Origin of the sequence: Streptomyces griseoviridis (genome assembly GCF_005222485.1) — a bacterium.
Taxonomy (GTDB): Bacteria; Actinomycetota; Actinomycetes; order Streptomycetales; family Streptomycetaceae; genus Streptomyces; species Streptomyces hintoniae.
Map to the genome: position 1 here is coordinate 1,640,001 of NZ_CP029078.1, position 227,040 is coordinate 1,867,040.

At 72.7% G+C, this 227,040-nt stretch carries 195 protein-coding genes, 7 tRNA genes, 3 pseudogenes and 1 riboswitch (2 of these 206 running past the window's edge); of the genes and pseudogenes, 61 read left to right on the forward strand and 144 right to left on the reverse strand.

The window, feature by feature from the left end:
- Window positions 1-876, forward strand: partial view of a phosphoenolpyruvate--protein phosphotransferase gene (gene ptsP, locus DDJ31_RS06325; protein WP_127181274.1) — the 3' portion only. Its footprint begins 795 nt before the window's first position; only the last 876 of its 1,671 coding nucleotides appear in the window; its start codon lies off the left edge, out of view; its stop codon occupies window positions 874-876.
- Window positions 877-952: 76 nt separating this feature from the next.
- Here ptsP and DDJ31_RS06330 read toward each other — a convergent pair whose 3' ends face one another.
- The gene (locus DDJ31_RS06330; RefSeq protein ID WP_127181273.1) at window positions 953-1,843 is read right to left on the reverse strand and encodes a hypothetical protein; all 891 of its coding nucleotides are present in this window, start codon (window positions 1,841-1,843) and stop codon (window positions 953-955) included.
- Window positions 1,844-1,941: 98 nt separating this feature from the next.
- The gene (locus tag DDJ31_RS06335) at window positions 1,942-3,909 is read right to left on the reverse strand and encodes an acetoacetate--CoA ligase (RefSeq protein WP_127181272.1); all 1,968 of its coding nucleotides are present in this window, start codon (window positions 3,907-3,909) and stop codon (window positions 1,942-1,944) included.
- A 212-nt stretch (window positions 3,910-4,121) separates the two neighbouring features.
- Between DDJ31_RS06335 and DDJ31_RS06340 the strand changes: the two genes are divergently transcribed.
- Window positions 4,122-6,497: a glycoside hydrolase family 31 protein gene (locus DDJ31_RS06340; protein ID WP_127181271.1), complete on the forward strand. Its 2,376-nt coding sequence runs from the start codon at window positions 4,122-4,124 to the stop codon at window positions 6,495-6,497.
- On the opposite strand, the gene DDJ31_RS06345 is transcribed toward DDJ31_RS06340, so the two are convergent.
- Both DDJ31_RS06345 and DDJ31_RS06350 read right to left on the reverse strand, forming a co-directional pair.
- Window positions 6,491-7,024, reverse strand: a complete 534-nt coding sequence (locus tag DDJ31_RS06345) for an NUDIX domain-containing protein (RefSeq protein ID WP_127181270.1) — start codon at window positions 7,022-7,024, stop codon at window positions 6,491-6,493. The genes DDJ31_RS06340 and DDJ31_RS06345 overlap by 7 nt on opposite strands.
- Before the next feature lie 47 nt (window positions 7,025-7,071).
- The gene (locus tag DDJ31_RS06350) at window positions 7,072-7,881 is read right to left on the reverse strand and encodes a M15 family metallopeptidase (RefSeq protein ID WP_127181269.1); all 810 of its coding nucleotides are present in this window, start codon (window positions 7,879-7,881) and stop codon (window positions 7,072-7,074) included.
- 146 nt (window positions 7,882-8,027) lie between these two features.
- Here DDJ31_RS06350 and DDJ31_RS06355 point away from each other — a divergent pair, with 146 nt between their 5' ends.
- Entirely contained in the window at window positions 8,028-8,474 is a 447-nt protein-coding gene (locus DDJ31_RS06355; RefSeq protein ID WP_127181268.1) for a Zn-ribbon domain-containing OB-fold protein, read from the forward strand.
- Window positions 8,471-9,661, forward strand: a complete 1,191-nt coding sequence (locus tag DDJ31_RS06360) for a lipid-transfer protein (protein WP_127181267.1) — start codon at window positions 8,471-8,473, stop codon at window positions 9,659-9,661. The genes DDJ31_RS06355 and DDJ31_RS06360 overlap by 4 nt, the downstream gene beginning before the upstream one ends.
- 121 nt (window positions 9,662-9,782) lie before the next feature.
- Here the strand turns inward: DDJ31_RS06360 and DDJ31_RS06365 are convergent, their stop codons facing one another.
- From DDJ31_RS06365 to DDJ31_RS06380, 4 genes are read right to left on the reverse strand one after another with little or no spacing between them, the layout of a single operon-like run.
- The gene (locus DDJ31_RS06365; RefSeq protein WP_127181266.1) at window positions 9,783-10,388 is read right to left on the reverse strand and encodes a GTP-binding protein; all 606 of its coding nucleotides are present in this window, start codon (window positions 10,386-10,388) and stop codon (window positions 9,783-9,785) included.
- 43 nt (window positions 10,389-10,431) lie between these two features.
- Window positions 10,432-10,827 (reverse strand): DUF742 domain-containing protein, encoded by a 396-nt coding sequence (locus DDJ31_RS06370; protein WP_127181265.1) that lies wholly within the window; start codon window positions 10,825-10,827, stop codon window positions 10,432-10,434.
- Window positions 10,828-10,836: 9 nt separating this feature from the next.
- Entirely contained in the window at window positions 10,837-11,274 is a 438-nt protein-coding gene (locus DDJ31_RS06375) for a roadblock/LC7 domain-containing protein (RefSeq protein WP_127181264.1), read from the reverse strand.
- The gene (locus DDJ31_RS06380) at window positions 11,271-14,117 is read right to left on the reverse strand and encodes a nitrate- and nitrite sensing domain-containing protein (protein ID WP_127181263.1); all 2,847 of its coding nucleotides are present in this window, start codon (window positions 14,115-14,117) and stop codon (window positions 11,271-11,273) included. Before DDJ31_RS06380 ends, DDJ31_RS06375 begins: the two co-directional genes overlap by 4 nt.
- A gap of 419 nt (window positions 14,118-14,536) precedes the next feature.
- On the opposite strand from DDJ31_RS06380, the gene DDJ31_RS06385 reads away from it, so the two are divergent.
- A complete protein-coding gene (locus tag DDJ31_RS06385; RefSeq protein WP_127182924.1) occupies window positions 14,537-15,088 on the forward strand; it encodes a hypothetical protein in 552 nt (183 codons plus the stop codon).
- A 139-nt stretch (window positions 15,089-15,227) separates the two neighbouring features.
- Here DDJ31_RS06385 and DDJ31_RS06390 read toward each other — a convergent pair whose 3' ends face one another.
- Window positions 15,228-16,460: an NAD(P)/FAD-dependent oxidoreductase gene (locus tag DDJ31_RS06390; protein ID WP_127182923.1), complete on the reverse strand. Its 1,233-nt coding sequence runs from the start codon at window positions 16,458-16,460 to the stop codon at window positions 15,228-15,230.
- Window positions 16,460-16,783 carry a bifunctional 3-phenylpropionate/cinnamic acid dioxygenase ferredoxin subunit gene (locus DDJ31_RS06395; protein WP_127181261.1) on the reverse strand — a complete coding sequence of 108 codons (324 nt, stop codon included), beginning with the start codon at window positions 16,781-16,783 and terminating at the stop codon, window positions 16,460-16,462. The genes DDJ31_RS06390 and DDJ31_RS06395 overlap by 1 nt, the downstream gene beginning before the upstream one ends.
- Window positions 16,784-17,276: 493 nt before the next feature.
- On the opposite strand from DDJ31_RS06395, the gene DDJ31_RS06400 reads away from it, so the two are divergent.
- From DDJ31_RS06400 to DDJ31_RS06425, 6 genes are all read left to right on the forward strand, one after another.
- Window positions 17,277-18,107 (forward strand): IclR family transcriptional regulator, encoded by an 831-nt coding sequence (locus DDJ31_RS06400; protein WP_171480778.1) that lies wholly within the window; start codon window positions 17,277-17,279, stop codon window positions 18,105-18,107.
- A gap of 252 nt (window positions 18,108-18,359) precedes the next feature.
- Window positions 18,360-19,445 (forward strand): S-(hydroxymethyl)mycothiol dehydrogenase, encoded by a 1,086-nt coding sequence (locus DDJ31_RS06405; RefSeq protein WP_127181260.1) that lies wholly within the window; start codon window positions 18,360-18,362, stop codon window positions 19,443-19,445.
- A gap of 328 nt (window positions 19,446-19,773) precedes the next feature.
- Entirely contained in the window at window positions 19,774-22,176 is a 2,403-nt protein-coding gene (locus DDJ31_RS06410; RefSeq protein ID WP_127182921.1) for a GcvT family protein, read from the forward strand.
- 9 nt (window positions 22,177-22,185) lie between these two features.
- Window positions 22,186-23,340 carry an N-methyl-L-tryptophan oxidase gene (gene solA / locus DDJ31_RS06415; protein WP_127181259.1) on the forward strand — a complete coding sequence of 385 codons (1,155 nt, stop codon included), beginning with the start codon at window positions 22,186-22,188 and terminating at the stop codon, window positions 23,338-23,340.
- A gap of 11 nt (window positions 23,341-23,351) precedes the next feature.
- Window positions 23,352-24,512 carry an aromatic ring-hydroxylating oxygenase subunit alpha gene (locus DDJ31_RS06420; RefSeq protein WP_127181258.1) on the forward strand — a complete coding sequence of 387 codons (1,161 nt, stop codon included), beginning with the start codon at window positions 23,352-23,354 and terminating at the stop codon, window positions 24,510-24,512.
- Window positions 24,513-24,732: 220 nt separating this feature from the next.
- The gene (locus DDJ31_RS06425; protein WP_127181257.1) at window positions 24,733-26,313 is read left to right on the forward strand and encodes an APC family permease; all 1,581 of its coding nucleotides are present in this window, start codon (window positions 24,733-24,735) and stop codon (window positions 26,311-26,313) included.
- A 142-nt stretch (window positions 26,314-26,455) separates the two neighbouring features.
- On the opposite strand, the gene DDJ31_RS06430 is transcribed toward DDJ31_RS06425, so the two are convergent.
- From DDJ31_RS06430 to DDJ31_RS06445, 4 genes are all read right to left on the reverse strand, one after another.
- Window positions 26,456-31,102 carry a hypothetical protein gene (locus DDJ31_RS06430; protein WP_127181256.1) on the reverse strand — a complete coding sequence of 1,549 codons (4,647 nt, stop codon included), beginning with the start codon at window positions 31,100-31,102 and terminating at the stop codon, window positions 26,456-26,458.
- Window positions 31,103-31,139: 37 nt separating this feature from the next.
- Window positions 31,140-32,030 carry a hypothetical protein gene (locus DDJ31_RS06435; RefSeq protein ID WP_127181255.1) on the reverse strand — a complete coding sequence of 297 codons (891 nt, stop codon included), beginning with the start codon at window positions 32,028-32,030 and terminating at the stop codon, window positions 31,140-31,142.
- Window positions 32,031-32,088: 58 nt separating this feature from the next.
- Window positions 32,089-33,615, reverse strand: coding sequence for a hypothetical protein (locus tag DDJ31_RS06440; protein WP_127181254.1), 1,527 nt, complete (start codon window positions 33,613-33,615; stop codon window positions 32,089-32,091).
- 180 nt (window positions 33,616-33,795) lie between these two features.
- Window positions 33,796-34,491: a GntR family transcriptional regulator gene (locus DDJ31_RS06445; protein ID WP_127181253.1), complete on the reverse strand. Its 696-nt coding sequence runs from the start codon at window positions 34,489-34,491 to the stop codon at window positions 33,796-33,798.
- 362 nt (window positions 34,492-34,853) lie between these two features.
- On the opposite strand from DDJ31_RS06445, the gene DDJ31_RS06450 reads away from it, so the two are divergent.
- Genes DDJ31_RS06450 through DDJ31_RS06460 form a run of 3 tightly spaced genes read left to right on the forward strand, consistent with a single transcriptional unit; the run spans window position 34,854 to window position 37,110 of the window.
- Window positions 34,854-35,612, forward strand: coding sequence for a LamB/YcsF family protein (locus DDJ31_RS06450; protein ID WP_127181252.1), 759 nt, complete (start codon window positions 34,854-34,856; stop codon window positions 35,610-35,612).
- 5 nt (window positions 35,613-35,617) lie between these two features.
- Window positions 35,618-36,235: a 5-oxoprolinase subunit PxpB gene (gene pxpB, locus DDJ31_RS06455; protein WP_127182920.1), complete on the forward strand. Its 618-nt coding sequence runs from the start codon at window positions 35,618-35,620 to the stop codon at window positions 36,233-36,235.
- A complete protein-coding gene (locus DDJ31_RS06460) occupies window positions 36,232-37,110 on the forward strand; it encodes a biotin-dependent carboxyltransferase family protein (RefSeq protein ID WP_127181251.1) in 879 nt (292 codons plus the stop codon). Before pxpB ends, DDJ31_RS06460 begins: the two co-directional genes overlap by 4 nt.
- Window positions 37,111-37,152: 42 nt before the next feature.
- Here DDJ31_RS06460 and DDJ31_RS06465 read toward each other — a convergent pair whose 3' ends face one another.
- From DDJ31_RS06465 to DDJ31_RS06485, 6 genes and pseudogenes are all read right to left on the reverse strand, one after another.
- Window positions 37,153-37,926, reverse strand: coding sequence for an SGNH/GDSL hydrolase family protein (locus DDJ31_RS06465; RefSeq protein ID WP_127182919.1), 774 nt, complete (start codon window positions 37,924-37,926; stop codon window positions 37,153-37,155).
- Between the two features lie 345 nt (window positions 37,927-38,271).
- Window positions 38,272-38,382, reverse strand: a pseudogene (locus DDJ31_RS38990) (SGNH/GDSL hydrolase family protein); the annotation flags it as partial.
- A complete protein-coding gene (locus tag DDJ31_RS06470) occupies window positions 38,379-39,650 on the reverse strand; it encodes a glycosyltransferase (RefSeq protein ID WP_127181250.1) in 1,272 nt (423 codons plus the stop codon). The pseudogene DDJ31_RS38990 and the gene DDJ31_RS06470, both read right to left, overlap by 4 nt.
- Window positions 39,647-40,774 carry a glycosyltransferase family 4 protein gene (locus tag DDJ31_RS06475; RefSeq protein WP_127181249.1) on the reverse strand — a complete coding sequence of 376 codons (1,128 nt, stop codon included), beginning with the start codon at window positions 40,772-40,774 and terminating at the stop codon, window positions 39,647-39,649. The genes DDJ31_RS06470 and DDJ31_RS06475 overlap by 4 nt, the downstream gene beginning before the upstream one ends.
- 197 nt (window positions 40,775-40,971) lie before the next feature.
- Window positions 40,972-42,390 carry a HEAT repeat domain-containing protein gene (locus DDJ31_RS06480; protein WP_127181248.1) on the reverse strand — a complete coding sequence of 473 codons (1,419 nt, stop codon included), beginning with the start codon at window positions 42,388-42,390 and terminating at the stop codon, window positions 40,972-40,974.
- A gap of 299 nt (window positions 42,391-42,689) precedes the next feature.
- The gene (locus tag DDJ31_RS06485) at window positions 42,690-43,082 is read right to left on the reverse strand and encodes an ankyrin repeat domain-containing protein (protein ID WP_127181247.1); all 393 of its coding nucleotides are present in this window, start codon (window positions 43,080-43,082) and stop codon (window positions 42,690-42,692) included.
- A 258-nt stretch (window positions 43,083-43,340) separates the two neighbouring features.
- Between DDJ31_RS06485 and DDJ31_RS06490 the strand changes: the two genes are divergently transcribed.
- Together DDJ31_RS06490 and DDJ31_RS06495 are read left to right on the forward strand one after the other, a co-directional pair.
- Complete coding sequence (locus DDJ31_RS06490; protein ID WP_093835779.1) at window positions 43,341-43,535, forward strand: hypothetical protein; 195 nt, start codon at window positions 43,341-43,343, stop codon at window positions 43,533-43,535.
- Between the two features lie 40 nt (window positions 43,536-43,575).
- On the forward strand, window positions 43,576-45,168 hold the full coding sequence (locus DDJ31_RS06495; RefSeq protein WP_127181246.1) for a hypothetical protein: 1,593 nt from the start codon (window positions 43,576-43,578) through the stop codon (window positions 45,166-45,168).
- A gap of 163 nt (window positions 45,169-45,331) precedes the next feature.
- On the opposite strand, the gene DDJ31_RS06500 is transcribed toward DDJ31_RS06495, so the two are convergent.
- Window positions 45,332-46,831: a PLP-dependent aminotransferase family protein gene (locus tag DDJ31_RS06500; RefSeq protein WP_127181245.1), complete on the reverse strand. Its 1,500-nt coding sequence runs from the start codon at window positions 46,829-46,831 to the stop codon at window positions 45,332-45,334.
- Between the two features lie 99 nt (window positions 46,832-46,930).
- Here DDJ31_RS06500 and DDJ31_RS06505 point away from each other — a divergent pair, with 99 nt between their 5' ends.
- The 4 genes from DDJ31_RS06505 (at window position 46,931) to DDJ31_RS06520 (ending at window position 50,370) form a co-directional block, all read left to right on the forward strand.
- Window positions 46,931-47,584: a YczE/YyaS/YitT family protein gene (locus tag DDJ31_RS06505; RefSeq protein WP_127181244.1), complete on the forward strand. Its 654-nt coding sequence runs from the start codon at window positions 46,931-46,933 to the stop codon at window positions 47,582-47,584.
- Window positions 47,581-48,348 (forward strand): glycerophosphodiester phosphodiesterase, encoded by a 768-nt coding sequence (locus tag DDJ31_RS06510; protein ID WP_127181243.1) that lies wholly within the window; start codon window positions 47,581-47,583, stop codon window positions 48,346-48,348. Before DDJ31_RS06505 ends, DDJ31_RS06510 begins: the two co-directional genes overlap by 4 nt.
- A 58-nt stretch (window positions 48,349-48,406) precedes the next feature.
- Window positions 48,407-49,741, forward strand: a complete 1,335-nt coding sequence (locus DDJ31_RS06515; protein ID WP_127181242.1) for an MFS transporter — start codon at window positions 48,407-48,409, stop codon at window positions 49,739-49,741.
- Between the two features lie 254 nt (window positions 49,742-49,995).
- Window positions 49,996-50,370 carry an RNA polymerase-binding protein RbpA gene (locus tag DDJ31_RS06520; RefSeq protein ID WP_003977404.1) on the forward strand — a complete coding sequence of 125 codons (375 nt, stop codon included), beginning with the start codon at window positions 49,996-49,998 and terminating at the stop codon, window positions 50,368-50,370.
- A gap of 149 nt (window positions 50,371-50,519) precedes the next feature.
- Here DDJ31_RS06520 and fxsA read toward each other — a convergent pair whose 3' ends face one another.
- From fxsA to DDJ31_RS06540, 4 genes are all read right to left on the reverse strand, one after another.
- Entirely contained in the window at window positions 50,520-51,071 is a 552-nt protein-coding gene (fxsA, locus tag DDJ31_RS06525; protein WP_127181241.1) for an FxsA family membrane protein, read from the reverse strand.
- A gap of 123 nt (window positions 51,072-51,194) precedes the next feature.
- The gene (locus DDJ31_RS06530) at window positions 51,195-52,025 is read right to left on the reverse strand and encodes a polyprenol monophosphomannose synthase (protein ID WP_127181240.1); all 831 of its coding nucleotides are present in this window, start codon (window positions 52,023-52,025) and stop codon (window positions 51,195-51,197) included.
- Window positions 52,026-52,574: 549 nt separating this feature from the next.
- Entirely contained in the window at window positions 52,575-54,176 is a 1,602-nt protein-coding gene (locus DDJ31_RS06535; protein ID WP_127181239.1) for an amidohydrolase, read from the reverse strand.
- Between the two features lie 47 nt (window positions 54,177-54,223).
- Window positions 54,224-54,664: an Lrp/AsnC family transcriptional regulator gene (locus DDJ31_RS06540; protein WP_127181238.1), complete on the reverse strand. Its 441-nt coding sequence runs from the start codon at window positions 54,662-54,664 to the stop codon at window positions 54,224-54,226.
- A gap of 267 nt (window positions 54,665-54,931) precedes the next feature.
- On the opposite strand from DDJ31_RS06540, the gene DDJ31_RS06545 reads away from it, so the two are divergent.
- Window positions 54,932-55,375: a hypothetical protein gene (locus tag DDJ31_RS06545; RefSeq protein ID WP_127181237.1), complete on the forward strand. Its 444-nt coding sequence runs from the start codon at window positions 54,932-54,934 to the stop codon at window positions 55,373-55,375.
- A gap of 225 nt (window positions 55,376-55,600) precedes the next feature.
- Window positions 55,601-55,900, forward strand: coding sequence for a hypothetical protein (locus DDJ31_RS06550; RefSeq protein ID WP_127181236.1), 300 nt, complete (start codon window positions 55,601-55,603; stop codon window positions 55,898-55,900).
- Here DDJ31_RS06550 and DDJ31_RS06555 read toward each other — a convergent pair.
- The gene (locus tag DDJ31_RS06555; protein WP_127181235.1) at window positions 55,863-57,035 is read right to left on the reverse strand and encodes an acyl-CoA dehydrogenase family protein; all 1,173 of its coding nucleotides are present in this window, start codon (window positions 57,033-57,035) and stop codon (window positions 55,863-55,865) included. The genes DDJ31_RS06550 and DDJ31_RS06555 overlap by 38 nt on opposite strands.
- A gap of 352 nt (window positions 57,036-57,387) precedes the next feature.
- Here DDJ31_RS06555 and DDJ31_RS06560 point away from each other — a divergent pair, with 352 nt between their 5' ends.
- Complete coding sequence (locus tag DDJ31_RS06560) at window positions 57,388-58,629, forward strand: glycoside hydrolase family 18 protein (protein WP_127181234.1); 1,242 nt, start codon at window positions 57,388-57,390, stop codon at window positions 58,627-58,629.
- Between the two features lie 57 nt (window positions 58,630-58,686).
- Here DDJ31_RS06560 and DDJ31_RS06565 read toward each other — a convergent pair whose 3' ends face one another.
- The 3 genes from DDJ31_RS06565 to DDJ31_RS06575 form a co-directional block, all read right to left on the reverse strand.
- Window positions 58,687-59,346 (reverse strand): TetR/AcrR family transcriptional regulator, encoded by a 660-nt coding sequence (locus DDJ31_RS06565; protein ID WP_127181233.1) that lies wholly within the window; start codon window positions 59,344-59,346, stop codon window positions 58,687-58,689.
- A gap of 101 nt (window positions 59,347-59,447) precedes the next feature.
- Complete coding sequence (locus DDJ31_RS06570) at window positions 59,448-59,588, reverse strand: SCO1431 family membrane protein (RefSeq protein ID WP_127181232.1); 141 nt, start codon at window positions 59,586-59,588, stop codon at window positions 59,448-59,450.
- Between the two features lie 169 nt (window positions 59,589-59,757).
- Window positions 59,758-61,224 carry a peptidase C39 family protein gene (locus DDJ31_RS06575; protein WP_127181231.1) on the reverse strand — a complete coding sequence of 489 codons (1,467 nt, stop codon included), beginning with the start codon at window positions 61,222-61,224 and terminating at the stop codon, window positions 59,758-59,760.
- A 322-nt stretch (window positions 61,225-61,546) separates the two neighbouring features.
- Between DDJ31_RS06575 and DDJ31_RS06580 the strand changes: the two genes are divergently transcribed.
- Together DDJ31_RS06580 and DDJ31_RS06585 are read left to right on the forward strand one after the other, a co-directional pair.
- The gene (locus DDJ31_RS06580; protein WP_127181230.1) at window positions 61,547-62,167 is read left to right on the forward strand and encodes a uridine kinase family protein; all 621 of its coding nucleotides are present in this window, start codon (window positions 61,547-61,549) and stop codon (window positions 62,165-62,167) included.
- A 429-nt stretch (window positions 62,168-62,596) separates the two neighbouring features.
- The gene (locus tag DDJ31_RS06585) at window positions 62,597-64,471 is read left to right on the forward strand and encodes an AAA family ATPase (protein WP_127181229.1); all 1,875 of its coding nucleotides are present in this window, start codon (window positions 62,597-62,599) and stop codon (window positions 64,469-64,471) included.
- Between the two features lie 56 nt (window positions 64,472-64,527).
- Here the strand turns inward: DDJ31_RS06585 and DDJ31_RS06590 are convergent, their stop codons facing one another.
- The 9 genes from DDJ31_RS06590 to DDJ31_RS06630 form a co-directional block, all read right to left on the reverse strand.
- Window positions 64,528-65,571 (reverse strand): hemolysin family protein, encoded by a 1,044-nt coding sequence (locus tag DDJ31_RS06590; RefSeq protein WP_127181228.1) that lies wholly within the window; start codon window positions 65,569-65,571, stop codon window positions 64,528-64,530.
- Window positions 65,568-66,893, reverse strand: a complete 1,326-nt coding sequence (locus DDJ31_RS06595) for a hemolysin family protein (protein ID WP_127181227.1) — start codon at window positions 66,891-66,893, stop codon at window positions 65,568-65,570. The genes DDJ31_RS06590 and DDJ31_RS06595 overlap by 4 nt, the downstream gene beginning before the upstream one ends.
- 212 nt (window positions 66,894-67,105) lie before the next feature.
- Window positions 67,106-67,570, reverse strand: coding sequence for a PH domain-containing protein (locus DDJ31_RS06600; RefSeq protein WP_127181226.1), 465 nt, complete (start codon window positions 67,568-67,570; stop codon window positions 67,106-67,108).
- A 14-nt stretch (window positions 67,571-67,584) separates the two neighbouring features.
- Window positions 67,585-68,442 carry an ATP phosphoribosyltransferase gene (hisG, locus tag DDJ31_RS06605; protein WP_127181225.1) on the reverse strand — a complete coding sequence of 286 codons (858 nt, stop codon included), beginning with the start codon at window positions 68,440-68,442 and terminating at the stop codon, window positions 67,585-67,587.
- 67 nt (window positions 68,443-68,509) lie between these two features.
- A complete protein-coding gene (locus tag DDJ31_RS06610; RefSeq protein WP_093827306.1) occupies window positions 68,510-68,782 on the reverse strand; it encodes a phosphoribosyl-ATP diphosphatase in 273 nt (90 codons plus the stop codon).
- A gap of 34 nt (window positions 68,783-68,816) precedes the next feature.
- Window positions 68,817-69,302 carry a 6,7-dimethyl-8-ribityllumazine synthase gene (gene ribH, locus DDJ31_RS06615; RefSeq protein WP_127181224.1) on the reverse strand — a complete coding sequence of 162 codons (486 nt, stop codon included), beginning with the start codon at window positions 69,300-69,302 and terminating at the stop codon, window positions 68,817-68,819.
- A gap of 57 nt (window positions 69,303-69,359) precedes the next feature.
- The gene (locus tag DDJ31_RS06620; RefSeq protein ID WP_127181223.1) at window positions 69,360-70,703 is read right to left on the reverse strand and encodes a bifunctional 3,4-dihydroxy-2-butanone-4-phosphate synthase/GTP cyclohydrolase II; all 1,344 of its coding nucleotides are present in this window, start codon (window positions 70,701-70,703) and stop codon (window positions 69,360-69,362) included.
- A complete protein-coding gene (locus tag DDJ31_RS06625; protein ID WP_127181222.1) occupies window positions 70,700-71,338 on the reverse strand; it encodes a nicotinamide mononucleotide transporter family protein in 639 nt (212 codons plus the stop codon). The genes DDJ31_RS06620 and DDJ31_RS06625 overlap by 4 nt, the downstream gene beginning before the upstream one ends.
- Entirely contained in the window at window positions 71,335-71,940 is a 606-nt protein-coding gene (locus DDJ31_RS06630; protein ID WP_127181221.1) for a riboflavin synthase, read from the reverse strand. Before DDJ31_RS06630 ends, DDJ31_RS06625 begins: the two co-directional genes overlap by 4 nt.
- Before the next feature lie 150 nt (window positions 71,941-72,090).
- Window positions 72,091-72,221, reverse strand: a riboswitch (FMN riboswitch).
- 288 nt (window positions 72,222-72,509) lie between these two features.
- On the opposite strand from DDJ31_RS06630, the gene DDJ31_RS06635 reads away from it, so the two are divergent.
- Together DDJ31_RS06635 and DDJ31_RS06640 are read left to right on the forward strand one after the other, a co-directional pair.
- A complete protein-coding gene (locus DDJ31_RS06635) occupies window positions 72,510-73,397 on the forward strand; it encodes an RNA polymerase sigma-70 factor (RefSeq protein ID WP_127181220.1) in 888 nt (295 codons plus the stop codon).
- Window positions 73,398-73,501: 104 nt separating this feature from the next.
- Complete coding sequence (locus DDJ31_RS06640; protein ID WP_127181219.1) at window positions 73,502-74,260, forward strand: SDR family oxidoreductase; 759 nt, start codon at window positions 73,502-73,504, stop codon at window positions 74,258-74,260.
- A 120-nt stretch (window positions 74,261-74,380) separates the two neighbouring features.
- Here DDJ31_RS06640 and DDJ31_RS06645 read toward each other — a convergent pair whose 3' ends face one another.
- Window positions 74,381-75,727 carry an ROK family transcriptional regulator gene (locus DDJ31_RS06645; protein ID WP_127181218.1) on the reverse strand — a complete coding sequence of 449 codons (1,347 nt, stop codon included), beginning with the start codon at window positions 75,725-75,727 and terminating at the stop codon, window positions 74,381-74,383.
- A 109-nt stretch (window positions 75,728-75,836) separates the two neighbouring features.
- On the opposite strand from DDJ31_RS06645, the gene DDJ31_RS06650 reads away from it, so the two are divergent.
- Together DDJ31_RS06650 and DDJ31_RS06655 are read left to right on the forward strand one after the other, a co-directional pair.
- Window positions 75,837-77,048, forward strand: coding sequence for an MFS transporter (locus DDJ31_RS06650; protein WP_127181217.1), 1,212 nt, complete (start codon window positions 75,837-75,839; stop codon window positions 77,046-77,048).
- Between the two features lie 128 nt (window positions 77,049-77,176).
- Window positions 77,177-78,556: a uracil-xanthine permease family protein gene (locus DDJ31_RS06655; RefSeq protein ID WP_127181216.1), complete on the forward strand. Its 1,380-nt coding sequence runs from the start codon at window positions 77,177-77,179 to the stop codon at window positions 78,554-78,556.
- Here the strand turns inward: DDJ31_RS06655 and DDJ31_RS06660 are convergent.
- The 3 genes from DDJ31_RS06660 to DDJ31_RS06670 all read right to left on the reverse strand — a co-directional run bounded on the left by DDJ31_RS06660 (window position 78,535) and on the right by DDJ31_RS06670 (window position 82,150).
- Entirely contained in the window at window positions 78,535-79,656 is a 1,122-nt protein-coding gene (locus DDJ31_RS06660) for a glycoside hydrolase family 6 protein (RefSeq protein WP_127182918.1), read from the reverse strand. The genes DDJ31_RS06655 and DDJ31_RS06660 overlap by 22 nt on opposite strands.
- A 674-nt stretch (window positions 79,657-80,330) precedes the next feature.
- Window positions 80,331-81,542 (reverse strand): winged helix DNA-binding domain-containing protein, encoded by a 1,212-nt coding sequence (locus DDJ31_RS06665; RefSeq protein WP_127181215.1) that lies wholly within the window; start codon window positions 81,540-81,542, stop codon window positions 80,331-80,333.
- A gap of 41 nt (window positions 81,543-81,583) precedes the next feature.
- Entirely contained in the window at window positions 81,584-82,150 is a 567-nt protein-coding gene (locus DDJ31_RS06670; protein ID WP_127181214.1) for a DinB family protein, read from the reverse strand.
- Window positions 82,151-82,393: 243 nt separating this feature from the next.
- On the opposite strand from DDJ31_RS06670, the gene DDJ31_RS06675 reads away from it, so the two are divergent.
- A complete protein-coding gene (locus DDJ31_RS06675; RefSeq protein WP_127181213.1) occupies window positions 82,394-83,386 on the forward strand; it encodes a helix-turn-helix transcriptional regulator in 993 nt (330 codons plus the stop codon).
- Here the strand turns inward: DDJ31_RS06675 and DDJ31_RS06680 are convergent.
- The 11 genes from DDJ31_RS06680 to fmt all read right to left on the reverse strand — a co-directional run bounded on the left by DDJ31_RS06680 (window position 83,347) and on the right by fmt (window position 95,481).
- Window positions 83,347-85,047, reverse strand: coding sequence for a flavin monoamine oxidase family protein (locus tag DDJ31_RS06680; protein WP_127181212.1), 1,701 nt, complete (start codon window positions 85,045-85,047; stop codon window positions 83,347-83,349). The genes DDJ31_RS06675 and DDJ31_RS06680 overlap by 40 nt on opposite strands.
- 39 nt (window positions 85,048-85,086) lie before the next feature.
- On the reverse strand, window positions 85,087-85,875 hold the full coding sequence (locus tag DDJ31_RS06685) for a carbon-nitrogen hydrolase family protein (protein ID WP_127181211.1): 789 nt from the start codon (window positions 85,873-85,875) through the stop codon (window positions 85,087-85,089).
- A 379-nt stretch (window positions 85,876-86,254) separates the two neighbouring features.
- Window positions 86,255-86,707, reverse strand: coding sequence for an Lrp/AsnC family transcriptional regulator (locus DDJ31_RS06690; protein WP_127181210.1), 453 nt, complete (start codon window positions 86,705-86,707; stop codon window positions 86,255-86,257).
- Window positions 86,708-86,716: 9 nt separating this feature from the next.
- Window positions 86,717-88,180: an amino acid permease gene (locus DDJ31_RS06695; RefSeq protein WP_127181209.1), complete on the reverse strand. Its 1,464-nt coding sequence runs from the start codon at window positions 88,178-88,180 to the stop codon at window positions 86,717-86,719.
- 250 nt (window positions 88,181-88,430) lie between these two features.
- A complete protein-coding gene (locus DDJ31_RS06700) occupies window positions 88,431-89,873 on the reverse strand; it encodes a GuaB1 family IMP dehydrogenase-related protein (protein ID WP_164785147.1) in 1,443 nt (480 codons plus the stop codon).
- A 158-nt stretch (window positions 89,874-90,031) separates the two neighbouring features.
- Complete coding sequence (locus tag DDJ31_RS06705) at window positions 90,032-90,352, reverse strand: barstar family protein (protein ID WP_127181207.1); 321 nt, start codon at window positions 90,350-90,352, stop codon at window positions 90,032-90,034.
- Window positions 90,349-90,759, reverse strand: coding sequence for a ribonuclease domain-containing protein (locus DDJ31_RS06710; RefSeq protein ID WP_127181206.1), 411 nt, complete (start codon window positions 90,757-90,759; stop codon window positions 90,349-90,351). Before DDJ31_RS06710 ends, DDJ31_RS06705 begins: the two co-directional genes overlap by 4 nt.
- Window positions 90,760-90,902: 143 nt before the next feature.
- Window positions 90,903-91,946: a sugar-binding transcriptional regulator gene (locus tag DDJ31_RS06715; protein ID WP_127181205.1), complete on the reverse strand. Its 1,044-nt coding sequence runs from the start codon at window positions 91,944-91,946 to the stop codon at window positions 90,903-90,905.
- A 78-nt stretch (window positions 91,947-92,024) separates the two neighbouring features.
- A complete protein-coding gene (gene rpe, locus DDJ31_RS06720; RefSeq protein ID WP_127181204.1) occupies window positions 92,025-92,711 on the reverse strand; it encodes a ribulose-phosphate 3-epimerase in 687 nt (228 codons plus the stop codon).
- A gap of 71 nt (window positions 92,712-92,782) precedes the next feature.
- Window positions 92,783-94,219: an RsmB/NOP family class I SAM-dependent RNA methyltransferase gene (locus tag DDJ31_RS06725; RefSeq protein WP_127181203.1), complete on the reverse strand. Its 1,437-nt coding sequence runs from the start codon at window positions 94,217-94,219 to the stop codon at window positions 92,783-92,785.
- A gap of 329 nt (window positions 94,220-94,548) precedes the next feature.
- Entirely contained in the window at window positions 94,549-95,481 is a 933-nt protein-coding gene (gene fmt / locus DDJ31_RS06730; protein ID WP_127181202.1) for a methionyl-tRNA formyltransferase, read from the reverse strand.
- Between the two features lie 289 nt (window positions 95,482-95,770).
- On the opposite strand from fmt, the gene DDJ31_RS06735 reads away from it, so the two are divergent.
- Entirely contained in the window at window positions 95,771-96,313 is a 543-nt protein-coding gene (locus DDJ31_RS06735; RefSeq protein ID WP_127181201.1) for a hypothetical protein, read from the forward strand.
- 304 nt (window positions 96,314-96,617) lie between these two features.
- Here the strand turns inward: DDJ31_RS06735 and DDJ31_RS06740 are convergent, their stop codons facing one another.
- Window positions 96,618-98,813 (reverse strand): primosomal protein N', encoded by a 2,196-nt coding sequence (locus tag DDJ31_RS06740; RefSeq protein ID WP_437184204.1) that lies wholly within the window; start codon window positions 98,811-98,813, stop codon window positions 96,618-96,620.
- Window positions 98,814-99,085: 272 nt separating this feature from the next.
- On the opposite strand from DDJ31_RS06740, the gene DDJ31_RS06745 reads away from it, so the two are divergent.
- Genes DDJ31_RS06745 through DDJ31_RS06760 form a run of 4 tightly spaced genes read left to right on the forward strand, consistent with a single transcriptional unit; the run spans window position 99,086 to window position 104,264 of the window.
- Window positions 99,086-100,375: a helix-turn-helix domain-containing protein gene (locus DDJ31_RS06745; protein ID WP_171480780.1), complete on the forward strand. Its 1,290-nt coding sequence runs from the start codon at window positions 99,086-99,088 to the stop codon at window positions 100,373-100,375.
- Between the two features lie 12 nt (window positions 100,376-100,387).
- Window positions 100,388-101,149 (forward strand): TIR domain-containing protein, encoded by a 762-nt coding sequence (locus DDJ31_RS06750; RefSeq protein ID WP_127181199.1) that lies wholly within the window; start codon window positions 100,388-100,390, stop codon window positions 101,147-101,149.
- Complete coding sequence (locus DDJ31_RS06755; RefSeq protein WP_127181198.1) at window positions 101,146-103,095, forward strand: hypothetical protein; 1,950 nt, start codon at window positions 101,146-101,148, stop codon at window positions 103,093-103,095. The genes DDJ31_RS06750 and DDJ31_RS06755 overlap by 4 nt, the downstream gene beginning before the upstream one ends.
- A 26-nt stretch (window positions 103,096-103,121) precedes the next feature.
- On the forward strand, window positions 103,122-104,264 hold the full coding sequence (locus DDJ31_RS06760; RefSeq protein ID WP_127181197.1) for a hypothetical protein: 1,143 nt from the start codon (window positions 103,122-103,124) through the stop codon (window positions 104,262-104,264).
- 52 nt (window positions 104,265-104,316) lie between these two features.
- On the opposite strand, the gene metK is transcribed toward DDJ31_RS06760, so the two are convergent.
- The 13 genes from metK to pyrR all read right to left on the reverse strand — a co-directional run bounded on the left by metK (window position 104,317) and on the right by pyrR (window position 118,768).
- The gene (gene metK / locus DDJ31_RS06765; protein ID WP_127181196.1) at window positions 104,317-105,525 is read right to left on the reverse strand and encodes a methionine adenosyltransferase; all 1,209 of its coding nucleotides are present in this window, start codon (window positions 105,523-105,525) and stop codon (window positions 104,317-104,319) included.
- Window positions 105,526-105,764: 239 nt separating this feature from the next.
- Window positions 105,765-106,967 (reverse strand): bifunctional phosphopantothenoylcysteine decarboxylase/phosphopantothenate--cysteine ligase CoaBC, encoded by a 1,203-nt coding sequence (gene coaBC, locus DDJ31_RS06770; RefSeq protein WP_127181195.1) that lies wholly within the window; start codon window positions 106,965-106,967, stop codon window positions 105,765-105,767.
- 132 nt (window positions 106,968-107,099) lie between these two features.
- Window positions 107,100-107,372 (reverse strand): DNA-directed RNA polymerase subunit omega, encoded by a 273-nt coding sequence (gene rpoZ, locus DDJ31_RS06775; RefSeq protein WP_003988945.1) that lies wholly within the window; start codon window positions 107,370-107,372, stop codon window positions 107,100-107,102.
- Between the two features lie 56 nt (window positions 107,373-107,428).
- The gene (gene gmk, locus DDJ31_RS06780) at window positions 107,429-108,022 is read right to left on the reverse strand and encodes a guanylate kinase (protein WP_127181194.1); all 594 of its coding nucleotides are present in this window, start codon (window positions 108,020-108,022) and stop codon (window positions 107,429-107,431) included.
- 60 nt (window positions 108,023-108,082) lie between these two features.
- Window positions 108,083-108,406, reverse strand: coding sequence for an integration host factor (locus tag DDJ31_RS06785; protein ID WP_003977346.1), 324 nt, complete (start codon window positions 108,404-108,406; stop codon window positions 108,083-108,085).
- A gap of 360 nt (window positions 108,407-108,766) precedes the next feature.
- On the reverse strand, window positions 108,767-109,612 hold the full coding sequence (gene pyrF / locus DDJ31_RS06790) for an orotidine-5'-phosphate decarboxylase (protein WP_127181193.1): 846 nt from the start codon (window positions 109,610-109,612) through the stop codon (window positions 108,767-108,769).
- Window positions 109,609-110,715, reverse strand: a complete 1,107-nt coding sequence (locus DDJ31_RS06795; RefSeq protein WP_127181192.1) for a quinone-dependent dihydroorotate dehydrogenase — start codon at window positions 110,713-110,715, stop codon at window positions 109,609-109,611. The genes pyrF and DDJ31_RS06795 overlap by 4 nt, the downstream gene beginning before the upstream one ends.
- Before the next feature lie 52 nt (window positions 110,716-110,767).
- Window positions 110,768-114,076, reverse strand: coding sequence for a carbamoyl-phosphate synthase large subunit (gene carB / locus DDJ31_RS06800; RefSeq protein WP_127181191.1), 3,309 nt, complete (start codon window positions 114,074-114,076; stop codon window positions 110,768-110,770).
- Window positions 114,069-115,226 carry a glutamine-hydrolyzing carbamoyl-phosphate synthase small subunit gene (gene carA, locus DDJ31_RS06805; protein ID WP_127181190.1) on the reverse strand — a complete coding sequence of 386 codons (1,158 nt, stop codon included), beginning with the start codon at window positions 115,224-115,226 and terminating at the stop codon, window positions 114,069-114,071. Before carA ends, carB begins: the two co-directional genes overlap by 8 nt.
- Complete coding sequence (locus tag DDJ31_RS06810; RefSeq protein WP_127181189.1) at window positions 115,223-115,783, reverse strand: PH-like domain-containing protein; 561 nt, start codon at window positions 115,781-115,783, stop codon at window positions 115,223-115,225. The genes carA and DDJ31_RS06810 overlap by 4 nt, the downstream gene beginning before the upstream one ends.
- Window positions 115,780-117,066, reverse strand: a complete 1,287-nt coding sequence (locus DDJ31_RS06815; protein WP_127181188.1) for a dihydroorotase — start codon at window positions 117,064-117,066, stop codon at window positions 115,780-115,782. Before DDJ31_RS06815 ends, DDJ31_RS06810 begins: the two co-directional genes overlap by 4 nt.
- Window positions 117,063-118,049: an aspartate carbamoyltransferase catalytic subunit gene (locus DDJ31_RS06820; RefSeq protein WP_127181187.1), complete on the reverse strand. Its 987-nt coding sequence runs from the start codon at window positions 118,047-118,049 to the stop codon at window positions 117,063-117,065. The genes DDJ31_RS06815 and DDJ31_RS06820 overlap by 4 nt, the downstream gene beginning before the upstream one ends.
- 89 nt (window positions 118,050-118,138) lie before the next feature.
- Window positions 118,139-118,768 carry a bifunctional pyr operon transcriptional regulator/uracil phosphoribosyltransferase PyrR gene (gene pyrR, locus DDJ31_RS06825; RefSeq protein ID WP_240678260.1) on the reverse strand — a complete coding sequence of 210 codons (630 nt, stop codon included), beginning with the start codon at window positions 118,766-118,768 and terminating at the stop codon, window positions 118,139-118,141.
- A gap of 254 nt (window positions 118,769-119,022) precedes the next feature.
- Between pyrR and bldD the strand changes: the two genes are divergently transcribed.
- Complete coding sequence (gene bldD, locus DDJ31_RS06830; RefSeq protein ID WP_003988955.1) at window positions 119,023-119,526, forward strand: transcriptional regulator BldD; 504 nt, start codon at window positions 119,023-119,025, stop codon at window positions 119,524-119,526.
- A gap of 872 nt (window positions 119,527-120,398) precedes the next feature.
- On the opposite strand, the gene nusB is transcribed toward bldD, so the two are convergent.
- From nusB to DDJ31_RS06895, 13 genes are all read right to left on the reverse strand, one after another.
- Window positions 120,399-120,833: a transcription antitermination factor NusB gene (nusB, locus tag DDJ31_RS06835; protein ID WP_127181186.1), complete on the reverse strand. Its 435-nt coding sequence runs from the start codon at window positions 120,831-120,833 to the stop codon at window positions 120,399-120,401.
- Between the two features lie 2 nt (window positions 120,834-120,835).
- Window positions 120,836-121,402 carry an elongation factor P gene (gene efp, locus DDJ31_RS06840; protein ID WP_093831276.1) on the reverse strand — a complete coding sequence of 189 codons (567 nt, stop codon included), beginning with the start codon at window positions 121,400-121,402 and terminating at the stop codon, window positions 120,836-120,838.
- Window positions 121,403-121,460: 58 nt separating this feature from the next.
- Window positions 121,461-122,579 carry an aminopeptidase P family protein gene (locus DDJ31_RS06845; protein WP_127181185.1) on the reverse strand — a complete coding sequence of 373 codons (1,119 nt, stop codon included), beginning with the start codon at window positions 122,577-122,579 and terminating at the stop codon, window positions 121,461-121,463.
- Between the two features lie 231 nt (window positions 122,580-122,810).
- Window positions 122,811-123,740: a Pro-rich N-terminal domain-containing protein gene (locus DDJ31_RS06850; protein ID WP_127181184.1), complete on the reverse strand. Its 930-nt coding sequence runs from the start codon at window positions 123,738-123,740 to the stop codon at window positions 122,811-122,813.
- A 164-nt stretch (window positions 123,741-123,904) separates the two neighbouring features.
- Complete coding sequence (gene aroB / locus DDJ31_RS06855; protein WP_127181183.1) at window positions 123,905-124,996, reverse strand: 3-dehydroquinate synthase; 1,092 nt, start codon at window positions 124,994-124,996, stop codon at window positions 123,905-123,907.
- Window positions 124,993-125,511, reverse strand: coding sequence for a shikimate kinase (locus DDJ31_RS06860; protein ID WP_127181182.1), 519 nt, complete (start codon window positions 125,509-125,511; stop codon window positions 124,993-124,995). The genes aroB and DDJ31_RS06860 overlap by 4 nt, the downstream gene beginning before the upstream one ends.
- The gene (gene aroC, locus DDJ31_RS06865) at window positions 125,508-126,692 is read right to left on the reverse strand and encodes a chorismate synthase (protein WP_127181181.1); all 1,185 of its coding nucleotides are present in this window, start codon (window positions 126,690-126,692) and stop codon (window positions 125,508-125,510) included. The genes DDJ31_RS06860 and aroC overlap by 4 nt, the downstream gene beginning before the upstream one ends.
- A 223-nt stretch (window positions 126,693-126,915) precedes the next feature.
- Window positions 126,916-127,755 carry a shikimate dehydrogenase gene (locus DDJ31_RS06870; protein ID WP_127181180.1) on the reverse strand — a complete coding sequence of 280 codons (840 nt, stop codon included), beginning with the start codon at window positions 127,753-127,755 and terminating at the stop codon, window positions 126,916-126,918.
- Window positions 127,736-129,511 (reverse strand): endolytic transglycosylase MltG, encoded by a 1,776-nt coding sequence (gene mltG / locus DDJ31_RS06875; RefSeq protein ID WP_127181179.1) that lies wholly within the window; start codon window positions 129,509-129,511, stop codon window positions 127,736-127,738. Before mltG ends, DDJ31_RS06870 begins: the two co-directional genes overlap by 20 nt.
- 121 nt (window positions 129,512-129,632) lie before the next feature.
- Window positions 129,633-130,097 (reverse strand): Holliday junction resolvase RuvX, encoded by a 465-nt coding sequence (gene ruvX, locus DDJ31_RS06880; RefSeq protein WP_127182916.1) that lies wholly within the window; start codon window positions 130,095-130,097, stop codon window positions 129,633-129,635.
- 8 nt (window positions 130,098-130,105) lie between these two features.
- Window positions 130,106-132,778, reverse strand: coding sequence for an alanine--tRNA ligase (gene alaS / locus DDJ31_RS06885; protein WP_127181178.1), 2,673 nt, complete (start codon window positions 132,776-132,778; stop codon window positions 130,106-130,108).
- Entirely contained in the window at window positions 132,778-133,128 is a 351-nt protein-coding gene (locus DDJ31_RS06890) for a hypothetical protein (protein WP_127181177.1), read from the reverse strand. The genes alaS and DDJ31_RS06890 overlap by 1 nt, the downstream gene beginning before the upstream one ends.
- 7 nt (window positions 133,129-133,135) lie before the next feature.
- Window positions 133,136-133,579, reverse strand: coding sequence for a DUF948 domain-containing protein (locus DDJ31_RS06895; RefSeq protein WP_127181176.1), 444 nt, complete (start codon window positions 133,577-133,579; stop codon window positions 133,136-133,138).
- Between the two features lie 160 nt (window positions 133,580-133,739).
- On the opposite strand from DDJ31_RS06895, the gene DDJ31_RS06900 reads away from it, so the two are divergent.
- Window positions 133,740-135,893, forward strand: a complete 2,154-nt coding sequence (locus DDJ31_RS06900; protein WP_127181175.1) for an ATP-binding protein — start codon at window positions 133,740-133,742, stop codon at window positions 135,891-135,893.
- Between the two features lie 24 nt (window positions 135,894-135,917).
- Here DDJ31_RS06900 and rpsD read toward each other — a convergent pair whose 3' ends face one another.
- The 5 genes from rpsD to DDJ31_RS06925 all read right to left on the reverse strand — a co-directional run bounded on the left by rpsD (window position 135,918) and on the right by DDJ31_RS06925 (window position 141,788).
- Entirely contained in the window at window positions 135,918-136,532 is a 615-nt protein-coding gene (rpsD, locus tag DDJ31_RS06905) for a 30S ribosomal protein S4 (RefSeq protein ID WP_093831298.1), read from the reverse strand.
- A 302-nt stretch (window positions 136,533-136,834) separates the two neighbouring features.
- Window positions 136,835-138,190, reverse strand: coding sequence for a replication-associated recombination protein A (locus DDJ31_RS06910; RefSeq protein WP_127181174.1), 1,356 nt, complete (start codon window positions 138,188-138,190; stop codon window positions 136,835-136,837).
- 75 nt (window positions 138,191-138,265) lie between these two features.
- Window positions 138,266-138,922, reverse strand: a complete 657-nt coding sequence (locus DDJ31_RS06915) for a vitamin K epoxide reductase family protein (protein WP_127181173.1) — start codon at window positions 138,920-138,922, stop codon at window positions 138,266-138,268.
- A gap of 878 nt (window positions 138,923-139,800) precedes the next feature.
- Window positions 139,801-141,063, reverse strand: coding sequence for a histidine--tRNA ligase (gene hisS / locus DDJ31_RS06920; RefSeq protein WP_127181172.1), 1,263 nt, complete (start codon window positions 141,061-141,063; stop codon window positions 139,801-139,803).
- An 11-nt stretch (window positions 141,064-141,074) separates the two neighbouring features.
- Window positions 141,075-141,788 carry an MBL fold metallo-hydrolase gene (locus tag DDJ31_RS06925; protein WP_127181171.1) on the reverse strand — a complete coding sequence of 238 codons (714 nt, stop codon included), beginning with the start codon at window positions 141,786-141,788 and terminating at the stop codon, window positions 141,075-141,077.
- Between the two features lie 169 nt (window positions 141,789-141,957).
- Here DDJ31_RS06925 and DDJ31_RS06930 point away from each other — a divergent pair, with 169 nt between their 5' ends.
- Together DDJ31_RS06930 and DDJ31_RS06935 are read left to right on the forward strand one after the other, a co-directional pair.
- Window positions 141,958-142,776, forward strand: a complete 819-nt coding sequence (locus DDJ31_RS06930) for a peptidylprolyl isomerase (protein ID WP_127181170.1) — start codon at window positions 141,958-141,960, stop codon at window positions 142,774-142,776.
- Window positions 142,777-142,921: 145 nt separating this feature from the next.
- Window positions 142,922-144,151, forward strand: a complete 1,230-nt coding sequence (locus tag DDJ31_RS06935; RefSeq protein ID WP_127181169.1) for a DUF349 domain-containing protein — start codon at window positions 142,922-142,924, stop codon at window positions 144,149-144,151.
- Window positions 144,152-144,231: 80 nt separating this feature from the next.
- Here the strand turns inward: DDJ31_RS06935 and relA are convergent, their stop codons facing one another.
- The 15 genes and pseudogenes from relA to pgsA all read right to left on the reverse strand — a co-directional run bounded on the left by relA (window position 144,232) and on the right by pgsA (window position 159,785).
- The gene (gene relA / locus DDJ31_RS06940) at window positions 144,232-146,760 is read right to left on the reverse strand and encodes a GTP pyrophosphokinase (RefSeq protein ID WP_127181168.1); all 2,529 of its coding nucleotides are present in this window, start codon (window positions 146,758-146,760) and stop codon (window positions 144,232-144,234) included.
- Window positions 146,761-147,029: 269 nt separating this feature from the next.
- Entirely contained in the window at window positions 147,030-147,578 is a 549-nt protein-coding gene (locus tag DDJ31_RS06945; protein ID WP_127181167.1) for an adenine phosphoribosyltransferase, read from the reverse strand.
- Window positions 147,575-148,696 carry a protein translocase subunit SecF gene (gene secF / locus DDJ31_RS06950; RefSeq protein WP_127181166.1) on the reverse strand — a complete coding sequence of 374 codons (1,122 nt, stop codon included), beginning with the start codon at window positions 148,694-148,696 and terminating at the stop codon, window positions 147,575-147,577. Before secF ends, DDJ31_RS06945 begins: the two co-directional genes overlap by 4 nt.
- A 1-nt stretch (window position 148,697) precedes the next feature.
- The gene (secD, locus tag DDJ31_RS06955) at window positions 148,698-150,467 is read right to left on the reverse strand and encodes a protein translocase subunit SecD (protein WP_127181165.1); all 1,770 of its coding nucleotides are present in this window, start codon (window positions 150,465-150,467) and stop codon (window positions 148,698-148,700) included.
- A gap of 130 nt (window positions 150,468-150,597) precedes the next feature.
- Window positions 150,598-151,125 carry a preprotein translocase subunit YajC gene (gene yajC / locus DDJ31_RS06960; protein WP_127181164.1) on the reverse strand — a complete coding sequence of 176 codons (528 nt, stop codon included), beginning with the start codon at window positions 151,123-151,125 and terminating at the stop codon, window positions 150,598-150,600.
- Window positions 151,126-151,315: 190 nt separating this feature from the next.
- Complete coding sequence (ruvB, locus tag DDJ31_RS06965; protein ID WP_127181163.1) at window positions 151,316-152,398, reverse strand: Holliday junction branch migration DNA helicase RuvB; 1,083 nt, start codon at window positions 152,396-152,398, stop codon at window positions 151,316-151,318.
- A 25-nt stretch (window positions 152,399-152,423) separates the two neighbouring features.
- Window positions 152,424-153,029 carry a Holliday junction branch migration protein RuvA gene (gene ruvA / locus DDJ31_RS06970; protein ID WP_127181162.1) on the reverse strand — a complete coding sequence of 202 codons (606 nt, stop codon included), beginning with the start codon at window positions 153,027-153,029 and terminating at the stop codon, window positions 152,424-152,426.
- Window positions 153,026-153,577, reverse strand: a complete 552-nt coding sequence (gene ruvC, locus DDJ31_RS06975; RefSeq protein WP_127181161.1) for a crossover junction endodeoxyribonuclease RuvC — start codon at window positions 153,575-153,577, stop codon at window positions 153,026-153,028. Before ruvC ends, ruvA begins: the two co-directional genes overlap by 4 nt.
- Window positions 153,578-153,694: 117 nt before the next feature.
- A complete protein-coding gene (locus DDJ31_RS06980; RefSeq protein ID WP_127181160.1) occupies window positions 153,695-154,447 on the reverse strand; it encodes a YebC/PmpR family DNA-binding transcriptional regulator in 753 nt (250 codons plus the stop codon).
- A 48-nt stretch (window positions 154,448-154,495) separates the two neighbouring features.
- Window positions 154,496-155,101: a pyridoxal 5'-phosphate synthase glutaminase subunit PdxT gene (pdxT, locus tag DDJ31_RS06985; RefSeq protein WP_127181159.1), complete on the reverse strand. Its 606-nt coding sequence runs from the start codon at window positions 155,099-155,101 to the stop codon at window positions 154,496-154,498.
- Between the two features lie 5 nt (window positions 155,102-155,106).
- Window positions 155,107-156,018, reverse strand: a complete 912-nt coding sequence (gene pdxS / locus DDJ31_RS06990; RefSeq protein ID WP_127181158.1) for a pyridoxal 5'-phosphate synthase lyase subunit PdxS — start codon at window positions 156,016-156,018, stop codon at window positions 155,107-155,109.
- A 179-nt stretch (window positions 156,019-156,197) separates the two neighbouring features.
- Window positions 156,198-156,740, reverse strand: coding sequence for a hypothetical protein (locus DDJ31_RS06995; protein WP_127181157.1), 543 nt, complete (start codon window positions 156,738-156,740; stop codon window positions 156,198-156,200).
- 247 nt (window positions 156,741-156,987) lie between these two features.
- A complete protein-coding gene (locus tag DDJ31_RS07000; protein ID WP_127181156.1) occupies window positions 156,988-158,157 on the reverse strand; it encodes a glycosyltransferase family 4 protein in 1,170 nt (389 codons plus the stop codon).
- On the reverse strand, window positions 158,154-159,071 hold the full coding sequence (locus tag DDJ31_RS07005) for a phosphatidylinositol mannoside acyltransferase (RefSeq protein WP_127181155.1): 918 nt from the start codon (window positions 159,069-159,071) through the stop codon (window positions 158,154-158,156). The genes DDJ31_RS07000 and DDJ31_RS07005 overlap by 4 nt, the downstream gene beginning before the upstream one ends.
- Window positions 159,068-159,785 (reverse strand): annotated as a pseudogene (gene pgsA / locus DDJ31_RS07010) (phosphatidylinositol phosphate synthase). Before pgsA ends, DDJ31_RS07005 begins: the two are co-directional and overlap by 4 nt.
- A gap of 234 nt (window positions 159,786-160,019) precedes the next feature.
- Here pgsA and DDJ31_RS07015 point away from each other — a divergent pair.
- Window positions 160,020-162,227: an elongation factor G-like protein EF-G2 gene (locus DDJ31_RS07015; protein WP_127181153.1), complete on the forward strand. Its 2,208-nt coding sequence runs from the start codon at window positions 160,020-160,022 to the stop codon at window positions 162,225-162,227.
- Between the two features lie 184 nt (window positions 162,228-162,411).
- Window positions 162,412-164,073, forward strand: a complete 1,662-nt coding sequence (locus tag DDJ31_RS07020; RefSeq protein WP_127181152.1) for a hypothetical protein — start codon at window positions 162,412-162,414, stop codon at window positions 164,071-164,073.
- A gap of 87 nt (window positions 164,074-164,160) precedes the next feature.
- On the opposite strand, the gene DDJ31_RS07025 is transcribed toward DDJ31_RS07020, so the two are convergent.
- The gene (locus tag DDJ31_RS07025) at window positions 164,161-164,718 is read right to left on the reverse strand and encodes an HIT family protein (protein WP_127181151.1); all 558 of its coding nucleotides are present in this window, start codon (window positions 164,716-164,718) and stop codon (window positions 164,161-164,163) included.
- A gap of 67 nt (window positions 164,719-164,785) precedes the next feature.
- Between DDJ31_RS07025 and DDJ31_RS07030 the strand changes: the two are divergent.
- A pseudogene (locus DDJ31_RS07030) lies at window positions 164,786-165,441 on the forward strand (potassium channel family protein).
- 93 nt (window positions 165,442-165,534) lie between these two features.
- Here the strand turns inward: DDJ31_RS07030 and thrS are convergent.
- The 3 genes from thrS to DDJ31_RS07045 form a co-directional block, all read right to left on the reverse strand.
- Window positions 165,535-167,511 (reverse strand): threonine--tRNA ligase, encoded by a 1,977-nt coding sequence (gene thrS, locus DDJ31_RS07035; RefSeq protein ID WP_127181150.1) that lies wholly within the window; start codon window positions 167,509-167,511, stop codon window positions 165,535-165,537.
- A 110-nt stretch (window positions 167,512-167,621) separates the two neighbouring features.
- Window positions 167,622-168,860, reverse strand: coding sequence for a hypothetical protein (locus DDJ31_RS07040; protein ID WP_127181149.1), 1,239 nt, complete (start codon window positions 168,858-168,860; stop codon window positions 167,622-167,624).
- Window positions 168,857-169,423, reverse strand: coding sequence for a DUF4365 domain-containing protein (locus DDJ31_RS07045; protein ID WP_127181148.1), 567 nt, complete (start codon window positions 169,421-169,423; stop codon window positions 168,857-168,859). Before DDJ31_RS07045 ends, DDJ31_RS07040 begins: the two co-directional genes overlap by 4 nt.
- Before the next feature lie 168 nt (window positions 169,424-169,591).
- Here DDJ31_RS07045 and DDJ31_RS07050 point away from each other — a divergent pair, with 168 nt between their 5' ends.
- A complete protein-coding gene (locus tag DDJ31_RS07050; protein ID WP_127181147.1) occupies window positions 169,592-170,317 on the forward strand; it encodes a 3'-5' exonuclease in 726 nt (241 codons plus the stop codon).
- Between the two features lie 46 nt (window positions 170,318-170,363).
- Here DDJ31_RS07050 and DDJ31_RS07055 read toward each other — a convergent pair.
- Both DDJ31_RS07055 and DDJ31_RS07060 read right to left on the reverse strand, forming a co-directional pair.
- A tRNA-Val gene (locus DDJ31_RS07055) sits at window positions 170,364-170,435 on the reverse strand.
- 39 nt (window positions 170,436-170,474) lie between these two features.
- A complete protein-coding gene (locus DDJ31_RS07060; protein WP_127181146.1) occupies window positions 170,475-170,921 on the reverse strand; it encodes an SRPBCC family protein in 447 nt (148 codons plus the stop codon).
- A 102-nt stretch (window positions 170,922-171,023) separates the two neighbouring features.
- On the opposite strand from DDJ31_RS07060, the gene DDJ31_RS07065 reads away from it, so the two are divergent.
- Window positions 171,024-173,819 (forward strand): SCO7613 C-terminal domain-containing membrane protein, encoded by a 2,796-nt coding sequence (locus tag DDJ31_RS07065; RefSeq protein ID WP_164785028.1) that lies wholly within the window; start codon window positions 171,024-171,026, stop codon window positions 173,817-173,819.
- A 58-nt stretch (window positions 173,820-173,877) separates the two neighbouring features.
- Here DDJ31_RS07065 and DDJ31_RS07070 read toward each other — a convergent pair whose 3' ends face one another.
- The 7 genes from DDJ31_RS07070 to DDJ31_RS07100 all read right to left on the reverse strand — a co-directional run bounded on the left by DDJ31_RS07070 (window position 173,878) and on the right by DDJ31_RS07100 (window position 181,893).
- Window positions 173,878-176,616, reverse strand: a complete 2,739-nt coding sequence (locus DDJ31_RS07070; RefSeq protein ID WP_127181144.1) for a Tat pathway signal sequence domain protein — start codon at window positions 176,614-176,616, stop codon at window positions 173,878-173,880.
- Between the two features lie 97 nt (window positions 176,617-176,713).
- Entirely contained in the window at window positions 176,714-177,304 is a 591-nt protein-coding gene (locus tag DDJ31_RS07075; RefSeq protein WP_127181143.1) for a hypothetical protein, read from the reverse strand.
- A 10-nt stretch (window positions 177,305-177,314) separates the two neighbouring features.
- Window positions 177,315-178,190, reverse strand: a complete 876-nt coding sequence (locus DDJ31_RS07080; RefSeq protein WP_127181142.1) for a carbohydrate ABC transporter permease — start codon at window positions 178,188-178,190, stop codon at window positions 177,315-177,317.
- Entirely contained in the window at window positions 178,187-179,143 is a 957-nt protein-coding gene (locus DDJ31_RS07085) for a carbohydrate ABC transporter permease (RefSeq protein ID WP_127181141.1), read from the reverse strand. Before DDJ31_RS07085 ends, DDJ31_RS07080 begins: the two co-directional genes overlap by 4 nt.
- Before the next feature lie 14 nt (window positions 179,144-179,157).
- Window positions 179,158-180,447: an ABC transporter substrate-binding protein gene (locus DDJ31_RS07090; protein ID WP_127181140.1), complete on the reverse strand. Its 1,290-nt coding sequence runs from the start codon at window positions 180,445-180,447 to the stop codon at window positions 179,158-179,160.
- Between the two features lie 839 nt (window positions 180,448-181,286).
- Window positions 181,287-181,358 (reverse strand) — tRNA-Val (locus DDJ31_RS07095).
- Between the two features lie 76 nt (window positions 181,359-181,434).
- Window positions 181,435-181,893: a TIGR02611 family protein gene (locus tag DDJ31_RS07100; RefSeq protein ID WP_127181139.1), complete on the reverse strand. Its 459-nt coding sequence runs from the start codon at window positions 181,891-181,893 to the stop codon at window positions 181,435-181,437.
- A gap of 191 nt (window positions 181,894-182,084) precedes the next feature.
- Between DDJ31_RS07100 and DDJ31_RS07105 the strand changes: the two genes are divergently transcribed.
- Both DDJ31_RS07105 and DDJ31_RS07110 read left to right on the forward strand, forming a co-directional pair.
- Window positions 182,085-182,498: an SsgA family sporulation/cell division regulator gene (locus tag DDJ31_RS07105; RefSeq protein WP_004002642.1), complete on the forward strand. Its 414-nt coding sequence runs from the start codon at window positions 182,085-182,087 to the stop codon at window positions 182,496-182,498.
- Window positions 182,499-182,781: 283 nt separating this feature from the next.
- Window positions 182,782-183,342 (forward strand): CGNR zinc finger domain-containing protein, encoded by a 561-nt coding sequence (locus tag DDJ31_RS07110; RefSeq protein ID WP_127181138.1) that lies wholly within the window; start codon window positions 182,782-182,784, stop codon window positions 183,340-183,342.
- A 77-nt stretch (window positions 183,343-183,419) separates the two neighbouring features.
- On the opposite strand, the gene DDJ31_RS07115 is transcribed toward DDJ31_RS07110, so the two are convergent.
- A complete protein-coding gene (locus tag DDJ31_RS07115; RefSeq protein WP_164785027.1) occupies window positions 183,420-183,572 on the reverse strand; it encodes a hypothetical protein in 153 nt (50 codons plus the stop codon).
- A 160-nt stretch (window positions 183,573-183,732) separates the two neighbouring features.
- Window positions 183,733-184,176 (reverse strand): hypothetical protein, encoded by a 444-nt coding sequence (locus DDJ31_RS07120; protein WP_127181137.1) that lies wholly within the window; start codon window positions 184,174-184,176, stop codon window positions 183,733-183,735.
- Window positions 184,177-184,387: 211 nt separating this feature from the next.
- On the opposite strand from DDJ31_RS07120, the gene DDJ31_RS07125 reads away from it, so the two are divergent.
- Entirely contained in the window at window positions 184,388-184,930 is a 543-nt protein-coding gene (locus DDJ31_RS07125) for a DsbA family protein (RefSeq protein WP_171480781.1), read from the forward strand.
- 12 nt (window positions 184,931-184,942) lie between these two features.
- Here the strand turns inward: DDJ31_RS07125 and DDJ31_RS07130 are convergent, their stop codons facing one another.
- From DDJ31_RS07130 to DDJ31_RS07140, 3 genes are read right to left on the reverse strand one after another with little or no spacing between them, the layout of a single operon-like run.
- A complete protein-coding gene (locus DDJ31_RS07130) occupies window positions 184,943-185,791 on the reverse strand; it encodes a GNAT family N-acetyltransferase (protein ID WP_127181135.1) in 849 nt (282 codons plus the stop codon).
- A gap of 51 nt (window positions 185,792-185,842) precedes the next feature.
- The gene (locus DDJ31_RS07135) at window positions 185,843-186,664 is read right to left on the reverse strand and encodes an aminotransferase class IV (RefSeq protein WP_127181134.1); all 822 of its coding nucleotides are present in this window, start codon (window positions 186,662-186,664) and stop codon (window positions 185,843-185,845) included.
- Window positions 186,661-187,716, reverse strand: coding sequence for a chorismate-binding protein (locus tag DDJ31_RS07140; RefSeq protein WP_127182915.1), 1,056 nt, complete (start codon window positions 187,714-187,716; stop codon window positions 186,661-186,663). Before DDJ31_RS07140 ends, DDJ31_RS07135 begins: the two co-directional genes overlap by 4 nt.
- A 187-nt stretch (window positions 187,717-187,903) precedes the next feature.
- Here DDJ31_RS07140 and DDJ31_RS07145 point away from each other — a divergent pair.
- The 5 genes from DDJ31_RS07145 to DDJ31_RS07165 all read left to right on the forward strand — a co-directional run bounded on the left by DDJ31_RS07145 (window position 187,904) and on the right by DDJ31_RS07165 (window position 188,375).
- Window positions 187,904-187,976, forward strand: a tRNA-Gly gene (locus DDJ31_RS07145).
- Between the two features lie 39 nt (window positions 187,977-188,015).
- Window positions 188,016-188,089: transfer RNA gene (locus DDJ31_RS07150), tRNA-Cys, on the forward strand.
- A 1-nt stretch (window position 188,090) separates the two neighbouring features.
- Window positions 188,091-188,162: transfer RNA gene (locus DDJ31_RS07155), tRNA-Val, on the forward strand.
- A gap of 23 nt (window positions 188,163-188,185) precedes the next feature.
- A tRNA-Val gene (locus tag DDJ31_RS07160) sits at window positions 188,186-188,257 on the forward strand.
- 46 nt (window positions 188,258-188,303) lie between these two features.
- Window positions 188,304-188,375, forward strand: a tRNA-Val gene (locus tag DDJ31_RS07165).
- Window positions 188,376-188,424: 49 nt separating this feature from the next.
- On the opposite strand, the gene DDJ31_RS07170 is transcribed toward DDJ31_RS07165, so the two are convergent.
- From DDJ31_RS07170 to DDJ31_RS07185, 4 genes are all read right to left on the reverse strand, one after another.
- Window positions 188,425-188,721, reverse strand: a complete 297-nt coding sequence (locus DDJ31_RS07170; RefSeq protein WP_127181133.1) for a zf-TFIIB domain-containing protein — start codon at window positions 188,719-188,721, stop codon at window positions 188,425-188,427.
- 95 nt (window positions 188,722-188,816) lie between these two features.
- Window positions 188,817-189,827: a phosphotransferase gene (locus DDJ31_RS07175; protein WP_127181132.1), complete on the reverse strand. Its 1,011-nt coding sequence runs from the start codon at window positions 189,825-189,827 to the stop codon at window positions 188,817-188,819.
- A 600-nt stretch (window positions 189,828-190,427) separates the two neighbouring features.
- Window positions 190,428-190,634 (reverse strand): hypothetical protein, encoded by a 207-nt coding sequence (locus tag DDJ31_RS07180; RefSeq protein ID WP_127181131.1) that lies wholly within the window; start codon window positions 190,632-190,634, stop codon window positions 190,428-190,430.
- A 236-nt stretch (window positions 190,635-190,870) separates the two neighbouring features.
- Entirely contained in the window at window positions 190,871-191,107 is a 237-nt protein-coding gene (locus DDJ31_RS07185; protein WP_127181130.1) for a hypothetical protein, read from the reverse strand.
- Window positions 191,108-191,303: 196 nt separating this feature from the next.
- Here DDJ31_RS07185 and DDJ31_RS07190 point away from each other — a divergent pair, with 196 nt between their 5' ends.
- Entirely contained in the window at window positions 191,304-192,719 is a 1,416-nt protein-coding gene (locus tag DDJ31_RS07190) for a serine/threonine-protein kinase (RefSeq protein ID WP_127181129.1), read from the forward strand.
- Window positions 192,720-192,766: 47 nt separating this feature from the next.
- Here the strand turns inward: DDJ31_RS07190 and DDJ31_RS07195 are convergent, their stop codons facing one another.
- The 9 genes from DDJ31_RS07195 to DDJ31_RS07235 all read right to left on the reverse strand — a co-directional run bounded on the left by DDJ31_RS07195 (window position 192,767) and on the right by DDJ31_RS07235 (window position 205,441).
- A complete protein-coding gene (locus DDJ31_RS07195; protein ID WP_127181128.1) occupies window positions 192,767-193,585 on the reverse strand; it encodes a TrmH family RNA methyltransferase in 819 nt (272 codons plus the stop codon).
- Window positions 193,586-193,666: 81 nt separating this feature from the next.
- Window positions 193,667-194,914: a uroporphyrinogen-III C-methyltransferase gene (gene cobA, locus DDJ31_RS07200; protein WP_127181127.1), complete on the reverse strand. Its 1,248-nt coding sequence runs from the start codon at window positions 194,912-194,914 to the stop codon at window positions 193,667-193,669.
- A gap of 374 nt (window positions 194,915-195,288) precedes the next feature.
- On the reverse strand, window positions 195,289-199,185 hold the full coding sequence (cobT, locus tag DDJ31_RS07205) for a nicotinate-nucleotide--dimethylbenzimidazole phosphoribosyltransferase (protein WP_127181126.1): 3,897 nt from the start codon (window positions 199,183-199,185) through the stop codon (window positions 195,289-195,291).
- 397 nt (window positions 199,186-199,582) lie between these two features.
- A complete protein-coding gene (gene cbiE, locus DDJ31_RS07210; protein ID WP_127181125.1) occupies window positions 199,583-200,800 on the reverse strand; it encodes a precorrin-6y C5,15-methyltransferase (decarboxylating) subunit CbiE in 1,218 nt (405 codons plus the stop codon).
- 111 nt (window positions 200,801-200,911) lie between these two features.
- Window positions 200,912-201,550: a GNAT family N-acetyltransferase gene (locus DDJ31_RS07215; protein WP_127181124.1), complete on the reverse strand. Its 639-nt coding sequence runs from the start codon at window positions 201,548-201,550 to the stop codon at window positions 200,912-200,914.
- Window positions 201,551-201,723: 173 nt separating this feature from the next.
- Window positions 201,724-202,554, reverse strand: coding sequence for a MetQ/NlpA family ABC transporter substrate-binding protein (locus DDJ31_RS07220; RefSeq protein ID WP_127181123.1), 831 nt, complete (start codon window positions 202,552-202,554; stop codon window positions 201,724-201,726).
- 86 nt (window positions 202,555-202,640) lie between these two features.
- Window positions 202,641-203,369: a methionine ABC transporter permease gene (locus DDJ31_RS07225; protein WP_127181122.1), complete on the reverse strand. Its 729-nt coding sequence runs from the start codon at window positions 203,367-203,369 to the stop codon at window positions 202,641-202,643.
- Complete coding sequence (locus tag DDJ31_RS07230; protein ID WP_164785026.1) at window positions 203,366-204,400, reverse strand: methionine ABC transporter ATP-binding protein; 1,035 nt, start codon at window positions 204,398-204,400, stop codon at window positions 203,366-203,368. Before DDJ31_RS07230 ends, DDJ31_RS07225 begins: the two co-directional genes overlap by 4 nt.
- Before the next feature lie 390 nt (window positions 204,401-204,790).
- On the reverse strand, window positions 204,791-205,441 hold the full coding sequence (locus DDJ31_RS07235) for an HAD-IA family hydrolase (RefSeq protein ID WP_127181120.1): 651 nt from the start codon (window positions 205,439-205,441) through the stop codon (window positions 204,791-204,793).
- Between the two features lie 69 nt (window positions 205,442-205,510).
- Between DDJ31_RS07235 and DDJ31_RS07240 the strand changes: the two genes are divergently transcribed.
- Window positions 205,511-205,870, forward strand: coding sequence for a hypothetical protein (locus DDJ31_RS07240; protein WP_127181119.1), 360 nt, complete (start codon window positions 205,511-205,513; stop codon window positions 205,868-205,870).
- A gap of 1 nt (window position 205,871) precedes the next feature.
- Complete coding sequence (locus DDJ31_RS07245) at window positions 205,872-206,300, forward strand: hypothetical protein (RefSeq protein ID WP_127181118.1); 429 nt, start codon at window positions 205,872-205,874, stop codon at window positions 206,298-206,300.
- 54 nt (window positions 206,301-206,354) lie between these two features.
- On the opposite strand, the gene DDJ31_RS07250 is transcribed toward DDJ31_RS07245, so the two are convergent.
- Together DDJ31_RS07250 and DDJ31_RS07255 are read right to left on the reverse strand one after the other, a co-directional pair.
- A complete protein-coding gene (locus DDJ31_RS07250) occupies window positions 206,355-206,852 on the reverse strand; it encodes a GNAT family N-acetyltransferase (RefSeq protein WP_127181117.1) in 498 nt (165 codons plus the stop codon).
- Between the two features lie 235 nt (window positions 206,853-207,087).
- Window positions 207,088-208,251: a glycerophosphodiester phosphodiesterase gene (locus DDJ31_RS07255; RefSeq protein WP_127181116.1), complete on the reverse strand. Its 1,164-nt coding sequence runs from the start codon at window positions 208,249-208,251 to the stop codon at window positions 207,088-207,090.
- Window positions 208,252-208,666: 415 nt separating this feature from the next.
- Between DDJ31_RS07255 and DDJ31_RS07260 the strand changes: the two genes are divergently transcribed.
- The gene (locus DDJ31_RS07260; RefSeq protein WP_127181115.1) at window positions 208,667-209,338 is read left to right on the forward strand and encodes a lysophospholipid acyltransferase family protein; all 672 of its coding nucleotides are present in this window, start codon (window positions 208,667-208,669) and stop codon (window positions 209,336-209,338) included.
- Window positions 209,339-209,395: 57 nt separating this feature from the next.
- Here DDJ31_RS07260 and DDJ31_RS07265 read toward each other — a convergent pair whose 3' ends face one another.
- The 4 genes from DDJ31_RS07265 to argH form a co-directional block, all read right to left on the reverse strand.
- Window positions 209,396-210,934, reverse strand: coding sequence for an MFS transporter (locus DDJ31_RS07265; protein WP_127181114.1), 1,539 nt, complete (start codon window positions 210,932-210,934; stop codon window positions 209,396-209,398).
- Window positions 210,931-211,497 carry a TetR/AcrR family transcriptional regulator gene (locus tag DDJ31_RS07270; RefSeq protein WP_164785025.1) on the reverse strand — a complete coding sequence of 189 codons (567 nt, stop codon included), beginning with the start codon at window positions 211,495-211,497 and terminating at the stop codon, window positions 210,931-210,933. The genes DDJ31_RS07265 and DDJ31_RS07270 overlap by 4 nt, the downstream gene beginning before the upstream one ends.
- Window positions 211,498-211,580: 83 nt before the next feature.
- Window positions 211,581-212,552 carry an aldo/keto reductase gene (locus tag DDJ31_RS07275; RefSeq protein ID WP_127181112.1) on the reverse strand — a complete coding sequence of 324 codons (972 nt, stop codon included), beginning with the start codon at window positions 212,550-212,552 and terminating at the stop codon, window positions 211,581-211,583.
- A gap of 64 nt (window positions 212,553-212,616) precedes the next feature.
- A complete protein-coding gene (gene argH, locus DDJ31_RS07280) occupies window positions 212,617-214,044 on the reverse strand; it encodes an argininosuccinate lyase (RefSeq protein ID WP_127181111.1) in 1,428 nt (475 codons plus the stop codon).
- A gap of 214 nt (window positions 214,045-214,258) precedes the next feature.
- On the opposite strand from argH, the gene DDJ31_RS07285 reads away from it, so the two are divergent.
- The 5 genes from DDJ31_RS07285 (at window position 214,259) to DDJ31_RS07305 (ending at window position 219,241) form a co-directional block, all read left to right on the forward strand.
- On the forward strand, window positions 214,259-215,143 hold the full coding sequence (locus DDJ31_RS07285) for a hypothetical protein (RefSeq protein WP_127181110.1): 885 nt from the start codon (window positions 214,259-214,261) through the stop codon (window positions 215,141-215,143).
- A 266-nt stretch (window positions 215,144-215,409) separates the two neighbouring features.
- On the forward strand, window positions 215,410-216,108 hold the full coding sequence (locus DDJ31_RS07290) for a L,D-transpeptidase family protein (protein WP_127181109.1): 699 nt from the start codon (window positions 215,410-215,412) through the stop codon (window positions 216,106-216,108).
- A 140-nt stretch (window positions 216,109-216,248) separates the two neighbouring features.
- Window positions 216,249-217,631 (forward strand): ferredoxin reductase family protein, encoded by a 1,383-nt coding sequence (locus DDJ31_RS07295; RefSeq protein ID WP_164785024.1) that lies wholly within the window; start codon window positions 216,249-216,251, stop codon window positions 217,629-217,631.
- 28 nt (window positions 217,632-217,659) lie between these two features.
- Entirely contained in the window at window positions 217,660-218,448 is a 789-nt protein-coding gene (locus DDJ31_RS07300) for an FMN-binding protein (protein WP_127181108.1), read from the forward strand.
- A gap of 55 nt (window positions 218,449-218,503) precedes the next feature.
- On the forward strand, window positions 218,504-219,241 hold the full coding sequence (locus DDJ31_RS07305; protein WP_127182913.1) for an FAD:protein FMN transferase: 738 nt from the start codon (window positions 218,504-218,506) through the stop codon (window positions 219,239-219,241).
- 234 nt (window positions 219,242-219,475) lie between these two features.
- Here the strand turns inward: DDJ31_RS07305 and DDJ31_RS07310 are convergent, their stop codons facing one another.
- The 7 genes from DDJ31_RS07310 to DDJ31_RS07340 all read right to left on the reverse strand — a co-directional run.
- Entirely contained in the window at window positions 219,476-220,015 is a 540-nt protein-coding gene (locus DDJ31_RS07310) for an arginine repressor (RefSeq protein ID WP_127181107.1), read from the reverse strand.
- A 19-nt stretch (window positions 220,016-220,034) separates the two neighbouring features.
- Window positions 220,035-221,267, reverse strand: coding sequence for an acetylornithine transaminase (locus DDJ31_RS07315; RefSeq protein ID WP_171480782.1), 1,233 nt, complete (start codon window positions 221,265-221,267; stop codon window positions 220,035-220,037).
- The gene (gene argB, locus DDJ31_RS07320; RefSeq protein ID WP_127181106.1) at window positions 221,264-222,169 is read right to left on the reverse strand and encodes an acetylglutamate kinase; all 906 of its coding nucleotides are present in this window, start codon (window positions 222,167-222,169) and stop codon (window positions 221,264-221,266) included. Before argB ends, DDJ31_RS07315 begins: the two co-directional genes overlap by 4 nt.
- Window positions 222,166-223,317: a bifunctional glutamate N-acetyltransferase/amino-acid acetyltransferase ArgJ gene (gene argJ / locus DDJ31_RS07325; protein ID WP_127181105.1), complete on the reverse strand. Its 1,152-nt coding sequence runs from the start codon at window positions 223,315-223,317 to the stop codon at window positions 222,166-222,168. The genes argB and argJ overlap by 4 nt, the downstream gene beginning before the upstream one ends.
- Window positions 223,318-223,402: 85 nt before the next feature.
- On the reverse strand, window positions 223,403-224,431 hold the full coding sequence (gene argC / locus DDJ31_RS07330; RefSeq protein ID WP_127181104.1) for an N-acetyl-gamma-glutamyl-phosphate reductase: 1,029 nt from the start codon (window positions 224,429-224,431) through the stop codon (window positions 223,403-223,405).
- Window positions 224,432-224,530: 99 nt separating this feature from the next.
- Window positions 224,531-225,220 (reverse strand): response regulator transcription factor, encoded by a 690-nt coding sequence (locus DDJ31_RS07335; protein ID WP_127181103.1) that lies wholly within the window; start codon window positions 225,218-225,220, stop codon window positions 224,531-224,533.
- A gap of 69 nt (window positions 225,221-225,289) precedes the next feature.
- Window positions 225,290-227,040 carry the 3' portion of an MMPL family transporter gene (locus DDJ31_RS07340; RefSeq protein WP_127181102.1) on the reverse strand. 454 nt of this gene lie beyond the right edge of the window, so only the last 1,751 of its 2,205 coding nucleotides appear in the window; the start codon falls outside the window, past its right edge — the gene reads right to left on this strand; its stop codon occupies window positions 225,290-225,292.

Below are 227,040 nucleotides of genomic sequence, written 5' to 3' on the forward strand. Positions count from 1 at the left end.
AACGTGGGCGGGCCCGCGGACGTGCCGGCCGCCGTCGAGGCCGGTGCCGAGGGCGTCGGTCTGTTCCGTACCGAGTTCCTCTTCCTTGACGACAGTGCGAAGGCGCCGTCGGAGGAGAAGCAGGTCGAGGCGTACCGCCAGGTCCTTGAGGCGTTCCCGGAGGGCCGGGTCGTCGTGCGGGTGCTGGACGCCGGGGCGGACAAGCCGCTCGACTTCCTGACCCCCGCCGACGAGCCCAACCCGGCGCTGGGTGTGCGGGGTCTGCGCTCGCTGCTCGACCACCCCGACGTGCTGCGTACCCAGCTGACCGCGCTGGCGAAGGCCGTCGAGGGGCTGTCGGTCCAGCTGGAGGTCATGGCGCCGATGGTGGCGGACCGTGCCGACGCCAAGGCGTTCGCGGACGCCTGCCGAGCGGCGGGGCTGCGGGCCAAGTTCGGTGCGATGGTGGAGATTCCGTCGGCCGCGCTGCGGGCGCGGTCGGTCCTTCAGGAGGTCGAGTTCCTGTCGCTGGGGACGAACGACCTCGCGCAGTACACGTTCGCCGCGGACCGTCAGGTGGGCGCGGTGTCCCGGCTCCAGGACCCGTGGCAGCCCGCGCTGCTCGACCTGGTCGCGCTGTCGGCCGAGGCGGCGCGGGCCGAGGGCAAGAGCTGTGGTGTCTGCGGTGAGGCGGCGGCCGATCCGCTGCTGGCGTGTGTGCTGACGGGTCTGGGTGTCACCTCCCTGTCGATGGGTGCGGCGTCGATTCCTTATGTGCGGTCGGCGTTGGCCTCGTACACGCTGGCCCAGTGCGAGCGGGCCGCCGCGGCGGCGCGGGCCACGGACAGTGCCGAGGAGGCGCGGAAGGCGGCCGAGGCGGTGCTGTCCGGCGCGTAGGCGGCCGGTACCGGCCGCTCGTCGGCTGTGGTCGCGAAGGGCGCTCCGCCTCCGGGTGGGGCGCCCTTCGGCGTGGTCAGTGGTGGTGGTCCGGGGGCTCCGTGTCCTCTCCGAGGTCGGGCGGTTCGCAGTAGTCGACGTCGGACTCCGGGGAGATCAGGTCTCCGGAGTCGGTGTCGGTGCAGTAGGCGTCGAAGACCTCGCCGGCGGTGAGGGGCGCCAGGCCCTCTCCGCGCAGCCGCCAGCCGTAGACGCGGTCGGCGGTGCCGGGGGCGGTGGTGCGCATGACGAGTCCGCCGGGTGTGCGGGTGGCGATGCCGAGGGCGAGGACCGTGGTGAATTCGAGGGCCTCGGCCTCGTCGAGCCGGGTGTCTCCTTCGGTCTCGTCCGCGTGCAGGACCGCGACGAGGGTCTCCGGGGTGGCGGAGACGCTGCACACGAGGTGGCGGTCGCCCGGACTCGCCGTTTCGAGGATGCGGACCAGGAGGGCGGAGGCGCGGGCGAAGGCGGCGCGGCCGATGTCCTCTCCGCAGGCGGCGCAGGCGCCCAGCCTGGCCAGGAGGGTGGAGGCGTACTCCCAGGTGGCCTGGCGGACGGCTTCGTCGACGAGGGCGGGGACGAGGTCGGTCAGGGGCCGGCCGTCGTACGGGAGGGCGGGTCCTGTCGAGGCGAGCTGGGCGGTGAAGCGGGTGCGGCTGGCCGGGGCGTCGGGGTCGAGTCCTGCCTCGGTGCAGTAGTCGGCGTACTCCTGCGGGTCGAAGAGGGCGACCGTGGTGTGGCCGCCCTGGGACGCGCGGGTCTTGAGGAGTGCCTCGACCTGGTGCAGGTAGGCGGTGTGGTCGTCGAAGGTGAAGCTGCGGTAGCGCCGCATGGCGCGGAAGTCGTGTTCGTCGGTCAGCAGGCCGATGGTGCCCGCGATCTCGCGGCGCAGTGCCCTGCGCATGGTCGTGTGGTCGGTGTGTGCCATGAGTCCCCCTGTGCACGGTCGATCAATGCTCACTCACCGTAGTCGGAGGCACTGACAACGGTGATCCCTTCGACCGGTCGTGGGGATGTCTGTGCTGGTCAGCGGCGTGTGCGGGCGAGGTCCTCGTAGAAGTGGAGCAGGTCGACGTTGTCGATGGAGCCCGCGTTGACGGCCTTCTCCAGGGGGGTGCCCTGGAGCAGGCGTTTGACGGGGACCTCGATGCGCTTGCCGGTGAGGGTGTGCGGGATGGCGGGGACCTCGATGACCTCGTCGGGGACGTGGCGCGGTGAGAGCTGTTCGCGGATGGTGTGTTTGATGCGGGTGAGGAGGGCGTCGTCGAGGGTGGCTCCTGGGGCGAGGTGCACGAAGAGGGGCATCCAGTAGCCGCCGTCGGGCTGTTCGACGCCGATGACGAGGGATTCCCTGATCTCCGGGAGGCGTTCGACGGCTTCGTAGATGTCCGCGGAGCCCATCCGCACGCCCTGCCGGTTGAGCGTGGAGTCGGAGCGGCCGTGGATGATCACCGAGCCGCGGGAGGTGACGGTGATCCAGTCGCCGTGGCGCCAGACGCCGGGGTACACGTCGAAGTAGCTGTCGTGGTAGCGGCTGCCGTCGGGGTCGTTCCAGAAGCGGATCGGCATGGACGGCATGGGGTTGGTGACGACCAGTTCGCCGACCTCGTCGATCAGCGGGTCGCCGTGCGGGTCCCAGGACTGGAGGTCGGTGCCCAGTCCCGGGGCCTGGAGTTCGCCGATGTGCACGGGCAGCGTCGGTACGGCTCCGGCGAAGCAGGAGCAGACGTCGGTGCCGCCGCTGACGGAGGCGATCCAGAGGTCGTCGCTGACCTCGTCGTGCAGCCAGCGGAAGCCGTCGGGGGGCAGCGGGGAGCCGGTGGTGGCGACGCAGCGGACCTTGGACAGGTCGAAGTCGCGGGCCGGGTGGACGCCGGCCTTGCGGCAGGCCATGACGTAGGCGGCGGAGGTGCCGTAGAGGGTGGCGCCGGTGCGTTCGGCGATCCGCCACTGGGCGCCGGTGTCGGGGTGTCCTGGACTGCCGTCGTAGAGGACGACGGTGGTGCCGGTGAGGAGGCCGGAGACGAGGAAGTTCCACATCATCCAGCCGGTGGAGGTGTACCAGAAGAAGCGGTCCTCGGGGCCGAGGTCGCAGTGCAGGCCGAGCTGTTTGAGGTGCTCGACGAGGATGCCGCCCTGGGACTGGACGATGGCCTTGGGCAGGCCGGTGGTGCCGGAGGAGTAGAGCACCCAGAGGGGGTGGTCGAAGGGCACCTGCTCGAATACGGGTTCGATGTCCGCGCTCGTGAGGGCCGCCCAGTCCAGGGCGCCTTCGGGGGCCTCGGTGCCCAGGAGCGGGATGTGGACGACGGCGCGCAGGGTGGGCAGTTCGCGGCGGAGTTCGGCGACGGTCGCGCGGCGGTCGTGTTCCTTGCCGCCGTAGCGGTAGCCGTCGACGGTGAACAGCACGACCGGTTCGACCTGCTGGAAGCGGTCGAGGACGCTGCGGGCGCCGAAGTCGGGGGCGCAGGAGGTCCAGACGGCGCCGACGGCGGCGGTGGCGAGCAGGGCGACGACGGCCTGCGGGATGTTCGGCAGGTAGCCGCTGACGCGGTCACCCGGGCGTACGCCGAGGGCGCGGAGTTCGGCGGCCAGCGAGCCGACCTGGTGGCGCAGCGTCGACCAGGTGACCGGGCGGGGTTCGTGGGTCTCGTCGACGTACAGGAGGGCGGGTTCGTCGGCGCGGGCCGCCGAGGCGCGCAGGGCGTGTTCGGCGTAGTTCAGGGTGGCGCCGGGGAACCACTGGGCTCCTGGCATGGAGCGGTCGCCGAGCACGCGCGCGTAGGGCGTCGAGAAGCGGACGTCGAACCACTCGGTGACGGCTTCCCAGAAGGTGTCGAGTTCGTCGACGGACCAGCGGTGCAGGGCCGGGTAGCCGCCGTCGGCCGGGGCGCCGTGCCGTTCGGCGGCCCATGCCTGGAACGTGGTGACCTGTGCCTGGGCGATGCGCTCCGGGTCTGGCTGCCAGAGCGGCTGGGGGTTCACGGTCGACATGGGGCGGCTCCCGGACTGTGCGCGTCGTGTGCGTCGGGCGCGCACGTGCGGGGGTGTGCGCGTGACGCGGCTGACACGGACGATGCCATGTGATCCACTTCTGCACCAGGGTGCGCCCGCGTACTCGGCGGCGTGAGGATGTTCTCGCGGCTTCGATGAACGGCAGTTGAACGACCCGCGTGCGGGGCGCGGACGGTGGCAGTGTGAGCAGCATGGACGGTCGTGACCTGGTGCGTTCGGTGAAGTCGGTCGGTTCCTCGGGGGCGGCCCAGCGGTTGCGTACCGTCGCGGCGGCGTGGCGCAGGAGGCGGGCCGACGCGGGGGCGCTGCCCGCGCGGGGTGCCGAGCGGGCCCGGGTGCCGGGTCCGGTGCGGGAGGTCGAGCCGGGTCCTGGCGGGGGTGTGGTGCGGTTCGCCCGGTCCGAGCTGCGGGTGCTTGTGACGGCCGGCGGGGCGGTGTTCTGGGGGTGGGACGGGGCGGGTCCCGAGCCGTCGTACGCGCTCGCGGGGCATTGTCCCGAGCCGGATCCGCGGGCGGTGCTTGAGCCGGACAAGGACGGCGGCTGGCGGGTGGTGGCCGAGCGGATGACGGTGGTCGTGTCGCGGCACGGGGCGGTCGAGGTGCGTACGCCCGGTGGTGTGACGCTGCGCCGTGATCTGCCGCCGCGCTGGTGGGAGCCGGTCGGTGGGGGTGCGGGGCGGTGGATGCAGCGGTCCGAGGTGGCCGCGGACGCGCGGTTCTTCGGGCTCGGTGGGCGGGCGTCGGGGCCGCGGCTGCGGGACGGGACGTACCGGCTGTGGAACAGCGATCCCGGCCGGCCGCTGGGTGCCGGGCTGGATCCGCTGTTCCTGACCATGCCGACGCAGTTGGTGGTGGCGGACGCGGCGACGCATCTGGTGTTCCACGACTGCTCGTGGGACGGCACGGTGACGTTGCGGGAGGGCGGGGAGGGCGCGGGTTCGGGGCACGACCGGCCGGGGGCGTGCGAACTGCGGATGGACGGCGGTCCGTTGCGCTGCTGGGTGATCGTGGGGACGCCCGCGCGCGTGCTGCTCGGCTGGGCGGCGCTGACGGGTGCTCCGGCGTTGCCGCCGGCGTGGGCGCTGGGGCATCAGCACGCGGTGCGGGGTGCCGGGAGTGAGCAGGAGGTGCGGCGGGTCGTCTCGGGGTTCCAGGAGCACGGGCTGCCGCTGGACGCGGTGCATCTGGACGGCGGGTTCCTGGACGGGGGGCGGGCGTTCGGCGTCGACCTGGAGCGTTTTCCGAAGCTGGCGGTGCTGGCGGAGGAGGTGCGGCGGGACGGGGTCCGGCTGGTGTCGGCCGTCGAGCCCGCGGTGGCGGCCGAGCCGGGTGACGCGGTGTTCGACGGGGGGACGGCGCTGGAGGCGTTCGTCCGGGACTCCTCGGGGCGGCTCGTGCGGGGGGTCGCGCGGCCGGGTGAGTCGGTGTTCCCGGACTTCACGCACGCGCGGGTGCGCGCGTGGTGGGGCGGTCTGTACGCGGAGCGGCTCGGGCAGGGCTTCGCGGGGTTCTGGCACGCCATGGACGAGCCCACGACGTTCGCGGCGTTCGGGGAGACGACGTTGCCGCGTTCGGCTGCGCATTCCCTTGAGGGGCGGGGCGGGGACCATCGCGAGGCGCACAACGTGTACGGGCTGTGCATGGCGCGGGCCGCCTGGGAGGGGCTGCGGGAACTGGCGCCCGAGGAGCGGCCGTTCGTGCTCTCGCGTTCCGGGTGGGCGGGGTCGCAGCGGTACGGGGGTGCCTGGTGCGGTGATGTCGCGGCGGGCTGGCCGGGGTTGCGTGCGGTGTTGTCGATGGTGATGGGGCTGGGGCTGAGCGGGATTCCGTACGCGGGGACGGACGTGGGGGGTGCCGGCGGGCAGGTGTCGCCGGAACTGCTGGTGCGGTGGCTGCAGTTGGGCGCGTATCTGCCGTTGTTCCGTACGCACACGGGTGCGCGGGTGGGGCGGCGGGAGCTGTGGGAGTCGGGGGACGAGGTGCTGGAGCACGCGCGCGTGGCGCTCGTCGAGCGGCGGCGGCTGTCGCCGTACTTCATGACGGTGGCCCAGTTGGCGCGGCGGACGGGCGCGCCGTGGGTGCGGCCGCTGTGGTGGGGCGCGCCCGAGGACCGGGCGCTGCGGGAGTGCGAGGACGCTTTTCTGCTGGGTGACTGCCTGCTGGTGGCGCCGGTGCTCGAGCCGGGCGCCGACCGGCGGGCGGTGCGGCTGCCGCGGGGGCGCTGGTACGACACGGTCACGGAGAGGGTGTACGAGGGGCCTGGGCAGGTGCTGGTGGAGGCGCCGCTGTCCCGGGTGCCGGTGTTCGCGCGGGCGGGGGCCGTCGTCCCCGTGCGGGGGGACGACGGCGGGGTGGAGTTGGAGGTGTGGGCGCCCGCTCCCGGGCGTTCCGGTGGTGGGCTGCTGGTCACTGACACGGGTGACGGTGGGGACGAGCCGGAACCGGAGCGCTACGCCGTCCGTTGGACGGGTCGGCGGCTGGTGGTGGAGCGGGAGTGCGAGGGCGGCTTCGAGGAGCCTGCCCGGCCGGTGCGGGTGCGGGGGCTGGGCGGGGGCCCGGCTCAGTAGCGGCCCTCGAACCAGGCGTGTGCGGCGATGGTGTGGAGCGGGAAGCCCAGCTCCTCGGGTCGGCGCAGCAGGTGCCAGCCCTCGGTCTCGTCGGTGGCGACGGATTCGGGGAGGGTGTCGACGGACCGTTCGGGGAGGAGGCCGAAGAGCAGGAGGTGTCCGTCGGGCGCGCTCATGGCGTCGACGAGTCGTACGTCGCGGACGGCCGCGTCGATGCCGGTCTCCTCGGCGAGTTCGCGGACGACGGTGTGGCGCCAGTCCTCGCGGTCGTCGACGAAGCCGCCGGGCAGGGCGATGCCGCCGAGCGCGGGGGCGACGGTCCGGGTGATGACGACCAGGGCGGTGCCCTCGGTGTCGTACACGGGTTGGAGCGCGATCGCGACCGGGAGCGGGTTGCGGTAGGCCACGGTCTGGCAGGCCGGGCAGGTGCGGGGCCAGCCGGAGACGCCCTCTCCGTAGCGCGCTCCGCAGCTCGAACAGTGGGAGCCGGGCGCGGAGTTGGGGGTGGGGTGCTGAGTTTCGGACACCCGGCGGACTGTATCGGATCGGCAGGAGGGCGTCCTGCGGAGGCGGCTCAGGGCTTGCCGGTGAGGGACTTTCTGGTCACGGGGAAGTCGAAGTAGGTGTCGGGGTGGGGTTCGGGGGTGAAGGTGTAGTGCCACCACTCCTCGGCGAGGTTCACGAAGCCGAGGTCTTCGAGGGTGGTCTTGAGGAGCAGCCGGTTGGCGCGCTGTCGGCCCTGGACGCGCGGGTCGAGGGTGTGGGCGAGGGGGTCGAAGCAGTCGAAGCCGGTGCCCATGTCGAGGGAGTTGTCGGGGAAGCGGGCGGCGCGGGGCGCGTAGCAGGGGACGAGAGGTTCCCCGGGGTGATAGGGCCTGGTCGGTCGGGCCGGGAGTCCCACGATCGTGAGGTCCATGGTCGAGCCGCGGCTGTGGCCGGACTTCTCGGCGATGTAACCGTCCTCGAAGAGGCGGGACTTGTCGACGTGGGGGTAGAACTCGCCCTTCATGGCGTGGTCGTCGAGGTCCTCGGCCCAGCGGACGAAGTGGTCCACGGCGCGTTGCGGCCGGTAGCAGTCGTAGACCTTGAGGGTGTATCCCTGGCGCCGCAGGCGGAGTTGGGCTCGGTGGAGGGCCTGGGCGGCGGGGCGGGTGAGGATGCACAGGGCCTGGCGGTAGCCGTCGATCGGTTCGCCCACGAAGTTGTGGGGGGTGAGGTAGCGGATCTCCTGGAGGATCGTCGGGTCGACGGTGCTCAGGGCGACGAAGTCGTCGGGCGCCTTGGGGTCGGTGGTCGCCTGTGCGGTGGTGGGGGTGGTGGTCACGGCCAGCAGGGTGGCGAGCGCGGTGACGAGGCCGCGTACCGCACCGGAGAGTCTTGTCATGCTTCCTTCATCTATCAGCTGGGGGCGGCTCGCGGGAACGACCGGGGCACGGTGTGTCGCGTCGCGGCCGTCGCACCCTGCCCATTCCCGGGCCACCGTGGGACACTTATCTGACGTTCCGTCAGATCGGGTGCCGGGGAGGGACTTTGGCGCGATCACGCAGGCCCGCCGTCGACGAGTGGTTCGCCGGCGAGGGGGCCCGGTTCCGGTTGCTCGGTACCCGGTGCGCCGCCTGCGCGGCGGTGTTCTTCCCGCGTGAGGACACGCACTGCCGCAACCCCGCTTGCCCCGGTGGGGAGTTGACGGAGGTACCGCTCTCGCCTCGCGGGCGGGTCTGGTCGTACACGGACAGCAGGTACCGGCCGCCGTCACCGTATGTGAGCGATCCGGAACTTCCCTGGGAGCCCTACGCGTTGATCGCTGTGGAGCTGGCGGCCGAGCGGATCGTGGTGCTCGGCCAGGCGGTTCCCGGGGTCACCGTCGCCGACCTGGCGGTGGGCATGGAGGTGGAGGTGGTCGCGGGTGTGCTGTACGAGGACACCGGGACCACCTGGCTGACCTGGCACTGGAGGCCGACGGAGGTGGCGGTGTGACGGACGGGGTGGCGGTGCTCGGCGCGGGCATGCATCCGTGGGGCAAGTGGGGGCGCGGCTTCACCGAGTACGGCGCGGTGGCGGCCCGCGCGGCGCTCGCGGACGCCGGCCTCACCTGGGGCGAGGTCGGTTCGATCGTCGGCGCGGTCACCGTGCGTGGCGGGTATCCGGGGTATGTGGCGGGGGCGTCGTTCGCGAAGGCGCTCGGCTGGCAGGGGGCCCGGGTGGCGAGCGTGTACGCGGCGTGCGCGTCGGGGGCACAGGCCGTCGACACCGCGCGGGCGCAGATCCTCGCGGGGCTCGCCGACGTGGTGCTGGTGGTGGGGGGCGACGCCGCGCCCAAGGGATTCTTCCGGCCCGTGGGCGGGGACCGGCCCGACGATCCCGACTGGCTGCGTTTCCGGGTGCTCGGCGCCACCAACCCGACGTACTTCGGGCTGTACGCGCGGCGGCGGATGGCCGTGCACGGGGACACGGCCGAGGACTTCGCGCTGGTCAAGGTGAAGAACTCGGCGGCGGGCGCGCTCAATCCGAACGCGCGCTACCGCCGCAGGGTCGGCGCCGAGGAGGTCGCGGCCTCCGCGATGGTCGCCGACCCGCTGCGGCTCCTCGACATCTGCGCGACGTCGGACGGCGGGGCGGCGCTGGTGCTGTCCAGCATGGAGTTCGCCCGCCGGCACGGCGTGGCCGACCCGGTCCGCATCCGCGCGGTGTCGACGGTGACACCGCGCTACCCGAGCACGGTCCTCGACCTGCCGGACATCGCGACGGACTCCACGGTGGCGGCCGAGCCCCCGGACGGCTCGTTCCGGGCGTCCATCGCGCGGGCCGCCTACGAGGAGGCGGGCGTCGGCCCCGAGGACCTCTCCCTCGCCGAGGTCTACGACCTGTCCACCGCCCTGGAGTTGCAGTGGTACGAGGACCTCGGGCTGTGCGCGGAGGGCGAGGGCGCGAAGCTGCTGCGGGAGGGCGCGACGGCGCTCGGCGGGCGGATCCCGGTGAATGCGAGCGGTGGGCTGGCCTCCTTCGGGGAGGCCGTGCCGGCGCAGGCGATCGCGCAGGTGTGCGAGCTGACCTGGCAGTTGCGGGGGCAGGCTGGCGGGCGTCAGGTCGAGGGGGCGCGGGTGGGCATCACCGCCAACCAGGGCCTGTTCGGGCACGGGTCGTCGGTGATAGCCGTCCGGTAAAAGGCCGCCCGGCGCCCCGCGCCGGTGACGGTTCGACGGGCGTGCGGCCGTGGGGAGGCAGAGCCGGGCAGGCCGTGGGCGGCCCGTACCCCGGTCGGCGGGGGTGCGGGCCGTGCGCGGGTCAGGTCGTGACGGGGCTGTGGCGGCGCTCCGCGTACGCCATCGCGTGCTGGACGACCCCGATGAGGATCTCCTTGACGGAGGCGCGGTCCCGCGCGTCGCACAGCAGGACCGGGACGTCGCCGTCGAGGTCGAGGGCGCGGCGGACCTCGTCCTCGGGGTAACGGGCGCCGCCGTCGAAGCAGTTGACGCCGACGAGGAACGGGATGGAGCGCCGTTCGAAGTAGTCGATGGCGGCGAAGCAGTCCTCCAGGCGGCGGGTGTCGGCGAGGACGACGGCGCCCAGGGCGCCCTCGGACAGCTCGTCCCACATGAACCAGAAGCGCTGCTGTCCGGGCGTGCCGAACAGGTAGAGCACCAGGTCCTCGCGGAGGGTGATGCGGCCGAAGTCCATGGCCACGGTGGTGGTGCGCTTGCCCTCGACGCCACTGGTGTCGTCGACGGGACGGCCGGCCTCGGTGAGCAGTTCCTCGGTGCGCAGCGGTCTGATCTCGCTGACCGCGCCGACCAGCGTGGTCTTGCCCACGCCGAAGCCTCCGGCCACCAGGATCTTGAGCGTGACGGGCTCGACCGGGGGCTTTCCTCGCTCAGATCGCCCGAAGATCATCGTGCGTTTCTCCTACGGATGGGGATGGGGGCCCCGGGCGCCTTCACAGCGCCCGGAGTCCGTTGATCACGTCGCGCAGAATGCTCTCGTCCGGCAGCTCGGCCGGGGGTACCGGCCGGGTCACATGGACGAGTTCGCCGTCGACGAGGTCCCCGATGAGGACCCGCACGACGCCGACGGGCAGGTCGAGTTCGGCGGCGAGTTCGGCGACGGACTGCGGGGCTTCCCGGCAGAGGCCGACGATGTCCACGTGTTCGGGGGACAGCGTCGAGTCCTCTTCGGGGTCCTCCACGTGCGGTTCGGTGACGACCACCGCGATCAGGTCGAGGCGGTGCTGGGCCGGGCTGGTGGTGCGGCCGCGCGTCATCGCGTACGGGCGGACGACGGGGCCCGCCTCGTCGTCGAACCAGTGGCTGCTTCCCTGACCGTCAGCGTTCATGGCATCTCACTACCCGTCCGCGGGCTGATCGGTGCGGGGCGCGGCGGCCAGATGCGCGCCGACCCGCTTGACCAGGAGCGTCATCTCGTAGGCGACCTGTCCGACGTCGGAGTCGGCGTCCGAGAGGACCGCGAGGCAGCTGCCGTCGCCCGCGGCCGTCACGAACAGGAAGGCGTCGTCCAGTTCGACGACGGTCTGCCGGACGTTGCCCGCCTCGAAGTGGCGGCCGACGCCCTTGGCGAGGCTGTGGAAGCCGGAGGCGACGGCGGCGAGGTGCTCGCTGTCCTCCCGGGTGAGGTCCTTGGAGACGCCGGTGGGCAGGCCGTCCCCGGAGAGGACGAGAGCCTTGCGGATGCTCGCGACGCGTTCCACCAGCTCGTCCAGGAGCCAGTTCAGCTCTCCGGTGCTGTTGGTCGCGCTGTGGCCGGTGGCCTTCGGTGCGGTCATCGACCGTCCCCCTTGTTCGTTCCTTGTGGTGCTCCGCCGCCGGTGGCGTCGTCGCCCGCGGCGTTCTCCTCGCGGCCGCGCTGCCAGCCGCGTTGCAGCGAGGCCATGCGGCTGCGTACTTCGTCGGCGTCCCGGTCCTCCAGCGGCGGGCGGTCCGGTGTGCGCGCGGGGCCCTTCTTCAGCTGCGGCGCGAGGCTCGCCTGTCGAACGCGCCGGGGCAGTGCGTCGGTTCCCGTCTCCGGCGTGTCGGCCGCGCCGCCGCCTTGGGCGCCCCCGGCCGGCCGGCCGCCGCGCGCGTCACGGGCGGCGCGTGCGCCCTGCGGGCCCTCGGCGGGGTCCGCGGGGCCGCCGGTGCCGGGACGCAGCGGTGAGGCGCCGCGGCGGCGGGTGGGCAGCGCGGCGGCGGCGTCGTCGGCCGGGCGGCCGGGACCTGACGCGCCCGGCAGGCCGCTCGCCGCGGGCGTCGCGCCGCGCCGCCTGGACGGCAGTGCGGGGACGGCGTCCGGGGCCGGCCGTTCGGGGTCCTGCTCCTCGCGGCGGGCCCGGACCTCGGCGACCGGACGTCCGTGCGAACTGACCAGCTTCGGGGTGCGGCGCCTGGGCAGCGGGACGGGCGCGTCCCGGTCGCCGTCGCCACCCTCGCGCGCGTGCGGGACGGCGGGCGACGCGGCGTCGGTGCGGCCCGCGGAGTCCTGGGCGAGGCCGAGGGGGCGCCGGTGGCGGAAGATCCCGCCGCGTTCGGTGTCGTCGTCGAGGGCGGGGAACTCCTCGACGGCGTCCAGGTCGACGGGTGCCTCGAGCTCGACCGGTCCGGCCAGCAGCACCGGGGAGAGGCCGGAGTGCGGGGCCGGCGCGGGGGCGAGCGCGGCCCGGCGGTTCTCCTCCTCCAGCTCGGCCTCCTTGGAGGGGTGCGGCCGGTCGAGGCGGAAGCCGATGCCGTTGGTGTCGGGGACGTCGTCGGTGAGCAGCGCGTCGGGGATGAAGACGATCGCGGTGGTGCCGCCGTACGGGGACGGCTGGAGGGAGACGCGGACGTTCTGGCGCTGGGCGAGCCTGCTGACCACGAACAGGCCGAGCCGGTCGGTGTCGGAGAGTTCGAACTCGGGGGTCTCGGCGAGCCGCAGGTTGGCGTCGAGGAGGGCGTCGGCGGCCATGCCGAGGCCGCGGTCGTGGATCTCCAGGGTGAAGCCGTTGGCGACGCGCTCGCCGACGACCTGGACGGCCGTGTGCGGCGGTGAGAACACCGTGGCGTTCTCCATGAGTTCGGCGACGAGGTGGGTGAGGTCGGCGACGGCCGGTCCGGTGACGGCGACCTTCGGCAGCCTGCGGACCTCGATCCGCTCGTAGTCCTCGACCTCGGCGACGGCGGCCCGCACCACGTCCATCAGCTGCACGGGCTTGCGCCACTGCCGCGAGGGGGCGGCGCCGGAGAGGATCACCAGGCCCTCGGCGTGCCTGCGCATCCGGGTGGTGAGGTGGTCGAGGCGGAAGAGGTCGGCGAGCTCGTCGGTGTCGTCGGTGCGCCGCTCCATGGTGTCGAGGAGGGTGAGCTGCTTGTGCAGCAGGACCTGGCTGCGGCGGGCCAGGTTGACGAACACCTCGGAGACACCGGAGCGCAGCTCGGCCTGTTTGACGGCGGCCTCGACGGCGGCGCGCTGGAGGGAGTTGAGGGCGTTGCCGACGTCGCCGATCTCGTTGCGGTCGTACTCGAGGCGCGGGACCTCGGTCTCCACGTCGACCTGCTCGCCCGCGGAGAGGCGGCGCATCACGCTGGGCAGCCGGACGCCGGACGCCTCGTTGGCCTCCACGCGCAGCTGCCGCAGGTCGCGGATGAGGCCGCGGCCGACGCGCACCGACAGCAGGAGCGAGAACAGCAGGGCGACGAGGCCGAGGGCGCCGGCGACCGTGGCCTTGATGATGACGGCCATGGCGACCGGGCGTACCCGGTCCTGGTAGCGGTCGCCCGCCTGGTCGTTGAGGTCGCCGAGTTCGTCCAGGACGTTGCCCGCGGCGGTGTCCCAGCTCTGCGCGGTGACCCGGCGCGGCGAGCCTGGGCCGTTGGACGCGGCGGCCTGTTCGGCGACGCGCAGGGGCGCGGTCTCGGCGTTCTTCCAGAACTGTGCGAAGCGCGCGCGTTCGGCGCCCGGCAGCAGCGGCAGGTTGACGTCGTACATCAGGTCGCGCTGGGCGACCAGGTCGGAGACGTCGCGGATCTCCTCCCTGGTGAGGGTGCCGACGACCAGGGCGGAGCCGAGGAGGGCGTCCTCGCGGGAGACGAGTTCACGGGCGCGCGCGAGGTTGACGAGGGCGCGGTACTGCTTGTCCATCTCCACGTCGTCGATGACATGGAGGTTGATCAACAGGACGTAGCAGGGGTCGACCAGGCGGTTGTAGAGGTCGAGCGCCTGCGCGCGGTTGACGGTGCCGTCCTCGATGCTGCGGCGCAGCGACTCGATGCCGTCGAAGGCGTCCAGGACGGCGGTCAGCCGTTCGCCTGTGCCCGCGCCCATCGCGTCGCGCAGGTCGCCGTCGTCGGAATTGGCGCGGATCTCGGCGACGGAGGTGTCGGTGGCGCTGCGGCTGCGCCGCAGGTCGGTCAGGGCGTCGGAGGCCCTGGGGTCGGCGAGGTAGACGAGGCTCTGCCGGCGTTCCTGCTGGAGGACGCGGACGGTGTCCTCCAGGGGGTAGCCGATCTTCTCGACCACGTGGGTGACGTCGAAGAGCTGCTCGGCCTGACGTCCGGTGAGTACCGTGGCGAAGCCCCAGATCGCGGTGAGCGACACCAACGGCACGAGAAGCAGCGCCATAATCTTCCGGCGGATCGACTTCCCGCGAAAGCGCATGGCCTCCCCCAGCTCGCCCCCGTTCGACCCGGGGGTACACATGTGCGTCAACAAACGGCGCGAGCCTACTACCGACACGGAGTCAACTCGTAGAGCGGTCCGGAACCTGAACTTCCGCACGGGGGGCGAGACATACGGAGTTGTCCGGTCATTGCGGGAGATTGTGTCCCGCGTTCACCGGGCGTACGCCGGAGCCTGTTCGCAAGGTGCACACAAGTGGTTGGCCGGATTTTTGCGTTCGGCGGGAATCTTCTGGGCGGGCCGTTCGTCCTTCTCTACGGGAAATGGACGCGGAACCGGCCACATGAGCCGTATCGCGCACCCGTGCAGCGTAAAACAGCGCAAGCCGGGCACTCACTGGGGAGCCGTGTCATCGGGCACGGGGCGAGGGGTGTTCCGGCGGTGGGGAGTGACTCGTGATGGGCACGGCGGAGCGGCGCAGGACGCCCGGGGACGATCTGGGCGGGCGCCCGGCGGAGCGGCGGGGGCCGCGGGCCGGGGAGGGTGAGACGCGGGCGGCCGTGAACGGCGCGCGCGTGGGCGGTGCGGACGACGGTGGTGGCGGGCAGGGGCGGTCCGCCTACCGGCCGCTGTGGGTGGAGGAGCCGGCCAGCCGGCGCCGGATGCCGGATCCGGTGCGGACGTCGGCGGTGCGGGCGGTGCTGATCATCGCCGTGACGCTCATCCTCGCGATGGTGGCCTTCCTGTGCACCATGGCCGGGGTGTGGCTGGCCTTCCCGATGGTCCTCAGCAGCATCGCCGGGACGGTGGTGGCCACGTGGGGCGCGCTGGACGTCTGGGTGACGCGTCAGGTGTGGAACCAGCGCAACGGCGTGGTGTCGGCGCCGAGCAGCACGGCCCGCGCCCTGCGCCGGGAGCGCCGCAGGGCCCGCCGTCAGGCGAGGTCCGCGGCGCGGGCGCAGGAGCGGATACGCAGGAGGGGCGGGGCCGGACAGCTGTCCCACCCCTGACACGCGCGAACGGGCCCCGGCCGGGCGGGAGTCGACGTCTTCCGCGCCGGGCGCCGGTCTCCTCGGGGCGACGGGGCGCCTCAGAGCGCGGCGGGTCGGTGCGGGGCTCCCCGAGCGCGATCGGTCGGGTACGGGGTCCTCAGAGCGTGGCCCGTCGGTGCGGGACGCTCAGGGCGGCGGCCTGTCCCTCCCTTCTCTCCCTCTCCGTCTCGTCGTCCTGCCGGGCCAGTTCGCGTCGCATCCGGGTGAAGGGGCGCGGGCGGTCCACGGAGAGGACGGCGGTGGTGCGGCCGTCCCGTTCGCAGACGGCCAGCAGTCCGTCCGCGCCCGGTGCGCCGTCGTCGAGTCCGCCCTCGACGATCCGGACGGTGTCCCCGTCCAGGCGCCGCCCGGCGAACTGGACGCGGGAGCCGTACTGGTCCGACCAGAAGTACGGCAGCGACCGCGCGTGGTGCGTGGTGCGTCCGGCGAGGAGGTTGGCGACGGCTGCCCTGGGCTGCTCGGTCGCCGACGTCCAGTGCTCGGCGCGGATGCCGCCGACCCGGGCCACATCGCCGACGGCGACGACCTGCGGGAGGGCGGTGGCGCAGCCGTCGTCGCAGAGGACGCCGTCGCGCAGCGCCAGCGTCGAGCCCGTGAGCCAGGCGGTGTTGGGGGCGGCCCCGATGCCGACGACGACCACATCGGCGTCGAGGACCCGGCCGTCGGTCAGTTTCACTCCGGTGACGGCGGCCGTGCCGCGCAGGGCGCCGACCCCGGTCCCGGTGATCAGGTCCGCTCCCCCGCGCCGGTGCAAAGCCGCGCAGACGGTGGCCAGTTCGGCGCCGAGCTGGGGCAGCAGCGGCAGCGGGGCGGCCTCCACGACGGTGACCCGGTGGCCGAGGGCGACGCAGGACGACGCGGTCTCGGCGCCGATGAAACCGCCGCCGATGACGACGACCCGGCGGGCGCCGCGGGTGAGTTCGGCGCGCAGGGCACGGGCGTCGTCGAGGGTGCGCAGGGTGTGGACGCCCGCGGGTGCGGGGCCGGGCAGCCGGCGGGCGGACGCGCCGGTGGCGATGACGACGCCGTCGCAGGTCACGGTACGGCCGTCGGCCAGGACGACGGCGCGGGCGCGGGGGTCGAGGGCGCCTGCCCGGACGCCGAGGAGCCACTCGGCGTCGAGCGCGCCCGCGTCCTCGGCGTCGGTGAGGGCGAGTCGGTCCTCGTCGGCGCGGCCGGTGAGGAAGTCCTTGGAGAGCGGGGGCCGGTCGTAGGGGTGGTGGGGTTCGTCGCCGACGATCACCAGCCGGCCGTCGAAGCCCTGGGCGCGCAGCTCCCGGGCGGCGTACAGACCGGAGAGGGAGGCGCCGACGACGGTGACGGTCCTCATCATGCGGCGGTGCCCTCCCGCGCGACGAGATGGACGTGGATGACGCCGTCGTCGACGGTGACGCGGTGGGTGCGGACCGCGCGGCGGGCCGGGAGGCAGGTCGGCTGACCGGTGCGCAGGTCGAACGACGCGGCGTGCAGCGGGCATTCGACCAGGCAGCCCTCCAGCCAGCCGTCGGAGAGCGAGGCGTCCTGGTGGGTGCAGGTGTCGTCGATGGCGTACAGCTCGCCGTCGTCCGTGTGGAACACGGCGACCGGCGGTGTCGTCCCGACACGGGCGGACTCGCCCCTCGGGAGGTCTTCCAAGCGGCAGACGGGAATCACGGGCCCCCCTCTCGGTCCGGGACCCTAGAGTCCTGGACCTGCGGTGCAGGCGGATGGGGAGTTCGGACCTGCGTCGGTCCGAACGGGAAGGCGCGAAGGAGCGGAGGAGCGCACCGGACGCACGGAGGAGCGGACGGGCAGACGTGCGGACGCACGGAGGAGCAGACGTGCGGATGAGCGGACGTGCGGACGCGCGGGCAGACGTGCGGACGGGCGAACCGGCTCCGACGGACCGGTGGACGGGTGAGCCGGAGGGACGGGCGGGCCGGCTCCGGACGTCGTCGTCGTCGATCCGGTGGTCCGGCGGTCCTGACCTTCACAGGTCCGGACGGTTGGGCCCCTTACGGGGACCGGACGCTTCGGTAACATGATGTTTCGCATGACGCCGTCAAGGCGCGTCATGCGCAACAGAATCCGGGCGGGACGACCGTCGCGTCAAGGGTTTCCCTGAGATGCGGCCCGAACCGGGCCGACAGGTGGTGAGAGTCGAGCTATGGCCCGCGCGCAGAAGCAGTCCGACAGGGACGGGGAGACGGCCGGGAGCGGCGAGCGTCGAAGCGGCAGGGGAACGGCCGGTTCCGTGCAGTCCGTCGACCGGGCCGTGAGCGTCCTGGAGATCCTGGCCCGGCACGGCGAGGCGGGCGTCACCGAGATCGCGGACGAGCTGGACGTGCACAAGTCCACCGCGTTCCGGCTGCTGGGGGTGTTGGAGAACCGCGGTCTGGTGGCGCAGGCCAAGGAGCGCGGCAAGTACTACCTGGGCGCCGGCGTGCTGCGCCTGGCGGGGGCCGCGGCGGTGCGGCTGGACATCTCGCAGGAGGGCGTGCCGGTCTGCCGGGAGGTCGCCGACGAGCTGGGCGAGACGGTCAACATCGCGGTCCTGGACGACGACGCGGCCGTCAACATCATGCAGGCGCGCGGCACCGCGTCCGTGACGGCGCAGAACTGGCTCGGCAGACGCACCCCGCTGCACGCCACCTCCAGCGGGAAGGTGCTGCTCGCGCACGCGTCGCCGACCCTGCGCGAGGGGCTGCTGGCCCGCTCGCTGCCGCGCTTCACCGAGCGCACCATCACCGGCGCGTCCGTGCTGCGCGGCGAGTTGGAGGCGGTGATCGAGCAGGGGTACGCCGTCACCGTCGAGGAGTTGGAGCTGGGGCTCACGGCGGTGGCGGCGCCGGTGCGCGCGCACGACGGCAGGGTGATCGCCGCGATCAGCGTCTCCGGTCCTGTGTACCGGCTGAATTCCGACCGTCTTCCCGAGGTGGCGAAGCGGACCGTGGCGGCCGGGGCGGAGCTGTCCCGGCGGATGGGGTACGGATTCTGACCCGCCCGGTCCGCGATCACCTTGGCCGAAAGTCCGCGCAGGGCCTGTGAACAGGCCACTTCCCTTGATCGACGGCGGCGCGGGACCGGGTTCGCTCGGTCCCGCGCCGCCGTGTGTCGGCCAGGTTTCGGGGGCCGCCGTCGTTTTGCCAAGGGTTAACTCGCCCCTCTTGACGGCCCGTCGACGGCGTTCTCACTATGTTCCTCATCGCGCAACCCATCGTGCACTGCGCAACAGCAGAGGAGCATGGTCGTGCCATACGAGGTCCGTGCCGCAGTCGCTGCCGAGAAGGGCGCACCCGTCGAGGTGCGGACGATCGTCGTTCCCGACCCGGGGCCCGGTGAGGTCGTCGTCGCGGTGCAGGCGTGCGGGGTCTGCCACACGGACCTGCACTACCGCGAGGGCGTGATCGGCGACGGCTTCCCGTACCTGCTGGGCCATGAGGCGGCCGGCACGATCGACGCGGTCGGCGACGGGGTCACGGACCTCAAGCCCGGCGACTACGTGGTGCTGGCCTGGCGCGCCCCCTGCGGAAGCTGTCGTTCCTGTCGCCGCGGGCGGCCCTGGTACTGCTTCGACTCCCGCACCGCGGGCCGGCCGATGACCCTGACCGACGGCACCCCGCTCGCAAACGCGCTCGGCATCGGCGCGTTCGCCGAGAGGACGCTGGTCGCGGCGGGGCAGGCCGTGAGGATCGATCCGGCGGCGCGGCCCGAGGCCGCCGGGCTGATCGGCTGCGGGGTGATGGCCGGGTACGGCGCCGCCGTGCACACCGGGGGCGTCGGCCGGGGCGACTCGGTGGCGGTGATCGGCTGCGGGGGCGTCGGCGACGCGGCGATCGCGGGCGCCTGCCTGAACGGCGCGATGAAGGTGATCGCCGTCGATGTCGACGACAAGAAGCTGGACCGGGCCGAGCGGTTCGGGGCGACGCACACCGTCAACTCCCGGGGCACTGACCCGGTCGAAGCGGTCCTGGCGCTCACCGACGGGCACGGGGTGGACCTCGCGATCGACGCGGTCGGCCGGCCGGAGACGTTCCGGCAGGCGTTCTACATGCGGGACCACGCGGGCCTGTTGGTTCAGGTCGGTGTGCCCGCTCCGGAGACGAGGGTCGAACTCCCGCTGCTCGACGTCTTCTCGCGCGGCGGCGCCATCAAGTCGTCCTGGTACGGCGACTGTCTGCCGAGCCGGGACTTCCCCTTCCTCATCGACCAGTACCTGTACGGGCTCCTCGACCTGAACGCGTTCGTGTCGGAGACGATCGCGCTCGACCAGGTCGAGGCGGCCTTCGCGAAGATGCGGCGGGGTGAGGTGCTGCGGTCGGTGGTCGTCCTCTGACCGGCACGCCCGTCCCCGTCCCCGCCGTCGTCCCGCCCGTCGGCACCCCCCAGCGCGCCAACTCCCCACCCCGGCAAGGAGGGGCATGTCCCGCACGCCCGGAAACCGCCCGCCCGGAACCGCCACGCCAGAGACCCGCCCACCCGAGACCGCCTCACCCGAGACCCGTCCACCAGAGCCCCGACCGCCGGTGACCGCCACCCCTGACACCGGGTCGCCCGAGACCGTCGCCCCCGATACCCGACCGCCCGAGACCGTCGCCCCTGACACCGACCCGCGCGCGACCGTCGCGGCCTCAACTCGTCCGCACGGCCCGCGAGTCGTCGTCATCGGCGCCGGAATCGTCGGGTGCTCGCTCGCCGACGAACTCACCGCTCGCGGCTGGACCGACGTCACCGTCCTCGAACAGGGCCCGCTGCCCGCCCCCGGCGGCTCCACCTCGCACGCGCCTGGGCTGGTCTTCCGCACCAGCCCGTCCAGGACGCTCGCGGAGTTCGCGCGCTACACGGTCGAGAAGTTCACCTCCCTGGACGCCGACGGGGCGCCCTGTTTCACGCCGGTCGGCGGTCTCGAGCTGGCCACCACCCCCGAGCGCCTCGCCGAGTTGCACCGCAGGGCCGGGTACGCGGCGGCCTGGGGCTTCCGGGGAGAGATCGTGGACGCGGCCCGCTGCAAGGAACTCTGGCCGCTGCTCGACGAGTCGAGGATCCTCGGCGGCTTCCACACCCCCGACGACGGCATCGCCCACGCCCTCCTCGCCTGCCGCGCCCAACAGGACCGCGCCACCGCGCGCGGCGCCCGCTTCCTCGACCGGCACACCGTCACCGGCATCGAGCGGAAGGACGGCCGCGTCACCGGCGTGGTCACCGACCGGGGCGCCTTCCCCGCCGACCACGTCGTCTCGGCGGCCGGGTTCTGGGGCCCGGTGATCGGGCGGATGGCCGGTGTCGACGTCCCGTTGCAGCCTCTCGCGCACCAGTACGCGAGGACGGCGCCGCTGCCCGGACTCGCGGGCGCGCGTGCCGAGGCGACCCGTCCGATCCTGCGCCACCAGGACCGCGACCTGTACGTCCGTGAGCACGGCGACCGTCTCGGTGTCGGCTCCTACGCCCACCGGCCGCTGCCCGTCGACCCGTTCGCGGTGGAGCCCTACGACGAGGCGCGCGCCCGGGGCCGGGCGATGCCGTCCTCGTACCCCTTCACCACCGAGGACTGGGCGCCGAGTTGGGAGGACTGCTGTCAACTCCTGCCCGCCCTGCGGGAGTCCGCCGTCGACGAGGGCTTCAACGGCGTCTTCTCCTTCACCCCGGACGGCATGCCCCTGCTCGGCGAGTCCCGCCGGCTGCGCGGCTTCTGGCTGGCCGAGGCGGTCTGGGTCACCCACTCCGCCGGGGCCGCCAGGGCCGTCGCCGAGTGGATGGTGGACGGGCGGCCCGGCGTCGACACGCACACCTGCGACCTCACCCGGTTCGAGGACGCGCAGCGCTCACCGTCGTACGTCCGGGAGCGCGGCTGCCGGCAGTTCGTGGAGGTGTACGACGTCCTGCATCCGTTGCAGCCGCCGGCGCGGCCGCGGCCGTTGCGGGTCAGCCCGTTCCACTCGCGGCAGCGGGAACTCGGCGCGTTCTTCCTGGAGGGCGGCGGCTGGGAGCGCCCGCACTGGTACGAGGCCAACGCCCCTCTGGCGGAAGGCATCTCGCTGCCGGAGCGGGACGCCTGGTCGGCCCGTTACTGGTCGCCGATCGCCGCGGCCGAGGCACACGCCACCCGGGAGCGGGTCGCGCTCTACGACATGACCCCGCTGCGCCGGCTGGAGGTCACCGGGCCTGGCGCCCTCGCCTTCCTGGACCGGATGACCACCAACAACCTGCGCAAACGGCCCGGGGCCGTGACCTACACGCTCCTCCTCGACGAGCGGGGCGGCCTCCGCTCGGACCTCACCGTCGCCCGCCTCGACGTCGATCGCTTCCAGATCGGCGCCAACTCACCGGCGGACCTGGACTGGTTGACGCGGCACGCACCCGACGACGTCTCGATCAGGGACATCACGTCGGGGACCTGCTGCGTCGGCGTCTGGGGTCCGCTGGCCCGCGCCCTGGTCCAGCCGCTGACCGACGACGACTTCTCGCACCGGGCCTTCGGCTACTTCCGCGCCAAGGAGACCTACCTCGGGCCCGTCCCGGTGACCGCCCTGCGCCTGTCCTACGTCGGCGAGTTGGGCTGGGAGCTGTACACCACCGCCGATCTGGGCCTGTGCCTGTGGGACACGCTCTGGGAGGCCGGGCGCGACCTCGGCGTGGTCGCCGCCGGGCGATCCGCCTTCAACTCGCTGCGCCTGGAGAAGGGTTACCGCGCCTGGGGCACCGACATGACCGTCGAGCACGACCCGTTCGAGGCGGGCGTCGGCTTCGCGGTGCGCATGGAGAAGGAGTTCGTCGGCCGGGCGGCGCTGAGCGCGGTCCCGCCCGCCCGCCGGCTCACCCCGCTCCTGCTCGACGACCCCGCGGCCGTCGTCCTCGGCCAGGAGCCGGTGTACGTCGACGGCGTCCCGGCCGGCTATGTCACCAGCGCCTCCTACGGCTACACCCTGGGCCGCTGCGTCGCCTACGCCTGGCTGCCGACGCTGCCCACGGGCACCGCCGTCCACCTGGCGTACCTCGGCGAGAAGATCGCGGCTACGGTGGCCGACGAACCCTTGTTCGACCCCGAGATGACCCGCATCCGACGCTAGGAGGCCCCCGTGTCCCGCCATTACGACGTGATCGTCATCGGGCTCGGCGGCATGGGAAGTGCCGCCGCCCACCATCTCTCCGCGCGCGGCTCCCGGGTCCTCGGCCTGGAGAAGTTCGAGCCGGCCCACAACCGCGGTTCCAGCCACGGCGGTTCACGCATCACCCGGCAGTCCTACTTCGAGGACCCGGCCTACGTCCCGCTGCTGCTGCGCGCCTACGAACTGTACGAGGACCTGGCGCGCGGCACCGGCCGCGAGGTCGCGATGCTGCCCGGCGGTGTGATGGTCGGCAGGCCCGAGTCCCGTACCGTCTCCGGGTCGCTGCGCTCGGCCCGGCAGTGGGGCCTGGCGCACGAGATGCTCGACGCGAAGGAGATCCGCCGCCGCTTCCCCACCCTCGCGCCCCAGGACGACGAAGTGGCGCTGTACGAGGAGAAGGCAGGGCTGGTGCGCCCGGAGGAGATGGTCACCGCCCATCTCGAACTCGCCGCCCGGCAGGGCGCCGAGCTGCGCTTCCACGAGCCGATGAGCCACTGGGAGCCGTACCGGGACGGGGTGCGCGTGCACACCGCCGACCACACCTACACGGCCGGGCAACTGGTGATCTGCCCGGGTGCCTGGGCACCTGAGCTGCTCACCGACCTCGGGGTGGCGTTCACCATCGAGCGGCAGGTCATGTACTGGTTCCAGCCGCGGGGCGGGGTCGGTTCCTTCACTCCGGAGAACCATCCGATCTACATCTGGGAGGACGCCGACGGGGTCCAGGCGTACGGCTTCCCCGCCATCGACGGACCCGCGCTCGGCGCCAAGGTCGCCTTCTTCCGCAAGGGCGAGATCACCACCCCGGACACCATCGACCGGACCGTGCACGCGCACGAGGTGCGGGCGATGGCCGACCATCTGTCCCGGTGCGTCCCCGACCTGCCCGGCACCTTCCTCAAGGCCGCGACCTGCATGTACTCCAACAGCCCCGACGAGCACTTCGTGATCGCCCGGCACCCCGCGCACCCCGGGTCGGTGACCGTGGCCTGCGGTTTCTCCGGGCACGGCTTCAAGTTCGTGCCGGTCGTCGGGGAGATCCTCGCCGACCTCGCGCTGACCGGCTCCACCGCGCACCCGATCGGCCTGTTCGACCCCGCCCGCCTCGCCGCCGCGCCCGCCTGAGGAGCCCGCCCGTGACGACGACCCCCCTCTCCCCCGTCCCCGGCACCCCCAGCCTGATCCCCACCCTCCCCGGGCGGTACTACACCGACCCGGAGATCTTCCGGCAGGAGCAGGAACACCTCTTCGAGTCGATGTGGTTCTGCGCGGTCCGCGGCGCCGATCTGGCCGGGCCTGGCGCCTTCCGGACCGTGCAGGTCGGCCGTGAGAACGTCATCGTCACCCGGTCACGCTCCGGTGAGCTGCGCGCCTTCCTCAACATCTGCCGCCACCGCGGGGCCCGGCTGTGCGGGGAGGAGTCGGGCCAGGTCAGGCGCACCCTCCAGTGTCCCTACCACGCGTGGACGTACGACCTTGACGGCGCATTGATCGCCGCGCCCAACTTGATCAAGATGCCCGACGTGGACCGTGTCGCGTACGGATTGATCAAGGTGGCCCTGCGCGAGTGGCTGGGCTACGCGTGGGTCTGCCTGGCCGCCGAACCGCCCTCCTTCGAGGACACCGTGATGCGGGCGGCCGTGGAACGACTGGGCGACGCGGCGGCGATCGGGCACTACGGCGCCGAGGACCTCGCGCTCGGCCGACGCGTCACGTACGACGTGCGGGCGAACTGGAAGCTGATCGTCGAGAACTTCATGGAGTGCTACCACTGCGCCACGATCCACCCCGAACTGGTCGAGGTGCTGCCGGAGTTCGCGGACGGCTACGCGGCCCAGTACTACGTGGGGCACGGCGCAGAGTTCGGCGAGGGGGTGCGGGGCTTCACCGTCGACGGCAGCGAGGGGTTCGCGCGCCTCCCGGACGTCGCCGACGACCAGGACCGCCGCTACTACGCCATCACCGTGAAGCCGACCGTGTTCGTCAACCTCGTCCCCGACCATGTGATCCTGCACCGCATGTTCCCGCTCGCCGCCGACCGCACGGTCGTCGAGTGCGACTGGTTGTATGCACCACAGGTCGTGGAATCGGGTGCGGACGTGTCCAGGTCCGTGGAACTCTTCCACCGGGTCAACGAACAGGACTTCGCGGCCTGCGAGCGGACGCAGCCCGCGATGGCGTCGCGGGCCTACCGGGAGGGTGGTGTCCTGGTCCCCAACGAGCACCACATCGCGATCTTCCACGAGTGGCTCCTGGAACGACTGGGAGGCGCGGGCGGAGGGGAAGCGGAGGCGTAGGCCGGGGGCGGCGGTAACCGCGGCTGCGGCTGCGGCTGCTGTTGCACCAGAGGCGGCGGCAACAACTGCTGCGGCGACCGTGCCGGGCCTGCTCGTCGACGGGCGCCGACGGGCCCCGGTCGACGGCGGGTCACCCCTCACCCGACCGGATCACCGCAGCAACCGAGCCCGGCACCCGCGGAGCCGCTCCACCCCTCCCCCAGGTCTCAGGAGTCCGCTCATGCCCCCAACGGAACGTCCGCCGTCCGGGTCGTCCAGGCCCGCCGCGGGGTCCGGTCACGACGACGTCGAACTGGCCGAGTTCGGCTACCGGCCCGAACTCAGACGGAGCCTCGGCACCTTCCACACCTTCGCCGCCGGGATCAGCTACATCTCGATCCTCACCGGCACGTTCCAGCTGTTCTACTTCGGTTACGGCAGCGGCGGGCCCGCCTACTGGTGGTCGTGGCCGATGGTGTTCGTCGGACAGTTCGCGGTCGCGCTCTGCTTCGCGGAACTGGCCGCCCGGTATCCCGTCGCGGGCTCGGTCTACAACTGGTCGAAGAAGATCGGCAACCCGCATCTGGGCTGGCTGGCAGGGTGGATGATGCTGGTCGCGTCGATCGTGTCGATCGCGGCCGTGGCCCTCGCCTACCAGTTGACGCTGCCGCAGATCTCGTCGTTCTTCCAGTTCGTCGGCGACGGCACCGGCACGTACGACGTGGCGACCAACGCGGTGGTCCTCGCGACGGTGTTGATTCTCTTCACGACTCTGGTCAATGCGTTCGGCGTCAGATTGATGGCCACGATCAACGCGGCCGGTGTCTTCATCGAGTTGATCGCCACGATCGTGTTGATCATCTTGTTCGCCGTCCACATCACGCGCGGCCCGCAGGTCGTGCTGGAGACCGAGGGGACGGGGTCCGGGTACCCGGCGGGCTATCTCGGCGCGTTCCTGGTCGCCTCGCTGGCCTCCGCGTACGTCATGTACGGCTTCGACACGGCGGCCTCGCTCGGTGAGGAGTCCCTCGACCCCTCGCGCAACGCGCCGCGCGCCATCGTCAGGGCGATCGTCGCCTCGTTCGTGCTGGGCGGTCTGGTGCTGCTACTGGCGCTGATGAGCGTCTCCAGCCTGAAGGGCGACAAGCTCTCCACGGGCGGCCTCCAGTACGTCGTGCTGAACGTGCTCGGCCCGACGGCGGGCAAGGCGATGCTGTGGTGCGTGCTGATCGCGGTCACGGTGTGCGCGCTCGCGGTGCACACGGCGGCGATCCGGCTGGCGTTCGCGATGGCCCGCGACAACAACCTGCCCGGCTCCTCGCTGCTCGCCCGGGTCAGCCCCCGGTTCAGGACACCGGTCCTGCCGGCCGTGCTCATCGGCGTGCTGGCACTGGCGATCCTGGTGGTCAACATCCGCCAGCCGCAGATCTTCACGGTCGTGACCAGCATCGGCATCGTCATGATCTACCTCGCCTATCTGGGGGTGACGGCGCCCATGCTGGTGACGCGGCTGCGCGGCCGGTGGCAGCCTGCCGGTGACGGCAAGTTCTCGCTCGGCCGCTGGGGGCTGCCCGTCAACGTCGTCGCGGTGGTGTGGGGACTCGCCATGACGGTCAACCTGATCTGGCCGCGGGCCGCCGTCTACAACGCGGCGGCGCCCTTCCACTGGTACCTGCGGTGGGGCGCGGTCCTCTTCGTCACGGTCATCGCGGGCGGCGGCTACGCGTACTACTGGTTCGTACAGCGCCACCGCACCGGCGTGCTCGCCGCGCACCGACTGGAGTCCCCGGCGGCGAGGACGGGAGAACAGGTTGATGGCTGATGGTTGACGGGCGGACGGGTTGAACCGTCAACCCGTCCGCCCGTCAACCCATAGACCCATCAACCCATTGATCGGTCAACGGGTTGATCGGTCAACGGGTTGACGGGCCAGCACATTGATGGGCACCGGATCGACGGGGTGATCAACCCGTCGTCGACGGCTCACTCCCGGCCGGTTCCGGCCTCTTGTACATCCGGGTCGCCGTGATCTCGCTGCGCACGCCGTCCTCGGCCGGTGTCTGCTGAGGCAGTCCGGGCCGCAGGTGCTCCTCCACGCTGATGTACTTCAGACCAGCGCGCAGGTCGGCGTCGTTGCGCAGCCGAATGACGAGCGGGAACTCGGCGAGCGCCGTGGTGTCGAACAGGCCGGTGGTGTACAGCAGTTGGACGCCGAGGGCGTCGGACACGGCCCGTTGCAGCTCCAGCAGGTAGGTGGCGTTGGCGCGGCCGATGGGGTTGTCGAGGAACAGGGTGCCGGCGTGCCGGTGTTTGTCGCGGCCCCGGTCGTTGGAGCGCAGGGCGGCCATCGTGCAGTACAGGGCGATGGCCGCGGTGAGCAGCTGGCCGCCGGAGAACACGTCTCCCATCTGGCCGACGGGCACCCGCTCGGCGCGCAGCACGGCGTCCGGCTTGAGGATCTCGACGGCGACGCCCTTGGGCTGGAGGGCCGCGGCGACGCCTCTCAGCAGCAGGGACATGCCGTCCCTGCGCAGGTCGGAGTTCTTCTTGACGGCGGCCCTCGTCGCCTCGTCGACGACCTCGCCGAGCCGCTCGGTGAGGGTGGCCTGGTCGGGTTCCTCGAAGCGGATGCGCAGGAACTCCTGCCCCGACCACTCGCCGAGCCCCTCGGGCAGCCGGGAGAGGCGCTGCGCCGAACGCAGGGTGGCGAGCGACGTCTCGACCAGGCCCCTGAGCCGGTCGACGATCGAGTCGCGGTTGCGTTCCAGTTGGGTCAGCTCGTCGGTGAGGACGCGCAGCCGGGGTGCGAAGGCGTCGGCCCACTTCTGGGCGTGCTCGGGCAGCGAGGCGGCGGGCAGTTCGCGGATCTGCTGCCTGGCCGGGGTGCGGACCTGTTCGTAGCGGGTGGAGTTGGCGTGCCTGACCAGGACGTCGCTCGCCTCGCGGACGCCTCCCTCGGCGGCCGACAGGTCGGCCGCGCAGCCGCGCAGCGACCTGCGGGCGTCGGCGGCGGCCTGCCGGGCCTCCTCCGGGGTGCCGGGGTAGGGCTCGGGCTCCTCCTGGTCGTCGTCGGCGATGTGTTCGCGCAGCAGGTCGCGGAGCATCGCGGTCAGTTCGTCGAAGCCGCCGGCCGCGTCCTCGGCGGCGCGGTGGGCGCCCTGGAGTTCGGCGTGTGCCGCTCGGGTCTGCGCCAGGGTCTCGGTGCGGACGGCGAGTTCGGTGGTGGCGGTGCGCAGCAGGGCCTGCGCGTGTTCGGCGTCGCGGGGCTGGAGTTCGTCGGGCAGGTCGGTGTGTGCCTCGCCGTCCTCGGGTGCGTGCCGTTCGGCCTCGCCGCGCAGCCGGCCGAGTTGCTCGCTCGCGTGGGAGACCCGGGTCTCCAGGAGCTGCACCAGTTCCTCGGCGCGGGCGGCGGCGGCCTGCCGGGAGGGTCCGTCGGAGCCGTCGGTCGACTGGAGGAGGAGGGCGGCGCGGGTACGGACCTTGTTGCTGAGCCGGTCGAGTTCGGCGAGGGCGGCGCTCTGGTCGCTCTCGGCGCGGGCCTGTTCGGCGCGCAGGTCGGCGCCGACGCCGACCTTCTCGTACACCTGGGAGGCGGCCCGGTACGCCTCGCGCAGCGCGGGCAGCGATGTCTCGGAGGGGTCGCCCGCGGGGACATCGTCGGGGGCGCCGGCGATCTCGGAGCGTTCGGCGCGCAGGGCGCGGGCGGTGCGGCGGGCGTCGTCGGCCGCGCGCTGGGCGGCCCTGCGGTCCTCGTCGGCGGCGCGTGCGCGGTCCAGGCAGGTCTGGGCGCGGGCCTCCGACTCGGCGGCGTCGTCGGCCAGTTCGCGCAGGGTGGCCTGCCAGCCGGCCCGTTCGCGCAGCCGGAAGGCGAGCCCGGCGAGGGCGTCGGCGGAGCGCCGGGCCTTCTGGGCGGCGTCCTGCCGTTCGTCGCGCAGCCGGGTGGCCTCGGCGGCCGTCTCGTCGGCCTCGGCCCTGGCGACGCGGGCCTCGGTCAGTTCGGCCTCGGCCTCTTCGGCGAAGGCGTGCGCGTCCTGTGCGGCCTGTGCCAGTTCGACGAGGCGTCCGGTGGGGCAGCCGGTGCGCCAGGAGGCGAGGCGGGCGGCCAGTTCCCGGTCCTTGCCGAGGCGGGCGGCGAGGCCGCGGATCTCGTCGTCGCGCTCGGTGGCGCGGGCGCGCAGGGTCTGGCGTTCCTCGTCGGCGGCGTGTTCGTCGTGCATGGCCGGGTTCGGCGGTACGAGGAAGACGCTGACGTCGGGGGTGTCGCCGTCGGGGGTGTCGAGTGCGGGGGCGGGCGCGAGGAGGGCGGCGGCGGTGCCGACGGCCACGGCGGACCTGGGCAGCAGGGCCGCGTCGCCGAGGGCGGCACGGGCGCGTGCGTGGGTGTCGGGGTCGGTGATGATGACGCCGTCGACGAGTTCGGGGCGGGCGGCGAGGACGCGCGCGTGGTCGGCGGGGTCGACGGCCTGGGCGAGGTAGCGCCAGCCGGGCAGGGCGGGGATGCCCTGTTCGCCGAGGAACTCGACGGTGGCCAGCACGTCGGGGCCGGGCGGCAGGAGTCCGCCGTCGCCGAGGGCGCCGAGGATGCGGGAGTCGTCGGCCGCGGCGGTGCGCAGTTCGAAGAGTTGGCGTTCGGCGGCGGAGACGGAGTCGTCGAGGAGTTCGCGCAGTTCGTCGGCGAAGCGGTCGAGTTCCTCGGGGGTGAGGGCGCCCTGGCCCGGGTCGTCGCCGTGGTGGCGAGGGCCGGGGACGGTGGTGCGGGTCTCGGTGCCGGAGAGGCTGAGCAGTTCCGCGAGGCGTTCCTCGGCGGCCAGTCCTTCGGCGAGGCGGCGTTCGGCGTCGTGGCCACGGCGGGCGGCGGTGGCGGCGTCCGCCGCGCGGGCCGCCGTCAGTTCGGCACGGGACTCGGCGGCCGCGGCTTCGCGCGCGTGTTCGGTGGCGCTGCGGGCGGCTTCGCGGGCGGTGTCCCAGGCGGCGACGGCGGTCTTCTCGGCGTCGCTCGCGGCGAGGGCGGCGCGGGCCGGGTCGGCGTCGGGCGCGCTGTCGTCGAGCCAGCCGGCGCGGACCGCCTCGGCGGTCTCCTGTTCGACCTCGGTGAGGCGCTGGCGCAGGTGTCCTGCCTCGCTGCGGGCGCGCTGTGCCTCGGTGGCGGCGACGGTGGCGTCCCGGTGGGCCGTCTCGCCGGTCTCCTGGAGGGCGGCGGAGCGCTCCTCGCCCTCGTTGGCGAGGTTCTCGGCGTTCTCGGCGGCGGCGTGCAGGGCGCGGACGAGGTCGACGGCGGCCTGGGCGCGGGCGGCGAGGGCGGGGGCCGCGTCCCGTTCGGCCTCCTGGATGGCGGAGGCGACGCGGGCGACGCGGTCGGCGGCGGCGCGGTGGCGCAGGACGGCCTCGGCTCCCTGCCAGGCGGCGTGCAGGGTGCGCGCGTCGGCCAGTTCGCGTTTCTGGGCGGCGGCGGACTTCTCGGCGGCCGCGAGGGCCAGTGAGGCGTTGCGGTAGGCGAGTTGCGCGGCGATCAGGGAGCTGCGCTCGCGGGCCGACTCGGCCTGGGTGACGGCGTGGGCGGCGCCGGTGACGCGGGTGGCGAGGTCGGCGGCGCGGGTCCGCTCCTGTCCGCCGCGCGCGGAGAGCCTGCGGGCCAGGGAGCGGGTGCGGCGCTCGGCGCCGGTGTGGATCTCCCGCGCGCGGGAGCGTGCGTCGGCGGCCTCGACGATCCGCCCGAGCAGGTCGACGGAGCCGGCGGTGAAGTCGCGTTCGGCGATCAGTTCGGCCCGCCTGCCGAGTTTGTTGCCGAAGCCGCCGATCAGGTCGGCGAGCCCGTCGGTGTCGCGGGTGTCGGTGACGGCGCGCAGCAGCAGGTCGGTGAAGTCGGAGTCCTTCTTGACCGCGAAGAGGCCGGCCGCCTCGCCCTCGTCGGCGTTCATCTCGCGCTGGTAGCGGAAGAGTTCGGGGTCGAGGCCGAGGTCGCCGAGGTGTTCGATCCAGCGGTCGTGGGTCTCCTCCCAGTGCACCTCCAGATGCGGGTACGCCTTGCCCGCCTCGGTGAGGGCGTCCCTGAAGCCCTTCATGGTGCGGCGGCGGCCGCGTGCGCCCGACTGCCCTTCGACGGGTGGCCGTACGGCGGTGGACTCGGCGACCGGCAGGTTGTCGAGGCTGAGTCCTGGGCCCGGACGGAAGGAGTACCAGGCCTCGGCGAACTTGCGCGGGTCGTTGGAGACCTGACGGCCGCGCCATTCGCTGGCCTTGCCGACGACGACGCACTCGCCGGTGAGGGTGTGCTGCCACTCCAGGACGACGTGTCCGCAGTCGTCGGCGAGCAGGAACTTGCGCAGGACGCCGGAGCTGGCGCCGCCGAGGGTGTTGCGGTGGCCGGGCAGCATCACCGAGAAGATCAGCTTGAGCAGGACGGACTTGCCGCCGCCGTTCTCCAGGAAGAGGACTCCGGCGGGGGCCGGGCGGCGGGGCGGGCCGACCGGTTCCTCCTCGAAGAACTCCGCCTGCGTGGGGGCGGGGTCGGGCACGGGCCGGCCGACGCCCCGCAGGTCAAGCACGGTGTCGGCGTAGCGCGCACCGGCGGGCCCGATGGAGTAGAGGCGGACCCGGGACAGCTCGTACATGGCGGACTCTCGTAAGTCTTCGGCAGGTGAGGGGGGTTCAGTACTGCGACGGGGCGTGGAAGGGCAGTCCGGCGTCGGCGACCAGGTCGAGGTCGTCGGTCTCCTCGGCGGGCAGCAGGGTGGGGGTGCCGTCGGTGACCGGGACGACGCCCAGCTCCAGCAGTTCGGCGAGGGCGGCGCTGCCCGCGAGGTCGCGGACCTGGAGCTGGTAGCGGGCGGTGGTGCGGTAGGTGCCGCCGTTGTCGTCGCCGGTGCGCTGGAGGAAGCCGGAGTCGGTGAGGAAGACGACGGCCTTGCCGACGATGCCGGTGGTGGATCCTGCGAGGCGGCGGGCGTCCTTGGTGGCGCCGGTGGCGCTGCGTCTGGCCCAGATCCGCCAGGCGGCTTCGAGGCCGGGGGTGTCGGTGGCGGGGTCGGTGTTCTCGCCGCTCTCCTCGGCGCGTTCCTCCAGGCGGCGGCAGGCCTGGCGGACGAAGGCGTCGACGCCGTTGACGGAGACGCGGCCGATGTAGCCGTCGTCGGCGAGGTCCTCGGGGCGGGGGAACGCCAGGGCGGCGACGGCGAGATGGGCGAGTCCGTGCAGGAAGCGGTCGCTGCCGTCGGCGGAGGTGCGGCGGGCGTAGTCGCCCATCCGGACGGCGAACACCGAGTCCTCTGCGGCGGTCACGGCCATCCCCGCGCGCGGGGACACTTCGAGGACGATGAGGCCGAGGCCGGCGGCGACGGCGTCCGCGAGCCGCGCGAACGGCGGGTCCTCGCGGTAGCGGCGCAGCAGTTCGGCGTACTCCTGGTCGCGGGCGGGCTGGAGTTTGGGCTGGAGGCCGAAGGCGACGAGCCGCGCCGCGTCGGCGGCGTCGGCGGGGGTCACGGGGGCGTTCGCCGGCGCGGCGGGTGCCTCCGCGTCGCTCCACTCGACGTGCTCGCTCACGGCGTGGGCTCCTTGTTCTCGTGGGTGGGGGCGTCGTCCGGGTGCGGGGCGTGGGGCATCAGGCGGCCTCCGTCCGGTCGGCGGCCATCCCCGCCGCGTCCAGCAGGGCCGTCCCGACGATGAGGTCGGCGCCGCCGAACTCGGGGTCGTCGAGTTCGGTGCCGTCGTCCACGGCGAACAGCAGTCTCTCCTCGCCCTGCCGGTAGGCGGTGCCCACGGCGGGGCTGGCCGCGTGCACGGCGAGCAGGGCGACGAGGTAGGGCAGTTCGGGGTCCTGGACGCGGGCCTCGGCGAGCAGCCCGGAGAGGCGTCGCGGCGCGTCGGCGGGGAGGTCGAGGAGGCGTGTGGCGGCGGCGAGCTGCTCCTCGCTGAACCGGCTGTCGTCCGGGGTGGCGATGAGGTCGGGTTCGGGCATCTCCACGCCGAGGTGCTCGCGTTCGACGGGCGGTGTCAGCAGCAGGTCGACGAGGTCGGTGACGCGGACCGACACGGGGGTGCGCAGGCCGGTGCCGCGGGCGAAGAACGCGTCGGTGACGCGGACCGCCTGTTCCAGGGGCAGTGGCAGGACGGGGGCGAGGAGGTGTCCGTAGAGGTCGGTCCCCGAGGTGGTCATCGGGGTGGCGAAGGCCTGCCGGTCCTGTTCGGCGCGGAACAGCGGTCCCGCTTCGAGCAGTCGGGACTGGAGCTGGGTGTGGCGGCGGATGCAGTCCTTGACGATGTCGACCAGTTCGGCGGCGCGGCGCTTGTGCTCCGGCTCCTCCGTCTCGTCGCGCGCCTTGCGGATGTTGGTGAGGATGGCGTTCTCGTGCCGGTAGCGGTCGGCGACGTGGTCGAGCGCCTCGGTGATCATGTCAGGGACGGTGTTGAGCCAGTCGACCGCGCGGACGTTGCGCCGGGTGGCGTCGAGGGCGCGGCGCAGGGTCTCGGAGAACTGGACGGTGCGGTAGCGGGCCTGTTCGGCGGCGAGTTGGGCGTCGGCGAGGCGGCCCCGGTTGATCAGGACCTCCAGCTTCACCTCGGCGGCGATCTGGGCGCTGGTGACGTCGGTGTCGAGGGCGCCGACCAGGACGTTGACCGCTTCGTCGGTGGTGCGCAGGTAGACGGTGCCGCCGGGGCCCGGCACCTCCTCGATCAGCTTGAAGTCGTAGTCGCGCCTGACGTAGCTGCCGTCGGACGCGAACGTGCCGTACACGGCGCGGAAGCCGCGGTCGACGCTGCCGACGTTGACGAGGTTCTCCAGGACCCAGCGGGCCACCCGCTCGTGCTCGGCGACGGGCCGCAGCGGGGCCTGCGCGGCGATGCGGGGGACGAGGCGGGCGACTATCTGGTCGTGGTCGGCGCCGGTGTCGAAGTCCATGTTCAGGGTGACCAGGTCGATGGCGGCCAGGGCCACTTCGGCCATGCCGTAGACCGTGTACTCGCCGGCGAGATTGGCCTTGCGGGCGTCGAGGTCGTGCAGCGGCGCGGTGCAGGCGAGCGCGCGCAGCCGCCGCGCCAGGCCCTCGTCGGCGGCCGGGCCCGGCGCGGGGCGCGGCCCCGCGCTGAGCTGGGGCGGAACACGGTCCGTCGATGCAGGCGAAGTCACGGTGCACAGACTAGGTCCTCGGTCTGACATCGACCCAAACGGCACAGATGGCCCCCGCGCCACGCCGGGTCCCGCGCGATCCCACGCGGTCCCGCCGGAGCGACGAACGCCCGTGCGCCCGTGCATGCGTGCGCCCGTGCGCCCATGCGCCTACGTCACCGACCTGCCGGGCCGGCCTGCTCAGCCGTGGTCGCCGACCCGCCTGCGGTACACGTCGAGGACCCGTTCCAGTGAGTCCTTGAGGTAGACGGCGAGCATGGTCTCGGCCTCGTCGTGGCGTCCCGCGCGCAGGGTCTCGTGGAGCCGGTGGTTGCGCTCCAGGTAGGGCTCGTGCAGGCGCTTCGGGTCGTCGACGACGTGGAAGGCGAGGCGGAGTTCGGCGAAGACACCGCGCATCAGTTCGTCGGTGCGCGCGCTGCCGGCGAGGGCGACCAGTTCCCGGTGGAAGTGGATGTTGGCGGTACCCACCGCTTTCCAGTCACCTTCGTGGGCGGCCCGCTGCCCCTCCTCGACGGCCGCGGCGAGCGCCCGCAGGTCGTGGGGCGGCTCGCCGAGCCCGCGGACGACGGCGCACTCGACGAGGATGCGGGTGCGGTAGATGTCCTCGACGTCCTCCACGGTCAGGACCCGGACGAAGACGCCACGGTTCAACTCGTGGACGAGCAGCCGCTCATGGGTGAGCAGCCGGAACGCCTCGCGCAGCGTGTTGCGGGAGACCCCGAGGGCGCCGCCGATGCCGTCCTCCGACAGCCGCGTCCCCGGAGGGAAGAACCCGTCGGCGATCCGGCTCCTGAGGATGTCCGAAACACGTTCGGCGGTGCTGGTCCGCCCGAGCAAGGCGCGGTCGTCGGCCAGGTCGGTCAGCTGCTCTGCCATGCCCGGAATTGAACCGCAGACACCAGGACGAGACAACATGGGGATTGAAGGATCGTTGAACGATCCTCTACTTTACGGAGAGTCCAGGGTTCTTCCCGACCCAGGGCGACGCGGCTGATCCAGCCCGACCTGGTCCGCTCCCTGCCACCCCCACCAGCACCCTCCGTCCTCCCCCTGCGAGGTGCACATGAGCACGCCAACCGGAGACCAAGGGAAGGGACCTGACCTGAGCCGCACCGAGGACCGCCGCCGGCCGGTACGCGCGCGTGGCACCCCGTCCGGCAGGACGGGACACCGATGACGGAACCGGCCGACGCCCGCGACGAGCGGTACCGCGTGGCCCGAGTGGAAGCATGGGGAGCATGACCTCGATCGACCTGAACGCCGACCTCGGTGAGGGCTTCGGCCGCTGGAGTCTCACCGACGACGAAGGGCTGCTGTCCGTCGTCACCAGTGCCAACGTGGCCTGCGGATTCCACGCCGGGGACCCCGCCACCATGCGCCGGGTGTGCGCGCTCGCCGCCGAACGGGGGGTGCGGATCGGCGCCCAGGTCTCCTACCGGGACCTGGCCGGGTTCGGCCGCCGCGCGATGGACGTGCCGGCCGACGAGCTCACCGCCGAGGTCGCCTACCAGATCGGCGCCCTCGACGTCTTCGCGCGCGCGGCCGGCACGCGCGTGTCGTACGTGAAGCCGCACGGCGCGCTCTACAACAGGGTGGTGCGCGACGAGGAACAGGCCGCCGCGGTCGTGGCCGGTGTCAGGCTCGCCGACGCCTCCCTGCCCGTCCTCGGCCTGCCCGGCTCCCGGCTGCTCGACCTCGCGGCCCTGGCCGGACTCCCGGCCGTCCCCGAGGCGTTCGCCGACCGCGCGTACACCGACCAGGGCACGCTGGTGCCGCGCGACCAGGACGGTGCCGTCGTCACCGACGCGGAGACGGTGGTGGCGCGCTCGCTCGGTCTGGCCAGGGACGGCGAGGTCGCCTCCCGCTCCGGCGCGCGGGTCGCCGTCCGCGCCCGTTCGCTGTGCCTGCACGGCGACACGCCCGGCGCGGTCGAGCTGGCCCGGCGGGTCAGGGACCGGCTGCGGGACGCGGGCGTCCGGGTGGAGGCCTTCGTATGAGCCGCATGAGGGCGCTGCGGGTCGGCGCCGACGCGCTGCTCGTCGAGGTGGCGTCGGGCGAGGAGGCGCGGGCCCTGCACGCGGAGCTGCTGCGCCGTCGCGCGGAGGGCGCGCTGACGGTCCGTGAGCTCGTCCCCGCGGCCCGTACGGTCCTCCTGGACGGCCTGCGCGACCCGGCCCGCCTCGCGGCGGAGCTGGCCGCGGCCGAGGTGCCGCCCGCCCCGCCACCGTCCGGCGCGGCGGTCGAGATCCCGGTCCGCTACGACGGGCCCGACCTGGCCGACGTCGCCGCGCTCTGGGGCGTCACCCCGACGGCGGCGGCCGGGATCCACGCGGACACCGAGTTCACCGTCGCCTTCTGCGGTTTCGCGCCGGGGTTCGGCTATCTCACCGGCCTGCCCGAGCGGTACGACGTACCGCGCAGGGCGACCCCGCGCACCGCCGTACCGGCCGGTTCGGTGGCTCTCGCCGGGCCCTACACGGGCGTGTACCCGACGGCGTCGCCGGGCGGCTGGCAGCTGATCGGGCGGACGGACGCCGTGCTGTGGGACCACGCGCGCGTACCGGCCGCGCTGCTGTCGCCCGGCACGCGCGTGCGTTTCGTCGCGGTGGGCCCCTCATGACGGACCGCGCGCTGGTCGTCGTCAGGGCCGGGGCGCTGACCACGGTGCAGGACCGGGGCCGGCCCGGCCACGCCCACCTCGGGGTACCGCGATCCGGCGCGCTCGACGGTCCCGCCGCCGCCCTCGTCAACCGGCTGGTCGGCAACCCGCCCGGGGCGGCCGTCCTGGAGACCACCCTGGACGGCTGCGCCCTGCGCCCGCGCGCGCCGGTCACCATCGCCGTGGGCGGCGCCCCCTGCCCGGTCCGGGTGGACGGCAGACCCGTCGCCTGGGCGGCGCCGGTGCGGGTCCCGGCCGACGCGCTCCTGGAGGTCGGCGCCCCGACGCGCGGGGTGCGCGGCTATGTGGCCGTCTCCGGCGGGATCGCCGTCGAACCGGTCCTGGGCAGCCGCTCCACCGACCTGCTCTCCGGCCTCGGCCCACCGGCCCTGACCAACGGCACGGTCCTGCCGCTGGGACGGCCCGGGGCTCCGCACGCGCGCGTGGACGTCGCGCCGCAGCCGGCGCCGCCGGCCGAGCTGATCCTGCGGGTGACGGTCGGACCGCGCGACGACTGGTTCACCCCGGCGGCGCTGCGCGTCCTCACCACGCGCGCGTACCGGGTGTCGCCCGCCGCCAACCGGATCGGGCTGCGCACCGAGGGACCCGTCCTGGAACGCGCCGTCGGGGGTGAACTGCCCAGCGAGGGCATGGTGCTGGGCGCGGTCCAGGTGCCGCCGGACGGCCGGCCGGTGGTCTTCCTCGCCGACCATCCGACGACGGGCGGCTACCCGGTGATCGCGGTCGTCCACCCCTCCGACCTCCCGGCGGCGGCCCAAGCCGCGCCCGGAACACCGATCCGGTTCGTACGGATGTCCGATCGGGCGGGTCGGTAACGGCCCGCCCCGCCGGTCACGCCCGCCAACGGTCCTCGGCGGCTACACGGCGTCCGCCCGCTCGGCCCCCGACAGCGCGGCCAGCGCCGCCGACACGGCGGCGGAGGCCCGCAGGTCGAGGCGGGCGCTGGTGCCCCGGGCGCGGTGGCGCATCTCGTCGGCGGCGAGGCCGAGGAGCTGGGGCAGCAGGTCGGTGCAGCGCCTGGCCACCCAGCCGGTGCCCGCGGTGGCCAGCCACCACAGGCTCGCCGCCCTGGTGGGCGCGGGGAGGCCGGGCTCGGGCGAGGGCGCGGGTCCGTCGGCGAGGCCCGTCCCCGCGAGCAGCGCGTGGAAGCGGACGGCGAGCTGCCGGTGGCCGCGCTCGCCGGGGTGGAGCCGGTCCGCGCTCCACATCGCCCGCTCGCTCAGCCAGGCGCCCTCCGCCGCGTGCAGATGGACGGCGCCGTACCGCGCGGAGAGGGCGTGCACGACGGCGTTGACCGCGCGTTGCCGCCGGGCCAGCGGACGGGCCAGGGCACCGGGCAGCCCGAGGGTCGCGCCGGGGTCGGGCAGGCACGCGGTGAGCAGCACGGCGCCCTGCCGGGTGAACGCGCCGTACACCTCGTCGAGCCGGGCGGCCACGGCGTGGATGTCGAAGGTGCAGCGCAGGGTGTCGTTGACGCCGATGACGACGGAGACCAGGTCGGGCCCGAGCGCCAGCCCGACGGGCGTCTGCTCCTCGAGCACCTCCCGGGTCTGCGCGCCGCTGACAGCGAGATTGACGAACTCGACGCCGCCGGAAGGCCCACCGCGACCGCCCAGCGGACCGGCACACACGCCCGCACCCGTGTCGGGCCCAGGGCGGGGGTCACTGGAACGCCCACCGGCGGCACGGTCAACCCGAGCAACGGCGACCCCGCGCGCCGCGCCTCCAACTCCGGCACCACTGATACCACCGGCACCATCCGCGCCACCCAACCCAACAGACACACCGGCTTCCGAAACCCGGGAGACCCCAGAAGCCCCAGAAGCCTCCGAAGCCGCCGAATCCCGCGAGGCCCCCGAAGCGTCCGAAGCCCTCGAAGCCGCCGAATCCCGCAAAGCCGCCGAGGCCCCCATAGCCCCTGAAGCCCCGAGAACCACTGAGCCCCCAGAACGCCCCACCTCCCCCACGGCCGCCCGCCCCAGCCCCTCCGCCAGCAAGGCGGCCCACCCGCGCCAGCCCTCCCCCACCGGGTCGCCGACGCCTTCCGTCAGCGAGTCGCCGAGGGCCACGAACCGCACGGCTCTCATGCCAGGCCTCCCGGCACGACCGGCGTCGGCGGAACCGTCGTCGGAGGAACAGCCGTCGACGCGACAGCCGTCACCGGAACCGTCGTCGGCGCAACAGCCGTCGGCACGACCGGCGTCGGCGCAACAGCCGTCGCCGTGGACCGCAGGACCGTCGTGTCGTGGGCCGCCAGGAACGCCGCGACGGCGGTGTCCCAGCCGAAGCACTCGGCACGCGCGCGTGCGGCCTCGCGCCGTCGCGTCTCCGGGAGGTCGAGGAGCAGGTCGACGGCGTCGGCGAACGCCTCCCCGGTGTCCGCGGCCACCGCGCCCGCCGAGCCGATGACCTCGGGGAGCGCGGACGACACGCTGACCACGACCGGCGTCCCGCACGCCATGGCCTCCAGTGCCGCGAGCCCGAAGGTCTCGGCGGGTCCGGGGGCCAGGCACACGTCGGCCGACGCCTGGAGCGCGCCCAGTTCGGCGCGGTCGGAGACGTGCCCGAGGAAGGTGACGGGCAGCCCGCGCTCCCGCGCGCGCTGTTCGAGGCGCGGACGCAGCGGCCCGTCCCCGGCGATCACCAGGACGGCCCGCCGTCCGCGCCGCAGCAGCGCCTCCAGCGCGTCGAGGGCGGTGCCGGGACGCTTCTCGACGGACAGCCGGGTGCAGGTCAGGAGCAGGGTCTCGGCGGTACGCGCGTGGCGCTCGCGCAGCCCCGGGTCGCGCAGCGAGGGGTGCCGGGCCGCGAGGTCGACGCCGAGCGGCGCCCTGACGACGTTGCGGGCGCCGATCCGGACGAACTCGCGCGCGGCGAACTCGGTCGTGCACACCACGCGCGCGTAGGTGTGCGCCGTACGGACGTTGAGGGCGTCGGCGGCGCGGCGGGCGGCTGACTCGGACAGGCCCCAGGTGCGCAGGACGCCGTCGGTGGTCTCGTGGGAGACCATCACGGCCGGCACCCGGGCCCGCCGCGCCCACTTGCCGGTCCACCGCAGCGTCGTCCGGTCGGAGACCTCGAGGCGGTCGGGGGCCAGGGACTCCAGGACCCGGGAGACGGCGCGCCGGTCGGTCAGGACGCGGTAGCCGCCGGTGCCGGGCAGCAGCGGTCCCGGCAGGGTGATGACGCGGCCCTGTTCGGTGTCGCGGTCGTCGGCGCGGGCGCCGGGGACGATCAGGACGGGGTCGTGCCCGGCCCGGAGGTAGCCGGTGCCCAGTTCGCGCAGGGCGGTGCGCAGGCCGCCCGACGAGGGGGCGACGAAGTTGGCGAGCCGGACGATCCGCAGCGGGGTCACGCGGCCACCGCCGTCCGGCGCGCGGCGCGCACATCCTCGTAGTGGCCGATCAGCTGGTCGCCGACGGCGGCCCAGGTGCGGCCCTCGACGGTGGCGCGCGCGGCGGCGCCGAACGCGGCCCGCTGTCCCGGGTCGGCCGCGAGGGACGCCACCGCGTCCCGGACGGCGTCCGCGTCGCGCGGCGGTACGAGCAGCCCGGTGCGGCCGTGCGCGACCAGGTCGAGGGGGCCGCCCGCGGCCGGGGCGACGACGGGCACGCCGCTCGCCATGGCCTCCTGCACGGTCTGGCAGAACGTCTCGAAGGGGCCGGTGTGGGCGAAGACGTCGAGGGAGGCGAAGATCCGGGCGAGTTCGTCGCCGGTGCGGCGGCCGAGGAAGACGGCGCCCGGCAGTTCCTGCTGGAGGGCGGGCAGGCTGGGCCCGTCGCCGGTGATCACGACCCGGACGCCGGGCAGTCCGCAGACGCCCGCGAGGAGTTCGACCTGCTTCTCGGGGGCGAGCCGTCCGACGTAGCCGACGATCAGCTCGCCGTGGGGGGCGAGTTCGCGGCGCAGCGCCGCGTCGCGCAGTGCGGGCCGGAAGCGGGCGGTGTCCACGCCGCGCCGCCACAGCCGGACCCGGGGCACGCCGTGCGTCTCCAGGTCGTGCAGGGCGGCGCTGGACGGCGCGAGGGTGAGGTCGGCGGCGGAGTGGACGGAGCGGATGCGGCGCCAGGCGGCGGCCTCGCCCGCGCCCATGTAGGTGCGGGCGTAGCCGGCCAGGTCGGTCTGGTAGACGGCGACGGCGGGGACGCCGAGCCGGGCGGCGGCGGCCATGCCGCGGACGCCGAGGACGAAGGGGCTGGCCAGGTGGACGACGTCGGGGCGGTGCTCGACGAGCGTCGCGGCGAGGCGGCGGCTGGGGAGGGCCACGCGCACCTGGGGGTATCCGGGGAGCGGGAGGGAGGGGACGTGGACGACGCGGCACGGCGCGGAGGCGTCGGGCCGGTGTCCCGGGGCCGGGGCCGGGGTGACGACGACGGGAGTGTGACCGCGATCTACGAGGTGCCGGGCGGTCTGGAGCGCGCAGTGGGCCACGCCGTTCACGTCGGGGGGAAAGGATTCGGTCACGATGACGACACGCATACCCGTGTTCTCGCCGCGCCGGACGTGGCCGCGTCAACGTGGATCTTTCCTGGCGGGGAACGTCCCATGAGCGTTCCCTCGCGCACCCGCGCAGGTCAGGAGGTGTCCACGCGCTCCTGACCTGCGGGTCATCCGGTGTTCACCCGGCGGGCGCGGGGGTGCGCGGGTCGGTGTGTTTCAGGCCGTGGTGACGGGGTTCAGACGGCGGGCGCGTCGGGGCCGATCCGGCTGCGGACGGCGGTCTGCACCTCGGCCTCCTCGGCCGGGTCGGCGGCCAGCCTGCGCAGTTGTTCGACGACTCTGGCGTCGCCGGTCTCGGCGTGCCGGGCGGCGATCTCGCGGGTGGTCTCCTCGCAGTCCCAGAGGCACTCGACGGCGAAGCCGGCCGGGAAGGAGGGGTCGGTGGCGGCGAGGGCGCGGGCGGCGCGGCCCCGCAGATGGGAGGAGGCGGTCTCGCGGTAGACGTGGCGCAGGACGGGCGCGGCGCAGGCGATGCCGAGCCGTCCGGTGCCGTCGACGAGGGTGAAGAGGGTGGGGGCGTCGGGCCCTTCGCCGCGCACGGCCTCGCGCAGCGCGCCCAGGACGAGGTCCCGGTCCTCGACGCCGCCCCGGCAGGCGAGCATCCGGCCGGCGGCGGCGCCGAGCGGGTCGGGCCGGCGGGCCCAGCCGCGGGCGCGGTCGACGGCGGCGACGCTGCGCATCCGTTCGAAGGCGTCGACGGCGGCCTGCACGACCACCGGGGTACCGGTGCGCACGGCGGTCTCGATCAGGTCGAGGGCGTCGGCGTCGTTGCCGTCGGCGAGGTAGCGCAGCGCCGTGCAGCGGGCTCCGTCGGTGCCCTCGCGGGCGGCGCGCAGGATCTCGGGGCGGTCCTCGGGTCCCGCGACGGCGACCAGGCACCGGGCGGCCGGGACGTGCAGGGCCGCGCCGCGGTCCATGCCCTGCTGGGCCCACTCGAAGACGGCCTGGACGCTCCAGCCGGGCCGGGGCCCGGTGGGGCGCATCTGCCGCTGCCAGCGGTCGAAGCAGCCGGTCTCCTGGGCGGCACGCACGCGTGCGGCGATCGCGGGGCGCGGATCGTCGGCCCAGAGCCGCCAGGGGCGCGGCTCGAACGCGTCGCGCACGGCGACGGCGAGTTCGGCCTCGCCCTCGGCGTCGGTGGCGAACCGGGCGAGGGTGGGCGCGGCCAGGGCGCGCAGCCCGGCGTCGTCGTCCCGGAGCGCGAGTTCGTCGAGCGCCCAGGCCCAGTTGGTGCCGACGGCGGCGTAGCGGCGCAGCAGTTCCAGCGCGTCGCGCCGGCCGTAGGAGGCGAGGTGGCCGAGGACGGCGAGGGCGAGTCCGGTGCGTGACTCGTCGGTGTCGAAGACGTCCTCGACGGCGAAGAGGTGGGCCTCGATCTCGTCCAGCTCGCCGCGCAGGTCAAGGTAGAGCCGGGCGTAGTAGAGGGAGCGGTTCTCCACCTGCCAGTCGTGGCGGGGATCGCGCAGCACGCAGTGGTTCAGTGCCGCGAGCGCTTCGGCGCGCGGTGCGGTGAGCGCGTGCAGCGTTCCGTCGCCACGGCCTCTCTGGAGGAGGCCGAGCAGGGTCCCGCTGGGCGCTATGACCGGATCGAACATGGGAAACAGCCTCACATCAAGCGTCGACGCAACCGGGGAACACGCACTACCTGGCCGCGTGCCAACACGTCGGGGCGCCCGCCGTCTCTTGCTTGCTGTAGACCATGTTCCTCTGCCTCTCGTAGGTGGCCCGTGCGGACCGGTCACGGCCCGCGCGGTGCGGCATCACCTGCCCAGCCATCGCGTCCGTGAATCACGGAGTCATGATGACTCGGCACTTCGACCTGCCGCGACCGAAATATCGGCGGCCTGGTACCGCCTCCCCCGTTACTAGTGTTCTCGCTGGTCAGAACGTTGGTTCAGTGCGCGCCGAACAGGTCGAGCAGATCGGCCTTGCCGAACATGCGGGCCGTGTCGACGGCTGACGGGGTGCCGGCGGAGGGATCGGCTCCGCTTTCCAGCAGGACGTGGATCACGTCCGTCTCCCCCTTGAAGACGGCACCGGCGAGCGGGGTCTGGCCCCGGTCGTTGATGTCGTCGGCCGCCGCGCCGCGGGCGAGCAGCGCGCGGACCGCGTCGGCGTGCCCGTGGTAGGCGGCGAGCATGACGAGGCTGTCGCCGCGGTCGTTGGTGAGGTTGGCCGGGACACCCGCGTCGACGTACGCCACGAGCGCCTCGGTCCGCCCCTGCCGGGCCAGATCGAAGATCTTGGTCGCCAGCTCCACGACCTCGGGGTCGGGGGCTTCAGTCATCGGCCGGACCGCCTCTCATACAACCGTTCAAGTGAATCGCCAGGGTACTGGTTCAGCGGCACATGACCCGAAGTGCCGGAGGTAAAGGTCACCAAAGTCCCGGCCGGACGCAAGCCGGCCGCTCAGCCCGCCCGGACAACTCCGCCACCCGAGTGAAAAAGGCCGAAATTCACTCAGTTGCACCTTTTATCGTATGGATACATCCTGTGAGCCTGGAAGTACTCATGGTGACTGTCCCCGCGAACCAGGAGAACGCAAATGATCCTGTCCATGTCAGGCGTGGTCCTTCTCGGCATCATCGTCTTCCTCTTCTTCCGCAAGGACGGCCTGAAGGCGTCCCACGCCATGGTGTCGGCCCTCTTCGGCTTCTACCTGGCGAGCACCGCGATCGCCCCGAGCATCAAGGCGGGCGGCGAGAGCCTGGCCAGCCTGCTCGGCGGCATCAAGTTCTGACCCGGTCCGACCCGTCCGTACGCACCTGTAGGAGACAGCAGTGGCCCGGCGCCCCCTCCCCAGCATCCTGAGCACAGGCAGCGCGCAGATCGCCCGGAGCCGGGAGCTGGCCCGGACGGCGACCGACAGCGCCACCGACGTCCTCCACCCGCTGATCACGATCACGCGCGGGCTGCGCCGGCTGGCGGCCGCCGGGCGGCGCAGATGGTCCGACACCCCCAAGGACAAGCGCGGTCCGCTGCTGTTCCTCGCCGCCTCCGTGGTCCTGGTCGTGGCACTCGCCCCCTACGGCCCGCTGCTCGCCGTCATGGCCCTGATGGCGGCGGCGGCCTGGCACGGCAGGGACCGCACCGCGCCGGCCGCCGAGGGCCCCGACGAGTCCCAGATCAAGCGCCTCGACGCCCTGTACGAGGCGCTGATCCCGTTCTTCTCCGTCCCCGAGGACCCGGCCCCGCTCTACGCCCACGGCGGCGAGTGGGAGAAGGTCTTCCCGGCCCACGAGTTCGACGCGGCGGGCCGGATCTCCCACCTCACGATCCGCTACCCGGCGTACTTCCCGGACGGCGAGGCCGACGCGCGCGCCCGCGTCGAACACCTGCTGCACGCCAAGTCGGGCCGCGGTCGCGAGTACCGCTTCGAGTGGGACGAGGAGGGCAACCAGCTCTCCGTCACCGTCCTTTCGCCGCTGCCCCTCGACATCGCCGCCCAGCCCTTCGTCACGTCACCGGGCGAGACGGTCCTCGGCTTCACCGACCCCACCGAGGTCCAGCGCACGCTGCCGCTCACCCACGGCGAGCAGCGGCGCGACGTCCCGCCGGTGGTCTGGCGCACCGGTGTCCGCTCCACCGAGCCGCATCTGCTGGTCATGGGCCAGCCGGGCAGCGGCACCTCCACCCTGCTGCGCTCGATCGCCCTCCAGGCCCTCAGACACGGCGACGTGCTGATCGTCGAGGGCGGCGGGACCGGCGAGTACGCCTGCCTGGCCGGGCGGGACGGCGTGCTCGCCGTCGAGTGCGGTCTCGTCGGCGCGCTGGCCAGCCTGGAGTGGGCGGCGCACGAGACGGAACGCCGGCTGGTCGCGCTGAACCGCGCCCGGCAGGCGGGGCATCCACCGCCGGACGACACCAGGCGTCCGCTGTGGATCCTCCTCGACCGCCCCAGCGCCTTCGGCCACCTCACCGCCGTGGACGGCCGGCAGGACCCGCAGGCCCTGCTCCAGGTCCCGCTGCGGCACGGCCGCGCCGCGAACGTGACGGTGGTGGTGGCCGAGCAGTTCGACACGGCCGACGTCCTCAGCGACCCGGTGCGGCAGCACACCCGCGCCCGGGTCGTCCTCGGCCCGGCCACCCCGGGCCGGTTGACGGCGTTCCTCGGCGCGCCCTCGCACACCGTGCCCGCCGCCCAGGTACCGGCGGGCCGCGGCTACGCCCGCCTCGGCGACGGCCCGGTGCTCCGCCTCCAGGTCCCGAGGACACCCGACCCCTACGACGACGCGACCACCGACGCGGACCGCCAGGCGGTGCTGGCCCTGCTGCCGCCGCGCTCGGCCCCGGCGGAGACGGAACCCGTGGCCCTTGAGCAGTTGCCGGTGGAGGCGTCCCCGGCCGGTTCGAACAGCTCGCACAGCTCCTGACCGCCCCCTGACGAGGCGCCGCGGCCGTTCCGCCCACGAACGCCCGCGGCGCCTCACCCGTTCCGCCCGCGCCACCCGTCCCGGCCACCGGCCGCGCCGACGGCCGGCGCACACCGTCCGACCGCCCGCGCGCCGGTCACGCCGGTCACGCCGGTCACGCCGGTCACGCCACGAACGTCCGCGGTGCCTCGCCCGTTCCCGACGCGCCCGTCTCCACCAGCCTCGCCGCCGCCGCCAGCCGGACCGCCGCCTCCTCGGCGACCGCGCCCGAGACCGTGAACGGCAGCCGCACATAGCCCTCGAACGCGCCGTCCACCCCGAAGCGCGGCCCCGACGGCACCCGCACCCCGATCCGCTCCCCCACCTCGGCGAGGCGCGAGCCCGACAGGCCGCCGGTGCGCACCCACAGGGTGAGCCCGCCCCTGGGCACCTCGAACTCCCAGCTCGGCAGGGCCCGTCGGACGGCGGCCACCAGCGCGTCCCGGTTCTCCCTCGCCTGCGCGCGCCGCACCTCGACGGCCTGCTCCCAGCCGCCGGTGGCGAACAGCCAGTTCACCGCGAGCTGTTCGAGGACCGGCGTGCCCAGGTCGGCGTACGCGCGCGCGGCCACCAGGCTGCGCACGGTGTCGGGGGCCGCGCGCACCCAGCCGATCCGCATCCCGGCCCAGAACGCTTTGCTGGCCGAGCCGACGGTGACGACGGTGGACCCGGCCGGGTCGAACGCGCAGACCGGGCGCGGCATCTCGACGTCGTCGTCGAGCCACAGCTCGGTCATCGTCTCGTCGGCCACCAGGACCGTCCCCGCGGAACGGGCCGCCTCCACCAGCCGGCGCCGCTGGTCGTCGTCGGCGAGGGCGCCGGTCGGGTTGTGGAAGTCGGCCACGACGTAGGCGATCCGGGGCGCCGCGTCCCTGAAGACCTGGCGCCAGCGGTCCAGGTCCCAGCCGGACAGCCCCTCCGCCATCGCGACGGGCACCAGCCGGGCGCCGGTCTCCCGCATCAGCTGGAGGATGTTGGCGTAGGACGGCGACTCGACGGCGATGCGCTCGCCGCGTCCGGCGAAGAGATGGCAGATGGCGTCCATCGCGCCCATGGCGCCGGTGGTCACCATGATCTGCTCGGGCATCGTGGGGATACCGCGCGCGGTGTACCGCTCGGCGATCATCGCGCGCAGGGCGGGCAGCCCGGCCGGGTAGTCGCCGTGCGTGTGGGCGTACGGGGGCAGCTCATCGAGGGCGCCCCGCACCGCGCGGGTCAGCCAGGGCTCGGGCGCCGGGAGCGCCGCGGTGCCCAGGTCGATCATCGAGCCGAGGGTCTCGGGCGGCAGCGGTTCGAGGCCGCGCGCGGGCAGCGGGTTGCCGGCCGGGACCGCCGTCCAACTGCCCGCGCCACGCCGGGATTCGAGGAACCCCTCGGTGCGCAGCGCCTCGTAGGCGGCGGCGACCGTGGTGCGGCTGACCGAGAGGGCGAGGGCGAGTTCGCGTTCGGCGGGCAGCCGGGCGGCGACCGGGACGCGGCCCTCGAGGACCAGCAGCCGGATGCCGTCGGCGAGCGCCCGGTAGGCGGGCGGGCGCCGGGTGCCGGGCCCCGCGGGGCGCTCCTGCTGCGAGCTGAGGAGCCGGGCCAGCTGCGCGGCACCCATCGCCGAAGTCCACTGAGCCATGGAAATCAGTCCACCTTCCCGGAATTGGCCATGGATGGCGCTTCCTTCCACGCCACAGGGTGTCATGTGTCAGGCCACTACGACCACAGGGAGCATGCCTTGTCCACCCAGAGCCGTCTCGGGCGGCGGTTGGTCCAGCTGTACACGGGGCTCGCGCTGTACGGCGCCAGCTCCGGGCTGCTCGTCGAGGCGGGCCTCGGCCTCGAACCCTGGAACGTGCTCCACCAGGGCCTCTCGGAACTCACCGGTCTCTCCATCGGGGTGGTGTCGATCATCGTCGGCGCGGCCGTGCTGCTGCTGTGGATCCCGCTGCGCCAGCGCCCGGGGCTCGGCACCGTCTCCAACGTCTTCGTGGTCGGCCTCGCGATGGACGGCACCCTCGCGCTGGTCCCCGACACCCGCGTCCTGGCCGTCCGGATACCGCTGCTGGTGGCGGGCGTCGTCCTCAACGGCCTCGCCACCGGCCTCTACATCAGCGCCCGTTTCGGCCCCGGCCCGCGGGACGGTCTGATGACCGGCCTGCACCGGCGCACCGGCCGTTCGATCCGGCTGCTGCGGACGGCGATCGAGCTGACGGTGGTGGCGACCGGCTTCGTCCTCGGCGGCACGGTCGGCGTCGGCACCGTCCTGTACGCGGTGGCGATCGGCCCGCTCGCGCAGCTCTTTCTGCGGATGTTCGACGCCGCCCCGGCACCTGACCGCGGTACGGCCGTTGCCGAGGGGCCACCGGGGCACGCGATACTGCCCCGGTGACCACCCGGATACGCCACCCCTACCTCGACCATCCAGGCCCGATCGCCTTCGCCCACCGGGGCGGCGACGCAGACGGCCTGGAGAACACGCTGCCGCAGTTCCGGCGGGCGGTGGCGGCGGGCTACCGCTACATCGAGACCGACGTGCACACCACCGCGGACGGCCGGCTGGTCGCGTTCCACGACGCGACGCTCGACCGGGTCACCGACGGTTCGGGGCGGATCGCGGACCTGCCGTGGCGGGAGGTCAGCCACGCGCGCGTGGCGGGCACGGAACCGCTGCCGCTCTTCGAGGAGTTGCTGGAGACGTTCCCCGAGGTGCGCTGGAACGTCGATCTGAAGGCGGAGTCGGCGCTGCACCCGTTCCTCGACCTGATCGAGCGCGCCGACGCCTGGGACCGGGTCTGCGCGGGCTCCTTCTCCGAGGCGCGGGTGGTGCGCGCCCAGCGGCTGGCGGGACCGCGCCTGGCGACGTCGTACGGCACCCGGGGCGTGCTCAACCTGCGGCTGCGCTCCTGGGGGGTGCCGGCCGCGCTGCGCTCCTCGGCGGTGGCGGCGCAGGTGCCCGAGACGCAGTCCGGCATCCAGGTCGTCGACCGGAGGTTCGTCCGCGCCGCCCACGCGCGCGGGCTCCAGGTGCATGTCTGGACGATCAACGAGGCCGAGCGCATGCACCGGCTCCTGGACCTCGGGGTCGATGGCATCATGACCGATCACATCGACACACTGCGCGCGGTCATGGAGGAGCGGGGCGTCTGGGTCTGAGGACCCGGCGGTCGTCCTGACGCGCGCACGGCAGCTGCGGCGGGGAAGCGAGGCGCGGGTGGGCACCGACACCCTGGGGGCCGAGGCCACGGACCGGAGGCGTGAGCAGCGCGGCTGGTACTTCTACGACTGGGCCTGCTCCGTCTACTCGACGAGCGTGCTCACCGTGTTCCTCGGTCCCTATCTGACGTCGGTGGCCGAGGCGGCGGCCGACGCGGACGGGTTCGTCCACCCGCTGGGCGTCCCGGTGCGCGCGGGGTCGTTCTTCGCCTACGCGGTCTCCCTCTCGGTGATCGTGGCCGTCCTCGTGATGCCCCTGGTGGGGGCGGCGGCCGACCGCTCGGGCCGCAAGAAGCCGCTGCTCGCGGCGGCGGCGTACACCGGGGCCGCGGCGACCGTGGGCATGTTCTTCCTGGACGGCGAGCGGTATCTGCTGGGCGGTCTGCTGCTGATCGTGGCGAACTCGGCGCAGTCGGTCGGGATGATGCTCTACAACTCCTACCTCCCGCAGATCGCCCGGCCCGAGGAGCGCGACGCGGTCTCCTCCCGGGGCTGGGCCTTCGGCTACGCGGCGGGGTCGCTGGTGCTGATCGTGAATCTGGTGCTCTATCTGGCGCACGACAGCTTCGGCGTCTCCGAGACCACCGCGATCCGCATCTGCCTGGCCACCGCGGGCCTGTGGTGGGGCGCCTTCACGCTGATCCCGCTGAGCCGGCTGCGCGACCGCGCCACCGGGCCGAGGGAGGCGACGGCGCCGGGGCTGCGGCAGCTCGTGGCGACCGTCCGCGACATGCGCCGCCACCCGCTGACGCTCTCCTTCCTGCTGGCGTACCTCGTCTACAACGACGGCATCCAGACGGTGATCTCGCAGGCGTCCGTCTACGGGTCGAAGGAGCTGGGCCTCGGGCAGTCGACGCTGATCGGCGCGGTCCTGCTGGTGCAGGTGCTCGCGGTGGCGGGCGCGCTGGGGATGGGCCGGCTGGCCCGGACCTACGGAGCCAAACGGACGATCCTGGGCTCGCTGGTCGCGTGGACGGTGACGCTGGCCGCCGGGTACTTCCTGCCGGCCGGGGCGCCGGTGTGGTTCTTCGTCCTCGCGTCCGGGATCGGTCTCGTCCTGGGCGGCAGCCAGGCGCTCTCCCGCTCGCTCTTCTCCCATCTGGTGCCGCCCGGGAAAGAAGCCGAGTACTTCTCGGCGTACGAGATGAGTGATCGGGGCATGAGCTGGCTGGGTCCCCTGCTGTTCGGGATCACGTACCAGTTCACCGGGAGCTATCGCGACGCGATCATCTCCCTGGTGGCGTTCTTCGTGATCGGGTTCGTGCTGCTCGCACGGGTCCCGGTGCGCAGGGCGATCGGCGACGCGGGCAATCCTGTTCCCGAGAGGATTTAGCGTTCGACGCCAAAGGCCGGTAGTGTACGCGTTTGGCCTGCCAGGCGTACCGTTACTGCGCGTCAAAGATACTGAGACGCCGGGTCATATCTGGCAGCAGATGTGACAAACCGGGCGCTGGTGGGTACAACAAGGGCGGTTACGACGGCGACGCACGACCCGGAACGGGAATCTTTACCGCCGACCGGACGTTGAACGGATGACGACGACAGCGACACCTGTCCTGTGGGCGACAAGCCCGGGAGGCACGATTCATGAGTGAGCGAGCTCTTCGCGGCACGCGCCTCGTGGTGACCAGCTACGAGACGGACCGCGGCATCGACCTGGCCCCGCGCCAGGCCGTGGAGTACGCATGCGAGAAGGGGCACCGCTTCGAGATGCCCTTCTCGGTCGAGGCGGAGATTCCGCCGGAGTGGGAGTGCAAGGTCTGCGGGGCCCAAGCACTCCTCGTTGACGGCGACGGCCCTGAAGAGAAGAAGGCCAAGCCCGCGCGTACGCATTGGGACATGTTGATGGAGCGGCGCACCCGCGAGGAACTCGAAGAGGTTCTCGAGGAGCGTCTGGCGGTTCTCCGCTCCGGCGCGATGAACATCGCCGTTCATCCGCGTGACAGCCGTAAGTCGGCGTAGTCCCTTCCAGGGTCAGGCGCACGACACAGACGAACAAGACTGCGGGCGCCCACGTGATTCCACGTGGGCGCCCGCAGTTTCGTCATGCCCGGAGGGGGCCAGTGAGGCCGACGTGCACCGAAAGGGTCCCCGAGGGGACCCCGAGCCGGTCAGCGGGTCAGCGGCGGGCGCGGGTCCTGCGGAGTGTCGCCGCCCGGTTCGTCCCTGACGACCTCGCCCTGCACCACCTTGCCGTCGGGGCGGTACATGCGGGCCTGCTGGAAGGCGCCGCCGACACTGCCGGGGGCGGCGGCCCGCAGCCGGCGTTCGACCGTGCGCTCGGCGAACCGGCCGAGGGCCTTCTGCACCGGCGGGATCAGCAGAAGCAGCCCGGCCGCGTCCGAGACCAGGCCCGGGATCATCAGCAGCAGACCGCCGAGCATCATCAGGCCGCTGCCGCCGCCGCTGGTGGGGGCCGTGCCCTTGTTCAGCGCCTCGTTCAGGTTGCGGAAGGCCCGGCGGCCCGCCTTCTTGATCACCGCGGCGCCGGCCACCAGGCCGGCGAGCAGGATCAGGAACACGACGAACCCGTTGGTGGCTCCGGCCACCAGGATCAGCAGCCAGATCTCCAGCACCAGCCAGGCGGCGACGCCCAGCGGCAGGAAGGTCCGCAGCCGTGAGCGCCGGGCGGGATGGGTGGGGGTCTGAGCACCAGTCGTCATATGTCCAGTGTGCCTGGGTGCGGCTCAGTGCGACATAAGAGAATGATCAACCACCGCCGCGGGACCGCGCGCCGCGCCCCCGGCCCGGCGCCTTGGGCCGCCGCACGGTCCGGACGGCGGGCCCTACGCCTCAGGTGAGGGCGCGTCGGGCTGCGGGGACCTGGGCTGGGTGACCCGGCCGGTGACCTTGCCGACCCGCTCGCCCACGCCCCACGCGGTGACCCGCCACAGCGCCTCGACGAGGATGTCCCGGCTCATCTTGGAGTCGCCCAGCTCGCGCTCGACGAAGGTGATGGGGACCTCCACGACGTGGTAGCCGGCCTTGACGGCGCGGCGGGCCAGGTCGACCTGGAAGCAGTAGCCCTGCGAGGAGACCTCGTCGAGGCCGAGGCCCTCCAGGGTCTCGCGGCGGAAGGCCCGGTAGCCGCCGGTGATGTCGCGCAGCGGCAGGTCGAGGGCGAGGCGCGAGTAGAGGCTGCCGCCGCGGGAGATGACCTCGCGGCTGCGGGGCCAGTTCACGACCCGGCCGCCGGGCACCCAGCGGGAGCCGAGGACGAGGTCGGCGCCCTTGAGCGCGGTCAGCAGCCGGGGCAGTTCCTCGGGCTGGTGGGAGCCGTCGGCGTCCATCTCGACGAGGACGCCGTAGCCGTGCTCGATGCCCCAGCGGAAGCCCGCCAGATAGGCGGCGCCGAGCCCTTCCTTGCCCTTGCGGTGCAGCACCTGGACGTGGTCGTCGACGGCGGCCAGTTCGTCGGCAAGCTTGCCGGTGCCGTCGGGGCTGTTGTCGTCGGCCACGAGGACGTGTGCCTCGGGGACGGCCGAACGCACGCGGCCGACGATCGACTTGATGTTCTCCGCCTCGTTGAAGGTCGGGATGATCACCAAGGCGGTGCCGAGCGGGCCGAACTTCCTCCCCCGGTCCTGTGCCGCGAGGGTCCCGTCGCCGTCGTTCACTGCTGCCCCTTCGTGTCCGTACGCAGAGGTCCACCATAGTGGCCGCCGCCTGCGATGACGCGACAGGACGTTCGTATGGTGGTGTCGATTCCACAAGAGCGGGGTAAGGAAGCCCTTTTAGGGGTTTTTGAGCGGGGGGGGTCGGTGCTGCGGATGGGGGCCCGGCGCCCTTCGGGCCGACCTGGGGCCCGCTGGCTGCGGGTCGACCGAAAGCCGTTGTCTACTGAGCGTCCGGGCCCCACCCGGGTCGCACCTCCCCGACCGGAGGAACGTTCCCTCGAAGCGGCGCGGGCGCTGAGCCTGGCTCCCAGTGGCGGTGCCCCGGTGCGGCACACCGTCCCTGACCCAGCGGCGCCGCGACGAGTGGGCGGACGTGTTCCGGTCGGGCGTCCGGTGGTGGACCCGGCCGAACCTACCGGCCTGCGGCCTCCGCCTGTCAACAGCCGCGCGGCCCGGAAGAACCCCGCGCGAGGCCCGGCAGGGGCGGAGGATGCCCAGGTGGAGCGGCGGGGCGGCGGCCGGTGACGGACCGGACGCCACCCCGGGAGATCACTCGCCCGGCCGTACGAACACGGTCCGGCCGCCCACCACCGTGCGCAGGCAGACCGGCAGGTCGTGGCCCGGGGTGAGGTCGGGCAGCCCCGGGGTGCCGGAGCGCGGGTCGGTTGACCAGCGGGCCACCCGGTCGTCGGGCGCCTGCACCACCAGCGCGCCGGTGCGCCAGACGGCGTAGTCGGCGGGCGCGCCGGGCACCAGGGTCCCCGCGTCGTCGCGGCCGACGGCGCGCCAGCCGCCCCGGGTGTGGGCGGCGAAGGCGGCCCGCACGGAGATCCGGTGCTCGGGCGTGCGGTGGAAGGCGGCGGCCCGGACGGTGCCCCACGGGTCGAGGGGGGTGACCGGGCTGTCGGAGCCGAGGGCGAGCGGCACCCCGGCCCGCAGCAGGGCGGCGAAGGGGTTGAGGGCGCGGGCCCGCTCGGCGCCCAGGCGGTGCGCGTACATGCCGTCCGCGCCGCCCCACAGGGCGTCGAAGACGGGCTGCACGGAGGCGGTGAGGCCGAGGTCGGCGAAGGCGGCGACCGTCTCGGGGGTGAGCATCTCGGCGTGTTCGACGCGGTGCCTGGCGGCGCGCACGCGGGCCGTGCCGAGCTTGTCGGCGGCGGCGCGGACGCCCTCGACGACGGCGGTGACGGCGGCGTCGCCGATGGCGTGGAAGCCCGCCTGGAGGCCGGCCTCGGTGCAGGCGACGACATGGGCGGCGACGGCACCGGCGTCCAGGTAGGCGGTGCCGGTGTGGCCCGCGTCGGCGTAGGGCCGGTGGAGGCAGGCCGTGTGGGAGCCGAGGGCGCCGTCCACGAAGAGGTCCCCCGCCGCGCCCACGGCGCCCAGGGCGCGCGCCTTGTCGACGTCCTGTTCGGCCCAGTAGCCGACGACCCGGGGTCCAGGCTCGGCGGCGGCGAGCGCGAGCAGTCCGGTGAAGTCGTCCTCGGAGGAGATGTCGGGTCCGCCGCACTCGTGGAGCGAGCCGATGCCGAGGGAGGCGGCGTGGGCGAGCGCGGCGCGCTGGGCCTCGGTGCGCTGGGCCTCGGTGACGGCGCCGAGGGCGGCGGCCCGGACGGCGTGGTGGGCGTCGCCGGTGAGCGGCCCCTCGGTGGCGGCGGCGCCGGGCACCAGGTCGAGCAGGGCGGTGGTGACGACGGCGGAGTGGACGTCGATGCGGCTCAGGTAGAGCGGGCGTCCGCCGGTGGCGTCGTCGAGTTCGGCGCGGGTCGGGGGGCGACCGCCGGGCCAGCGGGCGGCGTCCCAGCCGTGGCCGAGCAGGACCCGGTCGTGCGGGCGCGCGGTGGCGAAGTCCCGGACGAGGGCGAGGGCGGCGGCGAGCGAGGGCGCGTCGGACAGGTCGAGGCCGGTCAGCGCGAGGCCGGTGGCGGTGGCGTGCACATGGGCGTCGGTGAACGCGGGGGTGACGAGGGCGCCGTCGAGGTCGACGGTCTCGTCGACGCCGTCGGCGAAGGCGTCGGCGGCCCCCTCGGAGCCGACCCAGGCGACCTGGCCGTGTTCGACGACCATGGCGGTCGCGAAGGGGTCGGCGGGGCTGTGGACCTCGCCCCGGCGGAGCAGGACGGTCCTGGGCTGGTCGGTGCGCTCGTTCATGGGGAACAGTCTCGCGCCTCGCCCGCGCGGGCCCGCACCGCGGTGGGTCAGATCTTGGGCGGCCTGGCCTCGTACGGGGTGGACAGCACCACCGTGGTGCGGGTGGAGACGCCGGCCAGGGTGCGGACCCGGGCGAGCAGTTCCTCCAGCTCGTGCGGGGTGGCGACGCGCACCTTGAGGATGTAGTTCTCGTCGCCCGCGACGCTGTGGCAGGCCTCGATCTCGGGGACGCCGGCGAGCCGGTCCGCGATGTCGTCGGGGGCGCTGGGGTCGAACGGCTTCACCGAGATGAACGCGGTCATCGGCAGGCCGACGGACTCGGGGTCGACGACCGCGGCGTACCCGCGGATGACACCGCGCTGTTCCAGCCTGCGCACCCGCTGGTGCACGGCCGACGTGGACAGGCCCGTGGCCTTGCCCAGGTCGGTGTAGCTCATCCGCCCGTCCTTGACGAGCAGCTGCACGATCTGTCGGTCCAGCTCCTCCATGGCGCAAGAACCTACCGTGCGGCTGATCGCCACGGATAGCCGAGCGGCGCAGGTCATACCCGGTTCGTGATGTGGCGCGGGAGGGCGCGGACGTCTCCGGGGGGACAAATCGGCCGGGCCGGGCATCGGTGAAGGTCGTGTGACGAAGACCACACTCATCGAGACGTCTCCGTGATGGACTCGTGATTACCCCGCAGACGGGACGGGAAGTGCTTGCTGTGGTCGAGGCCGCAGCGCCTTACGGCCCAGCCCGAGGGGGAGAATCCCATGCAGAGTCTTAAGCGCCCTGGTCGTTCCGCGTCCAAGCGGCTCAAGCCGGTCCTCGACATCGAGCCGGAGGGCGTCGATCCCGACGACGCCGAGTACGACGGTGACGAGCTCGACGCGTACGACACCTTCGAGATGTACCGGGTGATCTGCCCGGACTGCGCGCAGCCGATCGCGCTGCTCGCGGACGAGGAGGTGCTGCCCGAGCACGCGCTGTGCGCCTCGCCGTGGAACCCGTTCGGGCTCACGGTCTGCGCGGGCACCGGGCGCGCGGCGTCCGAGGCGGCCTCGGCGGACGAGTCGCCCGAGCCCCAGGAGCAGGACACCGCCCTGCTGTTGACGCTCCCTCAGGGCCTCGACTGGCGGACGCAGCCCTTCTCGCACGTCGGCGGTCCGGGCTCGCGCCCGATGCGGGTGCCCGTCATGCGGCGCCAGGCCGCCTGAGCGGTCTCCTCCGCCCACTCCCTGTTCGCAGCCGCCCGCACCGCGCCCCGCAGGCCGTCGTGGTGCGGGATCGGTGTGTCCGGGGTGACGCGCCGTCTCCGGCAACGAGGTTGACGGCTCGTCAGTTCCGTTGGCGCGGCTCGGAACCGTGGGGTGGACGGCCGTGAACTCACGCCCGATTCCGGGCTCCGGTGACCGGCCCGGCCGCCGCCGCGTTGGCCTGGTATGACCCCCACCTACGCGGCGGCCGTACCTGGGCGCCGCCGCCGCACCCTCGTCGCCCTGCCGCAGGGAACCGCGCCCCCGGGCGTCCCGGCTCCGGGGGCGCCGCCCACAGGAACGGTTCGCCAGGAGCCCGAGCCGGTCCAGGACCCGCCCATCTACCGGGAGTTGCTGGGCGCCTGGGCCGAGCGGGGCCGCACGCTGCCGGGGCGGCCCGACCCCGAGTGGGTCAGGCTCACCGCGCCGACGGTGGCACCCGGCGGGTTCAGCGGCTCTCCGGGCCCGCGAGGTGACGGGCGATGACCATCCGCTGGATCTGATTGGTGCCCTCGACGATCTGGAGGACCTTGGCCTCGCGCAGGTACCGCTCGGCCGGGAAGTCGGCGGTGTAGCCGTAGCCGCCGAGGACCTGGACGGCGTCGACGGCGACCTTCATCGCGGTGTCCGTGCAGTGCAGCTTGGCCATGGCCGCCTGCTTGGCGAACGGGCGCCCGGCGTCGCGCAGTCGGGCCGCCGCGAGGTAGAGGGCGCGGCCGGCCTCTATCTGGGTGGCCATGTCGGCGAGCATGAAGCGCAGGCCCTGGAAGTCGGCGATGGGCCGGCCGAACTGCCGGCGCCCGGTGGCGTAGGAGACCGCCTCGTCGAGGGCGGCCTGGGCGAGCCCGACGGCGCAGGCGGCGATGCCGAGCCGGCCCGCGTCGAGCGAGGAGAGGGCGATCGCGAAGCCCTGGCCCTCCTCGCCGAGCCGCCGTTCGTCGCAGACCCGGACGCCGTCGAAGTGGACCTGGGCGGTCGGTGAGCCCTTCATGCCCATCTTGCGCTCGGGCTGGGCCGCGCTGACCCCGGCGGCGTCGCCCGGCACCAGGAAGGCGGTGATCCCGCGCGGGCCCTGCTCGCCGGTGCGGGCCATGACGGTGTAGAAGTCGGCGATCCCGCCGTGGGTGATCCAGGCCTTGGTGCCGGTGATCTCCCAGGTGTCGCCGTCCCGTACGGCCTTGGTGCGCAGCGAGGCGGCGTCGGAGCCCGAGGCGGGTTCGGAGAGGCAGTAGGCGCCGAGCAGGCCGCCGCCGAGCATCGCGGGCAGGTGCTCGACCTGCTGCTGCTTGGTGCCGTAGGCGGCGAGCGCGTAGGAGGCGAGGGTGTGCACGCTGACGCCGAGGCCGACGGTGAGGCGGGCCGCGGCCAGTTCCTCCAGGACCTGGAGGTAGACCTCGTAGGGCTGGTCGCCGCCGCCGTACTCGGCGGCGTAGGGCAGACCGAGCAGCCCCGACTCCGACAACAGGGTGAAGACCTCCCGCGGGAAGCGGCCGGCGTCCTCCTCCTCGGCCGCCTTCGGGGCGATCTCGCGCTGCGCGATGTCCCGCACGAGCGCGAGCAGGTCCCGGGACTCGTCGGTGGGCAGTACGCGGTCCACCGGCTGTGGGGCGCGGTCGGTCATGGCGACGCTCTCCTCCCTGTTGGGGGCACATCGGCGGACGGGCGCCTGGGTGGGAGCGGGTCCGCCGGGTCTCACGAGGTACCGGCCGAGGCTCGCGCCTCCGGGTCACGGAAGCTGCTGACCAGCGGCTCTGCGCTGTGAGTATGCCCGATCCTGGACACCCGGTCACCAGTTAACGACCGCTCACTTCAAGAATATCCCGGGCGCCGCGGAAACGGGATCCCGCCGGGTCCACCTTGGTCCGAACCATTGACGTGACTGGTCTAGTCCTCCTACGGTTCTGCCCAATCGCTTTACCGCGTTCATGCCAATCGGGACCCGTTTCCCCTCTCCCCCACGAGGAGACACACCGATGCTCAACCCCCACCGCACCCGGTTCCGGGCGCTCGTCTCCGCCGCCTGCTGCGCGGTCCTGGGCGCCGGACTGCTGGCCGGCGCCGGCAGCGCGAGCGCCGCGCCCGCCGAAGCGTCCGCCGCCGCTCCCGCCGCCGCGGGCTCCAAGGTCGTCGGCTACTTCACCGAATGGGGCACCTACGACCGCAAGTACTTCGTCAAGAACATCGAGACCTCCGGCTCGGCGGCGAAGCTCACCCACATCAACTACTCGTTCGGCAACGTCACCGGCGGCAAGTGCGCCATGGGCGACGGCTACGCGGCCACCGACAAGGCGTACACCGCCGCCGAGTCGGTGGACGGGGTCGCCGACACCTGGGACCAGCCGCTGCGCGGCAACTTCAACCAGCTGCTCAAGCTGAAGAAGAAGCACCCGAACCTCAAGGTGCTCTGGTCCTTCGGCGGTTGGACCTGGTCGAACGGGTTCGGTGAGGCGTCGAAGAACCCCGCCGCCTTCGCCCAGTCCTGCTACGACCTGGTGAAGAACCCCAAGTGGGCCGGCGTCTTCGACGGCATCGACATCGACTGGGAGTACCCGAACGCCTGCGGCAACACCTGTGACACCAGCGGGCGGACCGCGTTCACCAACCTGATGGCCGCGGTGCGCGCCAAGTTCGGCTCGTCCGGCCTGGTCACGGCGGCGATCACGGCCGACGCCACCACCGGCGGCAAGATCGACGCGGCCGACTACGCGGGCGCCGCGCAGTACGTCGACTGGTACAACCCGATGACGTACGACTTCTTCGGCGCCTGGGACACCACCGGGCCGACGGCGCCGCACTCGCCGCTGAACTCCTACACGGGCATCCCGAAGGCGAACTACTACACCTCGGCGACCATCTCCAAGCTGAGGGGCCTCGGCATCCCGGCCTCGAAGCTGCTGCTGGGCATCGGCTTCTACGGCCGCGGCTGGACCGGCGTCACCCAGGCGGCACCGGGCGGCACCGCGACAGGCCCCGCGGCGGGCACCTACGAGCAGGGCATCGACGACTACAAGGTGCTCAAGACCAAGTGCCCGGCGACCGGCACGGTGGCGGGCACCGCCTACGCCAAGTGCGGCAACGACTGGTGGAGTTACGACACCCCGGCGACCATCGGCACGAAGATGACGTACAAGAACCAGCAGGGCCTCGGCGGCACCTTCTTCTGGGAGCTGAGCGGTGACACCACCGGCGGCGAGCTGATCAAGGCCATCAACTGAGGCGCACGACAACGTGGTCGGGGCGGTGGCCGGTGACGGCCGCCGCCCCTCGTCGTGTCATCCGTCGCGGCGGGCCGGGTCGGGGGCCGGGTAGGCGGGGTCGATCTCCTCGATGGCGCGCATGGCGCCGCCGAGCGTCTTGACCAGCAGTTCGCGCATGGTGTCGCGGCTGAGCTGGGGGCGGGCGATCCAGTCGAGGGTGGCGCCCTCCACCCCGCAGATCCAGGAGAACAGGCCCATGCGGGCCAGCGGCGGGACGTCGCCGCGGCCGTAGGCGCCCTCGGCGATGGTCGCGACGATCGCCTCGCGGACGCCGTCGCGGATGGCGTGCACCTCCGCGTCGAAGCCGACACCGCCGCTGACGATCGTCCGGTAGGCGGCCTGGTTGTGCTCGGCGTAGCGCAGATAGCCGTCGATGGTGCGGTGGACGCGGTCCACCGGCTGGAGTTCGAGGCCGCTCGCGGCGAAGGTGACCAGGTCGGCGACGGAGTCGTGGACGATCGCCAGGTAGTAGCCGCGCTTGGACTGGAAGTAGTAGTAGATCAGCCCTTTGGCGACCCGCGCCTGACGCGCGATGTCGTCCATGGAGAGCGCGTCGTAGGAGGTGTCGGAGAACAACTTCCGGCCGATGGAGATCAGTTCGGCGCGGCGGGCCAGCGAACGTTCGGTTCCGCGCGCCCGCGGACGGACGGCGTCGCTCTCTTGGCTGATGTTCAACTTCGACCTGGTCTCGGGCGGGTGGCGGCGGGACCTCCGCAGTATGTCAGGTCAGGTGTGCGTCAGGTCACGATGGACGCGGGGTCAACACCGCGACGACGTCAGAGCAGTCCGAGCTGGGTCACGAGCATCGCGACGACCGCGACGAGCACCCAGCCCAGGACGTGTTCGAGGGCCCCGGGGCCGTCTTCGCGGGGGCCGCCGGTGCGGGCACGGGCCGCGGTGGCTGAAGATGCGCTCATGGCTGCTCACTGAGGTAGGACGTACCGGGCGGAATCCCCCCACCGGTGCGTCCACCTTGCCATCGATCGGGCGCGGCACGGCCGAGACCTTGGTCACAGGGGCGCGGGACGGCCCGGGACACGGGCAGGGCCCCGGTCGCCCGGGGCCCTGTCCCTGCGGCGGCGCCGCTCAGCGCACCCCCACCGCGGCGAGCGCCTTGCGCTGCCGGGGGGTGGGCCGGGCCGGGAAGTAGAGGTAGCAGACGCCTCCGGAGCCGGACACCACGGTGCCCGCCGCGTTGTGGCGCTTGGTGCGCAGCCAGATCGTCTCGAACTCGGCCCGCCGGTAGACCCGGCGCACCGCCTCGTCGCTGGGCGAGGCCGGGTCGTTGGCGATCACGTCGCCCTCGGCCGTGAACCCGATCACCGTCATCAGGTGCCCGGAGGTGCCGTAGCCCGCGCCGGTCAGCTCCGTCTTCAGGAACGACTGGGACGTTATGGCCGGGATGCCGGCCGCGATCAGCGTCTCCAGGTCGGTGAGCGAGCCGAGCCGGGTGACCACGCCCTGGAGGTCCTTGAAGGTGGCCGCGTAGGCCGCGTTGAACGGCCAGTTGCCGCAGCCCTGGTACTGGTGGTCGTAGGTGTATCGGGCCGCGTGGCACACCTGCGGGTCGGCGAACGACGGGTCCACCCAGGCCAGTTGAGCGGGGGTGAGGCGGCCGCCCCAGTACTCGACGATCATCTGCGACGAGGTGGGGCTGCACCAGGCCTCGCCGCCGTTGTCGTACTGCGGGTACTGCCCCTTGTGGATCTCCTGCGAGTAGCGCGGGACGGTCAGTTCCTGCGCGAGGCCGGGGGTGGAGGCGGGCACCGTGAAGCGGTCCGGGACGTCGGAGCCCATCGCGCCCAGCCGCCAGACGGTCGGGGTGGCCTTGGTGCCCGGCCTGCGGTAGAGGGTCAGCCGCAGCCGGTACGCGGCCAGGCGCAGGCCGGTGGAGGCGTCGTCGATCGCGAGAGTGTCGGTCCAGACGCTGCTGCGGCCGTCGCTCTGGCCGTCGACGGAGGTGCGGCGGATGTCCTGGTCGCCCGAGGCCCAGCGGCCCATGACGTACCAGGGGGTGTCCGCGCCGTCGGAGTAGGTGCCCTGCACCTCGACCTGGAGCCAGGTGCCGTCCGGGGTGCGGGCGTTCCAGGACGCGATCACCTCGGTGGCCGGGACGGCGAGCCGGTGCACCGGGCCGGTCCAGGTCGCGTACTCCCAGGTGGCGGTGGTGCCGGTGTGCGGGTCGGTGTAGTCGGTGCGGCCGGCCGGGGAAGCGAGCACCACGCCGGGCCGGTCGCCCGCGACGGGCCTGACCCCCTTGGCGGCACCGCTCCGCCACTCCGGGTACGTGGTCCAGGACCGGTAGTCGACCGGATGGGCGGCCCTCGGGCCGCCGGCGGCCGACGCGCCCGCGGCGGTCACGGCTGTGGCGTCGGCGGCGCCGGGCACCGCGGATCCGGCGGATCCGCCGGACGCACCGGATGCGCCGGACGCGCCGGGTTCAGTGGACGCGGCGGGTTCCGCGGCGCGGGCGGATCCCGTGCCGCCGGTCACGGCCGCGGCGACCGCGACCGCCAGGACGGTTCTGCGGGACGGGTGTTCGGCTCTGCTCATGGGCGGAAGACCCCCAAGTGTCGAGTCGGGGCGGATCCGATGCACACGGGTCGCGCTGCACGGTTGTGCGCCAACTATGGCCGGGGCCGGGCCGCGCTGCCAGCACTTCGCGGCATGCCGCGCCCACGAATATTGGTCTCGACACCTGGCATGACCTGCGGCGGTCCCGCCCCGCGGCACACCTGCGGCACCCCCGGCGGGCGCCCGGGACGGACGCCGGCCCTCGGCCCGCCCGGACATTAGAATCTTCCCGTCACATACCGCCCGCGCCCGCACCGCCTGTACCACCTCCGCACCTCCCCCACCGACCCGAGGAACGGCCATCCACAGCCTCGCCGCCCGGCTCCGCACGCTCCCCCCGTCCTGCGGACCGGTCCGTCTGATCGGCGTCGACGGGCACGCGGGCTCGGGGAAGACCACGTTCGCGGCCCGGCTGGCGCACGCCCTGGGCGACGCCCCGGTCCTGCACCTCGACGACATCGCCAGCCACGACGAGCTGTTCGCCTGGACGGGCCGCCTGCTCGCCGAGGTGATCGAACCCCTCGGCCGGGGCGGGACGGCCCATTACGCGCCCTACGACTGGGAGGCCCGCGCCTTCACCGCGCCCCGCGCGCTGCCGCCCGCGCCGGTGATCCTCGTCGAGGGCGTCGGCGCCGGCCGCCGCGCCCTGCGGCCCCATCTGGCGCACCTGCTGTGGATGGAGCTGCCCCGCGAGGAGTCCTGGGACCGGGGCAGGCTGCGGGACGGGCCGCGGCAGCGGGCCTTCTGGGCCGGGTGGGTCGAGGCGGAGCGTCGACACTTCGCCGAAGATCCGTCCAGGCCCTTCGCGGACACCCTGGTACGGCAGGGGCAGGAGGGGTACGAGGTGCTCTCGGGGCCGGTGCGCACGGCTGGACCGGACCAGGATCTCACGCAGGGTGACGGACCATCCGCAATGTGCTGAACTTGTGAAGGCCGCCGCGCGGGAACTTCTCGGAGTGCCCCAACTCCGCTTGACCGAGGGGCCGTACAGGACTTACGTTCTGGATGTGCGGCCCTGCGAAGCCGCCCGTCAGACGCGAAGCCCCCGGTTGTTCCCCCGTGATCGGGGGCTTCGTTCTGCCCTGAGCCGGGTTCTCCGGCCCCCGGATGGCGTGTTCTGCTCACCCTCGGTCACCGTCCGAAGTGCGCCCCATCCGCTCCCACCTCGTCAAACGTCCTGTGCGGCACCCTTCGGCGAGCGACACCCACGCGGGTACGATGCCCTCGGTGCGACCTACCGACTGCTCCGCGCACCGCAACTCCGGTCCGCGGCACGGCGGTTCGATCAAGGCGGCCCGACGGGTACCAGCCCGCGGGCCAACCGACGGGGGCACGGTTTGTGGGGGACGTGATGGACTTCGGCACGCGGGGCCCCGAGGCCCCGGCCGACCTCGCCTGGCTGCGAGGCGTGGACGCCTACACCATGGGCGCCTATCCACAGGCGGAGGAGGAGTTCAGGGCCGCGGTCCGCTCCGACCCCGGGATGGCGGACGGCTGGCTCGGACTGCACGCGCTGCGGGTCGACACCACGACCGCGCTGCTGCGGATGTTCCGCCACCGCGACCGCTTCGGCGAACAGCGGGCCAGGCACCGCCGCTCCCTCAACTCCTGGTACTGGCTCGGCTGGTGGGTGCAGCCGGTGCTGGAGAGCCCGCGCGACCTGCTGCTCGCGCACGCCTCCCACTGGCTGGACGGCCGCCACGTACCGGAGTTGGACCGGGCCCTCGCCGGGCTGCCGCCGGTGGACACCGACCACCAGGTCCGCTTCCTGCACGCCTGCCGGGCCTATCTGGTCAAGGACTGGGAGCAACTGGTCCGGCACACCGACCCGTTGATCGACGACAGTCTGCTCGGCATCGAGGCGGGTCTCTTCGGCGGCATGGCCCGGGTCCGCCTGGAGATGTACGGGCAGGCCGAGCCGCTGCTGTCGGCCGCGCTGATGCGCTGCCGCAGTGAGCAGCCGCAGCGCAAGGAGCTGCGCTACTGGCTGGCCCGCGCCCACGAGGGCACCGGGCGTTCGGCCGCCGCGCTCCCCCTGTACCGGGCGGTGCACCGGGTCGACCCGGCGTTCATGGACACCTCGGCGCGGCTCACCGCGATCTCCGAGGGCGACGGCTACGACGACACCTCCGAGGCCGCCGACCTGGCCGCGATCACTCTCTCCGGTGCCCAGGACGTGCTGGAGGGCCCCGAGGGATTCGACCCGCTGTTCGGGCCCGAGGGCAGGGACCTGCGGCTGTCCGAGCCCGACCTGCCGCCGGTCGGGCCACTGCCGTCGTCGACCGATCCCGCGGTGCGCGACCGCGGCCTGGTGACGGCCGGGCCACCGCTGCCGGCCGGTCCGACCGACCCCGCCTTACTCGAGCAGGCGCTCGCCGAACTGGAGCGCATGGTCGGCCTCGAGCCGGTGAAACGCCAGGTCAAGGCGTTGTCGGCGCAGTTGAACATGGCCCGCCTACGGGCCGGGCAGGGGCTGCCCGTGCAGCCTCCGAAACGGCACTTCGTCTTCTCGGGACCCTCGGGCACCGGCAAGACCACGGTCGCCCGCATCCTGGGCCGGGTCTTCTACGCCCTCGGGCTGCTCGGCGGCGACCACCTCGTGGAGGCGCAGCGGGCCGATCTGGTCGGCGAGTACCTCGGGCAGACCGCCGTCAAGGCCAATGAGCTGATCGACTCGGCGATCGGCGGGGTCCTCTTCGTCGACGAGGCGTACTCGCTCTCCAACACCGGCTACGGCAAGGGCGACGCGTACGGCGACGAGGCGTTGCAGGTGCTGCTGAAGCGGGCCGAGGACAACCGGGACCATCTCGTGGTGATCCTCGCGGGATACCCCGAGGGCATGGACCGGCTGCTCGCCGCGAACCCCGGCCTGTCGTCCCGGTTCACCACGCGCGTCGACTTCCCGTCCTACCGGCCGCTCGAACTGACGTCGATCGGGGAGGTGCTGGCCACCGAGAACGGTGACGTGTGGGACGAGGAGACCCTCGACGAGCTGCGTTCGATCGCCGGGCACGTGGTCGACCAGGGGTGGATCGACGAGCTGGGCAACGGGCGGTTCCTGCGGACGCTGTACGAGAAGAGCTGCGCGTACCGGGATCTGCGGCTGTCGACGTACCCGGGGGTGCTGTCCCGTGACGACCTGTCGACGCTGCGGCTGCCCGATCTGATGCAGGCGTACGGCGAGGTGCTGTCCGGGCGGGGGCCGCAGGATCCCGCCGGGATGTGACGTCCCGCGAGGGTGGGGGCGGGGCCGCCGGCGCGGAGACCGCCCCCACCGCCGCGTCAGCTCGCCACCGACAGGGGCGGCTGGTGGTGGGCGGGGTCGGTGACCTCACCCACCAGGAGTTCCAGCACGTCCTCCAGGGCCACCAGGCCGAGGACCCGGCCCGAGGCGTCCGCCACCTGCGCGAGGTGGGTGGCGGCGCGGCGCATGACCGTCAGGGCGTCGTCGAGCGGGAGTTCCGGCCTGAGCGTCGTCATCGGACGCCACAGGTGCTGCGGCACCGCGCGGTCGGACTCCTCCACGTCGAGGACGTCCTTCACATGCAGATAGCCCATGAAGACGCCGTTGTCGGCGGCGACCGGGAACCGGGAGAAGCCGGTGCGGGCGGTCAGCTCCACGATCCGGCCGGGCGTCACCGACGGGCTGACCGTGATCAGGGAGTCGCGGGTCAGCAGGACGTCGGTGACCGGGCGGGAGCCCAGTTCCAGCGCGTCCTCCAGGCGCTCCTGCTCCTCGGGGCCCAGCAGCCCCGCCTGCCCCGAGTCCTCCACCAGGCGGTTGAGCTGCTCGCTGGTGAAGACGGCCTCGATCTCGTCCTTCGGCTCGACCCGGAAGAGACGGAGGATGCCCTGCGCGCAGAAGCCGAGGGCCGCCGTGATCGGCCGGCAGAGCCGGGCGAAGGCGACCAGACCGGGGCTGAGCCAGAGCGCGACCTTCTCCGGGGCGGCCATCGCGAGGTTCTTCGGGACCATCTCGCCGATGACGAGGTGGAAGAAGACCACGGCGGCGAGCGCCAGGACGAAGCCGAGCGGATGGATCAGGCCCTCGGGCAGGTACATCCACCCGAAGACCGGCTCCAGCAGGTGCGCGACCGTCGGCTCGGCGACCGCGCCGAGGGTGAGCGAGCAGACGGTGATGCCGAACTGGGCGGCGGCCATCATCTGCGGCAGCCGCTCCAGTCCGTGCAGGACCTGGCGGGCCCTGGCGGTGCCGAGCGGTTCGATCTGGCTGCGGCGGACCGAGACGAGCGCGAACTCGGCGCCGACGAAGAAGCCGTTGGCGAGCACGAGGAGCGCGGCGAACAGGAGTTGGAGCACGCTCATCGGACGGCCTCCATGATCGGCGCGGTGCGCACCAGGCGGACCCGCTCGGCCCGGTAGTGGCCGACCCGGCGGACGGTGAGCCGCCAGCCGGGCAGCTCAGCCCGGTCGCCCGCGGCGGGGATCCGGCCGAGCAGATCGGCGACCAGGCCGGCGACGGTCTCGTACGGGCCCTCGGGCACGTCCAGACCTATCCGCTGGAGGATGTCGACCCGGCAGCTGCCGTCGGCGTCCCAGGCGGGCCTGCCGTCCTCGGGCGCGGCGGCGGCGAGTTCGGGCACGTCCTGGCCGTCGTGCTCGTCGCGGACCTCGCCGACGAGTTCCTCGACGATGTCCTCCAGGGTGACCACGCCCGCGGTGCCGCCGTACTCGTCGACGACGACCGCGATGGGCTGTTCGCTGCGCAGCCTGGCCAGCAGCGGCTGGACCGGGAGCGTCTCGGGGACGAGCAGCGCCGGGCGGGCGATCCGGGCGGCCGAGGTGCGCAGCCGGTCGGGCACCGGGACGGCGAGCGCGTCCTTGAGGTGGACCATGCCGACGACCTCGTCGATCCGCTCCCGGTAGACGGGGAAGCGGGAGAGGCCGGTGGCGCGGGTGAGGTTGACGACGTCCTCGGCGGTCGCCGACGCCTGGAGCGCGCTGACCTTCACCCGCGGCGTCATGACGTGCTGGGCGGTCAGTTCGGCCAGCGAAAGCGTCCGCACGAAGAGGTCGGCGGTGTCCTGTTCCAGGGCGCCGGCCTGGGCGGAGTGCCGGGCGAGGGAGACCAGTTCGCCGGGGGTGCGGGCGGAGGCCAGCTCGTCGGCGGGCTCCACGCCCAGGGCCCGCACCAGCCGGTTCGCGACCGTGTTCAGGGCCGCGATGACCGGTCTGAACAGCCGGGCGAAGGCGTGCTGCGGTCCTGCCACGAACCGGGCGACCTGCATCGGCCTCGAGACGGCCCAGTTCTTCGGGACGAGTTCGCCGATGACCATCTGCACGGCGGACGCCAGCAGCATGCCGACGACGACCGCGACTCCGGAGACGGCGCCCTCGGGGACGCCGACGGCCGCGAACGGGCCGCGCAGCAGCTCGGCGAGCGCGGGTTCGGCGAGCATGCCGACGACGAGGGAGGTGATGGTGATGCCGAGCTGGGTGCCGGAGAGCTGGAAGGACAGTTCCTTCAGCGACTCGACGACCGTACGGGCGCGTCGGTCGCCCTCGGCGGCGGCCTTCTCGGCGTCCGTGGCCTCGACGGTGACGAGGCCGAACTCGGCGGCCACGAAGAAGCCGTTGGCCAGGATCAGCAGGAACGCCGCTCCGAGGAGCAGCAGGGGGATGCTCATGATGCCGCCGCCTCGATGGGTCGGGAGAGGGCGGCGCAGGTACTACAGGACGATCCGTCCATCGCTGGAGGGAGTCACTCCTCGGGTAGCAGGGAAAGCCGCCGCGGCCGGAGCGACCCGGCGGAGAACAGCGGCGGCGGAGGCGTGTGGGACGCCTCCGCCACCAGATTAATCAAGACAGGGGCTCTCGCGGCAGGGTGGAAGGCCCGGAGTCAGCCCTGATGTTCCTGAGAATCTCCCGTGGAGCGGGATTCGGCCAGGGCGCGCAGGGCGCGCGCGTCGGCGATGGCGCGCTCGCGGGCGATGCCCGGCTGGATGCCGAGCACCGGCAGGCTGGTGCCGTCGCTGAGGTCGAGGAAGACCCAGGGGTCGCCCGGACGCAGGTTGACCTGGAGGATCTCGGCCCAGTCGAGACGGCGCCGGGTGGCGATGTTCTGGACGGTGACCCCGGTGTCGTCGGCGACGACCTTGACCCGGGCCAGCATCGCGAGGACGCCGAACAGCAGGGCGCCGGTCAGGATGAAGCTGAGGCGCTCGCCCGGGCCGAGCTGCTCCAGGGCGAGCGCGACCGCGGTGATGACCGCGAGGATCAGGACACCGGCGGTGAGCAGCACGGCGCGGGTGCGGCCCGGCCGGAAGGTGACGGGCAGGGCGGGCAGGTCGGACTGGTCGGACATGGGTGGGGCGCCCCTCAGAGCCGGCAGGCGTGGATGGCCGTGGTCAGGATGGCCCGCGCGCCGATCTCGTAGAGGTCGTCCATGATCCGCTGGGCCTCCTTGGCGGGGACCATGGCGCGGACGGCGACCCAGCCCTCGTTGTGCAGCGGGGAGACGGTCGGGGACTCGAGGCCCGGGGTGAGGGCGACGGCCTTCTCCAGCTGCTCGACGCGGCAGTCGTAGTCCATCATCACGTAGGTCCTGGCGACCAGGACGCCCTGGAGGCGGCGCAGGAACTGCTGGACCTTCGGCTCGGCGGAGTCGTCGGCGGGCGCCCCGGTGCGGCGGATGACGATCGCCTCGGACTTCATGATGGGTTCGCCGAAGACTTCGAGGCCCGCGTTGCGCAGGCTGGTGCCGGTCTCGACGACGTCGGCGATGACCTCGGCGACGCCCAGTTCGATGGCGGTCTCGACGGCGCCGTCGAGGTGGACGACGGAGGCGTCGATGCCGCTGTCGGCGAGGTGTTTGGCGACGATGCCCTCGTAGGAGGTGGCGACCGTCTTGCCGGTGAGGTCGTCGATGGCGCCGGCCTGGCCGGGCTTGGCGGCGAAGCGGAACGTGGAGCGGGCGAAGCCGAGCGGCAGGATCTCCTCGGCGTGGGCGTCGGAGTCGATGAGCAGGTCGCGGCCGGTGATGCCGATGTCGAGGCGTCCGGAGGAGACGTAGATCGCGATGTCGCGGGGGCGGAGGTAGAAGAACTCCACCTCGTTGACCGGGTCGACGATCCGCAGTTCCTTGGACTCGCGGCGCTGCTGGTAGCCGGCCTCATGCAGCATGTCCGCCGCAGGTCCTGACAGGGAACCCTTGTTGGGGACGGCGATGCGCAGCATGAGGTCGGCTTCCTTCGCTCTGGGTGGGGCTGTGCGGTGGGTGGGGTACGGCGGGCGGGAGTCGCGTCTACAGATGGGAGTAGACGTCGTCGAGGGAGATCCCGCGGGCGACCATCATCACCTGGACGTGGTACAGCAGCTGCGAGATCTCCTCGGCGGCGGCTTCCTTGCCCTCGTACTCGGCGGCCATCCAGACTTCGGCGGCCTCCTCGACGACCTTCTTGCCGATGGCATGGACACCCTTGCCGACGAGTTCGGCGGTGCGGGAGGTGGCGGGGTCGCCGGTGGCTGCCTTGTGCTGGAGCTCGGTGAACAGCTCCTCGAACGTCTTCTTGGACATGGTGGTCCCACCCTAGCCGCTGTTCGGGGGCGACTCAGCGCCAGGGTTCGGATACCGAGCGCAGGGTGGCCGCGGTCGCCACGGCGGCCGTCACCGCCTCGTGCCCCTTGTCCTCGTGCGAGCCCTCGATGCCGGCCCTGTCCAGGGCCTGTTCCTCGGTGTCGCAGGTCAGGACGCCGAAGCCGACGGGGACGCCGGTCTCGACGGAGACCTGGGTGAGGCCCTGGGTGACGCCCTGGCACACGTACTCGAAGTGCGGGGTGCCGCCGCGGATGACGACGCCGAGGGCGACGATCGCGTCGTAGCCCCGGCCCGCCAGTACCTTCGCGACGACCGGCAGCTCCCAGCTGCCGGGGACCCGCAGCAGGGTCGGCTCGTCGATGCCCAGGTCGTGCAGGGCGCGCAGGGCGCCGTCGACGAGTCCGTCCATCACCTTCTCGTGCCACTGGGCCGCGATGACGGCGACCCGCAGGTCCCCCACGTCGCGTACGGACAGTTCGGGTGCGCCCTTGCCGCTCACGTTCTTCTCTCTCCTCGCTCGCCGACTTGCCGGGTTGCCGCTGGTTGCTTCTGGTTGCTACTGGTTGCCGCAGGTCGACCCGGTGGCCGCGGGGACCGTGGTGTCGGCGGTCTCCTCGGTCTCCTCGGTCTCCTCGGTCTCCTCGGGCAACCAGGGCAGATCGTGCCCCATCCGGTCCCGCTTGGTGCGCAGGTAACGGAGGTTGTGCTCGCCCGCCCGCACGGGCATCGGCTCGCGGCCGGTGATCCTGAGACCGTGGCGCAGCAGCGCGTCGGTCTTGTCGGGGTTGTTGGTCATCAGGCGGACGCTGCGGACGCCGAGGTCGGCCAGGATGCGGGCGCCCGCGCCGTAGTCGCGGGCGTCGGCGGGCAGGCCGAGTTCGAGGTTGGCGTCGAGGGTGTCGCGGCCCTGCTCCTGGAGTTCGTAGGCGCGCAGTTTGGAGAGCAGGCCGATGCCGCGCCCCTCGTGGCCGCGCAGGTAGACGACGACGCCCCGGCCCTCGCGCTGGATGCGGCCGAGCGCGGTGTCGAGCTGGGGGCCGCAGTCGCAGCGCAGGGAGGCGAAGACGTCTCCGGTGAGGCACTCGGAGTGGAGGCGGACCACGACGTCCTCGCCGTCGCCGATCTCGCCGTGGACGAGGGCGACGTGTTCGACGCCGTCGACGGCGGAGCGGTAGCCGTAGGCGGTGAACGCGCCGTGCCGGGTGGGCAGGCGGACCTCGGCCTCGCGGCGGACGGTGGGTTCGGCGCTGCGGCGGTAGGCGATCAGGTCCTCGATGGAGATGATCGTCAGGCCGTGCTTGCGGGCGAACGGGATCAGTTCGGGCAGCCGGAGCATCCGGCCGTCCTCGCCCGCGATCTCGACGATGGCGCCGGCCGGGCGCAGGCCCGCGAGGCGGGCGAGGTCGACGGCGGCCTCGGTGTGGCCGTTGCGGGTGAGGACGCCGCCCGGCCTGGCGCGGAGCGGGAAGACGTGGCCGGGGCGCACCAGGTCGCCGGGTTCGGCGGTGCCGTCCGCGAGGAGGCGCAGGGTGGTGGCGCGGTCGGCGGCGGAGATGCCGGTGGTGACGCCGTGGGCGGGGCCCGCGTCGACGCTGACGGTGAACGCGGTCTTCATCGACTCGGTGTTGTCGGCGACCATCTGCGGGAGGTGGAGCCGGTCGAGTTCGGCGCCTTCCATGGGGGCGCAGATCAGGCCGCGGCACTCGCTCATCATGAAGGCGACGATCTCGGGGGTGGCCTTCTCGGCGGCGATGACGAGGTCGCCCTCGTTCTCCCGGTCCTCGTCGTCGACGACCACGACCGGGCGTCCGGCCGCGATGTCGGCGAGGGCGCGTTCGATCGGGTCGAGGGCCCACTGCTCGATGGCGTCGGGGTCGTGCGGGTGGGATGCCGTGCTCATGCCGGCGCTCCTTCCATGGTGGGCGGCGCGCCGGCTCGGGAGCGCAGCCACCAGTCGCGCAGGCCCCACAGGACGAGCGCGCCGTAGATGACGTAGACGAAGCCGGAGAAGGCGTAGCCGTTGGCGAAGTTGAGGGGGACGCCCACCAGGTCGACCAGGAGCCAGGCGATCCAGAACTCGACCATGCCGCGGGCCTGCGCGTACATGGCGACGACGGTGCCGACGAAGATGTAGGCGTCCGGCCAGGGGTCCCAGGACAGGGTGGGGAAGGCCATGAAGAGGAGGGCGACGCCGACGGTTCCGGCGGCCGCGGCCGCCGCCATCGCGGCCCGCTCGCGCCAGGTGGCGAAGCGGGGGGCGATGTGGCCGTCCGCGCCGCCGCGGTTGCGGTTCCACTGCCACCAGCCGTACAGGGCGACGGCCATGACGACGACCTGCTTGCCCGCGCTGCCGGCGAGGTGGCCGTAGAAGGCGGCGAACAGGACGAGCCCGGAGAGGAACTGCACGGGCCAGGTCCACAGCGAGCGGCGCCAGCCGAGGGCGAGGGTGATCAGGCCGAGGATGTTGCCGACCATGTCGGACCAGATGATGTGCTGGCCGAAGAGGGTGAACGCCTCGGAGTTCAGCTCGTTCACCGTCCGGCCCCCGGTCCGGTGGTGAGCAGCCGCTCCACGTACTTGGCGACGATGTCCACCTCCAGGTTGACCGGGTCTCCCGGCTGCTTGCGGCCGAGGGTGGTCAGGGCGAGGGTGGTGGGGATCAGGCTGACGGTGAACCGGTCGGCGCCCGCCTCGACGACGGTGAGGCTGATGCCGTCGACGGTGATGGAGCCCTTCTCGACGACGTACCTGGCGAGGTCGGCGGGGAGCGAGACCGTGACGATCTCCCAGTGCTCGGACGGCTCGCGGGCCAGGATCTCGCCGGTGCCGTCGACATGGCCCTGCACGATGTGGCCGCCGAGCCGGGCGCCGACGGCGGTGGGGCGCTCCAGGTTGACGCGGGAGCCCGCGGTGAGGGCGCCCAGGCTGGAGCGGTGCAGGGTCTCGGCCATGACGTCGGCGGTGAACTCGTCGCCCTCGTGGTCGACGACGGTGAGACAGACCCCGTTCACGGCGATGGAGTCGCCGTGCTTCGCGCCGTCGGTGACGACGGGGCCGCGCAGCCGGAAGCGGGAGGCGTCGCCGAGATGCTCGACGGCGGTGACCTCACCCAGTTCTTCGACGATTCCGGTGAACACTTCCCGGGTCCTCCCTGCCTCGATAGGGCACGGACTCCGGGGCTGTCGATGACGACAGAATGGGACGAGCATGGACACCGGGGGCGACGCCGAAAGCACTCGTCCCGATCAGGACGAGCCGTTACGGCGGCGCGCACGTATGCCCGCCCGCCGCGCACTGCCTCCCATCCGGACTTTAACCGTCGGTCCAGGAATTTCACCTGGTCAACCGGCCACTGGACGTGACCGGGTCGCGGACTGTAACCGCCGGTTCGGACTTTCACCGACCCCGGAGTGCGCTGCTTCTGGTACACGGTCAGTGTGCCACGCCCGCCAGGGGTCCATACGGGTGAAGACTGTGGGCTGGCTCACAGTCACCGTCCGCACACCCTCCGCCGCGCCGCCGCGCGCCCCCGCAGGCGGGCGACAGGTCCATACCTATTGACGGAGTGGTCTAGTCCTTTCTAGGGTCCTTGCGGGGCGCGGCCCGGTGCGCCCCACCCGGACCGGTCCGGCGGCGGTGACGACGGCCCTTGCCCGCCGCCGGGCCTCCAGCCGGCGCCCGCGCCGGCTCTGGCAGGGTGGTGGCCATGACGACCGCGCTCGCCGACGAGTTCGAATCGCACCGCCCGCGCCTGTTCGGGCTCGCCTACCGGCTGCTGGGCTCGGCCGACGAGGCCGAGGACGCCGTCCAGGACGCCTTCCTGCGCTTCAGCGGCGCCGACCGGACCGCGATCGAGCATCCGGCGGCCTGGCTCGCGAAAGTCGTCACCAACCTCTGCCTCAACCGGCTGACGTCGGCGCGGGCGCGGCGCGAGCAGTACGTCGGCGACTGGCTCCCCGAGCCCGTGGTCACCTCGGACGGCGCGCTCGGCCCGCTGGAGTCGGCGGAGCAGCGGGACGCGGTGTCGATGGCCATGCTGGTGCTCCTGGAACGGCTGACGCCGACCGAGCGCGCGGTGTACGTGCTGCGCGAGGCGTTCGGGTACGGGCACCGGGAGATCGCGGAGGCGCTTGAGCTGGGCGAGGCCAACTGCCGTCAGCTGTACCGGCGCGCGGTGGCGCGGGTGGGTGAGCCCGAGAGCCGGTTCGAACCGGCGCCGGAGCGGTGGCAGGAGCTGGTGACGTCGTTCCTCACCGCCGCCCGGGACGGCGATCTGGCCCGGCTCGAACACCATCTCGCGGCCGACGTCGTCTGGTGGAGCGACGGCGGCGGCAAGGTCACGGCGGCCCTGCGGCCGATCCTGGGGCGCGCCAAGGTGGCCCGCTTCCTGGCCGGCGGCGGCCCCCGGTTCACCGGCGGGCTGCGCTTCACGACGGCCGAGGTCAACGGCGGTACGGCGATGGTCGCCTGGTCCGAGGGGACGGTCGTCGGGGTGATCGTCTTCGAGCTCGGGGACGGTCTGATCACCCAGGTGCGCGCGGTGGTCAACCCGGAGAAGCTGGAGTACGTGAACCGCCAGTTCGGGCAGGTCTGACCCGATCGGTCCGCCCGGCTGTCACATTCCGGGGCGCTGTCCGGTCCTGGCTGGTGTGGGGCGCTCCGTCCGGGGGCGTCCGCCGCGCGAAGGGGCTGAACGGCATGACCACGATCCTGGTGACCGGCGGGACCGGAACCCTCGGGCGGCTCGTCGCGGCGCGGCTGCGGGCGGACGGGCACGAGGTGCGGGTGCTCAGCCGGCACGCCCCGCCGTACGCGGTCGACCTGCGGGCGGGCGGGCCCGCGCTGGACGCGGCCCTCGCGGGCGTGGAGACGGTGGTGCACTGCGCGTCCAACCCGGGCGGCGGGGACGAGAAGGCGGCGGCGCGGCTGATCGAGGCGTCCCGGCGGGCGGGCGTCCGGCACCTCGCGTACATCTCGATCGTCGGCGTCGACCTGGTGCCCTACCGCTACTACCGCAGCAAGCTCGCGGTGGAGCGGCGGATCGAGGAGTCGGGCCTCGCCTGGACGATCCTGCGCGCGACCCAGTTCCACGACTTCGTCCTGGGTGTCCTCCAGGCCCTCGCCAAGGCGCCGGTCATGCTGCTGCCGGCCGGTCTGAGCGACCAGCCGGTGGAGGTGACGGAGGTCGCGGACCGCCTCGCCGCGCTGGCGACGGCGCCGCCCGCGGGCCGGGTCCCCGACCTGGGCGGCCCCGAGATCCGCACGCTCGAATCGCTGGCCCGCTCCTACCTGACGGCGACCGACCGCCGCCGCGCACTGGTCAACATCCCTCTGTGGGGCCGCACTTACCGCGCCTTCCACGAGGGCGGCCACCTGATGGAAGACGAACACACTCTGGGCAAGGGGACGTTCGAGGACTACCTGACCCGCCGAGCGGTGGCGGCGGGGCGCGCCTGAGCAACCGGGTGGGCGGGGGCGCGGGCCCGAGCTTGACCAACCGGGCGGGCGGGGGCGGCTGTTGGGCGGGGCTCGGGGCCGTCGCCGCTGGGCATCCGGCCTCGGGGCCGCCCGGTCGGGTTATCGCTCCGGCGGTGCGAAGACCTCGTCCTGGGCACGGTCCCTCGCGGTCAGCAGGGCGCCGCGCAGGACCGCCGCGCCGCCCAGCAGGCCGGGGCGCACCTCGGTCGGCAGCGGGGACATCCGGCGCACCCGCGCGGCGACCCGGGCCGCCAGGTCCTCGCCCCCGGCCAGGCCGATCTCGCCGCCGAGGACCACGCACCCGGGGTCGAGCACCGCCGCGACGGAGGCGACGCCGACGGCGAGCCGGTCGGCGAGGGCGTCGAGGAAGCGGTCGGCGGCCGACGCGGTCGCGGTGGTCCCGGGGATCGCCGTCTCGGCGGGTCCCGTCGCCGTCGCACAGGGCTCTGCCGTCCCACGGGTCACCGACGACGCACCAGCCGCCGCCGTCACGGAGGTCGCCGCCGTCCCACCACTCACCGCCGTGCCCCCCGCTCTCGCCTCCCGCACCACCCGCACCGCCTCCCGCACCAGGCCCGCCGCCCGTGGTTCGGGGCCGGGGGTGTCGCCCCGCACGCCGTGCTCCTCCGCCAGGCGGGCGATGGCCGCGCCTCCCGCGAGGGAGTGGAAGCCGCCGTCGCAGTCCGTCGCCTTCGGGAGTGCGGTGGTGCCGGGGACCGGGAGGAAGCCGATCTCGCCGGTGCCGCCGGAGGCGCCCCTGCGGAGGGTGCCGTCCAGGACGACGGCCGCGCCCGTGCCGTGGCCGAGCCAGAGCAGGACGAACGTGTCGTGGTCGCGGGCGGCGCCCTCGCGCTGCTCGGCCAGGGCGGCGAGGTTGGTCTCGTTCTCGACCCTGACCCGGGCCGACGGGAGCCGTTCCTGAAGGGCCGCCACCAGTTGGCGGTGCCATTCGGGCAGGCCCGAGGAGTCGCGCAGGTCGCCGCTGGCCGGGTCGATCAGGCCGGGCGCCCCGATCCCGACGGTGTGCAGCCGGTCCGCGCCGGCCTCCTTCAGTACCCGCTCCACGAGCGCGACCGCCTGTTCGACGGCGGGCCCGGTCCCGTTCTCCCCGGCGATCGGCAGGGCCGCCTCCGCGAGCACCTCGCCGACCAGGTCGGAGACGAGGACGGCGACGCCCTCGGTGCGGACGTCGAGGGCGGCGAGGTGGGCGCGGTCGGCGACGATCCCGTACAGCTTGGCGTTCGGGCCCCGGCGGGTCTCCCCCGCCTCGCCGACGACCGTGACGAGCCCGGAGTCGGTGAGGCGTTCGACGAGGTCGGCGACGGTCGGCCGGGAGAGGCCGGTGAGCTTCTTCAACTGCCCGGCCGTCAACGGGCCTTCCTGCTGGAGCAGGCCCAGGGCGAGCCGGTCGTTGATGGCCCGAGCGGTGCTGGGGGACGCTGGCATGCCGGGGATCCTTCCAGATGGGCGGGTCCGTGCGCTCTACCTATCAGGCAGGGTTCCTGATAGTTTACGCGGCGTCAGCGGGGCCGAAGTGTCTGGGAGGGGCCGGAGAATGAGCGACGTGGGCTGTGACCTGCGCGAGGTGAAGCGCGCCCGGTACGCCGTCGCGGCCGTGTTCGCGGTGCACGGCGGCGTCACCGGCTCGTTCGCGACCCGGGTGCCGTGGATCCAGGAGCACGCGGGCCTGAGCACCGGCCAGTTGGGGTTCGCGCTCGCCTTCACCGCGTTCGGCGCCGCCTGCGCGATGCCGCTGGCCGGCCGGATCAGCCACCGCTTCGGCAGCAGGACCGCGCTGCGCGGACTGCTCGCCCTGTGGACGCTGTCCCTGGTCCTGCCGTCGATCGCGCCGAACCTGCTCACCCTCTGTCTGGCGATGTTCGCGTACGGCGCCAGCTCCGGCATGGCCGACGTCGCCATGAACGCGCTGGGCGTGGAGATAGAGCGGCTCCTCGACAAGTCGATCATGTCGGGGCTGCACGGCATGTGGAGCGCGGGCGCCCTGATCGGCTCGGCGGGCGGCACCCTCGCCGCCCATCTGGGAGGGGACGCGCGCCTGCACTTCGCGCTGGCCGCCGCCGTCCTGACCGTCCTCGGCCTCACCGCCTGCCGCTGGGTGCTCGACCTGAAGGCGACGGAGGACGAGGAGCCGCCGCCGAGGTTCGCGCTGCCGCCGAGGGCGGCGCTGCTGATCGGCGCGGTCGGGTTCTGCGCGGTGTTCGCGGAGGGCGCCAGCCTCGACTGGTCGGCGGTCTACCTGCGCGACCAGTTGGAGACGTCAGCGGGTCTGGCCGCCGCCTGCACCACCGGGTTCATGCTGACCATGGCGGTGGCGCGGATCGTCGGCGACGCGGTGGTGAACCGCTTCGGCGCGGTGCGCACGGTCAGGTCGGGCGGTGTACTGGCCGCGCTCGGCGGGGTCCTGGTGGTCGTCGCCGGCCATCCCGCCGTCGCCATGGCCGGGTTCGCGCTGATGGGGCTCGGCATCGCCGTGGTCGTGCCGCTCTGCTTCGCGGCGGCCGGGCACAGCGGCCCGAACCCGAGCCAGGCCATCGCGGGCGTCGCGACCATCACCTACACCTCGGGCCTGATCGCGCCGAGCCTGATCGGCGGGGTGGCGCAGGCCACCAGCCTGATGGTGTCGTTCGTCGTGGTGACCGTGCTGGCCTTCGGGCTCGTGGTGTTCGCGAAGGTGCTGGCTCCCGCCAAGGAGAGCGCCAGGACGGGCGCGGGACGCCAGGCAGCGGTGCCCGACCCGCGCCCCTGACGCCGCCCCGTCGCACCCGGGCGCCGTCGCGCCCGGGAAGGGCCTGGTCAGGCTGTGCGGAGGAGGTGCCGGGAGCCGTGACAATGGGTCCGGACCACCCTGCCGTACAGAGAAAGCGAAACCTCACCATGGACCTCGGCGTGCGCTGGAAGCTGCACGGGGACGGCCGCACCCCCGCGCCCGGAGCGGTGGTACGGCCCGACGAACGGCTCACCTGGCCCCGCACCATCGGCCTGGGCGCCCAGCACGTGGTCGCGATGTTCGGGGCGTCGTTCGTCGCTCCGGTGCTGATGGGTCTCGACCCCAACCTGGCGATCATGATGTCGGGCGTCGCGACCGTGATTTTCCTGCTGGCGACCCGCGGCCGGGTGCCCAGCTACCTCGGCTGCTCGCTCTCCTTCGTGGGTGTGGCGGCCGTGATCAGGGCGCAGGGCGGCACCAGCGCGACGGTCACCGGCGCGGTCCTGGTGGTCGGGGTGGCGCTGTTCCTGGTGGGGCTCGCGGTGCAGCGGTTCGGGGCGCGGATCATCCACGCGGCGATGCCGCCGATCGTCACCGGCGCGGTGGTCATGCTGATCGGCTTCAACCTGGCCCCGGTCACCGCCACCACCTACTGGCCGCAGGACCAGTGGACCGCGCTGCTGGTCATGCTGTTCACCGGTCTGGCCGTCGTCTGCCTGCGGGGTTTCTGGTCCCGGGTGGCGATCTTCCTCGGTCTGGTGTTCGGGTACGGCATCTCGTGGGTCTTCGACCGGGTCTTCGGGCGGATCCACTCGGTCGACGCGAGCGGCAAGCTCACCGACCACTGGCGCCTGGACCTCTCCGGTGTCGGCCGCGCCGACTGGATCGGCCTGCCCTCCTTCCACGGCCCGTCGTTCCAGTGGTCGGCGATCCTGGTCGCGCTGCCCGTGGTCATCGCGCTGGTCGCGGAGAACGCCGGGCACGTCAAGGCGGTCGGCGAGATGACCGGCGACCCGCTCGACGACAGGCTCGGCACCGCGATCTCCGCGGACGGCGTCGCCTCCGTGCTCTCCACCGCCGTCGGCGGCCCGCCGAACACCACGTACTCCGAGAACATCGGCGTGATGGCCGCGACCCGGGTGTACTCGACCGCCGCCTACTGGGCCGCCGCCGGGTTCGCGCTGCTGTTCGGCGTCTGCCCGAAGTTCGGCGCGATCGTGGCCGCGATCCCCGGCGGTGTGCTGGGCGGCATCACCGTGATCCTCTACGGCATGATCGGCCTGCTCGGCGCGCAGATCTGGACCAACGCCGGGGTGGACCTGCGCAACCCGCTGAACCTGGTGCCGGCCGCCGCGGGCATCATCATCGGCGTCGGGAACGTGTCGATGACGTTCACGGACACCTTCTCGCTCAGCGGCATCGCCCTCGGCACCCTCGTGGTGATCACCGGCTACCACACGCTGCGGGCGTTCGCCCCGGCCCATCTGAAGACCCAGGAACCGCTCCTCGACGAGGGCACGTCCTCCTACGACGACGCCAAGTCGTAGGCGTAGGACGGGCTGAACGTCCCCGGCGTCCCCTTGCAGCCGTCCGACTCCCCCGGCAGCTTCACCCACAGGTAGGCGTCGATGCGGGCCTGACCGGTGCCGAGCGTCGGCGCCCGCCCGATGCCGCGGCCCGCCGGGTCGCACCACGCGTCGTCGGCCGGGGCGCCGTTGCCGTTGCGGCTGGTGTCGATGACGGCGCCGAGCCCCGCGGGCCCGCCGAGTTCCGCCAGCACCCGCCGGTCGTAGGCGATCTCGGCGGCGGTGGTGTGGAAGTTGGAGACGTTGCTGAAGACGCCGTCGGAGGAGTCGGCGGACCCGGCGCCCGCCTGCCGCAGCAGCGCGGCCTGCCGGTCGGGCGCGTTCCAGCCGGAGTGCCCGGCGTCGTAGTAGACCCGGGCCTTCGGGTCGGCGGCCTTCAGGACGCGGCCGGCCCGTTCCAGGGAGGCGAAGCGTTCCGCGCGGGCGCTCCGGGAGAGGCAGTCGGCCTGCGCGACGGAGTCGGGTTCGAGGATGACGACGACCTCGGCCGAGCCGAGGCCCGCGGCGAACGCGTCGATCCAGTCGTCGTAGGCCGCGAGGTCGGGCGCCCCGCCCTCGGAGGCGCCGCCGCAGTCGCGGTCCGGGATCGCGTACGGCACGAGGACGGGCACCTGGCCCTGGGCGGCGGCGCCCGAGGTGACCGCGCGGACCCGGGAGGCGATGGTCGCGGGGGTGAAGTCGGCGAACCAGACGGCGGCCGGGCGGTCCGCGATCCGGGACGTGATGACGGCGGTACGGGGGTCGTCGGGGTGGGCGCGGACCCAGTCGAGCACCTGGGAGTCGGGGTGCCGGTAGAGGCGGGACGGCGCGGGGCGCCGCCCGCTGGGCGTCGGGCTCGGCGAGGGGCTCGCACGGACTGTCGGCTCCGGGCTCGGGACGGCCGGGGAGGCGGTCGGCGAGGGGGTCGGTGACGGCGACGACGGCTCGGGCCGCGCCTGCGCGACCCGGGGCGCGCGGACCGTCTCGGGGCCCGCCTCGACGGCCCCGGGCGGGTCGGCGAGGGCCGACACCAGGCCCGTCGCGGTGCCGACTGCGGCCACCACGGACGCGGCGGCGACCATCGCGGCGCGCAGGGCCGCCGTCCGGCGCTCGGCCCTGCGTGCGGCCAGGCGCTGGGCGCGCGAGCCTCCTGCCACGGTCTTGCTCCCCCTCCCGCGCGGCGGGCGCGTTCCCCCGTGCCGGGGAAGCGTCGGACCCACCGGCACTCGCGGCCAGCGTAGGTCCGTGACGGTCCCTCGACGGCACGATCGGGAACAGTCCACCGAGCGCGGGACGCGTCGGACACCGGTGGGCTCCGGATGCGCTCGACGGTGATCGGCCTGCCGGGCGGCGGGCCGTCAGGTCCGTCTCCACCCGAGCCGGTTCGACCGTCAACGGGGCTGCGATGAACGGCGGTTCGGGGACACGGCGCCCACGATCCCGCTGGAAGCGGGGCCTGTGGAGCGGGGATGAACCCTCCCCGTGCCCTCGCCGACTTCCCCTGCCCGCACGGCCGTTGCCGCCCGCCGGCCCCCTTCCGGCGCCAACCGGGCTTACGCCCGCTGCGGTTCGCGCCGACGGGCCGCCACGCGCACCCCGGGCACGGCCGGGCGCCCGCGGCCGTGGACGCCTGTCGTAGCGGGGGCTGCGAACAAGCCGTCCGGGTGGGCGAGTCGGGGCGCGTGGTCGGACTCCGCGTGCTGCCGGAGGGGCGCGGAGGCGAAGAACCGACTCCGAGCGCCGCAGGACCGCCCGCTCACCCGGCCTCCGCGATCCGCACCCGCCCGCACTCACCCTCGGACAGGAACAGCGCCAACCGCTCCCCCTCCGCGACGACTTCGGCGCGCTCGGCCCGGCCGAGCGGACGCAGCCCGGTGACGGCGACGGTGCCCGCGTCGGTCCGCCAGGTCCCGGCGACCCGCCCGTCGACCAGGAGCACCCGCTCACCGGCGACCGAGAGGCCGCGGTGCTCGTCCGCGACGATCCGGCCGCGCTCCTGGTAGCCGAGGAGCGCGTTGTCGAACGCCGGCAGGAACCGCACCGGCGCCGGGGTGTCAGGGTCGGGGCGGGGCGCGTCCGGCAGGTCGAGCAGTTCACGCCCCCTGCTGTCCCGGAAGGCGACCAGTTCCGGGCGGAGCGCGGCCACCGCGCCCGGCAGCCCGGCCACCCCCGACCAGGCCCGCAGATCGGCCGTGGCGGCAGGCCCGAAGGCGGCCAGGTAACGACGGACCAGCACCCGCCCGACCGGATCGGAGCCGTGGGAACCCGCCGCGCCGCCGGCCCGGACTCCCGGACGACCCGGACCAGAGCCGCCGGCAACGCCGTTCACTCCCCCGGGAGCGGTCGGACCGGTCGGCGCGTCCGGCCCGTGCCGGCCCGGTGGGTCGATCTCGCGGCCCAGCCAGACGGCGAGGGACACGTTGCGGGCGCCGCCGCCGGTCCGCCACACCCCGCGCGGCGGGACCTGCGCCATCGGCAGCAGCGCGGCGACGACCATCTCGCCGAGGGCCCGCGGGGCGGGGCCCGGCCAGCGTCCGGCCAGCGCGCGGGCCAGTTCCGGCATCGTGCGCGGCTCCCCGTCGGACGCCAACTCGGCCGCGTCCGCCGCGAGTTCGTCGAGGTCGACGCCGGCGAACTCGGCCCGGTAGGTGCCCAGCACCCGCTGTCGGAGCATCGGGGCGTGCCGGGCCCGCCAGGCGAGCGCGTCCTCGGCGGTGACCAGGTGGACGGTGCGCCGCATCAGATGGGTGCGCACCACCTTCCGGTCGACCAGCAGCCCGGACAGCTCCCCCGGGGCGAAGGCGCGCAGCCGCGACCAGAGCCCGGTGTACGGCTCCTGCGGTTCCTGCGCCTGCAAGCCGCACAGGTGGCTGACGGCGTCCAGGACCGGCAGGTCGGCCCGGCCCAGGAGCAGTTGGCGGGCGAGGGTGGCCCGGTTGAGCGCCCGGTCGTCGAGGACGGTCGGCATGGCGGTCTCCCCTCTCCTCTCCCCGTCTCCTTTCCCCGCGCTCAGCTCGACTTCCGCCCGTCGAGCGCCTCGCGGAGGATGTCCGCGTGCCCGGCGTGCTGGGAGGTCTCGGCGATGACGTGCGTGAGCACCCGCCGGACGCTGCGGGTCTCGCCGGGCCGGTGCCAGGGCACCGCGGGCAGCGGGTGGGCGGCGGAGAGGTCGGGCAGGGACGCGACGATCTCCTCGGTGCGGGCGGCGACCGCCTCGTACCGTTCGAGGAGTCCGGCGAGGGTGTCGCCCGGCAGCATGCGGAAGTCGTTCTGCCGTTCGATGGCCCACTGCGGGACGGTGCGGGCGGTGCCGGCCGCGAGGTCGGCCCAGGTGACGTCGTCGGGCAGGTCGTAGCGCTTCGCCGAGGGGCCTTCGAGGACGAACCGCAGCCAGCTCTCCTCCATGGCGGCGACATGTTTGAGGAGTCCGCCGAGACAGAGCGCGCTGACCGTGGTCCGCTCCCCCGCCCCGGTGTCGTCCAGGTCGCTCATGGTGCTGGTGAGGGCGGCCCGCGCGGCGGCGAGGGCGGCGAGCAGGTCGGTGCGCTCGGCGTCGAGGGTGGTGGCGGTCGTCATGGTCTTCGGGTCCTTCCGGTCGGGTGTCTCTCACGGAACGCTCGTCGGCGGGCACGGCTCCTGACCGGGCGCGCGCCACACGCCTCTCGCCGAGGGCGCCCCTCGTCGAGGACGCCCCTCGTCGAGGACGCCCGTCGTCGAGCGGATGCCCGTCGTCGAGCGGACGCTCCTGGTGCGGAACACCCTCACCTTCGCAGGGGTAGCGGACAGGAGGTGTCCGCTACCGCTGCTCATACTGAGGTCATGCCGAAGACCTCCGCGCGTCTGCTCTCCCTGCTCTCGCTGCTCCAGGCGCGTCGGGACTGGCCGGGCGCGCTGCTCGCCGAGCGGCTCGACGTCAGCGCGCGCACGGTCCGCCGGGATGTGGACCGGCTGCGTGAACTCGGGTATCCGGTCGCCGCCGTCAAGGGCCCCGACGGCGGCTACCGGCTGGAGGCCGGGGCGGCGCTGCCACCGCTGCTGTTCGACGACGACCAGGCGGTGGCCGTCGCCGTCGCACTGCGGACCGCCGCGGTGACCGGCGCCGGCATCGAGGAGGCGTCGGCGCGCGCCCTGAACACCGTCAGGCAGGTGATGCCGGCCCGGCTGCGGCACCGCGTCGACTCCCTGCGGGTGACCGCCGTGGAGCGTGCCGGGCCCCGGCCGCGGATCGATCCGCGGGTGCTGGTGGCGCTCAGCGCCGCGGTCAGGGACCGCGAGGTGCTGCGCTTCGACTACGCGGCGCCCGGCGCCCCCGACGCCGGGCAGCCGCCGCCCCGGCGGGCCGAGCCGCACCACCTGGTGACCTGGGGCGGGCGGTGGTACCTGGTCGCCTGGGATCTGGAGCGGGCGGACTGGCGCACGTTCCGCGTCGACCGGATCACCCCGCGCGTCCCGGCCGGGCCCCGGTTCACCCCGCGCGAGCTGCCCGGCGCGTCGGTGGCCGCATTCGTCGCCGCCCGCTTCCAGGGGCACGACAGCCAGATCTGCCGGGGCGAGGTGATCCTCGGCCTGCCGGCCGCCGCCGTCTCCCCGTACGCGCCGGACGCGCTCGTCGAGGAACTCGGCCCCGACCGCTGCCGGGTCGTGCTGAGCGCCTGGTCGTGGACGGGGCTCGCGGCCGGGCTCGGCCGTTTCGACACCGACATCGAGGTGGTCGGACCGCCCGAACTCAAGGCGGCCTGCGGCCGGTTGGCGCGCAGGTACGCCGACGCGGCTCAGTCCTCGGGCAGTTCGACCGGCGCGATCTCGTCGTAGAGGTCGCCCGGACCCGGGTTGGTGGCGTCGGTGGCGCCGCCGAGGTGGTGCATGACGCCCCACACCGCGTTCAGGGCGGTCTGCACGGCGCCCTCGGCCCAACCCGCCGTCCAGGAGATGTCGTCGCCCGCGAGGAAGACGCCCCGCTGGTCGGCGGGGAGCCGGTCCTGCATGAAGTGGGTGAACAGGCGCCGCTGGTAGCGGTAGTGGCCCGGCAGGTTGGCCTTGAACGCGCCCATGAAATAAGGCTCGTTCTCCCAGGACACGGTCACCGGGTTGCCAATGACGTGCTTCCTGATGTCGACCTTCGGATAGATCTCGCCGAGCGACTTCAGCATCACCTCCATCCGCTCCTTCGCGGACAGCGGCAGCCACTTCAGGCTGTCGTCGCACCAGGTGTAGGAGAGGCAGATGACGGCCGGCCGGTCGGGTCCGTCGTCGAGGAGGTAGGTGCCGCGGGTCATCCGGTCGGTGAGGGTCATCGACATGACGTCCCGGCCGGTCTCCTCGTCGCGGTCCCGCCAGAACGGCCGGTCCACCGGCACGAACAGCTTCGACGACTCCATGTAGTGGGTGCGCTCGATCGCCGTCCAGTGGTCGATCGGAAAGAGCGAGTCGTCGCAGTCGATCTTCGAGAGGAGCATCCAGGACTGGGCGGTGAAGACGGCGGCCCTGAAGGTGCGGATGTCGCCGCGGGCGTCCGTGACGGTGATCCGGTTGCCTGCGGTGCGGTGCATCCTGGTGACGGCGGGCAGCGGCGCACCGCCGTCGTGCAGGCTCGCGAGCGAGGTGCCCTGCGCCCAGTGGGTGATCTTCCCCGGCTCGCGTTCCCAGAGGCGCAGCGGCAGTTGCTGGGAGCCGCCGACGATGCCGCGGTGGTGGTCGTCGGCCTCGGTGTAGACGACCCGCAGGATCTCCAGGATGGAGTTGGGGAAGTCGGTGTCCCAGCCGCCGGTGCCGAAGCCGACCTGGCCGAAGATCTCCCGGTGCCTGAAGGACCGGAACGCCTCGGAGGCGCAGAGGAACCCGTAGAACGTCTGGTTGTCGAGCTGTTCGACCAGCCGCGCCCAGATCGCGCGGATGCGCGGCACGTCCCGCTCGCGCAGGGCGCGGTTCATGTCGGAGAAGTCGGCGCCCTCCTCCAGGCACCGGTTCCAGGCGTCGGCGACGTCGCGGTAGACCTGCGGCAGGTCGGCGGCGGTCTCGGCGTAGTGCGACTCGCCCTTGAGGTCGACGACCGTCGAAGGGGTGCTCTCCGCGAGGGGGTTGGGGAAGGGCCTGGTCTCGAGGCCGACCAGGTCGATGTAGTGCTGGAGCGCCGTGGACGACGGCGGGAAGCGCATCGCGCCCATCTCCGCGGTCAGCCCCTCGGTGCCGGGGCCGTCGAAGCCGACGGTCCGCAGCCGGCCGCCGATCCGGTCGGCCTCGTACACGACGGGCCTGAGCCCCATCTTCATCAGCTCGTACGCGGCGACGATCCCGGAGAGTCCGCCGCCGATGACGGCGACCTCGGTGCCGTGCTCGGTGGCCGGTATCTGGCCGAGGCCCGCCGGATGGGCGAGGAAGTCGTCGTAGGCGTAGGGGAAGTCCGGGCCGAACATGGTGATCGGCGGCTGCTGCGCGTCGGTGTGCTCGACGGCGTTGGGCACCGTGGACGTCATGGGGTACGGACTCCTTGCGGCAACGAAGATCAGGGGGTGTCAGACCAGGGACCCGTAGAGGTCCGGGCGGCGGTCGGCGAGGTAGGGGTTGGCCTCGCGGGAGGCGGCCAGGAAGGCGGGGTCGACGTCCGCGAGGGCGAGTTCCTCGCCGCGTCCCGCGCGGGTGCGGGCGACCCCGTCGGGCCCGGCGAGGACGGAGAGCCCGACGAACTCGAACTCCCCTTCCGTGCCGACCCGGTTGACGTAGGCGACGTACATCTGGTTCTCGAAGGCCCGCACCGGGATCATCGATTCGGCGACGAACTGGAACGGGTGCATCTGCGCCGTCGGCACCACCAGCAGGTCGGTGCCCGCCAGGGCGTGGGCGCGGACGTTCTCGGGGAACTCGACGTCGTAGCAGATCAGCAGGCCGACCCGGAGGCCGTCCAGTTCCGCCTGGGCGACGGGCAGGTCGCCCGGCGTGAAGTGGTCGCGTTCGAAGCAGCCGAAGAGGTGCGTCTTGCGGTGGTTGGCGAGGCGGTCGCCGGTGGCGGAGATCAGCTGGACCGCGTTGAAGACGTGCTCGCCCGCCCGCTCGGGATAGCCGTAGGCGACGGCGAGGCCGTGCCGGGCGGCGAGGTCGGCGACCGCGTCCGCCGCGTCGCCGTCGGCGGGTTCGGCGAGCCGGCCGACGGCGTCGCCGATGGCGTACCCGGTGAGGAACAGCTCCGGTGTGACCAGCAGCCCGGCGCCCGCGGCGGCGGCCCGGCCGGCCGCCTCGTCGAGGACCTGGAGGTTCTCGGCGACGGAGCCTGGGCGGCCTGAGCTCTGGAGCAGGGCGGTGCGCATGCGGGGTCCTCACGGGTGCCGGGGGGCGTCGGGGAGGCCGCCCGGGACGACGGCCGGGGAGCCCTCTAGACGGTACGGTCGGCGCCCGCGGCCGGACAAGGAGCAGCCGTTGCGCGCCGGTGCGCGGTTCGTTGCGCGGGCCGCACACCGGGCGGCGATTCGTTGCGCACCAGGTCACGGGCGCCGTCGCGGCCACGTCACGCCCCCGGGCACGCGTCGCGCGACACCGCACGCCCCCGGCGCGCGTCATGTGCCGGGGGCGTGCGGGGAACTCTGTCGGGGATGCTGTCCGAGGGCCTCCGGGGGCACGGGGGCTTCCGGGGGCTTCCGGGGGCTTCCGGGGGCTGTCCGGGGGCTGTCCGGGGGCTGTCCGGGGAACTTATCCGGGCGTCCCCGACGAGAAGCGGCGCAGCAGCGGCGACAGGACCAGCACCGACTTGGTGCGTTCCACGAAGGGCTCGCCCGCGATCCGTTCCAGGACCCGTTCGAAGTGGCGCATGTCGGCGGCGAAGACCTGCACGATCGCGTCCGCGTCGCCGGTGACGGTCGACGCGGCCACGACCTCCTGGTAGCGCTCCAGGCCCCGCTGGATGGTCTCGGGCGAGGTGTTGCTGCGGCAGTAGATCTCGACGAAGCCCTCGGTCTCCCAGCCGAGCGCCGCCGGGTCCACCCGTACGGTGAAGCCGGTGATGGCGCCGGTGGCGCGCAGCCGGTCGACGCGGCGTTTCACGGCGGGCGCGGAGAGCCCGACGAGCTGGCCGATGTCGGCGTAGGAGCGGCGGGCGTCCTCGGCGAGGGCGTGCACGATGCGTTCGTCGAGTGGGTTCAGCACGGGGGTGGTTCAGCTCTCAGATGGTGCGAGACGGGAGCGGCGGTGACCGTAGAGGAAGTAGAACACGAGCCCGGCGGCCATCCAGCACCCGAAGACCACCCAGGTGACGGAGGACAGGCTGCCCATCAGCCAGACGCAGAGCGCGAAGCCGAGGGCGGGCAGCACCGGGGAGAGCGGCACCCGGAAGGTGCGGGGCATCTCGGGCCTGGTCCTGCGCAGGACGACGACGGCGACGTTGACGAGCGCGAAGGCGAAGAGGGTGCCGATGCTGGTCGCGTCGGCGAGCTGGCCGAGCGGGATGACCGAGGCGAGGACGCCGCAGAACAGCGAGACGATCAGGGTGTTGGCGCGGGGCGCGCCGGTTTTGGGGTGGACCCTGGCGAAGATCTTGGGCACCAGGCCGTCCCTGGCCATGGCGAACAGGATGCGGGTCTGGCCGTAGAGGACGGTGAGGACGACGCTGGCGATGGCGATCACCGCGCAGAACGCGAGCAGGGTGCCCCAGACGGTCTCCCCCGTGACGTCCCGCATGATCTGGGCGAGGGCGGCCTCGGAGTCGTCGAAGCGCCGCCAGGGCCTGGCGCCCACGGCGACGGCCGCGACCATCACGTACAGGAGCGTGACGATGACGAGCGACAGCATGATGGCGCGGGGCAGGTCCCGCTGCGGGTTCTTGGCCTCCTCGCCGGCCGTGGAGGCGGCGTCGAAGCCGATGTACGAGAAGAACAGGGTGGCGCCCGCGGCGCTGACCCCGGCCACCCCGAGCGGCATGAAGTGCGCGTAGTTGCCCGACTTGAAGCCCTGCACGCCGATGGCGCAGAACATGACCAGCGCGGCGATCTTGACGCAGACCATGATCGTGTTGGCGCGGGCCGACTCGCGGGCGCCGCCCAGCAGGAACGTCATGGCGAGCAGGACGACGATCAGCGCGGGCAGGTTGAAGACGCCGCCGTCGCCCGGCGGGGCGGAGAGCGCCTCGGGGAGGGTGACGCCGATGGTGCCGTCGAGGAGTTCGTTCAGGTACTGGCCCCAGCCGACGGCGACGGCCGCGACGGAGACGCCGTACTCCAGGATCAGACACCAGCCGCAGACCCAGGCGATGAGTTCGCCCAGGGTGGCGTACGCGTAGGAGTAGGAGGAGCCGGCGACGGGGATGGTGCCGGCGAGTTCGGCGTAGGAGAGGGCCGAGAAGAGGGCGGTGAACCCGGCGAGGACGAAGGAGAGGATGACGGCGGGTCCGGCCTTGGGCACGGCCTCGCCGAGGACCACGAAGATGCCGGTGCCGAGGGTGGCGCCGATGCTGATCATGGTCAGCTGCCAGAGCCCGAGCGAGCGCCTGAGCGTCCCGCCCTCGCCGTGGCCGCCCTCGGCGACCAGCAGTTCCACCGGTTTGCGCCGCATCAGACGGGCGCCGAACCCCGGGGCGGCTCCTGGGTTCGGGTGGTCTTGCTGGGGTGCTCCTTGGTCCGGCACGCGCCGACTCCTTCGTCACAGCGGTCAGGCGTCGGGAACCGGCGGCGCACCCGCGTGAGCGGGGAACCCACCGAGCGGAGTCCCCGGCACGCCACGTACAGCGCAGCACCTTACGAGCCGCGCCGACCCCCGCGTAATGCGGCAGCCTTGCGCGTCGCCGCAAGATCGTTGCGTTCCGGGCGGCGGCACGCCGTTTCGTTGCGCGCCGCCCCGGGGCGTCCCGCCGGGGTCCACGCCCGGCGGGGGGCGGTCAGCTCCAGCTGGCGTGCAGGGCCTTGCCCTCGGCGTAGCCGGCCGCGCTCTGGATGCCGACGACGGCCTTCTCGGCGAACTCGTCGAGGGAGCCGGCGCCCGCGTAGGTGCAGGAGGAGCGGACGCCCGCGATGATCGAGTCGATCAGGTCCTCGACGCCGGGGCGGGCCGGGTCGAGGAACATCCGGGAGGTGGAGATGCCCTCCTCGAACAGGGCCTTGCGGGCCCGGTCGTAGGCGGACTCGTCGGAGGTGCGGTTGCGGACCGCGCGGGCGGAGGCCATGCCGAAGGACTCCTTGTAGAGCCGTCCCGAGGCGTCCTGCTGGAGGTCGCCCGGCGACTCGTAGGTGCCCGCGAACCAGGAGCCGACCATGACGTTCGAGGCGCCGGCGGCGAGCGCCATCGCCACGTCACGGGGGTGGCGGACCCCACCGTCGGCCCACACGTGCTTGCCGTGCTTCCTGGCCTCGGCCGCGCACTCCAGGACCGCGGAGAACTGCGGCCTGCCGACGCCGGTCATCATCCGGGTGGTGCACATCGCGCCGGGTCCGACGCCGACCTTGATGATGTCGGCGCCCGCCTCGATCAGATCGCGCACGCCTTCGGCGGCGACGATGTTGCCCGCCACGATCGGGACCTTCGGGTCGAGGGCGCGCACCAGCCTGACGGCGCTGATCATCGACTCCTGGTGGCCGTGCGCGGTGTCGATGACGAGGGTGTCGACGCCCGCGTCGAGCAGCGCCCGCGCCTTGCCCGCGACATCGCCGTTGATGCCGACGGCGGCGGCGATCCGCAGTCCGCCGTCGGCGTCGACGGCCGGGGTGTAGAGGGTGGCGCGCAGGGCACCGGTGCGGGTGAGGATGCCGGCCAGGCGGCCTTCGGGGTCCACGGCGGGGGCGTAGCGGCGGTTGGCGCCGTCCAGCCGGTTGAAGGCCTCGCGCGGGTCGATGTCGGCGTCGAGCAGCAGCAGGTCCTTGGACATGACCACGTCGAGCTGGGTGAAGCGGTCGACGCCGGTGAGGTCCTCGTCGGTGACGACGCCGACCGGCCGGCCCTTGTCGTCGACGACGACCCCGGCGTTGTGCGCGCGCTTGGGCAGCAGGGCCAGGGCGTCGGCGACGGTCTGGTGCGGGGAGAGCACGATGGGGGTGTCGAGGACGAGGTGGCGGCTCTTGACCCAGGAGACGACCTCGGTGACGACCTCGATCGGGATGTCCTGCGGGATGACCACGAGCCCGCCGCGCCTGGCGACCGTCTCGGCCATGCGGCGGCCCGCGATGGCGGTCATGTTGGCGACGACGAGAGGGATCGTGGTGCCCGTGCCGTCCGGGGAGCTGAGGTCCACGCCCTGCCGCGAGCCGACGGCGCTGCGGCTCGGGACCATGAAGACGTCGTCGTACGTCAGGTCGTACGGGGGCTGGATGTCGTTGAGGAAACGCACGTGCTGCACATCCCAGTCGATCAGAGGTGGCCCCCGGACAGGTCAGCCAGGGGGAGAGCACGTACTTCATTGTCCCATGCCGACGGCGATGACCTGCATCGGAGGATCGTCCAGGCAGGTCAGAGGGGTTCTCGGCGGAACGTACAGCGGGGCGCGGATCAGCGGGTCGGGCCGCCGGGGGCGAGCTCCACGGCGAGCGCGGGCGTGCGGTCGGCGGCCTCCTTGAGCACGTCCTGCGCGACGGCCCACTCGTCGGGCCGCGCCGCGGCGTACGGGCGCCAGCCGGTGACGACGATCAGCAGCCCGGGGCCAGCGGCGGCCTCGGGCCAGAGACCGGGGTCGGAGAGGACGTCGGCGAGGGCGTCCCAGTTGCGGCCGAACCAGTCGGGCAGGGCGAGGGCGCGCGCGACGCGGTCCATGAACCCGGCCTTGTCGGTGACGCCGTCGAGGTCGAGGGTGACGGGGTGCGGGCTCGTCATCTCAGTACCGCCCTGAACGAGTCGTAGTGGTCATCGGTGTAGTAGACCTCCCCCTCGTCCCCGGTGACCAGGCGACGGGCGCCGCGGTCGCGGGAGCCGGGGGTCGGCACGGTGTACTCGTGGTAGTAGCCCCGGCTCTCGCGCGGCAGCAGCCCCTCGTGGTTGCCGAAGACGGTGCCGTCCCTGGCGTAGGGGTAGGGGCCGCCCCGGTCGATGAGGGTGAGCGTGCGCCGGGCCTCGGCGGGCAGCGCGGCGGCCCTGACGGTGGTCAGGCCGGCGGCCCACGAGGGCGCGGTCGGCGCGCCGGCGCTCCTGGAGGGGGCGGAACCGGTGGCGGGGGCCGTCGAGCAGCCGGTCAGCAGGACGAGCAGGCACAGAAGGACTCGGGGGACGAACCGCGGCAGCATACGGTGATGCTGTCATGTCCGTCCCCAGGAGTCCGTCCCTGCCCCGTGACTCCGCGCCGCCCCGCGAGGCCCTGCCAGATCCGCTGAGACCCGGTGAGATCCACCGGGCCCGCCGAGACCCGCCGGCATCCGCTGAGACCCCGTCAGACCCCGTCGGGGTCCTCGCGGTTGAGCGCGGACTTCGGGGTGGACCCCGTCGTCATCAGCACATCGGCGGCGGAGGTGTCGGTGACCAGGCTGGTCACCAGCCCCGACCGCAGGACGGCGTCGATCGCGGTGGCCTTGCGCGCCCCGCCCGCGATGGCCACGACCTCGGGGATCCGGCGGAGCTGGTCGGCCTTGACGGTGATGCAGCGCTCACCGAGGTCCCGGCCGACCCGGCGGCCCTCCCCGTCGAAGAGGTGCGCGGACATCTCGGCGGCGACCCCGAGCGAGGCGTAGTGGCCGCGCTCCTCGTCGCTGAGCATGTCGTGCACCGTGGAGATGCCCCGCTCCCAGGAGCCGATCGAGACACAGGCGACGGTGACCTTGTCGAAGTACTCGAAGGCGCGAGCGATCCCGGTCTGGTTGCGCAGCGCGGCCGCGGTCGCCGCGTCCGGCAGCAGCATCGGCGCATAGATGGGGTGCGCGTCGCCGCCGGAGACCTGGGCGGCCCGGCGCACCGCCTCCACCGAGCCGCGCTCGGCGGTCCCGGCGTCGTACACGCCCGTCAGCTGCACGACCGTGCACGGCGGCAGCCGGTCGAGGGCGGCGGCCATGTGGATGGTGGACCGGCCCCAGGCGAGGCCCAGCACATCGCCCTCGGTGACCAGTTCGCCGAGCAGGTCGGCGGCCACCTCCCCGAGGTTCTCCGGGTCGGGCGACTCGTCGACGTCGGCGGGCGACTCGACGACGACGGCGTGCCGGAGGCCGTAGCGGGCGCGCAGCGCGTCCGAGCGCTCGGCGTCCAGCTCGGCCGGTACCCGGATCTCGATCCGGACGAGGTCTCTCTCCAGGGCCGTCTCCAGCACCCGGGCCACCTTGAACCGGCTGACGCCGAACTCCTCCGCGATCTGGATCTTGGACTTGCCCTCCAGGTAGAAGCGGCGGGCCATGGCCGCCGCCTGCACCAGCTCAGCGGGTCCCATCCGCACTGCTGACCGGCCCGCCGACATACCCGACACGGCGATCTCCTCACTGCTGTTCACACTCTGGATTCGCCGTTCATCCTCGCAGATCCGGCGCACTTGATTCGCCCCGATGGACGCCGTTCACGTACCCGTGGCTCAGTGGTCGCATCCCCAGGACGCTCCGGCGGTCGCGGATTCGGCACGGGCGCGCAGGGCGCGCACCGCCTCGGCCGGGTCGTCGGCGCCGTAGACCGCGGACCCGGCGACGAAGACGTCCGCGCCGGCCTCGGCGCAGCGTTCGATGGTGGAAGCGGAGACTCCGCCGTCGACCTGGAGCCACAGGTCGAGCCCGTGCTTGCCGATCAGCTCACGGGTGCGGCGGATCTTCGGCAGCATGATGTCGAGGAACGCCTGGCCGCCGAAGCCCGGCTCGACGGTCATGATCAGCAGCATGTCCAGCTCGGGGAGCAGGTCCTCGTAGGGCTCGATGGGCGTCGCGGGCCGCAGCGCCATGGACGCGCGGGCGCCCTTGGCCCGGATCTCCCGGGCCAGCCGTACCGGGGCGGCGGCCGCCTCCACGTGGAAGGTGACGGAGGAGGCCCCCGCCTCGACGTACTGGGGTGCCCACCGATCGGGGGCCTCGATCATCAGATGGCAGTCCAGCGGGGTGTCCGTCGCCCGCGCCAGCGACTCTACGACCGGCACCCCGAGCGTCAGGTTCGGCACGAAGTGGTTGTCCATGACATCGACATGGAGCCAGTCGGCCCCCTCGACCGCCTTCGCCTCGTCGGCGAGGCGGGCGAAGTCCGCGGACAGGATGCTGGGGTTGATCTGCGCTGCCATGCCCCAAGCCTGCCATGTCCCGGCACGTTTGTTCGCGCCGGTGCGGAGCTGAGTACGGGAGGGCGGCCGGCTCAGCCGTCCTGGCCGGTCCTGCGCAGGATCGCGAGGTACATGGCGTCGGTGCCGTGCAGGTGCGGCCACAGCTGGATGTCGGGTCCGTCGCCCAGATCGGGGACGCCGGGCAGCAGCGGCCTGGCGTCGACCAGCTCGACGTCCGTCCGCTGCTTGAGCACGTCGTCGACGACGGCCCTGGTCTCCGCGAGATGCGGGGAGCAGGTCGCGTAGCCGACGACGCCGCCGACCCGCACGGAGTCGAGCGCGGTGCGCAGCAGGGCGCGCTGGAGCGGGGCGAAGCCGTCGAGGTCCGCGGGGCGGCGCCGCCAGCGGGCCTCGGGGCGGCGGCGCAGGGCGCCGAGCCCGGTGCAGGGGACGTCCATCAGGACCCGGTCGAAGGAGCCGGGACGCCAGGGCGGCCTCGTCCCGTCGGCGGCGATCACCTGGTAGGGGCCGGGGTTGCCGTTCAGCGCCTTGGCCACCAGGCCCGCCCGGTGCGGCTGCTTCTCGGAGGCCAGCAGGACGGCGCCGCGTTCGGCGGCGAGCGCGGCGAGCAGCGCGGCCTTGCCGCCGGGTCCCGCGCAGCCGTCGAGCCAGGCCAGGTCGGGCCCGTCGACCGGCGCGTTGGCCAGCGCGAGCGCGACGAGCTGGCTGCCCTCGTCCTGCACCCCCGCACGCCCCTCGCGGACGGCGTCGACGGCGCCGGGCTCACCGCCCTCGGAGAGCCGCACGGCGTACGGCGACCAGCGCCCGGCGACGGCGGCCTCCTCGCCGAGCAGTTCCTCGCGGGTGGCGCGGCCGGGGCGGGCGACGAGGGTGACCTCGGGCCGTTCGTTGTCGGCCGCGAGCAGCTCCTCGATGCCGGCCCGGCCGCCGCCGAGGGCGTCCCAGAGGGCGGAAACGACCCAGCGCGGGTGCGAGTGCACGACGGCGAGGTGGTCCTCCGGGTCCTCGTCCCAGGGCGGCGCGACCCGGGCGATCCAGCCGTCGAGGTCGTCCTGCGCGACCTTGCGCAGCACGGCGTTGACGAACTTGGCCCGCCCGTCGCCCAGCACCACCCGGGCCAGCTCGACGGCGGAGGAGACGGCGGCGTGGGTCGGGATCCTGGTGCCGAGCAGCTGGTGCACGCCGAGGCTGATGACGTCGAGGACCGGCGGATCGACCTCGCGCAGCGGCCGGTCGACGCAGGAGGCGATGACGGCGTCGTACGTGCCCTGCCTGCGCAGCGTCCCGTACACCAGCTCGGTGGCCAGCGCGGCGTCCCGCCCGTCGAACTTCTCGGGCCCCTCCTTCTCGCGCGCCTTGCGCAGCAGCGGCGGGAGCACGAGGTTGGCGTACGCGTCCCGCTCGTCCACGGCCCGCAGCGCCTCGAAGGCGAGCATGCGGACGGGGTCCTTCTGGGGCCGACGGTAGGGCTTGCCGGTCTTGCGGGGCCGACGGGAGGTGTCGCTCACGAAAAAGGTGCTCCGGGTGTGGGTGGGGTGCGCGGAGACCCTCCGGCCGACCGCGCGCGAAATACGCCCCCAGAGTACGTCCGGCCGGCCGCCGGGGCTCTTTCGCGTCCGGGGGACGGGCGGGGGCGGGCCGCACCTCCAGGGGCGGAGGCGGGCCGCACTGCGCAGACGGGGCGGGCCCCACCGCAGAGGCGGCGTGCGCGCGGTGAGGCCCGCGCCCGTCGCGTACGCCCCGGCGCCCGACGCGACGGCGAGCCCGAGCGCCGCCGCGTCGGGCGCCGGGCGGGACCGTCGTTTCCGGCATGTCCGGGCACTCCGGCATGTCCGGGCTATCCGACGAGCGTCTCCCCGTCGGCGATGCGGACGCCGCGGGCCCAGTCCGCCGCGCGCATCGGCTTCTTGCCCTGGGCCTGCACCCACAGCAGCTCGACGGCGTACGAGCCGGTGCCGACGTGGACGCTGTTCTTGCCGACGGCGAGCTGCCCTGGCGCGAGGTCGGTGCGGTCGGGGACCGGCGTGACGTGGATGAGCTTGAGCCGCTCGCCCCGGAAGACGGTCCAGGCGCCGGGCGCGGGCGTGCAGCCGCGCACCACGCGGTCGACGCGCAGCGCCGGGGCGGCCCAGTCGATCTGCCCGTCCTCGACGGTGATCTTCGGCGCGAGGGTGACGCCGTCGGCGGGCTGCGGCACCGCCTTCAGGGTGCCGTCCTCGATGCCGTCCATCGTCGCGGCGAGCAGCCCGGAACCGGCGAAGGCGAGCCGGGTGAGCAGGTCGCCGCTGGTGTCGGTGGGGCGGATCACCTCGGTGACGGTGCCGTAGACGGGCCCGGAGTCGAGGCCCTCCTCGATGAGGAAGGTGGAGGCGCCGGTGATCTCGTCGCCGGCCATGATGGAGTGCTGCACCGGGGCGGCGCCGCGCCAGGCGGGCAGCAGCGAGAAGTGCAGATTGACCCAGCCGTGGGCGGGCACGTCGAGGGCGACGCGGGGCAGCAGCGCCCCGTACGCGACGACGGGGCAGCAGTCGGGGGCGATCTCCCGCAGCCGTTCGAGGAACTCGGGGTCCCGCGGCTTCACCGGCTTCAGCACCTCGATGCCGGCCTCCTCCGCGCGCTCCGCCACGGGCGACGCCACCAGCCTGCGCCCGCGCCCGGCCGGCGCGTCGGGCCGCGTGACGACGGCGGCCACCTCGTGCCGCCCGGAGGCGATCAGGGCGTCGAGGGCGGGAACGGCGACCTCGGGGGTACCGGCGAAGACGAGCTTCATGGGTGGATACGGCCCTCTCGGAACGTGCGGCTGACGGCTGACGGCTGGTGACGGGTGATGTGGGTCGGACGACGGCTGACGGGTGGTGACGGGTGACGCCCAGTTTATGGCTGACGGCCGACGGCGGACGACCTCGGCCCGAGGCGTGCCCGGGGGCGTACGGATCTGCCCTCACGCCCCCGATGCGTGACCCGCGGGTCGCTCCGGCGTTGGTCAAGAAAGAGTTGACCACAACGGGCTGCGACCGTGCGGCCCGATCCTTTGCAACGCCGGTTCGAGAGGCTTCTTCATGGCCGACCACGCAACCCACGACGCCCAGGCTCGGGCCAGCCTGCACTTGCTGGTGCGGGACATCGAGCGGGTCCGTCGGCAGGTGGACGCACTGCGCACGCTCACCGCCCAACTGGGCAACGTCTACCGCCCGCGCCGCTCAGGACCCTCCACGGGCTTCGTCGTCTACGGACGCGCCCCCGCTCCCACGGTCCGCCTCGCGCAGGAGCTGCGGGACAGCGTCGAGACGCTGGTCACGGCCGCCGTCGACTTCGACCGCTCCCTCGGCTTCTCGTGGGACGCGGTGGGTTCCGCGCTGGGCGTCACCAAGCAGGCGGTGCACCGGCGTTACGGTGCCCGGCGCGCGGCGACCCAGGCCGCGGCGGACGCGGAGCGGACCACGGAGGCGGCGACGCCCCGCACGGTGAGCGTCACGCCCGCCCTGCCCCCGGTCCCGACGGTCCCCGCGGCCCGCTCGATGCCGACGCAGCCGACGGCGGGCAGCCCGGTTCTGCGCGAAGAGGCAAGGCCCACGGCGTTCCCCGGCCCCCGGAACGGCTGAGCCACCTCAACGCCCTGCCCTCCCAAGCCCTTTGGGAGGGCAGTCGCATGCCAGGACCGCTTTCTGGGGGCAGCCGCATGCCCCGCCCGTCCCGCACGCCCGTCCCGCAGAGCCAGCCGCACACTCCGCCCGCCCCACCGAGGGGCGACCGCAAGCCCCCACACGCCGAGGGCGGCCGCATGCCCCCAGCCCGAGGGGCGGCCACACGCACCACCCCACTCCCCGGCGCGCGGTCAGCCCCCGCACGCCCCTCAAGTCGCACCCCTCCCCCTCCGCTCCCCTCCGCCATCCTCTCCCCCGGGTCTCAGCCGATGTCCGGCGGATCGACCCGTACCCGGACCGCGCCGGCCTCCCCCGCCCCCGTCGGCGCGCCCCGGGCCATCCGTGCGGCCTGCGCGGCCTTCAGGGCTGCGGCCAGGGCGGCGCCGCTGCCCTGCGGTACCCGGATCAGGGCCCGCTCCCACCGCTCGCCCGGCGGCGGCGCCCCGACCCGGCGGGGCCGTCCCGCGGTCGTGACGGGCAGCGGCACCGGCCCCAACACCTCGGCCTCGGCGGGCAGTTCGGCCGCGGCGAGGAACGCGGAGACCGCCTCAGGGGCTCCCGAGACGGCGGCCATCCGGGACACCGGGGGGAAGCCGAGCTCGGCCCGCTCGGCGAGTTCCCGCACAGCGTGCCCGACGGGGTCCCAGCGCACCAGCGCCTGCACCGGACGCAGGGTGGGTTCGGCGACGACGACCACCGTGCCGCCCTCGGACTGGGGCCGTACCAGCGCGGCGGCCCCGATCCAGCGGCGCAGGGCGTCCTCACCGGCCCGCAGATCGGGCCGGCCGAGCATGGCCCAGCCGTCGAGGAGCAGCGCGGCCGCGTAGCCGCCCTCGGCGACGGGCTCGGCGCCCGGTGTGCTGACGACGAGCGCGGGGGCGCCCGGCACGGTGTCGAGCACCTGCTCGCGCCCGGAGGTGCGCACCGGGACGGCGGGGAAGGCCCGGCCCAGTTCCTCGGCGGTGCGCCGGGCGCCGACGACCTGGGCGCGCAGCCGGAAGCCGCCGCACTCGGGGCAGTGCCAGTTCTCCTCGGGGCGCCCGCACCAGCCGCAGGTCAGCGCGGAGGCGTCGGGGGCTTCGAGGGGCCCGGCGCAGTGCCGGCAGCGGGCGGGGGCCCGGCAGGCGGCACAGGCCATCCGGGGGACGTAACCGCGCCGGGGCACCTGGACGAGGACGGGGCCGCCGCGCAGCCCCTCCCTGACGGCCTGCCAGGCGAGGGTGGGCAGCCGAGCGGCGCGCGCGGCCTCGTCGCGGGCGAGGTCGCCGTCCCCGACGGTCCGCACCAGCGGAGCGGCGCCGCGCACCTGGTCGCGCGCGGCGATCAGCGGCCTGGCCCAGCCGGTCTCGACGAGCTGGGCGGCCTCCACGGTGCAGCTCCAACCGCCGAGGAGGAATCCGCACCGGTCCTGGGCCGCGCGCAGCAGCAGCACCTCGCGGGCGTGCGGCTGCGGGGCGTGGGGTTCGCTGTGGCTGTCGTCGCCGTCGTCCCAGAGGGCGACCAGGCCGAGGTCCTGGACCGGGGCGAACATGGCGGCGCGGGTGCCGATAACGGCCCGTACCGAGCCGCGCCGCACGGCGAGCCACTGGCGGTAGCGCTTCTCGGGCCCGGCGTCGGCGGTCAGGACGGCGTGCCGGCCCTCGCCGAGCAGGGCGGTGAGGGCGGCGTCGACGCGGGCGACGGTCCGGCCGTCGGGCAGTACGGCGAGGGCGCCGCGCCCGGAGGCGAGCGTCGCGGCCATGGCGCGGGCGAGTTCGTCGCTCCACCCAGGGCCAGGCAGGGCGTTCCAGACGGCGCGCGGGGCGCCGCCGGAGGCGAGTGCGTCGACGAAGGCCGCCCCGTGTCCGTACCGCGTCCAGGGGCCGGCGTCCGGGGCGGGGGGCGGCGGCAGGGGGGCGGGGGACGGCCGCTGCTCGGCGCGGGCGTTGCGCGGCGGGACGGCGAGCTGGAGCACGTCGGCGAGGCTGCCGGCGTACCGGTCGGCGACGGCGCGGGTGAGCCCGAGCAGTTCCGCGCTGAGCACCCGCTCGGGGGAGACGACCTGGGCGAGGGCGGCGAGGGGTCCCGAGTAGTCGGACTCGGCGAGCCGATCGACGAGGAACCCGTCGATCAGACCGCCGCCCTCCCGCCTTCCGTCGCGCACCCGATGCCGCCCGGCCCCGAACCTGACCCGGACCCGCACCCCCGGCTGCGCGTCCGCGTCCAGCTCCTCGGGCACGGCGTAGTCGAAGTACCGGTCGAGGTGCAGCACCCCTTTGTCGACCAGCACCCGCGCGACGGGCAGCTCCTTGGCGAGGGCGGCCCCCCGCCAGGTGCGCGGCTTGGCGCGGGGCTTCTTCGCGTCCCGCACACTGGCCCGGATCAACGCGAGCTGCTCGGGCGGCGCCTTCCCGGCGCCGTCCCCACCCTGCCCGTCATCGCTGCTCACGCCTGCATTCTTACCAAACGGCACTGACATCGGAGCGATGAGCACGAGATGCGGACGGTCCGCCCGTCGAGGTCGGCGGTAGCTGCCCGGCGAGGACGACAGCGCCCCGGCGCGCGAGGGCCACGGTCTCTCCCGGCCGGTTCGTTGGTGGCCGAAACCCCTTTCTCGACATGGCTCAGCGGGTCGGCTTCGCTCCGGAGGAGGAAACGGGAAACGCCCGTTTCGCCTTGTTCCGCTCGGCCGTCTGCCGCACGCTGAATCGCGTCGCTCCGGGCTGCGGCCGACGAGTGACGGAGGTCGAAGTGCTTCAAGAGTCATGGGAGTTCGGGCCGGAACTGCGCCGTAGGCGCATGGCCGCGGGCCTCTCCCTCCAGCAGCTCGGGCAGCGCGTGCACTACAGCAAGAGCCAGCTGAGCAAGGTGGAACGGGAACTCAAACGTCCGACGCCCGAACTGGCACGTCTGTGCGACACCGAACTGGGTGCCCGGGGCGCGCCCACCCGGCTCGTGCCGGTCCGTGGTTCCCAGCCATCGCTGCCCGGCCCCGAAAGCGACGACGAGGTGTGGTTGATGCAACTCCGCAAGGACGGTTCGAGTTCCTTCCAGCCCGTGACCCGGCGCGACGTGATCGCCGGAGCCGCGTCCGCGCTGACCCTGGGCGCGACCGACCCACGTGTCCTCCCGCCGGTTCCCGGCGGCGCAGAGACACTTGTCGAGGCCTCCCGAATGCTGTTCGACCAGTTCAGGCGCCTGGGCCAGGTCTCGGGCCCGGCCGGTGTCCTGCCATCGCTCATCGCGCAGACGCACAGCCTGGAGCAGTTCGCACGGTGCAGCGGCCCTCGGGCCCGCCGCGACCTGCTGCTCCTCGCCTCCCGCTATGCCGAGTACGCGGGCTGGATGGCCCAGGAGTCCGGGGACGACACCGCCGCGATCTGGTGGACGGAACGCGCCGTCCAGTTGGCCGCCGCCGGCCGGGACACCGTTCTCGCCGCGTACGCGCAGGTCCGGCGTTCGCTGATCAGTCTCTATCGCGGTGATGTCGAGGACGCCGCTCAGCTGGCCGAGCATGCGCTGCACTCTGATGCCTCCGCGCGTGTCCGGGGCCTGGCCGCCCAGCATCTGGCCCAGGCGAGAGCCGTCGAGGGCGACTACGACAGCTGCATGCGCAGCCTGGACCGCTCCCGTGACCTGCTGGAACGCAGCTGCGTCGAGACCGGCCAGCCCGTTCTGGGCGCCTCCCACGTGCCCGACGTCGTCTCGATGTTCACCGGCTGGTGCCTGTACGACCTGGGCCGTCCGCGTGAGGCGGCCGTCCACCTCGACACCGAGACGGCACGGATCCCGGCGCACGCCTTCCGCACCAGGGCGCGCTACGGCGTCCGGCGCGCCCTGGCCCATGCGGCGGCGGGCGACGTCGATCACGCGTGCGCGATCACGGCCGAGGTGCTGCCCTCGGTCCGGCTCATTCACTCGTCCACGGTCCGCTCCGACCTGCACCGCCTCTTCCGCACGCTCGGACGGCACGCCCGGCAGCGCTCGGTGCGGGCTCTCGTGCCCGACCTGACCGACGCGCTCACGTCCCGCACCACCTAGAAGGGAAACGTCATGCACGAGATCTTCATCAACTACCGGACCAAGGGCGGCAAGGAAGTCGCCTACATGTGCGACGAGGAACTGTCGGAGAGGTTCGGCCCCGACAGCGTCTTCCTCGCGAAGAAGTCGATCGAACTGGGCGACAGCATGGACGTCCTGCTGCGCACGGTACGGCGCTGCCACGTTCTGCTGGCCCTCATCCACGAAGGGTGGACCGACGAGCCCCATCGCTCGGACCCCGGCAGGCGCGCGCTGGACGACCCGCAGGACTGGGTCAGGCGGGAGATCGAGGAGGCCCTCTCCTCCGGGGCACTGATCGTGCCGCTGTTCATCGGGCGGAAGGTGGAGCAGCTCGACGCGCGGCGGCTGCCGCGGTCGATCGCCGAACTCGCCGAATACCAGTACACCCGCGTGGAACTGCACAACCGGCAGGAGGATCTGGCCCGGATCGGCGACCGGCTGATCCAGCGGGTTCCGGCCCTGGCCCCGCTGGACCGGAGCCCGCGCGCCGTGGCCACCGTCGCCGCCGCAGCGGAATCCTCGCCTGAGCCCACGGTCCGCACCGACCACCAGAGCGGCGGTATCGGCAGCGTCGGGCGGTCCGTGGGGACCTTCATCAACACCGCGCACGGTCCATTGAATTCGGGCGAAGGCGACCAGATCAACGGGCCGCAGATCAACGGGAACGGCACCAACTACGTGGCCGGCAACAACGAGGGCGGCATCCGGCAGGGCTTCGGCACCCGGACGCCCCGCGGGGGCGAGCAGCGGTGACGGAGACGTACGGCGCCTACTTCACGGAGGCCCATGGGCCCGTGAACACCGGCCTCGGGAACCAGTACGTCTACATCCAGGCCGCCGCGTCCCGGCTGCGCGAGCAGGCGAGCAGACGCACGCGCGTCATCACCGAGGAGGACCGCGCCCACCTCTCGGCACGCTTCCTGCCGCCGTCAGGGATGCAACTCGCCCGGAACCGGCTGGCGGAGAGCCACCTGGTGCTGATCGCCGGCCTTCCCGGCAGCGGCCGTCGCACCGCGGCCCTCATGCTGCTGCACGGTCTGTCCGAAGGTCGCGGCGCCCTGCACGAGCTGCCCGACACGTCGGACGACACCTCGGACGGCATGGCGTCGTCGCCGCTCGACGCCGGCGACATCAACGACGGGGACCGGCTGCTGCTGGATCTCTCGGAGGTGGAGGCGGCCGGGTACGTCGCGATCCAGAACGCGCTGGTCGATTTCCGGGAAGGGCTCAAGCCGCACGCGGCCCATCTCGCGGTGGTCCTCCCGCACCGCCTCGGCTATCTGCTGAAGGACGAGCTGAAGCGCCACACGGTGGAGATCGGCCGCCCCGCACCCGGTCGGCTGCTGGCCCGTCATCTGCTGGGCGACGGCATCGCCTTCGCGCCGGAGGACCTGACCGGCAAGAGCCTGACCACCTTCCTCACCCAGGCGCCGGTGCGGGAGGTCGCGGGGCTGGCCGACCACATCCGGCGGCGCCGCGACACGTCACCGGCCGACCGCGGCTTCCCCGACTGGCTCGCCGACGCCCTGCGGGGCCAGCAGGACCAGAGCGCGCGCGTGGCGGCGGACCTCTCCGTCCAGCAGAGCGGCCCGCGCCGCGCCCTGATGCTCTCCCTCGCCCTGTTCCACGCGACCGGGCCAGGGACGGTGCTCAAGGCGGCGAACACCCTGCTGGCCGCTCTCAGCCACCCTCCTGACAGCACTCCGCGTCTGGAACGGGCCGACCTGCGGGCGGAGCTCGACGCCATCGAGGCCGAGACGGACGCGAGCGGCCAGGTGCGCTTTCGCACCTCCGGCTACGACCGCGCCGTACGGGACCACTTCTGGACCTACCTGCCGGACATCCGACGGCAACTGCGCGACTGGTTCATGGAGTGCCTGAGCGATCATTCGCTCTCCCAGCACGACCGCAGTGACGCCGTCGAGCGGTTCGCCCTGCAGGCACTGCGCACCGCACGTCCGCGCGACCTGACCTGGCTCGCGGACCAGTGGACCTCGCGGAGGGCCTCCGTCCACCTGATCCCGGACGCGGCACAGGTCCTGGCCCTGGGGCTGGACGCCGACCTGCACGGCCGCTTCTTCCGGCAGCAGATCTACGACTGGGCCGTCTCCAGGGAGACCGGCGACCGGCTGCGACAGGTTCTCGTCGTGGTGTGCGCCGAGACCATGGCGCGTACGCACCCGGACCAGGCGCTCGTGCGCCTGCACCATCTCGCCCGGCGGGCCGGCGACCAGGTCGCCGCCGAGGCCCGCACGGCGCTGTCGCGTCTGACGGCTTCGGACGACCGGCTGTACCGGCTGCTGCTCGACCGGTTGGGCACGGGCATCACGACGGACCATCCGGAGCGGGACGCCACGCTTTTCCTCGCTCTCGCCGATCCGGTACGGCTGACCGGCCGTACCGACGTGCGGGAGTCCTTGGCCGCGTGCTGGACGGCGGCGCTGCGCCGCCCGGTCAAGACGTGGACGGCGGCCCAGATCCGCTGGCTCGCGGCAGCCGAGGACGCCCGGCACCGCGACCCGGTGCTGGGCCTGCTCTCCCGCGCCTGCGCCACCGATCCCCGGATCTCCGGAGAGGTGTACCGCGTCGCCGTCGGCTGGTCCCGGGCCGGCGGCCCCGGGCGGGTGGAGACCGTCACGCAGCTGCTGCGGAGCATCGACGCCGCTCAGGGCATCGAGCCCTACGACCAAGCCGTCTGACACCGAACGATCATCGGGGGTATTCCATGAGTTCTGGACACAGGACGATGACGCTGTTCGTCACCGTCCTCCTGGGCATGATCCTGGTCATCCTCGGCCTCTGCGCCGACTGGCCCCGGTGGGCCTGGCCCGCCCTGGCCGCGCTGCTGCCCGCGGTGGCCGCCGTGACGCACCGGATCCTCGCTCCCGCGCGGGAGGCGTTCCCGCGCGAGCTGCTGCCCGATCCCGATCTGCCGTTGCCTGAGCCCATCCGACAGGAGCAGCGGGTCGCCCATGTGGCCCTGCCGAGCTCCGTCGCCGACTACGACTTCTCCTTCTCGGCCACGGTCCGCTGGCTGGTGCTGAACGCGCCCGAGGACGCACCGTATGTGAACCCCGCGGGTCTGGCCGTGGAGGCGGTCCTTCAGCGGGCCCGGCTCGTGGCCGTGCAGCAGCCTCCCCACCGCAGCGCGTTCACCCAGCACCAGCTCGACGGCGCGCTGGCGACCATGCGTCCCGAGGCGACCGGCCGGGTCATGGCAATGGCCCAGGACGTCTCGCTGACGCTCCCGGAGTCCGACCGTGAGCGGCTCGCAAAGCTGTCCGGAGTCCGCAAGGACGAGGACGTCTGGGAGCACGAGCGCAACTACGAGCGCAGCAAGCGGAGCTATCTGACCGAGGACGTGCTGAAGGACGCGGGCAGCGCCGTCGTGTGGTGGCTGTCCCGGAACGAGGGTGAGGTCGAGGGAGCCGTCGACCGTATCGGTGTGCTCGCCCGGCTCTCCGCCGCGGCCCGCAACGAGGAGGTGCCTCCGCCGTTCGACCGGCTGACGTCGACGCCGGGCATCCCGTACCCCGACGAGGAGGAGTATCTGTGGCACCGTCCCTTCAGCGCAGGTCGGGTGCCATCCCCGCCGGCCGAGGACACGGTCACCGATCCGTACCCGACGTTCGATTCGGTCCTCGCCTGGTTCGGCTTCTCGGACGACGACGCCGACGTCCAGCTGTTCTCGGAGCGCGTGGCGAAGCTCGCGGAGGTGCACGGCAGGTCCGAGGCAGCCGACGCGATCAAGAGCCGTTTCGGCGGCCCCGGCCCCGAGGAGGACGACGGACCCGACTCGGGCGGAGAAGCCGGACCCGGCGACGGCCCGGGGGCCGGACCGCCCCCGCCGGACGCTCACGACCGCTGAACGGAGTGAGGCCCGGCACCCCCCAGGGGCCGGACCTCACCCACCGCGGGCGCTACAGCCCCACAGCCCTCCGCAGCGCGTCCACCCGGTCCGTCCGCTCCCAGGTGAAGTCCGGGAGCTCGCGGCCGAAGTGGCCGTAGGCCGCCGTCTGGGCGTAGATCGGGCGGAGCAGGTCGAGGTCGCGGATGATCGCGGCCGGGCGGAGGTCGAAGACCTCGTCGATGGCCTTCTCGATCTTCTCGGCGTCGACCTTGGCGGTGCCGAAGGTCTCGACGAAGAGGCCGACCGGCTCGGCCTTGCCGATCGCGTACGCGACCTGGACCTCGCAGCGGGCGGCCAGGCCGGCCGCCACCACGTTCTTGGCGACCCAGCGCATCGCGTACGCGGCGGAGCGGTCGACCTTGGACGGGTCCTTGCCGGAGAACGCGCCGCCGCCGTGGCGGGCCATGCCGCCGTAGGTGTCGATGATGATCTTGCGGCCGGTCAGACCGGCGTCGCCCATCGGGCCGCCGATCTCGAACCGCCCGGTGGGGTTGACCAGCAGGCGGTAGCTGTCGGTGTCGAGCTTGATGCCGTCCTCGACGAGCGCCTTCAGCTCGGCCTCCACGACGAACTCGCGGATGTCGGGGGCGAGCAGCGACTCCAGGTCGATGTCGCTCGCGTGCTGCGAGGAGACCACGACGGTGTCGAGGCGGACGGCCTTGTCGCCGTCGTACTCGATGGTGACCTGCGTCTTGCCGTCGGGGCGCAGGTAGGGGATCGTGCCGTTCTTGCGGACGTCGGAGAGGCGCTTGGACAGGCGGTGCGCGAGGAAGATCGGCAGCGGCATCAGCGTCGGCGTCTCGTCCGTCGCGTAGCCGAACATCAGGCCCTGGTCGCCCGCGCCCTGCTTGTCCAGTTCGTCTTCGTCACCTTCGACCCGGGACTCGTACGCCGTGTCGACACCCTGGGCGATGTCGGGGGACTGCGAGCCGATGGACACCGACACGCCGCAGGAGGCGCCGTCGAAGCCCTTCTTCGAGGAGTCGTAGCCGATCGAGAGGACCGTGTTGCGGACGAGGGTGGCGATGTCCGCGTAGGTCTTGGTGGTGACCTCTCCGGCGACGTGCACGAGGCCGGTCGTGATCAGCGTCTCGACGGCGACCCGGGACGAGGGGTCCTCCCGCAGAAGCGCGTCGAGAATGGTGTCGCTGATCTGGTCAGCGATCTTGTCGGGGTGACCCTCGGTCACAGACTCCGAGGTGAAAAGGCGACGGGACACAACGCTCCCTGGGGTTGCAGCGGCTGCTGGCTGATCATGGGCGGACGGGACGGAGGCTGCGCCCGGCCACGTCCGAGAACAGTTTATCGGTCGCACTCGGTCAACGGTCCCCCTGTCTTGCCCCTAGGGACGGCTGTGACCTGCGGCACGGGCATTGTGCACATCCCGAGCGGCGTTGGCCAGGCTCGCCACACCCGTCGGGTGAAGGTTCGGCAGGACCGGGGAGACGCAGGAAACCGTCAGCGGAGCCGGTCCGCCACCAGGTCCCAGACGATTTCGGCCAAAGCCTCTTTGGGACCGTGCGGGACCGGTGTCTCGGTGCCGTCGGCGCCCAGGACCAGCGCTTCGTTCTCCTCGGAGCCGAAGGTCCTGCGCTCCCCCACCTCGTTGACGACGAGCAGATCGCAGCCCTTGCGGGCGAGCTTGGCGCGGCCGTTGGCCAGCACGTCGTCGGTCTCGGCGGCGAAGCCGACGACCACCTGACCGGGGTGGGCGCGCTCTGCGGAGATCTCCGCGAGAATGTCCGGATTACGCACCAGGACGACCGGTTCGGGCTCTTGGCCGTCCTTCTTCTTGATTTTTCCGGCCGCGTAGGTCTGCGGACGGAAGTCGGCGACGGCGGCGGCCATGACGACGGCGTCGGCGTCGGCCGTCGCCTTCAGCACGGCCTCGCGCAGTTGGACGGCGGTGCCGACCTGGACGACGTCGACGCCGGCCGGGTCGGGCAGGCCGGTGTTGGCGGCGAGCAGCGTGACCCGGGCGCCGCGCGCGGCGGCGGTGCGGGCGAGGGCGTAGCCCTGCTTGCCCGAGGAGCGGTTGCCGAGGAAGCGGACCGGGTCGAGGGGCTCGCGGGTGCCGCCCGCGCTGACGACGACATGGCGCCCGGCGAGATCGGGTTCGGTGACCCCGCGGGCGAGGACCCGGCGGCAGACCTCGAAGATCTCGGCCGGGTCGGGCAGCCGGCCCTTGCCGGTGTCGACGCCGGTGAGGCGCCCGACGGCGGGTTCGACGACGACGGCACCGCGGCGGCGGAGGGTCGCCACGTTCTCCCGGGTGGCGGGGTGTTCCCACATCTCCGTGTGCATGGCGGGGGCGAAGACCACCGGACAGCGGGCGGTGAGCAGGGTGTTGGTGAGGAGGTCGTCGGCGAGGCCGTGGGCGGCCCTGGCGAGCAGGTCGGCGGTGGCCGGGGCGACGACGACGAGGTCGGCGTGCTGGCCGATGCGGACGTGCGGGACCTCGTGGACGTCGTCCCAGACCTCGGTGGCGACGGGGTTGCCCGAGAGGGCGGACCAGGTGGCGGCGCCGACGAAGTGCAGGGCGGAGGCGGTGGGCACGACCCGCACCTCGTGGCCCGATTCGGTCAGTCTGCGCAGCAGCTCACAGGCCTTGTACGCGGCGATGCCACCGCTGACCCCCAGGACGACCTTGGGCTTGTCCACCGTCTCTCCCCTGATGCGTGCGACTCGGCGGCCGGCGCCTGCGACTCGGCGACGTCCGCCCTCCATGACACACCACAGGCCCGGCAGTCGCGCTGCCGGGCCTGTGGATAAGTCAACTTCAAGCAGGTGATATTACTGCGCGGGGCCTTCGACGGCCTCGGACGTCAGCAGACCCGCGTTGATCTCGCGGAGCGCGATCGAGAGCGGCTTCTCGTGGACGTGGGTGTCGACGAGGGGACCGACGTACTCGAGGAGGCCCTCACCGAGCTGCGAGTAGTACGCGTTGATCTGGCGGGCCCGCTTCGCCGCGTAGATCACGAGGCTGTACTTCGAGTCCGTGGCCTCGAGGAGCTCGTCGATCGGCGGGTTGATGATGCCCTCGGGCGCGGAGATGGAAGAGGACACGCTCTACCTTCCGATGGATGGGAAAGAATCAGGGAGTGTGATCATCACGATCACGATCACACAACGTCCATCAAGGCTAGCAGCTCACGCGCCACGTCCTCGACGGAGGTGTTGACCAGGGTCATGTCGAACTCCGGCTCAGCGGCCAGTTCGATCTTCGCCGCGTCCAGCCGGCGGGCGATCACCTCGGGCGGCTCGGTGCCCCGGCCGGTGAGCCTGCGCACCAGCTCGTCCCAGGAGGGAGGGGCCAGGAACAGCAGCCGGCCCTCGGGCATGGTCTCGCGGACCTGCCGGGCGCCCTGGAGGTCGATCTCCAGGAGGACCGGGACCCCGGAGTCCAGGTGTTCCAGCACGGCCGCGCGCGGCGTGCCGTAGCGGTTGCCCGCGAACTCGGCCCACTCGAGCAGCTCGCCGTTGGCGATCAGCTTGTCCATCTCCTCGTCGCTGACGAAGAAGTAGTGGACCCCGTGCTTCTCACCGGGGCGGGGCTTGCGGGTCGTCGCCGACACCGAGAGCCAGACCTCGGGGTGTTCCTTGCGCATATGGGCGACGACCGTGCTCTTGCCGACCCCGGAGGGGCCGGAGAGCACGGTCAGCCGCGGACGTACGTCCGGGGGCTCGGGGGTCGTCCCCCGGAATGTTGCAGCCATGCAGCGATTATTCCAGCAATCCCGGAGTGTCCGGGACTCCCGGGTCCGCAGGAGGCGGACTCAGGAGCCGGTGCTGCCGAACTCACGCTCCAGGGACGCGATCTGGTTCGAACCGAGACCCCGCACACGGCGGCTCTCGGAGATGCCCAGTCGCTCCATGATCTGCTTGGCGCGGACCTTGCCCACGCCCGGCAGTGACTCCAGCAGGGCGGAGACCTTCATCTTGCCGATGACGTCGTTCTCCTGGCCCTGCTTGATGACCTCATGCAGGGAGGCGCCGGAGTGCTTGAGTCGATTCTTGACCTCGGCCCGCTCCCGGCGAGCCGCGGCGGCCTTTTCGAGCGCGGCTGCGCGCTGTTCAGGGGTAAGGGGCGGAAGAGCCACGCCTACGTCACCTCGGATGTCGAACTGTCGGATACGGACCGGTGAGGAACCTAGTCGCCCCACACCTGGCGAGCCACGAGCAACACGCTCGCCCGTTGACTCTCGTCGGAGACTAGCGGGCAAGGGCGCCGGAGTCAGCGAGAACAGCGGAAAAGTCCTGGTCAGCCTCTGTCAGGCCAGACATTTGGGACATAAAGACCAGGATGTGGGGGTGGATTCGGACGCGGGTCGAACACGGGCCCCTCAGCAGAGGACTTCGCCGACCAGCTCGAACGCCCGCGACGACCGTCGCGAAAGCCTCATACGGCACGCTCGCCCCCGTCACCCGCGGGTGACGGGGGCGAGCGTGAGTGGCGCTGCTCACACCGTCGCGAGAACGGCCCTGATCTCCTCGGTGAACCGGTCGGCGGCCGCCCGCAGCGCCCCCGCGTCAGGACCGTGCCGCAGGACGCCCCGGCTGACGTTCGGGACGACGGCGCGCACGGCGGACCCGAACACGGTCGGCAGGTCGGCCGCGGTGGCGCCCTGCGCGCCGACGCCCGGCGCGAGCAGCGGGCCGTTGATCGCGAGGTCGTAGGAGGACAGGTCGCCCAGCGTGGCGCCCACCACCGCGCCGAAGGAACCGAGCGGCTCCTCCCCCGCGTTCTCGGCCGCCAGGTGCGCCAGCATCGTCGCGCCGACGTCACGGCCGTCGGCACGCACCGCGCGCTGCACCTCGCCGCCCTCCGGGTTGGAGGTGAGCGCCAGCACGAACAGCCCGGTGCCGCCGCGCCTGGCCAGCTCGACGGCGGGCGCGAGCGAGCCGTAGCCGAGGTACGGCGAGACGGTGAGCGCGTCGGAGAACAGCGGGGAGTCCGGGTGCAGGAAGGTCTCGGCGTACCCGGCCATGGTCGAGCCGATGTCGCCGCGCTTGGCGTCCATCACGACCAGGGCGCCGGCCGCCCGCGCCTCCTCGACGGTCCTCTCCAGGACGGCGATCCCGCGCGAGCCGAACCGCTCGAAGAAGGCGCTCTGCGGCTTGAGGACGGCGACCCGGTCGGCCACCGCCGCCACGACCGTGCGGCTGAACCGTTCGAGTCCCGCCACGTCGTCGGCCAGGCCCCAGTCCGTGAGCAGGGACGCGTGCGGGTCGATGCCGACGCAGAGCGGGCCGCGGGTGTCCATGGCGCGGCGCAGCCGGGCGCCGAAGGGTTCCAGGGCGGTCATGCGGCCTTCCTGACGTCGGCGCCGACCGCGTCGGCGAGGGTGGCGTACGGGCTGGTGCGCAGCCGGGCGGCGAGTCCCTTGTGGACGGAACGGGCCCAGAACGGGCCCTCGTAGACGAAGGCGCTGTAGCCCTGCACCAGGGTGGCGCCGGCCAGCACCCGCTGCCAGGCGTCCTCGGCGTTCTCGACGCCGCCGACGCCCACCAGGGTGACGCGGTCGCCCACGCGCGCGTAGAGGCGGCGCAGGACCTCGAGGGAGCGTTCCTTGAGGGGCGCGCCGGAGAGACCGCCGGTCTCCTGGACCAGGGCGGGTTCCGAGGCGAGGCCGAGCCCTTCGCGGGCGATGGTGGTGTTGGTGGCGATGATCCCGTCCAGGCCGAGTTCCACGGCGAGGTCGGCGACCGCGTCGATGTCCTCGTCGGCGAGGTCGGGCGCGATCTTCACCAGGAGCGGGACCCGGCGGGCGGTGACCGTGAGGTCGGCGGCCTCGCGCACGGCCGTCAGGAGCGGGCGCAGCGCCTCGGTGGCCTGGAGGTCGCGCAGTCCGGGGGTGTTGGGCGAGGAGACGTTGACGACGAGGTAGTCGGCGTGGGGCGCGAGCCGCTCGGTGGACGTCACGTAGTCGGCGACGGCGTCGGCCTCGGCGACCGCCTTGGTCTTGCCGATGTTGACGCCCACGACGGTCCTGAAGACGGCCTCGCGGGACGCCAGCCGGGCCGCGACGGCGAGCGAGCCCTCGTTGTTGAAGCCCATGCGGTTGATCAGTGCCCGGTCGGGGACCAGCCGGAACAGCCGCTTCTTGGGGTTGCCCGGCTGCGGCTGTCCGGTGACCGTGCCGATCTCGACGTGGTCGAAGCCGAGCATAGCCATGCCGTCGATGGCGACCGCGTTCTTGTCGAAGCCAGCGGCGAGCCCGAACGGTCCGTGCATCCGCAGCCCGAGGGCCTCGGTGCGCAGTTCCCGGTGGCGGGGCGCGAGGGCGGCGGCCAGGAAGGTGCGCAGGACCGGGACGCGGGCGGCGAGGCGGATCCAGCGGAAGGCGAGGTGGTGGGCGGCCTCGGGGTCCATCCGCCGGAAGACGAGGTTGAAGAAGATCTTGTACATGGTGTCCTCACGACGAGGGGGACACCGTTTCCGGTGTCCCCCTCGTCGGCTGCTAGTCGCGGGCCGCGGTCAGGTGTTCGGCGTGTTCCTGGAGCGATCGGACGCCGACGTCGCCGTGGTGGAGGGCGTCGATGCCCTGGACGGCGGCGGCGAGCGCCTGCACCGTCGTCAGGCAGGGGACCGACCGGGCCACGGCCGCCGTGCGGATCTCGTAGCCGTCGAGGCGGCCGCCGGTGCCGTACGGGGTGTTGACGATCAGGTCGACCTCGCCGTCGTGGATCAGCTGGACGATCGTCTTCTCGCCGTTCGGGCCGGTGCCCTCGGACTGCTTGCGCACCATGGTGGCGTTGATGCCGTTGCGCTTGAGGACCTCGGCGGTGCCTGAGGTGGCGAGCAGTTCGAAGCCGTGGGCGACCAGTTCGCGGGCCGGGAAGATCATCGACCGCTTGTCGCGGTTGGCGACCGAGATGAACGCGCGGCCCTTGGTGGGCAGCGGACCGTAGGCGCCTGCCTGCGACTTGGCGTACGCCGTGCCGAAGACGGAGTCGATGCCCATGACCTCGCCGGTGGAGCGCATCTCGGGGCCGAGGACGGTGTCCACGCCCCGGCCGTGGATGTCGCGGAACCGCGACCACGGCATGACGGCCTCCTTGACGGAGATCGGCGCGTCGAAGGGCAGTTCGCCGCCGTCGCCGTGGGCCGGGAGCAGGCCCTCGGCGCGCAGTTCGGCGACGGTCGCGCCCAGCGAGATGCGGGCGGCGGCCTTCGCCAGCGGCACCGCGGTCGCCTTGGAGGTGAAGGGGACCGTGCGGGACGCGCGCGGGTTGGCCTCCAGGACGTAGAGGATGTCGCCGGCCAGCGCGAACTGGATGTTGATCAGACCGCGGACGCCGACCCCGCGGGCGATGGCCTCGGTGGAGGTCCGCAGCCGCTTGATGTCGAAGCCGCCCAGGGTGATCGGGGGCAGCGCGCACGCCGAGTCGCCGGAGTGGATGCCGGCTTCCTCGATGTGCTCCATGACGCCGCCGAGGTACAGCTCCTCGCCGTCGTAGAGGGCGTCGACGTCGATCTCGATGGCGTCGTCGAGGAAGCGGTCGACGAGGACCGGCCGGGAGGGGCTGATCTCGGTCGACTCGTCGATGTAGGAGGCGAGCCGGGTCTCGTCGTAGACGATCTCCATGCCGCGTCCGCCCAGCACGTACGAGGGGCGCACCAGGACCGGGTAGCCGATCTCGTCGGCGATGGCCTTGGCGCCGGCGAAGGTGGTGGCGGTGCCGTGCTTGGGGGCGGGCAGGCCGGCCTCGGCGAGCACCCGGCCGAAGGCGCCGCGGTCCTCGGCGGCGTGGATGGCCTCGGGCGAGGTGCCCACGATCGGCACGCCGTTGTCCTTGAGGGCCTGCGAGAGCCCCAGCGGGGTCTGGCCGCCGAGCTGGACGATGACGCCCGCGACCGGGCCCGCCTGCTGCTCGGCGTGGACGATCTCCAGCACGTCCTCCAGGGTGAGCGGCTCGAAGTAGAGCCGGTCGGAGGTGTCGTAGTCGGTGGAGACGGTCTCCGGGTTGCAGTTGACCATCACGGTCTCGAACCCGGCCTCGGAGAGCGCGAAGGAGGCGTGGACGCAGGAGTAGTCGAACTCGATGCCCTGGCCGATGCGGTTGGGCCCGGAGCCCAGGATGATGACGGCGGGCTTCTCGCGGGGCGCGACCTCGTTCTCCTCGTCGTAGGAGGAGTAGAAGTACGGCGTCTTCGCGGCGAACTCGGCGGCGCAGGTGTCGACGGTCTTGTACACCGGGCGGATGCCGAGGGCGTGCCTGACCTCGCGCACGACGTCCTCGCGCAGGCCGCGGATCTCGGCGATCTGGACGTCGGAGAAGCCGTGCCGCTTGGCCTCGGCGAGCAGGTCGGGCGTCAGCTCGGGCGCCTGGCCCAGCTCGTCGGCGATCTCCTTGATGAGGAAGAGCTGGTCGACGAACCAGGGGTCGATCTTCGTGTAGTCGAAGACCTCCTCCTGGGTGGCGCCGGCCCGGATGGCCCGCATGACGGTGTTGATGCGGCCGTCGGTGGGCCGTACGGCCTCCTCCAGCAGCTGGAGCTTGTCGCCCGGCTCGCCCACGAAGGTGAACTGGCTGCCCTTCTTCTCCAGCGAGCGCAGCGCCTTCTGGAACGCCTCGGTGAAGTTGCGGCCGATGGCCATGGCCTCGCCGACCGACTTCATGGTCGTCGTCAGCGTGGAGTCGGCGCTCGGGAACTTCTCGAACGCGAACCGCGGGGCCTTGACGACGACGTAGTCGAGGGTGGGCTCGAAGGAGGCCGGGGTCTCCTGCGTGATGTCGTTCGGGATCTCGTCGAGGGTGTAGCCGACGGCGAGCTTGGCGGCGATCTTCGCGATCGGGAAGCCGGTCGCCTTGGACGCGAGCGCGGAGGACCGGGAGACGCGCGGGTTCATCTCGATGACGATGACCCGGCCGTCCTCGGGGTTGACCGCGAACTGGATGTTGCAGCCGCCGGTGTCGACGCCGACCTCGCGGATCACCGCGATGCCGATGTCGCGCAGGGTCTGGTACTCGCGGTCGGTGAGCGTCATCGCGGGGGCGACGGTGATCGAGTCGCCGGTGTGGACGCCCATCGGGTCGAAGTTCTCGATGGAGCAGACGACCACGACGTTGTCGTGCTTGTCGCGCATCAGCTCCAGCTCGTACTCCTTCCAGCCGAGGATGGACTCCTCCAGGAGCACCTCGGTGGTCGGGGAGAGCGTGAGGCCCTGTCCCGCGATGCGGCGCAGCTCCTCCTCGTCGTGCGCGAAGCCGGAGCCGGCGCCGCCCATGGTGAAGGAGGGGCGGACGACGACGGGGTAGCCGCCGAGGGTGTCGACGCCCTGGATCACGTCGTCCATGGAGTGGCAGATGACCGAGCGGGCGGACTCGCCGTGGCCGATCTTGGCGCGGACGGCCTCGACGACGCCCTTGAAGAGTTCGCGGTCCTCGCCCTTGTTGATGGCCTCGACGTTGGCGCCGATCAGTTCGACGCCGTACTTGTCGAGGGTGCCCGCCTCGTGCAGCGAGATCGCCGTGTTGAGGGCCGTCTGGCCGCCCAGAGTGGGCAGCAGGGCGTCGGGGCGCTCCTTGGCGATGATCTTCTCGACGAACTCCGGGGTGATCGGCTCGACGTAGGTGGCGTCGGCGATCTCCGGGTCGGTCATGATCGTCGCCGGGTTGGAGTTGACGAGGATGACGCGCAGCCCCTCGGCGCGCAGGATGCGGCACGCCTGGGTGCCGGAGTAGTCGAACTCGGCGGCCTGGCCGATGACGATCGGGCCGGAGCCGATGACCAGGACGGACTGGATATCGGTGCGCTTAGGCACGCTGGCCCTCCATCAGGGAAACGAAGCGGTCGAACAGGTAGGCGGCGTCGTGCGGGCCTGCCGCCGCTTCGGGGTGGTACTGGACGCTGAAGGCCGGCCGGTCGAGCAGGTGCAGGCCCTCCACCACGTTGTCGTTCAGGCAGACGTGGGAGACCTCGGCGCGGCCGAACTCCGTCTCGCTGACCCGGTCGAGGGGGGCGTCGACGGCGAAGCCGTGGTTGTGCGCGGTGACCTCGACCTTGCCGGTCGTGCGGTCCTGCACGGGCTGGTTGATGCCGCGGTGGCCGTACTTCAGCTTGTAGGTGCCGAAGCCGAGGGCGCGGCCCAGGATCTGGTTGCCGAAGCAGATGCCGAAGAGCGGGGTGGAGCGCTCCAGGACGGCGCGCATCACGGCGACCGCGTGGTCGGCGGTGGCCGGGTCGCCGGGCCCGTTGGAGAAGAACACTCCGTCGGGGGCGACGGCGTACACGTCGTCGGCGGTGGCGGTGGCGGGCAGCACGTGCACCTCGATGCCGCGTTCGGCCATCCGGTGCGGGGTCATGCCCTTGATGCCGAGGTCGACGGCGGCGACGGTGAACTTCTTCTCGCCGATCGCGGGGACGACGTACGCCTCGTCGGTGGCGACCTCGGCGGAGAGGTCGGCACCCGTCATCTCGGGGGCCTCCCTGACCTGGGCGAGCATCCGCTCGTCGGCGGGCAGGGCGGGGCCGGAGAAGATGCCGACGCGCATGGCGCCGCGCTCGCGCAGGTGGCGGGTGAGGGCGCGGGTGTCGACGCCGGAGATGCCGACGACGCCCTGGCCGCGCAGCTCCTCGTCGAGGGAGCGGCGGGAGCGCCAGTTGGACGGCACGCGCGCGGGGTCGCGCACGACGTACCCGGCGACCCAGATGCGGCCCGACTCGGGGTCCTCGTCGTTGACGCCGGTGTTGCCGACGTGCGGTGCGGTCATCACGACGACCTGGCGGTGGTACGACGGGTCGGTGAGGGTCTCCTGGTAGCCGGTCATGCCGGTGGAGAACACGGCCTCGCCGAAGGTGACCCCCACGGCCCCGTAGGCGCGGCCGCGGAAGATCCGGCCGTCCTCCAGGACGAGTACGGCGGGAGCCGCCTGGTGCCTCCGCGAGGCCGCTCCCTGGATGGAGGTTGTCATCGTGCGCCTTCCGTCTTGTTGATCATCTGGTTCAGGGCGTCGACCCACTCGGTGTGCTCGGCCGCGCGGTCCGAGCGGAACCCGGAGTCGATCAGCCGGTCGCCGTGCTCCCACGTCACCACGAGGAGCCCGCCCTCGGTGAGGACCTTGCCCGCGATGCCCTTGTCGAGCCGGGCCTCGCGCAGCCGGTCGAGCGGCACGAAGAAGTCGCGGGCGCCGGGCCGTACGACGTCGAGGCCGGCGTCGGTCAGCGTCAGCTCGGCCCGGCTGCGGGTGCCGAGGCCGTGCGCCACGATGCGGTCGAGCCACTGTCCCGCGGTGGTGGAGCCGTGGTAGCGACCGCTCATGGTCAGCCTGGCCGCGCCGGGCGTGTCCGGCGCGGTGGGCAGCTCGGGCAGGTCCCCCTGGAGGGTGCCGCGCCATTTCCAGCCCTCGCGCATCAGCCAGTAGACGAGCGCGACGAACAGCGCGAGTCCGACGAGCCAGCCGAGCCTGGCGGCCCAGTCGGTGACCTCGGCCGACTTCTTCTCGGCCGCGAGCAGGATTACAGGTGTCACGTGAGCTTCCCGTCGACGAGCGTGGCCTTGCCCCTGAGCCAGGTGTGCGTCACACGGCCCGGCAGCTCACGCCCCTCGTACGGGGTGTTCCGGCTGCGCGAGGCGAAGCCCGCGGGGTCCACCGACCCACGGTATGCCGTGTCGACGAGCGTGAGGTTGGCGGGCTCACCAGCCGAGACGGGGCGGCCGTGGCCGTCGGCCCCGCCGATCTCGGCGGGCTTGGCGGACATGCGTTCGGCGACCCCGGCCCAGGTGAGGAGCCCGGTGTCCACCATGGTCTCCTGCACCACTGACAACGCGGTCTCCAGGCCGACCATCCCCATGGCGGCGGCGGCCCACTCGCAGTCCTTGTCCTCGTGCGGGTGCGGGGCGTGGTCGGTGGCGACGATGTCGATCGTGCCGTCGGCGAGCGCCTCGCGCAGGGCCAGCACGTCGCGCTCGGTGCGCAGCGGCGGGTTGACCTTGTAGACGGGGTTGTAGGTGCGCACCAGTTCGTCGGTGAGCAGCAGGTGGTGCGGGGTGACCTCGGCGGTGACGTCGATGCCGCGGGACTTGGCCCAGCGGACGATCTCCACGGAGCCGGCGGTCGAGAGGTGGCAGATGTGGACGCGGGAGCCGACGTGCTCGGCGAGCAGGACGTCCCGGGCGATGATCGACTCCTCGGCCACCGCGGGCCAGCCGCCGAGGCCCAGCTCGGCGGAGACGACACCCTCGTTCATCTCGGCGCCCTCGGTGAGCCGCGGCTCCTGGGCGTGCTGGGCGACGACCCCGCCGAAGGCCTTCACGTACTCCAGGGCGCGGCGCATGATCACGGCGTCGTGGACGCACTTGCCGTCGTCGGAGAAGACGGTGACGCCGGCCGCCGACTCGTGCATGGCGCCCAGTTCGGCGAGCTTCCTGCCCTCCAGGCCGACGGTGACGGCGCCGATCGGCTGCACGTCGCAGTAGCCGTGGTCGCGGCCGAGCCGGTAGACCTGCTCGACGACGCCGGCGGTGTCGGCGACCGGGAAGGTGTTGGCCATCGCGAAGACGGCCGTGAAGCCGCCGGAGGCCGCCGCGCGCGTGCCGGTCAGCACGGTCTCGGAGTCCTCGCGGCCGGGCTCGCGCAGATGGGTGTGCAGGTCGACGAGGCCGGGCAGCAGCACCTTGCCCTCGGCCTCGACGACCTCGGCGCCTTCGGCCGTGAGGCCGGTGCCGACCTCGGCGATGGTCTCGCCGTCGATCAGGACGTCCTGCGGGTCGTGGCCGAGCACCTTCGCACCGCGGATCAGGATCTTGCTCATCGTTCGGACTTCTCCTCGGTGCGGGTGTGGGTGACGGCGGGCTCGTTGCCGCCGAGCAGCAGATACAGGACGGCCATCCGGATGGAGACTCCGTTTGCGACCTGCTCGACGACGGTGCAGCGCTCCGAGTCGGCGACCTCGGCGGTGATCTCCATGCCGCGGACCATCGGTCCCGGGTGCATCACGACGGCGTGCTCCGGCATCCGCGCCATCCGGTCGCCGTCGAGGCCGTAGCGGCGCGAGTACTCGCGCTCGGTCGGGAAGAACGCGGCGTTCATGCGCTCGCGCTGGACGCGGAGCATCATCACGGCGTCGGACTTGGGCAGGACGGCGTCGAGGTCGTAGGACACCTCGCAGGGCCAGTTCCCGACGCCGACCGGCACCAGGGTGGGCGGGGCGACCAGGGTGACCTCGGCGCCCAGGGTGTGCAGCAGGTCGACGTTGGAGCGGGCGACCCGGCTGTGCAGGATGTCGCCGACGATCGTGATGCGCCGCCCGTCGAGGTCCTGGCCGAGCCCGGTGTCCCGGCCGACCAGCCGGCGGCGCATGGTGAACGCGTCCAGGAGCGCCTGGGTGGGGTGTTGGTGGGTGCCGTCGCCCGCGTTGATGACGGCGGCGTCGATCCAGCCGGAGTTGGCGAGCCGGTAGGGGGCCCCGGAGGCGCCGTGCCTGATGACCACGGCGTCGACGCCCATGGCCTCCAGGGTCTGGGCGGTGTCCTTCAGGGACTCACCCTTGGAGACGCTCGATCCCTTGGCGGTGAAGTTGATGACGTCCGCGGACAGGCGCTTCTCCGCGGCCTCGAAGGAGATCCGGGTCCGGGTCGAGTCCTCGAAGAAGAGGTTGACGACCGTCCGGCCGCGCAGGGTCGGCAGCTTCTTGATCGGCCGGTCGGCGACCCGGGCCATCTCCTCGGCGGTGTCGAGGATCAGGACGGCGTCGTCGCGGGTGAGGTCGGCGGCCGAGATGAGATGACGCAGCATCTGTCAGGCTCCGTAAGGCAGTTCAGGTATGAGGAGATTCCGGGCAGGCGAAGGCGCGGCACACCGCTTCGGGGTGCGCCGTCGGTCCGCTACGGGTTCTGCTTCACACCGAGCAGCACGGTGTCGCGACCGTCCTCCTCGGCGAGCAGCACCTTGACCGTCTCCCGCAACGACGTGGGGAGGTTCTTGCCGACGTAGTCGGCGCGGATGGGCAGTTCGCGGTGGCCCCGGTCGACGAGGACGGCGAGCTGGACCGCGCGCGGGCGCCCGATGTCGTTCAGGGCGTCGAGGGCGGCGCGGATGGTGCGGCCGGAGAACAGCACGTCGTCGACGAGGACGACGAGGCGGCCGTCGATGCCGTCACCGGGGATCTCGGTGCGGGCCAGCGCGCGCGGCGGGTGCATCCGGAGGTCGTCGCGGTACATGGTGATGTCGAGGGAGCCCACCGGGACCGTGCGGCCGGTGATCTCCGCCAGCTTCTCGGCGAGCCTGCGGCCGAGGAAGACGCCCCGGGTCGGGATGCCGAGCAGCACCACGTCCTCGGCGCCCTTGGCGCGTTCGACGATCTCGTGCGCGATGCGGGTCAGCACCCGCGCGATGTCGGGGGCTTCGAGGACGGGCCGGGCGTCGGAGGCCCGGGAGTCCCCGGTCTCCGGGATGTCCTGGCTCTCCTGCGGCTTCTGCTTGTCCTGCGGGTTCTGCGTGTGCTGCGTGTCCATAGGAAACGGACCTCCTTCTCCGCCTCACGGGACGGACCTTAAAGGACGTCGGATTTGCGCCATCCACGGTAGCAGGCCCCGCCGTGCCCCCGATTCACCCCCCTGGCGTAATCGGCCACGGCTGTCGCGGAAGCGTCGGTGTGGACCATTCGGCTTGACGCACGAGAGTCACGCTGCGTAACCTCACAGTGAGTTACCAGACGCGCGGCACGGAAACCAAGCCGCTCCGCGCGACACAGTGTCCGGGGAGCTATATGTCCAGCGAATACGCCAAACAGCTCGGGGCCAAGCTTCGGGCCATCCGCACCCAGCAGGGCCTTTCCCTCCACGGAGTCGAGGAGAAGTCGCAGGGACGCTGGAAGGCCGTCGTGGTCGGTTCGTACGAACGCGGCGACCGCGCCGTGACCGTGCAGCGCCTGGCCGAGCTGGCGGACTTCTACGGCGTTCCGGTGCAGGAGCTGCTGCCGGGCACCACTCCCGGCGGGGCCGCCGAGCCGCCGCCGAAGCTGGTCCTCGACCTGGAGCGGCTGGCCACGGTGCCGGCCGAGAAGGCGGGCCCGCTCCAGCGGTACGCCGCGACGATCCAGTCCCAGCGGGGCGACTACAACGGCAAGGTGCTGTCGATCCGCCAGGACGACCTGCGCACACTGGCCGTCATCTACGACCAGTCGCCCTCGGTCCTCACCGAGCAGCTGATCAGCTGGGGTGTGCTGGACGCGGACGCGCGCCGAGCGGTGGCCACGCACGACGAGGGCTGATCCGCTCCCCGCTTGCGAAGAAACGTGCCACCGAGGTGGCCGGAACCCGACGGTTCCGGCTCTCTCGGTGGCTTTTTTTCGTGGGCCGGGGGCGCGCCCGGATGCACGAGGGGCGCAGGGGTGGCGAGTGGTGCGAGGGCCGCGTGGGACCCGGGGGCCACGAGAAACCTCGGAGGCGACGCGCGGAGTCGGGAGCAGTCCGGAGCCGTCGGAAACCGTCCGGAGCAGTCGGGAGCCGTCGGGAGGCGCAGGAGCCACGGGGAGCCTCCCGCGGGGCACGGAGGCGGCCGGGGTGCGCGCGGCGGACGCCAGGGCGACGCAGGGGCCTCACAGGGGCGTGCGGGAGGGTGTCAGGCACGGGGGCGTGCGAGGCGCGCGATCGGGCGCGGGAGGCGGGGCCGTTCGCGCCGCACGGTCCGACCGGTGCGCGCGCCGCGCGGTCCGGCGCGGGACACACGGCGAAACGGGATCGCTCTCGCAGCCGTCACAGGACAATCGCCGAGCGCGTCTCCCCCGGCCGACGCCTGTCGAGGCGCACGGTCGGACCGCGGGCCCACGCCCCCCGGCGACGCGGGAGCGCTCGCGCGGGCCGACGCCCGGCCGGTGCGCAGACCTCGTCGAGCACATCGCCCCGGCCCGGACCGCCACCGCAGTCCCGAAGTTCCCGGAGATCCCGGAGTTCCCGGAGACGCCGAAGCTCCCGGAGTCCCGGAGTCCCGGAGATGCCGAAGTTCCCGGAACTCCCAAAGTTCCCGCAGTTCCCGCAGTTCCCGCAGTTCCCGGAGATGCCGGAGGGCCCGCAGCAGGTCATGCTGTGGGCCCTCCGGCGTCTTCGGCCGCCCGGTGCGCGCGACGGCGTGGTGGTGCGCCTTCTATGCCTCGTCCCGGCGCAGCGAGGGCTTGAGCTCCTTGAAGCGGCCCAGCAGGCCGTTCACGAACGAGGGCGACTCGTCGGTGGAGAACTCCTTCGCCAGCTGCACCATCTCGTCGAGGACGACGGCGTCCGGGGTCTCGTCGACCCAGATCAGCTCGTACGCCCCCAGACGCAGGATGTTGCGGTCCACGACCGGCATCCGGTCCAACGTCCAGCCCACGGCGTACTGGGCGATGAGGTCGTCGATCCGCCGCGCGTGCTGCGCGTAGCCCTCGACGAGCTGCATCGTGTACTCGCTCACCGGCGGCTGCCGGGTGTCGCCCCGGGAGAGCCGGATCCAGTCCGCGAGGACCGTGAGGACGTCGGCTCCGCGCTGGTCGCCCTCGAAGAGGATCTGGAAGGCGCGCTTGCGGGCCGTGTTGCGGGCAGCCACGGTTAGCTGTTCACCCGGCCGAGGTAGTCGCTCGTGCGGGTGTCGACCTTGATCTTCTCTCCGGTGGTGATGAAGAGGGGGACCTGGATCTGGTGGCCGGTCTCCAGGGTGGCGGGCTTGGTGCCGCCGGTGGAGCGGTCGCCCTGGACGCCGGGCTCGGTCTCCTGGACGACCAGCTCGACGGCGGCGGGCAGCTCGACGAAGAGCACCTCGCCCTCGTGCTGGGCGACGGTGGCCGTGAAGCCCTCGATCAGGAAGTTGGCGGCGTCGCCGACGGCCTTGCGGTCGACCATCAGCTGGTCGTAGGTCTCCATGTCCATGAAGACGAAGTACTCGCCGTCCATGTACGAGAACTGCATGTCGCGCTTGTCGACAGTGGCCGTCTCGACCTTGACACCGGCGTTGAACGTCTTGTCGACGACCTTGCCGGAGAGCACGTTCTTCAGCTTGGTGCGCACGAAGGCCGGGCCCTTGCCGGGCTTGACGTGCTGGAACTCGACGACGGACCACAGCTGGCCGCCGTCGAGCTTGAGCACCAGGCCGTTCTTGAGGTCGTTCGTGGAAGCCACGGTTGCGGAATCTCCTGGACTGACGTGGACGACCACGGGCCGGGCGCACAGCGCGAGGCTAGAGCGCGAGCAGCTCCTTGGTCGTGATGGTGAGTAGCTCGGGTCCGCCGTCCGCCTCGGGGCGGACGACGAGCGTGTCATCGATCCGGACGCCGCCCCGGCCCGGGAGGTGGACCCCTGGCTCGACGGTGACCGGCACGCAAGCGTCCAGTTTACCCATGGCCGCAGGGGCCAACTGCGGGTCCTCGTCGATTTCGAGTCCGACGCCGTGCCCGGTGCGCGCGGGCAGGCCCTCGGCGTACCCGGCCGAGTCCAGGACCTGACGTGCCGCGTGGTCGACGTCGCGGTGCGCGGAACCGGGGACGAGGGCCTCCCGGCCTGCGCGTTGGGCGGCGAAGACGAGGTCGTAGAGGTCGATCTGCCAGTCGGCGGGGCTGGTGCCGATGACGAAGGTCCTGCCGATCGAGCAGCGGTAGCCGCGGTAGCTGGCGCCCAGGGAGACGGAGAGGAAGTCGCCCTCCTCGACCCGGCGGTCGGTGGGCCGGTGCGAGCGCCTGCCGGAGTGCGGTCCGGTGGCGACCGAGGTGGCGAAGGCGGGTCCGTCGGCGCCGTGGTCGACGAGCCGTCGTTCGAGTTCCAGGGCGAGGTGGCGTTCGGTGCGGCCGACGAGGATGGACTCCAGGAGTTCGCTCAGCGCCTGGTCGGCGATCTCGGCGCCGATGCGCAGGCAGGAGATCTCCTCCTCGTCCTTGACGACCCGCAGCTGTTCGACGGCCCGGCCGAGGTCGGACAGGCGCAGCCGGGAGGCGGGCAGCACCGAGCGCAGGGCCCGGTGCCTGGCCACGGTGAGGTGGTGCTCCTCCACGGCGAGGCAGTCGGCGTCGTGGCCCGCGGCGAGATCGGCGGCGGCGACGGCGGGGTCGCCCGCGCCCGCGGTGAGGGTCTGGACCCGGAGGCTGTCGTCGGTCCTGACGCCCGCGGCGCGGTCGTCGGCGGGCTCGGGGCAGACCAGCAGGTCGTGCGCGTCGCTCCGGCCGACCAGGAGGACGGCGCCGTCGGGGACCGGTCCCGCGAGGTAGCGGACGTTGGCGGGACGCGAGACGAGCGCAGCGGTGCTGCCGGCCGCGTTGAAGCGTCCACGGAGACGGGAACGGCGGGCTGCGTACACCTCGGGCATAAGGCGAGCGTAGGAGCGTCCCGCGGATCCCGCCGGTCGAGAGGGCCGAGTGGGGCAGCGCGAGCCGGGGCGGGACGGGAGGGGGCGGGACGTAACGGAGCTGCGGGAGCCGGCCCGACGGGACGGAACGGAGCTGCCGGAGCCGGCCCGGCGGGACGGGAGCGGACATCTGCGCGGTGGGCGCGGCCTCCGGCGGCCCGGCGGGTCAGGCCGGGCGGCGGGAACGTTCCTCTACCACTGCGGTGGGCTCGCGATGGACCGGGTCAGGACGTCGTCGAGGATCCGGGCCGTCTGCGGGACGTCCAGTTGGGAGTTGTCGATGATGGGCAGCCCCGAGCCGTACCAGCCCGCCATGCGGCCGTGGATGCGGGCGACCTCCTCGTCGGTGAGCCGCCGGTTGCCCGTGCGTTCCGCGTTGCGCTCCAGGACGATCTCCAGGCCGGGCAGCAGCACGACGGGGAGCAGGCCGGGGCCCACATGGCGCTTCCAGCCGCCGAGGCCGACGACCGGCCGGTCGGGGAAGACCGCGTCGTCGAGGATGCAGGAGATGCCGTTGGCCAGGAAGTTGCGCGCGGCGAAGCCGCAGGTGCGGCGGGCCAGCCGGTACTGCGCCTCGGAGTGGTCGTTCCATCCGGACTGCGGGTCGGCGAAGCCGGAACGGACCCATTCGCGGACGTCGTCGAGGCTGATGTGGGCCGTGGGGACGCGGCGGTGCTCGGCCCAGAACTTCGCGACGCTGGTCTTGCCCGCGCCGGCCGGGCCGATGAGGAGCACCGCGAGGGTGGTCGCCGACGGGTCGGACGCGGCCTGCGGGTGCGTGGGGACGCCCACCGGGGCGCCCGGCGGGAGCGGCACGTGGCCGGTCGTCTCCGGAGGGGGCAGCGGCCGGCCGTGCGGGGCGAAGGCCGGGGGGCCCGGAGGCGGCGGCACCGGGGCGGAGGTCTGACGGCTGCCGGGCGGCGGCATCGGGGGCGGGCCCTGGTGGCCGCCGGGCGGCGGTGGCATCGGGGCGGGACCCTGGTGGCCGCCTGGCGGTGGTGGGCCCTGGTGGGGGCCGGCGGGCTGTGGGCCCGGGTGGTGTGCGGCCGGGGACCAGCTCTCGGCCGGTCCGTGCCCCGGCTGATGGGGCGGCGGCAGCGGAGAACCCACTGCGTGCTGCATCCGGTGCCACTCCGTCTCGTACAGGCGATGGGCGCTGGCAGCGGGTGCGGACCCCGCTCGCCACCGAACGGTACCGCCCCCGGCCGCCGTTTGGTGAACGGCCGGGGGCGGTCCGAAGTGCCCGCCGCCGCACGGCGATACGGACGGAAGGAGTACGGCGGTACTTACTGCCCCACTTCGCCGTACGCGGCGACGAGGACGGCCGGGTCGGGTCCTTCGAGGACGGTCGGCTTGGCGAGGCCGTCGAGGACGATGAAGCGGAGCAGGTCGCCGCGGGACTTCTTGTCGACCCGCATGTTCTCCAGCAGCATGGGCCACTGGTCGTAGCGGTAGTACAGGGGCAGCCCGACCGCTTCCAGGACCGCGCGGTGCCGGTCGGCCGTCGCGTCGTCCAACCGGCCCGCGAGGCGGCCCAGTTCGGCGGCGAAGTGCATGCCGACGGAGACGGCCGCGCCGTGCCGCCACTTGTAGCGCTCGTTCTTCTCGATGGCGTGGCCCAGGGTGTGGCCGTAGTTGAGGATCTCGCGCAGCCCGGCCTCCTTGAGGTCGGAGGAGACCACCTCGGCCTTGACCCGGATGGAGCGTTCGATCAGCTCGGCGGTGTGCGGGCCCGCGGGGGTGCGGGCGGCCTGCGGGTCGGACTCGATCAGGTCGAGGATCGCCGGGTCGGCGATGAAGCCGGCCTTGATGATCTCGGCGAGCCCGGAGACGTAGTCGTTGACCGGGAGGGACTCGAGCGCGGCGAGGTCACACAGCACGCCGGCCGGCGGGTGGAAGGCGCCGACGAGGTTCTTGCCCTCGGCGGTGTTGATGCCGGTCTTGCCGCCGACGGCCGCGTCCACCATGGCGAGCACGGTGGTCGGTACGGCGATCCAGCGGACCCCGCGCAGCCAGGTCGCGGCCACGAACCCGGCCAGGTCGGTGGTGGCGCCGCCGCCCACGCCGACGACGACGTCGGTGCGGGTGAACCCGGACTGGCCGAGCGCCTTCCAGCAGTAGGCGGCGACCTCGGCGGTCTTGGCCTCCTCCGCGTTCGGCACCTGGATGGCGACCGCGTCGAAGCCCTGGTCGGCCAGGTCGGCGCGGAGCGCGTCGCCGGTCTCGGCCAGCGCCTCGGGGTGGATCACGGCGACCCGCTTGGCCTTCTCCCCGATCAGCGTGCCCAGTTCGCCCAGCAGCCGGTGGCCCACCAGGACCTCGTAGGGCTCGCTGCCCGCTGTGCCGCCGACCTGGATCCGTGTCACCGACTCGCTCATGCTTCCTTCAACTCCAGTGCGTCCAGGGCGATTTGGGTGACCTCTTCGGGGGTGCGGCGGTCCGTCGCGACGACGGCCGTGGCGACCCCCTCGTACAGGGCCCGCCGGGCTTCCATCAGTTCGCGCCACTGCTTGCGCGGGTTGACGGCGAGCAGCGGGCGGGCGGCGTTGAGGCCGGTGCGTCTGACCGCTTCCTCGACGTCCATCGAGAGGTAGACGACGCGGTGTCCGGCGAGGAGCGCGCGGGTGTCGGGGTCGAGGATCGAGCCGCCGCCGAGTGCGAGGACGCCGTCGTGCTCGGTGAGGGCGCGGCTGACGGCGTGCTTCTCGATGGCGCGGAAGGCGGGTTCGCCGTCGTCGACGAAGATCTCGGCGATGGTGCGGCCCTGGGCGGTGACGATGTCGTCGTCGGTGTCGCGGTAGCCGACGCCGAGCCGGTCGGCGAGGAGCCGGCCGACGGTGGACTTGCCGACGCCCATGGGTCCGACGAGGACGACGTTCGGCGCGGCGGTCATCGGATGGCCAGGTGGTCGAGGTAGGAGCGGACGTTGCGGCGGGTCTCGGGGACGCTGTCGCCGCCGAACTTCTCCGCGACGGCGTCCGCGAGGACGAGCGCGACCATCGCCTCGGCGACGATGCCGGCGGCCGGGACCGCGCACACGTCGGAGCGCTGGTGGTGGGCCTGGGTGGCCTCGCCGGTGGCGACGTCGACGGTCTTCAGGGCCCGCGGGACGGTCGCGATGGGCTTCATCGCGGCCCGCACCCGCAGCAGTTCGCCGGTGGTCAGACCGCCCTCGGTGCCGCCGGAGCGGCCGGTGGAGCGGCGGATGCCGTCGGCGGTGGCGACGATCTCGTCGTGCGCCTTAGAGCCGGGCACCCGGGCGAGGTCGAAGCCGTCGCCGACCTCGACGCCCTTGATGGCCTGGATGCCCATGAGGGCGGCGGCGAGCCGGGCGTCGAGCCTGCGGTCCCAGTGGACGTGCGAGCCGAGGCCCACCGGCACGTCGTAGGCGAGGACCTCGACGACCCCGCCGAGGGTGTCGCCGTCCTTGTGGGCCTGGTCGATCTCCGCGATCATCGCCTTCGAGGCGTCCGCGTCCAGGCAGCGCACCGGGTCGGCGTCCAGCTTCTGCACGTCGGCCGGGGTCGGGTACACGCCGTAGGGGGCCTTGGCCGCTGCCAGCTCCACGACATGGCTGACGATCTCGATGCCGGCCGTCTCCTTCAGGTAGGAGCGGGCGACGGCGCCGAGCGCGACCCGGGCGGCGGTCTCCCGGGCCGAGGCGCGCTCCAGGATCGGGCGGGCCTCGTCGAAGCCGTACTTCTGCATCCCCGCGAGGTCGGCGTGGCCGGGGCGGGGCCGGGTCAGCGGCGCGTTGCGGGCGAGCCCGTCGAGGATCTCGGGGGCGACCGGGTCGGCCGCCATGACCTGCTCCCACTTGGGCCACTCGGTGTTGCCGACCATGACGGCGACCGGGGAACCGAGGGTGAGGCCGTGCCGGACACCGCCGAGGAAGGTGACCTCGTCACGCTCGAACTTCATCCGGGCGCCGCGTCCGTAACCGAGCCGGCGCCGGGCCAGGTGGTCCGCCACCATCTCCGTGGTGATCGGCACGCCGGCGGGAAGGCCCTCCAGCGTCGCCACGAGTGCGGGACCGTGGGACTCTCCCGCGGTCAGCCAGCGCAACCTGCTCAACGGTGCTCCTCAGTGCTCGCGCCCTGGTACTGCCCTGTGTACGCGCGTCCTCGCGTACGGCGACGGCGCGACCGGGTGCGCGGCCCCGGCCCGCCGTCTTCGATCCTCCCACGTCCGGGCGCGGGCCCCGGCCGCCGGTCCATCAGGCGGACGAGGGGCCCCGGGGTCCGTTGATCGATTCCCGTCCGGCGTCGGGGCGACGACGGGGACGGCAGGACCCGCCCTAGCGGGATTCGAGCGCGTGTTCGCCCGCCTTGCGCATGGCCTCGACAGGCGCGGGGCTGCGCCCGGTCATCTGCTCGACCTGGAGCACCGCCTGGTGGACCAGCAGGTCGAGGCCGCTGACGACGGCGCCGCCGTAAGCGGACCAGCGGGCGGCGAGCGCGGTGGGCCAGGGCTCGTAGAGGACGTCGAAGAGGGTGGCGGGGCGCTCGGGGACGGCGGCGGCGAGCGCGTCGGTGGCTCCGGCGGGGGTGGTGGCGACGACGAGGGGGGCGTGCAGCGCGTCGGCGGCGTCGGCCCAGTCGGCGGTGCGCACCTCGACGTCGAGGCGTTCGCCCCACTGGCGCATCTCGGCGGCCCGGTCCGCGCTGCGCACATAGGCGACGACCTCGCCGGCGCAGATCCGGGCGAGGGCGGCGAGCGCGGAGGACGCGGTGGCGCCCGCGCCGAGGATCGCCGCCGAGTCGACCTGTTCGATGCCGCGTTCGCGCAGCGCGGCGACCATGCCGGGAATATCGGTGTTGTCGCCGACGCGGCGGCCGTCGTCGGTGAGGACGAGGGTGTTGACCGCCTCGACCGAGGCCGCCGTCTCACTGACCGTGTCGAGGAGCGGGATGACGGCCCGCTTCAGCGGCATGGTCAGCGAGAGCCCGGCCCACTCGGGGCCGAGCCCTTCGACGAAGCCGGGCAGCGCGGCCTCGTCGACGTCGAACAGGTCGTACGACCAGTCGGTCAGGCCCAGTTCGTCGTAGGCGGCGCGGTGCAGCACCGGGGAGAGCGAGTGGGCGATGGGCGAGCCGAGGACGGCCGCCCGGCGGGCGTCAGTTGCCCGAGTTGGCATTGAACTTTTCCTTGAGCTGGTTGAACTCGGCGAGGGTCCTGGCGAACTCGGTGAGGCTCTTGCCGTCGGTGGCGACGAAGTAGATCCAGCCGTCGCTGGTCGGGTTCATCGTCGCCTTGAGGGCGTCCTCACCCGGGTTGCCGATGGGTCCTGGCGGCAGACCGACGTTGGTGTAGGTGTTGTACGGGTCCTTGTTGGTGTTGATCTCGGACTCGCTGATGTGGATGTTGCTCTCGTTCTTCAGGTAGTTGAAGGTCGAGTCGAACTGGAGCTTGCGGTTGGTCTCCGTGTTGTCGGGCTTGAGGCGGTTGTAGACGACTTCGGCCATCTTGCGGAAGTCGTCGTCGGTCTTGCCCTCGGCCTGGACCAGGCTCGCGACCGTGATCAGCTCCAACGGGTTCTTCAGATCGAAGGACTTGGCCTTCGCGGCGAGGTCGTACCTGCCGTACGCGGTGGTGGCCCGGCCGACCATCGACTTGAGCACGGATTCGGGCTTCATGCCCTTGGCCGCGGGATAGGTGCCCGGGTAGAGGAAGCCCTCGAGCGGGTCCTTGATCTGGCTGTTGCTGTTCGCCCAACGGGGCAGTCCGAGGCTCTTGTATTCCTTCTCGGCGACCTTTCTGGTGGCGCCGGAGGACAGTCCGAGTTTCTCGTCGATCGCTTTGTAGATTCTGATGTTGCGCTGCCCGGGAGTCACCATCACATTGTTCTGGCTCTTGGGGTCGAGCATCATCTGGACGGCGCTCGCGGCGGACATCTCCTTTTTCAGGAGATAGGCGCCGGCCTGGATCTTCTTGCCCTCGGGATTCTGCTGCTGCGCGGCCACGAACGCGTCGACGCTCTTGACGACACCGAGTTCTTTGAGGCGCCGTCCGATGTCGTAGCCGCCCGCGCCGTCGGGGATCTCGACGGTCACGGTGGCCCCTGAGCCGTTCCCGGCGAAGTCCGGCGCCACCCCGAAACGGTTCTGGTAGAACTGGTAGCCGAAATAGCCGACGCCGCCGATGCCCCCGCCGAACACCAGCACGACCACCAGGCAGGCGCAGCCGTTGCGCTTCTTCTTGTCCTTGCCGCCGCGCCCCCGCCGCTCGCCCCGGCCACCGCGGCCGCCGTCCTCGTCGGTGTCGTCGGCGTCGTCCCGGTCGTCGCCGCCTGCCGCGAAGAAGGCGTGCTCACCCTGGTCGGGCCCCGGGTCCCAGTCGACCCGCGGTTCGGGTTCGGGGGCGCGACGGCTCGGCGGCTCGGGCGGCGGATAGGCGTCGGGCGTGTTGTAGAAGTCGGGCTGCTCCCCGCCGTACCCGGCCTGCTGCTGGCCGTAGGGGTCGGTGGGGTCGGGGTAGGGCGCGTACGTCTGGGCGCCCGCTGCCCAGCCGTTGTTGTCGTACGGCTGGGGGGTGTGACCCGCGTAGTGCTGCTGGGTCTGATCACCGTACTGGTGCTGAGGCTGATGACCGTACTGGTCCTGCGGCTGCTGGCCGTACTGCGGCTGAGTCTGATCAGCGTACTGGGGCTGCTGACCGTACGGCTGTTCGTACGGGGGGTACTGCTGCTGGCCCTGACCGAACGCGGCCTGGCCGCCATCGCCCCAGTCACCCTGGTAGGGCTGCTGCGGCTGCTCCGGATAGTGCTGCGGCTGGCCGCCGTAGGGGGACTGCTGACCCGCGTGGGCCTGCTGTCCTCCCCATCCGCCGTCCCCGAACAACGGGTCCTCGGGATGCCACGGTTCGGAGCCTGGGCCCCGGCCATACTCAGTCATCGATCCCCTAGAGCCGCGAGGCGGCACGTCACGCGGCGGGGGGCCGGTTTCCGTTCCGTCTCTTGCTGTGCGGTGGCTGTTCGAAAACCATCGCATCGCGCGGAACGTTACCGTATCGCGATCAGATGACCACTTCGACGCCCTCGCCGGGGGCTTTACCTGACACCCGTTCGGATTCGAGTGCCTGCTGAAGGATGATCACAGCGGCCGCCTGGTCGATGACCGATCGGCCCTTCTTGGATTTCACCCCCGACGCGCGCAGTCCCTGACTCGCCGTCACGGTCGTCATCCGCTCGTCCACCAGGCGGACCGGCACCGGCGCGATGCCCCGGGCCAGCTCCTGGGCGAAGCCCCTGACCTTCACCGCGGCCGGCCCCTCGCCCCCCTTGAGGGAGCGAGGGAGTCCGACGACGACTTCGATCGGCTCGTACTCCTCGACCAGCTGCCGCAACCTGCGGTGGGCCGCCGGGACGTCCCGGCCGGGCACCGTCTCGACCGGGGTGGCGAGGATCCCGTCGGGGTCGCACGAGGCGACCCCGATCCTGGCGTCCCCGACATCGATCGCGAGCCGGCGGCCCCTGCGCATCACAGCGGTCACTTGGCGGTGTCCGCCACGAGCCGCTCGACGGCCTCGACGGCCTCGCCGACCGCGGCCGGGTTCTGGCCGCCGCCCTGGGCGACGTCCGGCTTGCCGCCACCGCCGCCGCCGAGCGTCTTGGCCGCGGCGCGGACCAGGTCACCGGCCTTGAGACCCCGCTCGCGCGCGGCCTCGTTGGTGGCGATGACGGTGAGGGGCTTGCCGTTCCCGATCGTGAAGAGGGCGACGACGACGGCCCGGCCGCCCTGGATCCGGCCGCGCACATCGAGGACCAGCCTGCGCAGGTCGTCGGGGGTGGTGCCGTCCGGGACCTGCCCGGTGACGACGGCCACGCCCCGCACGTCCTTGGCGGACTCGGCGAGCCCGGCAGCCGCCTGGAGCACCTTCTCCGCGCGGAACTTCTCGATCTCCTTCTCGGCGTCCTTCAGCTTGCCGAGCATCGCGGAGACCTTCTCGGGCAGCTCCTCGGAACGGCCCTTGATCAGCTCCTGGAGCTGGGCGACGACCGTGTGCTCACGGGCCAGGAAGTTGTAGGCGTCGACGCCGACGAGCGCCTCGATGCGGCGCACTCCCGAGCCGATGGAGGACTCGCCGAGCAGCTTCACCAGGCCCAGCTGGGCGGTGTTGTGGACGTGGGTGCCGCCGCACAGCTCCTTGGAGAAGTCGCCGATGGTCACCACCCGGACCCGCTCGCCGTACTTCTCGCCGAACTCGGCGATGGCGCCCTGCTTCTTGGCGTCGTCGATGCCCATGACCTCGGCGTGCACGTCCAGGTCGCGGGCGAGCACCTCGTTGATCTTCTGCTCGACGTCGGTCATCACGGCCGTCGGGACGGCGGCGGGCGAGCCGAAGTCGAAGCGGAAACGGCCGGGCTGGTTCTCGGAACCGGCCTGCGCGGCCGTCGGGCCGAGCGCGTCGCGCAGCGCCTGGTGGGTGAGGTGGGTGGCGGAGTGGGCGCGGGCGATGGCGGTACGGCGCCTGCGGTCGATGGAGGCCTGCGCCTTGGCGCCGACGGTGACCTCGCCCACCTGGACGACACCCTTGTGGACGTAGACGCCGGGGACCGGCTTCTGCGTGTCGCGGACCTCGATGACGGCACCGGATTCGACCCTGATCCGGCCGGTGTCGCCGATCTGGCCGCCGCCCTCGGCGTAGAACGGGGTGCGGTCGAGGACGATCTCCACCTCGTCGCCCTCGCTGGCGGCCGGGGAGGAGACACCGTCGACGAGGATGCCGACGATCGTCGTCTCGCCCTCGGTGTCGCTGTACCCGATGAAGTCGGTGGCGCCGGCCGCGTCGGCGATCTCGCGGTAGGCGCCCAGGTCGGCGTGGCCGGTCTTCTTGGCCCTGGCGTCGGCCTTGGCGCGCTCCCGCTGCTCCTTCATCAGGCGCCGGAAGCCGTCCTCGTCCACGGACAGGCCCTGCTCGGCGGCCATCTCCAGGGTGAGGTCGATCGGGAAGCCCCAGGTGTCGTGGAGCAGGAACGCCTTGTCGCCGGCGAGGACGGTGCCGCCGGTGGCCTTGGTGTCGGTGACGGCGGTGTCGAGGATGTTGGTGCCGGCCTTCAGCGTCTTGAGGAAGGCGTTCTCCTCGGCGACGGCGACCTTCTCGATCCGCTCGCGGTCGCTGACCAGCTCCGGGTACTGCTGTCCCATCATCGCGATGACGGTGTCGATGAGGTCGAGGACGACGGGTCCGGTGGCGCCCAGCAGCCGCATGTTGCGGATGGCGCGGCGCATGATGCGGCGCAGCACGTAGCCGCGGCCCTCGTTGCCGGGGGTGACGCCGTCACCGATGAGCATCACCGAGGTGCGCATGTGGTCGGTGACCACGCGCAGCGAGACGTCCGAGGCGTGGGCGTCGCCGTAGGCGACACCGGTCAGCTCGGTGGCCTTCTCGATGACGGCCATGGAGGTGTCGATCTCGTACATGTTCTGCACGCCCTGCAGGATCATCGCGAGGCGCTCGAGGCCGAGGCCCGTGTCGATGTTCTTGCTGGGCAGCTCGCCGAGGATCTCGAAGTTGTCCTTGCCGATGCCCTGGCCGCGCTCGAACTGCATGAAGACCAGGTTCCAGATCTCCACGTACCGCTCGTCGTTGACGGCGGGGCCGCCCTCGACGCCGAACTCGGGGCCGCGGTCGTAGTTGATCTCGGAACACGGGCCGCACGGTCCCGGGACGCCCATGGACCAGTAGTTGTCCTTCATGCCGAGCCGCTGGATGCGCTCCTTCGGCACCCCGACGACGTCGTGCCAGATGCGCTCGGCCTCGTCGTCGTCCTTGTAGACGGTGATCCACAGGCGCTCCGGCTCCAGGCCGTAACCGCCCTTGTCCTGGGGCGCGGTGAGCAGCTCCCAGGCGTACTTGATGGCGTCTTCCTTGAAGTAGTCGCCGAAGGAGAAGTTGCCGCACATCTGGAAGAAGGTGCCGTGCCGGGTGGTCTTGCCGACCTCCTCGATGTCCGGCGTGCGCACGCACTTCTGCACGCTGGTGGCGCGCGGGAAGGGGGCCTTGACCTCGCCGAGGAAGTACGGCTTGAACGGCACCATGCCGGCCGGGACGAGGAGCAGAGTCGGGTCGTCCGCGATGAGCGACGCCGAAGGGACGACGGTGTGACCGCGCTCCTCGAAGAAGCTCAGCCAGCGGCGGCGGATCTCTGCCGACTCCATCAGTGGTCCTCATTCCGGTTGTTCGGGTCCGAGTACGTCGTGGCTTCGAGGTACTTCGGTTGGTTGCGGTTCTCGAGGGCGGCGGGCCGCCGGGGCGCGGGGAGTTCGGGGGCCGCGTCGATGCCGAGCGCGTCGGTCAGTTCGGCCTCGCGCTGCGCCATGTTGTCGCGGACGTCGAGCGCGAAGCCGACCGCGCGGTCCTTGAGCCGGTGCCCCGCGTCGAGCGCCTTGTTGGCCGCGGTCGCGGCGAGGTGCTCGGGGGTCAGCTGCTTCAGCTTGCGGTTGACCTTGGTGGTGGCCCAGACACCGGCGGCGACGCCCGTGGTGAACCAGAACGTACGGCGGAACATCGGTCGCTCAGTCCTTCTTCCCGCGGTTGTTCCGCTTCCCCCGCCGCGCGGACGGGACCGCGCGGCCCACGATCACGGTGCGCCGGGAGGCGGCGGGCTCGTCGTCCCGGCGGCCGCCGAGGGCCCGGCGCACGCCGTAGCCGAAGGCCGCGACCTTGACCAGCGGGCCGCCGAAGGTGGAGGCGACGGTGGAGGAGAGCGCGGAGGCGTTGGAGGTGACTTCCTGGACGTCGGAGGCGATCGAGTCGACCCGGTCGATCTGGGTCTGCGCGGACCGCACGGTCGCGGAGGCGTCGGCGAGCAGCGGCACGGCCTGCTCGGTCACGTCCGCCACCAGCTTGGTGGTCGCCTTGAGCGTCTGGGCCACCCTCACCAGTGCGACGGCGAGGAAGGAGACCAGGATCGCCCAGAAGACGGCCACCAGGATCCCGGCCACCTCTCCACCGGACACCGCGTGCACCCGCTCCCTGAAACGTATCGGGACATTGAAAGTCGTCTCCCGAGCCTATCGCGCCGGGGAAGCCGCTCCGTACCGAATTACCCCGGCCCTCCCGTCAGGTCACGCGGGCCGATTGTACGCACTGCATACGGTTCAGTACGCTCCGTGTCCCATGCGAGTGACTGAGCCCGACCGGGACCCCGCGAGGGGCCGTCCGCCCCTGGAGATCGACGCCTTCGTCGGCCGCGCGGCCGAACTCGCCGACCTCGGGCGGGCGCTCGGCGCCGGCCGCCTGGTGACGGTCACCGGTCCCGGCGGGGTGGGCAAGTCACGGCTCGCGGCGCGGGCGGCGGCCGACCGGACCCCGCGCGACGGGGTGTGGTGCGTGGATCTGACGCCGGTGCGCGACCCGCGGTGGGTCGATCACGCGGTGGTGGCGGCCCTCGGCCTGACCGACCACACCACCCGGACACCGCGCGAGACACTGCTCAGTGATCTTGCCGATCGTGAACTCCTGCTGGTTCTCGACGGGTTCGAGCACCTGGTGGACGACTGCGCCGACCTGGTGGCCGAACTGCTCGGCCGGGTACCGGGGTTGACGGTCCTGGCGGTGGGCAGACGGCCACTGGCGCTGGCCGGTGAGCGGGTGCTCGCGCTGGCGCCGCTGCCCGAGGACGACGCGGTCGCGCTGTTCCTGGAGCGGGCCGCCGCGCTGGGCACCACCCCGGCCGACGACGCGGACGTGCGGGAGGTGTGCCGACGGCTCGACGGGATCCCGCTGGCGGTCGAACTGGCCGCGGGGCGGCTCGGCGCCCTCTCCCCCGGCCGGCTCCTCGAACGGCTCGACGACCGGTTCCGGCTGCTGAGCGGCGACCGCAGGGACGCGCCGCCCAGGCACCGCACGCTGCGCACGGCGATCGGCTGGAGCCACGAACTGTGCACGCCTCCGCAGCGGTTGCTGTGGGCGCGCCTCTCGGTGTTCGCCGGCCACTTCGACCTGGAGGCCGTCGAGTACGTGTGCGCCGGTCACGGCCTGGCCTCCGACGACGTCCTCGACGTGCTGTCGGAGCTGCTCACCCAGTCGGTGCTGGCCCGCGAGGAGACACCGACCGGCGTCCGCTACCGGATGCTGGACACCGTCCGGGCCTACGGCGCCGGCTGGCTGGCGGTGACGGGTGACGAGCGGCGGCTGCGACGGCGGCACCGGGACTGGTACCTGGGGCTCGCGACCTGGTGCGAGGTGGAGTGGTTCTCGCCGCGCCAGGCCGAGGTCGCCGCGCGGGTGGAGGCGGAGCTGCCGAACCTGCGGCGGGCCCTCGAACACTCGCTGGCCGAGCCGGACGAGGCGCATCTGGGCCAGCACCTCGCGGGCTCGCTCTGGTTCTACTGGGCCGGGTGCGGCCGGCTGTCGGAGGGCAGGCACTGGCTGGACCAGGCGGTGCGGGCCGGCTCGGGGCACGGCGGTGCCCGGCTGAAGGCGCTCTGGGTGCTCGGCTATGTCGCGGTCCTGCAAGGGGACGCGGAGGGCGCGCCCGCCGCGCTGCGCGCCTGCCGCCAGGAGGCGGAGCTGTTCGCCGACCCGACGGCGGTGGCGTACGCGGAGCACCGCACCGGCTGCCTCGCGCTGGTCTCCGACGATCTGCCCCGGGCCGAGACACTGCTGCGGTCGGCGCTCGCCCGCTACCGGGAGCTGGGCGAGCTGAACAGCAACGTCCTGATGGGGCAGGTGGAGCTGGCGATGGCGCGGGCCTTCCAGGGCGATCTGCCGGACGCGGTGCGGCTGTGCGAGGACGTGCGCCGGGTCTGCGAGGACCACGGCGAGCGGTGGACCCGCGGCTACGCCCTGTACGTGCTGGCGTACGCGGCCTGGGCCGAGGATGACCAGGGGGCGGCGCGGGCGCTGCTCGTCGAGTCGCTGAGCGGTGCGCACGCCTTCCGCGACCTGCTGGGCTCGGTGCTCTCGGTGGAGCTGCTTGCGCTGGTCACGGCGGCGGAGGGGGATCCGGCGGAGGCGGCGGTGCTCCAGGGCGCGGCGGGCCGGATGTGGCCGTCGGTGGGGCTGCCGCTGTTCGGTTCGGCCCACTACAACGCGCCGCACGAGCGGTGCGAGGCGCTGGCGCGCGAGGCGCTGGGCGACGCGCGGTACGAGCGGTGGCTGCGCGAGGGCGCGGCGCTGGCACCGGAGGCGGCGGTGGCGCGGGCGCTCGGCCGGCCACCGGAGGCGCCCGGCGGCGGGGCGCGTGGGCCGGTGCGGGCGGCGGCCGGTGTCGGCACGCACGAACCCGCCGCCTCCCGCGCCCACAAGGGCGGGGAGACGGCGGGCTGAGGTGGTGCTACCGCCTGCTGGTGATCAGCGGGCGTAGTACTCGACGACGAGCTGCTCGTCGCAGATCACCGGGATCTCCTTGCGGTTCGGCTCGCGGTCCAGGCGGAACGCCAGGGCCTTGAGGTTCACCTGGAGGTAGCGCGGGGTCTCGCCCTCGGGGGCGAAGCCGCCCTCACGGGAGATGGAGAAGAGGGTCTTCTCACGGCTGCGCTCGCGGACCATCACGACGTCGTCGGGACGGACGCGGAACGACGGCTTGTCGACCTTCTGGCCGTTGACCTCGATGTGGCCGTGCACGACCATCTGACGGGCCTGGTAGATGGTGCGGGCGATGCCCGAACGCAGGACCAGGGCGTCGAGGCGGCGCTCGAGCTCGATGATCAGGGCCTCACCGGTCTTGCCCTGGACCTTGGAGGCACGCTCGTAGGCGCGGACGAGCTGACGCTCGGACACGTCGTACTGCGCGCGCAGCCGCTGCTTCTCCAGCAGACGGACCTTGTAGTCCGAGTTCTGCTTGCGGCCACGGCCGTGCTCGCCCGGCGGGTAGGGGCGCGCCTCGAAGTACTTGACGGCCTTCGGGGTGAGCGCGATGCCGAGGGCACGCGACTTCTTGACCTTGGGGCGGGGCTGGTTCGCCACTGTTTCTCATTTCCTTTATTCGGCTTGCCAGGGTTGAGGGAGGTCGCATCCGCAGCCGGGGAGACCCGTCGGGTCCGCTCGGGACCTGTCGGGCAGCCGCTCCCCTGTTTCTGGGCACATACGTGCAGCACGCGAGTGGCCCACCGACCGGTCCCGGGGCTCCGGGTGGTGGTGGGCTGCCCGCGACACCGTTCGACGGTGCGCGACGCTCCTGGAGCCGGCCCGCGAGGGACCGGGCTCCGGCTGACTGTCCCGCTCTGACGGCACGGGACGCAGCAACTGGAGGGCAGTCTACAGGCCGCTCAGGACCGCTTGCGACCGAGCCGGTTCCTGGTCCACTCGACGGCGTCCGCGTACCGCGCCTCGCCGCCGTGCCGGGTGGGGGTGTAGTAGGCGCGGTCCTTGAGGGCGTCCGGCGCGTACTGCTGCTCGGCGATGCCCTCGGGCAGGTCGTGCGGGTACACGTACCCCTGGGCGTGGCCGAGCTTGGCGGCGCCCTTGTAGTGGCCGTCGCGCAGATGAGCGGGGACCGGTCCCGCGTGGCCCTTGCGGACGTCCTCCATGGCGGCGCCGATCGCGGTCGTCGCCGCGTTGGACTTGGGGGCGAGGGCGAGGGCGATGGTGGCGTGGCTGAGGGTGAGGGCGGCCTCGGGGAAGCCGATCATGGCGACGGCCTGGGCGGCGGCGACCGCGATCGGCAGGGCGTTGGGGTCGGCGAGGCCGATGTCCTCGCTGGCGGAGATCATCAGGCGGCGGGCGATGAAGCGGGGGTCCTCGCCCGCCTCGATCATGCGGGCCAGGTAGTGCAGGGCGGCGTCGACGTCGGAGCCGCGGATCGACTTGATGAGGGCGCTGGCGACGTCGTAGTGCTGGTCGCCGTCGCGGTCGTAGGTGACGGCCGCGCGGTCGACCGTCTCCTCCAGGGTGGTCAGCGTCAGCTCCCGCTCGCCCTTGTCGAGGGCGGCGCCCGCGGCGGCCTCCAGGGCCGTCAGGGCGCGGCGGGCGTCGCCGCCCGCGATCCGCAGCAGGTGGTCCTCGGTGTCCTCGGGGAGGGTGACGGCGCCGCCCAGGCCGCGCTCGTCGCCGACGGCCCGGCGCAGCAGGCCGCGCAGGTCGTCGTCGGTGAGGGGTTCGAGGGTGAGCAGCAGGGAGCGGGAGAGCAGCGGGGAGATCACGGAGAAGTAGGGGTTCTCGGTGGTCGCCGCGATGAGCGTCACCCAGCGGTTCTCGACGGCGGGCAGCAGGGAGTCCTGCTGGGCCTTGCTGAAGCGGTGGATCTCGTCCAGGAAGAGGACGGTCTCCTTGCCGTAGCCGCCGGTGGCGCGGCGGGCGCCGTCGATGACGGCGCGGACCTCCTTGACGCCCGCGGTGATCGCCGACAGTTCGACGAAGCGCTTGTCGGTGGCCTTGGAGACGACGTAGGCCAGGGTGGTCTTGCCGGTGCCGGGCGGGCCCCAGAGGATCACCGAGGAGGGTCCCGCGGGGCCGCCGGAGGCCTCGCCGACCAGGCGGCGCAGCGGGGAGCCGGGTTTCAGCAGATGCTGCTGGCCCATCACCTCGTCGAGGGTGCGCGGGCGCATCCGGACGGGCAGGGGGCTGCCCGCCGGGTCCTTCTCCTGGCGTTCTTCTGCGGCTGCGGTGAACAGGTCGGGCTCCACGTCCTGAACCCTAGTTCACGGCACTGACAACGACCGTGGCGAGGGGGCGGGGGCCGCCCGTGGCCAGGGCCGCGGTCAGCTGGTCCAGAAGTCCCACCAGCGGGTCAGGATCAGCATCCCGATGATGCCGATGTGCAGCACGGGCACGACCCAGGTGAACTCACCGAAGAAGCCCTTGAGCCAGCGCGGGGCGGGCAGGAAGGCGTTGCGCACGTTGAACGACGTCACGTACCAGAACATGACGATCGTCGCGACCCAGGCCAGCGAGCACCAGAGGCAGAGCGCGTTGATGCGGTACAGGGACTGGAACTGCAGCCAGGTGCAGAAGGCCACGCCGAAGAGGGTGCCGGCGTTGAAGGTGAGCCAGTACCAGCGCGGGAAGCGGGCACGGGCGAGCAGGGTCACGGCGACGCAGATGACGATGCCGTAGGCGACCAGGCCGAGCATCGGGTTGGGGAAGCCGAAGGCGGCGGCCTGCTTGGACTCCATCACGCTGCCGCAGGAGACGACCGGGTTGAGGCTGCACCCGGGGGTGAAGGTCTTGCCGTCGACCTTGGCTTCGAGCAGCTTGAACTTGTCGATCGTGATGACCCACGCGGCGAGCAGTCCGGCCGCGCCCGTGATCAGCAGCAGCAGCGCGAAGGCGCGGCTGCCGCCCGCCGTGCGCGTACCGGCGGGAGAGCTGCCGGAGGAAGCGTCGGTGGAGACGTCGTTCACTGTGGTCTTGCTCATCACGCCGATTCCGCCTGCTTGAGAGTTGGACCTTCTTCGGGCTGGGGCCATTGTGCCGCACGGGGAGCGCCGTGCACCGTTCGGTGGACATAAGGAGGCGCGCACGGCCATTCCCGAACGCTCGGTTCCGGACGACTCCCGTACGCGTGCCGGCACGGCGAAACGGACTCGCGGTGGACGTACGAGGTCCGCGCGCGCGGTACGGCGACGCGACCGCGGTGGACGGTGTCGGCCCCGCGCCACGCGCGTGCGAGGCGTTCGGCCTGCTCGGGCCCGGTGGAGCGGGCGGGAGCAGCACCGCGGAGACCCACCAGGGCAACCGCTCGCGGGACAACGGCGAGATCTCCGCGCCGGGCGCCGCCCCGCCGCGCGGAGGCCGATTAGGGCGGTGCCGTACAGGGATCGCCCGGCAGGGGGAATCCAGTCCCGCCGAGTTGACGCAACGCGAAACCTGCGGCACTTCGCCGCCTCCTGGCCCCTCAGCCCGTCCGGCGTTCGAGGACAAGGCCGCCCAGGCCGACAGCAGGGGGCCCGGAGGCGGCAACCCCGAAAGACGCCCCTCCCCCACCCGCCCTCCCAGCCCGTCCGGCGCTTGAGGACGAGGCCGCCCAGGCCGACAGCCGGGGGGTCCGGGGGCGGCAGCCCCGAAAGACGCCCCTCCCCCACCCGCCCTCCCAACCCGTCCCGCGTTCGAGGACAAGGCCGTCCAAGCCGACAGCCGGGGGTCCGGGGGCGGCAACCCCGAAAGACGCCCCTCCCCCACCCGCCCTCCCAGCCCGTCCGGCGCTTGAGGACGAGGCCGTCCAGGCCGACAGCGGGGGCCCGGGGGCGGCAGCCCCCGGGGACGGGACGGGTAGGGGCGGCGGGGGCGAACCCCCTCAGCCGAGCCGGGTCTCCAGCTCCGCCACCACCTCGCCCACCCCGATCGCGATCTGCTCGCCGCTCTCCATGTCCTTCAGCTGCACGACACCCTCGGCGAGATCCCGCTCACCGGCGACGACGGCGTACCGCGCTCCACTCCGGTTGGCGCTCTTCATCGCGCCCTTGAGCCCCTTGTGCCCGTACGAGAAGTCCGCCGCGACCCCGACCTTGCGCAACTCGGTGACCTTGCCGAACAGCACCCGGCGGGCCTCGTCCCCGAGCGGGATCGCGAAGACGCTGGTGGCGGCCGGGATGTCGAGGCGCACCCCCTCCGCCTCCAGCGCCAGCACCGTGCGGTCGACGCCGAGGGCCCAGCCGACGGACGGCAGCGCGGGCCCGCCGATCATCTCGGACAGACCGTCGTACCGTCCGCCGCCGCCCACCGCGGACTGCGCGCCGAGGCCGTCGTGGACGAACTCGAAGGTGGTGCGGGTGTAGTAGTCGAGGCCGCGCACCAGCCGCGGGTCGTCCTCGAAGGCGACGCCGGCCGCCGTGATCAGCTCACGGACCTCCTCGTGGTACGCCGTGCAGGCGTCGCAGAGGTAGTCGCGCAGCAGCGGCGCGTCGGTGAGCTGCTTCTGGACGTCGGCCCGCTTGTCGTCGAGGACCCGCAGCGGGTTGATCTCGGCCCGGCGCAGGGTGTCCTCGTCGAGGTCGAGACCGCGCAGGAAGTCCTGGAGCGCGGCCCGGTAGACGGGACGGCACTCCTTGTCGCCGAGGGAGTTGAGCAGGATGCGGAAGTTCCGCAGGCCGAGCGAGCGGTACGCCTGGTCGGCGAGGATGATCAGCTCGGCGTCGAGCGCCGGGTCCTCGGCGCCGATCGCCTCGGCGCCGACCTGCGAGAAGTGCCGGTAACGGCCCTTCTGGGGGCGCTCGTAGCGGTAGTAGGAGCCCGAGTACCAGAGCTTGACGGGGAGGTTGCCCGCCTTGTGGAGGTTGGCCTCCAGGGCGGCGCGCAGCACGGAGGCGGTGCCTTCGGGGCGCAGCGCGAGCCGGTCGCCGCCCTTGGTCTCGAAGGCGTACATCTCCTTGGTGACGATGTCGGTGGACTCGCCGACCCCGCGCGCGAACAGCTCCACGTTCTCGAAGCCGGGGGTCTCGATGTAGCCGTAGCCGGAGTTGCGCAGCGGGGCGGAGATGGCCTCCCGGACGGCCAGGAAGGTGGCGCTGTCCGGCGGGATCAGGTCGTAGGTGCCCTTGGGGGCCTGGAAGGTGCTCACGGAAGGTCTTGTCACATTCCTCGTCGGGGAGCGGCGCCGTCGGGTGCGCGGCGGTCTGCCGCCACCTGCCGCAGATACGGGTTGGTGGCGCGCTCGGTGCCGATGGTCGTCTGGGGGCCGTGGCCGGACAGCACCACGGTCGAGTCGTCGAGCGGCAGGCACACGCGGGCCAGCGAGTCGAGCAGCTCGGCCATGTCACCGCCGGGCAGGTCGGTGCGTCCTACGGAGCCGGCGAACAGCAGGTCACCGGCGAAGAAGACCGACGGGACGTCGGTCGTCGCGGGCGTCCTGAAGGCCACCGACCCCTTGGTATGGCCGGGCGTGTGCGCGACGGAGAACTCCAGGCCCGCGAGGGCGAGGGTGGCGCCGTCGGTCAGCTCCTTGACGTCGTCGGGCTCCCCCACGGTCAGCTCGCCCATGAGCGGCATGCCGAGGGAGCGGCCGATGCCCCGCTCCGGGTCGCTCATCATGTAGCGGTCTTCGGGGTGGATCCACGCGGGGACGCCGTGCGCGCCGCAGACCGGGACGACGGAGGCCACGTGGTCGATGTGGCCGTGGGTGAGGACGACCGCGACGGGCTTGAGCCGATGTTTTCTGAGCGTTTCCTCGACGCCTGCGGCGGCCTGGTGGCCGGGGTCGATGATCACGCACTCCTCACCGGCGGCGGGGGCGACGAGGTAACAGTTCGTCCCCCAGGCCCCGGCGGGGAACCCGGCAATGAGCACGATCGTCCTTCGTTGTGTCGATCACGGGCGGCTTACGGCTGCTGTCAGAGCCTACCGGCGCTGCCGATTCCTCAGCGAACCCATATACGGTACGGGGCACACGCAGGCGGTCGGCTCACAAGACGCACGCGTCCCAGTCGACGTACGAGACGCATGAGGAGAGAACCCGGTGGTCACCCAGGAACAGCGGAAGCGACAGCTCGCCCGGGAGAAGTTCTTGCGGCAGCAGCAGCGACGCACCTCAGCCCGGCGCAAGGCACGTATGCGGAACTCGGTGATCGCGTCGGTGCTCGGCGTGATCCTGGTGGGCAGCGTGGCGCTCTACACGACGAACGCGTTCAAGAAGGACGACGACAAGTCGAACGCGAACGCCGAGGTGTCGCCCAGCGCTTCGCCGAGCAAGGCGCCCGACCCGTGCGAGAAGGCGGCCAAGGGGTCCGTGAAGAAGCTGAGTTGGAAGAAGGAGCCGGCGATGTCGATCGACAAGTCGGCGGACTACTCCATGAAGCTCGCCACGACGTGCGGTGACATAGACATCGCCCTGAAGGCGTCGGCGGCCCCGCACACGGTGAACTCCTTCGACTTCCTCGCGGGCAAGGGGTACTTCGACCACACGAAGTGCCACCGGCTGACCACCAACGGGATCTACGTGCTGCAGTGCGGTGACCCGACGGCCAGTGGCAGCGGCGGCCCCGGCTACACGATCCCGGACGAGAACCTGAAGGACAGAAGCCTGAAGGACAACGTCTATCCGGCGGGCACGATCGCGATGGCGAACACCGGCCAGAAGCACACCGGCGGCAGCCAGTTCTTCCTCGTGTACCAGGACAGCCAGTTGCCGCCCAGCTACACGCCGTTCGGCACGGTGTCGGCTTCCGGGATGAAGGTCCTGAAGAAGATCGCGGCCGCCGGGGAGAACACCGGAGCGGGTGACGGAGCCCCGAACGCGACGGTCGTCATCGACAAGGCGACGGTCACGAAGTCCTGACGCACCACGACTCCGAGGTGCGAAATTTCGGTCGCGCGGGATGCGGACAGGCAACCCGCCGGTCGCCTATGTTGGCCGTGACGAAACTGTGGACGATGCCCCGGGGCGCGGAAGCCCCGTGCAGGCATCATGTGGAGGAGGCGCTGTGAGCAGCGACCCGTGGGGCCGCGTCGACGAGACGGGGACCGTGTACGTGCGTACGGCCGACGGCGAGCAGGTGGTCGGTTCCTGGCAGGCCGGCTCCCCCGATGAGGCCCTGGCCTATTTCGAACGCAAGTACGAGGGTTTGGTTGTCGAGATCGGCCTCCTCGAACGGCGAGTGAAGACCACCGACCTGTCGGCGAAGGACGCGCAGACCGCCATCGGCCATCTGCGGGAGCAGATCGACGCGCACCACGCGGTCGGCGACCTCGCGGCCCTCGGCGCCCGTCTCGACAAGCTCGTCGAGACCGTCGAGTCCCGCCGTGAGGAGCGCAAGCAGCAGCGCGCGAAGCAGTCCGACGAGGCGCGGCACCGCAAGGAGGAGCTGGTCGTCGAGGCGGAGCAGCTGGCGCAGTCCGACCAGTGGCGGTCGGCGGGCGAGCGGCTGCGGGCCCTGGTGGACACCTGGAAGGGCCTGCCGCGGCTCGACCGCAAGTCCGACGACGAGCTGTGGCACCGCTTCTCGCACGCCCGGTCGGCCTTCTCCAAGCGGCGCAAGGCGCACTTCGCGTCCCTCGACGCGCAGCGCGAGGACGCCCGCAAGGCCAAGGAGCGGCTGGTCGCCGAGGCCGAGGCGCTGTCGGGCTCGACGGACTGGGGTCCGACGGCCGCGCGCTACCGCGACCTGATGACGGAGTGGAAGGCGGCGGGCCGCGCCCAGCGCGAGCACGAGGACGACCTGTGGAACCGCTTCCGCGGCGCCCAGGACGTCTTCTTCGCCGCCCGCAGCTCGGTCTTCGCCGAGCGGGACGCCGAGCAGAGCGAGAACCTGAAGCTCAAGGAGGAGCTGGCCGGCGAGGCCGAGAAGATCCTCCCGGTCACGGAGCTGCGGGCGGCGCGGGCCGCCTTCCGCTCGGTCAACGAGCGCTGGGAGGCCATCGGCCACGTCCCGCGGGACGCGCGCCCGAAGGTCGAGGGCCGGATGCAGGCCGTCGAGCGGGCGATCCAGGAGGCCGAGGAGGCCGAGTGGCGCCGGACCAACCCGGAGGCACGCGCGCGTGCCGAGGGTCTCACCGGTCAGCTCCAGGCCGCCGTGGACAAGCTCACCGGCCAGATCGAGCAGGCGCGCGCGCAGGGCAACACGGCGAAGGCCGACAAGCTGGCGCGTGAGCTGGAGGGCCGGCAGGCCCTGCTCGACCAGGCGCTCAAGGGCCTCCAGGAGTTCGGCGGCTGACCACCGGCACACCCGACGGTACGAGGAGGGGCCCCGCACACCAGGTGCGGGGCCCCTCCTCGTCGTCCGGTCCGGCGGCGTCAGGTCTTGTTGCGGGCCGAGGTGACCCGGTACACGTCGTAGACGCCCTCGACGCCGCGTACGGCCTTCAGGACGTGGCCCAGGTGCTTCGGGTCGCCCATCTCGAAGGTGAAGCGGGAGGTGGCGACCCGGTCACGGGAGGTCTGCACGGCCGCCGAGAGGATGTTGACGTGCTGGTCGGAGAGGACCCGGGTGACGTCCGAAAGGAGCCGGGAGCGGTCCAGCGCCTCGACCTGGATGGCGACCAGGAACACCGAGGACTGGGTGGGCGCCCACTCGACCTCGAGGATGCGCTCGGGCTCGCGGGAGAGCGAGTCGACGTTCACGCAGTCGCTGCGGTGGACCGAGACCCCGCTGCCCCGGGTGACGAACCCGATGATCGGGTCGCCGGGCACCGGCGTGCAGCAGCGGGCCAGCTTAACCCACACGTCGTCGACGCCCTTGACGACGACACCGGGGTCGGCGTTCGAACGGCGCTTGCGGCTGCGGGTCGGCGGGACCGACTCGTCGATCTCCTCGGTGGCCGCCTCCTCGCCGCCGAGCGCCGAGACCAGCTTCTGCACGATGTTCTGCGCGGAGAGATGGCCCTCCCCGATCGCCGCGTAGAGCGCGGAGATGTCCGAGTAGCGCATCTCGTGCGCGAGGGTGACCAGCGAGTCTCCGGTGAGGATGCGCTGGATCGGCAGGTTCTGCTTGCGCATCGCGCGGACGATGGCGTCCTTGCCCTGCTCGATCGCCTCGTCGCGGCGCTCCTTGGAGAACCACGCACGGATCTTGTTGCGGGCGCGCGGCGACTTGACGAAGCCCAGCCAGTCGCGGGACGGCCCGGCGCCGGCCGCCTTGGAGGTGAAGACCTCCACCAGGTCGCCGTTGTCGAGCGTCGATTCGAGCGGGACGAGACGTCCGTTGACGCGCGCTCCTATCGTGCGGTGCCCGACCTCGGTGTGCACCGCGTACGCGAAGTCGACCGGGGTGGCGCCCGCCGGGAGCGCTATCACGTCGCCCTTCGGCGTGAAGACGAAGACCTCGTTGCGGGACAGGTCGAAGCGCAGGGACTCCAGGAACTCGCTGGGGTCCTCGGTCTCCTTCTGCCAGTCGAGGAGCTGGCGCAGCCACGCCATGTCGTTGAGGTGGTCGTCCTTGCTCTTGCCCGAGGACTTGGGGGCGTCGGTGCGTACCTTGGAGGCGCCCGCCACGGCCTCCTGCTTGTACTTCCAGTGTGCGGCGATGCCGTACTCGGCGCGGCGGTGCATGTCGAAGGTGCGGATCTGCAGCTCGACCGGCTTGCCGTTGGGCCCGATGACCGTCGTGTGCAGCGACTGGTACATGTTGAACTTGGGCATCGCGATGTAGTCCTTGAAGCGCCCGGGAACCGGGTTCCAGCGCGCGTGGACGGTGCCCAGGGCCGCGTAGCAGTCGCGGACGGTGTCCACCAGGACGCGGATGCCCACCAGGTCGTAGATCTCCGCGAAGTCGCGGCCGCGGACGATCATCTTCTGGTAGACGCTGTAGTAGTGCTTCGGGCGGCCGGTGACGGTCGCCTTGATGCGGGCCGCGCGCAGGTCGGCCTGGACCTCGTCGGTCACTATGGCGAGGTACTCGTCGCGCTTGGGGGCGCGCTCGGCGACCAGCCGGACGATCTCGTCGTACATCTTGGGGTAGAGGATCGCGAAGGCGAGGTCCTCCAGCTCCCACTTGATGGTGTTCATGCCCAGGCGGTGGGCGAGCGGCGCGTAGATCTCCAGGGTCTCGCGCGCCTTCTTCTCCTGCTTCTCGCGCTTCAGGTACCGCATGGTGCGCATGTTGTGCAGCCGGTCGGCGAGCTTGATGACCAGGACCCGCGGGTCCTTGGCCATGGCGACGACCATCTTGCGCACGGTCTCGGCCTGCGCGGCCTCCCCGAACTTGACCTTGTCCAGCTTGGTGACGCCGTCGACGAGCAGGGCGACCTGGTCGCCGAAGTCGCGGCGGAGCTGGTCGAGGCCGTACTCGGTGTCCTCGACGGTGTCGTGCAGCAGGCCCGCCATCAAGGTGGCCGGATCCATGCCCAGCTCGGCGAGGATGGTGGTGACAGCGAGCGGGTGCGTGATGTAGGGGTCGCCGCTCTTGCGCTTCTGGCCGCGGTGCCAGCGTTCGGCGACCTGGTAGGCGCTCTCGATCTGGCGCAGCGTGGCCGCCTCGGTCTTCGGGTCGTTGCTGCGCACTATCCGCAGCAGCGGTTCGAGGACCGGGTTGTACGGGTTGGAGCGCTGGACGCCGAGGCGGGCGAGGCGGGCCCTGACGCGGTTGGAGGAGCCGGAGCGGGAGGGCTGGCCGGTGTTCGGGCGGACCGCGGGGGCGGACTGCTCCGGCGGGACCGGCTTGGGGCGCGACTGCTCGGCTGACTTGTCGACGGGCGCGGACTGGGCGTGCTCGACCGGCCCCGCGTGGTCGTTCTTCACCGGCGGGGTGGTCGGCGCGGGCTTCGCCGCCGCGGCCGAGGCGGACTCGGGCTTGGCGGCGGTCAGGTGCTGGGCCTCGTCTGGCAAGAGGACTCCTCGTGCGCGATCCGGGTCCCCGGTCAGGCTCCGGAGATCCCATGGTAGCGATCCCGCGCCCGAGGATCGCCTTCAGGCCGATCTGTGGACCGCCTGCCCGCTCGCGCGGACGGCAGGCACGGGGCTCCACGGGGGCGTCCGCCGGGTGTCACGGAGGTTGCGTCCCGGAGGCGCCCACGGTACGCGAGAGGCCGTCCCCGGGGCACGGGGACGGCCTCTCGCGTGGGTCGCGGACCTCTCGGCCCATCGGAACCGGTCGGTCAGATCTGGAGCAGTGCCTCCAGCGGAGCGCCCGCGAGCGCGGGCTCCAGGCGGGCCCTGCCGCCCAGGAAGCCCAGCTCCATCAGGACGGCGACGCCCACGACCTCGGCGCCCGCCCGGCGGATCAGCTGGACCGACGCCTCGGCGGTGCCGCCGGTGGCCAGCACGTCGTCGACGACCAGGACGCGGTCCGCGGCGCTCAGGTCCTCGGCGTGCACCTCGATCTCGGCGGAGCCGTACTCCAGGTCGTAGGACTGGGCGAGGGTGGCTCCGGGGAGCTTGCCCGCCTTGCGCACCGGGATGAAGCCGAGGCCCGCCCGGAGGGCGACCGGGGCGCCCAGGATGAAGCCCCTGGCCTCCAGGCCGACGATCTTGGTGGCGCCGGTCCGCCCGGCGATCTCGGCCAGCGCGTCGGTGAGCGCCGCGAACGCGACCGGGTCGGCGAGGAGCGGGGTGATGTCCTTGAACACCACACCGGGCTCCGGGTGGTCGGCGACGTCGCGGATGCGGCTGAGCAGCAGCTCCGTGGTGTCCGTGACCCCGGTCATCGGCGCTTGCCCGAGGGACGGCCGCGCCCGCGGGTGCGGGAGGCGGGCTGGTTGCGCGGGCCGACGACCGCGGGGGCCGCGTCCTCCAGCTCGTCGTCGTACTCCTCGTCGGCCGCCGCGTCCGGCTCGGCCGTGTCGCCCTGCGCCCCGGACTGCGCCCGCTTGGCGAGGACCCGCTTCTTGAGGGCCTTGAGCTGCGGCTCCTGCTCCTTGAGGTCGGCGACGAGCGGCGTGGCGATGAAGATCGAGGAGTAGGCGCCGGCCGCGAGACCGACGAACAGCGACAGCGAGATGTCGTTCAGCATGCCGGCACCGAGGACACCGCCACCGATGAACAGCAGCGCCGCCACCGGCAGCAGCGCGACCGCCGTGGTGTTGATCGACCGCATCAGCGTGGAGTTGATCGACCGGTTGGCGACGTCGCTGTACGTCCAGCGGGTCTGCTTGGTGATGTCCTTCGTCTGCTCCTTGAGGCTGTCGAAGACGACGACCGTGTCGTAGAGCGAGTAACCGAGGATGGTCAGCAGACCGATCACCGTGCCCGGGGTGACCTCGAAGCCGACGAGGGCGTAGACGCCGACCGTGATCGTGATGTCGTGGATCAGGGCGACGAGGGCGGCGAGCGCCATCCGCCACTCGAAGGCGATGGCGAGATAGATCACCACCAGCACCATGAAGATCGCCAGGCCCTGCCAGGCCTTGTTGGCGACCTGATCACCCCAGCTGGGTCCGACCAGGTCGGCGTTGATGTTCTCCGCGTCGACCTTGAGGTCCTTGGCCAGGACGTCCTTGATGCCGTCGGACTTGCCGGTGTCGATGCCGGCGATCTGGATGCGCAGGCTGCCGTCGCCGAGCTTCTGCACGATCGCGTCGTGGCCCGACGCCTCCTGGGCCAGCTCCTCGGCCTGGGTGACCGAGACGCTCATGTTCTTCGGGGTGGTGAAGACCGCGCCGCCCTGGAACTCGATGCCCATGTTCAGGCCGCGCACCGCCAGGCCGAGGATGGCCGTGATGGTGATCAGTATCGAGACGCCGTACCAGATCTTGCGATTGCCGACGAAGTCGTAGCCGACCTCGCCGCGGTGCAGTCGGGCGCCGAGGTTGCCGAGCTTCGACATCTCACGCCTCCTTCGGGTCGACAGGGCCGGCGGAGGGCGCGGCGGGACGGCGGGTGCGGCGCAGCGGAGGCTTGGCTCCCAGGGCCTTGGGGTCGAGTCCGGAGAGCTTGTGGCCGCTCGCGAAGAACCTGCGGCGGGCGAGGAGCGTCATCAGCGGCTTGGTGAAGAAGAAGACGACGACGACGTCGAGCACGGTGGTCAGGCCGAGCGTGAACGCGAAGCCCTGGACCTTGCCGACGGTCACGATGAACAGCACCGCGGCGGCGAGGAAGGAGACGAAGTCCGAGACCAGGATGGTGCGCCGGGCGCGCGGCCAGGCCCGCTCGACGGAGGGGCGCAGCGAGCGGCCCTCGCGGATCTCGTCCCGGATGCGTTCGAAGAAGACGATGAACGAGTCGGCGGTGATACCGATCGCGACGATGGCGCCGCAGACCGCGGGGAGGTTCAGGGCGAAGCCGATGGTCGGGCCGAGCAGCGCCATGATCACGTAGGTGAGGGCGGCGGAGACCAGCAGCGACGGGATCGCGATGACCGAGAGACCGCGGTAGAAGACCAGCAGGTACAGGACGACGAGGGCGAGGCCGATGCCACCGGCGATCAGACCGGCGTGCAGCTGCTCACCGCCGAGCGCGGCGGTGACGGTGGTGACGCTGTCCTCCTTGAAGGTCAGCGGCAGCGCGCCGTAGGACAGCATGTTGGCGAGGCTCTGGGCCTCTTCCTGGTCGAAGCTGCCGGAGATCTCCGCGTTGCCCGCGGTCAGCGCCTGACGGACGTACGGGTCGGAGACGACGTTGCCGTCGAGCACGATCGCGAACTGGTTCTGCGGCGACTGCTTCTGGGCCAGCTCGCCGGTGATGGCGGCGAACTTCTTGGTGCCCTTGCCCGTGAAGTCCATCGTCACGGTCCAGCCGGCGGCGGTCTGGGTGTTGAAGACGGCCTGCGACTTCTTGACGTCGGTGCCGTCGACGGCGGCCGGGCCGAGGATGTACTTCTGCCACTGGCCCTGCGCGTTCTGGCCGCAGGCGATGGTCGGGTCGCTGGCCTTGACGCCCTTGCCCGCGGTGGCGCGCTGCGACTTCACGGTGCAGTCGAGGGCCGTGTACTGCGCCTCCAGCTTGCCGGCCGCCTCACTGGCGGCGGAGCTGCTGGGGGAGGGGGAGGCTGCGGCGGAGTTCGACGCCGAGGCGGACGGGGTGCTGTCGGCCTTCAGGGCGTCGGTGACGGCGCGGCCCTGGGAGGTGGCGCTCGCCGAGGGGCTGGAGGAACCGGTGGCGCTCGGCGACGCGTCGGTCGCCTTGTCCTTGTCCTTGTCCGTGGCGCTGCTCGATGAGCTGGGCGAGGGGCTCTGGTCCGCGGCGGCACCGGAGACCTCGGTGGTGAGCACCGGACGGAAGTAGAGCTTCGCGGTGGTGCCTACCTGCTGCCGCGCCTCCTTGGAGTTCGTGCCCTTGGGGATGTTGACGATGATGTTCTTCGCGCCCTGGGTCTGAACCTCGGCCTCCGAGACACCAAGACCATTGACACGGCGGTTCATGATCTCGACCGCGGTGTCCATGTTGGTCTTGTTGATCGCGGACTCCTGGCCCGGCTCCGCGACCGCCCGCAGCGTGATGCTCGTACCGCCGGCCAGGTCGATGCCGAGACGCGGAGTGGTGTGCCCGGACGCGAACATGCCGCCGGTGAGCGCCACGATGGCGATCAGGATGAGGGCCAGCGAGCGCCATGGCTTGCTCTGGGCGCTCGCGCTCCGGCCCTTCTTCGGTGCTGCCACCTTCTCGTACTCCCTCTCGGGCCGCCGGGTGCCGGATTGCGGGCGGGCGGCCATGACATGGTGTCGGGATCCCGTGCGGGACACACTGACCGAGGCGCGCGGATCACCCCCGCACGCCCCCTCGGTGCGCCTACTTGGCGGCGGAGTCGCCGTCGATCTTCTTCGGCTCCTCGTCCGACGCCGGCTCGGCGGTCTTCGCCTCGGCCGGCTTCGGCTCGGCGGCGACGGGCTCGTCGGCCGCCGGCGTGGCGGGCTCCTCGGCCGTCTTCTTCGCGCCGAGGTCCTTGCCGAGGTCGACGGAGTGCTCGTCGGCGGCAGAGCCGTCACTCTCGGTGAGGGAGGAGGCGTCGTCCGGGACGAGGTCGGCGTCGGACTTCAGGTCGTGCTCGACGCCGTGGACGATCCGGTTGTACTCGTCGTCCGAGAGGACGGCACCGATGGCGTTCTTCGCGAAGAGAAGCTCCACTCCCGGGCCGGCGTCGACGAGAACCGTGTCGTCGTTGACTTCCTTGACCGTCGCGTACACGCCCCCGATCGTGCGGACGCCGCTGCCGGGCTGCATCTCGTTGCGCATCGTCTGAGCCTGCTGCTGCTTGCGCTTGGCCGAGCGGGTCATGAGGAACATGGCCCCGATGAGCACGATGAAGGGGAGGAGCATGCCGATGTTATTCACGGGACGGAATTTCCTTCGCACGACCGCGGCGGACAGCGGCCTCTTGGATGGGGGTAGGTACACCGCCGACACAGGCGGCATCGGCGGAGTCTAAGCGAGTCCGCGCGCAGGGAACAACGCTCAGCATGGCACCAGGGTTCCTGACCCGGCCAATGTGCGTGCTGTCACGGCGGTGTCACGTCCCGAACAGGTCCCCTTGTCCGGTTCGGGCGCCGCCGCCCGCCGTCTGCTGCTGCGGCGGGGTCAGGCCGAGGTGGGCCCAGGCGGCGGGGGTGCCGACCCGGCCGCGCGGGGTGCGGGCCAGCAGGCCCTCCCTGACCAGGAAGGGCTCGGCCACCTCTTCGACGGTCTCCCGCTCCTCCCCCACCGCGACGGCCAGCGTGGAGAGGCCGACCGGGCCGCCGCCGAACAGTTTCAGCAGCGCTTCCAGGACGGCGCGGTCGAGGCGGTCGAGGCCGCGGTCGTCGACCTCGTACACGGCGAGGGCCGCGGCGGCGATCTCGCGGGTGATCACGCCGTCCGCCTTGACCTGCGCGTAGTCGCGGACGCGGCGCAGCAGGCGGTTGGCGATGCGGGGGGTGCCGCGGGAGCGTCCCGAGATCTCGGCGGCGCCTTCGGGGTCGATCTCCACGTCGAGGAGGGCGGCCGAACGGTGGATGACGCGGCGCAGTTCGGCCGGTTCGTAGAACTCCATGTGCGCGGTGAAGCCGAACCGGTCGCGCAGCGGCGGCGGCAGCAGTCCGGCCCTGGTGGTGGCGCCGACCAGGGTGAACGGCGGCAGTTCGAGCGGGATGGCGGTGGCGCCGGGCCCCTTGCCGACGATGACGTCGACGCGGAAGTCCTCCATCGCCATGTACAGCATCTCCTCGGCGGGCCGGGACATGCGGTGGATCTCGTCGAGGAAGAGGACCTCGCCCTCCTGGAGGGAGGAGAGGATCGCGGCGAGGTCGCCGGCGTGCTGGATGGCGGGGCCGCTGGTGATGCGGATGGGGGCGCCCATCTCGGCGGCGATGATCATGGAGAGGGTGGTCTTGCCGAGGCCGGGGGCGCCGGAGAGCAGTACGTGGTCGGCGGTCGCGCCCCGCGCGCGGGCGGCGCGCAGCACCAGGTCGAGCTGTTCGCGGACCTTCTCCTGGCCGATGAACTCGTCCAGGTCCTTGGGGCGCAGGGCGGCCTCGACGGCCTGGTCCTCACGGTCGGCGGACGCGCCGACGAGCCGCTCGGCGGCGTCGGGGTCGGTCGGATCGTCCCAGTTCATGTGATGTGCCTCGGAGGGTGGAGGGTCAGCGGGCGCGGTTCAGGGTCTGGAGTGCCGCCTTCAGGAGCTGTCCGACCTGCGGGGTGGCGCCGGCGGCCTCGGCCTGCGGGGTGACGGCGGCGACGGCGTCGTCGGCGTCGCGCGTGGCGTAGCCGAGGCCGATCAGGGCGGCGTGCAGCTGGTCGCGCCAGCCGGCGACGGTCTGGGAGACGGCCGTGGAGGCGCCGGTCGGGGCGCCGAGCCGGTCCTTCAGTTCCAGCAGGAGCTTCTGGGCGCCCTTCTTGCCGATGCCGGGGACCGCGGTGAGGGCCTTCTCGTCGCCGGTGGAGACGGCGCGGCGCAGGGCGTCGGGGGTGTGCACGGCGAGCATGGCCTGGGCGAGGCGGGGGCCGACGCCGCTGGCGGTCTGGAGCAGCTCGAAGGTCTGCCGTTCGTCGTCGTCGGCGAAGCCGTACAGGGTGAGGGAGTCCTCGCGGACCACCAGCGAGGTGGCCAGTTTCGTGGGCTGCCCCATGCGCAGGGTCGAGAGGGTGTTCGGGGTGCACTGGACGGCGATGCCGATGCCGCCGACCTCGACGACCGCGGAGTCGGGGGCGAGGGCGGCGACCGGGCCGTTGACGAAGGCGATCATGCGGTGCGGCCTTTCCAGGAGGACTCGGATGCCTTGGCGGTGTGCTGGGCGACCGCGCGTTGCAGGCGGTTGTGCGCCGGAGCGCGCCAGATGTGGCAGATGGCGAGGGCGAGGGCGTCGGCCGCGTCGGCGGGCTTGGGGGGTGCGTCGAGCCGGAGCAGCCGGGTGACCATGGCGCCGACCTGGGCCTTGTCGGCGCGGCCGCTGCCGGTGACGGCGGCCTTGACCTCGCTGGGGGTGTGCAGGGCGACGGGGATGCCTCGGCGGGCCGCGCACAGCATCGCGACGGCGCTCGCCTGGGCGGTGCCCATCACGGTGCTGACGTTGTGCTGGCTGAACACCCGTTCCACGGCGACGAATTCGGGCCGGTGTTCGTCGAGCCACCGCTCGATGCCCTGTTCGACGGCGACGAGCCGCAGGCCCAACTCGGCATCCGCGGGCGTGCGGACGACCCCGACGCCGAGCATCGTGAGCGGCCGGCCCGCGACCCCCTCCACGACGCCGACCCCGCACCGGGTGAGGCCGGGGTCCACCCCGAGTACGCGCACCGCCGCCCCCTTCTTCGATCGCCTGTTTGTGCAGGCTATCGGGTGCCACCGACATCGGCCGACACGGCGACGGGCCGACGAGGTGTGTCCCGTCGGCCCGTTGGGTTCGCGGCAGTGTTACGCGTCGACCTTCTCCATGACCTCGTCGCTGACGTCGAAGTTGGCGAAGACGTTCTGCACGTCGTCGCTGTCCTCCAGCGCGTCGATCAGCTTGAAGATCTTCCGGGCGCCGTCCTCGTCCAGTTCGACCTGCATGGTCGGGACGAAGTTGGCCTCGGCGGAGTCGTAGTCGATCCCGGCGTCCTGGAGGGCGGTGCGGACGGCGACCATGTCGGTCGCCTCGCTGAGCACCTCGAAGGACTCGCCGAGGTCGTTGACCTCCTCCGCGCCCGCGTCGAGGACGGCGCCGAGGACGTCGTCCTCGGTCAGCTCGCCCTTGGGGACGATCACGACGCCCTTGCGGTGGAAGAGGTACGACACCGAACCGGGGTCCGCCATGTTGCCGCCGTTGCGGGTCATGGCGACGCGCACGTCGGAGGCGGCGCGGTTGCGGTTGTCGGTGAGGCACTCGATGAGCACCGCGACGCCGTTGGGGCCGTACCCCTCGTACATGATGGTCTCGTAGTCGGCGCCACCGGCCTCGAGACCACCGCCGCGCTTGACCGCGGAGTCGATGTTCTTGTTCGGCACCGACTGCTTCTTGGCCTTCTGGATGGCGTCGTAGAGCGTCGGGTTGCCTTCGATGTCGACGCCGCCCATCCGCGCCGCGACCTCGATATTCTTGATCAGCTTCGCGAAGAGTTTGCCGCGTTTGGCGTCGATCACGGCCTTCTTGTGCTTCGTCGTGGCCCATTTAGAGTGGCCGGACATCTGCCTGTCTCCTTCGCGTAACCCATCTCTGCCTGAACGCCAGAGATCCTACAAGGCGTCCGCCTTCGCCCGCGCGCGCACCATGTCGACAAAGAGGGCGTGCACGCGGTGGTCGCCGGTCAGCTCCGGATGGAACGACGTGGCGAGCACGTCGCCCTGGCGGACCGCGACGATGTGGCCGTCGTGTTCGGCGAGCACCTCGACGGCGCCGCCCACCGACTCCACCCACGGCGCGCGGATGAAGACGCCCTGGACGGGATCGCCCGCCACGCCCCGCACGTCGACGGCCGCCTCGAAGGACTCGTTCTGCCGGCCGAAGGCGTTGCGCCGCACGATCATGTCGATCCCGCCGACGGTCTCCTGGCCCGAGCGCGGGTCGAGGATCTTGTCGGCGAGCAGGATCATGCCCGCGCAGGTGCCGTAGACGGGGAGTCCGGCACGCACGCGTGCGCGCAGCGGGTCGAGGACGCCGAAGAGGACGGCCAGCTTGGAGATGGTGGTGGACTCGCCGCCCGGGATCACCAGGCCGTCGATCCCGTCCAGTTCCTCGGGCCGCCGCACCGGCCTGGCCACGGCGTCCGTCGCGGCCAGGGCGACGAGGTGCTCCCGTACGTCGCCCTGGAGGGCGAGGACGCCGACGACAGGGTTCGTCATCGCGCTTACCAGCCGCGGTTGGCGTAGCGCTCGGTCTCGGGCAGGGTGTCGCAGTTGATGCCGACCATGGCCTCGCCGAGGTCGCGGGACGCGTCCGCGATGATCTTCGGGTCGTCGTAGAAGGTGGTGGCCTTGACGATGGCGGCGGCGCGCTTGGCCGGGTCGCCCGACTTGAAGATGCCGGAGCCGACGAAGACGCCCTCGGCGCCGAGCTGGCGCATCAGCGCGGCGTCCGCCGGGGTGGCGACGCCGCCCGCGGAGAACAGCACGACGGGCAGCCTGCCCAGCTCGGCGACCTCCTTGACCAGCTCGTAGGGGGCGCGCAGGTCCTTGGCCGCGGCGTACAGCTCGTGGTTGTCGAAGCCGCGCAGCCGGGCGATCTCGTTCTTGATCTGCCGCAGGTGGCGGACCGCCTCGACGACGTTGCCGGTGCCGGCCTCGCCCTTGGAGCGGATCATCGCGGCGCCCTCGGCGATCCGGCGCAGCGCCTCACCGAGGTTGGTCGCGCCGCAGACGAACGGCGTGGTGAACGACCACTTGTCGGAGTGGTTGACCTCGTCGGCGGGGGTGAGGACCTCGGACTCGTCGATGTAGTCGACGCCGAGCGACTGGAGGACCTGGGCCTCCACGAAGTGGCCGATGCGGGACTTGGCCATCACCGGGATGGAGACCGCCGCGATGATGCCCTCGATCATGTCCGGGTCGGACATCCGGGCCACGCCGCCGTCCTTGCGGATGTCGGCCGGCACCCGCTCCAGGGCCATGACGGCGACGGCGCCCGCGTCCTCGGCGATCTTCGCCTGCTCCGGGGTGACGACGTCCATGATCACACCGCCCTTGAGCTGCTCGGCCATGCCGCGCTTCACGCGCGCGGTGCCGGTCTCGGGGGCCTGGTTGTCGGAGAGCGTGCTGGACACGGGCGACCTCACTCGGGGAAAAGGGGGGTTTCTGCACCACCGAGGAAACGTGAGACGACCGGTCCACAGCAAGGGCCAATGGTTGAGCGGTGGATCGTTTTGTCCTGGCGAGGGGCGTGGTCGGGCCGGTCAGGCCCCTCCCCCGGGCGGGCGTGCGGGCGGGCGCGCGCCCGGTGGGTTCAGGCCACCCGCTCCACCAGCGCCGCCGGCGGTTCGTCGTCCATCTCGAACGCCATCGGGAACGGCGCGTGCCCGGCGAGGCGGAACCAGCGGACCTTGCGGTGCTGGCGGAGCCTGCGGGCGGCGCCCACCGCGTCGTTGTGGAAGCGGCGGGCCATCGGGACCCGGCGCACCGCCTCCGCCAGTTCGCCGACGGCCGCGTCCCCGCCGGGCACCTCGCGGACCGCCTCGACCTGCTGCGGCTCCGCGAACACGGCCCGCAGCGCCTGGCTCAGCTCGCTCTCCGAGAACTCCCGCTGCTCCTCCTCGGCCTGCCGGGCGGCGTGCGCGGCCTCGTACAGGACGATGGACGCGGCCGGGTCGAGGACACCGGACGTCGCCAGCTCCTGGGCCACGGACGCCCTGCGCAGCAGTTGGGCGTCGAGGGCGGCGCGGGCGGCGTCGATACGGGCGTGGAGACGGTCGAGGCGGCCGGCCGTCCAGCTCAGATACAGGCCGATCGCCACGAGAACGACGAGGGTCCAGATCAGGGTTGGGGTCACGGCCCGCAGCCTACGCGCGCGGCGGTGCGGCAGGTGGGGCGCGGGGGTCGTGGGGCTCGCGCACCGGCCCCGGGGGCTACCGCCCCCGGACCCCAGCTTCCGGCCTGAACGGCCTCGTCCTCACACCCCGGACGGGCTGACAGGCACGGGTGGGTGAGAGGAGAGCCGTCAATCGGGCTGCCGCCCCCTGTCCCCCGCCACAGCCCGACGGCCTCGTCCTCGAACCCCGGACGGGCTGAAACGCCCGTCAGTCCCGTGCCAGGCCCCATCTCCCCCGCAGGCCCGGGGTCCGGTCGTCGTCGGCTGCCGCGACCGCCGCCGCTCCCGCCGTCACCGTCTCGTAGACGGAGAGGATGTCCGCGCCGACCGTCGACCAGTCGAAGCGGCGTACGTGGGCGCTGCCGCGTGCCGTCAGTTCGGCTCTGCGGGCCGGGTCGGCGAGCAGTCTGACGGCCGCGCGCGCGAGGGCGTCGGGGTCCTCGTTGGCGAAGAGTTCACCGGCCGCGCCCTGGTCGAGGACCTGGGCGAAGGCGTCCAGGTCGGAGGCGAGGACCGGGGCGCCCGCCGACATCGCCTCGACCAGGATGATGCCGAAGCTCTCGCCGCCGGTGTTGGGCGCGAGGTACAGGTCGACGCTGCGCAGCAGGCGGGCCTTGTCCTCGTCGCTGATCATGCCGAGGAACTCGACGCGGGAGCGCAGCTCGGCCGGGAGCGTCTCGACGGCCTCCTCCTCGTCGCCGCGGCCCGCCACCAGGAGGCGGGTGTCCGGGCGGGCGGCGAGGATCCGCGGGAGCGCCTTCATGAGGACCGGCAGCCCCTTGCGGGGTTCGTCGATGCGGCCGATGAAGCCGATCGTGTTCCCCTGCCACTCGGGGCGCGGCTCGGCGTCAGCGAAGAAGTCGACGTCGACGCCGTTGGGGATGACCACCGCGTCTCCGCCGAGGTGTTCGACGAGGGTGCGGCGGGCGTACTCGCTCACCGCGATGCGGGCGCTGATCTTCTCCAGGGCCGCCTGGAGGATGGCGTAGGCGGCAATCATCGCCCGGGAGCGCGGGTTGGAGGTGTGGAACGTCGCCACGATCGGGCCCTGCGCCGCCCAGCAGGTCAGCAGGCCGAGGGAGGGCGAGGTCGGTTCGTGGATGTGGATCACGTCGAAGTGGCCGTCGTGCAGCCAGCGGCGGACCCGGGCGGCACTCAGGAAGCCGAAGTTGAGCCGGGCGACCGAGCCGTTGTACGGCACGGGCACCGCGCGGCCGGCGGAGACGACGTACGGCGGCAGCGGGGTGTCGTCGTCGGCGGGGGCGAGCACCGAGACCTCGTGGCCCTGGCGGATGAAGTAGGCGGCGAGGTCGCGGATGTGGAACTGGACGCCGCCCGGTACGTCCCAGGAGTACGGGCAGACGATGCCGATCCTCACGGGCGCTCCCCGTCCGCGGGGCGTGGTTCCAGGTCGGCGAGCCACAAGCGCTGGAGCATGTGCCAGTCCTCCGGATGGTCGGCGATCCCCGAGGCGAAGGCGTCGGCCAGCGCCTGTGCCATGACGGACGTCTTCTCGGCCCGGGTGCCAGACTCCGGTACCTCGATCGGGGGATGGATCCGGCCCCGCATGACGGGTGAGTCGTCGTACCAGAGCGTGACGGGCAGGAGCAGCGCGCCGGTCTGCTGGGCGAGCAGGGCGGGGCCGGCCGGGATGCGGGTGGCCTCGCCGAAGAACTGGACCTCGACGCCGGACGACGACAGGTCCCGTTCGGCGACCAGGCAGACCAGGCCGCCGTCGCGCAGCCGTCGGGCGAGCGTCCCGAAGGCAGTGCCGCCGCTGTGCGGCAGGACCTCCATGCCGAGGCCCTCGCGGTAGGCGACGAACCGGTCGTAGAGGGTCTCGGGCTTCAGGCGTTCGGCCACCGTGGTGAACGGGATGCGCAGCTCGGTGGTGACCCAGGCGCCCGCCAGGTCCCAGTTGGCCATGTGCGGCAGCGCCAGGACGACGCCCCGGCCGGCGGCGATGCCGTCGGTGAGGTGGTGGAGGTCCTTGACGGTGAGGCCCTCGCGGACCCGGTCGGCGCTCCACGCGGGCAGCCGGAACGACTCCATCCAGTAGCGCAGGTAGGAGCGCATCCCGGCCCGGGACAGCTCGGCGAGCCGCTCGGGGCTCGCGTCGGGCAGCACGCGCGCGTAGTTGCTCTCGAGGCGCCGCACGCCCTTGCCGCGCCGCTTCCAGGTGAGGTCGGCGATGGTGCGGCCGAGCCGCACGGCGACCGGTTCGGGGAGCTTCTTGACCGCGCCCCAGCCGAGCCCGTAGAGGGAGTCGGTCAGCCGGTCGCGGGCGCTCACGTGGCGGCCTCGTTGTCGTGCTCGGCCGCGGCCTCCGCCTCCGCCGACTCACGGCGGACGGTGACCACCCGCTGGACCAGCGTGACCAGGCTGCCCACCGCGACCACCCACAGGGCGACCGGCAGCAGGTACTGGATGCCCGGCACGCCGAACGTGTGCAGGCCCGCGAAACCGGCGGCGACCAGCGAGATCACCAGCCGCTCGGCCCGCTCGACGAGTCCGTTGACGGCGACCGGCAGGCCGATCGACTCGCCGCGCGCCTTGGTGTACGACACCACCTGGCCGCTGGCCAGGCAGAAGATCGACACGGCGCAGAGCACGATGTCGTCGCCGCGGCCCGCGTACCAGAGGGCGAACCCGCCGAAGATCGCGCCGTCGGCCACCCGGTCGAGGGTGGAGTCGAGGAAGGCGCCCCAGCGGCTGGAGCGGCCCAGCTGGCGGGCCATGTTCCCGTCGACGAGGTCGGAGAAGACGAAGAGTGTGATCACGACCGTGCCCCAGAAGAACTCGCCCTGGGGGTAGAAGACCAGCGCTCCCGCCATCACCCCGGCCGTGCCGATCAGCGTGACCGTGTCCGGGCTGACTCCCCGGCGGATGAGAAACGCGGCGAACGGTGTGAGGACACGCGTAAAGAATGCACGCGCGTACTTGTTCAGCATGGCCTTCCCGACGGTCGGTGGCCGCGCGGCCCCTGCTGGCCGTCGGCTGGCCCATCGTAGCCACGCGCGCGCGTGTGCGACGGTCGGGCACCCGCACCCCTGTGCGGAGATCCGGCGGACGGCCCGTCCGGGAGGGGGCGCGGCGGCCCCGGCGGTCGTGTCCCCCGTATGGACGCGCCGTGACGGGAGTGGAAAGCTCGAAGGACCGCGGGCGCCGTCGGAGCCGCCCCCGTACGCGGCCCCGCCCACCCGCGCCCCAGTGACCTCACCGCGCACGGGAGGCAGGACCATGGGCGACAAGGCGAACGCACACCCCGGAGCCGCCGGCAGGGCCACGGCGGCCGACCATCCCGCGTCCGTGCGGAACGTGGTGCTGGTCGGCCACCGCGGAGCGGGCAAGACGACCCTGGTGGAGGCCCTCGCGCTGACCGCGGGGGCGGTGAACCGGGCGGGCCGGGTGGAGGACGGCGGCACCGTCTCGGACTTCGACGACATCGAGCACCGCCAGCAGCGCTCGGTCCAGCTCTCGCTGGTGCCGGTCGGCTGGGACGGCGTCAAGATCAACCTGCTGGACACCCCCGGGTACGCCGACTTCGTCGGGGAGCTGCGGGCCGGTCTGCGGGCGGCGGACGCGGCCCTCTTCGTCGTCTCGGCGGCCGACGGCGTGGACGGCTCGACCCGGCTGGTGTGGGAGGAGTGCGCGGCCGTCGGCATGCCGCGGGCGATCGTGATCACGCACCTGGAGGCCGCGCGGGCCGACTTCGAGGAGACCGTCAGGAGCTGCGCGGCGGCCTTCGGCGGCGACGACCCCGACGCGGTGCTGCCGCTCTACCTGCCGCTGCGCGGCACCCCGGGACCCGACGGGCACGCACCGGTGACCGGACTGACCGGACTGCTGTCGCGCACGCTGTTCGACTACGCGTCGGGGCAGCGCGAGGAGTCCGAGCCGGGCGCCGGGGAACGGGCCGGGATCGAGGAGGCCCGCAACCGGCTGATCGAGGGGATCATCGCGGAGAGCGAGGACGAGACCCTCATGGACCGCTACCTCGGCGGCGCGGAGATCGACGTCACGACGCTCGTGGCCGACCTGGAGCGGGCGGTGGCGCGCGGCTCCTTCTTCCCCGTCCTGGCCGCCGCCCCCGCCGCCGACGGCGCCCGGCAGGGCCTGGGCACCGTCGAACTCCTCGAACTGATCACCCGCGGCTTCCCCACCCCGCTGGAGCGGGCCGCGCCCCAGGTGACCGACCCGGCGGGCGACGGCCGTGAGCTGAAGCCCTGCGACCCGGACGGGCCGCTGGTCGCCGAGGTGGTGAAGACCTCCTCCGACCCCTATGTCGGCCGGGTCTGTCTGGTCCGGGTGTTCTCCGGCACCCTGCGCCCCGACGACACCGTGCACGTCCTCGGGCACGGCCTCACCGGACCCGGCCGCCGAGGCGGGCCCGCGCACGAGTCCGACGAACGCGTCGGCGCCCTGTCCGCGCCCTTCGGCAAGCAGCAGCGGGCGCTCACCCACTGCGTCGCGGGCGACCTGGCGTGCGTGGCGAAGCTGAGCCGCGCCGAGACCGGCGACACCCTCTCCGCCAAGGACGACCCGCTCCTCATGGAGCCCTGGGAGCTGCCCGACCCGCTGCTGCCGCTCGCCATCGAGGCGCACAGCAACGCCGACGAGGACCGGCTCTCCCAGGGCCTCGCCCGGCTGGTCGCCGAGGACCCGACGATGCGGCTCGAACAGAACCCGGACACCCACCAGTTGGTGCTGTGGTGCCTGGGCGAGGCGCACGCCGACGTCGCGTTGGAGCGGCTGCGCACCCGCTACGGCGTCCAGGTCGACGTCGTCGCGCACCGGGTGCCGCTGCGGGAGACGTTCGCGGCGCGGGCGGCCGGGCGCGGGCGGCACGTCAAACAGTCGGGCGGGCACGGGCAGTTCGCGATCTGCGAGATCGAGGTGGAGCCGCTGCCCGGGGGTTCGGGCATCGAGTTCGTCGACAAGGTGGTCGGCGGTTCGGTGCCGCGGCAGTTCGTCCCGTCCGTGGAGAAGGGCGTACGGGCCCAGGCCGCCAAGGGGGTCGCCGCCGGATACCCGCTGATCGACGTGCGGGTCACCCTCCTCGACGGCAAGGCGCACTCCGTCGACTCCTCCGACGCGGCGTTCCAGACGGCCGGCGCGCTCGCCCTGCGGGAGGCCGCCGCCGACGCCCGCATCAACCTGCTGGAACCGGTCGCGGAGGTGACCGTGCTCATCGGCGACGACTATGTGGGCACCGTCATGAGCGACCTCTCCGGGCGGCGCGGGCGGGTCCTCGGCACCGAACAGGCGGGCGGCGGAAGGACGTCGATCCGTGCCGAGGTCCCCGAGATCGAGATCGGCCGGTACGCCGTCGACCTGCGTTCCCTCTCGCACGGCACCGCCCGTTTCCACCGCGCCTACGCCCGGCACGAGCCGATGCCCGCCCAGGTCGCCGACCGGCTGCGGAAGGAGACCCCCGGCCGCGGGTGACCCGATGTCGCCCCCGCGCCGGGTGACCTCGGCGGAACGCTCCCCTCCCGGCGGGCGGCTGCGGATACGCTGATGACCTCATCGGGTTGTCGAGGATTTGCCGCGATGACCTGATCAACAGGTGTGCGGAGCACGGAAGTCGGGAAAGCCGCAGGAGCGGTGTCCGGTGGCGATGGGGGCGGGAATGAGCGTTGACGGCAACTATCCGGACTTCTTCGGTCCGCAGGTGCCTCGCTCGGGTGACGAAGGGCAGATGGCGACGTTCGCGCTGGCCTCGGCCGCCTATCGGGACAGCCCGGTGGAGGAGATCAAGAAGGCCGACAACGAATGGCACCAGTCGTCGGTCACCCCGCCCCGCTCCTGGGCGACGATCTTCCGCCCCAACCTCGGTGAGGCGTTCTCCCAGGCGGTGATCGGCCGCATGCTGGGCGCCGGGCGCAAGCCCGTCATCCAGTCGTTCGGCGCGGAGCCGCAGGTGGTGGTCGAACACTGCCTGGCGGCCAACAACATCCGCCACGAGCGGGACAAGAAGCTCACCGCGATCATGCTGCTGTGCGGGGTGCTGTTCCTGCCGGGGCTGCTGGTGTGGCTGCTGGTCTTCCAACTCCGCAGCACCATGGCCAAACAGGACAACAAGCGGGTCTCCGGCATGGCCACCGTGCTGCTCCTCGCGGTCGGCGCCCTCGCCGTGCTGTTCCTGATAAAGATGCCGTTCGGCGGCGTGGGGGCCTGGTACGCGCGCGGTGCCGTGGTGGCGCCCGTGGTCGGCTGGTTCCTCGCGAAGCGGATCTGCGAGGCCACCGCGAAGGACCTGCGGGCCCGCTGGGACGGCCTGCTCTCCGGCGGCGGCGTCGCCGCGAAGATCCCGGAGGCCGTGCCCACCCACCCCGACCAGACCGCCGCCGAGCAACTGCGGCAGTCCCTGGCCAGGTTGAGCGCCGAGCAGCAGTCCAACTCGACCTTCTACGCGGGGCCCAAGGGCATCCTCGGCATGGGCACCCGCTGGGGCGCCTGGATCCTCGCCGAGGAACTGACCCCGGCCGACCCGCAGCAGGCCATCCACGAGTTCCGCAGCTGGACCCTGGCCCGCGCCATCCACGACGAGCTGAAGATGCTGCCCCGCCAGAGCCTGAAGACCGGCGGCTTCCCCGAGCCGACGGTACGGGACTGGGTCGTCACCCCGATCCCCGCGGGCGCCGGCGGGGTCTCCCGCCCCGAGGGCCCGGACGTGGAGGCGTACCAGGTCAGGCCCAAGGCGATGGAGAACATCTGCAACCACCAGCAGTTCGACAGCGGTGACCGGCACTACCTCGGCGTCCAGTGGGCGCTGTGGGGCGGCCAGTTGATCATCACCATGATGACCACCGTGACGGTCCTCAAGGAGACGCTGCGCATCGAGGTCACCGGCCACGCCCTCGGCCCGGTGAACGGCCTGTTCCTGAGCAAGCCGTCGGCGCCGTCCAAGACGGTCGCCAAGACCGTGCGGTTCTGGGAGACCCGGACGGTGAGCCTGCCGCTGGTCACCCCGGACGAGGTCGTACGGCTCGCCGCCCGCGCGGCGATCGGCTGGTACCCGCCCCTGCTGAACTGGCTGGGCGGCTCACTCGGCCTGCCCGAGCCGTTCGGCCTGCGGCACGCCTGGGCCGACCAGCCCTGGGGCAACCGCTTCATGAGCGACGACGTGCTGCGCGCGGCGACCCCGATCCTGCGCCGGGTCCACCACGCGACCCTGAACGTCCTGAAGGACCACCGGGTGAACACCGACAACTTCAGCTCACGCTCGTCCGCCCTCAGCGGCGCGGTACAGGACCCGACCCCACGAAAGGTCGACACGTACGACGCGTAGCCGCCGGGCCGAGCCGGTCGGCTCGGCCGCCCTCGGCGGCTCCTGCCCAGGGCGGCGAACAGGAAGTTCGCCGCCTCCCGCACCGCCCTACGCCGGCCACGCCTCCGCGAGCATCTTGCGGGTGTCCGCGAGGAGTTGGGGCAGGACCCTGGTGTGGCCGACGACCGGCATGAAGTTGGTGTCCCCGCCCCAGCGCGGCACCAGATGCTGGTGGAGGTGGGCCGCGATGCCCGCCCCGGCCACCGCGCCCTGGTTCATGCCGATGTTGAAGCCGTGCGCGCCGGACGCCGTGCGCAGCGCCGTCATCGCCTGCTTGGTGAGGGCCGCCAGCTCCGCCGTCTCCGGTTCGGTGAGGTCCGTGTAGTCGGCGACATGGCGGTAGGGCACCACCATCAGGTGGCCGCCGTTGTACGGGTACAGGTTCAGCACCGCGTACACGTGCTCACCGCGGCGGACGATCAGGCCGTCCTCGTCGGAGGCGGCCGGGATCGAGCAGAAGGGACAGCCGTCGCCGGCCCCCGGGCCGGTCGGCTTGTTCTCGCCCTGGATGTACGCCATCCGGTGGGGCGTCCACAGACGCTGGAACGCGTCCTGTGTCCCCACTCCCAGCTGCTGCTCCGGCTCACTCGTCATGCTGTGCAGCATATGGCGTCGCCCGTTCGGATCGTGTCGCCGGGGTTGTGGGAAAAGGGCGCCGGGTCAAGCTGGCCCGGTGGACGATGACAGCCGCACGGCCCGCTGGGAACGGCGCATGGAGATCCCCCTCTCCGTGGCGTCGATGGTCTATCTCGCCTCGTACGCGGTACGGGTCCTCGCGGTCGGGCTGCCGCGGGGCTGGCTCGACCTCTGCCTGGCGGTGACGTACGCCACGTGGGCGGTGTTCGTCGTCGACTACGCGGTGCGCTGGCGGCTGAGCGGGCAGGGGCCGCGGTTCGTGCGCACGCACTGGCTGGACACGATCGTGCTGCTCCTGCCGTTGCTGCGGCCGCTGCGGGTCGTCCAGATCTACCAGCGCGTCCAGGACCGGCGCGGCAAGCCCCGGCTGGCCTCCAGGCGCGGGTGATGTTCTACGCGGGGCTGAGCACCGTACTGCTCGGCTTCGCGGGCTCGCTCGCCGTCTACCAGCAGGAGCGGTACGCGCCGGGGGCGACGATGACGACGTTCGGGGACGCCCTCTGGTGGGCCTGCTCGACCTTCGCGACCGTCGGCTACGGGGACGTCGTGCCGGTGACCCCGCTGGGCCGGGTCATCGCGGTCGGCATGATGGCGGGCGGTCTGGCCCTGCTGGGCGCGGTGACGGGGTCGTTCTCGTCATGGCTGCTCCAGGTCTTCGCCCGGGAGGGCGACGAGAAGCCCCCGGGGGTGTGACACCCCCGGGGGCTTCTCCACGGCCGTACCGCCGGGCGGGCACGAGAGACCCGGCGGCGGGCACCAGGCGCCCGGCGAAGGCAGACCCGCAGGTCAGACCTGCGCCCGCTCCTCGACCACCTTGGCGATCTTGGCGATGGCCTCGTCGAACGGGATGCCGTTCTCCTGCGAGCCGTCCCGGTAGCGGAACGAGACCGTCTCCGCGTTCATGTCGTCGTCACCGACGATGATCATGAACGGCACCTTCTGCCGCTGCGCGTTGCGGATCTTCTTCTGCATGCGGTCCGACGACGAGTCGACCTCGACCCGCAGGCCCTTCCGCTTGGCCGCCGTCGCGAACTTCTCCAGGTACTCGACGTGCGCGTCCCCGATCGGGATGCCCACCGCCTGCACCGGCGCGAGCCAGGCCGGGAAGGCGCCCGCGTAGTGCTCGAGGAGCACCGCGAAGAACCGCTCGATGGAGCCGAACAGGGCGCGGTGGATCATCACCGGGCGCTGCTTGGAGCCGTCGGGGCCGGTGTACTCCAGGTCGAAGCGCTCGGGCAGGTTGAAGTCGAGCTGGACGGTCGACATCTGCCAGGTGCGGCCGATGGCGTCCTTGGTCTGCACGGAGATCTTCGGCCCGTAGAAGGCGGCGCCGCCCGGGTCGGGGACCAGCGGCAGCCCCTGCTTCTCGGCGACCGAGCGGAGCGTCTCGGTGGCCTCCTCCCAGACCTCGTCGGAGCCGACGAACTTCTCCGGGTCCTTGGTGGACAGCTCCAGGTAGAAGTCGGTGAGGCCGTAGTCGCGCAGCAGGTTCAGGACGAAGGTGAGCGTCTTGTCCAGCTCGTCCGCCATCTGCTCCTTGGTGCAGTAGATGTGCGCGTCGTCCTGGGTGAAGCCGCGGGCGCGGGTGAGGCCGTGCACGACGCCGGACTTCTCGTACCGGTACACGGTCCCGAACTCGAAGAGGCGCAGCGGCAGTTCGCGGTAGGAGCGGCCGCGCGCGTCGAAGATCAGGTTGTGCATCGGGCAGTTCATGGGCTTGAGGTAGTAGTCCACGCCCTCGTCGAGCTGCATGGGCGGGTACATGCCGTCGGCGTACCAGTCCAGGTGCCCGGACGTCTCGAAGAGCTTCCCCTTCGTCGCGTGCGGGGTGTAGACGAACTCGTAGCCCTCCTCCTCGTGGCGGCGCCGCGAGTAGTCCTCCATCACCCGGCGGATGATGCCGCCCTTGGGGTGGAAGACGGCGAGGCCCGAGCCGATCTGCTCGGGGATGGAGAACAGGTCGAGTTCGCTGCCGAGCTTGCGGTGGTCGCGCTTCTCGGCCTCGGCGAGGAAGTCGAGGTACGCCTTCAGCTCGTCCTTGGACGGCCAGGCGGTGCCGTAGATGCGCTGGAGCATCGGGTTCTTCTCGCTGCCGCGCCAGTAGGCGGCGGCGTTGCGCATCAGCTTGAACGCCGGGATGAGGCGGGTGGAGGGCAGGTGGGGGCCTCGGCAGAGGTCCTTCCAGCACAGCTCACCGGTCTTGGCGTCCAGGTTGTCGTAGATCGTCAGCTCGCCCGCGCCGACCTCGACGTCGGCGCCGTCGTCGGAGGAGGCGGCGCCCTTGAGGCCGATCAGCTCCAGCTTGTACGGCTCGTCGGCGAGTTCCTCGCGGGCGGCCTCGTCGGTGACGACGCGGCGGGAGAACTTCTGCCCGCGCTTCTGGATCTCCTGCATCTTCTTCTCGACGGCCTTGAGGTCCTCGGGCGTGAACGGCTTCTCGACGTCGAAGTCGTAGTAGAAGCCGTCCTTGACCGGCGGGCCGATGCCCAGCTTGGCGTCGGGGAAGATCTCCTGCACGGCCTGCGCCATGACGTGCGCGGTGGAGTGGCGCAGGATGTTCAGGCCGTCCTCGGAGGTGATCTCCACGGGCTCGACGGTGTCGCCGTCGCGCACCTCGTGGGCCAGGTCCTTCAGCTCGCCCGCGATCCGGGCGGCGACGATCGAACGCTCACCGGCGAAGAGGTCGGCGGCCGTGGTGCCCGTCGTCACCACACGCTCGTCCCGCTCGGAATCGCGTTGGATGATCACACGGACGTCTGACACCGGTCTCTCCTGACTGAAGGGGGGTGCGGCGCCATACCAGGAGCGCGCGCAGGAGTGGATCGTACCGACCCGGACCGGCCGACCGCGAAACGGTTACCGGCCGTGGCCGCTCAGTCGCACTCGTCCCCGCCGCACGCCTCGCCGAAGAAGTCGAGGTTCTCCTGGAGCGATTTCATCAGCCGGTCCCGCTCCGATTCGTCCACCTGTACGGGGACGACGCCGGCGGCGCCGGTCAGCCGCCGGAAGCCGCCCCGCCGCTCCAGACGGCCCTGCACCCGCACCGGCAGCCCGACGAGGTGGGCGTGGCCGGCGATCCGGTAGTCCTCCTCGCCGAGGGTGACGCGGAGGTACGGGACGTCGGCGCCCGCGATCACCCGCAGCCGTATCCCGCCCTCGCCGCGCGGCCCCGAGCGGCGCATCCGTTCGACGGTGCCGGTGACGCGCACCGGCACGGACGGTTCGCCGCGCAGGTAGCGGACGCCGGCCTCGCGCAGCGCGGGCAGGTCGCCCGGCGAGAACTCGACGGGCTCGGCGGTGGCCGCGCAGCCCTCGGGGACACCGGCGGCGGGCGCCCACTCGACGGCGACGCGGGCGCCCTCGGTGCCGCGCACGAGGGCGATCAGGGCGTCGGTGAGTTCGCGGCTCGCGCCGGCCTCGACGGCGCCGTCGAAGGCGTCCATGCGGCCGGTGGCCCGCCGGTAGTCGACGGCCTCGCGGACGGCGTACAGGGCCTGGTGGAGGCGGACGGCGAGGGGGCGGGCGGGGGCGACGGGCGCGAAGGCGGTGAGCCGGTCGCCGCCGGTGCCCGAGCCGACGAGGACGCGGTCGAGGAGAGTGGCGGCGGCATGCCGGTGGCGGGCGCCGTGGTAGCCGGCCCTGGCCTGGGCGGCGAGCGCGCCGGCCAGGAGCATCTGCCGTGCGGCGGACCGCAGTTGCTCCTCGACGGTCCAGGGCGTGCTGTCGGCGGGCCCGGTCGGGGTCTCCCGCCACCAGCGGATCTCGTCGCTGGGCACGGCGAGGGCGACGAGCACCTCGCGGGCGGCGGGGGTGCCGCTGCGGGCGAGGGCGAGGAGCGCCTCGCCGAGCAGGTCGTCGCTGTCGGGGAAGGAGTGCGTCTCGGGCACGAGCAGGCTGGTGCCCGAGCCGCCCGGCCCCGGCGGGGTCCAGCGGCCGTAGCGGCCGGCCGCGCCGCCGCGCCGCCGCCAGCCGTGCCGGAGCAGCAGGGCGCCGAGGACGGCGGGGTCGACCTGGTCGGGTGCGGGGGCCCGCTGCCAGGCGGCGTCCGCGGAGGTCTCGACGGGGTGCGGCCTGCCCGGCCGCAACGGCTCGTGGAGCGGGCGGTGCGTCATGGCCTGCCTCCGGTCCCGACCCGCGCCATGATCGCGCACAGCGCCCGGTCGTCGAAGATGCGCGCGGTCGGGATCCGCACGGTGGTCCGGGTCCGGCCGGTGACGGGGTGGCCGGCGAGGTTGACCCAGTAGCAGCAGTGCCGCAGGTCGAGGTGGTCGTGGTCGGCGCGCAGCCAGTCGTCCTGGGAGCGCGGGACGAGCATCACGACGAGGATCTTGTGGACGGAGACGGGGGTCCTGGCGAGTTTGCGCAGGTGGTCGTTTTCCAGGGTGAAGGCGAAGGACGGCCCCTGGGGGCGCGGGGCGACCTGGTAGGTGCATTTGAGCTGCACCTTGACGGTGACCTCGTCGTCCACGGTGTGTCCGGGTGAGCCGTGGCTGACGTGCCAGTCGATGCCGTTGTCGGGGAACGGCTGGGACAGTGAGCAGCCCGCGGCGGCGGCGACCGCGTGCAGATAGCCGACCTGCAAGGTCTCCATGCAGGCGGTGGTGGCGAGGGTGCCGCGATGTGGGCCCGTGCGTTCGGGCAGCAGCCCGCTGCGCTCGGGCTGGGCTATCGCCATGACGAACAGCCTTCCAAGCCAAGGGTTTCCCTGCGACGGGCCGCTGAACTGCAAAGACCCGTACTCCTGTTGTGTCCTCCCGGCGTACGGCGCAAACGGCCCGGGTATCACCAAACAGGCAGAAGACGGAACGTCAGCTGCCGTGGGTGAACGAGGAGTTGGGTTGGGATGACGTGCTGGTACGAAGGGCCGCTCGCGGCCTTCGACACGGAGACCACGGGTGTGGACGTCGAGTCCGACCGGATCGTCTCGGCGGCCGTGGTCGTCCAGGACGCCCCGGGTACCCGTCCGCGGGTGGCCCGTTGGCTGGTCAACCCGGGTGTTCCGGTGCCGGAGGCGGCGACCGCGGTGCACGGGCTGACGGACGAGCATCTGCGGCGCAACGGCCGGTGGCCCGCGCCCGTGGTGCTGGAGATAGCGGACGCGCTGGCCGAGCAGGCGGCCCTGCGCAGGCCGCTGGTGGTGATGAACGCGCCGTTCGATCTGACGCTGCTCGACCGGGAGTTGCGGCGGCACCGGGCGTCGTCGCTCGACCGCTGGTTCGAGGCGACGCCGCTGCGGGTGCTTGACCCGCGGGTGCTGGACAAGCATCTGGACCGGTACCGCAAGGGCCGGCGGACGCTGACGGATCTGTGCGCGCACTACGAGGTGACGCTGGAGGGCGCGCACGACGCGGGCGCGGACGCCCTGGCGGCGCTCGAGGTGGTGCGGGCGCTCGGCCAGCGGTTCGCGACCCGCCTCGAACGGCTCTCCCCCGGTGAGTTGCACACGTTGCAGACGACGTGGCACGCGGCGCAGGCGCGCGGTCTGCAGGCGTGGTTCGCGCGCAGTGGTACACCGGAGACGGTGGATCCGGCGTGGCCGCTGCGACCGGAGCTGTCGGCGGCGGCCTGAACAGCGGAGAGCCGGTCCGTCGGGGACGGACCGGCTCTCTCCCGGGTGGGCGATACTGGGTTCGAACCAGTGACCTCTTCGGTGTGAACGAAGCGCTCTCCCACTGAGCTAATCGCCCGGGAACGCACTGAACCATACAGCGGTTCCCGGCGTTCCTTCAAACCGCTTCCAGGTGGGCGGCGAGTCCGCGCCGCCCGGCCCGCATCATCAGCCGGTGGTTGGCGCGGAACACCGGCCGGCCGGGGACGGCGAACCGTCTGAGGAGCGCCCTGCGGACGTCGACCTCCTGGTCGTAGCGGGCGAGGGTGCCGGTGCCGTGCGCGGTGACGGTCCAGCGGGCCCAGCCTTCGAGGTCGCCGGTGAGGGAGATCTCCAGGATGCCCGCCGCGGGGTCTCGGCGGGTCTCACGGGCGGTGAAGGTGAGGGTGTAGGGCAGCAGGGCGCGCACCCGGACGACGCCGCTGGTCCCGTCGGTGCGGGTCACCCGGCGCACCTGCGGCCACCAGCGGGGATAGTCCTCGGCCCGTTCGAGGGCCCGGTACACGGCGGCCGGGGGCGCGGCCAGCGTCCAGCGGCTGCGGAAGCGGTGGTGGGACCAGTCCATGGGGAGAGTGTGCCCTCGCGCGGGGGCGGCACCGGGTATCTGAGTACGGGGTGAGTACGCGCGCTCATGCCGGCCGGCGGGGCCTGGACCACACTCCGGGGCATGACACCTTTTCCGCCACCGGCCGAGGAGCTGCGGCTGATCGACGCCGAGCTGTATCAACTGGACGCCCGGCGGGCGCAGTTGCTGACGCGCAGGGCGTGGCTGATCGCGGCCCTCCACCGGCAGGCGCCGCCCCCGGCGCCACCGCGCCCCGAGACCGGCGCGCCTCGCGTGCAGAACGTGCTGCTGCTGCTCGGCGGGGTGCTGCTGGCGCTCGCGGCGGTGGCGTTCACGCTGGTCGGCTGGGGCCAGCTGGGCATCGCGTGGCGGGCCGTGGTGCTGGGCGCGGTGACGCTCGCGGTGCTGGCGGCGCCGGTGGCGCTGCTGCGGCGGGGGCTCGCGGCGACGGCGGAGTCGGTGGCGGGTCTCGGCCTCGCGCTGACGGCCCTGGACGCGTACGCGCTGCACGAGACGGCACTGAGGGCCACGGACGGCACGGGGTACGCGGCGGCCGCGACGGCGGTACTGGCACTGGTGTGGTCGGGGTACGGCGCGGCCCTGGGCGCGGGGGCGGGGGCGGGACGTCGGCTGCGGCTTGCGGGCGGTTCGGGGACACGGGTGCCGTCGTCGGACGGCGACGGGCCGGGGACGCCGCCGGGCGGCACGGAGGCCACCGGATCGGGGATGCCGTCGATGGGTGCGGAGGCCACCGGATCGGGGATGGCGGCGGACGGCACGAAGGCCACCGGGTCGCGGACGCCTTCGGGCGACGCGAAGGCCACCGGGCCGGGAACACCGTCGGCGGGTGCGGAAGCCGCCTGGTCGCGGACACCGGCGGACGGCACGAAGGCCACCGGGCCGGGAACGCCTTCGGGCGACGCGAAGGCCACCGGGCCGGGAACACCGTCGGTGGGCGCGGAGGCCACCGGGTCGCGGACGCCTTCGGGCGACGCGAAGGCCACCGGGTCGCGGACACCGGCGGACGGCACGGAGGCCACCGGGTCGCGGACACCGTCTGACTGCCGGGCCGTCCTGCGGCTGCCGTTGCCCGCCGCCCTGTCGGTGGGCCAACTCCCGCTGCTGCTTGCGGCGTTGGCGGCGGGCGCCGGTCCGTACACGTGGGCGGCGGTGCTGCTGGTGACGGCCGTGGCGGACACGGTGGTGGCGTTCCGGTGTGCCGGTGGCGCGGTCCGGGTGGTCGCGCTGGTCGGGGCGTACGGCGCGGGCGGCTGGGCGGCGCTGGCGGCGGGCTGGTTCTCGTGGGTCGCCGTCGATCTGTCGGGCGCCGCGCGGGCCACCGCGCTGCTGGCCCTGCTGGCGGGGCTCGCGCTGGCCGCCGCCCGGCGGCTCGCGGACGCGTCGCGGGCGACGGCGCACGCGCTGCTCGGCGGGCTGCTGCTGGTGGCATCGGCGGGTACCGTCCCGCACGCGTTCCTGCCGTCGGGCTGGCCGGTACCGGTCCATCTGGCCCTGGGTGTCGCTCTGTTGGCGGCCGTGCGGGTCCCGCTGACCGGGCCGGTGCTCCGCGGTCTGCTGGGGGCGTCGGCGGTGGTGCAGGCCCTGGCGCTGCTGTGGGTGGTGCCGGTCGTCGCCGTGGCGGTGCTGGGTCCGGTGTCCTGGGTGGGCGGGGTCTGGTCGGGCGCTCCCGCCGACGCGCGGACGGCGGTGGCGGCGGGCGGCCTCTGGCCTCCGCACGCGTGGACGGCGCCGGTGGTGCTGCTGTCGGTGGCCGCGGTGCTCGCCCTCGCGGTCCGTGACGCGGCGTGGCGTCCGCGAGCGCTGACGGCCGCCCTCTGTCTGACCTGGGCGGCGCTCCTCACCCTGCCCGCGGTCCTCCAACTCCCCTTCCTGGCCGCGCTGTCGGTGCAGTTCCTGGCCACGGCGGCGCCGCTCCTGACGGCCAGGACCCGGCTGCCGGGGCTGGTCCTCGCGCAGGTCGCCGCCGTCCTGCTCGTCTGCTCGGCGCTGGCGACGCGGACCGCGACCCTGACCGTGCTGGCGGCGCTGGCCCTGCTGTTCGCGGCCGGGTGCCGGTCCGTCGACCGCAGGGTCTGCGCGGCGCCGGCCGCGCTGGTGTACGCCGCCGTGCTGGTCGTCGCGTCGGGCGCCGCCGCCGGCTGGTCGCCCGCGCACACGGCGCTGCCGCTGCTGTCCGTACCGGCCGTCGCCGCGCTGCTCGCCGCCCGGCTCGGGGCCGTCTCCCGGGCCACCGTGCCGGTGGAGGCGGCCGGCGCGGCGGCGGGGCTGCTCGCGGTCGGCCTGGCGGCGCCCGACCCGGCGTCGCTCTCCCTGGTCCTCGGTCTGTGCGGGGTGATCGCCGCGGGGACGGCGGCCCGTGCCGGCCGGCGCTTCGTCGGCGTCCCGGCGACCGGTCTGTTCGTGCTGGCCGTGTGGGTGCGGCTGGCGGCGTGGGGCGTGGCGGCCCCGGAGGCGTACACCCTGCCGGTGTCGGTGCCCGCGCTGCTGGTCGGGGCGGTGCGCAGGAGGCGTGATCCGCTGCTGTCGTCGTGGACGGCGTACGGTCCTGGGCTCGCCTTCACCCTGATGCCGAGCCTGGTGACGGCCTGGGCCGAGCCGTACGCGACGCGTCCGCTGTTGCTGGGCGCGGCGGCCCTGCTGGTCACGCTGCTGGGCGCCCGCCACCGGCTGCAAGCGCCCCTGGTGTTCGGCGGTGCGGTGCTCGTGCTGGTGGCGCTGCACGAACTCGGGCCCTATCTGGCGCAGTTGGCGGGGGTGCTGCCCCGTTGGGTGCCTCCCGCGCTCGCCGGAGTGCTGCTGCTCGCCGTCGGCGCGACGTACGAGCGGCGCATCCGGGACGTCCGGCGGGTGCGGGAGGTCCTGGGGCGGATGAGCTAGCCGGTGCGACGGGGCTCGGGCCCGGCGTGGTGGGGCCGCCGGTGCCCGAGCCCGCCGGTCACGACGGCATCCGGTCGCCGAGCAGGGCGAGGTTCTCGATGGCGGCGAGGCCGTAGAGCGCGGTGTCGTTGGTGGAGATCCAGCTCGCCTCGGCGCCCTCCACCAGCGCGGCGGGGCCGGTCAGTTTCTCCGTCTTCCAGGGCGCGGACTCCAGATATCCGTCGGAGGCGTAGAACTTGGTCCACGCCCGGGTGGCGAGGGCCGCGTCGCCGGTCTTGACGGCCGCGTACGCGTCGAGGCGCGAGTGGCCCTGGAACAGCAGCAGGGTGCCGAAGTTGGAGCCGTACCTGGCGGCCTGTTCGGTCTTGCTGGCGTTGAAGTAGCGGCAGTAGTCGTAGTACGCCTGGTTGAACTCCGGCATGTCGACGAGGTCGATGAGTTCGGCGCAGAGTTCGTTGAGGCCGAACACGGCGGAGAGGTGGGACACCGACACCACCGGGCTGTCGGCGACGGCGAACCTCCCGGTGTCGAGGTCGTACAGGCCGCTGCCCTGGACGAATCCGTTGGGCTGGGCGGCGATGGTCTCCATGGTGGACAGGACGCGGGCCCTGGCCTTCTCCCACTTGGGGCCCTTGCGTTCCCACTCGGTGAGCCAGGCCGACACCAGGCCGCTCCAGTCGGTGCCGAAGCCGATGGACAGGGCGTGCCGGTCGGGGGTGTAGGGCTCGGTGCGGATCTTGCGGATGGGGTCGAGGCCGAGGAACGTCTCGTCGGAGTCGACGTTGGCGTGCATGAGGTCGCCGACGCGTTCGTCGGCGGTGAGGAAGTAGTAGTAGCGGCGGTAGGTGGTGTTGGCGATGCGCTGCTGCTTGGCGCTGTCGGCGTAGTGCTGGACCCCGTGCCGGGTGCCGAGGCCCGCCCATTCGCCGAGGTGGTAGACGTCGACCTCGCCGGTGTGCCGGGTCATCGCCTCGGCGAAGCGGAAGATGTCGGCGCGGCCCGAGCGCAGGTACGCGAACCAGAGCCAGAGGTCGGGCGAGAGTTCGGAGTTGTCCCAGGCGTAGCCGCCGATGTCGTACCGCCACTGGTGCCGGACGGTGTCGTAGGTGTGCATGATGTCGCCGTAGTCCCAGAAGCCGTACCAACGGCGCTGCTCCACCTGGTCCTTGTAGTAGGTGAAGAGGAAGTCGAGGTGGTCCTCGATCTTCGCCTTGGCGGGCGTGGAGCGGTCCGGCTCGGAGTACAGTCCCGGGCCGAAGACCTTGGCCTTGATGAGCTGCCTGGGCGGCGCGGCGAGCTGCGGCAGCACCCGCACCGCCTCGACCTGTTCGGCGAGTTGCTCCGGGGTGGGCGTGGACGCGTTGGCCCAGAAGAGGAGTTCGGAGGTGCGGGCGATGCCGTAGGGGGTGCCGAACCCCGGTTCGTAGTCCTCGTAGGTGATGTTGAGCCCTTCGAGCTGTTCGGCGTAGCTGTCCTGGCCCATGCCGTCGTGGTAGAAGCGCAGGTCCATCGGCTGGGCCTCGGGCGACCAGAGCCAGAGGGTGACCTCGGCGGTGTCGGTGTGGGCGTCGCGGATGTCGAGCTGGGCCGGGTGCTTCTCCCAGAAGTCCCGCAGCCCGAAGGAGAGTCCGCCGCTCGCGCCGCCGACGTAGCCGAAGCCGGAGGCGCGTCGGCCGCCGCCGGCGCCGATCCAGCCGTGGCCCTTGGTGGTGCGCTTGCGCAGGGTGAAGCCGTCGGCGGAGAGCTGGGAGAGGGTGTAGTCGCCCCACTCGGGGATGTACTGGAGGCGGGTGGTGACCCGCTGGTCCCAGGTGGCGGGGTCGGGCAGTTTCCTGCCCGCGTACTGCGCCTCCTGGACGGCCGCGCCGGGGTCGCGGCGCAGTCCGGTGATGCCCTTGACGGCTTCCCTCAGCAGTCCTGTGCCCTCGCCGCCGATGCGGATGTGCCGGTCGTAGCTCTCGTCGCGCATCGGGACGTCGAAGCGGACGCCGAGGCCGCGGATGAAATCACCGCTCGCCTTCCCCGGTTCCTGTTTGCCGTCGAAGGTGACGGTGTGCACCATGCGGAAGGAGTCGGCGCCCGCGTAGAAGTAGAAGCGGATGGAGAACGGCAGCCAACTCCGGCTGCCCTTGCGGTGTTTGCCGTCGACGCGGAGGACGGCGCGGACCGGTCCCTCCTGTTCGACGGTGACCTTGTCGATGGCGCTCTCGAACCGTTCGTACTTGATGGTGCCCTGGTCGCCGTCCTCGATCTCGGGCTGCCGCAGCAGCACCAGGCGGCCGTTCCTGGCGATCTCGGTGGTACCGCGGGTCACCGATTTGACCAGGGTGGCACCGGAGTTGCCGAATCTGGCGGTGATGACCCCGGTCGCGACGGTGACGGCGCCGCCGCGCTTGTCGACGGTGACCTTCTGGGCGGGGGCGGTCGCGGTGCCGGCGCTGAGGCTGAGCTTTCCCTTGCCCGAACTGACGGCGTGCGCGGTCCACTTGAGGGAACCGTCGGGCCAGTAGGCGAGCGGCCAGGACTGTACGGGGACGGCCGCGCCGGTGGCGTCGGTGAGCGCGAAGGTCTGGTCGGCGGGGTAGGTGCCCTTGGGCCAGGGGACGCCGACGGTGGAGCCGGGCGCGGCGCCGAGACCGCCATCCTCCAGCCAGTCCAGGGTCACGGGGTCGCCGTCCGCGGCTCCGGCGCTCGGCGCGGCCTGCGCCTGCTTGGCGCCGAGTGCCCAGCTGAACTGGGCCGCGGCGCCCGCGACGGCCGCCGCCTTGAGGAGGGACCTGCGGGGGATCGAAGACATGAGAGGTCAGCCTTTCGTCCGTGCGGGAGTCGATTGCCAGGTGCATGACACAGCAGGACGCGGCGCCGAGGCGCCGGTCCGGTGGAAGAACCGCCCGTCAGCGGCGGCGGTGGCGCTCCTCGACAGCGAGCGCGGCCGCCGCGACGGCTCCCAGGACGGGAACCGCCAGCGGCGCGAGAAAGAGGGCCGACAGCGCCACGACGGCCAGCCCGCAGACGATCAGGAACGATCCGGCGGGATCGAGGACGGTACGGCGGCCGGCGTCCGCGAGCAGCCCCCGCCAGGAGGCGCCCGGCGTCCAGACGGCCGCCGCCCGCAGCAGCGCGACGGCCGAGCCGATCAGCGCGAAGAGGCCGACGGCGCCGACGAGCGGCCCGCCGGGCAGGCCGGCCCGCGCGGCCAGGACGTCCACCCAGACCGCGCCCGCCACCGCCCACCCGGCCAGCCCCACGGCCCATCCCGTGCGCCCGGCGGCACGGAAGTCCGCGACGAACTCCCGCCAGCCACCGGCCCTGTGGGTGGTGCGGCGCCGCAGGTGCCGGGCGCCCGCGGCGAACGCGGCGGGGTAGGTGACGATCCCCAGGCAGGCGAGGGCGATCCACACGCCGGTGAGCAGACATTCGGCGAAGACACCGAACCGTTCGGCGAACGCCGACTCCTTGCGGGCCTTCACCCGTGCTTGCGCCATCGTGACCGCCTCAGCCCTTGAGTCCGGAGGTCGCCATGCCGTCGATCAGATAGCGCTGGAAGGCCATGAAGAAGGCGATGACCGGCACCAGCGCCACCAGCGACATCGCGATCATGCTGCCGTAGTCGGAGATGCCCTCCTGGTCGCGGAACATCATCAGCCCCAGCGAGACGGTGTACTTGGAGGGCGTGTTGAGATAGATCAACGGGCCCATGAAGTCGTTCCAGGCGTTGATGAAGGTGAAGATGGCGCTGGTGATGACGGCCGGGCGGCACAGCGGCAGCACGATGGACCAGTAGGTCCGCAGATGACCGCAGCCGTCCAGCCGGGCGGCCTCGTCCAGCTCACGCGGCAGCGCGCGCATGAACTGCACCATCAGGAAGACGAAGAACGCCTCCGTGGCCAGGAACTTGCCGGCCACCAGCGGCACCAGCGTGTCGACCAGCTCCAGCTTCCGAAACAGCACGTACTGCGGGATCAGCAGGACGTGGTACGGCAGCAGCAGGGTGCCGATCATCATCGTGAACAGCAGGTTCCGCCCGGCGAACCCGATCTTGGCGAAGGCGTACGCGGTCAGCGAGCTGGAGACCACCACGCCGACCACCGCGAGCAGCGCGTACATCAGCGAGTTGACGAAGAAGCTGCTGACCGAGATCCCGGAGATCCCATCGGCGAGCCCCGAGAAGTTCGCCCAGACCGGCTTGGTGGGCAGCAGGTCGAGGCTGGCGACGATGTCCTTGCTCGGCTTGAACGAGGCGCCGAGCACCCAGATCACCGGGTAGAGGACGACCGCGAGGACGAGCAGCGCGCCGATGTGCCAGGCGAGCGATCCGGTGCGCCGCCGGGGACTCGTACCGCGCGCGACGGGGGTGGTGGCGGTGGTCACTTGGCGGCCTCCTCGTAGTGCACCCACTTCTTCTGCGACCAGAACAGCACCGCCGTGACGAGCGCCACCGCGACCACCAGCGTCCAGGCCATCGCGGAGGCGAAGCCCATCTGGGCCTCCTTGAAGCCCTTCTGGTAGAGGTAGCAGGTGTAGACGAGCGTGGCGTCGGCCGGCCCGCAGTAGGTGTTGGACACGACGTACGCGGAGCCGAACACCTGGAACGCGTGGATGGACTCCAGCAGCACGTTGAAGAACAGCACCGGGGAGATCATCGGCAGCGTGATGTTCCAGAACCGCCTCAGCGGTCCCGCCCCGTCCATCTCGGCGGCCTCGTACAGCTCCTGCGGGACCTGCTTGAGCCCGGCCAGGAAGATCACCATCGGGGCGCCGAACTGCCAGATGCTCAGCGCCACCAGGGCGTAGAGGACGTAGTCCGGGTTGCCGATCCAGCCGCCCACATCGATCCCGAAGACCTTCTGGGTGCGGTCCACGATCGCGTCGTCCGAGAAGAGGGCCCGCCACACGAAGCCCACCGAGACGCTGGCCCCGATCAGCGACGGCATGTAGAACGCCGCCCGGTACAGGCCCTCGCCGCGCCGCTTCTGCGCGAGCAGCAGCGCCACGCCCAGCGCGAGCAGCAGCTTCAGCGGGGTGGCCACGACCACGTACTTGAGCGTGACCTCCACCGACTTCTGCCAGCGCGGGTCGTGGAACATCGTGGTGAAGTTGTCGAGACCGATCCACCGCGGCGGGGTGAAGAGGTTGTAGCTGGTGAACGCGTAGTAGAGGGACGCGATCATCGGCCCCGCCGTGAGCAGCAGGAACCCCGCGATCCACGGCGACATGAAGAGATATCCGGCGAGGTTCTCGCGGCGCCGTCCGCGCCGTCCTGCGGGAGCGGCGGCCGGCCGCTTCCCCGCCGGACGCGCGGGCGCTTCCTTGACGAGCGTCATGGTGGTACGTCCCCTCAGCCCGCGAACGCGGCCTTGGCCTCGCTGAACAGCGTCTTGGCGGCGTCGGACGGCTTGGTCTTGCCCTGGGCGACCTCGCCGCCGATGCGCAGGAACGCCGCCTCGATGACGTCGGCGCCCGACGGGTGCGGTGTGATCTTCCCGAGGACGCCCTCGGCGGCGACCTTCTCCTCGTACGCCTTGACGCCCTTGTTGGTGGCCTCGGTGGGCGTGAAGGCGTCGTACTGCTCGGTGGTGGCGAGGATGCCCCGGTCGTAGCCCATGATCGCGCCGACCTCGGGGTCATGGACCATGAAGTCGATGAACTGGGCCACCTCCTTCGGGTGCTTGGTCCCGGAGAAGGCGCTGAGCATCAGCGAACCGAGGTACTGGCCGGTGTCCTTGCCGTCGGTGGTGGGGATCGGCGCGAGCCCGTAGTCCGACTCCCCCTCGCCCTCGTAGCGGATGGAGAAGTTGTCCCAGGTGAACTCGCTCGCGGCGAGCCCCGCCGAGAGGCCCGACTTGGGCTTGACCTGCTCGATCTTCTTCGGGTCGGCGACCAGCCCGGACTTCACGCGCTTGTAGCCGTCCTCCCACCACTGCGTCAGATCGTCCTCGGTGAAGCCGAGAGCGGTGTCGGTGAAGAACGCCTTGCCGTGCTGGCGCAGATACAGGTCGTACAGGTACATGATGCTGAAGTAACCGGTGTCACCGGCGATCTTCAGCTTGTCCTGGATCGTCTGGAGCGCCGCGAAGTAGTCGTCCCAGGTCCAGCCGAACTCCGGCGCCACACCGGCCTTCTTGAACGCCTTCAGGTCGACGACGAGCGACATGGTGTTGGCGCCGACCGGAATTCCGACCTGCTTTCCGTCGACCTGACCGTTCGCCAGAACTCCGTTGCGGAAGTTCTTCAGGTTCAGATTCCCGGAGTCCGCCTGGGACTTGAGGTCCATCAGCACACCGCGCTTGTCGTACTTGCGCAGGAACCCGACCGCATTCTGGAAAACGTCCGGGGGATTGCCGCCGGACGCCTGGGTCTGGAACTTCTCCCAGAACGCCTCATAATCCGTGAATTCGGGCTTGACCTTGATCTTCGGGAACTTCTTCTCGAACAGCGCGATCGTCTTCTTGATCGCGATGGCCCGCGGCTCCCCGCCCCACCACGCGTAACGGATCGTCACGGTTCCGTCGGCGGACGTACCCCCGTCGCCGCCGCATCCGGTCGTCGCGGCCAGTCCCAGGACGGCCGCGGAAGCCCCGGCCGCCTTGAGGATCGTACGCCTCTCAACATTCCTGCTGGTACCCACGTTCGGGCCCTCCCCTGGCGTCGTTGCCACATGCATGAATCGTTTCAAGTAAGCGCTTGCTGGCACAAGTTACGGAGGGGGCAAGGGTGCGTCAATGATTCGGACAAGAATTTCTTGCCGACCGGCCGCGCGCCCCGCCCGCCCGAGGCCGCGGCCCTGGTCGAAAGCCGCGACGACGGCGCAGGTGAGAGGCGTGCGATCGACCCGCCGAACAGCCCGTGGCACGACGGACTGAAGTGACCCCAGGCCGAAAACCGTCCGCCCGATCCGGTCCCGCGCGCCACCCGGCGCACGGACGGTCACGCATGGTCGAACGGCGGGACGGCGGGACGGCGGCGGTGACGGCTGCGGGGACGCGGGGCGCTGGGCGCTGGGCGCGGGGCGCTGGGCGAACGCACGGGCAAGGTCGGTGCGGGCGTCGAGGGCAGGGCGGCGTGGGGCCACGCAGGCGGAGACGGCAGCGCCCTGCGTGTGCGCCCAGGTCAGGTCGGCGCGGGCGGGCGCGGCTGAGACCCGGGCGGGCTCGGAGGACGGGCGGGCTCGGAGGACGGGCAGGCTCGAAGGACGGGCAGGCTCGAAGGACGGGCGGGCGCCGAGGCCGGGGCGGGCTCGGAGGACGGGCCGCACGGGAACCGGACACCGCGCTGTCCGCCGGGCCCGCGCTGCGATCCGCACGGCGCGATCGACACCGCGCCCGTCTTCCCGCCCCCGCCGGCGCTGCGGCGGCCCTCTCCGCGCGGTCGAGCACCGCACCCGCCGTCCCCGGCTCAGGCCGGTGCACAGCGTGCCAGAACGGCGACGGCCCCTCCGCTGTGAGGCGGAGGGGCCGTCGGTCCGGGTGGGCGATACTGGGTTCGAACCAGTGACCTCTTCGGTGTGAACGAAGCGCTCTCCCACTGAGCTAATCGCCCGGACGCAGGGAGAACATTACCCCATGTCAGCGGGTGCCTGTGACCGGCTGGAGCCGGTCGGCGACGCTCCCGTGGATCACTGGTCCGTGATGTTCCAGGGCATCTCCAGGCCGAACTTCCACACGTAGACGGCGATCAGCGCGCCCGCGATCACGCACCCGATCGCGGTCAGCGTGATGTTGCGCCGGCGGACCCGGGGGTCGAGCGCCTTCTGGGCGGCCTCGGTGACCTTGCGCTTGGTCCAGCGCAGCGCCAGCTGGGCCCAGACGAACTCGGTCGCCCAGATCGCCATGCCGGCGAAGATCACCAGCCAGCCGGGGCCCGGCAGCGGCAGCATGATGATGCCGGCGACGACCACCGCGAGGCCGATCAGGAAGACCCCGACCTGCCAGCTCAGATGCAGCGCCCTGCGGGCCTTGACGAACTCGGGCGCCCGCGATCCGAGCTTCTGCGGCTCGTCCGCGCCGCCGGTGTCGGCGCCCGTCAGGTCCGTCGCCACGGCGCTCTCGCCGGGCCGGTCACTCCCCGTATCCATACAGCCAAACTTTACCCGACGGAAACCAGTCACCGGAATGGGCGTACCACGCGAACCCATCCTCGGCCGGAAGAGTTACGTAAACACACGCAAAACACGCAGAGGGGTTTACAACGGCACCGTAGGTGGCATGTCGATTTCGCCGACGTGCGAATCCCCGAGCGCACACTGAGCGAAAGGCCCTGGCGCTTATGAACACCACGGTCAGCTGCGAGCTGCACCTGCGCCTCGTTGTGTCGAGCGAGTCATCCCTGCCTGTCCCCGCAGGCCTGCGGTACGACACGGCCGACCCCTACGCCGTGCACGCCACCTTCCACACCGGAGCCGAGGAAACCGTCGAGTGGGTGTTCGCCCGCGACCTCCTCGCCGAAGGCCTCCATCGCCCCACGGGCACCGGCGACGTCCGCGTCTGGCCGTCGCGCAGTCATGGTCAGGGGGTCGTCTGCATCGCCCTGAGCTCTCCGGAGGGCGAGGCCCTGCTCGAGGCCCCGGCGCGAGCCCTGGAGTCCTTCCTGAAGCGGACCGACGCTGCCGTGCCGCCCGGCACGGAGCACCGCCACTTCGACCTCGACCAGGAGTTGTCCCACATCCTGGCGGAGAGCTAGGCCGAGGTCGTACCAAGCCGCCCGGCGCCGTCGACTCGGGGTGACGGCTCGGGCTCGGACAACCGCATAGCACAGGCACCGGCGCCGCCGCCGCGACTCGTCGCGCGGCGGCGCCGGTGTGTCCGGCCTGGAATGCCCGGCCGTCCGCGGGGCAGGCGTTGTCACGGACGGTGAGCAGGGAGGGGCGTCGGTCCGGTCGGTCCGGTCACGCACGCCAGCGGCTCCACTACCATCGGCCAGCATCGGCGGGCACGGGCCCGACACCCAGGCCAGGGAGCGAAACGTGCTGATCACCCACGACACCCGGTGTGCCCTCGACACCGTGGTCGATCTGGTGAACACCGCGCCGGAGGACGCCACGGCCCAGGACGGGCTGCCGGACCTCCCGGCCCTCACCGAGTTCATCGCGACGCACGAGATCAGCGATGTCGGCTCCCTGACGGAGGCCGACCTCGCGGGGGTGCGGAAGATACGCGGTCTCTTCGCCGCCGTCTTCGCGGCGCCGGAGGCCAGGGCCGCGGCCCGGCTGATCAACGAGCTGGTCGCCGCCGCGGGCACCACGCCGCGGCTCACGGACCACGACGGCTACGAGTGGCATGTGCACTACTTCGCGCCCGGCGCCTCCGTCGCGGACCACCTGGCCGCCGACTGCGGCATGGCGCTGGCGTTCTTCGTGGTGGCCGGGGAGCAGGAGCGGCTGCGGCGGTGCGAGGCGCCCGACTGCCGGCGCGCGTTCGTCGACCTGTCCCGCAATCGCTCGCGCCGCTACTGCGACAGCAGGACCTGCGGGAACCGGCTGCACGTGGCCGCGTACCGGGCGCGGCGCAAGGAGGCGGCGGGCTGATCCGCGCGCGGCGGAGGCGCCGGGGAGAGGGTGTGACGTGGGCCCCGACGGATGGCGTCGGGGACCACGGGTACGGCTCACAGCAACAGCAGGTCGTGCAGAGCGGCCATGAGCAGCAGACTCCCGATCACCGCAAGGAAGATCATCAGCGGTGGTTGGGACAGGGCGAAGAGGCATCCACGCGGCTTTTCCTTCGGCGGCGCGGCCTCGCTCGGTGTCGTGTCCAGCATCTCGTCGGCGATGATGGCCCAGGCCAGAGCCGCTTCGCGATCTCACACCCGGAATGAGCGGGTGATCGCCGAAATCCTCGATGTCCGGTTCGGGTCGTGATCGATTACGGGCACGCAGGGGTCGGACTGTGTCGTTTCACCCGTTGTGACCCTGTGCGGGTCAGATGCCGTGCTTCTTCAGAATGGCCTCGATATCGCTGAAGTCGTCGCCGGACTGGCCGCCCGGGGCCTTCGCGGGCCGGGACGGGCGACTCGCGCCGGGGCCGAGGGAGGGCGCGGAGGCGCCCGGCGCGACCGGGTCGGCGCGCTGGGCGTCCCTCGCCTCCTTGCGCTGCTTGCGGGTGGTGCCGCGGCGTCGCTCCACCGCGCGGGTGGTCGCGAACAGCAGCCAGGAACCGCCGAGCACGCAGAAACCGGCCCAGGCCGTGGGGCTGAAGGCGGTGTGCGCCAGCCAGTTGACGACGCCCGTCATCACCAGGCCGATCGGGACGAGGGAGTAGGCGGCGATCCTGGTGGCCGTCAGATACCGCTTGCGGTACGCCGTGACCACCGCGATGCCGAGTCCGGCCACGGACACGGCGGAACAGACTGTCTCGGCAATCATCCGGTCCTCCAGGCGGGCTCGGGCGAGGTGGGCACTTCGTCCCTTCCATCCTGCACCGCCCGACCCCCGCCGGGCCACGGTCGGACCCGAGATCAGGGAGATCTCCGGGTCGAATCCTCCGCAGGTGCCGGTCGTCGGCCCGGCGGAGGCCGGGCCGGGCCCGCGCGGACGCCGGTTGGGCCGCGCCCCGGGCGGCTGGGAGACTGGGCGCATGAGCGACTCCTCCCCCGTGCCTTCCGCCACGCCCGCGAGCCCCGTCCGCCCCGTGCTCGACGTGTGGTGCGAACTCCAGTGCCCCGACTGCCGCACCGCCCTGGAGGACGTGCGTGCCCTGCGGGCGCGGTACGGCGACCGGCTCGAGGTGCGGCTGCGGCACTTCCCGCTGGAGAAGCACAAGCACTCCTTCGCCGCCGCGCAGGCCGCCGAGGAGGCGCTGGAGCAGGGCAAGGGCTGGGAGTACGTCGAGGCCGTGCTCGGCCGGGTCGAGCGGCTCGACCGCGCGGGCGAACCCTTCCTCGTCGAGGTGGCCGGTGAACTCGGCCTGGACGCCGAGGAGTTCGACACCGCGCTGATCGACGGCCGGCACATCCTGATCGTCGACGCCGATCAGGCCGAGGGCAAGGCGATCGGTGTGACCGGCACCCCCACCTACGTCATCGACGATCAGCGCCTCGACGGCGGCAAGAGCCAGGAAGGGCTGCGGGAGCGGATCGAGGAGATCGCGGACCGGCTGCTGGCGGCGGCCGACGCCTGAGCGCGGACCGCGTCACAGCAGGGGTTTCTGGAGTCCGTAGAGCGTGGTCAGGTAGCCGAGGGACGTGTAGAGCCGCTCGGCCGCGGTGTTCCCCGCGAAGACGTTCAGACCGAGGGAGGTCCGGCCCGCGGCGGCGGCCTGCCGCTCGGCGAGGAGCATGAGGGTTCGGCCGTGCCCCCGGCCGCGGTGGGCCGCGTCGGACTCGACGTAGTAGACGAACGCCTGCCCGTCGTCCCCCTCGCCGTCGCCCTCCCGGGCCAGGCACAGCCACAGGACGCCGACCACCACGCCCTCGTGCTCCACCACGCTGAACCGCATGTTCTCCGTGTCGAGCCCCTTCGGCAGCAGCACCTCGTGGTCGTGCCTGGCCTTCGCGCGGGCCGCGTCCTCGGGCACGCCCCGCGCCATCCAGTCGCGCGCGTACCGCTCACCGTGGTCGGCGTGCCAGCGGGCGAACTCGGCGGCGGTCATGGGCCGGGCCAGGCTGCCGTCGGGCAGGGCGGGCGGGGTGGCGGCGAGCCGTTTGCTCATGCCGCGGTTGCGCGGCTGATAGCCGAGCGCCTCGACGAGCCGCAGCGCGGGCACGGCGTCCGCGGGCACGGTGACCTCGATCACCCGGCAGCCCCAGCCGCGCGCCACCTCCTCCGCGGCGAGCGCGGCGACCGTGCCCCGGCCGCGGCGCCGGTCGGGTTCGTCGACGGTCAGGTCCTGGATACGGGCCACCGACGGCCCGAGGGACGGTGAGGTGTCGAGGTGGAGGGTGCCGACGGGACGGCTGTTCACGCACACCTGGTAGTGGCGCGAGCGCGTTCCGTCGGCGGCGCGCTGGAGCGGCTCGGTCGGCCGCAGAGTCGTGGTCATCAGGGGAGTTCTACCCGCGCCCGGCCGTCGAGTCAGCCGGTTTTCCGACGGTCACGGATCGAGGTCGGCGCCGGACCGCTCGTCGAAGATCCGCATGGCCTTGGCGGTCACCGGGCCGGGGGCGCCGGGCAGTTCGCGGCCGTCGACGCGGTGCACGGCCTGGATGTCGCGCAGGCTGGAGGTGAGGAAGACCTCCTCGGCCTGCTCCAGCACGTCGAAGGGCAGGTCGCTCTCGCGGGCGCCGGTCCACTCGACGGTCAGGGCGCGGGTGATGCCCGCGAGGCAGCCGGAGGAGAGCGGCGGGGTGTGCAGTTCGCCGTCGAGGACGACGAAGACGTTCGAGCCGGTGCCTTCGCAGAGCCGGCCGACGGTGTTGGCGAACAGCGCCTCGGAGGCGCCCTGTTGGCGGGCGCGGGCGAGCGCGACGACGTTCTCGGCGTACGAGGTCGTCTTGAGGCCGACGAGCGCGCCGCGTTCGTTGCGGGTCCACGGCACGGTGATCACGGCGGTGGAGTCGGGGCGGCGGGTGCTCTCACCGAGGGCGACGAGCAGGGTCGGGGGGTGCTCGCCGCGGTCCGAGCCGAGCGGGCCGAGGCCGCCGGTGTAGGTGATGCGCAGCCGGCCGAGGGCCATCGGCTCGGCGTCGAGGACGGCGGCGCAGGCGCGGCGCACCTCGTCGTGGTCGGGGTCGGGCAGGCCGAGGCCCCGGGCCGAGCGGGTCAGCCGGTCGAGGTGGCGGGTGAGGGCGAAGGGCTTGCCGTGCACCGCCTGGACCGTCTCGAATATGCCGTCGCCCACGGTCAGGCCGTGGTCGAGGGCGGAGACACGGGCCGCGTCGGCGTCCCGCAGCCCGCCGTCGAGCCAGATCTTCATGTCGGGTCTCCTTCAGCGTTCGCGTCGTACGTTCCCGACGCTACCGCGAGCAGCCGTGCGGCCTTCAGTTCGGTCTCCCGCCACTCGCCCTCGGGGTCGGAGCCCCAGGTGATGCCCGCGCCGGTGCCGAACCGCAGCGTCGCCGCGCCCCGCCGGGTCCGGTCGATCCAGAACGTGCGGATGCCGACGGCGAGTTCGGCGGTGCCCCGGTCGGCGTCGACCCAGCCGATGCCGCCGCAGTAGGGGCCGCGGGGCGCGGTCTCCAGGGCGTCGATCACCCGCAGGGCGCTCGACTTGGGGGCGCCGGTGACCGATCCGGGCGGGAAGGCGGCGCCGAGCAGCTCGGGCCAGCCGGCGCCGGCCCGCAGTTCGCCCCTGACCGTGGACACCAGGTGGACCAGGCCGGGGTGCTTCTCGACGGCGCACAGGTCGGGCACGGTGACGCTGCCGGTGGCGCAGACACGCCCGAGGTCGTTGCGGACCAGGTCCACGATCATCACGTTCTCGGCGTGGTCCTTCTCCAGCAGGTCGGCCTCGGTGCGTCCGGTCCCCTTGATCGGCCCGGACTCGACGACCCGGCCGTCCCTGCGCAGGAACAGCTCGGGCGAGGCGGTGGCGGTCTCCACGCCGTGCTCGGGCAGCCGGATCGTGCCCGCGTACGGTGCCGGGTTGCCGCGGGCCAGCAGCGCGGTCAGGGCGTCCACGTCGGCGTCGGGCGGCACCGGCGCGGAGAGCACCCGGCAGAGGTTGGCCTGGTAGACCTCGCCCGTCGCTATCCGCTTCCGGATCCGGCTGACGGCGCTCGTGTACGCGCCCCGGTCGAGGGACGACGTCCAGTCGGCGACGGCGGGCCCGCGCCAGGCACCGGGCGCGGGCGCCGGCACCGGCGTCTCGCGCACGTCGGCGAAGCGGGCGCAGGTCACCCGGCCCTCGAAGTCGAGGGCGACGGCCCAGAACCCGGCGGACTCCAGGGCCGCGGGGTCGTCGGTGACGTCGAGGAGCCCGGTGGCGAGGCGGTCGCCGAAGCGGGCGAGGGGCGGCAGATCGGGCAGGTCGGGCACGGGGTCGAGTCTAGGTCGGGTGTCCGAGCGGCAACCCCGGCGTGTCCGTGAGGAGGCCCTGGCCACGCGCGTGACCGGGCGCACGCCAGCACGCTGCGCAAACGCGTTTTTGTCCTGGCCCCGGAATCCGCTAGAGTTCAACACGTCGCCGGGACGCGGGAGCGGACCGAAACGACAGGCGGACGTAGCTCAGTTGGTAGAGCGCAACCTTGCCAAGGTTGAGGTCGCGAGTTCGAGCCTCGTCGTCCGCTCGAAGGAAGTAGGGGACCCTCACCGGTCCCCGCACTCCTGGTGGAGTGGCCGAGAGGCGAGGCAACGGCCTGCAAAGCCGTCTACACGGGTTCAAATCCCGTCTCCACCTCCAAGGACGATTAGCTCAGCGGGAGAGCGCTTCCCTGACACGGAAGAGGTCACTGGTTCAATCCCAGTATCGTCCACTGAAGCCTGATGGCTTCGACCCGCGCGATTAGCTCAGCGGGAGAGCGCTTCCCTGACACGGAAGAGGTCACTGGTTCAATCCCAGTATCGCGCACGCGGCAGTTCAGACGCACCACCCGGTCCTCGGACCGTGGTCCCGAGGACGATTAGCTCAGCGGGAGAGCGCTTCCCTGACACGGAAGAGGTCACTGGTTCAATCCCAGTATCGTCCACGCACCGAAGCCCCCGGCCCTGCGGCCGGGGGCTTCTTCGTGGTGCGGCTCAGCTGGAGAACAGCATGTGGCCGAAGCTCTTGTGCCGGTGGTGCCCGTGGTGGCCGCCGTAGTGACCGCCGTGGCCGCCCTGCGGCGCGCCCCAGGCGGGGGCGGCGGGCGCCGGGTACTCCTGCTGCGGGCCGGGGGGCGGCGGGGCGGGCTGGGACCACTGGGACTCCACCCGGGTAAGCGCCTCCAGTTCCCCGTAGTCGAGGAAGATGCCTCGGCAGCCACTGCACTGCTCGATCTGGACGCCGTTCCGGTTGTAGGTGTGCATCGGCGCATGACACTTCGGGCACTGCATGGTCGGCTCAACTCCTCGCCTGACGATCCTGATTGACCTGACTTCAGCACAGACTCCGTCCTGGCGCACCTGGTTGCACCTCACCCGGCGTGACCTCAGGTCAACTCCGGTGCGGTGGACGCCATACGGACACACGCGTCGATCACGGACAGCTCCACCTCGTCCGGCGGGCGGTCCTCGGCGGCCGCCTTGGTGAGGGCGCGGGCGGCGGTCTGGAGGGTGAGGGCGCGGGCCGGGACGTCCAGGGCGGGCCAGGGGTCGCCGTCGGCGGGGACGGCCGGGCCGCCGGCCGCGCGGTAGGCGGCGAGGAAGCGGGCCCACTCGTCGGGCGGGAGGAGTCCGCAGGCGTACCAGGCGGCGGGGCGCGCGAGATCCCAGGCGGGGACGCCGACCCCCACGTCGTCGACGTCGATGAGCAGCCACGCGCCGCCGCGCGCGGGCCGGCGGACGAGCTGCCCGAGGTGGAGATCGCCGTGGCAGAGGCCGGCGCGGCCGGGCTGGGGAGACTCGGCGCGGGCCCAGGCGGGGAGAGCGGCCCAGGCACGCAGGAGGTGGGGGACGGCGGGGTGCGCGGAGGCGGGGCGAGCGGCGGTGGGGCGAGCGGCGGTGGGGTGAGCGGGGCGCGGGACGGCGGGGGTTTCGAGGGCTGCGACGGCTCGGGCCGCCTTCCACGGGCCGCGCATGGCGGGCAGGGGGCCGGGCCCGGGCGGGGGTGGCGTCCGGTGGAGGCGGGCGAGGAGCGTGGCGACGGCTTCCCAGGGGGCCGCGTCGGGGTCGTCCGGGTCGACGGGGGTGCCGTAGGGCCAGAGCGTGACCAGCCGGCCGTCCACCGGGAGGGGGGTCGTGGCGAGCGGGGGCAGGAAGACGTCGGGGAGGGCGGCCGCGACGGCGAGGCGGGGGGCCAGGTCCGCGAGGACGGTGCCCGGGGCGTGCGCCTTGGCGACGGTGTCACCGTGCCGGACGACGGTGGCGTCGGGGCGGTCGGCGAGGGTGCGGGTCGGGCCGCAGGGGCAGTCGGGGTCCGCCGGGTGCGCGGCGGCCAGGACCCGGTCGCGGAGCCGGGCGAGCAGGGTGCCGCTTCCCGGGGAGGACGATGCGGCTGCCATGGGGCTCCCTGGACTGCGCGGGACGGGACGGGACCGGAGGGGACTGCTCGGGACGGGACGGGACGGGACGGAGTGAGGGTACGGGGTGGGGGCCTGGGCGCGGGCGCGGTGGTGCGGATGCGGGCTCGGGCAGTGCGGGGCGGGCGGCGGCGTTGTCTGTCGGGGCCGGTGTGTGGCCGGGGACGGCCGGGCGTGGGTCAGGGACCGAGGGTCGCCGTCCGTCGCTCGGGCGCGCGGCCCGGGTCGAGACGTCGCCGTCCGTCACCCCGGCACGCGGCCTTGATCGAGACGTCGCCGTCCGTCGCTCGGGCGCGCAGGTCGGTCGGTGGGACGGGCGCCGGGCCCGTGGAGTCCGCGTCGCGCCGCCGGATCGCCGGGCGGAAGGCGCAGGTCGGGTCGGGACAGGTCGGGCGGACCGGGTCGGTTGTGGCGGACCGGCTGGTGATGGTGGGTGGTCGGTCGGGGTTTTCGGGCAGAGCAATGCCGGCGCAGCTCCCCAGCTGCGCCGGCATTATTGCCGTCCGCCGCACCCCCGTCCCCACGGGGTTTCATGGGTGGATGTCCCCGCCCGGACCGCTCATCCGGGCCTGGGGTCGCCGCTCAGCGCCCCAGCATCACGCCCACGGACGACGCCTGTGTGGCCACTGTCTCCCAGCCGTCGAAGACGAGGAGCAACAGGGCCGCCAGGGGAAGGGCCATCAGCGTCGCCACCAGTGGGTGGCGACGGCCTTGCCGGCGCGGGCGGAACGCGGTTCGTGCCGTGCGATCCTTGCTGCGGACGGGTGTCCGCGGTGCCGTCAGGGCCATGGTCCCTCTCCTGACCGTCTCAGTTGTCGTTGCAGCGGCGGGTGTCTGACCTCGGGGGACGAGTGCTCGCACCCGCCGCTTGACTTCAAATCTAGGCGTCGGGAGCGCGGCGGGCGTCATGCCCTCGTACCGATTGCCTGGCCTCCGGGAGGATGAGCCGTCACCCGGTGCGTACTCCCCTGGGTGGAGAGATCGCCCCAGCTCTCAGGGTCATCCCGGAAGGGGCGCCCGGTCTGTCACGCTTCTTCCGAGCTGTCCTGCCGTGGAATCGGCTGTTCCACCAGCGCGAGGACCCGATTCGCCATGAAACGGGCGGTGCGGACCACAGAGCCGTTTCGGGTGACTTCGCTCACTTCCACCACACCTCGGCGTACCGCCGTCTCCACCCGGCGGCCCGCCCTCACGGCCACCACCTCGTAGGTCAGGGTCGTGTCACCCGCGTCCACCACTATCTCCACGCGATCACCCTTCACGTCCTCAATCCCCCTTCTGTGACGGATGGTTGGTAGCGCTCAGCGGTCGAAGTGCCGCTCCCCTTCCGCTCCCTGACCGCTCCTCAATTCTCCCACCGGGCACTGACAATCGATCGGGACGAGAGGGCGCGGCTCCTGCGCGCGGGCGGCCGTGGAAACGTAAGCTGTCGCTCGTCACACGGACCGGGCAGCGGGGATGAACATGGCGATGATGCGCCTGAGGCGCGAGGACCCGCGTGTCGTCGGCTCGTTCAGGCTTCACCGACGGCTCGGCGCGGGCGGGATGGGCGTGGTGTACCTGGGCTCCGACAAGAAGGGGCAGCGGGTCGCGCTGAAGGTGATCCGGCCCGATCTCGCGGAGGACCAGGAGTTCCGCTCGCGGTTCGCACGGGAGGTCTCGGCGGCCCGGCGGATCCGCGGCGGGTGCACCGCGCGGCTGGTCGCGGCCGATCTGGACGCCGAACGGCCGTGGTTCGCCACCCAGTACGTGCCCGGCCCGTCCCTGCACGACAAGGTCGCCGACGAGGGCCCGATGCTCGCGGTCGACGTCGCGTCCGTGGGCGCCGCGCTCTCCGAGGGGCTCGTCGCCGTCCACGAGGCCGGGGTGGTGCACCGGGACCTCAAGCCGTCCAACATCCTGCTGTCCCCGAAGGGGCCGCGGATCATCGACTTCGGCATCGCCTGGGCGACCGGCGCCTCCACCCTCACCCATGTGGGCACCGCCGTCGGCTCCCCCGGGTTCCTCGCGCCCGAACAGGTGCGCGGGGTCGCCGTCACGCCCGCCACGGACGTCTTCTCGCTCGGCGCGACCCTCGCCTACTCGGCGACCGGTGACTCGCCCTTCGGGCACGGCAGTTCCGAGGTGATGCTGTACCGGGTGGTGCACGAGGAGCCGCAGCTGCACGGCGTTCCCGACGCGCTGGCCCCGCTGGTGCGGGCCTGCCTCGCGAAGGACCCGGAGGAGCGGCCGAGCACCCTCCAACTGTCGCTGCGCCTCAAGGAGATCGCCGCCCGCGAGGCCCAGGGGCTCGCCGACGTGCGCCCGCCCGCGCCGCGCTCCGCCGAGCCTGACCGCGGTACCGGCGGGCGGCTGGCCGACACCTACCCGGAGCCGCAGCGCACCCTGCGGCGTCCGCAGGGCACTCCCCCGCCCCGGGGCACCACGCCCGCGCCGCGCGGTCCCGGTCCCTCCCGGGGTGGTGCTCCGTCCCGGGGTGGGGCGCCCTCGCAGGGCGGCGGCACGGCGCGCGGCGGTTCCGCGGCGCGGCCCGCAGACGGACGGTCCACCCGGGGCAGCCGGTCGGGCAGCCGGCCCGCGCCCCGCAGCGGTCCCGGCAGGCCGGGACCGCGCACCACGGGGACGAAGCTGCGTCCCGCGAATCCGCGGCTGCTGCGGCAGCGGCTGTTCGTGTTCGTCGTCGTCACCCTGCTCGTGGCGCTCGGTATCGCGCTCGCGCAGGGGTGTCAGGGGCCCTCGCGGGGGCTCGGTCCTGACGGGTCGGAGGGAACCGGCGGCAACGGCGCCGTCCGCAACCAGCAGGTGGATCCGCGGCCGGGCGGGGGCCCGTTGACGGGGCAGCGGTACGACGGGACGTTCACGGCGCCCGAGTAGGCGCGCGGCGGGTCAGGAGGATCGCCGGGCCCGCCGCGAGCAAGGGTTCAGGCGTTCGGGCGGCCGGTGGCCACCGCGTAGAAGGCGACCGCCGCCGCCGCGCCGACGTTGAGCGAGTCCACCCCGTGCGACATCGGGATGCGGACCCATTCGTCGGCGGCCACCAGGGCCTGGGTGGAGAGGCCGTCGCCCTCGGCGCCGAGCATCAGGGCGACCCGGTCCATCCGGTGCGGGGCGGCCTCGTCGAGGCTTCTGGCCTTCTCGTCCGGGGTGAGCGCGAGGAGGGTGAAGCCGGCCTCGCGGACCGACTCCAGGCTCTTGGGCCAGCTCTCCAGCCGGGCGTACGGCACGGAGAAGACCGCGCCCATCGACACCTTGACGCTGCGGCGGTAGAGGGGGTCGGCGCAGTCGGGGGAGAGCAGGACGGCGTCCATGCCGAGGGCGGCGGCCGAGCGGAAGATCGCGCCGATGTTGGTGTGGTCGTTGACCGACTCCATGACGACGACCCGGCGGGCGCTCTGCAACAGGTCGGCCGCCGTGGGCAGGGGCTTGCGCTGCATGGAGGCGAGGGCGCCGCGGTGCACGTGGTAGCCGGTGACCTGCTCGGCCAGTTCCGGGCTCACCGCGTAGACGGGGGCGGGGAGTTCGTCGATGACGTCGCGCATGACGTCGACCCACTTCGCCGACAGCAGCATGGAGCGCATCTCGTAGCCGGCGTCCTTGGCGCGTCTGATGACCTTCTCGCCCTCGGCGATGAACAGGCCCTCGGCCGGCTCGCGCTTGCGGCGCAGTTCGACGTCGGTCAGGCCCGTGTAGTCGCGCAGACGGGGGTCGTCGGGGTCCTCGACGGTGATGAGATCGGCCACAGGGTGATACTGCCTTGTCCTGGGTTCGGTGCCAACGGTTCGGAACGGGTGGGTTACCCGGGGTTACTTCGAGTGTGCGGGTTACTCGGGGTGCTTCGGCTGCCCGAGGGCCGCGCCCACGGACACCACCTCGCCGATGACGATGACCGCGGGCGGCCGTACGTCCTGTGCGCGGACCGTCTCGGCGACCGTCGACAGGGTCGCGTCGACCCGGCGCTGGGCCGCCGTCGTGCCCTCCTGGACCAGGGCCACCGGGGTGTCGGGCGACTTGCCGTGCGCGACGAGGGTCTCGGCGATCCGGCCGATCTTGTCGACGCCCATCAGGATCACCAACGTGCCGGTCAGCGCGGCCAGGGCCCGCCAGTCGACCAGGGAGCGGGCGTCGTCAGGGGCGACATGGCCGCTCACCACGGTGAACTCGTGTGCGACCCCGCGGTGTGTGACCGGGATGCCGGCCGCGCCCGGCACCGAGATCGAACTGGAGATGCCGGGGACGACCGTGCAGGCGATGCCCGCCTCCGCGAGGGCCTGCACCTCCTCCATGCCCCGGCCGAAGACATACGGGTCGCCGCCCTTGAGGCGGACCACCGACCTGCCCTTCCTCGCGTGCTCGATCAGCGCGTTGTTGATGGCCTCCTGCGCCATGAAACGGCCGTACGGGATCTTCGCCGCGTCGATCACCTCGACGTGCGGGGGAAGTTCGGCGAGCAGATCGCGCGGGCCGAGCCGGTCCGCGATGACGACGTCGGCCTCGGCGAGCAGCCGGCGGCCGCGCACCGTGATCAGGTCCGGGTCGCCGGGGCCGCCGCCGACCAGGGCGACACCGGGGGTGCGGGTGCGGTGGTGGGGGGCGACGAGCGTGCCGTCGCGCAGGCCCTCGACGACCGCGTCGCGGACGGCCGCGGTGTGCCGGGGGTCGCGGCCGCGGGCGTCCGTGGTGAGGACGGCGACGGTGACGCCCTCGCTGTGCCCGGTGGCCGGGGTCCACGCGGTGGCCGCGTCGGCGTCGTCGGAGCGGACGCACCAGACCCGGTGCCGTTCCGCCTCGGCGGACGCGGCACGGTTGGCGTCGGTGTCGCTGGTGGCGATCAGCGCGTACCAGGCGTCCGCGAGGTCGCCGTCCCGGTATCCGCGGCGCTCCCAGGTGATCTCGCCCGCGTCCGCCATCGCCTCGACCGACGGGGTCGCCTCCGGGGAGACGAGGACGAGGTCCGCGCCCGCCGCGATCAGGGCCGGCAGGCGGCGCTGGGCGACCTGGCCGCCACCGAGGACGATCACTCGCCGCCCGGAGAGACGGAGGCCCACGGGGTAGGCGGGGTGGTGGGACATGAGGGGGCGCTCCTCGTGCGGGGCGGGTGCGGACGGGGGTGGGCTGACGTGGGCATTTTAGGCGGGGGTGAGTGAGGGTGCCTGCCTGCCCTCGCGCCGCCGGTGGCTGTCTGCCGGGGGGCGAACTCGCCCACGGGGGCGGTGTCCCGTCGGCGAGGGCGGTGTCTCGTCGGCGAGGGCGATATCTCGTCGGCGAGGGCGGTGTCTCATGGGCGGGTGCGGGTGGGTGGGTTCTCTGTTCCTCGCCCGCGCGCCGCCCGTCACGGTTCGGCGAGAAGCCGGTCCCGCCCGCGGCGGTGCTGTCTCGTCGGCGGGTGCGGGTGCGGTCCGCCTCGGGGAGGCGCGGGGCGGCCGGGCCTCACGCCTCCCCTCCCCTACTTCTCCGTCACTCCCGCCGAGTCGAACGTCGCCACCTCGTGCATCGCCCTCGCCGTGCTCTGGACCAGCGGCAGGGCCAGCAGCGCTCCGGTGCCCTCGCCCAGGCGGAGGTCCAGGTCGACGAGGGGGCGCAGGCCCAGTTTGTTGAGGGCCGCCACATGTCCCGGTTCCGCGCTGCGGTGGCCCGCGATGCAGGCCGCGAGGACCTCGGGGGCGATGGCGCGGGCCACCAGCGCGGCCGCTCCCGCGCTGACGCCGTCCAGGATCACCGGTGTCCGCAGCGACGCGCCGCCCAGGAGCAGGCCGACGATCGCCGCGTGCTCGAACCCGCCGACGGCGGCCAGGACGCCGATGGGGTCGGCCGGGTCCGGCTGGTGGAGTTCGAGCGCGCGCCGCACGACCTCGGTCTTGCGGGCCAGTGTCTCGTCGTTGATGCCGGTGCCGCGGCCGGTCACCTCGGCCGGTTCCGCTCCGGTGAAGACCGAGATCAGGGCCGCCGACGCGGTGGTGTTGGCGATGCCCATCTCACCTGTGAGCAGCGCCTTGTTGCCCGCCGCGACGAGGTCGCGGGCCGTCTCGATGCCGACCTCGATGGCCTTCTTGGCCTCCTCGCGGGTCATCGCGGGTCCGGTCGTCATGTCGGACGTGCCCGCGCGGACCTTGCGGGGCAGCAGGCCGGGGGAGGCCGGGAGGTCGGTGGCGACACCGACGTCGACGACGCAGACCTCGGCCCCGACCTGGCTGGCGAACGCGTTGCAGACGGCGCCGCCGCCCAGGAAGTTCGCCACCATCTGCGCGGTGACCTCCTGCGGCCACGGCGTGACGCCCTGGGCGTGCACCCCGTGGTCACCGGCGAAGACCGCGACCGCCGCGGGCTCCGGGATCGGCGGCGGGCACTGCCGGGACAGGCCGGACAGCTGCGCGGAGATGATCTCCAGCATGCCGAGCGCGCCGGCCGGCTTCGTCATCCGCTTCTGCCGCTCCCATGCCTCGCCGAGCGCCTTGGCGTCCAGCGGGCGGATCTGGGAGACGGTCTCGCCGAGCAGGTCGTGCGGGTCCTCGCCGGGCAGCGCGCGCCGCCCGTACGTCTCCTCGTGCACGACCCAGGAGAGCGGGCGCCGTTTCGACCAGCCCGCCTGCATCAGCTCGGGCTCCTCGGGGAACTCGTCGACGTACCCGACGCACAGGTAGGCGATGACCTCCAAGTGTTCGGGCAGTCCGAGGGCGCGGACCATCTCGCGCTCGTCGAAGAAGCTGACCCAGCCGACGCCGAGGCCCTCGGCGCGGGCCGCGAGCCACAGGTTCTCGACGGCGAGCGCGGCGGAGTACGGCGCCATCTGCGGCTGGGTGTGCCGGCCGAGGGTGTGCCGGCCGCCCCGGGTGGGGTCGGCGGTGACGACGATGTTGACCGGGGTGTCGAGTATGGCCTCGATCTTCATTTCCTTGAACTGCTTGGCGCGGCCCTTGGGCAGCGTCCTCGCGTACGCGTCACGCTGGCGCTCGGCGAGTTCGTGCATGGTGCGCCGGGTGTCGGCGGACCGGATCACGACGAAGTCCCACGGCTGCGAGTGGCCGACGGACGGCGCGGTGTGCGCCGCCTCCAGGACGCGCAGCAGCACGTCGTGCGGGATCGGGTCGGCGCGGAAGCCGTTGCGGATGTCGCGGCGCTCGCGCATCACCTTGAGGACGGCCGCGCGTTCGGCGTCGTCGTAGGCGGGCGCGGCCGGGCCGGTGGAGCGCGGGGGCGCCGCCACCGCCGTCTGGGGCGTGGGTACCGTCAGCACCTCGGCCGTGGTGTCGGGCCCGGTCTCGGGCTCGGCGGGGGTGTCGGTCTCCGGTGTCCCGGCGTGCCGGGGGGCGGCCTGCTCGGGCTCCCGGGGGCCGGGGACCATGGCCGTCCGCTCCGTGCCCTCCTCCACCGGCTGCGGCGCGAACTCGCCTTCAGGTGCGGCCTGTTGGGGCTGGGCGGCGACGGGCGGCGCGAACTCCGGCTGCGGTTGAGCCACGGCCACCGCCGGTGCGGGCGGGTGCCGCTGGTCGTCGGGGTCGGTCGGGAACCGGTGGTCCGCGTGGGGCTGCGCCGCCTCGGGCGCGGCGACCGGGTGCGGCCCGTCCTCGGCCGGCGGCTCGACGGGCACACCGTCGGCCCGCGGGACCTCTGCCCCGGCGTCGGCCTCGGGCTGTGCCTCCGCGACCTGCTCGGCCTGCGGCTCGGGCGCGACGGCGTCAGGGGCGACGACGGTGTCCTCGGCGCCGGCGTCCGGCACCGGTGCCTCGGTCCCGGCCTGCGGGGCGAACGCGATCGGCGCCTCGCCCTCCCCGGCGGCGGCGTCGGCCTCGGGCGCGACGGACCCGGCGTCCCCCTCGACGGCCGCGGGCGCACCCGGCACGTCCTGCGGACCCTGGGCCACCTCGGGGCCCGCGTCGGGCTCGGCGGGTGCCGCCTGCTGGACCGGGTACCCGGGTGCGCCGTCCGCTGCGGGCTCCCCGGGGTAGCCCTGCGGGGGCACGGCGGGCGTCTCGGCGGAGTGGGCGGTGGGCTCGGGGCTCCACGCGGCCTCTGTCGCCCAGGTGGCGTGCGGCTGGGGCGTCTGCGGGACGGGGCCCGCCGCCTCGGCGGCCTGCGCCACCCCGACCGGAACGCCGACGGGCACCCCGACCGGCAGCCCGGCGGACGCGCCGACCGGCACGCCCACCGACGTACCGACGGACAGCGCGACCGGTTCGGCGATCGGCCCGGCCGCCGTGTCGGTCGCCTCGGTCGCCGTTTCGGTAGCCGTCTCGATCGCCGGTTCAGGGACCGCTTCGGCGACCGGTTCAGCTATGGGTGCGGCGAGCGGCTCCGCGACCGGCTCGGCGGCCGGCGGCTGCGACTCGACGACCGGCTCGGCGGCCTGCGCGACGGCCGCGGGGACGCCGGCCTCCTGGACGGCGGGCTCCGCCGTAGCGGGCTCAGCCGTGGCGGGCTCCGCCGTGGCGGGCTCCGCCGTGGCGGGCTCAGCGACCGGCTCGGCCACGGCTTCCGGGACGGGCTCCGCGACCGGCTCGGCCACGGCTTCGGCCATCGGCTCCGCGACCGCTTCCGGCGCCGGCTCGGCGGTCGGCTCCGTCGCGACGTCCGCGACCGGCTCGGGCTGCGCCACGGGTGCGGCGATCGGCTCGGGCACCGGCTCAACGGACGACGCGGGCATCGGCTCAGCGGTCGGCTCGGTCGCCTGGGCGGCGGCCTGTTCGGGCACCGGAGCCGTCGCCTGCTCGGGTTCCGGCTGCTCGGCTCGCGCCTCGTCCATCGGGCGGCCGACCGGCTCGCTCACCGGCTGTCCGACCTGGCCGACCGTGGGGGCCGGCCATGTCTCCACGGCGACCTGGGTCGTGGCGGTGGCCTGGACCGGGGCCGGGGCACCCCAGGGGGCGCCGCTCTGCGGGGACGCGTCGAGGTACTCGGGGCCCGCGGGCGGCGGGACGACGGGCTGGCGGACCGGTGCCCCGGCGGGGCCGCGGTCGGCGAGGGAGCGGACCGGGCTCGCGGAGGCGTTCGGGATCGGCGGGCCGAGGTGCAGCGGGCGCCGGGTGGGGGCCGCGGCCAGGGTCGGGGAGGTGACGGGCGGCGGCTCGGGCAGGCGGACGCCGCCGAGGTCGACGGAGCCGGTGTCCCGGCCGTCCGTCTCGTGCGGGCCCGGCTGGTGGACGGCCTCGACGACCGGCTCGGGCGCGGGCGGCGCGACCTCGTTGCCCCACGGGCTCTGGGCGCCGGGCAGCAGCAGCTGGTCTTCGTCCTGGGCGGTGGTCTCGGAGAGGTAGGCGTACGCGGCGTGGGCGGGGACGCCCGGCTGCTCCGCCGTGCCTGCGTTCTCCGGCAGTCCCTCGCCCGGGACCTGGCCGGTGTCGGTCATGCGTACCCCTCGCCCATCGGTTAGTGCTTCTGCGACCAGCTCACCGGGGACGGCGCACCGACCGCCCCCCGTGAAGAACGAGCTTGCCTGTCCGGCGGCACGAACGATCCGCCGGGAAAGACGACAAAGCCATTAACTGGCATTGTCCCGGTCGTTCCCCGCCGCGTCAGCTTGATCGGCGACGGTCCGCTGTGGACTGCGCCACGTTGCGCGTCCTCCGGTTCCGCCGTACCACACTCACCCCAAAACGGGCGTCCTTTTGGGACATTGGCCGACGAAGCGCCGGGCAGCCGAGAGCGGTACAACGATCGGCCAGCCTACCGCGCGCCGTACGACAACAGGATCACCGGTAGGGCAGAAAACAGGATCACCGGGACACGGTCGGGGGTGTCCGGGGTCAGCGTTCGCGCTCGGCGAGCACACCGCTGAGCAGGAACGCGACGCTCCGTTCCGTCTCCGTCCAGGCCCTGGTGTCGAGTTGGACGGACTGGAGGAGGGCGCACTCCACCCGGTAGCCGTGCTCGGACAGGTCGCGGCCGATGAGTTCGGCGGCGTCGCGGGTGGCGGCGTGGGTGACGATCCGCTGCGGGCGCCGGTCCGCGACGGCGGAGACCACCGCCGCTCCCCCGCCGCCGACGCGCACGACGTCGGGTTCCTGGAGGTTCTCCAGGACGTGCGGGGCGAGGCCCTGGACGATCTGGAGCTGGACCCCGTGCCTGCGGGCGGCGGCGTCGGCGCGGGCGCAGGCGTCGAGGACCCGGTCGACGGCGATGACGGCGGCGCCGGCGCGGGCGGCCTCGACGGCGAAGGCGCCGCTCGCGCAGCCGATGTCCCACACCAGGTCGCCGATGCGGGGTCCGAGCCTGGCGAGTTGGGCGGCGCGCAGCAGATCCGTTTCGCCCTCGCCGAGGGGGCCGTCGTAGCTCTCGGCGGGCAGGGTCCAGCCGCGCGGTCCTGTGCCCAGGTCGCGGCCGGCCAGCCAGCCGGCGTCGGCCGCGGGGCCCGTGGTGACCGGGCCGCCGATGGCGATGACCACGTTGGGGTCGCGCCAGCTGCGGTCGGCGGCCTTGTCGGAGGTGACGACGCTGACCTGTTCGCGTTCGGTGCCGAGTTCCTCGCAGATGACGAAGGTGCGGTGGACGCCTTCGAGGAGCAGGCCGAGCTCGGCGGGGCCCGCGCCGGGCGAGGTGAGGACGGCGACCTTGGCGTGGGCGCGGCAGACGTTGACCGCGCGGCGCAGGGTGCGCGGGTGGGCGACGACGACCTGGGCGTCCTCCCAGGCCATGCCGGCCCGTGCGAAGGCGGCGGCGACGGAGGAGACGGCGGGCACGACCTCGACCTCGAGGCCGTACTCGGGGCCGCGCAGGGTGCGCACGACGCCGAAGAAGCCGGGGTCGCCGTCGGCGAGCACGACGGCGGAGCCGCGGTGGGCGGCGATCCGGCGGGCGGCCAGCGCGACGCTGCCGAGGCGGATGCGTTCGGCGCTCCTGGGCACCTCGGGGAGTTCGAGGTGGTGGGCGGCGCCCGCGACCAGGGTGGCGGCACCGAGGGCGGAGCGTGCGGCCGCGTTCAGGGGGGAGCCGTCCCAGCCGATCACCGTGACCCGGTCGGCCATCGTCGTCAGTCTCCAGGGTCTTCGCGGGTCGTCAGGGGCCGGGGCCCGTGCGGGCTTGGTGAGGGTATCCGGTGCGGTGGCGGGGCGGGACGCCGGGCGGCACCTCGCCGGTCAGTTCCAGCCCGAGTAGGGGCGGTAGCCGCCGCTTCCGGCGAGTTCCTCGCCCGCGCCCGCGAGGTCCTCGGGCAGCAGGCTCCACACGATGAAGTCGGAGCGCAGGTCGGTCCAGCCGCCGTCCTCGGTGCGGACGTGGACTATGCAGGCGTTGCGCAGCACGCCCTCGCTGATACAGCCGATCTTCTGGGCGACCTGCTGGGCGGCGGTGTTGTCGGCGGGGGTGCGCAGCTCGACGCGCTCGAACTTCTGCTGGCCGAACAGCCATTGAGCGGTGGCGAGGGCGGCCTCGGAGGCGTAGCCCTCGCCGCGGGCCCAGGGGGCGACGATGTAGGAGAGTTCGGTGGACCTGATCTGCCAGTCGGTCTTGGTGAGTTGGACGACGCCGACCAGGCGCTGGGTGAGGAACTCGGTGACGGCGAGGTCGACCCCGCGGCCCGCACGGCGGTGCGCGGGCGCGCGGTCGGTGACCCAGGTGCGGGCGGCGTCCTCGGTGACGGGCTGCGGGACGTCGGTCCAGGCGGCGACCTGTTCGTCGTTCATCATCTCGGTGAGCGCGGACACGTCGTCCTCGTCGAGGGGACGCAGCACCAACCGCTCCGTGCTGATGGAGATGTTGGGGAAGGTGCTCGTCATGCGCCGCTCCGTAACCTTCGGGAAATCCTTAGGGGACTGCGAACTGCCCAGCATGCAGCATGAAACCACCGGAACGCACGACGGGGTCCGCTCCCGGTGAAGGGAGCGGACCCCGTGCGCGGGCGCCGGGCCGCGCGGGCGGTGCGCGGCCCTGGTCGGGGCCGTGGGCGCGGTCAGAAGGAGGCGATGACCGAGCCCTGGTACTTGTCCTCGATGAACTTCTTGACCTCGGGCGAGGTGAGCAGTTCGGCGAGCTTCTTCACCCGCGGGTCCTTCTCGTTGCCCTTCTTGACGGCGAGGAAGTTGCCGTAGGGGCTGTCCTTGGCGGACTCCAGGACGAGGGCGTCCTTGGCGGGCTTGATGCCGGAGGAGATGGCGTAGTTGCCGTTGACCACCGCGGCGTCGACGTCGTCGAGGGAGCGCACGGTCTGGGCCGCCTCGACCTCCTTGAAGGTGAGCTTCTTGGGGTTCTCGGCGATGTCCTGCGGGGTCGCCTCGGAGCCGACGCCGTCCTTGAGGGTGATGAGTCCCTTGGAGGCGAGGAGCTTCAGCGAACGGGCCTCGTTGACGGTGTCGTTGGGGATGGCGACGGTCGCGCCGCTCTTGAGGGCGTCGACGCTCTTGACCTTGTGGGAGTAGAGGCCGAGCGGTTCCAGGTGCACCGTGACGACGGGCACGATGTGCGTGCCGCGCTTCTTGTTGAAGTCGTCGAGGTAGGGCTGGTTCTGGAAGTAGTTGGCGCCCACCGAGCCGTCCTCGGTCGCGGTGTTCGGCGTGATGTAGTCGGTGAACTCCTTGACCTCCAGGTCGAGTCCGGCCTTCTTCGCCAGGTGGTCCTTGACGTAGTCGAGGATCTCGGCGTGCGGGGTCGGGCTCGCGGCGACGATCAGCGGTCCGCTGTCGTCGGAGGCGGCGTCCTTGTCCGAGCCGCCGCAGGCGGAGAGCCCGAAGGTGAGGGCTCCGGCGGCGAGGACGACGGTGGTGATCTTGGCGGTGTTACGCACGAAAAGTGCCTTTCCTTCTGGGTGGGGCGCCCCGCGGCTGGTGGTGCGGGGAGTTCTGGGGGGTTGGGTCCGGCGCGGCTGCCGGGTCAGGCCGGCTCGGTCTCCGGCGCGGGGGACGTCTTCAGGAACCGCAGCCGCGGTCCCGGGCCCGATCGGCCGCCGCGGCGGTGCAGGGTGCGGGCGGCGAGGTCGCCCGCGAACTGGATGAGCGAGATGACCACGGCGAGGATCGCCACGGTGATCCACATCAGCTCGGTCTCGAAGCGCTGGTAGCCGTAGCGGATGGCGATGTCGCCGAGGCCGCCCGCGCCGACCGTGCCGGCCATCGCCGAGTAGCCGATGAGGGCGACGACGGTGGTCGTGGTGCTGGAGATGAGCGAGGGCAGCGACTCGGGGACGAGGACCTTGCGTACGATCGTCCAGGTGTTGCCGCCCATCGACTGCACGGCCTCGACGAGCCCGCCGTCCACCTCGCGGACGGCCGTCTCGACGAGCCGTGCGAAGAACGGGATGGCGCCGATCGCGAGCGGCACGATGGCGGCCTCGCGGCCGATGGTGGTGCCGGTGATCCAGCGGGTGAAGCCCATCAGGGCGACCATCAGGATGATGAACGGCATCGACCTGGCGATGTTCACGATCTGCCCGATCACCTTGTTGGCGACCACGTTCTGGAGCAGTTCGCCGCGGTCGGTGAGGACCAGCAGGACGCCGAGCGGGAGTCCGGCGACGACGGCGATGAGGGTGGACCAGCCGACCATGTAGAGGGTGTCCCAACACGCCTCGGTCAGCAGGGGCTGCATCTCGGACCAGGTCACTTGGCACCTTCCTTCACCGGCACGGGCTCCTGCCCGACGACGTCGATCTGGAGTCCCCGCTCGCGCAGGAAGCCGACCGGCACCACGTTGTCCTCGTAGCGGCCGGGCAGTTCGATGCGCATCCGGCCGATCTGGAGGCCGCCGACGGTGTCGATGGCCGCGCCCAGGATCGAGATGTCGATGTTGTAGGTGCGGGAGAGCTGGGAGATGACCGGCTGGGTGGCGGCCTCGCCCTGGAAGGTGACGTCGAGGACGGTGCGGTCGTCGCCGGTCGGCTCGCCGCCGACCGGGAAGAGCGCGGCGGCCAGCTCGGAGCCGGGGGTGGCGAGGAGTTCGCCGACGGTGCCGGACTCGACGATCCGCCCGTTCTCCATCAGGGCGGCGGAGTCGCAGACCGACTTCACGACGTCCATCTCGTGGGTGATGAGCAGGACGGTCAGGCCCAGCTGGCGGTTGAGGTCGCGCAGCAGCCGCAGGATGGAGCGGGTGGTCTCGGGGTCGAGGGCGCTGGTCGCCTCGTCGGAGAGCAGCACCTTGGGGTCGCCGGCCAGGGCGCGGGCGATGCCGACGCGCTGCTTCTGGCCGCCGGAGAGCTGCGCCGGGTAGGACTTCGCCTTGTCGGCGAGGCCGACCAGGTCGAGGAGTTCGAGGGCCTTGCGGGAGCGGTCCTTGCCGGCGTGGCCGAGGATCTCCAGCGGCAGCTCGACGTTGTCCTGGACGGTCCGCGAGGAGAGCAGGTTGAAGTGCTGGAAGACCATGCCGATGCGGCTGCGGGCCCGCCGCAGCTCGCGGCCGGCCCGCGGGCCGCGCCCGGCGAGGGCGGTGAGGTCGAGGCCGTCGACCGTCACGGTGCCCTCGGTGGGGCGCTCCAGCAGGTTGACGCAGCGGATGAGCGAGGACTTTCCGGCGCCGGACTGGCCGATCACGCCGAACACCTCGCCCTCGCGGACGTGGAGGTCGACGCCGTCGAGGGCGGTGACGTCTCGTCCGCGTGAGCGGTAGACCTTGGTCAGGCCCGTTGTGGTGATCACTGGGGTTTCCGTCACTGTCGAGGGGCGGGCGTGGGTGGGCCCGTTGCGGTCTCCCGTGCTCGACGCAGGTCGGGGCGCGGGGGCTTTCGGTCAGGGACGCGACACGGTTCTCGCGGTGGCGGTGGAACCGGGGGAGAACAGGTGCGCGCGGGCGGCTCGCGTCCGGCGGGGCCGCACGTCACGCCACGGCGTCTCGCTTCGGGGCGCGAGCTCGGGTGGTGCGGGGGCCCTCTAGAAGGCGCGCATTCGACCCGTACAACGAGCACCGGGCGTCAGGGTCGCCTCGGTCGCAAGGGTGCGGCTGCTCGTCGTGGTCATGCGGTCAGTAAACCAGACCGACGGTCCTGACAGCCCGCCGCTGTCCATATGCCGGACAGCGGCGGACAGGGGTCAGGGGCGGACGGAGATCTCCACTCCCCCGTCGGTGACCAGTGCGGACAAGGCCGACAGGTCGCGGACCACGAGGTCGGCTACGAGCTCGGCCGCGGTGTGGGTTGTGGTCAACGCCACGGTGGTCATCCCGGCGGCCCGGCCCGCGAGGAGCCCGGCGGGCGCGTCCTCGAAGACGACGCAGTCGGCCGGGTCGACGCCCAGGGCGCGGGCGGCGAGCAGATACGGCTCGGGGTCGGGCTTGCCGCGGCGGACGTCGTCGGCGGCGACCATCGTCTTGGGCAGGATGCCGACGGCGCCGAGCCTGGCCTCGGCCAGCCGCCGGGTGGCGGAGGTGACGACGGCCCAGCGGTCGGCGGGCAGCGAGCCGAGGAACTCCAGGGTGCCGGGCAGCAGCTCCACTCCCCCGCCCGGCACGTCGGCGACCTCCAGCTCCTCGATCCGCGCGACAGCAGCCGGGACGACGTCGGCGGGCAGCAGGTCGGCGGCTATCTCGGCGGCGGGCCTGCCGTGCAGTCCGACGCGGGCGAAGTCCTCCGCGGTGACGCCGTACTCCCCGGCCCAGCGGGTCCAGCAGCGGTCCACGGAGGCGAGGGAGGAGACGAGGGTGCCGTCGTTGTCGAACAGGAGTGCGTGTGCGCGGAGGGTCATGCCCTCGACCCTACGGGGCACGCCAGGGCCGACACCGTCGGGCCTTTCCGCCCGTAATAGGGTCGCGGCATGCTTGATGCCCTGACCGTGGTGACCGCCGTCACCGCGCTGCTGCTCGCCGTCTGGTGCGGCTGGGCCGCCTACCGCGACCAGCCCACGAAGGACTGGCACTTCATCGGGATGGCCGTGGTGTCGCTGCTCGCGACGGTCCAGCTGGTGGTCGGGGTGGTGCAGTTGGCGCGGGGCGAGAAGCCGGAGCAGGGCACGGCGATCTTCGTCGCGTATCTGCTGGGCGCCTTCGCGTGCGTCCCGGCGGCCGGTTTCATGTCGCTCGCCGAGCGCAGCCGGTGGGGTTCGGTGACGGCGGCGGCGGGCGGTGTGGTGCTCGCGGTGCTGGAAGTACGGCTGTACGACATCTGGGGAGGCTGAGATGACCGCCGTGGCGGAAGACAGGCGAAGGAGCCTCGTCACTGGCCCTGGCATGCTGCTCGTCTGGTTCTACGGGGTGATGGTGGTGGGCGCGCTGTCGCGCTCGGTGTACGAGATCGCCACCAAGTTCGACCACGCGCCGCTCGCCTACTCGCTGTCCGCGCTGGCCGGTGTGGTGTACGCGTTCATCGCGTACTCGCTGGTGCGCGGCGGTGAGCGGGCCCGCAGGGCGGCGCTGGTGTGCTGCGCCGCCGAGCTGGCGGGGGTGCTGGTCGTCGGCACCTGGACGCTGCTCGACCGGTCCGCGTTCCCGGAGTCGACCGTGTGGTCGGACTACGGGATGGGGTACGTGTTCATCCCGGTGCTGCTGCCGCTGTCGGCGCTGTACTGGCTGCGCAGGTCGGCCGCGGCGGACGTCCGGCGGGACTGAGCCCGCCCGGGTGCGCCGCGCGGGCCCCTCGGGTCGCGCGGCGCTCGGGCCGCGTCAGGCGGTGGCGGCGTAGGCGCCCGCGGCCTTCTCCAGGACGATCATCGGTACGCCGTCGGCGCCCTCGGCGGTGCCGACGGTCTCGTAGCCGACGCGGCGGTAGAGGCGGAGGTTGCCCTCGCTGCGGTGGCCGGTGTGCAGCCGGAAGCGGGTGGCGCCGCGCTCCCGCTCCAGGGCGGATTCGGCGGCCCGCAGCAGCCGGGCACCGATGCCGTGGCCCTGGAGGCGGGGGTGGACGCAGAGTTTGCCGATGGAGGCGGGGCCGTCCTCGTCGAGGTGGCCGCGGACCGAGCCGACGACCTCGTCGCCGAGCCTGGCCACGAAGACGCAGTCGGTGGCCACCTCGCGGCGGACCTCGTCCAGTGGTTGCACGAGCGGGTCGATGCGGTAGTTGCCGTACAGCGCGGCCTCGCGCTGGAAGCAGAGGTACTGGAGCCTGAAGATCTGCTCCACGTCCTGCTCGGTCGCCACCGAGATGGTCACGCTCATGCCCATGTGCGCACGCCTCCCGCTCACCTGATCGCCGGTTGTTCCCACTCCTATCCCCGCACCGGCCGGGCCGCAACCTCCGGATCCGGCTTTCCTCGCGGACAACCGCGGCATCGGGAACGTTCCGGGTCAGAGCCGCCCTGTGAGATGGCCGACTGCCGGGCTCCGGCGTCCCGTGGTACGCGTCCGGCCGCCCGGCGGTGGGCCGGGCGGCCGGTCGTCGGCGCTGACGGGCGGGGTGTCAGCCCTTGAGGAAGTCGGCGCGGGCGAGCACCCCGGTGTCGGCGTTGTCGGTGAAGACGCCGTCGATGCCGGTGGCGAAGTAGGCGTGGAAGGCGCCGAACGGGTCGCCGTAGCCGTCCGCGGCGGCGCCCTTGCGGTACTCCGTCGGCAGGAACGGGTTCTCGTTGCGCATCGTGTACGGGTGCAGGATCAGGCCGACCTTGTGGGCGTCCCTGACCAGGGTGCTGGGGGTGCCGAGGCTGCCGTCGGCCTTCCTCGGGATCACCAGGTCGAGGGTGGGGCCGATGCCCTGGGCGTATCCGGCGATCTCGCGCAGCCCGCCGGGGGTGATCAGGTCGTCGACGGTGCGCGGGTCACCGGTCTCGACGAAGTCCCAGGGGCGGGTGCCCGCGCCGGAGAGCAGGACCACCAGCGGGTTGTCGACCAGGGTGTTGAGGCGCTGGACGCCGGTGGGCTCGAACGACTGGAGGACGACCGGAGAGTTCCGCTTGTCCTTGCCGTGCTTGTGGAGGATTTTGGCGACCCGCTCCTCCAGGCCGAGGCCGAGCCCCCGGAAGTAGGTGGGGTGCTTGGTCTCGGGGTAGATCCACACCTGCCTGCCGCGCTTGCGGGTCTGCTCGTCCTGCCACTTCAGGACCTCTTCGAAGGTGGGGATCTCCCAGCGGCCGTCGTAGAGCCGGTTGTGCGGGCGGTTGGCCGGGATGCGTTCGGTCGCCCGCAGCGTCTTCAGTTCGGCGAGCGTGAAGTCCTCGGTGAACCAGCCGGTGGTGGGCACGCCGTCCAGCGTCTTGGTGGTCCTGCGGTCGGCGAACTCGGCGTGGTCGGCGACGTCGGTGGTGCCGCCGATCTCCGGTTCGTGACGGCACACCAGATGGCCGTCCCTGGTGGGCACCAGGTCGCCGGCCTCGACGATGTCGGCGCCCAGGTCGAGGGCGAGCTGGTAGGAGCCGAAGGTGTGCTCGGGGCGGTAGCCGCTGGCGCCCCGGTGGCCGATGATCGTCGGCCTGGGCAGGCCGGCGAGGCCGCCGCCGGGCCGCGGTCCCGCCGCCGCCGCGGTGCCGCCGAGCCCGAGGACCGCCCCGCCCGCGCCGAGGACCGCGGCGCCCAGCAGCGCCCGCCGTCCGGTCCCGCCCGTCCGCTCGTCCGACCCCTGCGTCGCCATCCCGCGCCTCCTGCCGTCGTCTTCACCGGTGCGCGCCGATCGTAGGGGCGCGCACATGACACGAGGGAGACCTCGGCGGGAACGCGCGGGTGGTTCGGGATGTCGGCTGGAAGCGGACCGCCGGTTCCCGCCGCGCCGCCCGGGGCTGGCGCGCGGACCGGGCGGCGCGGCGGGAACCGGCGCTGTGGGCACACCTGTTCACCCGTTCGCCGGAGGCGACCTCCGTCACATGCGGCGGGGCGCGCGAGGGCCGTGCCGCACGGTCGCGTCGCAGGTAAACCCGCGTCAACTTCACGTAAGACCTCGGTGAACCCGATGTGCGCGACCCGCTGATCCGCGAGTATCGTCCTCACCTGCACAGACTCATACTGCTTTCCTTGACTTTCGTTGACTTTCCTCGACACCGGAGGGCCCGTTGTCCCGCTTCGTGTTCATCAAGGCAGTGCTCGGACCGATCATGCGCCTGATGTTCCGCCCACAGGTGGAGGGCGCGGAGCGCATCCCGGGAGACGGCCCCGTCATCCTGGCGGGCAACCACCTCACGTTCATCGACTCGATGATCCTGCCGCTGGTCTGCGACCGTCAGGTCGTCTTCATCGGCAAGGACGAGTACGTCACCGGCAAGGGGTTCAAGGGCCGTCTGATGGCCTGGTTCTTCACCGGCGTCGGCATGGTCCCGGTGGACCGGGACGGCGCGGGCGGCGGGGTGGCCGCGCTGATGACCGGCCGGCGCATCCTCGAGGAGGGCCGGATGTTCGGCATCTACCCCGAGGGCACCCGCTCGCCCGACGGCCGGCTGTACCGGGGCCGCACCGGCATCGCGCGGCTGACGCTGATGACCGGGGCGCCGGTGGTGCCGTTCGCGATGATCGGCACCGACAAGCTCCAGCCCGGCGGCTCGGGCCTGCCCCGCCCCGGCCGGGTGACGGTGCGGTTCGGCGAGGCGATGGAGTTCTCCCGGTACGAGGGCATGGACCGGGACCGCTATGTGCTGCGGGCCGTGACGGACTCCGTGATGACCGAGGTCATGCGGCTCTCCGGCCAGGAATACGTGGACATGTACGCCACCAAGGCGAAAGCCGCTTAGGCTTCTCGAGCGGGTGCGGGCCGTGCGCGACCGACCGCGCGCGGCCCGCACCCGTGCTCACGCCTGCGGACGGTCGCCCTGGCCGCCGTCGAGGCGTTGGCCGCGCAGCATGAACCAGGCCGCGACCGCCGTCGCGAGCAGCACCACCGCGCCCGCGCCCGCCGCCAGGCTGAGGCCGTCCACGAAGGACTGCCGTGCCGACGTCAGCAGCGCCTCGGCCGGACCGGCGGGCAGCCCCGCCGCCGCCTCCACGGCACCGCCGAGCGACTCGTGCGCGCTCTCCGGTGTCCCGGCGGGCGACGGGAAGCCCCGGTAGACGCCCGTGACGATCGAGCCGAGGACGGCGATACCGAGCGCCGCGCCCAGTTCGTACGCGGTCTCCGAGACCGCCGAGGCCGATCCGGCCTCCTCGGTCGGGACGGTGGAGAGGATCACGTCGGCCGTCACCGTGAAGGAGAAGCCCGCGCCCACGCCGACGACCAACAGCGCGGCGCCCAGCACCGGATAGCCGGTCGACTGGTCCAGCGTCGTCAGGGCGCCCAGCGCGAGGCCGATCGCGGCGAGGCCGCCGACCACCACCGAGCGGACCGAGAAGCGCCGGGCCGCGCGCCCGGCGACCAGGCCGGCCACCACCGCGCCGACGGCGGCGGGCAGTTCGGCCAGGCCCGCCTCGAACGGGCGCCTGCCCTGGACGAGTTGCAGGTACTGGGAGAGGAAGAACACCAGTCCCGCCAGGCCGAAGATGGTCAGCAGGTCGGCGAGGACCGCGCCGCTGAAGCCGCGGTTGCGGAACAGCCGCATGTCCAGCAGCGGTGTCGGCAGGGTGAGTTGGCGGCGGACGAACCAGTAGAGGGCCGCCGCGCCCAGCACGCCGATCGCGAGCGTGGCCCAGGCGAAGCCGTGGGTGGCGGCCTCCTTGACCGCGTAGACGACGGCGATCATGCCGACCAGCGAGAGGGCGACGCTGGCCAGGTCCCAGGGGCCCGGATTGGCGTTCTTCGACTCGGGCAGCAGCTTGACGCCGACCACGACCAGGACCGCCATCACCGGCAGGTTGATCAGGAAGACCGAGCCCCACCAGAAGTGTTCGAGCAGGAATCCGCCGACGATCGGGCCGACGGCGGTGCCGGCCGACGCGGCGGCGCCCCAGATGCCGATGGCGAGGCTGCGCTCGCGCGGGTCGTGGAAGAGGTTGCGGATCAGGGCGAGGGTGGCCGGCATCAGCGTCGCGCCCGCGACACCGAGCAGGGCGCGCGCCAGGATCAGCATCTCGGGCGTCGCCGCGTAGGCGTTGAGGACGGAGAGCCCGCCGAACGCGGTGGCGCCGATGAGCAGGATCCGCTTGCGGCCGATGCGGTCGCCGAGGCTGCCCATGGAGACCAGCAGTCCGGCGATGACGAACGAGTAGACGTCGCCGATCCACAGGAGCTGGGTGCCGGTGGGTTCGAGGTCCTCGCTGATGTAGGGGGTGGCGAGGCCGAGGACGGTCGCGTCGACGGCCACCAGCAGCACGGCGAGCACGAGGACGGACAGCGCGAGCCACCGGCCCGGACGCGGTGCCGCCTCGGTCGTGGCGGGCCGCAGGGTGCTGGTCATGATTCCTCTCCCGGTGAGGCGGAGTGCCTCAGTGCGCCGCCGAGCAGCAGCTCGACGGTCATGTGCGTGAAGTCCTTGGGGGCCACCCGGCCCTCGGTCACCGCCCAGGCGCAGGCGGCGAGCAGGCCGTACAGCGCCTCGGTGAGCCAGGCGGGGGTGAGGTCGATGCGGAACGCGCCGGCTTCCTGGCCGCGCCGGAACAGGGCGGCGATCCGGTCGTCGATGCGGGCCCAGCCGTCGTTGCGCTCGTCGCCCTCGAAGAGTTGGTTCTCGGTGTAGAGGAAGGCGATGAGCCCCGCGGCGGGTTCGATCTCGCGCACCAGGCGGCGGACGGCGTCGGCGGCCGGGCCGTCGTCGAGGCGGGCCGCGTCGAGGGCGGCCTCGCACTCGTCGATGCCGAGCGACTCGAGGGCCCTGACGAGCGCGTCGCGGCCGGCGAACTGGCGGTGCAGGGTGGCGCGGCTGATCCCCGCGGCCCTGGCGACCTCGTCCATCGTGGCGGTGGATTTGCGGGTCAGCAGGGCGGCGGCGGTGCGCAGGACGTGGTCACGGTCGACAGCCATGAGACGAGGGTAGCCCACGTGAGACACGAATGTCTCATCGTGGGCATGTACGCCTCATGTCCGGGAGGTGGAGCGGGGTGCGGTCAGTGCCAGGGCAGGGCGGAGCGCCGCTCCCAGTAGGCGCGCGGGTCCTCGACCAGGGCCGCGAGCCGGGCGAGGTGGTCCTCGTCGAGGTAGACGGCGGCGGCGTGCAGGTTGGAGGCGAGCTGCGGGCTGGTGGCGGCGCCTGACAGCACGACCCCGGCCCACGGCTGCTGGAGGACCAGCGCGAGGGCCACCGCGTCACAGCCGTACGACGTCTCCTCGGCGACCGCCTTCAGCGCGTCGGGCGCCTGCTCCCCCGCGAGCCTGCCGTTGGCCATGCCCTCCTTGACGATGACCGTGAGTCCGGCGTCGTGGGCCTCCGCGAGCGCGGGCCCCGCCGAGGTCTCCAGGGCGTTGTACGTCGACTGGACGGTACGGAAGAGGGGCTCGCCGTCGACCGTCACGGCGAGGGCCGCGCGGATCGCGTCGGCCTGCGCGGGGCCGCTGGTGGAGAAGCCGACGGTGACGCCGCGGGCGGCGGCCTCGGCCAGCCCGGCGTGGAGTTCCTTGTCGGTGAGGGCCGGGCTGTCCGGGGTCACCGAGTGGATCTGGTAGAGGTCGAGGCGGTCGCCGAGGAGCGCCTCCGTCTCGGCGCGCTGCCGCTCGTAGGTCTGCGCGCTGTGGTCCTTGACCTCGTGCCGCTCCGCGTCGGTGGTCCAGTTCGCGGTGTAGGTGTAGCCCCACTTGCTGCCGACGACGACGTCGTCGGCCTCGGGGCGGTCGGTCAGCCAGTCGGCGAGGAACTCCTCGGAGCGGCCGTAGGAGCGGGCCACGTCGAAGTAGCGCACGCCCTGGGCGTAGGCGGCGTCGAGGAGTTCATGGGTGCGGGCGCGCAGCGCGGCGACGCTGCGGTCGGCCGGCAGGTCCCGGTCCCTGCCGAGGTTGATGTAGCCGGGGCGGCCGACGGCGGCGAGACCCAGTCCGATGTGGCAGGTGGGGGTGGTGGCTGACGCCAGTCGGGCGAAGGGCATCACGGGCTCCCGTCGGTCGGCTCCTTGCGGCTGCTCGACCAACCTACCCGCGATGCCCGGTCCCTCACTTCTTGGCTTCGGCCCACCGGTGCTGCACTGCCAGATCGGCCTTGACCTCGGCCAACTGCACGGCGACCGCGCTCGGGGCGGTGCCGCCGCGGCCGTCGCGGGAGGCGAGGGCGCCCGGGACGTCGAGGACGGTGCGGACCTCGGGGGTGAGGTGGGCGCTGATCTTCGCGAACTGCTCGTCGGTCAGCTCGTCCAGCTCCTTGCCCTCGGCCTCGGCGGCCTTGACGCACTCGCCCGCCACCTCGTGCGCCGTCCGGAACGGGACGCCCTGCTTGACCAGCCACTCCGCGATGTCGGTGGCGAGCGAGAAACCGGCGGGGGCCAGTTCCTCCATCCGCGCGCGGTTGACGGTGAGGGTGGCCATCATGCCGGTGAAGGCGGGCAGCAGGACCTCCAGCTGGTCGCAGGAGTCGAAGACCGGCTCCTTGTCCTCCTGGAGGTCACGGTTGTAGGCGAGCGGCAGGGCCTTGAGGGTGGCCATGAGGCCGGTGAGGTTGCCGATCAGACGGCCCGACTTGCCGCGGGCCAGCTCGGCGATGTCGGGGTTCTTCTTCTGCGGCATGATCGACGAGCCGGTGGAGAAGGCGTCGTGCAGGGTCACGAAGGAGAACTCCTTCGTGTTCCAGATGATGACCTCCTCGGCGATCCGGGAGAGGTTCACCCCGATCATCGCGGTGACGAAGGCGAACTCCGCCACGAAGTCGCGGGAGGCGGTGCCGTCGATGGAGTTGCCGACGCTGCCGTGCTCGAAGCCGAGGTCACGGGCGACCGCCTCCGGGTCGAGGCCGAGCGAGGAGCCCGCGAGCGCGCCCGACCCGTAGGGCGAGACGGCGGTCCGCTCGTCCCACTGGCGCAGCCGCTCGGCGTCCCGGGACAGCGACTGGACGTGCGCCAGCACATGGTGGGCGAACAGCACCGGCTGGGCGTGCTGGAGGTGGGTGCGGCCGGGCATCGCCACGTCCGGGTGGGCCTCGGCGAGACCGACCAGCGCGTCCTGGAGGTCGGCGATCAGGGCGCCGATGATCCGGGCGTGGTCGCGCAGGTACATCCGGAAGAGGGTGGCGACCTGGTCGTTGCGGGACCGGCCGGCCCGCAGCTTGCCGCCCAGGTCGGCGCCGAGGCGCTCCAGCAGGCCGCGCTCCAGGGCGGTGTGCACGTCCTCGTCGGCGATGGTGCCGGTGAACGAGCCGTCGGCGACGTCCGCCTCCAGGCGGTCGAGTCCGGCGATCATGCGGGTCAGCTCGTCCTCGGTGAGCAGCCCGGCCGTGTGCAGCACGCGCGCGTGGGCGCGGGAGCCGGCGATGTCGTAGGGGGCGAGCCGCCAGTCGAAGTGGACGGACGCGGACAGCTTGGCCAGGGCCTCGGCGGGACCGTCGGCGAAACGGCCGCCCCAGAGCCGAACGTCTCCGCTGTTGCTGCTCACTCGCGTTGCTCCTCACACCGACCCGACACACTGACCCGACTACTCTGCATGAGTATGCAGAGGTTCGCATGATTCGTCAATCTGGCCCGCGGGCGCGGAGAGTGCGGAGAGTTCCGCGCGGAGTCTGAACAAACGAAACCGCTTTCCCGTACTCACCCCCGAACGCAGGCGCCGCGTCCGCACACCCACTCCTTGACCCAAGTGAGGCATCCCCATGTCCAGGGCCCTTCCGAAGTACAACAAGCGTCGCGTCGCCGTCATCGGCGGTGCCGCCGCCGTCGTCCTCTCCGGAGCGGTGATCGCGGGCAGCGCACTCGCCGGGGAGAGTTCCAGGAACGACAGCACGGCCGCCCGCACCCTGGCCGCCTCCCCCGGCACCATCAGCTGCCCGGACGTCGCCTCCCGGCTCCCGGCGGTCCCCGCCTCCGCGCAGGCCGAGATCGACCGCAACCTCACGCTGCTCCAGACCCAGATCGACGAGGCCAACAAGCGGCTCGTCGACACCGTCGGACAGGGCGGACCCAACTTCGTCAACAACGCGATCCTCGGTCCCTTGAAGGACAAGCGGGTGGCCACCGTCAACCGGATGGCCACCGCCATCGGCCGCACCGCCGCCAAGCCCACCGGCCTCGACGCGCTCGCGCCGTGCACTCTCAACGCGGGCGGCACCGGCGCGGACACGGGGGCGGGCGACGGAACGGGAACCGGAGCGGGCGGCGACGGCGCCACGGCCGCGCCCAGCGCGCCGGCCTCGACCCCGGCCGACACCGGCGCGGGCGGTGACACCGGCACCGGGAACACCGGCGCGGGCGCCATCAGCTGCCCGGACGTCGCCTCCCGGCTCCCGGCGGTCCCCGCCTCCGCGCAGGCCGAGGTCGACCGCAACCTCACGCTGCTCCAGACCCAGATCGGGGAAGCGAACAAGCGGCTCGTCGACACGGTCGGACAGGGCGGACCCAACTTCGTCAACAACGCGATCCTGGGCCCGCTGAAGGACAAGCGCGCCTCGACCATCGACCGCATCGCCATCTCCATCGGCCGCACCGCCGCCAAGCCGACCGGCCTCGACGCGCTGGCCGCCTGCACGCTCACCCAGTGACGTGACAGACGCTGTGGCCGCCCCGCTCCACACCGGTCGGGGCGGCCACGGCGGGGGCGGGCGCGTGAACGGAGAGGCCGGGGCGTGACCGGAGAGGCCGGGCGGCCATGGAGAGGCCGTCGCGTGACCGGAGCGCCGTCGCGAACGGAGGGCCGTCGCGTGAACGGAGAACGTGGCTGTCCGCCTGGGCGGCCCGCGAGTGGGCCGTCCGCCTGGACGGCCCACTCGCGCTGCCGGGGGCGGCCGTCGCGCCTACCGTCGAAGCCATGCGCCCCGTCGTCGCCGTCGTCCTCGCCGCCGCGTCCCTCCTCACGCTCGGCGCCCTGCCCGCCGCCGACACCGAGCTGCCCGAGCGGCTGGCCGACACCGGGGGCGGCAGCCAGCTGATCACCGCCGTGGCCGCCGACACCGACGCCACCACCGGCACCCTCACCTGGTGGGACCTGCGCGCCGGGCGCTGGACGCGGGCGGGCTCGGCGCCCGCCCGCTTCGGAGCGGGCGGACTCGTCGAGGGCACCGCCCGCGAGCAGGGCACGAGCACCACCCCGACCGGCCTCTACGACCTGCCGTTCGCCTTCGGCGTCGAGGCGCCACCGGCCGGCACCCGCTACACGTACCTTCCGGTCGGCGAGAGTTCCTGGTGGTGCCAGGACAACGCCTCGCGCTCCTACAACCGTTGGACCGACCCGCGTCCCGCCGACTGCCGGGCCGCCGAGTCCGAGCGGCTCGCCGCGTTCCCGACCCAGTACGCCCACGCGCTCGTCGTCGGCTTCAACTACGACCGGCCCGTGCGCGGACGCGGCGCCGGGATCTTCCTCCACGTCAACGGGCGGGCGGCGACGGCCGGTTGCGTGTCGGTGCCGAACGACGCGATGCGCGAGGTGCTGCGCTGGGCCGACCCCGCGCGGGCGCCGCACATCGCCATCGGCACCACCGGCGGACCCACCGCGATCACCGGCTACTGAGCGGACCGCGCGGGCCGCTCGCCGGCGCCCGCCCGTCGTCCTCACGGACTCGGCGCCCGGCTGAACGCACCCGCGCCCCGGCACGTACTCCAGGGCCAAGGGACCACGCCAACCCCCTTGCGCCCGTTCCCGGAGGAATCGTGACCACCACGCTCGCAGGCGGCCGGGCCGCCCGCCGCCAGACGATGCGCCGCATCCGCCCGCGCCGCTCCCCGGCGACCGTCCTGCTGCTCGTCGTCTGGGCGGGCGCGGCCGGTGTGCTGGGGCTGTGGTGGCACACCACCCCGTCGATAGCCGACGACAGCGGCAGGATCCTCAACGCGGGCCGGATCACCGGTCTGCTGGCCGGGTACCTGATGGCGCTCGTCGTGCTCCAGATGGCCCGGGTGCCCGCCCTCGAACGCCGGGTGGGCTCCGACCGGGTGGCCCGCTGGCACGCGATGTCGGGCCGCTACACGATCTGCCTGGTGATCGCGCACGTCTTCCTCACCATGTGGGGGTACGCGCTGCAGGCGGGCAAGTCGGTCTCGGACGTCGTCCAGCAGACCGTCGACAGCGTCGACCAGCTCCCCGACATGGGCAAGGCGGCCATCGGCACCGGCCTGCTGTTCCTCATCGCGCTGATCTCGATCGGCGGGGTCAGGAAGCGCATCCCGTACGACGCCTGGTACCACGTCCACCTGCTCACCTACGCGGCGGTGTTCCTGACGTTCTGGCACCAGATCTCCACCGGCAACGACTTCGCCGTCGAACCCGCCGCCAAGACGTTCTGGTACGGGCTGTACGGCGTGGTCACCGCGCTGGTCCTCTGGTACCGGATCCTCACGCCGATCCGGCTGAACCTGCGGCACCGGATGCGGGTCGAGGCCGTGATCGAGGAGACGCCCGGCATCGTGTCGGTGCTCATCGGCGGCCGGAAACTGCACCGGATGGGCGCGCAGGCCGGACAGTTCTTCCGCTGGCGGTTCCTCGCGCCCGGCATGCGGTTCAGCTCCCACCCGTACTCGCTGTCGGCGGCGCCGAGGCCCGGCATGCTGCGGATCACCGTGAAGGCGATCGGCGACCACAGCGCGCGCCTGCGTGAGCTGACGCCCGGCACCCGGGTGTGGGCCGAGGGCCCGTACGGCGCGATGACCGCGCAGCGGCGCAGCCGCGGCAAGGTGCTGCTGGTCGCGGGCGGGGTCGGCATCACGCCGATGCGGGCGCTGTTCGAGACGCTGCCGGGCGCGGCGGGCGACATCACGCTCCTGTACCGGGCCAACACCACCCAGGACCTGGCCCTCTGGGACGAGCTTGCGGTGATCGCCGAGGACCGCGGCGCCCGGCTGATGTACGCCGTGAACAGTCCGGACGGTGAGCGCCCGGACATCTCGGCCGACCGGCTGCGGCAGAAGCTGCCGGACATCGAGCAGCACGACGTGTTCATGTGCGGGCCCGCCGGGTTCGCGCAGTCCGTGTACGAAGCACTGCGCGGCGCGGGAGTGCCCGCCCGCCGCATCCATCACGAGTCGTTCGAGATGTGAGCGACGGGACCCCAGGAGCTCGAAACCGATGAGGAAGAGTCACCCCGTCAGGCGTGTCGTGCTGGCCACCGCTGCCACCGTCTCCGCCGTGGTTCTGCTGCTGTCGCTGAAGCCGTCGTCCGATCCGGGCGGCGCTCAGGCGGCGGGCGCGGTGCCGCAGCAGACCGCGGCGGCGCAGGAGTCGCCGCAGGGCGGAGCCGCCGCGGCCGGCCGGAGCACGGTCACCGGGGACGCGGCCCAGACCCAGTACGGGCCCGTCCAGGTCCGTCTGACGGTCAGCGGCGGGAAGATCACCAAGGCCGAGGCGGTCCAGGCACCGAGCGGCGGCACCAGCAGCCAGAAGACCGAACTCGCCGTCCCCCGGCTCAACCAGTCCGCCGTCACCCGGGGCAGCGCCGACATCGACTCCGTCTCCGGAGCCACCTACACCAGCACCGGCTACAAGCAGTCCCTCCAGTCGGCGATCGACAAGATGAAGGCGGCGCGGGGCTCGGACGCGGGCGCGTCCCAGGGGTCGGGCGACAGCGGCTCGGGCGCCGCCCAGGCGAAGACGGTGACCGGGGCGGCGGCGCAGACCCAGTACGGTCCCGTGCAGGTCAGGATCACGGTGAGCGGCGGGAAGATCACCAAGGCCGAGGCGGTCCAGGCACCGAGCGGCGGCACCAGCAGCCAGAAGACCGAACTCGCCGTCCCCCGGCTCAACCAGTCCGCCGTCACCCGGGGCAGCGCCGACATCGACTCCGTCTCCGGAGCCACCTACACCAGCACCGGCTACAAGCAGTCCCTCCAGTCGGCGCTGGACCAGGCCGGTGGCTGAGACGACGGCCGAGCCGGCTGAGACACCCGCCGCGGTACGGCACGCGGAGGAGGTCATGGGGACCGTGTTCTCCTTCGACGTCCGGGGCGGGGAGCCCGGTGCGGTGCGTGCGGCGCTGGAGGCGGCGGTCGCCGCGCTGCACCGGGCGGACGTTATGTTCAGCACCTACCGCGACGACAGTCAGCTCTCGCGCCTCGCGCGCGGTGAGCTGACGCTCCCCGAGTGCGATCCCGAGGTCGCCGAGGTGCTGGAGCTGGGCGCGGCGGCCGAGCGGGTGAGCGAGGGCTGGTTCAGCACGTCGTACCGTGGCTCGCTCGATCCCACGGGCATCGTCAAGGGCTGGGCGGCCGAGCGGGCGGCGCGGCTGCTGCGGGCGGCGGGCGCGACCGGCGTGAACGTCAACGGCGGCGGCGACGTCCAGCTGCTCGGCACGCCGGGGACGGGCCGCCCGTGGCGGGTCGGCGTCTCCGACCCGCTGCGCCCCGGGGGCCTGGCGGCGGTGATCTCGGCGGCCGGCGCGGACGAGCTGTCGGTCGCGACGTCCGGCACGGCGGAGCGCGGCGACCACATCGTGGACCCGCGCACCGGCCGCCCCGCGGTCACCGACCTGGTGGCGGTGACGGTGGTGGCCCCCAGCCTGACCTGGGCGGACTGCTGGGCGACGGCGGCCTTCGCGATGGGCTCCCGAGCGAGCCTGACCTGGCTGGAGTCCCTCCCGAACGTGGAGGCCCTCCTGATCACGACAGCCGACGAGATCCACTGCACAGAGGGCCTGCCCCACCACCTGACCTGAGCCCCCTCAACCTCTCAACACGGAGAGCCCCACCGGCCAAGGGGCGCGGGGAACTGCGCGACAAGCCCCCACAGCGCGGCACCCGAACAGGAATCCCGACCGCCCCTCACAAACACCGGGAGCCCACCCGCCCAAGGGGCGCGAGGAACTGCGCGACAAGCCCCCACGGCGCGGCACCCGGCACACCCCAGCAACCACCCCCCACCCCAGCCGCCCCAAGAACGGCCGCGCCCCTCAGTGGGTGTTCGCCGCCAACCGCAGCATGTGCTCCGCGAGCGCCTGCCCCCCGGTAGCCTCCCGGCTGATCAGCATCAGCGTGTCGTCGCCCGCGATCGTCCCGAGGATGTCGTGCAGCTCCGCCTGGTCGATGGCGGAGGCGAGGAACTGCGCGGCCCCCGGCGGCGTCCGCAGCACGACGAGGTTGGCGGACGCCTCCGCGGAGATGAGCAGTTCCTGCGACAGCCGTCGCATCCGCTCCTCCTTGGCCGACTCCCCCAGCGGCGCCCGCGGCGTGCGGAACCCGCCCTCGCTGGGCACCGCGTAGATGAGGTCGCCGTCGGTGTTGCGGATCTTCACCGCGTTCAGTTCGTCGAGGTCGCGGGAGAGCGTGGCCTGGGTGACGCTCAGTCCGTCGTCGGCCAGCAGCTTCGCCAACTGGCTCTGCGAGCGCACCGGTTGCCGGTTGAGGATGTCCACGATCCGCCGGTGCCTCGCGGTGCGGGTCTGCGGCACGGCGTGCCCCGCGTGCTGTGCGTCGTCCTGCGCCTGGCTCATCGTCGTCCCATTCTCCGGCTCATTCGTCCGCGTCCGCTGTGTCGAGGATGCCGGGCAGCGCCCGGAGAAACGCCTCCACCTCGTCGTCGCCGAGGTTCAGCGGGGGCATCAGCCGGACGACGTCGGGGGCGGGCGCGTTCACCAGGAATCCGACCTCCTGAGCCGCCTGTTGCACCTGGGGCGCGTGGGGCTCGGTGAGCACGATACCCAGCAGCAGGCCCGCGCCCCTGACATGAGCGACCTTCGGGTGGCCGAGGCCCTCGATCCCGTCCCGCAGGGCGCCGCTCTGCCGCTTGACGTTCTCGAGCAGTCCGTCGTTCGCGATGGTGTCGAGGACGGCGAGTCCGGCGGCGCAGGCGACCGGGTTGCCGCCGAAGGTGGTGCCGTGCTGGCCGGGTTCGAGCAGGTCGGCGGCGCGCCCGAAGGCGACGGTGGCGCCCAGCGGCAGCCCGCCGCCGAGGCCCTTGGCGAGGGTGACGACATCGGGCAGGACGCCCTCGTGGGCCTGGTACTCGAACCAGTGCCCGGTGCGGCCGACGCCGGTCTGGACCTCGTCGAGGACGAGGAGGGACCCGGTGGCGGCGGTGATCGCGCGGGCCGCCTTGAGGTAGCCGGGCGGCGGGACGACGACGCCGTTCTCGCCCTGGACGGGCTCGATGACGACGAGCGCGGTCTCCTCGGTCACGGCGGCGGCCAGCGCCTGCGCGTCGCCGTACGGGACGTGCGTGACGTCGCCGGGCAGCGGCAGGAACGGCTGCTGCTTGGCGGGCTGTCCGGTGAGCGCGAGGGCGCCCATGGTGCGGCCGTGGAAGCCGCCGTGGGTGGCGACCATGTGGCTGCGCCCGGTGCGCCGGCCGATCTTGAAGGCGCCTTCGTTGGCCTCGCCGCCCGAGTTGCAGAAGTAGACCTTGCCGTCCCGGCCGAAGAGTTCCAGGAGCCGTTCGGCGAGGGCGACGGGCGGTTCGGCGATGAAGAGGTTGGAGACATGGCCGAGGGAGGCGATCTGCCGGGTGACGGCCTCGACGATCGCCGGGTGGGCGTGGCCGAGGGCGTTGACGGCGATTCCGCCGACGAAGTCGAGGTACTCCTTGCCGTCGGCGTCCCAGAGCCGTGTGCCGGCGCCGCGGACCAGGGGCAGCCGGGGGGTGCCGTAGTTGTTCATGAGCGCGCCCTGCCACCGCTGGGTCAGCTCGGCGTTGCCGGTGGTACCGGTCGTGCTGCTCGTGCCCGTCATGCTGGTCGTGCTGGTCATCGGTGCGCCCCCTGCGAATCGTCGGGCACGACCATCGTGCCGATGCCCTCATCCGTGAAGATCTCCAGCAGGATCGAGTGCTGGACCCGGCCGTCGATGACCCGGGCGGTGGTGACGCCGTTGCGCACGGCGTGCAGGCAGCCCTCCATCTTCGGCACCATGCCGGACGACAACTCCGGCAGCAGCCGCTCCAGTTGGGACGCGGTGAGGCGGCTGATCACCTCGTCGGAGTGCGGCCAGTCCTCGTAGAGGCCCTCGACGTCGGTGAGGACCATGAGGGTCTCGGCGCCCAGTGCCGCAGCGAGTGCCGCAGCCGCCGTATCAGCATTGACGTTGTAGACATGTCCGTCGTCCTGACTGCGGGCGATGGAGGAGATGACGGGGATGCGGCCGTCGGCGAGCAGGGCCTCGATCGCGCCCGTGTCGATCGCGGTGATCTCGCCGACCCGCCCGATGTCGACCGACTCGCCGTCGATCAGGGGCCGGTGTTTGACGGCGCTGATGGTGTGCGCGTCCTCGCCGGTCAACCCGACGGCCAGCGGGCCGTGTTGGTTGAGCAGGCCGACGAGTTCGCGCTGCACCTGGCCCGCGAGGACCATCCGGACGACGTCCATCGCGTCCTCCGTGGTGACCCGCAGCCCGGCCTTGAACTCGCTGACGATGCCGTGCCGTTCGAGGGCGGCGCTGATCTGCGGGCCGCCGCCGTGCACGACGACGGGCTTGAGCCCGGCCTGCCGCAGGAAGACCACGTCCTGGGCGAAGGCGGCCTTCAACTCCTCATCGACCATGGCGTTCCCGCCGAACTTGATGACGACGACACGGCCGTTGTGCCGGGTCAGCCAGGGCAGCGCCTCGATGAGGATCTGCGCCTTCGGCAGCGCGGTGTGCTTACGGGTGCTCATGACGAGTACGCGCTGTTCTCGTGGACGTAGTCGGCGGTGAGGTCGTTGGTCCAGATGGTGGCCGTCTCGGTGCCGGCCGCGAGGTCGGCGACGATGTGCACCTCGCGGTAGCGCATGTCGACCTTGTCGCGGTCCTCGCCGACGCCGCCGTTCTTGCAGACCCAGACGCCGTTGATGGCGACGTTCAGACGGTCCGGTTCGAAGGCGGCGCGGGTGGTGCCGATGGCGGACAGGACCCGGCCCCAGTTGGGGTCCTCGCCGTGCAGGGCGCACTTGAGGAGGTTGTTGCGGGCGATGGAGCGGCCCACCTCGACGGCGTCGTCCTCGGTCGCGGCGCCCACCACCTCGATCCTGATGTCCTTGCTCGCGCCCTCGGCGTCCCGGATGAGCTGCTGCCCGAGGTCGTCGCAGACGGCGCGCACGGCGTCGGCGAACTCCGCCTCGGCCGGGGTGGTGCCGGAGGAGCCGGAGGCGAGCAGCAGCACGGTGTCGTTGGTGGACATGCAGCCGTCGGAGTCGACGCGGTCGAAGGTGACCTTGGTGGCGGCCCGCAGCGCGCGGTCGAGCGCCTCGCCGTCCACGACGGCGTCGGTGGTGAGGACGACCAGCATGGTGGCGAGGCCGGGGGCGAGCATGCCCGCGCCCTTGGCCATGCCGCCGACGGTCCAGCCGTCCCGGGTGACGACGGACGTCTTGTGGACGGTGTCAGTGGTCTTGATGGCGATGGCGGCCTTCTCGCCGCCGTGCTCGGAGAGCGCTCCCGCGGCCGTCTCGACGCCCGGCAGGAGCTTGTCCATCGGCAGCAGCACACCGATCAGGCCGGTGGAGCAGACGGCGATCTCGATGGCGCCGCGCCCGAGGACCTCGCCGGCCCGCTCGGCGGTGGCGTGGGTGTCCTGGAAGCCCTTGGGACCCGTACAGGCGTTGGCGCCACCGGAGTTGAGGACGACCGCGGAGACCTGGCCGCTGCCGATGACCTGCTCGGACCAGAGCACCGGGGCGGCCTTCACGCGGTTGGAGGTGAAGACGCCCGCGGCGGCGCGGCGCGGGCCGTCGTTGACCACGAGGGCCAGGTCAGGGTTGCCGTTCTGCTTGATCCCGGCGGCGATCCCCGCCGCCCGGAAGCCCTTGGCTGCCGTCACGCTCACTGCGTCTCCTCGTTCGCTTCGTGGCCCGCGGGGCGCGGTGCCGCGGCCGTCGTCGGCTGCGGCCGGCCGGCCGCGCGCGTGTCGCTCACGGCGCGACCCCGATGGTGGAGAGCCCGGTCGACTCGTCGAGTCCCAGGGCCAGGTTCATGCTCTGGACGGCACCGCCCGCGGTGCCCTTGGTCAGGTTGTCGATGGCGCTGATCGCGATGATGCGGCCCGCGGCCTCGTCCAGGGCGACCTGCACCTGAACGGCGTTGGAACCGTGGACGGACGCCGTGGCGGGCCACTGCCCCTCGGGCAGCAGGTGCACAAACGGTTCCTCGGCGTACGCCTTCTCGTAGGCGGCGCGCAGGGAGTCGCCGGTGACGCCGGGGCGGGCCTTGGCGCTGCAGGTGGCGAGGATGCCGCGGGGCATCGGCGCGAGGGTCGGGGTGAAGGAGACGGTGACGGGCTCGCCCGCGACCCCGCCGAGGTTCTGGATCATCTCGGGGGTGTGCCGGTGGCCGCCGCCGACGCCGTACGGCGACATGGAGCCCATGACCTCGCTGCCCAGCAGGTGCGGCTTGGGCGCCTTGCCCGCGCCCGAGGTGCCGGACGCCGCGACGATCACGGCGTCCGCCTCGGCGAGCCCCGCGCTGTACGCGGGCAGCAGCGCGAGGGTCGCGGCGGTCGGGTAGCAGCCGGGCACCGCGATGCGCTTGGACCCGGCCAACTCGGCGCGCGCGCCGGGCAGTTCGGGCAGCCCGTAGGGCCAGGTCCCGGCGTGCGGGGAGCCGTAGAAGCGTTCCCAGTCGGCCGCGTCGCGCAGCCGGAAGTCGGCGCCCATGTCGACGACGAGGACATCGGGTCCGAGCTGCTCGGCGACGGCAGCGGACTGGCCGTGCGGCAGCGCGAGGAAGACGACGTCGTGTCCGGCGAGGACCTCGGGGGTGGTCTCGGCCAGCACCCGCCCGGCCAGCGGAAGCAGGTGCGGCTGGAGCGCGCCGAGCCGCTGTCCGGCGTTGGAGTTGCCGGTCAGGGCCCCGATCTCGACCTCGGGGTGCGCGAGGAGCAGCCGCAGGAGTTCGCCTCCCGCGTACCCGCTCGCCCCGGCCACCGCCGCACGTACCGTCATGTCGCCTCCTCTAGATGGCATGACTATACGTAGAGCCGCAGGTTTATGCAATCCTCGGTCCGCGCCCGGCCTCAGCCCTCAGCCCTCAGCCCTCAGCCCTCAGCAGGATCCCCCGGGGCGCCCGGCCCGTCCGGAACGTGCGTCGCCCGTCGCCCCGGCGAGGCCCGGGGCGCCCGGAACGATCAGGCGGCTCTCGTAGGCGACCACGACGAGTTGGGCCCTGCTGGACACCTCCAGCTTGTGCATGATCCGGTTGATGTGCGACTTGACGGTCAGCGGACGCACGTCGAGCGCTCGGGCGATGGCGGTGTTGTCGGGCTGCGTGGCGATGAGGGCGAGCACCTCGCGTTCGCGCCGGGTCAGTGGCGTCAGCGCCCCGCGGGAGGCGGCGGCCTGGGGCGCCGGAGTGGGCGCGGGCGAGATGACCATGGCGCCGGCGAGGACGACGTCCAGCGCGGCGAGGAAGGCGTCGGGTTCGAGGTAGGGGCCGAGCACGCCGGTCACCCCGGCCCCCGCGAGGAGGGGCAGTTCGGCCGCGGGGACCTGCCCGAGCACGGCGACCCTGGTGCACGCGGCGGCGCGCCGCAGCCGTGTCCGGACCGCGGCGGACGGGCCCCGGACGAGTTCCCCGGCGTCGACCAGCAGAAGGTCGCGGGGGACCGGCGCGGTCAGGGCGTCGGCGAGGGTCGCCGTCTGGGCCGGGAGGGCGAAGGCGGGGGACGCGCCGATGACGCGTGCGCAGGCGTCCCGGACGAGGGCCGGGCCGCCCGCGAGGAGCACTCGGTGCATCGGCGTGTCCTTCGGACAGGGGCGGGCCCGCGGTGCCGTGGCGGCCGCGGGCCCGTGGGACGGTGGTGGTCAGTGGTCGCGGTCCGCGGGTCCCGCGTAGCTGGGTTCGCGGACGGCGGGAGCGGCGGGGGTGCGCCCCGCGAGCTTCTCGCCCTCGATGTCGACGTGGGGCAGGACGCGGTCGATCCAGGCGGGCAGGGCCCAGGCGCGCTTGCCGAGGAGGGCGAGGGCGGCCGGCACGATCGTCATGCGGACGACGAACGCGTCGAAGGCGACGGCGACGGCGAGGCCGAACCCGAGCGACTTGATCATGGCTTCCTGGGAGCCGACGAAGCCGGCGAAGACGCTGATCATGATGAGGGCCGCGGCGGTGACGACGGTGGAGCTCTGCCTGAAGCCGACCTCGATCGCGGTGCGGGCGTCGGCTCCGTGGACGTACGCCTCGCGCATCCGGGTGACCAGGAAGACCTGGTAGTCCATGGCGAGGCCGAACACGATGCCGACCATCAGGACCGGCATCAGGCTCATGACGGGGCCGGTCTGCTCCAGGCCGATGAGGTCCTTCAGCCACCCCCACTGGAAGACGGCGACGAGGGCGCCGAGGGAGGCCAGCACGGAGAGCAGGAAACCGAGGGCCGCCTTGACGGGGACCAGGATCGACCGGAAGACGAGGATCAGCACGAGGACGGCCAGGCCGACGACGAGGGCCAGATAGGGCACGATCGCCGCGCTGAACTTGTCGGAGATGTCGATGTTGAGGGCCGTGGTGCCGGTCACGAGGGAGCGGGTACCGGTGTCGGACCGCAGTTCACCGGTGAGACCGCGGATGTCGGCGACGAGGTTCTTGGTGGCGTCGCTGCCCGGGGCGCTCCGGGGGACGACGGTGATGATCGCGGTGTCGCCGCTCTCGTTGAAGACGGCCGGGGTGACGGCGGCCACGTCCCGGAGATCGGCGAGGGACGTGCCCAGCTTCTCGGCGCCGCTGCGGGCGGCGGCCGGGTCCCGGTCGTCGACGGTCACGGTGAGGGGCCCGTTGAAGCCGGGTCCGAAGGACTCGGACAGCATGTCGTAGGCCTTGCGCTGGGTGGACGAGGCGGCCTTGGAACCGTCGTCGGGCAGCCCGAGTTCGAGCTGGGTGGCCGGGAGGGCGACCACGCCGAGAGCGACCACCGCCAGCAGCAGCATCTGGGCGGGCTTGCGCAGGACGTGGGAGATCCAGCGCTGCCCCAGACCCGGCTTGACGGAGGCGGGCTTCTGACGTTTCCGGCCGCGGACGCGCTCACCCGCGAAGCCGAGGAGGGCGGGGACCAGCGTCGTGGCGACGAGGACGGCGACGACGACGGCTCCGGCGGCGGCGAGTCCCATCGCGGTCAGGATGGGCAGGTTCACCACCGCGAGCCCCGCGAGGGCGATGACGACGGTCAGTCCGGCGAAGACGACGGCGGAACCGGCGGTGCCGTTGGCGCGGGCGGCGGCCTCGCGGGCGTCGTGGCCGTCCGCGCGTTCGGAGCGGTAGCGGGAGACGATGAACAGGGCGTAGTCGATGCCGACCGCGATGCCCAGCATCGTGGCGAGGGCCGAGGCGTTGCTGTTGAGGTCGAGCGGGCCGCTGAGCGCCGTGATGGCGGCCATGCTCACGCCCACTCCGAGCAGCGCGGTGAGCAGGGGCAGTCCGGCGGCGACGAGGGAGCCGAAGGTGAGGAGAAGGATGACGGCGGCCAGGGCGAAGCCGATGGCCTCGGCCGTGTGGCTCTCCTCGGGGGCGGCCAGCGCGCTGCCGGATGCCTCCACCGTCAGCCCCTGGTCGCGACCGGACTCCA

Coding starts and splice junctions, on each gene's coding strand:
- DDJ31_RS06330 (WP_127181273.1), bottom strand. CDS start 1,843: ATGGCACACACCGACCACACGACCATGCGCAGGGCACTGCGCCGCGAG.
- DDJ31_RS06335 (WP_127181272.1), bottom strand. CDS start 3,909: ATGTCGACCGTGAACCCCCAGCCGCTCTGGCAGCCAGACCCGGAGCGC.
- DDJ31_RS06340 (WP_127181271.1), top strand. CDS start 4,122: ATGGACGGTCGTGACCTGGTGCGTTCGGTGAAGTCGGTCGGTTCCTCG.
- DDJ31_RS06350 (WP_127181269.1), bottom strand. CDS start 7,881: ATGACAAGACTCTCCGGTGCGGTACGCGGCCTCGTCACCGCGCTCGCC.
- DDJ31_RS06365 (WP_127181266.1), bottom strand. CDS start 10,388: ATGATCTTCGGGCGATCTGAGCGAGGAAAGCCCCCGGTCGAGCCCGTC.
- DDJ31_RS06370 (WP_127181265.1), bottom strand. CDS start 10,827: ATGAACGCTGACGGTCAGGGAAGCAGCCACTGGTTCGACGACGAGGCG.
- DDJ31_RS06375 (WP_127181264.1), bottom strand. CDS start 11,274: ATGACCGCACCGAAGGCCACCGGCCACAGCGCGACCAACAGCACCGGA.
- DDJ31_RS06380 (WP_127181263.1), bottom strand. CDS start 14,117: ATGCGCTTTCGCGGGAAGTCGATCCGCCGGAAGATTATGGCGCTGCTT.
- DDJ31_RS06385 (WP_127182924.1), top strand. CDS start 14,537: ATGGGCACGGCGGAGCGGCGCAGGACGCCCGGGGACGATCTGGGCGGG.
- DDJ31_RS06390 (WP_127182923.1), bottom strand. CDS start 16,460: ATGAGGACCGTCACCGTCGTCGGCGCCTCCCTCTCCGGTCTGTACGCC.
- DDJ31_RS06400 (WP_171480778.1), top strand. CDS start 17,277: ATGGCCCGCGCGCAGAAGCAGTCCGACAGGGACGGGGAGACGGCCGGG.
- DDJ31_RS06425 (WP_127181257.1), top strand. CDS start 24,733: ATGCCCCCAACGGAACGTCCGCCGTCCGGGTCGTCCAGGCCCGCCGCG.
- DDJ31_RS06430 (WP_127181256.1), bottom strand. CDS start 31,102: ATGTACGAGCTGTCCCGGGTCCGCCTCTACTCCATCGGGCCCGCCGGT.
- DDJ31_RS06445 (WP_127181253.1), bottom strand. CDS start 34,491: ATGGCAGAGCAGCTGACCGACCTGGCCGACGACCGCGCCTTGCTCGGG.
- DDJ31_RS06450 (WP_127181252.1), top strand. CDS start 34,854: ATGACCTCGATCGACCTGAACGCCGACCTCGGTGAGGGCTTCGGCCGC.
- pxpB (WP_127182920.1), top strand. CDS start 35,618: ATGAGGGCGCTGCGGGTCGGCGCCGACGCGCTGCTCGTCGAGGTGGCG.
- DDJ31_RS06460 (WP_127181251.1), top strand. CDS start 36,232: ATGACGGACCGCGCGCTGGTCGTCGTCAGGGCCGGGGCGCTGACCACG.
- DDJ31_RS06475 (WP_127181249.1), bottom strand. CDS start 40,774: ATGCGTGTCGTCATCGTGACCGAATCCTTTCCCCCCGACGTGAACGGC.
- DDJ31_RS06480 (WP_127181248.1), bottom strand. CDS start 42,390: ATGTTCGATCCGGTCATAGCGCCCAGCGGGACCCTGCTCGGCCTCCTC.
- DDJ31_RS06485 (WP_127181247.1), bottom strand. CDS start 43,082: ATGACTGAAGCCCCCGACCCCGAGGTCGTGGAGCTGGCGACCAAGATC.
- DDJ31_RS06490 (WP_093835779.1), top strand. CDS start 43,341: ATGATCCTGTCCATGTCAGGCGTGGTCCTTCTCGGCATCATCGTCTTC.
- DDJ31_RS06500 (WP_127181245.1), bottom strand. CDS start 46,831: ATGGCTCAGTGGACTTCGGCGATGGGTGCCGCGCAGCTGGCCCGGCTC.
- DDJ31_RS06520 (WP_003977404.1), top strand. CDS start 49,996: ATGAGTGAGCGAGCTCTTCGCGGCACGCGCCTCGTGGTGACCAGCTAC.
- fxsA (WP_127181241.1), bottom strand. CDS start 51,071: ATGACGACTGGTGCTCAGACCCCCACCCATCCCGCCCGGCGCTCACGG.
- DDJ31_RS06535 (WP_127181239.1), bottom strand. CDS start 54,176: ATGAACGAGCGCACCGACCAGCCCAGGACCGTCCTGCTCCGCCGGGGC.
- DDJ31_RS06540 (WP_127181238.1), bottom strand. CDS start 54,664: ATGGAGGAGCTGGACCGACAGATCGTGCAGCTGCTCGTCAAGGACGGG.
- DDJ31_RS06545 (WP_127181237.1), top strand. CDS start 54,932: ATGCAGAGTCTTAAGCGCCCTGGTCGTTCCGCGTCCAAGCGGCTCAAG.
- DDJ31_RS06550 (WP_127181236.1), top strand. CDS start 55,601: ATGACCCCCACCTACGCGGCGGCCGTACCTGGGCGCCGCCGCCGCACC.
- DDJ31_RS06555 (WP_127181235.1), bottom strand. CDS start 57,035: ATGACCGACCGCGCCCCACAGCCGGTGGACCGCGTACTGCCCACCGAC.
- DDJ31_RS06560 (WP_127181234.1), top strand. CDS start 57,388: ATGCTCAACCCCCACCGCACCCGGTTCCGGGCGCTCGTCTCCGCCGCC.
- DDJ31_RS06570 (WP_127181232.1), bottom strand. CDS start 59,588: ATGAGCGCATCTTCAGCCACCGCGGCCCGTGCCCGCACCGGCGGCCCC.
- DDJ31_RS06575 (WP_127181231.1), bottom strand. CDS start 61,224: ATGAGCAGAGCCGAACACCCGTCCCGCAGAACCGTCCTGGCGGTCGCG.
- DDJ31_RS06585 (WP_127181229.1), top strand. CDS start 62,597: ATGGACTTCGGCACGCGGGGCCCCGAGGCCCCGGCCGACCTCGCCTGG.
- DDJ31_RS06590 (WP_127181228.1), bottom strand. CDS start 65,571: ATGAGCGTGCTCCAACTCCTGTTCGCCGCGCTCCTCGTGCTCGCCAAC.
- DDJ31_RS06595 (WP_127181227.1), bottom strand. CDS start 66,893: ATGAGCATCCCCCTGCTGCTCCTCGGAGCGGCGTTCCTGCTGATCCTG.
- DDJ31_RS06600 (WP_127181226.1), bottom strand. CDS start 67,570: ATGTCCGACCAGTCCGACCTGCCCGCCCTGCCCGTCACCTTCCGGCCG.
- hisG (WP_127181225.1), bottom strand. CDS start 68,442: ATGCTGCGCATCGCCGTCCCCAACAAGGGTTCCCTGTCAGGACCTGCG.
- DDJ31_RS06610 (WP_093827306.1), bottom strand. CDS start 68,782: ATGTCCAAGAAGACGTTCGAGGAGCTGTTCACCGAGCTCCAGCACAAG.
- DDJ31_RS06620 (WP_127181223.1), bottom strand. CDS start 70,703: ATGAGCACGGCATCCCACCCGCACGACCCCGACGCCATCGAGCAGTGG.
- DDJ31_RS06635 (WP_127181220.1), top strand. CDS start 72,510: ATGACGACCGCGCTCGCCGACGAGTTCGAATCGCACCGCCCGCGCCTG.
- DDJ31_RS06640 (WP_127181219.1), top strand. CDS start 73,502: ATGACCACGATCCTGGTGACCGGCGGGACCGGAACCCTCGGGCGGCTC.
- DDJ31_RS06645 (WP_127181218.1), bottom strand. CDS start 75,727: ATGCCAGCGTCCCCCAGCACCGCTCGGGCCATCAACGACCGGCTCGCC.
- DDJ31_RS06650 (WP_127181217.1), top strand. CDS start 75,837: ATGAGCGACGTGGGCTGTGACCTGCGCGAGGTGAAGCGCGCCCGGTAC.
- DDJ31_RS06655 (WP_127181216.1), top strand. CDS start 77,177: ATGGACCTCGGCGTGCGCTGGAAGCTGCACGGGGACGGCCGCACCCCC.
- DDJ31_RS06660 (WP_127182918.1), bottom strand. CDS start 79,656: ATGGTCGCCGCCGCGTCCGTGGTGGCCGCAGTCGGCACCGCGACGGGC.
- DDJ31_RS06665 (WP_127181215.1), bottom strand. CDS start 81,542: ATGCCGACCGTCCTCGACGACCGGGCGCTCAACCGGGCCACCCTCGCC.
- DDJ31_RS06670 (WP_127181214.1), bottom strand. CDS start 82,150: ATGACGACCGCCACCACCCTCGACGCCGAGCGCACCGACCTGCTCGCC.
- DDJ31_RS06675 (WP_127181213.1), top strand. CDS start 82,394: ATGCCGAAGACCTCCGCGCGTCTGCTCTCCCTGCTCTCGCTGCTCCAG.
- DDJ31_RS06680 (WP_127181212.1), bottom strand. CDS start 85,047: ATGACGTCCACGGTGCCCAACGCCGTCGAGCACACCGACGCGCAGCAG.
- DDJ31_RS06685 (WP_127181211.1), bottom strand. CDS start 85,875: ATGCGCACCGCCCTGCTCCAGAGCTCAGGCCGCCCAGGCTCCGTCGCC.
- DDJ31_RS06705 (WP_127181207.1), bottom strand. CDS start 90,352: ATGACGAGCCCGCACCCCGTCACCCTCGACCTCGACGGCGTCACCGAC.
- DDJ31_RS06710 (WP_127181206.1), bottom strand. CDS start 90,759: ATGCTGCCGCGGTTCGTCCCCCGAGTCCTTCTGTGCCTGCTCGTCCTG.
- rpe (WP_127181204.1), bottom strand. CDS start 92,711: ATGGCAGCGCAGATCAACCCCAGCATCCTGTCCGCGGACTTCGCCCGC.
- fmt (WP_127181202.1), bottom strand. CDS start 95,481: ATGAAGCTCGTCTTCGCCGGTACCCCCGAGGTCGCCGTTCCCGCCCTC.
- DDJ31_RS06735 (WP_127181201.1), top strand. CDS start 95,771: ATGGCCGACCACGCAACCCACGACGCCCAGGCTCGGGCCAGCCTGCAC.
- DDJ31_RS06740 (WP_437184204.1), bottom strand. CDS start 98,813: ATGTCAGTGCCGTTTGGTAAGAATGCAGGCGTGAGCAGCGATGACGGG.
- DDJ31_RS06750 (WP_127181199.1), top strand. CDS start 100,388: ATGCACGAGATCTTCATCAACTACCGGACCAAGGGCGGCAAGGAAGTC.
- DDJ31_RS06760 (WP_127181197.1), top strand. CDS start 103,122: ATGAGTTCTGGACACAGGACGATGACGCTGTTCGTCACCGTCCTCCTG.
- gmk (WP_127181194.1), bottom strand. CDS start 108,022: ATGGCTGCAACATTCCGGGGGACGACCCCCGAGCCCCCGGACGTACGT.
- pyrF (WP_127181193.1), bottom strand. CDS start 109,612: ATGACCGCCCTGGAACCCTTCGGCGCCCGGCTGCGCCGCGCCATGGAC.
- DDJ31_RS06795 (WP_127181192.1), bottom strand. CDS start 110,715: ATGTACAAGATCTTCTTCAACCTCGTCTTCCGGCGGATGGACCCCGAG.
- carA (WP_127181190.1), bottom strand. CDS start 115,226: ATGACAACCTCCATCCAGGGAGCGGCCTCGCGGAGGCACCAGGCGGCT.
- DDJ31_RS06815 (WP_127181188.1), bottom strand. CDS start 117,066: ATGAGCAAGATCCTGATCCGCGGTGCGAAGGTGCTCGGCCACGACCCG.
- DDJ31_RS06820 (WP_127181187.1), bottom strand. CDS start 118,049: ATGCTGCGTCATCTCATCTCGGCCGCCGACCTCACCCGCGACGACGCC.
- pyrR (WP_240678260.1), bottom strand. CDS start 118,768: ATGGACACGCAGCACACGCAGAACCCGCAGGACAAGCAGAAGCCGCAG.
- bldD (WP_003988955.1), top strand. CDS start 119,023: ATGTCCAGCGAATACGCCAAACAGCTCGGGGCCAAGCTTCGGGCCATC.
- DDJ31_RS06845 (WP_127181185.1), bottom strand. CDS start 122,579: ATGCCCGAGGTGTACGCAGCCCGCCGTTCCCGTCTCCGTGGACGCTTC.
- DDJ31_RS06850 (WP_127181184.1), bottom strand. CDS start 123,740: ATGCAGCACGCAGTGGGTTCTCCGCTGCCGCCGCCCCATCAGCCGGGG.
- aroB (WP_127181183.1), bottom strand. CDS start 124,996: ATGAGCGAGTCGGTGACACGGATCCAGGTCGGCGGCACAGCGGGCAGC.
- DDJ31_RS06860 (WP_127181182.1), bottom strand. CDS start 125,511: ATGACCGCCGCGCCGAACGTCGTCCTCGTCGGACCCATGGGCGTCGGC.
- DDJ31_RS06870 (WP_127181180.1), bottom strand. CDS start 127,755: ATGCCAACTCGGGCAACTGACGCCCGCCGGGCGGCCGTCCTCGGCTCG.
- mltG (WP_127181179.1), bottom strand. CDS start 129,511: ATGACTGAGTATGGCCGGGGCCCAGGCTCCGAACCGTGGCATCCCGAG.
- ruvX (WP_127182916.1), bottom strand. CDS start 130,097: ATGCGCAGGGGCCGCCGGCTCGCGATCGATGTCGGGGACGCCAGGATC.
- alaS (WP_127181178.1), bottom strand. CDS start 132,778: ATGGAGTCGGCAGAGATCCGCCGCCGCTGGCTGAGCTTCTTCGAGGAG.
- DDJ31_RS06890 (WP_127181177.1), bottom strand. CDS start 133,128: ATGTTCCGCCGTACGTTCTGGTTCACCACGGGCGTCGCCGCCGGTGTC.
- DDJ31_RS06900 (WP_127181175.1), top strand. CDS start 133,740: ATGCGAGTGACTGAGCCCGACCGGGACCCCGCGAGGGGCCGTCCGCCC.
- DDJ31_RS06915 (WP_127181173.1), bottom strand. CDS start 138,922: ATGAGCAAGACCACAGTGAACGACGTCTCCACCGACGCTTCCTCCGGC.
- DDJ31_RS06945 (WP_127181167.1), bottom strand. CDS start 147,578: ATGACCGGGGTCACGGACACCACGGAGCTGCTGCTCAGCCGCATCCGC.
- secF (WP_127181166.1), bottom strand. CDS start 148,696: ATGTCGAAGCTCGGCAACCTCGGCGCCCGACTGCACCGCGGCGAGGTC.
- yajC (WP_127181164.1), bottom strand. CDS start 151,125: ATGCTCCTCCCCTTCATCGTGCTCATCGGGGCCATGTTCCTCATGACC.
- ruvB (WP_127181163.1), bottom strand. CDS start 152,398: ATGAACTGGGACGATCCGACCGACCCCGACGCCGCCGAGCGGCTCGTC.
- ruvA (WP_127181162.1), bottom strand. CDS start 153,029: ATGATCGCCTTCGTCAACGGCCCGGTCGCCGCCCTCGCCCCCGACTCC.
- DDJ31_RS06980 (WP_127181160.1), bottom strand. CDS start 154,447: ATGTCCGGCCACTCTAAATGGGCCACGACGAAGCACAAGAAGGCCGTG.
- pdxT (WP_127181159.1), bottom strand. CDS start 155,101: ATGACGAACCCTGTCGTCGGCGTCCTCGCCCTCCAGGGCGACGTACGG.
- DDJ31_RS07015 (WP_127181153.1), top strand. CDS start 160,020: ATGGGCGACAAGGCGAACGCACACCCCGGAGCCGCCGGCAGGGCCACG.
- DDJ31_RS07020 (WP_127181152.1), top strand. CDS start 162,412: ATGAGCGTTGACGGCAACTATCCGGACTTCTTCGGTCCGCAGGTGCCT.
- DDJ31_RS07025 (WP_127181151.1), bottom strand. CDS start 164,718: ATGCTGCACAGCATGACGAGTGAGCCGGAGCAGCAGCTGGGAGTGGGG.
- DDJ31_RS07040 (WP_127181149.1), bottom strand. CDS start 168,860: ATGACGCACCGCCCGCTCCACGAGCCGTTGCGGCCGGGCAGGCCGCAC.
- DDJ31_RS07045 (WP_127181148.1), bottom strand. CDS start 169,423: ATGGCGATAGCCCAGCCCGAGCGCAGCGGGCTGCTGCCCGAACGCACG.
- DDJ31_RS07050 (WP_127181147.1), top strand. CDS start 169,592: ATGACGTGCTGGTACGAAGGGCCGCTCGCGGCCTTCGACACGGAGACC.
- DDJ31_RS07060 (WP_127181146.1), bottom strand. CDS start 170,921: ATGGACTGGTCCCACCACCGCTTCCGCAGCCGCTGGACGCTGGCCGCG.
- DDJ31_RS07065 (WP_164785028.1), top strand. CDS start 171,024: ATGACACCTTTTCCGCCACCGGCCGAGGAGCTGCGGCTGATCGACGCC.
- DDJ31_RS07070 (WP_127181144.1), bottom strand. CDS start 176,616: ATGTCTTCGATCCCCCGCAGGTCCCTCCTCAAGGCGGCGGCCGTCGCG.
- DDJ31_RS07075 (WP_127181143.1), bottom strand. CDS start 177,304: ATGGCGCAAGCACGGGTGAAGGCCCGCAAGGAGTCGGCGTTCGCCGAA.
- DDJ31_RS07085 (WP_127181141.1), bottom strand. CDS start 179,143: ATGACGCTCGTCAAGGAAGCGCCCGCGCGTCCGGCGGGGAAGCGGCCG.
- DDJ31_RS07100 (WP_127181139.1), bottom strand. CDS start 181,893: ATGGATACGGGGAGTGACCGGCCCGGCGAGAGCGCCGTGGCGACGGAC.
- DDJ31_RS07105 (WP_004002642.1), top strand. CDS start 182,085: ATGAACACCACGGTCAGCTGCGAGCTGCACCTGCGCCTCGTTGTGTCG.
- DDJ31_RS07115 (WP_164785027.1), bottom strand. CDS start 183,572: ATGCTGGACACGACACCGAGCGAGGCCGCGCCGCCGAAGGAAAAGCCG.
- DDJ31_RS07120 (WP_127181137.1), bottom strand. CDS start 184,176: ATGATTGCCGAGACAGTCTGTTCCGCCGTGTCCGTGGCCGGACTCGGC.
- DDJ31_RS07125 (WP_171480781.1), top strand. CDS start 184,388: ATGAGCGACTCCTCCCCCGTGCCTTCCGCCACGCCCGCGAGCCCCGTC.
- DDJ31_RS07130 (WP_127181135.1), bottom strand. CDS start 185,791: ATGACCACGACTCTGCGGCCGACCGAGCCGCTCCAGCGCGCCGCCGAC.
- DDJ31_RS07135 (WP_127181134.1), bottom strand. CDS start 186,664: ATGAAGATCTGGCTCGACGGCGGGCTGCGGGACGCCGACGCGGCCCGT.
- DDJ31_RS07170 (WP_127181133.1), bottom strand. CDS start 188,721: ATGCAGTGCCCGAAGTGTCATGCGCCGATGCACACCTACAACCGGAAC.
- DDJ31_RS07175 (WP_127181132.1), bottom strand. CDS start 189,827: ATGGCAGCCGCATCGTCCTCCCCGGGAAGCGGCACCCTGCTCGCCCGG.
- DDJ31_RS07180 (WP_127181131.1), bottom strand. CDS start 190,634: ATGGCCCTGACGGCACCGCGGACACCCGTCCGCAGCAAGGATCGCACG.
- DDJ31_RS07190 (WP_127181129.1), top strand. CDS start 191,304: ATGAACATGGCGATGATGCGCCTGAGGCGCGAGGACCCGCGTGTCGTC.
- cobA (WP_127181127.1), bottom strand. CDS start 194,914: ATGTCCCACCACCCCGCCTACCCCGTGGGCCTCCGTCTCTCCGGGCGG.
- cobT (WP_127181126.1), bottom strand. CDS start 199,185: ATGACCGACACCGGCCAGGTCCCGGGCGAGGGACTGCCGGAGAACGCA.
- cbiE (WP_127181125.1), bottom strand. CDS start 200,800: ATGGCCGACCGGGTCACGGTGATCGGCTGGGACGGCTCCCCCCTGAAC.
- DDJ31_RS07215 (WP_127181124.1), bottom strand. CDS start 201,550: ATGACGAGCACCTTCCCCAACATCTCCATCAGCACGGAGCGGTTGGTG.
- DDJ31_RS07235 (WP_127181120.1), bottom strand. CDS start 205,441: ATGACCCTCCGCGCACACGCACTCCTGTTCGACAACGACGGCACCCTC.
- DDJ31_RS07240 (WP_127181119.1), top strand. CDS start 205,511: ATGCTTGATGCCCTGACCGTGGTGACCGCCGTCACCGCGCTGCTGCTC.
- DDJ31_RS07245 (WP_127181118.1), top strand. CDS start 205,872: ATGACCGCCGTGGCGGAAGACAGGCGAAGGAGCCTCGTCACTGGCCCT.
- DDJ31_RS07250 (WP_127181117.1), bottom strand. CDS start 206,852: ATGGGCATGAGCGTGACCATCTCGGTGGCGACCGAGCAGGACGTGGAG.
- DDJ31_RS07255 (WP_127181116.1), bottom strand. CDS start 208,251: ATGGCGACGCAGGGGTCGGACGAGCGGACGGGCGGGACCGGACGGCGG.
- DDJ31_RS07265 (WP_127181114.1), bottom strand. CDS start 210,934: ATGACCAGCACCCTGCGGCCCGCCACGACCGAGGCGGCACCGCGTCCG.
- DDJ31_RS07270 (WP_164785025.1), bottom strand. CDS start 211,497: ATGGCTGTCGACCGTGACCACGTCCTGCGCACCGCCGCCGCCCTGCTG.
- DDJ31_RS07275 (WP_127181112.1), bottom strand. CDS start 212,552: ATGCCCTTCGCCCGACTGGCGTCAGCCACCACCCCCACCTGCCACATC.
- DDJ31_RS07285 (WP_127181110.1), top strand. CDS start 214,259: ATGTCCAGGGCCCTTCCGAAGTACAACAAGCGTCGCGTCGCCGTCATC.
- DDJ31_RS07290 (WP_127181109.1), top strand. CDS start 215,410: ATGCGCCCCGTCGTCGCCGTCGTCCTCGCCGCCGCGTCCCTCCTCACG.
- DDJ31_RS07300 (WP_127181108.1), top strand. CDS start 217,660: ATGAGGAAGAGTCACCCCGTCAGGCGTGTCGTGCTGGCCACCGCTGCC.
- DDJ31_RS07305 (WP_127182913.1), top strand. CDS start 218,504: ATGGGGACCGTGTTCTCCTTCGACGTCCGGGGCGGGGAGCCCGGTGCG.
- DDJ31_RS07310 (WP_127181107.1), bottom strand. CDS start 220,015: ATGAGCCAGGCGCAGGACGACGCACAGCACGCGGGGCACGCCGTGCCG.
- DDJ31_RS07315 (WP_171480782.1), bottom strand. CDS start 221,267: ATGACCAGCACGACCAGCATGACGGGCACGAGCAGCACGACCGGTACC.
- argB (WP_127181106.1), bottom strand. CDS start 222,169: ATGAGCACCCGTAAGCACACCGCGCTGCCGAAGGCGCAGATCCTCATC.
- argC (WP_127181104.1), bottom strand. CDS start 224,431: ATGACGGTACGTGCGGCGGTGGCCGGGGCGAGCGGGTACGCGGGAGGC.
- DDJ31_RS07335 (WP_127181103.1), bottom strand. CDS start 225,220: ATGCACCGAGTGCTCCTCGCGGGCGGCCCGGCCCTCGTCCGGGACGCC.